General features: G+C 64.0%; 204 protein-coding genes, 5 tRNA genes, 1 other RNA gene and 3 pseudogenes (2 of these 213 cut by a window edge). 105 read left to right on the top strand and 108 right to left on the bottom strand.

Annotated features, from left to right (window positions below; translation table 11 throughout):
* The 6 genes in view from AOP77_RS05395 to AOP77_RS05370 are tightly spaced (each overlapping or abutting the next) and all read left to right on the top strand, a layout consistent with a single transcriptional unit that may run on beyond the window.
* On the top strand, window positions 1–795 hold the 3' portion of the coding sequence (locus AOP77_RS05395) for a polyprenyl synthetase family protein (protein ID WP_062210333.1). It extends 288 nt beyond the left edge of the window; the window shows 795 of its 1,083 coding nt (coding positions 289–1,083); the start codon falls outside the window, past its left edge; the stop codon is at window positions 793–795.
* Complete coding sequence (locus AOP77_RS05390) at window positions 792–1,682, top strand: phytoene/squalene synthase family protein (protein WP_062210330.1); 891 nt, start codon at window positions 792–794, stop codon at window positions 1,680–1,682. The genes AOP77_RS05395 and AOP77_RS05390 overlap by 4 nt, the downstream gene beginning before the upstream one ends.
* Entirely contained in the window at window positions 1,679–3,367 is a 1,689-nt protein-coding gene (crtI, locus tag AOP77_RS05385) for a phytoene desaturase family protein (RefSeq protein ID WP_236685758.1), read from the top strand. The genes AOP77_RS05390 and crtI overlap by 4 nt, the downstream gene beginning before the upstream one ends.
* Window positions 3,364–3,702: a lycopene cyclase domain-containing protein gene (locus tag AOP77_RS05380; RefSeq protein WP_062210327.1), complete on the top strand. Its 339-nt coding sequence runs from the start codon at window positions 3,364–3,366 to the stop codon at window positions 3,700–3,702. Before crtI ends, AOP77_RS05380 begins: the two co-directional genes overlap by 4 nt.
* Complete coding sequence (locus AOP77_RS05375) at window positions 3,699–4,007, top strand: lycopene cyclase domain-containing protein (protein WP_062210324.1); 309 nt, start codon at window positions 3,699–3,701, stop codon at window positions 4,005–4,007. The genes AOP77_RS05380 and AOP77_RS05375 overlap by 4 nt, the downstream gene beginning before the upstream one ends.
* Window positions 4,004–4,882 (top strand): prenyltransferase, encoded by an 879-nt coding sequence (locus AOP77_RS05370; protein ID WP_062210321.1) that lies wholly within the window; start codon window positions 4,004–4,006, stop codon window positions 4,880–4,882. Before AOP77_RS05375 ends, AOP77_RS05370 begins: the two co-directional genes overlap by 4 nt.
* Window positions 4,883–5,002: 120 nt before the next feature.
* Here the strand turns inward: AOP77_RS05370 and AOP77_RS05365 are convergent, their stop codons facing one another.
* Genes AOP77_RS05365 through AOP77_RS05360 form a run of 3 tightly spaced genes read right to left on the bottom strand, consistent with a single transcriptional unit; the run spans window position 5,003 to window position 6,575 of the window.
* Entirely contained in the window at window positions 5,003–5,629 is a 627-nt protein-coding gene (locus tag AOP77_RS05365; protein WP_062210317.1) for an aminodeoxychorismate/anthranilate synthase component II, read from the bottom strand.
* Window positions 5,626–5,799, bottom strand: coding sequence for a hypothetical protein (locus tag AOP77_RS12335; protein WP_160300050.1), 174 nt, complete (start codon window positions 5,797–5,799; stop codon window positions 5,626–5,628). Before AOP77_RS12335 ends, AOP77_RS05365 begins: the two co-directional genes overlap by 4 nt.
* Window positions 5,796–6,575, bottom strand: coding sequence for a class E sortase (locus tag AOP77_RS05360; protein ID WP_062210315.1), 780 nt, complete (start codon window positions 6,573–6,575; stop codon window positions 5,796–5,798). The genes AOP77_RS12335 and AOP77_RS05360 overlap by 4 nt, the downstream gene beginning before the upstream one ends.
* Before the next feature lie 154 nt (window positions 6,576–6,729).
* On the opposite strand from AOP77_RS05360, the gene AOP77_RS05355 reads away from it, so the two are divergent.
* On the top strand, window positions 6,730–6,978 hold the full coding sequence (locus tag AOP77_RS05355) for a cell division protein CrgA (RefSeq protein WP_084622337.1): 249 nt from the start codon (window positions 6,730–6,732) through the stop codon (window positions 6,976–6,978).
* Window positions 6,979–7,083: 105 nt separating this feature from the next.
* Here the strand turns inward: AOP77_RS05355 and AOP77_RS05350 are convergent, their stop codons facing one another.
* Together AOP77_RS05350 and AOP77_RS05345 are read right to left on the bottom strand one after the other, a co-directional pair.
* Window positions 7,084–7,944, bottom strand: a complete 861-nt coding sequence (locus AOP77_RS05350) for a rhomboid family intramembrane serine protease (protein WP_062210312.1) — start codon at window positions 7,942–7,944, stop codon at window positions 7,084–7,086.
* 7 nt (window positions 7,945–7,951) lie between these two features.
* Window positions 7,952–8,491 (bottom strand): peptidylprolyl isomerase, encoded by a 540-nt coding sequence (locus AOP77_RS05345; protein WP_062210309.1) that lies wholly within the window; start codon window positions 8,489–8,491, stop codon window positions 7,952–7,954.
* An 89-nt stretch (window positions 8,492–8,580) separates the two neighbouring features.
* Between AOP77_RS05345 and AOP77_RS05340 the strand changes: the two genes are divergently transcribed.
* On the top strand, window positions 8,581–9,627 hold the full coding sequence (locus AOP77_RS05340; RefSeq protein ID WP_062210306.1) for a hypothetical protein: 1,047 nt from the start codon (window positions 8,581–8,583) through the stop codon (window positions 9,625–9,627).
* A gap of 109 nt (window positions 9,628–9,736) precedes the next feature.
* Here AOP77_RS05340 and AOP77_RS05335 read toward each other — a convergent pair whose 3' ends face one another.
* Window positions 9,737–10,756, bottom strand: a complete 1,020-nt coding sequence (locus AOP77_RS05335) for a LacI family DNA-binding transcriptional regulator (protein ID WP_062210303.1) — start codon at window positions 10,754–10,756, stop codon at window positions 9,737–9,739.
* 186 nt (window positions 10,757–10,942) lie between these two features.
* Here AOP77_RS05335 and AOP77_RS05330 point away from each other — a divergent pair, with 186 nt between their 5' ends.
* The 5 genes from AOP77_RS05330 (at window position 10,943) to AOP77_RS05310 (ending at window position 18,420) form a co-directional block, all read left to right on the top strand.
* Window positions 10,943–12,961: a beta-galactosidase gene (locus AOP77_RS05330; RefSeq protein ID WP_062210300.1), complete on the top strand. Its 2,019-nt coding sequence runs from the start codon at window positions 10,943–10,945 to the stop codon at window positions 12,959–12,961.
* A complete protein-coding gene (locus AOP77_RS05325; RefSeq protein ID WP_062210297.1) occupies window positions 12,958–13,872 on the top strand; it encodes a carbohydrate ABC transporter permease in 915 nt (304 codons plus the stop codon). The genes AOP77_RS05330 and AOP77_RS05325 overlap by 4 nt, the downstream gene beginning before the upstream one ends.
* Window positions 13,873–13,949: 77 nt before the next feature.
* On the top strand, window positions 13,950–14,774 hold the full coding sequence (locus tag AOP77_RS05320; protein WP_062211508.1) for a carbohydrate ABC transporter permease: 825 nt from the start codon (window positions 13,950–13,952) through the stop codon (window positions 14,772–14,774).
* 49 nt (window positions 14,775–14,823) lie between these two features.
* Window positions 14,824–16,149 (top strand): ABC transporter substrate-binding protein, encoded by a 1,326-nt coding sequence (locus tag AOP77_RS05315; RefSeq protein ID WP_062210294.1) that lies wholly within the window; start codon window positions 14,824–14,826, stop codon window positions 16,147–16,149.
* 108 nt (window positions 16,150–16,257) lie between these two features.
* Window positions 16,258–18,420 (top strand): alpha-galactosidase, encoded by a 2,163-nt coding sequence (locus tag AOP77_RS05310; RefSeq protein WP_062210291.1) that lies wholly within the window; start codon window positions 16,258–16,260, stop codon window positions 18,418–18,420.
* A gap of 74 nt (window positions 18,421–18,494) precedes the next feature.
* Here the strand turns inward: AOP77_RS05310 and AOP77_RS05305 are convergent, their stop codons facing one another.
* Together AOP77_RS05305 and AOP77_RS05300 are read right to left on the bottom strand one after the other, a co-directional pair.
* Window positions 18,495–20,351 carry an alpha/beta hydrolase family protein gene (locus tag AOP77_RS05305; RefSeq protein WP_062210288.1) on the bottom strand — a complete coding sequence of 619 codons (1,857 nt, stop codon included), beginning with the start codon at window positions 20,349–20,351 and terminating at the stop codon, window positions 18,495–18,497.
* 203 nt (window positions 20,352–20,554) lie between these two features.
* Complete coding sequence (locus tag AOP77_RS05300) at window positions 20,555–22,276, bottom strand: glycerol-3-phosphate dehydrogenase/oxidase (RefSeq protein ID WP_062210285.1); 1,722 nt, start codon at window positions 22,274–22,276, stop codon at window positions 20,555–20,557.
* 106 nt (window positions 22,277–22,382) lie between these two features.
* On the opposite strand from AOP77_RS05300, the gene AOP77_RS05295 reads away from it, so the two are divergent.
* On the top strand, window positions 22,383–23,351 hold the full coding sequence (locus tag AOP77_RS05295; RefSeq protein ID WP_062210282.1) for a sugar-binding transcriptional regulator: 969 nt from the start codon (window positions 22,383–22,385) through the stop codon (window positions 23,349–23,351).
* Between the two features lie 84 nt (window positions 23,352–23,435).
* A complete protein-coding gene (glpK, locus tag AOP77_RS05290) occupies window positions 23,436–24,941 on the top strand; it encodes a glycerol kinase GlpK (RefSeq protein ID WP_062210280.1) in 1,506 nt (501 codons plus the stop codon).
* 4 nt (window positions 24,942–24,945) lie between these two features.
* On the opposite strand, the gene AOP77_RS05285 is transcribed toward glpK, so the two are convergent.
* Window positions 24,946–28,629: a metallophosphoesterase gene (locus AOP77_RS05285; protein ID WP_152649781.1), complete on the bottom strand. Its 3,684-nt coding sequence runs from the start codon at window positions 28,627–28,629 to the stop codon at window positions 24,946–24,948.
* 218 nt (window positions 28,630–28,847) lie between these two features.
* Between AOP77_RS05285 and AOP77_RS05280 the strand changes: the two genes are divergently transcribed.
* The gene (locus tag AOP77_RS05280) at window positions 28,848–29,381 is read left to right on the top strand and encodes a PH domain-containing protein (protein WP_062210272.1); all 534 of its coding nucleotides are present in this window, start codon (window positions 28,848–28,850) and stop codon (window positions 29,379–29,381) included.
* Window positions 29,382–29,437: 56 nt separating this feature from the next.
* On the opposite strand, the gene AOP77_RS05275 is transcribed toward AOP77_RS05280, so the two are convergent.
* From AOP77_RS05275 to AOP77_RS12500, 4 genes are all read right to left on the bottom strand, one after another.
* Window positions 29,438–29,510, bottom strand: a tRNA-Ala gene (locus AOP77_RS05275).
* A gap of 36 nt (window positions 29,511–29,546) precedes the next feature.
* A complete protein-coding gene (locus AOP77_RS12505; RefSeq protein WP_236683491.1) occupies window positions 29,547–29,660 on the bottom strand; it encodes a DLW-39 family protein in 114 nt (37 codons plus the stop codon).
* A gap of 12 nt (window positions 29,661–29,672) precedes the next feature.
* A tRNA-Ile gene (locus AOP77_RS05270) sits at window positions 29,673–29,746 on the bottom strand.
* 84 nt (window positions 29,747–29,830) lie between these two features.
* Window positions 29,831–30,658: a DUF3566 domain-containing protein gene (locus tag AOP77_RS12500; protein WP_236685756.1), complete on the bottom strand. Its 828-nt coding sequence runs from the start codon at window positions 30,656–30,658 to the stop codon at window positions 29,831–29,833.
* 186 nt (window positions 30,659–30,844) lie between these two features.
* On the opposite strand from AOP77_RS12500, the gene AOP77_RS05260 reads away from it, so the two are divergent.
* Window positions 30,845–33,205 (top strand): bifunctional lysylphosphatidylglycerol flippase/synthetase MprF, encoded by a 2,361-nt coding sequence (locus tag AOP77_RS05260; RefSeq protein ID WP_062210269.1) that lies wholly within the window; start codon window positions 30,845–30,847, stop codon window positions 33,203–33,205.
* 13 nt (window positions 33,206–33,218) lie between these two features.
* Here AOP77_RS05260 and AOP77_RS05255 read toward each other — a convergent pair whose 3' ends face one another.
* The 5 genes from AOP77_RS05255 to AOP77_RS05235 all read right to left on the bottom strand — a co-directional run bounded on the left by AOP77_RS05255 (window position 33,219) and on the right by AOP77_RS05235 (window position 39,108).
* Window positions 33,219–34,847, bottom strand: coding sequence for a SulP family inorganic anion transporter (locus tag AOP77_RS05255; RefSeq protein ID WP_084622335.1), 1,629 nt, complete (start codon window positions 34,845–34,847; stop codon window positions 33,219–33,221).
* A gap of 391 nt (window positions 34,848–35,238) precedes the next feature.
* Complete coding sequence (locus tag AOP77_RS05250; RefSeq protein WP_062210266.1) at window positions 35,239–36,750, bottom strand: catalase; 1,512 nt, start codon at window positions 36,748–36,750, stop codon at window positions 35,239–35,241.
* A 1-nt stretch (window position 36,751) separates the two neighbouring features.
* Window positions 36,752–37,237 (bottom strand): Fur family transcriptional regulator, encoded by a 486-nt coding sequence (locus tag AOP77_RS05245; protein ID WP_062210263.1) that lies wholly within the window; start codon window positions 37,235–37,237, stop codon window positions 36,752–36,754.
* A gap of 65 nt (window positions 37,238–37,302) precedes the next feature.
* A complete protein-coding gene (locus AOP77_RS05240; protein ID WP_062210260.1) occupies window positions 37,303–38,073 on the bottom strand; it encodes a glycerophosphodiester phosphodiesterase family protein in 771 nt (256 codons plus the stop codon).
* A 45-nt stretch (window positions 38,074–38,118) separates the two neighbouring features.
* Window positions 38,119–39,108: a serine aminopeptidase domain-containing protein gene (locus AOP77_RS05235; RefSeq protein WP_062210257.1), complete on the bottom strand. Its 990-nt coding sequence runs from the start codon at window positions 39,106–39,108 to the stop codon at window positions 38,119–38,121.
* An 80-nt stretch (window positions 39,109–39,188) separates the two neighbouring features.
* Here AOP77_RS05235 and AOP77_RS05230 point away from each other — a divergent pair, with 80 nt between their 5' ends.
* Window positions 39,189–40,592, top strand: a complete 1,404-nt coding sequence (locus AOP77_RS05230) for an MFS transporter (RefSeq protein WP_062210254.1) — start codon at window positions 39,189–39,191, stop codon at window positions 40,590–40,592.
* A gap of 129 nt (window positions 40,593–40,721) precedes the next feature.
* Here AOP77_RS05230 and gyrA read toward each other — a convergent pair whose 3' ends face one another.
* The 5 genes from gyrA to dnaN all read right to left on the bottom strand — a co-directional run bounded on the left by gyrA (window position 40,722) and on the right by dnaN (window position 48,424).
* Window positions 40,722–43,415, bottom strand: a complete 2,694-nt coding sequence (gyrA, locus tag AOP77_RS05225) for a DNA gyrase subunit A (RefSeq protein WP_236685755.1) — start codon at window positions 43,413–43,415, stop codon at window positions 40,722–40,724.
* Window positions 43,405–45,396, bottom strand: a complete 1,992-nt coding sequence (gyrB, locus tag AOP77_RS05220; protein WP_236685754.1) for a DNA topoisomerase (ATP-hydrolyzing) subunit B — start codon at window positions 45,394–45,396, stop codon at window positions 43,405–43,407. The genes gyrA and gyrB overlap by 11 nt, the downstream gene beginning before the upstream one ends.
* Window positions 45,397–45,532: 136 nt before the next feature.
* Window positions 45,533–46,090, bottom strand: coding sequence for a DciA family protein (locus AOP77_RS05215; RefSeq protein WP_062210239.1), 558 nt, complete (start codon window positions 46,088–46,090; stop codon window positions 45,533–45,535).
* Window positions 46,083–47,285, bottom strand: a complete 1,203-nt coding sequence (recF, locus tag AOP77_RS05210) for a DNA replication/repair protein RecF (RefSeq protein WP_062210236.1) — start codon at window positions 47,283–47,285, stop codon at window positions 46,083–46,085. Before recF ends, AOP77_RS05215 begins: the two co-directional genes overlap by 8 nt.
* 11 nt (window positions 47,286–47,296) lie before the next feature.
* Complete coding sequence (gene dnaN / locus AOP77_RS05205) at window positions 47,297–48,424, bottom strand: DNA polymerase III subunit beta (RefSeq protein WP_062210233.1); 1,128 nt, start codon at window positions 48,422–48,424, stop codon at window positions 47,297–47,299.
* 461 nt (window positions 48,425–48,885) lie between these two features.
* Here dnaN and AOP77_RS05200 point away from each other — a divergent pair, with 461 nt between their 5' ends.
* Window positions 48,886–49,380, top strand: a complete 495-nt coding sequence (locus AOP77_RS05200; RefSeq protein ID WP_062210230.1) for a tetratricopeptide repeat protein — start codon at window positions 48,886–48,888, stop codon at window positions 49,378–49,380.
* Here the strand turns inward: AOP77_RS05200 and dnaA are convergent.
* Complete coding sequence (dnaA, locus tag AOP77_RS05195; protein WP_061963255.1) at window positions 49,377–50,762, bottom strand: chromosomal replication initiator protein DnaA; 1,386 nt, start codon at window positions 50,760–50,762, stop codon at window positions 49,377–49,379. The two genes, AOP77_RS05200 and dnaA, sit on opposite strands and share 4 nt — an antisense overlap.
* A gap of 238 nt (window positions 50,763–51,000) precedes the next feature.
* Here dnaA and rpmH point away from each other — a divergent pair, with 238 nt between their 5' ends.
* From rpmH to rsmG, 6 genes are all read left to right on the top strand, one after another.
* On the top strand, window positions 51,001–51,138 hold the full coding sequence (gene rpmH, locus AOP77_RS12105; RefSeq protein ID WP_084622331.1) for a 50S ribosomal protein L34: 138 nt from the start codon (window positions 51,001–51,003) through the stop codon (window positions 51,136–51,138).
* Window positions 51,139–51,141: 3 nt separating this feature from the next.
* The gene (gene rnpA / locus AOP77_RS05190; RefSeq protein ID WP_062210227.1) at window positions 51,142–51,486 is read left to right on the top strand and encodes a ribonuclease P protein component; all 345 of its coding nucleotides are present in this window, start codon (window positions 51,142–51,144) and stop codon (window positions 51,484–51,486) included.
* Window positions 51,483–51,839, top strand: a complete 357-nt coding sequence (gene yidD, locus AOP77_RS05185) for a membrane protein insertion efficiency factor YidD (RefSeq protein ID WP_062210224.1) — start codon at window positions 51,483–51,485, stop codon at window positions 51,837–51,839. The genes rnpA and yidD overlap by 4 nt, the downstream gene beginning before the upstream one ends.
* An 8-nt stretch (window positions 51,840–51,847) precedes the next feature.
* The gene (gene yidC / locus AOP77_RS05180) at window positions 51,848–52,795 is read left to right on the top strand and encodes a membrane protein insertase YidC (RefSeq protein WP_062210221.1); all 948 of its coding nucleotides are present in this window, start codon (window positions 51,848–51,850) and stop codon (window positions 52,793–52,795) included.
* A gap of 101 nt (window positions 52,796–52,896) precedes the next feature.
* Window positions 52,897–53,388, top strand: a complete 492-nt coding sequence (locus AOP77_RS05175; protein ID WP_062210218.1) for a Jag family protein — start codon at window positions 52,897–52,899, stop codon at window positions 53,386–53,388.
* An 88-nt stretch (window positions 53,389–53,476) separates the two neighbouring features.
* Entirely contained in the window at window positions 53,477–54,220 is a 744-nt protein-coding gene (gene rsmG / locus AOP77_RS05170; protein WP_084622330.1) for a 16S rRNA (guanine(527)-N(7))-methyltransferase RsmG, read from the top strand.
* 783 nt (window positions 54,221–55,003) lie between these two features.
* Here rsmG and AOP77_RS05165 read toward each other — a convergent pair.
* Complete coding sequence (locus AOP77_RS05165) at window positions 55,004–55,243, bottom strand: hypothetical protein (RefSeq protein ID WP_062210215.1); 240 nt, start codon at window positions 55,241–55,243, stop codon at window positions 55,004–55,006.
* A 362-nt stretch (window positions 55,244–55,605) separates the two neighbouring features.
* On the opposite strand from AOP77_RS05165, the gene AOP77_RS05160 reads away from it, so the two are divergent.
* Both AOP77_RS05160 and AOP77_RS05155 read left to right on the top strand, forming a co-directional pair.
* On the top strand, window positions 55,606–56,808 hold the full coding sequence (locus AOP77_RS05160; protein ID WP_304524093.1) for a ParA family protein: 1,203 nt from the start codon (window positions 55,606–55,608) through the stop codon (window positions 56,806–56,808).
* A complete protein-coding gene (locus AOP77_RS05155; protein WP_062210212.1) occupies window positions 56,805–57,857 on the top strand; it encodes a ParB/RepB/Spo0J family partition protein in 1,053 nt (350 codons plus the stop codon). The genes AOP77_RS05160 and AOP77_RS05155 overlap by 4 nt, the downstream gene beginning before the upstream one ends.
* A gap of 77 nt (window positions 57,858–57,934) precedes the next feature.
* On the opposite strand, the gene AOP77_RS05150 is transcribed toward AOP77_RS05155, so the two are convergent.
* The 8 genes and pseudogenes from AOP77_RS05150 to AOP77_RS05120 form a co-directional block, all read right to left on the bottom strand.
* Window positions 57,935–58,870 carry a D-alanine--D-alanine ligase family protein gene (locus AOP77_RS05150; protein WP_062210209.1) on the bottom strand — a complete coding sequence of 312 codons (936 nt, stop codon included), beginning with the start codon at window positions 58,868–58,870 and terminating at the stop codon, window positions 57,935–57,937.
* 21 nt (window positions 58,871–58,891) lie between these two features.
* Complete coding sequence (locus AOP77_RS05145; protein WP_062210206.1) at window positions 58,892–60,193, bottom strand: aminotransferase-like domain-containing protein; 1,302 nt, start codon at window positions 60,191–60,193, stop codon at window positions 58,892–58,894.
* Between the two features lie 94 nt (window positions 60,194–60,287).
* Window positions 60,288–60,587, bottom strand: a pseudogene (gene trxA / locus AOP77_RS12495) (thioredoxin); the annotation flags it as partial.
* 60 nt (window positions 60,588–60,647) lie between these two features.
* Window positions 60,648–61,607: pseudogene (gene trxB / locus AOP77_RS05140) on the bottom strand (thioredoxin-disulfide reductase); the annotation flags it as partial.
* A 95-nt stretch (window positions 61,608–61,702) separates the two neighbouring features.
* On the bottom strand, window positions 61,703–63,127 hold the full coding sequence (locus AOP77_RS05135) for a protein kinase family protein (RefSeq protein ID WP_152649780.1): 1,425 nt from the start codon (window positions 63,125–63,127) through the stop codon (window positions 61,703–61,705).
* Window positions 63,128–63,159: 32 nt separating this feature from the next.
* Window positions 63,160–64,893 carry a murein biosynthesis integral membrane protein MurJ gene (murJ, locus tag AOP77_RS05130; RefSeq protein WP_062210200.1) on the bottom strand — a complete coding sequence of 578 codons (1,734 nt, stop codon included), beginning with the start codon at window positions 64,891–64,893 and terminating at the stop codon, window positions 63,160–63,162.
* Window positions 64,886–66,925 carry a DUF6049 family protein gene (locus AOP77_RS05125; RefSeq protein ID WP_152649779.1) on the bottom strand — a complete coding sequence of 680 codons (2,040 nt, stop codon included), beginning with the start codon at window positions 66,923–66,925 and terminating at the stop codon, window positions 64,886–64,888. Before AOP77_RS05125 ends, murJ begins: the two co-directional genes overlap by 8 nt.
* Entirely contained in the window at window positions 66,925–67,470 is a 546-nt protein-coding gene (locus AOP77_RS05120) for an NUDIX hydrolase (RefSeq protein WP_084622328.1), read from the bottom strand. Before AOP77_RS05120 ends, AOP77_RS05125 begins: the two co-directional genes overlap by 1 nt.
* 87 nt (window positions 67,471–67,557) lie before the next feature.
* Here AOP77_RS05120 and AOP77_RS05115 point away from each other — a divergent pair, with 87 nt between their 5' ends.
* On the top strand, window positions 67,558–69,036 hold the full coding sequence (locus AOP77_RS05115; RefSeq protein WP_062210192.1) for a CCA tRNA nucleotidyltransferase: 1,479 nt from the start codon (window positions 67,558–67,560) through the stop codon (window positions 69,034–69,036).
* 75 nt (window positions 69,037–69,111) lie between these two features.
* On the opposite strand, the gene AOP77_RS05110 is transcribed toward AOP77_RS05115, so the two are convergent.
* Entirely contained in the window at window positions 69,112–70,443 is a 1,332-nt protein-coding gene (locus AOP77_RS05110) for an MFS transporter (protein WP_152649778.1), read from the bottom strand.
* A gap of 102 nt (window positions 70,444–70,545) precedes the next feature.
* Between AOP77_RS05110 and AOP77_RS05105 the strand changes: the two genes are divergently transcribed.
* From AOP77_RS05105 to AOP77_RS05090, 4 genes are all read left to right on the top strand, one after another.
* Complete coding sequence (locus AOP77_RS05105; RefSeq protein ID WP_062210187.1) at window positions 70,546–70,947, top strand: DUF805 domain-containing protein; 402 nt, start codon at window positions 70,546–70,548, stop codon at window positions 70,945–70,947.
* 76 nt (window positions 70,948–71,023) lie between these two features.
* Window positions 71,024–71,437 (top strand): DUF805 domain-containing protein, encoded by a 414-nt coding sequence (locus AOP77_RS05100; protein WP_062210184.1) that lies wholly within the window; start codon window positions 71,024–71,026, stop codon window positions 71,435–71,437.
* A gap of 81 nt (window positions 71,438–71,518) precedes the next feature.
* On the top strand, window positions 71,519–72,142 hold the full coding sequence (locus AOP77_RS05095; protein ID WP_062210181.1) for a DUF805 domain-containing protein: 624 nt from the start codon (window positions 71,519–71,521) through the stop codon (window positions 72,140–72,142).
* A gap of 140 nt (window positions 72,143–72,282) precedes the next feature.
* A complete protein-coding gene (locus AOP77_RS05090; protein WP_062210179.1) occupies window positions 72,283–72,957 on the top strand; it encodes an SDR family oxidoreductase in 675 nt (224 codons plus the stop codon).
* Between the two features lie 154 nt (window positions 72,958–73,111).
* Here the strand turns inward: AOP77_RS05090 and AOP77_RS05085 are convergent, their stop codons facing one another.
* A complete protein-coding gene (locus AOP77_RS05085) occupies window positions 73,112–74,203 on the bottom strand; it encodes an inositol-3-phosphate synthase (protein WP_062210176.1) in 1,092 nt (363 codons plus the stop codon).
* 10 nt (window positions 74,204–74,213) lie between these two features.
* Window positions 74,214–74,804: a PadR family transcriptional regulator gene (locus AOP77_RS05080; protein WP_062210173.1), complete on the bottom strand. Its 591-nt coding sequence runs from the start codon at window positions 74,802–74,804 to the stop codon at window positions 74,214–74,216.
* A gap of 265 nt (window positions 74,805–75,069) precedes the next feature.
* Between AOP77_RS05080 and AOP77_RS05075 the strand changes: the two genes are divergently transcribed.
* Complete coding sequence (locus tag AOP77_RS05075; protein WP_160300048.1) at window positions 75,070–77,436, top strand: transglycosylase domain-containing protein; 2,367 nt, start codon at window positions 75,070–75,072, stop codon at window positions 77,434–77,436.
* Here AOP77_RS05075 and AOP77_RS05070 read toward each other — a convergent pair.
* Window positions 77,433–78,479 carry a lipid II:glycine glycyltransferase FemX gene (locus AOP77_RS05070; protein ID WP_084622324.1) on the bottom strand — a complete coding sequence of 349 codons (1,047 nt, stop codon included), beginning with the start codon at window positions 78,477–78,479 and terminating at the stop codon, window positions 77,433–77,435. The genes AOP77_RS05075 and AOP77_RS05070 overlap by 4 nt on opposite strands.
* Window positions 78,480–78,542: 63 nt before the next feature.
* Here AOP77_RS05070 and AOP77_RS05065 point away from each other — a divergent pair, with 63 nt between their 5' ends.
* Window positions 78,543–79,712 (top strand): DegT/DnrJ/EryC1/StrS family aminotransferase, encoded by a 1,170-nt coding sequence (locus AOP77_RS05065; RefSeq protein WP_062210165.1) that lies wholly within the window; start codon window positions 78,543–78,545, stop codon window positions 79,710–79,712.
* Here AOP77_RS05065 and AOP77_RS05060 read toward each other — a convergent pair.
* Window positions 79,693–80,913, bottom strand: coding sequence for a carboxylate--amine ligase (locus AOP77_RS05060; RefSeq protein ID WP_062210162.1), 1,221 nt, complete (start codon window positions 80,911–80,913; stop codon window positions 79,693–79,695). The two genes, AOP77_RS05065 and AOP77_RS05060, sit on opposite strands and share 20 nt — an antisense overlap.
* A gap of 221 nt (window positions 80,914–81,134) precedes the next feature.
* On the opposite strand from AOP77_RS05060, the gene rpsF reads away from it, so the two are divergent.
* The 7 genes from rpsF (at window position 81,135) to AOP77_RS05025 (ending at window position 86,038) form a co-directional block, all read left to right on the top strand.
* Window positions 81,135–81,425 carry a 30S ribosomal protein S6 gene (gene rpsF / locus AOP77_RS05055; RefSeq protein ID WP_061963278.1) on the top strand — a complete coding sequence of 97 codons (291 nt, stop codon included), beginning with the start codon at window positions 81,135–81,137 and terminating at the stop codon, window positions 81,423–81,425.
* 57 nt (window positions 81,426–81,482) lie between these two features.
* Window positions 81,483–81,965 carry a single-stranded DNA-binding protein gene (locus AOP77_RS05050; RefSeq protein WP_061963279.1) on the top strand — a complete coding sequence of 161 codons (483 nt, stop codon included), beginning with the start codon at window positions 81,483–81,485 and terminating at the stop codon, window positions 81,963–81,965.
* A gap of 29 nt (window positions 81,966–81,994) precedes the next feature.
* A complete protein-coding gene (gene rpsR, locus AOP77_RS05045; RefSeq protein ID WP_061963280.1) occupies window positions 81,995–82,231 on the top strand; it encodes a 30S ribosomal protein S18 in 237 nt (78 codons plus the stop codon).
* 14 nt (window positions 82,232–82,245) lie between these two features.
* The gene (rplI, locus tag AOP77_RS05040; RefSeq protein ID WP_062210159.1) at window positions 82,246–82,689 is read left to right on the top strand and encodes a 50S ribosomal protein L9; all 444 of its coding nucleotides are present in this window, start codon (window positions 82,246–82,248) and stop codon (window positions 82,687–82,689) included.
* Between the two features lie 512 nt (window positions 82,690–83,201).
* Window positions 83,202–84,569, top strand: coding sequence for a replicative DNA helicase (gene dnaB, locus AOP77_RS05035; RefSeq protein ID WP_061963282.1), 1,368 nt, complete (start codon window positions 83,202–83,204; stop codon window positions 84,567–84,569).
* A gap of 67 nt (window positions 84,570–84,636) precedes the next feature.
* Complete coding sequence (locus AOP77_RS05030) at window positions 84,637–85,212, top strand: redoxin family protein (RefSeq protein ID WP_062210156.1); 576 nt, start codon at window positions 84,637–84,639, stop codon at window positions 85,210–85,212.
* Window positions 85,213–85,357: 145 nt separating this feature from the next.
* Window positions 85,358–86,038 carry a redoxin family protein gene (locus tag AOP77_RS05025; protein WP_201774089.1) on the top strand — a complete coding sequence of 227 codons (681 nt, stop codon included), beginning with the start codon at window positions 85,358–85,360 and terminating at the stop codon, window positions 86,036–86,038.
* A gap of 76 nt (window positions 86,039–86,114) precedes the next feature.
* On the opposite strand, the gene AOP77_RS05020 is transcribed toward AOP77_RS05025, so the two are convergent.
* The 3 genes from AOP77_RS05020 to AOP77_RS05005 form a co-directional block, all read right to left on the bottom strand.
* The gene (locus AOP77_RS05020) at window positions 86,115–87,143 is read right to left on the bottom strand and encodes a cytochrome c biogenesis CcdA family protein (protein ID WP_062210153.1); all 1,029 of its coding nucleotides are present in this window, start codon (window positions 87,141–87,143) and stop codon (window positions 86,115–86,117) included.
* 597 nt (window positions 87,144–87,740) lie between these two features.
* Entirely contained in the window at window positions 87,741–90,290 is a 2,550-nt protein-coding gene (locus AOP77_RS05010) for a lysylphosphatidylglycerol synthase transmembrane domain-containing protein (RefSeq protein WP_062210148.1), read from the bottom strand.
* A gap of 29 nt (window positions 90,291–90,319) precedes the next feature.
* Window positions 90,320–91,117 carry a CPBP family intramembrane glutamic endopeptidase gene (locus tag AOP77_RS05005; RefSeq protein ID WP_062210145.1) on the bottom strand — a complete coding sequence of 266 codons (798 nt, stop codon included), beginning with the start codon at window positions 91,115–91,117 and terminating at the stop codon, window positions 90,320–90,322.
* Window positions 91,118–91,189: 72 nt separating this feature from the next.
* Here AOP77_RS05005 and AOP77_RS05000 point away from each other — a divergent pair, with 72 nt between their 5' ends.
* Together AOP77_RS05000 and AOP77_RS04995 are read left to right on the top strand one after the other, a co-directional pair.
* Window positions 91,190–91,888 carry an MOSC domain-containing protein gene (locus AOP77_RS05000; protein WP_062210142.1) on the top strand — a complete coding sequence of 233 codons (699 nt, stop codon included), beginning with the start codon at window positions 91,190–91,192 and terminating at the stop codon, window positions 91,886–91,888.
* A gap of 108 nt (window positions 91,889–91,996) precedes the next feature.
* Window positions 91,997–93,382, top strand: a complete 1,386-nt coding sequence (locus AOP77_RS04995; RefSeq protein WP_062210139.1) for a mercuric reductase — start codon at window positions 91,997–91,999, stop codon at window positions 93,380–93,382.
* Window positions 93,383–93,607: 225 nt separating this feature from the next.
* Here the strand turns inward: AOP77_RS04995 and purB are convergent, their stop codons facing one another.
* Window positions 93,608–95,041, bottom strand: coding sequence for an adenylosuccinate lyase (gene purB, locus AOP77_RS04990; protein ID WP_062210136.1), 1,434 nt, complete (start codon window positions 95,039–95,041; stop codon window positions 93,608–93,610).
* Window positions 95,042–95,158: 117 nt separating this feature from the next.
* Here purB and AOP77_RS04985 point away from each other — a divergent pair, with 117 nt between their 5' ends.
* Entirely contained in the window at window positions 95,159–95,458 is a 300-nt protein-coding gene (locus AOP77_RS04985; RefSeq protein ID WP_062210133.1) for a hypothetical protein, read from the top strand.
* Window positions 95,455–96,942: a hypothetical protein gene (locus AOP77_RS04980; RefSeq protein ID WP_062210130.1), complete on the top strand. Its 1,488-nt coding sequence runs from the start codon at window positions 95,455–95,457 to the stop codon at window positions 96,940–96,942. The genes AOP77_RS04985 and AOP77_RS04980 overlap by 4 nt, the downstream gene beginning before the upstream one ends.
* On the opposite strand, the gene AOP77_RS04975 is transcribed toward AOP77_RS04980, so the two are convergent.
* Window positions 96,939–97,331: a phage holin family protein gene (locus AOP77_RS04975; RefSeq protein WP_160300047.1), complete on the bottom strand. Its 393-nt coding sequence runs from the start codon at window positions 97,329–97,331 to the stop codon at window positions 96,939–96,941. The two genes, AOP77_RS04980 and AOP77_RS04975, sit on opposite strands and share 4 nt — an antisense overlap.
* 37 nt (window positions 97,332–97,368) lie before the next feature.
* Between AOP77_RS04975 and hisC the strand changes: the two genes are divergently transcribed.
* The 8 genes from hisC to AOP77_RS04935 all read left to right on the top strand — a co-directional run bounded on the left by hisC (window position 97,369) and on the right by AOP77_RS04935 (window position 107,234).
* On the top strand, window positions 97,369–98,472 hold the full coding sequence (hisC, locus tag AOP77_RS04970) for a histidinol-phosphate transaminase (protein ID WP_062210124.1): 1,104 nt from the start codon (window positions 97,369–97,371) through the stop codon (window positions 98,470–98,472).
* A 208-nt stretch (window positions 98,473–98,680) separates the two neighbouring features.
* Window positions 98,681–99,541: an ABC transporter permease gene (locus AOP77_RS04965; protein WP_160300046.1), complete on the top strand. Its 861-nt coding sequence runs from the start codon at window positions 98,681–98,683 to the stop codon at window positions 99,539–99,541.
* A complete protein-coding gene (locus tag AOP77_RS04960; RefSeq protein ID WP_062210117.1) occupies window positions 99,534–100,295 on the top strand; it encodes an ABC transporter ATP-binding protein in 762 nt (253 codons plus the stop codon). The genes AOP77_RS04965 and AOP77_RS04960 overlap by 8 nt, the downstream gene beginning before the upstream one ends.
* Before the next feature lie 114 nt (window positions 100,296–100,409).
* The gene (locus tag AOP77_RS04955; protein ID WP_152649777.1) at window positions 100,410–101,363 is read left to right on the top strand and encodes a hypothetical protein; all 954 of its coding nucleotides are present in this window, start codon (window positions 100,410–100,412) and stop codon (window positions 101,361–101,363) included.
* Entirely contained in the window at window positions 101,350–102,525 is a 1,176-nt protein-coding gene (locus AOP77_RS04950) for a cytidylyltransferase domain-containing protein (RefSeq protein WP_062210112.1), read from the top strand. Before AOP77_RS04955 ends, AOP77_RS04950 begins: the two co-directional genes overlap by 14 nt.
* The gene (locus AOP77_RS04945) at window positions 102,518–103,393 is read left to right on the top strand and encodes an N-acetylneuraminate synthase family protein (RefSeq protein ID WP_062210109.1); all 876 of its coding nucleotides are present in this window, start codon (window positions 102,518–102,520) and stop codon (window positions 103,391–103,393) included. Before AOP77_RS04950 ends, AOP77_RS04945 begins: the two co-directional genes overlap by 8 nt.
* 104 nt (window positions 103,394–103,497) lie before the next feature.
* Window positions 103,498–104,916 carry a glycosyltransferase family 29 protein gene (locus tag AOP77_RS04940; RefSeq protein ID WP_062210106.1) on the top strand — a complete coding sequence of 473 codons (1,419 nt, stop codon included), beginning with the start codon at window positions 103,498–103,500 and terminating at the stop codon, window positions 104,914–104,916.
* The gene (locus AOP77_RS04935; protein WP_062210103.1) at window positions 104,913–107,234 is read left to right on the top strand and encodes a glycosyltransferase; all 2,322 of its coding nucleotides are present in this window, start codon (window positions 104,913–104,915) and stop codon (window positions 107,232–107,234) included. The genes AOP77_RS04940 and AOP77_RS04935 overlap by 4 nt, the downstream gene beginning before the upstream one ends.
* Before the next feature lie 15 nt (window positions 107,235–107,249).
* On the opposite strand, the gene AOP77_RS04930 is transcribed toward AOP77_RS04935, so the two are convergent.
* Genes AOP77_RS04930 through AOP77_RS04910 form a run of 5 tightly spaced genes read right to left on the bottom strand, consistent with a single transcriptional unit; the run spans window position 107,250 to window position 113,408 of the window.
* On the bottom strand, window positions 107,250–109,301 hold the full coding sequence (locus AOP77_RS04930; RefSeq protein ID WP_152649775.1) for a tetratricopeptide repeat protein: 2,052 nt from the start codon (window positions 109,299–109,301) through the stop codon (window positions 107,250–107,252).
* A 20-nt stretch (window positions 109,302–109,321) separates the two neighbouring features.
* A complete protein-coding gene (locus tag AOP77_RS04925; protein ID WP_160300045.1) occupies window positions 109,322–110,077 on the bottom strand; it encodes a 3-deoxy-manno-octulosonate cytidylyltransferase in 756 nt (251 codons plus the stop codon).
* A gap of 43 nt (window positions 110,078–110,120) precedes the next feature.
* Window positions 110,121–111,233: a hypothetical protein gene (locus tag AOP77_RS04920; RefSeq protein WP_062210093.1), complete on the bottom strand. Its 1,113-nt coding sequence runs from the start codon at window positions 111,231–111,233 to the stop codon at window positions 110,121–110,123.
* A 2-nt stretch (window positions 111,234–111,235) separates the two neighbouring features.
* Window positions 111,236–112,681 carry an N-acetylneuraminate synthase family protein gene (locus AOP77_RS04915; protein WP_062210090.1) on the bottom strand — a complete coding sequence of 482 codons (1,446 nt, stop codon included), beginning with the start codon at window positions 112,679–112,681 and terminating at the stop codon, window positions 111,236–111,238.
* Between the two features lie 40 nt (window positions 112,682–112,721).
* Window positions 112,722–113,408 (bottom strand): inositol monophosphatase family protein, encoded by a 687-nt coding sequence (locus AOP77_RS04910; protein WP_062210086.1) that lies wholly within the window; start codon window positions 113,406–113,408, stop codon window positions 112,722–112,724.
* Between the two features lie 123 nt (window positions 113,409–113,531).
* On the opposite strand from AOP77_RS04910, the gene AOP77_RS04905 reads away from it, so the two are divergent.
* The 4 genes from AOP77_RS04905 to AOP77_RS04890 all read left to right on the top strand — a co-directional run bounded on the left by AOP77_RS04905 (window position 113,532) and on the right by AOP77_RS04890 (window position 118,503).
* The gene (locus tag AOP77_RS04905; RefSeq protein WP_062210083.1) at window positions 113,532–114,770 is read left to right on the top strand and encodes a DUF6716 putative glycosyltransferase; all 1,239 of its coding nucleotides are present in this window, start codon (window positions 113,532–113,534) and stop codon (window positions 114,768–114,770) included.
* Window positions 114,771–114,882: 112 nt separating this feature from the next.
* A complete protein-coding gene (locus AOP77_RS04900; RefSeq protein WP_062210080.1) occupies window positions 114,883–116,013 on the top strand; it encodes a thiamine pyrophosphate-dependent dehydrogenase E1 component subunit alpha in 1,131 nt (376 codons plus the stop codon).
* Window positions 116,013–117,044: an alpha-ketoacid dehydrogenase subunit beta gene (locus tag AOP77_RS04895; RefSeq protein WP_062210069.1), complete on the top strand. Its 1,032-nt coding sequence runs from the start codon at window positions 116,013–116,015 to the stop codon at window positions 117,042–117,044. Before AOP77_RS04900 ends, AOP77_RS04895 begins: the two co-directional genes overlap by 1 nt.
* 10 nt (window positions 117,045–117,054) lie before the next feature.
* Window positions 117,055–118,503, top strand: coding sequence for a dihydrolipoamide acetyltransferase family protein (locus AOP77_RS04890; protein WP_062210067.1), 1,449 nt, complete (start codon window positions 117,055–117,057; stop codon window positions 118,501–118,503).
* A gap of 7 nt (window positions 118,504–118,510) precedes the next feature.
* On the opposite strand, the gene AOP77_RS04885 is transcribed toward AOP77_RS04890, so the two are convergent.
* Window positions 118,511–119,644, bottom strand: coding sequence for a winged helix DNA-binding domain-containing protein (locus tag AOP77_RS04885; RefSeq protein ID WP_062210064.1), 1,134 nt, complete (start codon window positions 119,642–119,644; stop codon window positions 118,511–118,513).
* 106 nt (window positions 119,645–119,750) lie between these two features.
* On the opposite strand from AOP77_RS04885, the gene AOP77_RS04880 reads away from it, so the two are divergent.
* A complete protein-coding gene (locus tag AOP77_RS04880) occupies window positions 119,751–121,619 on the top strand; it encodes a bifunctional copper resistance protein CopD/cytochrome c oxidase assembly protein (protein WP_062210060.1) in 1,869 nt (622 codons plus the stop codon).
* A gap of 675 nt (window positions 121,620–122,294) precedes the next feature.
* On the opposite strand, the gene AOP77_RS04875 is transcribed toward AOP77_RS04880, so the two are convergent.
* From AOP77_RS04875 to AOP77_RS04830, 11 genes are all read right to left on the bottom strand, one after another.
* Entirely contained in the window at window positions 122,295–123,128 is an 834-nt protein-coding gene (locus tag AOP77_RS04875; protein WP_236685752.1) for a Cof-type HAD-IIB family hydrolase, read from the bottom strand.
* A 152-nt stretch (window positions 123,129–123,280) separates the two neighbouring features.
* Window positions 123,281–124,510, bottom strand: a complete 1,230-nt coding sequence (locus AOP77_RS04870; protein WP_062210057.1) for an ABC transporter permease — start codon at window positions 124,508–124,510, stop codon at window positions 123,281–123,283.
* Window positions 124,507–125,157, bottom strand: a complete 651-nt coding sequence (locus tag AOP77_RS04865; protein ID WP_084622314.1) for an ABC transporter ATP-binding protein — start codon at window positions 125,155–125,157, stop codon at window positions 124,507–124,509. The genes AOP77_RS04870 and AOP77_RS04865 overlap by 4 nt, the downstream gene beginning before the upstream one ends.
* Window positions 125,141–126,709 (bottom strand): hypothetical protein, encoded by a 1,569-nt coding sequence (locus AOP77_RS04860; protein WP_152649774.1) that lies wholly within the window; start codon window positions 126,707–126,709, stop codon window positions 125,141–125,143. Before AOP77_RS04860 ends, AOP77_RS04865 begins: the two co-directional genes overlap by 17 nt.
* Before the next feature lie 75 nt (window positions 126,710–126,784).
* Window positions 126,785–127,240, bottom strand: a complete 456-nt coding sequence (locus tag AOP77_RS04855; RefSeq protein WP_062210052.1) for a hypothetical protein — start codon at window positions 127,238–127,240, stop codon at window positions 126,785–126,787.
* A 153-nt stretch (window positions 127,241–127,393) separates the two neighbouring features.
* On the bottom strand, window positions 127,394–129,112 hold the full coding sequence (locus tag AOP77_RS04850; protein ID WP_062210049.1) for a SulP family inorganic anion transporter: 1,719 nt from the start codon (window positions 129,110–129,112) through the stop codon (window positions 127,394–127,396).
* 39 nt (window positions 129,113–129,151) lie between these two features.
* Window positions 129,152–129,225, bottom strand: a tRNA-Gly gene (locus AOP77_RS04845).
* Window positions 129,226–129,290: 65 nt separating this feature from the next.
* Window positions 129,291–130,172, bottom strand: a complete 882-nt coding sequence (locus AOP77_RS04840; RefSeq protein ID WP_201774088.1) for a diacylglycerol/lipid kinase family protein — start codon at window positions 130,170–130,172, stop codon at window positions 129,291–129,293.
* Window positions 130,173–130,279: 107 nt separating this feature from the next.
* Entirely contained in the window at window positions 130,280–130,435 is a 156-nt protein-coding gene (locus AOP77_RS12240; RefSeq protein WP_152649773.1) for a DUF6131 family protein, read from the bottom strand.
* 87 nt (window positions 130,436–130,522) lie between these two features.
* Window positions 130,523–132,748: a phage holin family protein gene (locus AOP77_RS04835; RefSeq protein ID WP_062210043.1), complete on the bottom strand. Its 2,226-nt coding sequence runs from the start codon at window positions 132,746–132,748 to the stop codon at window positions 130,523–130,525.
* 10 nt (window positions 132,749–132,758) lie between these two features.
* On the bottom strand, window positions 132,759–133,694 hold the full coding sequence (locus AOP77_RS04830; protein WP_062210041.1) for an aldose epimerase family protein: 936 nt from the start codon (window positions 133,692–133,694) through the stop codon (window positions 132,759–132,761).
* A 107-nt stretch (window positions 133,695–133,801) separates the two neighbouring features.
* Between AOP77_RS04830 and AOP77_RS04825 the strand changes: the two genes are divergently transcribed.
* From AOP77_RS04825 to AOP77_RS04810, 4 genes are all read left to right on the top strand, one after another.
* The gene (locus tag AOP77_RS04825) at window positions 133,802–134,725 is read left to right on the top strand and encodes a septum formation family protein (RefSeq protein ID WP_152649772.1); all 924 of its coding nucleotides are present in this window, start codon (window positions 133,802–133,804) and stop codon (window positions 134,723–134,725) included.
* A gap of 114 nt (window positions 134,726–134,839) precedes the next feature.
* The gene (locus AOP77_RS04820; protein ID WP_152649771.1) at window positions 134,840–135,412 is read left to right on the top strand and encodes a hypothetical protein; all 573 of its coding nucleotides are present in this window, start codon (window positions 134,840–134,842) and stop codon (window positions 135,410–135,412) included.
* Window positions 135,413–135,574: 162 nt separating this feature from the next.
* Window positions 135,575–135,805: a DUF6458 family protein gene (locus tag AOP77_RS04815; RefSeq protein ID WP_061963314.1), complete on the top strand. Its 231-nt coding sequence runs from the start codon at window positions 135,575–135,577 to the stop codon at window positions 135,803–135,805.
* 98 nt (window positions 135,806–135,903) lie between these two features.
* A complete protein-coding gene (locus AOP77_RS04810) occupies window positions 135,904–136,254 on the top strand; it encodes a putative immunity protein (RefSeq protein WP_062210032.1) in 351 nt (116 codons plus the stop codon).
* A 28-nt stretch (window positions 136,255–136,282) separates the two neighbouring features.
* On the opposite strand, the gene AOP77_RS04805 is transcribed toward AOP77_RS04810, so the two are convergent.
* From AOP77_RS04805 to AOP77_RS04780, 6 genes are all read right to left on the bottom strand, one after another.
* Entirely contained in the window at window positions 136,283–137,641 is a 1,359-nt protein-coding gene (locus AOP77_RS04805; RefSeq protein WP_062210029.1) for an MFS transporter, read from the bottom strand.
* A gap of 78 nt (window positions 137,642–137,719) precedes the next feature.
* Window positions 137,720–138,739, bottom strand: a complete 1,020-nt coding sequence (locus AOP77_RS04800) for an NAD(P)-dependent alcohol dehydrogenase (RefSeq protein WP_084622312.1) — start codon at window positions 138,737–138,739, stop codon at window positions 137,720–137,722.
* On the bottom strand, window positions 138,736–139,437 hold the full coding sequence (locus tag AOP77_RS04795) for a DUF4386 domain-containing protein (protein WP_062210023.1): 702 nt from the start codon (window positions 139,435–139,437) through the stop codon (window positions 138,736–138,738). Before AOP77_RS04795 ends, AOP77_RS04800 begins: the two co-directional genes overlap by 4 nt.
* 99 nt (window positions 139,438–139,536) lie before the next feature.
* Window positions 139,537–139,770: a helix-turn-helix transcriptional regulator gene (locus AOP77_RS04790; protein ID WP_062210020.1), complete on the bottom strand. Its 234-nt coding sequence runs from the start codon at window positions 139,768–139,770 to the stop codon at window positions 139,537–139,539.
* Between the two features lie 2 nt (window positions 139,771–139,772).
* A complete protein-coding gene (locus AOP77_RS04785; RefSeq protein WP_062210017.1) occupies window positions 139,773–140,318 on the bottom strand; it encodes a hypothetical protein in 546 nt (181 codons plus the stop codon).
* Window positions 140,315–140,743: a hypothetical protein gene (locus AOP77_RS04780; protein WP_062210014.1), complete on the bottom strand. Its 429-nt coding sequence runs from the start codon at window positions 140,741–140,743 to the stop codon at window positions 140,315–140,317. The genes AOP77_RS04785 and AOP77_RS04780 overlap by 4 nt, the downstream gene beginning before the upstream one ends.
* Before the next feature lie 156 nt (window positions 140,744–140,899).
* Here AOP77_RS04780 and AOP77_RS04775 point away from each other — a divergent pair, with 156 nt between their 5' ends.
* A complete protein-coding gene (locus tag AOP77_RS04775; RefSeq protein ID WP_062210011.1) occupies window positions 140,900–141,466 on the top strand; it encodes a hypothetical protein in 567 nt (188 codons plus the stop codon).
* Between the two features lie 72 nt (window positions 141,467–141,538).
* Window positions 141,539–143,596: a GMC family oxidoreductase gene (locus tag AOP77_RS04770; RefSeq protein ID WP_062210008.1), complete on the top strand. Its 2,058-nt coding sequence runs from the start codon at window positions 141,539–141,541 to the stop codon at window positions 143,594–143,596.
* A gap of 20 nt (window positions 143,597–143,616) precedes the next feature.
* On the opposite strand, the gene AOP77_RS04765 is transcribed toward AOP77_RS04770, so the two are convergent.
* The gene (locus AOP77_RS04765; RefSeq protein WP_062211485.1) at window positions 143,617–144,696 is read right to left on the bottom strand and encodes a Fic family protein; all 1,080 of its coding nucleotides are present in this window, start codon (window positions 144,694–144,696) and stop codon (window positions 143,617–143,619) included.
* Between the two features lie 183 nt (window positions 144,697–144,879).
* Between AOP77_RS04765 and AOP77_RS04760 the strand changes: the two genes are divergently transcribed.
* Genes AOP77_RS04760 through AOP77_RS04750 form a run of 3 tightly spaced genes read left to right on the top strand, consistent with a single transcriptional unit; the run spans window position 144,880 to window position 146,497 of the window.
* Entirely contained in the window at window positions 144,880–145,245 is a 366-nt protein-coding gene (locus AOP77_RS04760; protein WP_062211482.1) for an ArsR/SmtB family transcription factor, read from the top strand.
* 2 nt (window positions 145,246–145,247) lie between these two features.
* On the top strand, window positions 145,248–146,225 hold the full coding sequence (locus AOP77_RS04755; protein ID WP_062210005.1) for an SRPBCC family protein: 978 nt from the start codon (window positions 145,248–145,250) through the stop codon (window positions 146,223–146,225).
* A complete protein-coding gene (locus AOP77_RS04750) occupies window positions 146,222–146,497 on the top strand; it encodes a DUF4287 domain-containing protein (protein WP_062210001.1) in 276 nt (91 codons plus the stop codon). Before AOP77_RS04755 ends, AOP77_RS04750 begins: the two co-directional genes overlap by 4 nt.
* Before the next feature lie 62 nt (window positions 146,498–146,559).
* On the opposite strand, the gene AOP77_RS04745 is transcribed toward AOP77_RS04750, so the two are convergent.
* Entirely contained in the window at window positions 146,560–148,401 is a 1,842-nt protein-coding gene (locus AOP77_RS04745) for a cation:proton antiporter (RefSeq protein ID WP_062209999.1), read from the bottom strand.
* 320 nt (window positions 148,402–148,721) lie between these two features.
* On the opposite strand from AOP77_RS04745, the gene AOP77_RS04740 reads away from it, so the two are divergent.
* Entirely contained in the window at window positions 148,722–150,314 is a 1,593-nt protein-coding gene (locus tag AOP77_RS04740; RefSeq protein ID WP_201774087.1) for an ABC-F family ATP-binding cassette domain-containing protein, read from the top strand.
* 20 nt (window positions 150,315–150,334) lie between these two features.
* Here the strand turns inward: AOP77_RS04740 and AOP77_RS04735 are convergent, their stop codons facing one another.
* Window positions 150,335–150,658, bottom strand: a complete 324-nt coding sequence (locus AOP77_RS04735) for a TfoX/Sxy family protein (protein WP_062211475.1) — start codon at window positions 150,656–150,658, stop codon at window positions 150,335–150,337.
* A 72-nt stretch (window positions 150,659–150,730) separates the two neighbouring features.
* On the opposite strand from AOP77_RS04735, the gene AOP77_RS04730 reads away from it, so the two are divergent.
* The 3 genes from AOP77_RS04730 (at window position 150,731) to AOP77_RS04720 (ending at window position 153,664) form a co-directional block, all read left to right on the top strand.
* Complete coding sequence (locus tag AOP77_RS04730; protein ID WP_062209995.1) at window positions 150,731–151,303, top strand: dienelactone hydrolase family protein; 573 nt, start codon at window positions 150,731–150,733, stop codon at window positions 151,301–151,303.
* Between the two features lie 148 nt (window positions 151,304–151,451).
* On the top strand, window positions 151,452–152,576 hold the full coding sequence (locus AOP77_RS04725) for an N-acetyltransferase DgcN family protein (RefSeq protein WP_174435918.1): 1,125 nt from the start codon (window positions 151,452–151,454) through the stop codon (window positions 152,574–152,576).
* Entirely contained in the window at window positions 152,573–153,664 is a 1,092-nt protein-coding gene (locus AOP77_RS04720; RefSeq protein WP_062209991.1) for an alanine racemase, read from the top strand. The genes AOP77_RS04725 and AOP77_RS04720 overlap by 4 nt, the downstream gene beginning before the upstream one ends.
* Window positions 153,665–153,777: 113 nt before the next feature.
* Here the strand turns inward: AOP77_RS04720 and AOP77_RS04715 are convergent, their stop codons facing one another.
* The gene (locus AOP77_RS04715; RefSeq protein WP_062209988.1) at window positions 153,778–155,241 is read right to left on the bottom strand and encodes an MFS transporter; all 1,464 of its coding nucleotides are present in this window, start codon (window positions 155,239–155,241) and stop codon (window positions 153,778–153,780) included.
* Between the two features lie 137 nt (window positions 155,242–155,378).
* Here AOP77_RS04715 and AOP77_RS04710 point away from each other — a divergent pair, with 137 nt between their 5' ends.
* Entirely contained in the window at window positions 155,379–156,008 is a 630-nt protein-coding gene (locus AOP77_RS04710) for a TetR/AcrR family transcriptional regulator (RefSeq protein ID WP_062209984.1), read from the top strand.
* Between the two features lie 160 nt (window positions 156,009–156,168).
* Here AOP77_RS04710 and AOP77_RS04705 read toward each other — a convergent pair whose 3' ends face one another.
* Both AOP77_RS04705 and AOP77_RS04700 read right to left on the bottom strand, forming a co-directional pair.
* A complete protein-coding gene (locus AOP77_RS04705) occupies window positions 156,169–157,578 on the bottom strand; it encodes a sensor histidine kinase (RefSeq protein ID WP_062209981.1) in 1,410 nt (469 codons plus the stop codon).
* Window positions 157,575–158,258 carry a response regulator transcription factor gene (locus tag AOP77_RS04700; protein WP_062209978.1) on the bottom strand — a complete coding sequence of 228 codons (684 nt, stop codon included), beginning with the start codon at window positions 158,256–158,258 and terminating at the stop codon, window positions 157,575–157,577. The genes AOP77_RS04705 and AOP77_RS04700 overlap by 4 nt, the downstream gene beginning before the upstream one ends.
* A gap of 184 nt (window positions 158,259–158,442) precedes the next feature.
* Here AOP77_RS04700 and AOP77_RS04695 point away from each other — a divergent pair, with 184 nt between their 5' ends.
* From AOP77_RS04695 to AOP77_RS04660, 8 genes are all read left to right on the top strand, one after another.
* Window positions 158,443–159,072 (top strand): DUF4956 domain-containing protein, encoded by a 630-nt coding sequence (locus AOP77_RS04695; protein ID WP_084622308.1) that lies wholly within the window; start codon window positions 158,443–158,445, stop codon window positions 159,070–159,072.
* Window positions 159,069–159,863, top strand: a complete 795-nt coding sequence (locus AOP77_RS04690; RefSeq protein ID WP_062209975.1) for a polyphosphate polymerase domain-containing protein — start codon at window positions 159,069–159,071, stop codon at window positions 159,861–159,863. Before AOP77_RS04695 ends, AOP77_RS04690 begins: the two co-directional genes overlap by 4 nt.
* 14 nt (window positions 159,864–159,877) lie before the next feature.
* Window positions 159,878–161,788 (top strand): carbohydrate-binding domain-containing protein, encoded by a 1,911-nt coding sequence (locus AOP77_RS04685; protein WP_062209968.1) that lies wholly within the window; start codon window positions 159,878–159,880, stop codon window positions 161,786–161,788.
* Between the two features lie 189 nt (window positions 161,789–161,977).
* Window positions 161,978–162,373, top strand: coding sequence for an HNH endonuclease (locus tag AOP77_RS04680; RefSeq protein WP_062209963.1), 396 nt, complete (start codon window positions 161,978–161,980; stop codon window positions 162,371–162,373).
* A 78-nt stretch (window positions 162,374–162,451) separates the two neighbouring features.
* Complete coding sequence (locus AOP77_RS04675) at window positions 162,452–163,972, top strand: AlkA N-terminal domain-containing protein (protein WP_062209960.1); 1,521 nt, start codon at window positions 162,452–162,454, stop codon at window positions 163,970–163,972.
* A complete protein-coding gene (locus AOP77_RS04670; protein ID WP_062209958.1) occupies window positions 163,972–164,460 on the top strand; it encodes a methylated-DNA--[protein]-cysteine S-methyltransferase in 489 nt (162 codons plus the stop codon). Before AOP77_RS04675 ends, AOP77_RS04670 begins: the two co-directional genes overlap by 1 nt.
* Window positions 164,461–164,515: 55 nt before the next feature.
* Entirely contained in the window at window positions 164,516–165,010 is a 495-nt protein-coding gene (locus AOP77_RS04665; RefSeq protein WP_084622306.1) for a GyrI-like domain-containing protein, read from the top strand.
* Between the two features lie 74 nt (window positions 165,011–165,084).
* Window positions 165,085–165,486, top strand: a complete 402-nt coding sequence (locus AOP77_RS04660; protein WP_062209952.1) for an FKBP-type peptidyl-prolyl cis-trans isomerase — start codon at window positions 165,085–165,087, stop codon at window positions 165,484–165,486.
* On the opposite strand, the gene AOP77_RS04655 is transcribed toward AOP77_RS04660, so the two are convergent.
* Window positions 165,483–166,361 carry a LysR family transcriptional regulator gene (locus AOP77_RS04655; protein ID WP_062209949.1) on the bottom strand — a complete coding sequence of 293 codons (879 nt, stop codon included), beginning with the start codon at window positions 166,359–166,361 and terminating at the stop codon, window positions 165,483–165,485. The genes AOP77_RS04660 and AOP77_RS04655 overlap by 4 nt on opposite strands.
* Before the next feature lie 79 nt (window positions 166,362–166,440).
* Here AOP77_RS04655 and AOP77_RS04650 point away from each other — a divergent pair, with 79 nt between their 5' ends.
* On the top strand, window positions 166,441–167,484 hold the full coding sequence (locus tag AOP77_RS04650) for an aminotransferase class V-fold PLP-dependent enzyme (RefSeq protein WP_062209946.1): 1,044 nt from the start codon (window positions 166,441–166,443) through the stop codon (window positions 167,482–167,484).
* Window positions 167,485–167,521: 37 nt separating this feature from the next.
* Here AOP77_RS04650 and pntB read toward each other — a convergent pair whose 3' ends face one another.
* Both pntB and AOP77_RS04640 read right to left on the bottom strand, forming a co-directional pair.
* Complete coding sequence (gene pntB / locus AOP77_RS04645) at window positions 167,522–168,946, bottom strand: Re/Si-specific NAD(P)(+) transhydrogenase subunit beta (protein WP_062209943.1); 1,425 nt, start codon at window positions 168,944–168,946, stop codon at window positions 167,522–167,524.
* Between the two features lie 4 nt (window positions 168,947–168,950).
* The gene (locus tag AOP77_RS04640) at window positions 168,951–170,501 is read right to left on the bottom strand and encodes a Re/Si-specific NAD(P)(+) transhydrogenase subunit alpha (RefSeq protein WP_062209940.1); all 1,551 of its coding nucleotides are present in this window, start codon (window positions 170,499–170,501) and stop codon (window positions 168,951–168,953) included.
* A 203-nt stretch (window positions 170,502–170,704) separates the two neighbouring features.
* Between AOP77_RS04640 and AOP77_RS04635 the strand changes: the two genes are divergently transcribed.
* From AOP77_RS04635 to AOP77_RS04625, 3 genes are read left to right on the top strand one after another with little or no spacing between them, the layout of a single operon-like run.
* Window positions 170,705–171,391, top strand: a complete 687-nt coding sequence (locus tag AOP77_RS04635) for an IspD/TarI family cytidylyltransferase (protein WP_062209938.1) — start codon at window positions 170,705–170,707, stop codon at window positions 171,389–171,391.
* Window positions 171,384–172,091 (top strand): SDR family NAD(P)-dependent oxidoreductase, encoded by a 708-nt coding sequence (locus AOP77_RS12100; RefSeq protein WP_084622302.1) that lies wholly within the window; start codon window positions 171,384–171,386, stop codon window positions 172,089–172,091. Before AOP77_RS04635 ends, AOP77_RS12100 begins: the two co-directional genes overlap by 8 nt.
* 30 nt (window positions 172,092–172,121) lie before the next feature.
* The gene (locus tag AOP77_RS04625) at window positions 172,122–173,816 is read left to right on the top strand and encodes a CDP-glycerol glycerophosphotransferase family protein (RefSeq protein ID WP_152649770.1); all 1,695 of its coding nucleotides are present in this window, start codon (window positions 172,122–172,124) and stop codon (window positions 173,814–173,816) included.
* Between the two features lie 4 nt (window positions 173,817–173,820).
* Here the strand turns inward: AOP77_RS04625 and proC are convergent, their stop codons facing one another.
* A complete protein-coding gene (gene proC / locus AOP77_RS04620; protein ID WP_062209934.1) occupies window positions 173,821–174,669 on the bottom strand; it encodes a pyrroline-5-carboxylate reductase in 849 nt (282 codons plus the stop codon).
* 18 nt (window positions 174,670–174,687) lie between these two features.
* A complete protein-coding gene (locus AOP77_RS04615; protein ID WP_062209932.1) occupies window positions 174,688–176,277 on the bottom strand; it encodes a hypothetical protein in 1,590 nt (529 codons plus the stop codon).
* An 82-nt stretch (window positions 176,278–176,359) separates the two neighbouring features.
* On the opposite strand from AOP77_RS04615, the gene radA reads away from it, so the two are divergent.
* Complete coding sequence (gene radA, locus AOP77_RS04610; protein ID WP_062209930.1) at window positions 176,360–177,745, top strand: DNA repair protein RadA; 1,386 nt, start codon at window positions 176,360–176,362, stop codon at window positions 177,743–177,745.
* A 17-nt stretch (window positions 177,746–177,762) separates the two neighbouring features.
* On the opposite strand, the gene AOP77_RS04605 is transcribed toward radA, so the two are convergent.
* The gene (locus tag AOP77_RS04605; protein ID WP_152649769.1) at window positions 177,763–178,404 is read right to left on the bottom strand and encodes a hypothetical protein; all 642 of its coding nucleotides are present in this window, start codon (window positions 178,402–178,404) and stop codon (window positions 177,763–177,765) included.
* A 57-nt stretch (window positions 178,405–178,461) separates the two neighbouring features.
* Between AOP77_RS04605 and AOP77_RS04600 the strand changes: the two genes are divergently transcribed.
* Entirely contained in the window at window positions 178,462–179,400 is a 939-nt protein-coding gene (locus AOP77_RS04600; RefSeq protein WP_062209923.1) for an HhH-GPD family protein, read from the top strand.
* Between the two features lie 29 nt (window positions 179,401–179,429).
* Here the strand turns inward: AOP77_RS04600 and AOP77_RS04595 are convergent, their stop codons facing one another.
* The gene (locus AOP77_RS04595) at window positions 179,430–180,443 is read right to left on the bottom strand and encodes an aldo/keto reductase (RefSeq protein WP_062209920.1); all 1,014 of its coding nucleotides are present in this window, start codon (window positions 180,441–180,443) and stop codon (window positions 179,430–179,432) included.
* A gap of 243 nt (window positions 180,444–180,686) precedes the next feature.
* Between AOP77_RS04595 and AOP77_RS04590 the strand changes: the two genes are divergently transcribed.
* Both AOP77_RS04590 and AOP77_RS04585 read left to right on the top strand, forming a co-directional pair.
* Window positions 180,687–180,956 carry a DoxX family protein gene (locus AOP77_RS04590; protein WP_201774086.1) on the top strand — a complete coding sequence of 90 codons (270 nt, stop codon included), beginning with the start codon at window positions 180,687–180,689 and terminating at the stop codon, window positions 180,954–180,956.
* A gap of 147 nt (window positions 180,957–181,103) precedes the next feature.
* Window positions 181,104–182,027, top strand: coding sequence for an endonuclease domain-containing protein (locus AOP77_RS04585; protein WP_062209918.1), 924 nt, complete (start codon window positions 181,104–181,106; stop codon window positions 182,025–182,027).
* Window positions 182,028–182,258: 231 nt separating this feature from the next.
* Here AOP77_RS04585 and AOP77_RS04580 read toward each other — a convergent pair whose 3' ends face one another.
* Complete coding sequence (locus AOP77_RS04580) at window positions 182,259–184,829, bottom strand: ATP-dependent Clp protease ATP-binding subunit (RefSeq protein ID WP_062209914.1); 2,571 nt, start codon at window positions 184,827–184,829, stop codon at window positions 182,259–182,261.
* Between the two features lie 262 nt (window positions 184,830–185,091).
* Between AOP77_RS04580 and AOP77_RS04575 the strand changes: the two genes are divergently transcribed.
* Window positions 185,092–185,700, top strand: a complete 609-nt coding sequence (locus AOP77_RS04575; RefSeq protein ID WP_062209910.1) for a hypothetical protein — start codon at window positions 185,092–185,094, stop codon at window positions 185,698–185,700.
* Window positions 185,697–185,921: a helix-turn-helix domain-containing protein gene (locus AOP77_RS04570; RefSeq protein WP_062209908.1), complete on the top strand. Its 225-nt coding sequence runs from the start codon at window positions 185,697–185,699 to the stop codon at window positions 185,919–185,921. Before AOP77_RS04575 ends, AOP77_RS04570 begins: the two co-directional genes overlap by 4 nt.
* A gap of 167 nt (window positions 185,922–186,088) precedes the next feature.
* On the opposite strand, the gene dtd is transcribed toward AOP77_RS04570, so the two are convergent.
* From dtd to AOP77_RS04525, 9 genes are all read right to left on the bottom strand, one after another.
* Window positions 186,089–186,514: a D-aminoacyl-tRNA deacylase gene (gene dtd, locus AOP77_RS04565; protein WP_062209904.1), complete on the bottom strand. Its 426-nt coding sequence runs from the start codon at window positions 186,512–186,514 to the stop codon at window positions 186,089–186,091.
* Window positions 186,515–186,575: 61 nt separating this feature from the next.
* Window positions 186,576–186,917, bottom strand: coding sequence for a DUF2516 family protein (locus AOP77_RS04560; protein WP_062209900.1), 342 nt, complete (start codon window positions 186,915–186,917; stop codon window positions 186,576–186,578).
* A gap of 4 nt (window positions 186,918–186,921) precedes the next feature.
* Complete coding sequence (locus tag AOP77_RS04555; protein WP_062209896.1) at window positions 186,922–187,353, bottom strand: type II toxin-antitoxin system VapC family toxin; 432 nt, start codon at window positions 187,351–187,353, stop codon at window positions 186,922–186,924.
* 2 nt (window positions 187,354–187,355) lie between these two features.
* Complete coding sequence (locus AOP77_RS04550) at window positions 187,356–187,616, bottom strand: type II toxin-antitoxin system Phd/YefM family antitoxin (RefSeq protein ID WP_062209893.1); 261 nt, start codon at window positions 187,614–187,616, stop codon at window positions 187,356–187,358.
* 45 nt (window positions 187,617–187,661) lie between these two features.
* On the bottom strand, window positions 187,662–188,825 hold the full coding sequence (gene ygfZ, locus AOP77_RS04545; protein ID WP_062209890.1) for a CAF17-like 4Fe-4S cluster assembly/insertion protein YgfZ: 1,164 nt from the start codon (window positions 188,823–188,825) through the stop codon (window positions 187,662–187,664).
* Between the two features lie 34 nt (window positions 188,826–188,859).
* Window positions 188,860–189,489, bottom strand: coding sequence for a heme-binding beta-barrel domain-containing protein (locus tag AOP77_RS04540; protein WP_084622300.1), 630 nt, complete (start codon window positions 189,487–189,489; stop codon window positions 188,860–188,862).
* 150 nt (window positions 189,490–189,639) lie between these two features.
* Entirely contained in the window at window positions 189,640–190,116 is a 477-nt protein-coding gene (locus tag AOP77_RS04535; protein WP_084622298.1) for a DUF4395 domain-containing protein, read from the bottom strand.
* A 59-nt stretch (window positions 190,117–190,175) separates the two neighbouring features.
* Window positions 190,176–190,610: a thioredoxin family protein gene (locus AOP77_RS04530; RefSeq protein WP_062209887.1), complete on the bottom strand. Its 435-nt coding sequence runs from the start codon at window positions 190,608–190,610 to the stop codon at window positions 190,176–190,178.
* A 61-nt stretch (window positions 190,611–190,671) separates the two neighbouring features.
* Complete coding sequence (locus AOP77_RS04525) at window positions 190,672–191,406, bottom strand: hypothetical protein (RefSeq protein ID WP_062209881.1); 735 nt, start codon at window positions 191,404–191,406, stop codon at window positions 190,672–190,674.
* A 55-nt stretch (window positions 191,407–191,461) separates the two neighbouring features.
* On the opposite strand from AOP77_RS04525, the gene AOP77_RS04520 reads away from it, so the two are divergent.
* Window positions 191,462–192,181 (top strand): response regulator transcription factor, encoded by a 720-nt coding sequence (locus AOP77_RS04520; RefSeq protein ID WP_062209878.1) that lies wholly within the window; start codon window positions 191,462–191,464, stop codon window positions 192,179–192,181.
* Between the two features lie 45 nt (window positions 192,182–192,226).
* Window positions 192,227–193,582 carry a Na+/H+ antiporter NhaA gene (gene nhaA / locus AOP77_RS04515; RefSeq protein ID WP_084622296.1) on the top strand — a complete coding sequence of 452 codons (1,356 nt, stop codon included), beginning with the start codon at window positions 192,227–192,229 and terminating at the stop codon, window positions 193,580–193,582.
* Between the two features lie 16 nt (window positions 193,583–193,598).
* Here the strand turns inward: nhaA and nth are convergent, their stop codons facing one another.
* On the bottom strand, window positions 193,599–194,297 hold the full coding sequence (nth, locus tag AOP77_RS04510) for an endonuclease III (RefSeq protein WP_062209875.1): 699 nt from the start codon (window positions 194,295–194,297) through the stop codon (window positions 193,599–193,601).
* A 236-nt stretch (window positions 194,298–194,533) separates the two neighbouring features.
* On the opposite strand from nth, the gene AOP77_RS04505 reads away from it, so the two are divergent.
* Window positions 194,534–194,842: a hypothetical protein gene (locus tag AOP77_RS04505; protein WP_152649768.1), complete on the top strand. Its 309-nt coding sequence runs from the start codon at window positions 194,534–194,536 to the stop codon at window positions 194,840–194,842.
* The gene (locus AOP77_RS04500; RefSeq protein ID WP_062209868.1) at window positions 194,835–195,527 is read left to right on the top strand and encodes a Crp/Fnr family transcriptional regulator; all 693 of its coding nucleotides are present in this window, start codon (window positions 194,835–194,837) and stop codon (window positions 195,525–195,527) included. Before AOP77_RS04505 ends, AOP77_RS04500 begins: the two co-directional genes overlap by 8 nt.
* On the opposite strand, the gene AOP77_RS04495 is transcribed toward AOP77_RS04500, so the two are convergent.
* Both AOP77_RS04495 and sp36 read right to left on the bottom strand, forming a co-directional pair.
* On the bottom strand, window positions 195,524–195,997 hold the full coding sequence (locus AOP77_RS04495; protein ID WP_062209865.1) for a RidA family protein: 474 nt from the start codon (window positions 195,995–195,997) through the stop codon (window positions 195,524–195,526). The genes AOP77_RS04500 and AOP77_RS04495 overlap by 4 nt on opposite strands.
* Window positions 195,997–196,155 (bottom strand): Sp36 family protein, encoded by a 159-nt coding sequence (sp36, locus tag AOP77_RS12095; protein ID WP_084622294.1) that lies wholly within the window; start codon window positions 196,153–196,155, stop codon window positions 195,997–195,999. The genes AOP77_RS04495 and sp36 overlap by 1 nt, the downstream gene beginning before the upstream one ends.
* A gap of 118 nt (window positions 196,156–196,273) precedes the next feature.
* Between sp36 and AOP77_RS04490 the strand changes: the two genes are divergently transcribed.
* From AOP77_RS04490 to AOP77_RS04480, 3 genes are all read left to right on the top strand, one after another.
* A complete protein-coding gene (locus tag AOP77_RS04490) occupies window positions 196,274–198,844 on the top strand; it encodes a penicillin-binding protein (RefSeq protein ID WP_160300044.1) in 2,571 nt (856 codons plus the stop codon).
* Window positions 198,845–198,847: 3 nt separating this feature from the next.
* Window positions 198,848–199,753, top strand: coding sequence for a metallophosphoesterase (locus tag AOP77_RS04485; protein ID WP_062209859.1), 906 nt, complete (start codon window positions 198,848–198,850; stop codon window positions 199,751–199,753).
* 51 nt (window positions 199,754–199,804) lie between these two features.
* A tRNA-Pro gene (locus AOP77_RS04480) sits at window positions 199,805–199,878 on the top strand.
* 44 nt (window positions 199,879–199,922) lie between these two features.
* Here AOP77_RS04480 and AOP77_RS04475 read toward each other — a convergent pair.
* The 4 genes and pseudogenes from AOP77_RS04475 to AOP77_RS04460 form a co-directional block, all read right to left on the bottom strand.
* Window positions 199,923–201,122: pseudogene (locus tag AOP77_RS04475) on the bottom strand (IS481 family transposase).
* A gap of 213 nt (window positions 201,123–201,335) precedes the next feature.
* Entirely contained in the window at window positions 201,336–203,963 is a 2,628-nt protein-coding gene (locus AOP77_RS04470; RefSeq protein ID WP_084622292.1) for a discoidin domain-containing protein, read from the bottom strand.
* A 73-nt stretch (window positions 203,964–204,036) separates the two neighbouring features.
* Window positions 204,037–205,431 carry a DUF1996 domain-containing protein gene (locus AOP77_RS04465; protein WP_062209856.1) on the bottom strand — a complete coding sequence of 465 codons (1,395 nt, stop codon included), beginning with the start codon at window positions 205,429–205,431 and terminating at the stop codon, window positions 204,037–204,039.
* 172 nt (window positions 205,432–205,603) lie between these two features.
* A complete protein-coding gene (locus AOP77_RS04460) occupies window positions 205,604–208,375 on the bottom strand; it encodes a discoidin domain-containing protein (RefSeq protein ID WP_169746469.1) in 2,772 nt (923 codons plus the stop codon).
* Between the two features lie 255 nt (window positions 208,376–208,630).
* Here AOP77_RS04460 and AOP77_RS04455 point away from each other — a divergent pair, with 255 nt between their 5' ends.
* Window positions 208,631–209,701, top strand: coding sequence for a LacI family DNA-binding transcriptional regulator (locus tag AOP77_RS04455; protein WP_062209850.1), 1,071 nt, complete (start codon window positions 208,631–208,633; stop codon window positions 209,699–209,701).
* 20 nt (window positions 209,702–209,721) lie between these two features.
* On the opposite strand, the gene AOP77_RS04450 is transcribed toward AOP77_RS04455, so the two are convergent.
* The 3 genes from AOP77_RS04450 to xylA form a co-directional block, all read right to left on the bottom strand.
* Window positions 209,722–211,383 (bottom strand): DHA2 family efflux MFS transporter permease subunit, encoded by a 1,662-nt coding sequence (locus AOP77_RS04450; protein WP_062209835.1) that lies wholly within the window; start codon window positions 211,381–211,383, stop codon window positions 209,722–209,724.
* An 88-nt stretch (window positions 211,384–211,471) separates the two neighbouring features.
* Window positions 211,472–212,890 (bottom strand): xylulokinase, encoded by a 1,419-nt coding sequence (gene xylB / locus AOP77_RS04445; protein ID WP_062209831.1) that lies wholly within the window; start codon window positions 212,888–212,890, stop codon window positions 211,472–211,474.
* A 90-nt stretch (window positions 212,891–212,980) separates the two neighbouring features.
* A complete protein-coding gene (xylA, locus tag AOP77_RS04440; RefSeq protein ID WP_062209827.1) occupies window positions 212,981–214,174 on the bottom strand; it encodes a xylose isomerase in 1,194 nt (397 codons plus the stop codon).
* 154 nt (window positions 214,175–214,328) lie between these two features.
* Here xylA and AOP77_RS04435 point away from each other — a divergent pair, with 154 nt between their 5' ends.
* Together AOP77_RS04435 and AOP77_RS04430 are read left to right on the top strand one after the other, a co-directional pair.
* A complete protein-coding gene (locus AOP77_RS04435) occupies window positions 214,329–215,537 on the top strand; it encodes an ROK family protein (protein WP_062209824.1) in 1,209 nt (402 codons plus the stop codon).
* A 103-nt stretch (window positions 215,538–215,640) separates the two neighbouring features.
* Window positions 215,641–217,263 carry an L-lactate permease gene (locus AOP77_RS04430; protein ID WP_062209820.1) on the top strand — a complete coding sequence of 541 codons (1,623 nt, stop codon included), beginning with the start codon at window positions 215,641–215,643 and terminating at the stop codon, window positions 217,261–217,263.
* A gap of 14 nt (window positions 217,264–217,277) precedes the next feature.
* Here the strand turns inward: AOP77_RS04430 and AOP77_RS04425 are convergent, their stop codons facing one another.
* The 4 genes from AOP77_RS04425 to AOP77_RS04410 form a co-directional block, all read right to left on the bottom strand.
* Window positions 217,278–219,503, bottom strand: a complete 2,226-nt coding sequence (locus AOP77_RS04425; protein ID WP_062211454.1) for a RecQ family ATP-dependent DNA helicase — start codon at window positions 219,501–219,503, stop codon at window positions 217,278–217,280.
* 91 nt (window positions 219,504–219,594) lie between these two features.
* A complete protein-coding gene (locus AOP77_RS04420; RefSeq protein WP_062209817.1) occupies window positions 219,595–220,632 on the bottom strand; it encodes an aspartate-semialdehyde dehydrogenase in 1,038 nt (345 codons plus the stop codon).
* Window positions 220,629–221,900, bottom strand: coding sequence for an aspartate kinase (locus AOP77_RS04415; RefSeq protein ID WP_062209815.1), 1,272 nt, complete (start codon window positions 221,898–221,900; stop codon window positions 220,629–220,631). The genes AOP77_RS04420 and AOP77_RS04415 overlap by 4 nt, the downstream gene beginning before the upstream one ends.
* Window positions 221,901–222,006: 106 nt before the next feature.
* Entirely contained in the window at window positions 222,007–222,582 is a 576-nt protein-coding gene (locus AOP77_RS04410; protein ID WP_062209812.1) for a TetR/AcrR family transcriptional regulator, read from the bottom strand.
* Window positions 222,583–222,777: 195 nt separating this feature from the next.
* Here AOP77_RS04410 and AOP77_RS04405 point away from each other — a divergent pair, with 195 nt between their 5' ends.
* A complete protein-coding gene (locus AOP77_RS04405) occupies window positions 222,778–223,731 on the top strand; it encodes an ABC transporter ATP-binding protein (protein WP_062209810.1) in 954 nt (317 codons plus the stop codon).
* Window positions 223,728–224,900 (top strand): ABC transporter permease, encoded by a 1,173-nt coding sequence (locus tag AOP77_RS04400; RefSeq protein ID WP_062209808.1) that lies wholly within the window; start codon window positions 223,728–223,730, stop codon window positions 224,898–224,900. The genes AOP77_RS04405 and AOP77_RS04400 overlap by 4 nt, the downstream gene beginning before the upstream one ends.
* Window positions 224,901–225,071: 171 nt before the next feature.
* Here the strand turns inward: AOP77_RS04400 and recR are convergent, their stop codons facing one another.
* Both recR and AOP77_RS04390 read right to left on the bottom strand, forming a co-directional pair.
* Window positions 225,072–225,668 (bottom strand): recombination mediator RecR, encoded by a 597-nt coding sequence (recR, locus tag AOP77_RS04395; RefSeq protein ID WP_062209806.1) that lies wholly within the window; start codon window positions 225,666–225,668, stop codon window positions 225,072–225,074.
* A 4-nt stretch (window positions 225,669–225,672) separates the two neighbouring features.
* Window positions 225,673–225,996: a helix-turn-helix transcriptional regulator gene (locus AOP77_RS04390; RefSeq protein WP_062209804.1), complete on the bottom strand. Its 324-nt coding sequence runs from the start codon at window positions 225,994–225,996 to the stop codon at window positions 225,673–225,675.
* Between the two features lie 68 nt (window positions 225,997–226,064).
* Between AOP77_RS04390 and map the strand changes: the two genes are divergently transcribed.
* Complete coding sequence (gene map, locus AOP77_RS04385; protein ID WP_062209795.1) at window positions 226,065–226,847, top strand: type I methionyl aminopeptidase; 783 nt, start codon at window positions 226,065–226,067, stop codon at window positions 226,845–226,847.
* 9 nt (window positions 226,848–226,856) lie between these two features.
* Here map and AOP77_RS04380 read toward each other — a convergent pair whose 3' ends face one another.
* Together AOP77_RS04380 and ffs are read right to left on the bottom strand one after the other, a co-directional pair.
* Window positions 226,857–228,992, bottom strand: coding sequence for a DNA polymerase III subunit gamma and tau (locus AOP77_RS04380; protein ID WP_084622421.1), 2,136 nt, complete (start codon window positions 228,990–228,992; stop codon window positions 226,857–226,859).
* A gap of 61 nt (window positions 228,993–229,053) precedes the next feature.
* An RNA gene (ffs, locus tag AOP77_RS04375) (signal recognition particle sRNA small type) lies at window positions 229,054–229,150 on the bottom strand.
* A 65-nt stretch (window positions 229,151–229,215) separates the two neighbouring features.
* Between ffs and AOP77_RS04370 the strand changes: the two genes are divergently transcribed.
* Window positions 229,216–229,303 (top strand) — tRNA-Ser (locus AOP77_RS04370).
* Between the two features lie 164 nt (window positions 229,304–229,467).
* The gene (locus AOP77_RS04365) at window positions 229,468–230,178 is read left to right on the top strand and encodes a LytR C-terminal domain-containing protein (protein ID WP_152649766.1); all 711 of its coding nucleotides are present in this window, start codon (window positions 229,468–229,470) and stop codon (window positions 230,176–230,178) included.
* Here the strand turns inward: AOP77_RS04365 and AOP77_RS04360 are convergent.
* Window positions 230,175–230,686: the end of an FUSC family protein gene (locus AOP77_RS04360; RefSeq protein WP_160300043.1), read on the bottom strand. The gene runs 568 nt beyond the window's last position; only the last 512 of its 1,080 coding nucleotides appear in the window; its start codon lies off the right edge, out of view; the stop codon is at window positions 230,175–230,177. The genes AOP77_RS04365 and AOP77_RS04360 overlap by 4 nt on opposite strands.

The following is a 230,686-nucleotide window of genomic DNA, read 5'->3' as shown; positions in this document are numbered from 1 at the left end:
CACGACGACATCCTCGATCACGATGAGGTGCGCCGCGGTCGTCCCAACGTCGCGGGCACGCGCCGTGCCGCGCTAAGCAACGCCGGGCTCAGCCAGGCGCAGGTCAATGACCACGTGCAGGCCGCGGCATTGTTGGGCGGGGACCTGGCCCTGTCATCGGCGTACGACCTCATCTCCCGAGCTTCGCTCCCGGCTCACCACCGCATTGCGTGCCTCGACCTCATCACCGGTGCCATCCGGGCGACGATCGCGGGCGAGCTTCTCGACATGTACGCGAACGTCACGCCTCCGCGCGACGCCAACTCGCTGCTCATTGCCGAGCTCAAGACCGCCACGTACACGTTTGTGGTCCCTCTGCACGCGGGCGCCCAGCTCGCCGGGGCCGACCCCACCATGGTTGGCCACCTCGACAAGATTGGCACGGGACTGGGGCTCAGCTTCCAGCTCGTCGACGACGACCTGGGAGTGTTTGGCGACCCAGCCGTGACCGGCAAGTCGGTGCTCTCCGACCTGCGGGCGGGCAAACGCACCGAGTTGCTGCGTCACGGCTTCGAGTTGGCTGACCGCGCCTCCCTCGAGGTCCTCACCCACAGCATCGGCAATCCGGACCTCGACGAGGAGGGCGCCGCCCGCGTCCGTGAAATCCTCGAAGAATCCGGCGCCCGCACCAAGGCTCTGCGCGTCGCGCGTCAGCACGCGCGTTCTGCACGACGACTGGCCGCAGAGAGAGTGTCCGCACCGTTGTCCGGCTATCTGGGCCAGCTCATCGACATTCTCGAAGCGCGCACGTCATGAGTGGTTCCAGACGTCGCGTCATCAGTGACAACGAGACCTCCCTCGTTCAGTTTGACGACGCCGCCCAGGCGGCGGCTGCGCAAGTGATCCGGCGCTACTCCACGTCGTTCGGCGTGGGCGCGCGCATGCTTCCGCGACCGATGCGCCGGCACATTGAATCCGTCTACGCGATGGTTCGTATTGCCGACGAGGTGGTCGACACTTATCGTGGCAACGACGCGGGAAGAGTCCTGGACGCATTCGAGACCACCGTCACCGAGGCAATGACAGGTCGATTCTCCACCGACGTCGTGGCACACGCCTTTGGAGTGACCGCCCGGGCGGTGGGAATCACCACGAACATGACCGAGCCGTTCTTCGCATCAATGCGGGCCGACCTGACGTTGACCCTGCACGATGACGAGTCGTTTGCCCGCTACGTGTACGGCTCTGCGGAGGTGGTGGGCGAGATGTGCCTGGCCGTCTTCCTCAACACCGACTCCGGCCCGGCGCCGCTACCGAGCGACGCCAGCGCTGGTGCCCGCCGGCTAGGTGCCGCCTACCAAAAGGTGAACTTCCTGCGGGACCTCGCGACGGACGCCGGCGAGCTGGGCCGCTCGTACTTTCCCGGCGTCACGACGGACACTCTCACCAACGCGCAGGTCGAGGAGTTGGTCGCGGACTGCCGTACCGACATCGCGGCGGCGCGGGAGAGTCTTCCCGTTCTACCTCGCCGCGCGGCTGTAGCGGTGTCGACCACCATCGACATCTACACCCGGTTGTTGGACACTATTGCGGATACCGACGCGACGGATTTGGTGAGTCGCCGCGTGCGAGTGCCCAACACCACCAAGATGGTGTTCGCGGTCCGCAACACGTGGGAGTCTCGCCGAGCGGGGGAGTCATGATGAAGGCTGAGGCTCTACGCGTCGTCGTCATTGGTGGCGGGATCGGTGGCATCGCCACCGCGGCACTGCTGGCTCGCGGTGGCGCCCAAGTGACATTGATCGAGCGCAATACTCAGGTGGGTGGACGAGCCGGGCGACTTGAGGTGGATGGCTTTACGTTCGACACGGGGCCCAGTTGGTACCTGATGCCCGAGGCCTTCACCCAGTTTTTCGCACTCATGGGTCGTGACATCAATCAGGAACTTGACCTCATCGACCTCGACCCGCGCTACCGGGTCTACTTTGAGGGTTCTTCGTCGTCCGATGCGGCGCAGCGCCTCGACGTTCTTGCCGACGCGGAGGCGAACTACGCTACCTTCAACGCGCTAAGCAGCGGGGACGGCGACGCGATGCGTGACTACGCGGCAGAGTCCAAGCAGCTTTACGACCTCGCGCTGGAACGATTCCTCTACACCACCTTCGAGCGGCCCATGTCGGTGGCCAACCCCGCCGTCATGCGGTCGCTGCCCAAACTCGCGAGTCTGCTCACCCGCTCGCTTGGCTCCAAGGTGGCGGCATCGGTCCGCGACCCGCGACTGCGGCAGATTCTGGGTTTCCACGCGGTATTCCTGGGATCTTCACCTTCCCGGGCACCCTCGCTCTTCTCGCTCATGAGCCACCTTGACCTTACCGACGGCGTTCGCTATCCCCGTGGCGGGATGTATGCGCTCATCGAGGCACTCGAGCGCATGGCCGTTGAGGAGGGCGTTGAGATCCGCACGTCCACGCCCGCACGGCGCATCGTCGTGGAGTCCAACGGAATCGCGAGCGGTGTGGAACTAGGCAACGGCGAGGTCCTCCCGGCCGACCTGGTGGTGAGCGGCGCGGACATGCACCACACGGAGACCGAGCTGATCGAGCCCGCACACCAGTGGCAACCCGAGCGCAAATGGAAGGACCGGCAGCCCGGCATTAGCGCGCTGCTGGTCATGGCCGGAGTCAAGGGCGAACTGCCCGAGCTCGCCCACCACACCCTGTTCTTTTCCAAGGACTGGGATGCCAATTTCGAGTCAATAGTCGGCAAGGGGGTACTCACACCGCCGTATCCGGCATCGATCTATGCATCACGTGTGAGCGCAACCAACCCCGACGCCGCGCCAGCGGGACACGAGAACCTGGTCCTGCTGATCCCGTTCCCGGCCGACCCCAAGCTGGGGGCCACCGAGCGCAGTCGCGAAGACATGCTCGACGCCGCCACCAACTACCTACGCCAGGTGGGGGATTGGGCGGGAGTGCCCGACCTTTCGGAGCGCGCCACCATCTACTCCGTCACCACGCCCTCGGACTTCGCCACAGAGTTAAATGCGTGGAAGGGGTCAGCCCTGGGGTTCGAGCACACGCTGCGTCAGTCCGCTATGTTCCGGCCCGCCAATGTCTCCGCCACCGTTCCCAACCTGCTGTACGCCGGGTCATCAACTACACCGGGCATCGGCATGCCGATGTGCCTGATTAGTGCAGAACTGGTCGCCAAGCGTCTGCTGGGCGCGACGGGCTCGGAACCGCTGCGCACCCCCGCGCCAGCGGGCTTCCTACGACGCTCGGTGCGCACAGACGTGTTGGGTACCATCGTGCGCCAGGGTAAGCCGCCCCGGTCAGCGCGCGGGCGCCCCTCGACCACGCCCCCCAGCACCGGGCGCGGCGCATGATCTCGTGGCTGTACCTGGTAGGTCTCCTGATCGCGCTCATGGGATTGGCCACGCTCGACTGGAGATACCGGGTGGCGCTGTTCGATCAGCCGCGGCGTGCGGCCGCCACCATCGGCATCGGGGTGGCGTTCTTCCTGGTATGGGACATGATTGGCGTGGGTATTGGCATTTTCTTTATCGGTGACGCACCGTACCTCACCGGCCTACGAGTAGCCCCCGAGGTGCCCGTTGAGGAACTGCTGTTCCTCACGTTGCTGTGCTACCAGGCCTTGCTGTTGTGGCTCGCCTTCAGCCGGCGCGGTGCCGTCACGGCGAGCGAGGAGGCGACCCCATGACCTACGTGATCCTCTCTATCAGTGTCCTCGGGCTCATCTCCCTAGCGACAATTCCCATCCTTAGGCGCCACCCGGCGCGGCCATTGCTGCTGACTGGTCTGGTACTGGTGGCGCTCACCGCGGTCTTCGACAACGTGATCGTCGGACTCGACATCGTCGGCTACGACGACCAACTCATCAGCGGCATCAGGCTGTGGCACGCGCCCATCGAGGACTTCGCGTACGCGATCGGAGCCGTCATGGTGATCCCGACGGTGTGGCTCTGGCTAGGCAAGACGTCCAAGGATCACGGTGAGGCGTCGTGATCGGCTCAATCCTCAAGGCGTCACGTCCCATCAGTTGGATCAACACGGCCTATCCCTTTGCCGCCGCGTACCTGATGGTGACGCACCACATCGATGCGGTGTTCGTCGTCGGAACGCTCTTCTTCCTGATCCCGTACAACCTGCTCATGTACGGCATCAACGACGTGTTCGACTATGAGTCAGACCTTGCCAACCCGCGCAAGGGTGGCATCGAGGGCGACGTCATCCGCGACCGCGAGCGCGCGCGCCGGATTCATCGCGGCATCATTGTCGCCTCCGCCGTACTGGTCGTTCCGCCGATGCTGTGGCTCCTCTTCCAGGGCAGCGTCGCCGCAAGCGTGACGCTCGCGCTGGTCGTGTTCGGAGTGGTCGCGTACTCAGCGCCGCGGCTTCGGTTCAAGGAACGGCCATTCCTGGACTCGTTGACGTCCGCACTGCACTTTGCCGGGCCGCTGATCTACGCGCTGGTGCTGACGGGCGTGGGATTGACCGAACGAGACGTGTGGCCCATCTGGGCGGCCTTTGTCGCATGGGGCATGGCCAGCCACGCATTTGGCGCGGTCCAGGACGTGCGCGCGGACCGGGAAGGCGGCATCGGCTCGATCGCGACCGTCATGGGCGCGCGGGTGACGGTGTGGTTCGCGCTGGGAATGTACGTGCTCGCCGCTGGTTTGTTGCTGTTCCTGCCCTGGCCGGGCGTCTTGGCGGCAGTCCTGCCCCTGGCCTACGCCGCATCGGTCGCACGCTTTGTGCGAGTCACGGACCAGACCTGCGAGGACGCCAACCGCGGCTGGAAGACGTTCCTGTGGCTCAACCAGCCCGTGGGGTTCCTGGTCACCCTCCTGCTGATCGCGGTGTACAACGGCTGGCTCTAGCGCCTCCGTCGTACGTCCAAAAGGACAACCGGGCCACTGTGCCTGCTGAAGGCGCTTATGTGCCCTCTAGAAGGACAACTCAGCCACTCATCCGTCTGAAAGCACCGCGCGCGAGCGGGACTACTTACGCACTAGGGGTGACAGGCCGGCGGAGCGCGACTCGGCGTCAGGCATGCCGCACAGTTCGAGCCAGTTCGCCAACAGACGGTGGCCCCCTTCGGTGAGCACTGACTCGGGGTGGAACTGAACGCCGTGCAGCGGCAGCGTCGCGTGACGCAGCCCCATGATGATGCCGTTCTCCGTGTGGGCCGTGACGATCAGCTCAGCGGAGACGGTGCCATCCTCGACCGCGAGTGAGTGGTACCGCGTCGCGGTGAAGGGCGAAGGCAAGCCGCCCAACACCGAATCCTGCTCATGAATCACATCCGAGGTCTTGCCGTGCATAAGCTCGGGGGCGTGGCTGACGACCCCGCCATAGACCTCGGCAAGTGCCTGATGCCCAAGGCATATCCCAAGCATCGGCTTCTCTAGCGCGGCGCACTCGCGAATCACGTCGTTCGATGAGCCAGCCTCGGACGGCGTCCCAGGGCCCGGGGACACCAGCACGCCGTCGTAGTCGGCAATGGGGCCAGCATCTGCCACGGCGTCGTTGCGGACCACCACGGTTTCCGCGCCCATCTGACGCAGGTAGCCCACGATCGTGTAGACGAATGAGTCGTAGTTGTCGATCACGAGGATGCGGGTCATGGTGCGGTCCCTGTCTCAATGCTTTGGTCCTGGATACCGAATTCTACGGACACCCAGGGGAACACGAACTCGAACAGCACCCACACAATCGCGAGGATCACCAGTACCAGCAAGAGCGCCTTCACCCAGGCCGGGCCAGGCAACACCCTCCACACGGCGGGAAATATCACGATGCGTCCTCCAGGATCTCCGCCGGAACGCCCGCGTCATGCGGCGCCCAGTATTCAAGCGTGCCATGAGTCACCCAACGCTCGGCCGCCGAATACATCGGGTGACACGTGGTCAGGGTGATGTAGTGATCGTCCGGCTCAGCGCCCGGCTGGTCCGGAACTGGGGCGATGACCTCAACCTGAGTGGGCTCCACGATCTCCCACTCGGTGACGCGGTACACATACCAGGCGTCCTCCGTCTCGATGACGAGCGGGTCACCCGCCTTGAGTTCGGCGATCCTGTTAAAGGGCTTGCCGTAGGTGGTGCGGTGCGCGCTGATCGCAAAGTTGCCGAGCTCGCCCGGCATCCCGGTGCCCGGGTAGTGACCAATGCCGAGTGTGTCCAACACGTCCTTGCGTGTCACGCCCTCGGAGATTGGCTTGACGTAGTCGCTACCCCAGCGCGGCACGTACATGGTCGCGAATGTGGTCATAAACGCCGGCTCCTCCATCACGGGAGCGGTGTCAGGGTCGAACTTCAGGTTGTCCGGAATCACGGTGATGGCGTCGCCGGCGGTCACTGCCTCTAGCGGAGCGACCCAATCGAGGCTGTCCACCACCTCCTGCTGGGTGTTGTTCGCAGCAATATCCGTGTAGAACAACTGCCACACCACATAGAGACCGAGCACCACTCCGGCGATGATCAGGAGCTCGCCGAGCAGCCCGACCGCCGCGGCCCATCCCGATTGACGCCTGGGAGCGGCGTGTGAGGGCAGGGTTCGCTCGAGCGTTGGCATAGTGAGACCAGATTACGGGACTAGTCCGTCAGCATGGAACCCCCTAGCGAGACCTGTTGGGCGGTGCCTGAACGCGCTCGAGCGCCGGGGTCGGTACGCTATAGCCAGACCTGAACCCGCCGTCGGCGGAATATCTACCTCACTGGAGTGCATTGTGGCCGTCTCGAAGAAGCGCCAGAAGAAGAACCACGCGGCTGAGCACGACGTGCTGAAGCCCGAGGCGACGAACCCTTCATGGCTAGTCCCCACCGCCGTGACGCTGCTGATCATCGGCCCCGCGTGGATCGTTGTCTACTACATCGCCAAGGGCCAGTACCCCGTGCCGGACATCGGCAACTGGAACATGGTCATCGGCTTCGGCTTCCTCGCCGCGGCGATGGTGCTGTTCACCCGCTGGAAGTAACTCTGTCCCACTAGTTACACCCGTGTAGTTATCCCCCGCTGTGGACAGCGGTGGGGATAACTACAGCCGTGTTATTCACACCGGTGAGCAGGGCTGGGGAGAGAACTATCCCCCGTAGAGCCGAGCCTTCTCCCGTTTGTCCACGCCGCGGAACATCAGCAGCATGGTGACAGCTCCGGCGACGGCTCCGCCTAGGTGGCCCTGCCACGACACACCGGGGATTACAAAGCCGAGTACCAGCCAGATGCCGGCCGTCGCGACGAGCGACTGGAACGGTAGGTTGAGGCGCTTGAGCACGATTGCATACGCGGCGATGAGGCCAAAGATCGCGCCTGAGGCTCCCGCGTGTGGGCTGGTCCCCGAGGCGAGCAGCTCAACGGCCAGACTGCCGCCGAGTAGCGCAACCATGTACAGCGTAAGGAAACGAGCACGGCCCATGATGGGCTCGAGCTGAGTACCGAACTGCCACAGCACGAACATGTTCATGCCAATATGTAGCCACGAAAAGTGTGTAAATCCCGAGGTAACCCAGCGGTACCACTCGTTGCCAACGTCAATGAACTGCGGCCCGAAGTCGGCAGAATACCCGGGCCACAGTGCCAAGTAGTACTGCCAGTTTCCGCCAATGAGCAGGGTTCCGATGAGGAATACCGCGGCGTTCAGCCCAATCAATACATACGTGACGAGTGGCGGGCCCTGCGCGGCGGTGAAGCCTAGGCGCGAACGCAGTGGCCGCTGGTTGTTCTTCGCGGCATTGACGCAGTCAACGCACTGGATACCGACCGATGCGGGGCGCTGGCACTCCGGGCACGTGGGCCGGTTGCAACGCTGACAACGCACGTAGGAGACGCGGTCGGGGTGGCGCGGGCAGACCGGGGGAGCGCCTGCGGCGCCACCGGTCTGCCCATCGCCGCCGAATCCCGAGCCGCCTGTGTAGGAACCGCCGGCCCCGGCATCGGACGTCATGTGCCTGTTAGTCCTCGATGGTGACGCCGTTGATCATGACGTCCTCGCGAGGACGGTCACGACCATCGGTGGCAGCGGAGCCAATGGCGTCGACGACAGCCTTGGACTCGTCGTCAACGACCTTGCCGAAGATGGTGTGGTTCGCGTTGAGGTGGGGCGTGGCGCCCAAGGTGATAAAGAACTGCGAGCCGTTGGTGCCCGCCGGCTGACCCGTGATGGGGTTGGGGCGCTTGCCCGCGTTCGCCATCGCGAGGATGTAGGGCTCGTTGAACTGGTTCTCCGCGTGAATCTCATCGTCGAAGTTGTAACCCGGCCCACCGGTACCGGTTCCGAGGGGGCAGCCGCCCTGAATCATGAAGCCGCCAATGACGCGGTGGAACACCGTGCCTGCGTAGAAGGGGTCGTTGCGGGTCTCACCCGTCTTGGCGTCCTTCCACTCCTTGCTGCCCGTCGCAAGCCCCGTAAAGTTCTCCACGGTCTTGGGAGCGAGGTTGGGGAGAAGTTCGACCCGGATGTCACCGGCTGACGTCTGAATAGTTGCAATCATGCTGGTTATTGTTCCATGCCACTCGCATCTACGCACGCAAGGTGGCAGGATAGAGAGTCGGGAGACCCCCGCAATCTTTGGAGGCCAACATGGGTAAGCGTTCAGCCAAGCAACTCGCAAGCAACATCGACACCGAGAAGTACCTAGCTCAGGCCGAGGAGGCCGCGAAGCAGGCACGTGCCGCTGCCAAGCAGGCCTCGGCTGCTGCCAAGCAGGCCAGCAACCGCGCCGCAGACTGGGCCGCACCGCAGATCGATGCCGCCGTCAAGTGGGGCAAGCCCCGCGCCAAGCACGCGTACCACCTGGGTGCGCAGAAGGCACAGCCTTACGTGCAGAAGGCCGGCGCCAAGGCTGCCGACTGGACTTCCGTCGCGCACGCCGCCATTGTCGGTGCGGCCATTCCTGCCGTCATGGCCGCAGTTGACGACGCCGCCCACGAAGACGACGAGCGCAGCAACGGCTGGCTCAAGGTTGTCATTCCCGTCGCCGTGGCCGCCGCTGCGGGCGCCGCACTCGTGGTGTGGGCTCGCCGAGACCGTGGACGCGACGAGTGGGCAGGCGAGGACGAGGAGTGGGAGTTCAACTCGGACGCCGGCTTCAAGGACACGCTGCGTCACAACATCAACAAGGCCGCTGACTCCGCGACTATCGCCGCGAAGAAGGCTGTAGGAGTCGCCGGCGACGCCGCCTCCAACGCTGGCGACGCGCTGAACGACAAGGCCAGCCCCGCCGTCTCCAAGTTCAAGGAGACCGCGCTTCCCGCTGCGGACCGCGTCCGCAACACCGCCGTCACTGAGGCCAAGAAGGTGGCTGACAAGGCCGGGCCGGCCATCTCCAAGGTCAAGGACACCGCGGTAACTGAGGCCAAGAAGGTCGCCGATGTCGCGGGTACCAGCGCGACGAAGGTGAAGGACAGCGCCGTAGGCGAGGCCAAGAAGGTTCGCGAGGGAGTCGACGAGGCTCGTCAGCGAGCCGCGGCAGAGGTTGTCAGCACTTTCGATGACGCGGAGGATGTCTGGGAGGACGAGGGAGAGTCCGGCGAGACCCCCACCGTCGCCAAGCCCGCCGCCAGAAAGCCGGCCGCGCGCAAGCCCGCCGCCAAGAAGCCGGCAGCTAAGAAGCCCCCGGTGAAGTAGTGACCGACTCTCGCACCCGCGATGGCGCGACGAGTGAGCAACGATCAGGAGCCCCGGCCAATTGGCCGGGGCTCCTTTCGTATGTCCCTGTTGCCGCGCGCGTGAACTCCTATGCGGAGTCGCGCCATACGACGGGGCATTCTAAGATCACGCCGTCACTGGACGCGGGGGCCCCACCGATCTGGTGCAGCAACTCCGCAGCGGCGCCGGCGCCGAGCTGGGCCGCCGGCTGGTGCACCGTGGTGAGCTGCGGCGTGGTGCGCGTTGCCCAGCTGCTGTCATCGAATCCCACCAGTCCCACGTCTCCGGGAACTGTGCGGCCTGCAGAGTGGAGCACGCTCAGCGCTCCGGCCGCCACGGCATCGGACGCCGCAAAGACTCCATCCAACAGTGGCTCACGGGCAAGCAATGCCCGCATGCCGTCGACACCGTCCGAGTACGAATAGAGCGGAACCGATTCCACCAAGCGTTCGTCGAAGAGTTCACCCAAGGCATCCCGGAAACCTGCCAGGCGATCTGTTCCCGAGTCGCGGTCCAATGCCGCGGCTATCATTGCGATCCGTTGACGTCCGGTATCACGCAGTCTGGTCGTCACCGAGGCTGCTGCCGCGCGGTTATCAATCCCCACCCAGGCCGCATCCACACCTCTGGGATGGCCGACAAAGACGGCTGGGATCCTCAGCTTCTCGATGATCCGTGAGACGGGGTCGTTCTCGCGCGCAGACACGACAATCGCGCCATCGACGAATCCGCTGTTGAGGTAGCGCGCCACCCGCTGAGTATCGCGATCTGAATCCACGATGAGGCACACCATCTGATAGTCCGCGTCAGAGAGCGCGGTATTAGTACCCAGCAGAATCCCCGCGATATTCGGGTCCTCCAGGAACAGCGCATGAGGCTCGTGAACGATGAACGCGACCGCTTGCGTGCGCCGCCTCACGAGATTGCGGGCAGCCGTGTTCGGCACGTAGCCGACGTCGACGATCGCCTGCTCGATCGCCACCCGTGCGGTCTCGGATACATAACGTTCTCCGTTGAGGTGACGGCTCACCGTTCCGCGCGAGACACCTGAAGCCCGTGCTACATCGTGCAATGTCGCCGGCCGAACAGGCTCTGCGGAGGAGGTCATGGGCACAGCCTACCCAAGGTAGGGGTTGACACGGTGGTTAAGACGGGCTTAGTGTGTGCACGTTCACAGAAAACCTTCGTGGCTGTCTCACGAAGAGTTGTGTGCACGTTCACAGAAACGGTAGTGACAGTGCGTCGCAACAATGTGTGCACGTTCACAGAATCGCAACGAAGCGAAAGGGCCACCATGACGACTCCAGCACCACAGCGCGAAATGCGCGTGCTGAGCCACGAGGGACTCGTGTTCGGATGCGACTACAACCCCGAGCAGTGGCCCCGCGAAGTGTGGCATGAGGACGTCGCCCTCATGCGCGAGGCTGGCATCACGCTCGTAGCGGTCAACATCTTTGGCTGGGCAACTCTGAATCCCGCTGATGGCGTCTGGGACTTTTCGCTCCTTGACGAGATCCTGGAGCTGCTCCACACCAACCACATCGCCGTCAACCTCGGCACGGCAACCGCGTCCACTCCTGCGTGGTTGACCACAGCACATCCCGAGGTGCTACCGGTGGTGGCTGACGGGACCCGGCGCTTTCCGGGCGGCCGTCAGGCGTGGTGCCCGAGCTCGCCCGTGTATCGCGAGCGGTCACTCGATCTCGTCACGCGCATCGCAGATCGCTACGGCGATCACCCAGCGGTGGCGTTGTGGCATGTGTCGAATGAGCTCGGGTGCCACAACGCCTTGTGCTACTGCGACGTCTCTGCCCAGGCGTTCCGCGAGTGGCTGCGCGAGAAGTATGGGTCCCTGGACGCGCTCAACTCTGCCTGGGGCACCACTTTCTGGAGCCAGCGCTACGGAACGTGGGAGGAGATACTCCCCCCACTCGCGACGTTGTCGACCACCAACCCCGGTCAGGAACTGGATTTTCACCGCTTTAGCTCGGACGCCATGCTGAATCAGTATCGCGCGGAGGCCGAGGTGCTGCGCTCGCGCAGCGCCGCACCCGTGACCACCAACTTTATGGTGGCCGCACACATTCGCAACCTCGACTACTGGTCATGGACCGAGGATATGGATCTGATCGCGAACGACCACTACCTCGACCACCGGCTGAGTGACCCCGTCGCAGAGATGAGTTTCTCCGCTGACCTCACACGAGGCCTCGCCGGCGGGAAGCCGTGGCTGTTGATGGAGACAGCGATCGGCGCAGTTAACTGGCAGCCTCTCAACGTCGCGCGGGTGCCCGGGGAACTGCAAACACAGATGTTGAGTCACCTCGCGCATGGTGCCGATGGTGTGTGCTTCTTCCAGTGGCGCGCCTCCACCCAAGGCAGCGAGAAGTTCCACTCTGCTCTTGTTCCGCACGCAGGCACCAACACCCGCGCGTGGCGCGAGGTAGTTGCCCTGGGACAGGTCATGAAGGAGCTCGCCGAACTCCAGTGGACCCGCGTCCAAGCCGAGGTGGCGCTGGTCTTCGACTGGGACTCCTGGTGGGCGGCGGACGCCGAAAACCGACCCAGTAGTGAGGTCAGGTACCTCGAGCAAGTTCATGAGGCCTATTCGGCTTTGCGGGCCAGCGGCGTGACTGTCGATGTCGTGGCGCCGGGTTCAGACCTTTCCGACTACAAGTTGATCGTCCTACCTGAGTTGTACTCAGTTTCGGACGAGGACGCCGCCCAGATCGCCGATGCCGTGGCCGCCGGGGCCACTGCGTTCGTGACCTTCTTCAGCGGCATAGTCGATCAGAACGACGCGGTCCGGCTCGGTGGATACCCCGGCGCCTTCCGCGACATGCTCGGGATTGTCGTCGAGGAGTTCCTGCCCGTCGCGGCCGATGTAAAGTTGTCGCTTTGCTCAGGTGGTTCGGCGAGGCTCTGGTCAGAGTACGTGCGACCCGAGGGAGCCGAGGTAGTGGACTCGTTCGCAGACGGGCCCGTCGCGGGGAGCCCCGCTGTCACACGGCACAATCACGGCGCCGGAACCGCGTGGTACACGGCAACGGCGCTCGAAAGCGACTCGTTCGCTTCGCTCATGACCAAGGTAGTCGACGAGGCTCGGGCGACGCGCATGCCAAGTGCCGGTTCCGAGGTCGAGGTGATTCGCCGTGTGGGTGGTGAGGCCTCGTATCTCTTCGTCATCAACCATTCGCGCCGCGACGTCACTGTCACGGCCAGCGGCTTGGAGCTCACCACCGGCGTCGAGGCCAAAGGCGTGCTCGTCGTACCCGCGGGTGCCGCCCGCATAGTCCGAGAGGAGTCGGCATGACTGCCACAACAACCGCGGCACGGGTAAAGAAGCCCGCGCGGAAGCGGGCTCAACACAAGCGTGCAATTGCCTTCTTCGTCACGCCCTTTGCCGTGCTCTTTAGCCTGTTCTATCTCTTGCCAATCGGCTACGCGATCCGCCAGTCGCTGATGGTGGTTGAGCGCGAGGGAACCTTTGGCGCGCCAACCGAGGTGTTCGGCGGGCTATCTCAGTACGCCCAGGTGTTCCAGGACAATGACTTTGTCTCCTCACTAGGCCGCATGTTCCTGTTCGGAATTGTGCAGGTGCCGATCATGCTTGGCCTTGCGCTACTGTTCGCGCTCCTGCTGGATTCTCCCCTCCTGCGCGGCAAGCGGTTCTTCCGTCTGGCCTTCTTTGTTCCCTACGCGGTGCCCGGCGTGATCGCGGCCATCATGTGGGGCAACCTCTTCTCGCCCAACCTGTCACCTTTCTCCGACCTCACCAGCAGCGTGGACTTCCTAGGCGCTGACCTTGTGCTGTGGTCCATCGCGAACGTCGTGACGTGGGTGTTCGTGGGATACAACATGCTGATCATCTACTCTTCGCTGCTCTCTATCCCCGTAGAGACGTATGAAGCCGCGCGGATGGATGGCGCAGGGCAATTCCGCATCGCATGGTCGATCAAGATCCCCTTGATCCGACCGGCGATCGCGCTGACTGCGGTGTTCTCAATCATCGGCACCCTCCAGTTGCTCGCCGAACCCCAGGTATTTCAGTCGTTCAGTTCCGCGGTGACCAGTACGTTCACGCCCAATATGGCGGTCTACGCTACGGCCTCTATCCCCAACTCAAACCTGGCAGCCGCCATGTCCGTGGTGCTCGCGCTCGTGACGTTCGTCCTGTCCTTCTCCTTCCTCAAGTTCACCCAGCGCAAGGAGGCCCGGTCATGAGCTCCACCGTCCAACGAACCAAGGAACTCGAGTCCTCGCACTCCGCCCAGGGCGCGCGCGGGCCCCGCGAACATGTCATGTCGCGCACGGTGGCCATGGTCATCATGGGTGCGTTCACCCTGTACTTCCTGGTGCCCATCTGGTGGCTGCTGGTCGCCGGAAGCAAGGACACCGGCTCCATCCTCACCACGAACCCGCTGTGGTTCGCGGACTTCCAACTGTTCCAGAACATCGGCGACCTGTTCACGTACCGTGACGGCGTCTACTTGGAGTGGCTACGCAACTCCGTGCTGTACGCCGGGGTAGGTGGGGCGGTAGCCACGCTTCTGGCTGGCATGTGCGGCTATGCGCTCGCCAAGTATCGATTCCGCGGTCGCGAGATGATCTTCAACGTCGTCCTAGGTGGTGTGCTTGTGCCCGCCACGGCCCTCGCGCTACCCCTGTTCCTCATCTTTAGTGAAGTGCAGCTGACTAACACTTTCTGGGCCGTATTCCTGCCCTCGATCGTGAGCCCGTTTGGCGTCTACCTGACGCGCATCTTCGCAGCGTCATCCGTGTCGGATGAGCTACTCGAGGCGGCGCGACTCGACGGTGCTGGCGAGGTGCGCACCTTCTTCACCGTCAGCATCCGGCTCATGGCACCCGCACTCATCACGGTGTTCCTGTTCCAGTTCGTGACCATTTGGAACAATTTCTTCCTGCCGCTCATCATGCTGCGGGACGAGTCGCTGTTTCCGGTGACGTACGGCCTGTACGCCTGGAACACCCAGCTCAACCAGTTGCCCGAGCTCCGCAGCCTGGTGTTGATCGGTGCGCTAGTTTCCATCGTTCCGTTGATCGTGGCGTTCCTGTCACTGCAGCGGTTCTGGCGCAGCGGCCTCGCGGCCGGTGCCGTCAAGTAAATCTTCCACGCGCGAACGCGCAGGGAAATTCAAGAAAGTAGAGGATGCAATGAAGCACACTAAGACTGCAGCGGCCGCAGCCGTTGCCCTACTCTCGTCCGTCACGTTGGCAGCGTGCTCGTCGAGTGATGACTCGGTTGCGGGTGGAGCCTGTGAGCCCGCCGGCGAGAACGTCACTCTCGAATTCACCAGCTGGATTCCCGGCATCGAAGGTGTTGTCGACATGTGGAATGCAGACAACCCCGATATCCAGGTCAAGGTCCAGACCGGCCCCAACGGCAATGGCGGCACGTACAAGAACTTCTTCAACCAGATCGAAGCCGGCAATGCTCCTGATCTCGGTCAGATCGAGTACGACGCGCTCCCGAACTTCCTGGTGCAGGACGGCCTCGAAGACCTCGGCAACTGCGAAGAGGTCATGGCCGCCAAAGATGACTTTGTCGACTGGACCTGGAGCCAGGTGACCCTCGGAACGGAATCCTCGGTGTACGGAGTCCCGCAGGACTCTGGCCCCATGGCGTTGTTCTACCGCAAGGACCTCTTCGAGGAGAACAACATTCCGATTCCCACCACCTGGGCTGAATACGCGGATGCGGCGGCCAAGGTCAAGGACGCGGGCGGCTACATCACTAACTTCTCGCAGTCCGACATCAACCAGTTCGCTGGCTTTGTGTGGCAAGCGGGCGGCAGCTGGTTCTCCACCGAAGGCGACGCCTGGGATGTCACCCTCGACTCTGCCGAGTCCGTACAGGTAGCCGACTACTGGCAGGACCTGCTCGATAAGGACCTCGTCTCCACCGTTCCGGCCTGGACCGACGAATGGAACAACGCCTACAACTCTGGCGACGCATGGACTTGGGTCTCCGCAGTCTGGGGCGCCAACTCCATCGCTAGCGGCGCGCCCGACACGGCCGGAAAGTGGGCCGTCGCGCCCGCGCCACAGTGGACCGAAGGCGGAACCGACGCCGGTAACTGGGGCGGCTCGTCCATCGCGGTACTCAAGGGCAGCGACCACAAGTACGAGGCTGCGAAGTTCGCCCTGTGGCTCAACACCTCCGACGAGTCGCTGACGGCACTGAACGAGGCCGCCAACATCTACCCTGCAACCAAGGAGGGCCTCAACCTTCCCGTCCTGAAGGAGGGCGTCGAGTTCTACGGCGGCCAGCCCATCTACGACGTATTCAAGGATGCCTCGTCACAGGTTGTCCCCGACTTCACGTGGGGTCCGACCATGACACAGGTCTACGCCGACGTCTCTGACGGTTTCAAGAACGCCGTCAGTGGTTCGGGCACGCTCGCGAGCGCCCTCACCGACGGAAACGCCTCGACCGTCGCCGCGCTTGAGGCGCAGTCGATTCCGGTGGCAGGCGAGTAGCTCTCAGTTCCTCAACTAGAACGACTGTGGGCGCCAGCCAATGCCGGCGCCCACAGTCGTCTTCCCCCCGCACCGTGACCTCTCGCAGCCAGCCATAAGGTGGACACTATGAACTCAGCAGCTCGCACTATCCACCTGACCGGTGGAGAGGTGAGCGTGGTGCTCTCCCTCGACAGCCTGGGACCACGGGTACTGCACTGGGGCGCTCTCTTGGCCGCCGCCGAGGTGGAATGGCTCGCCGCCACGTCGGAGCCCGCGGTCACCTTCAGCTCGTTCGATGCGCCTCGCCGGTTGGGTCTGATTCCAGTCTCTGGCGAGGGGTGGTCTGGAACTCCAGCGCTGGAGTGGCATCGTGCCGGCGGCAACGCGGACCCCGAGCTCGTGATGACTGAGGTGACACTACAAGAACGGCAGCCGGATTCGACAGCACGCGGTGCCACGCTCGTCCTCGACGACGCGCGTGGCGACGTTCGTGTCCGTATATCTCTCCTTCTCGACCATCATGGTGTGCTCTCGGTCCACACTGAGGTGACGAGCACCGCGACCACTGGCCCCGACCTTGACCTTGGTGCGGTCCGGGCAGTCATGCCCTTACCCCCGCGAGCGACTGAGATTTTAGACTTCACCGGCCGCTGGACGCGTGAGCGCGAGCCGCAACGCGTCCCGGTGGTCGATGGGGCACACCGGCGCGCAACGCGACGCGGCCGCCCGGGACACGACGCCCCCTTCCTCTTGATGGTGGGCACCCATGGATTTGGATTCAGAAGCGGCGAATTGTGGGGGGCGCACGTGGCGTGGTCCGGCGATCAGGACGTGAGCATTGAGCGGCTTCCCGAGGGAGCTGGGACACACTCAGCTGTCATCACCGCGGGCGAGTTGCTGGCCCCCGGGGAGGTCCGCCTTGGCCCAGGCGAAACGTATCGCTCTCCCGCGCTGCTTTTTGCTTGGGCGCACGCGGGCATTGACCACATGAGCGAGGCCTTCCATGGCTATGTGCGCGACCTCGACGCCCACCCCTCAACGCCACGCCCGCTGACCCTCAACACATGGGAGGCCGTTTACTTCGACCACGACCCCGCCAGGCTCCTCGATCTTGCGGGCATCGCGGCACGCGTAGGCGTGGAGCGCTTTGTCCTGGACGACGGATGGTTCGCGGGCAGGCCCAACGACCGCTCGGGGCTGGGTGACTGGAGTGTCGACCAGGCCAAGTGGCCCAACGGCGTGAAGCAACTCGCGGACATGGTTCACGGTCACGGAATGGAGTTTGGGCTGTGGTTCGAACCCGAGATGGTCAACCTCGACTCCGACCTCGCGCGACACCACCCAGACTGGATCTTAGGTACGCGCGACGATCCCGCTCAGTGGCGACATCAACTGGTACTCGACCTCACTCGCTCGGAGGTGCGCGAGCACCTTCTTGAGCGCATCAGTTCCGCAGTGACATCCACGGGCGTCGACTACATCAAGTGGGACCACAACCGCGACCTGCACGGGCCGGTCTCCCGCGCAGCGGGCGGCGCCCCCGCCGTCCACCGGCAGACGAAGGCCACCTATGCCCTCATCGATGCGCTCCGCAAGCGTCATCCTGGACTCGAGATTGAGTCATGTGCCTCCGGTGGCGCCCGCGTAGATCTCGGCATACTCTCCCGCACCCAACGGGTGTGGGCGTCCGATACGAATGACCCGCTCGAGCGCCAGTCGATTCAGCGCTGGACGGGCGTGCTAGTTCCTCCCGAGGTGATGGGCTCACACATCGGCCCCGCCGCGGCCCACACCACCCATCGCTCCGCCACTCTTGAGTTCCGCCTCGCAACGGCCCTCTTTGGCCATGCCGGCATCGAGTGGAACCTCGGAGAATGTTCCGATGACGATCTCCGCCTGATCGGACGCTGGGCCGAGCTGTATAAGGAACTTCGTCCTCTTCTCCACCATGGCCGCACCGTGCGAGCCGACAGCGAAGACCCAAGCGCTCTGCTTCACGGGGTCGTGTCACACAGTGGCGACATGGCCATCTTTGCCTGGGTGCGGGTGTCGACGTCGGGTGCGGGATTCACTCCACGGACACGGATACCCGGACTAGATCCGTCCCGCGTGTACACCGTGGCCGTACGAGAGGAACTGGGGATGGCGAGTCGTCACCAGGTGGCCGACCCACAATGGATGACAATCGATCGTCCTATGACCGTGACGGGAGGCTTCCTGGCGGAGGTCGGTATTCCATTGCCGCTACTCAATCCAGGCGCCGCCATCATCCTTGAGATCCGGGCCTGATCCGCCGGAGAAACGGACAAGCACGAGAGCCCCCGACCTACTGGCCGGGGGCTCTCGTGCTAAACGACCGCTATCTAGAAGGTAGTGACCAGCGAGTTGGATGCGGCAATGAGCGCCACCGCCGTCGCATTGATAAAGCCCGCGATGTACGGGTTGTTGGTCTCGCGGTAGATCTTGCGCGAGATAACCGCGGCCGCAGGCAACATGATCAGCGTCGGGAAGAGCCAGATACTGAAGATTCCACCGAATCCATCAACCAGGTGCCCCGTGTTGAAGAACGTCGAGTACTGCCAAATTACCAGGACCAACGGGCCGAGCGCGTTGAAGAACGCGAGCAGCGCGGTGTTCACCCACTCCTTACCGCCGATCGAGATGCGGCTGAACGAGTTGACGATGACCGAGTTCGCGACAAAGTAGATCAGGAACAGCGGCAGCACCAGTAGTGCGTAGCCGATCTTGTCCGGCGGGAACACCTTGATGGCGAACACCCACAGGCGGAAGTCCGTCTTGAAGAAGTAGTCAACGAAGAACACCAGGCTGAAGGACGCCGAGACGACGATAGCCGCAAGGCCAATACCCTTGCCAAACGACGCCCAACCGGGGAGGACGCCGATGTCCCGCAGCGTCTTGCCCTGCTTGCGGACGTTGAAGAGGTAAGAGAGCGTCATCACGATCGCGGCAAAGACACCGTTGATCGCGGCCCACAGTGCGATGAAGAACACTGCTCCTTCAACAAAGAACGACGGCTCCGAGTTGAACACCACTCCGGAAAGGCTGGTCTGCTTACTGAGCCACAAGTAGCTCCATCCCGAGAACACTGCTGAAATCAGCAGACCTCCCCAGAACCACACCTTGCCGATGCGGTTCGCGGGGGCGATTGCCATCTTCTCCTTGATCTTGAGCGAGGAGAATGCCCTGGTCTGCAGCATCATGCGGGTGAAAGCCACCAGGAAGATTCCAAAGCCAATCACGCCGAGCGTCGTGAAGAATTCCTTCACCTGCCAGACCTGTCCAGTGCCAACTTCTTCATTGGGCGCACCAAGCGTGGTGTCAAAGAAGTCGATCTGGTTGCTGACGGTCTCAGCTGAGATGGTGCCCCACGGGTGCGTCTCGGCGGGAGTGTGCAGGATGCGCACCGCGTCCACGCCGTCGATGTTCTCCGTGTAGTACGTGTCAATCTCGCGCACGTCGTCGTAGGTTCCAGGCGCGGCACCAAAGTGCAAGAACGACTGCGCGTTATCCGTGGTCGCGAACTCACGTGGCGGCGTCAGTACCTCGCCCTCGGCGCTGTAGGAGCGGAAGAAGAACTCGTCGTACTGATCGGCGTTGAGGCCTACGTCACGCGATCCGTACATGTTGTAGTACGCGTTGTCGTTGGCTGCATCGTTATAGAACGCCTCGTTGTCGACAAGGAAGACCGATGCGATCAGCGGGGTGGGCATCTCGTTGTCGATCGCCACGGAGAAGTTCGCGGCGCGCGCGCCGTTCGAGTGGCCGGAGACGCCGATTCGGGTGGCGTCCACGTATGGCAGGTCGGCCATGAGCTTCACGGCGTCGTACATTCCGGTGCCGCCAACAGGGATCTCGTCCGCGGGAAGTGGGTCGGAGTTACCGTGCCCGTACATGTCGATGGAGATCACCACGTAGCCGCGTCGAGCCAACTCAACGTAGTTCGCGTCCTGCATCTCGCGGTTGTTCCACCATCCGTGACTCACCACAACTGCTGGGGCGGGGTTCTCCACCGTCGCGTTCTCTGGCTTGAAGAGAAGCGCGTTGAGCATGCGCCCTGACGAGGTTTCCCACTGCATGTCCTTGATCGCGACCTTGCCGCCGTTGGTTTGCACCAACGAGGCACCCACCGCGGAAATCAAAACGAGGACAAGCGAGAGGATCAGCCAAAAGCTGTTCCGCTTCACCATGTTGGTTTTCATTGCTCTCTAACTCCTTTGTTATGAGACACCGGCGACGCTTTTCGACAGTGCTACTTGGCCCTGACGCTGTGATCGATCGTAATTTCTACGAGTCAGCAGTCTCGAGGGGACTACCGAAGGCTATTGCTGCCTCCGTCGTGCTGAGCGTTTTTGAATTGAACTTGCACCAATGTGCACACACCCTGGTGTGACCTGGATTACAGTCACCGTCCTGCTGGTTCAGGAACGCCGTGCAACCTGTGCAGTACCTCCTCACACCGTGAGATTTCGTGCGTCGTGCGAGAGGCATCCCACGAGAGTGTGGCGGCCATCGCATCGGCGATCTGGGCGAGTACCTTCGACGAGGCAAGCCCCATGAAGGCCAGATTGGTGCGGCGCAGGACCACGTCCGCCACGGTGCGCGTGTACTCGTGACGAATCATGTACTCCACCTCGCGGGACGAGAGTTCGCGTCCCGCGATCGAGCTATCTGCCTCAGCCTCGATGAAGTCTGCGACATCGCTTGCCCGTGACCCGTAGCGCCCTAGAAGCACGTCACGGCGACCAGACTCAATGCGCGGAAGGTGAGTACTGAGCCATTGGGCGCGGCTGCTCGGGTCCGTCGGGAAGTCCACTGCCCCGCCGATGGCAACACCGTCGGTGGACGTAACGCGCTTGCGGTCCAGAATGCCCAAGATGCGATCGGCCAGCGTCTCACCAAGTGCCCTAAAGGTGGTCCACTTGCCACCGACGAGGCTCACCACGGCAGGCCCATCGCCGTTGTCCTCGACCTCAATCGAGTAGTCCCTCGAAACCAGCCCCGGCGCCATGGCATCGTGATGGGGAAGAGGGCGGATCCCCGAGTACGTGTAGACAATCTGCGACCGCTCCACCTCAATCGACGGGAACACCTCTCCGAGCAGATTGAAGAAGTAGTCGATCTCCTCGTTAGTGCATACGGCATCGTTACGCGGATCAGCCTCGAGGTCGGTCGTGCCCACCAGCACCCGGCCGTGTAGCGGGTAGACAAGAACAATGCGGCCGTCCTTGTGCTCGAAGAAGATCTCGCGGCCGTCAGTGGCGGCGAGTAGCTCTTCGTTGTCCAGGACGATGTGTGACCCCTTGGTCCCCCCCATGAACCTCGTGTCGCGTCCGAGCGCGCCGTTGGTGAGGTCGGTCCACGGCCCCGAGGCGTTCACCACCACATCAGCCTTGACGCTGAACTCAGCGCCGGTCTCGCGGTCACGCAAGGTCACGCCATCCTGGGTCATGGCGACTGCTTCCACATAGTTGACCGCAGTGGCGCGCTGTCCGGCGTGAACTCCGTCGAGCATGACGTCTAGCGCCAGGCGTTCTGGGCTGTGAACCGAGGCGTCAAAGTAAGTCGCGGTGTACTTCACGTCTGGATTGAGCTTGGGTAGCTGTTCCAACGACCGCTTGCGCCCGTGAAATTGGTGGCGAGGTACCGAGCCGTTGTCGCGTGAGAACGTGTCATAGATGGTGAGGCCCATCTTGATGATGGCGGCACCACGCTCGCTAGCACGCTTTCCCTTCTGGTGACGAAGCACTCGTAGGGGGGCGGCGATGAGCCCGGAGAACGTCGAGTAGATCGGGATGGTGGTCTTAAGGGGGCGCACAAAGTGGGGCGCAATGCGTAACAGCGAGTTGCGTTCGTGAACCGACTCGCGAACCAGGCGCAGCTCACCATTCTCTAGGTAGCGGAGCCCACCGTGGATCATGTGGCTCGACGCGGCGGTGGATCCTGATGCGAAGTCGTTGCGCTCCACCAACAGCACATCGATACCCTGCAACGCTAGGTCGCGGAAGGTCGCAAGACCGTTGATGCCGCCGCCGATGACGAGGACCGATGTTCGCCCTGATTCACGTATTTGGGCGACCTCTTGGCGCTCCTCCGAATGGGGAAGGGCTTCACTTCGCTGTGCCACGCTGCCGTCCTTTCACTGACGCATATGCCTGATGAGACCTATACTTGCCGCACGTACACATTTGTACAAGCCGTTTGCACGAACGTGCAGAACTGAGGGGATTGAAATGTCGGAGAGCATTGCGGATGACCGCCGAACCCGTTCTGCGTTGCGTGCCGCGCAGATGTACTACATGCAGGACCTCACCATGGACGCGATCGCTCGGGACCTCGCGATGTCGCGTTCCTCCGTGTCCCGGCTGCTCGGATTTGCGCGCGAAACGGGCTTGGTGGAGATCACGGTTTCGTCGCCGCTTGACCACGGCGCTGCGCTCGAGCGCAAGATCCTGGAGCGCTTTGGGGTGACAGCGCACGTGGTGCCCATGCCCCAACTCATCAGCGACATCGACCGCCTCGAACGGGTCGCCATGACCGCGGCTCGCCTGCTGAGTTCATGGATGGATTCCAACATGACGCTTGGCGTAGCGTGGGGGTCCACTGTCAGCGCGGTCAGCCGTCACGTCGTGAGGAAAGACACGCACAACTCGGTGATCGTCCAGATGAACGGCGCGGGCAACACCCAGACCACGGGCATTGACTACGCGTCGGAGATCATGCAGCGATTCGGCGCCGCATACAGCGCCCAGATTCAGCAGTTTGCGGTACCCGCGTTCTTCGACGATCCCGCCGTCAAGGTTGGGCTGTGGAAGGAGCGCAGCGTCCACCGCGTGCTGGCGGTCCAGGCGCGCATGGACATCGCGGTCTTTGGCCTGGGCTCCCCATTCGCAGAGATCCCCAGTCACGTGTACATCGGCGGCTATCTCGACCCCACCGACTACCAGAGCCTCAGCGAAGACCGGGTTGTCGGGGACGTCGCCACTGTGTTCTACCGCAGGGACGGGTCATCCAAGGATGTCGCCCTGAACGCGCGGGGCAGCGGCCCAGACCTCCAGCGCCTTAGGCGCGTCCCTCGCCGAGTCTGCGTAGTCTCAGGCGTACAGAAGCTCGCCAGCCTCCAAGGGGCACTCGAGGCGGGTCTCGTCACCGACCTCATCCTTGACGAATCCCTCGCGACGCGTCTGCTCGATCCGGCCTAGGCTGCACGTTTTCCCAATGGCTAGGCACCGTTGTTCGCTCCCGTCTACATTGTCAAAGACCCCTCTCGAGCGAAGGAGCTCCCTATGACCTACGTGGTTGCACTTGACCAAGGAACGACGAGCACCCGGGCCATGATTTTTGACCACCGCGGTCGCTCGATCTCCACGGGTCAGATTGAACACCGCCAGATCTTCCCCCAGCCTGGTTGGGTCGAGCACGATGCCGCGGAGATCTGGACGAACACCCGTGAGGTCATCGGCATCGCGCTGGGTCACGCAGACATCACGCGCCACGACATCGAAGCCGTGGGAATCACCAACCAGCGCGAGACCGCGGTGATCTGGGACCGGCACACCGGCGAACCTATCCACCACGCCATCGTGTGGCAGGACACCAGAACGCAAAACATTGTGGACTCGCTTGCTCAGGGCAGCGAGCACGGAACCGACCGGTACCGCGAAGAGACGGGACTTCCTCTCGCGACCTACTTCTCCGCCAGCAAGATCATGTGGCTGCTGGACAACGTCGAAGGAGCTCGCGAGCGCGCCGAGGCCGGAGACCTGCTGTTCGGCACCATGGACACATGGGTGCTGTGGAACTTGACCGGGGGGACCGACGGCGGAGTTCATGCCACGGACGTCACGAACGCCAGTCGCACCATGCTGATGAACCTGACCACCCTTGAATGGTCTGAGCACATTCTCACCGAACTGAACATCCCGCGCTCAATGCTTCCGGAGATCCGGGGCTCTTCGGATGTCTATGGGAAGGTCGAGTCCTCCAGCCTGCTGCGCGAGGTCCCCATTTCTGGCATCCTCGGCGACCAGCAGGCCGCGGCGTTCGGGCAAGCGGCGTTCTCGCGCGGCGAGTCTAAGAACACCTACGGCACCGGCAATTTTGTGCTCGCCAACACCGGTCACGAGCTGGTGCGCTCGGACCATGGGCTCATCAGTACGGTGGCGTATCAGATCGCCGGCGAGGACCCGCTCTACGCTCTCGAGGGTTCCATCGCAGTCACTGGCTCGCTGATCCAGTGGCTCCGCGACAACCTCGGCATCATCGCCACGGCGGCAGAGGTTGAAACCCTTGCCAGCGAGGTGGACGACAACGGCGGAGTGGTGATTGTTCCGGCATTCTCGGGACTGTTCGCCCCCTACTGGCGGCCAGACGCACGCGGCGCGATACTCGGTCTCACTCGGTTCGCCGACAAGCGCCACATTGCTCGTGCGGCTCTCGAGGCCGTCGCGTACCAGTCTCGTGAGGTGCTGGACGCGGTCGCCGCGGACACTGGTATTGAGTTCTCCGAGATCAAGGTCGACGGCGGGATGGTCGTCAACAGCCTGTTGCTGCAGATTCAGGCGGACGTCCTAGGCATCCCCGTCATCCGTCCGGTGGTGATCGAGACAACTGCGCTCGGCGCCGCGTACGCCGCCGGGCTTGCCGTGGGCTTCTGGAAGGATCTCGAGGAAATCCGATCGCTGTGGCGAGAGGACGCACGCTGGGAACCGACCACGGAAGCCGATGCTCGGGCAGAGGGCCTCATTCAGTGGCACAAGGCCGTCTCCCGCACGTTCGACTGGATCGACTAGACCGCTACGAAGAGGCCACGGTGCGCACGTCCGTGACCACCTGCGCGCCGTAGGGGTCCTCGGCTCGCAAGTACCAGGACGTGGCGCCGGCCTCCGGCTCCCACTGGGTCTCCACGAGGCTGCCAGCCTTCACATGTTCAAAGCTGGCGATGACCTCGTCTCCCAGCACGTCCACGCTAAGTGCATCAGTGAGAAGCACCTTGCGGGGCGACGTGATTGCGGCCCGATCGTACGGGATGACGAACTCCTGGTTGGCCTGGTCCAGCGCCTGGTTGACCGCGTCGTAGTCGCGCAGGTAGTCCGAGTACGTGCGGACCGTGATGGTGTCCGCCTCGGAGTCAAAGTGCAACAGACGCATGTATCCCTCGCCTCCGTGCGGCAGATCCTGATAGTCGAACAACATCGACGTGACCGTGCGGTCGTCCTTGCCGTCGCCATCGTCGTCAAATGAATCCAGGCGGGTAAAGGCGTCGTGATAGTGCCCACTCAGCACAAACTTGACGTTAGCGTTGGTCGCAATGACTTCGTCGTAGATGCGTTGGGGTAGCGGACCTAGCCCGCCGGTGGTCAGCATGAACTCGTGCAGGTTGACCAGGGCGACGCGCTCGGGGTACTGCGCCAACACCTCGTTCATCCAGTCGATCTGCTCGTCACCGGCCCCCCAACCCATGTAGAGGAACAGGAAGTCGACGCCCCCAGCGGTGATCAGGTCGTAGTGACCGCGGTTGTCTTGCAGGCTGCCGCCAAACCAGGGATTCGCGGCAAAACGCTCGTCGCCAAACATGGCGGAGTAAGCCGTGTAGTCATTGGTGCGCTGGTTGACGTCGTGGTTACCGGCCAGCACCCCATACGGCAACCCAGCCTCGTCGAGCTCGTCGTAGGTCGCATCGGCCCTTTCCCACTGCGCCTCCTCCGCGGCCCAGTCCACGATGTCACCCGTGTGGATCAGGTATTGCAAGTTGAGGTCCTCGCGCTCCTCTAGCAAGTAGTCGTGGATCGAGGTCTGGCGGTCGTAGATGTCCGCGCGTGCGTTGTAGTACTGAGTGTCCGACTCCCACGCGAGCGTGAAGTCGTACTCCTGACGGGGGGTGTCATCAGGGTGATGGGGCTCGATCTTGTCATCGCGCGTAGATAGGTCGTCACCCGCAAAACCCTCCGAGTGCTGCACCAATGCGACCAGCGTGCCATCCTTCACGAACTCCGCGACCGGCACCGTCGCCTCGAGCGTGAAGACGTCCGCTGTGGTCGACGATGCCGCTGTCACGTGGCGGTCGACCTCCATCCATTGAGAGGTGGCTGGGTCGAGGACATATAAGAGCACCTTCGCATTGCCGTTCGCGCTTCCGTTCCACACGACGTGCGCTTGCCCCTTGGCGCCTTCCGACACGGTCGACTCGATCAGCACGTACGGCAACTTGCGGGCGCTCGCGGACTGCATCGAGGTGCCGTCCACCGAACCCAGCCGCGCGACGTCATCCGCATCGACGACCCGGGCCGTGGGACGATCCACGGCCAGGGCATCGGTCGCCTCTCCCACACTCACCGTGACGTCGTCTCCCAAGGCGAGCGCCTGTCCGCGCGCGATGGTGACGTCCAGGTCGTCCCCAGAGGCGTCATCGATCACGGCCGCGACGGTCGTTGAGCCACCCACCGTCCTGCCGTCGTTCGGCCAAGCCGATGCCACGGTGGGCTTCTCCGCCGGAATCGAGTAGTCGATCGGGAGTTCGGTGGTGTTCCCGATGCGATCCGTCGCGGTGATCACGGCGTGGTGGTCGCCCGGCTCGGTGGTCAGGGAGGACAGCTCATACGGAAGCCGCACTGTCGCGCCGTCGAGGGTGGCCGTGACCGACTCCACGCCGGCGCCCTGATCCTGAACGTCCGCGTCGAGGGTGACGTCGCCGCGCACCTCCGAACCCGACTCGACGGTGGATGCCACGGTCGGGCCGGTGTTGTCCACGTTCACCCTGAGCGCCGCACTTTGGGGCCCGTTCGACGCGGCGAAGGTGTGCTCGCCATCCGCGACGGTCGTGGTGTCCCACGCAAACGCGAGCGCAGTAAAGGCATCGTCCGGCACGCGGAACGTCGCCTCGAAGAAGTCGCTCGCCCCCTTGTTGTCGCCGATGTCGATCCACTCGGAGGGATCGGTGATGTTGACGGGTCGCAGAACCCGCCCATCTGGGAGCGCCAGGCGTAGGTTCCGTGCCACGAAGTCGTCGTTCACCTCGTCCGGGTCAATCGCAGGCGCCGCCTTAGTACCGGAGTAGATCCGCACCTTGACGTCCTCGCCGGGGTTGACCCTGTCGAGCGGTAGCGAGGCCTCGACCGTGCGGGTATCCCCAAAGAAGCCCTCGTCGAAGATGGTGAGGATGTCGCCGTCCATCACCACCCCATTGCGGAAGTAGGGGTCAGTGAGTGTGGCCTCAAAGGCGAAGATCGGCTCGTGCTCCAACTCAGCTGAACCCTCGACCGGCTCACCGTCGATGGAGAGTTCGTGTGATGCGGGGTAGGAGTCGCCTCCCGCGACCATGAGCGCAGCGCCGGCGAGATCGTCCCCATCGTCACGGGTAAGGCGCGCAGGAGTGACTTCGGCCAGCATGTCTTCAATGGGCTGGCCCGCGTGGCCGCCGCCGATCCTTAGCGCCGAGGTCGTGGCCGCATCTCGAAGGGTGTGCTCCGGTCCCTCGACAGTTGAGAAGCCGTCCGAGGCGATGAACCGATAGGTCAGTTCAGAGCGGCCGACAGTGTCCGCCCGGCCCAGGTCCATGCCATACATGCCCAGTTCATCAACCATCACATCATGGGTCACCGTCGCGTCGAGGTCCGTCGAGACCTCCACCTGCACCGTGTGAAGCAGGGCGTCGTCCGTCACCCAGGCGTCGAGGGCGATCGCGTTGCCGGGGGTGAACGTCGCCGGCGCCTCATCGAGGATCCGCGGCTCAAGGCCCGCCGTGGGCGCGCCCAGGAGTTCGACACCGCCTTGTTCGCGCGTGAGCTTCCCCGGCGAGGGTTCTGCCAGGCCGAGTCGTGGCTGTATTGCCGCCTCTGCAAAGACCGCGCCGTATTGGACGCCCGAGGCAACCGCGGCATCGGCCGCGCCCTCCTCGTTGTAGTAGGCCCGCGACAGCTGCACCCCGGACCGGCTCAGAATTTCAATCCCGCGCATGAGCGAGTTAGCGAGACCATCGCCGTCGAGCTGAACAAGGTCCTCGCCGTCGACCAGGTCGGTGCCATACGCTGCGTTGAAGTCCGCAACGCTGCGTCCCGCCGATGATGCGTTGCGCACCCACAGCACCAGTGTGCGGCCCGGTTCAATGACCGCGCCCTCAGTGACGGTAGGCCACAGCACGCTTGCCACGGTCGTGTGATCGACCAGTGGATACAGATAGCGAACGGTGAAGTCGTCCCAGGCCAGTGGGGCGTCCGAGGCATTGCGTACCTCGACGTACTCGAAGGCATCAGCGCCCGCTGCATTGGGCGAATTGGCGACGATCTCGCTCACTTGTAGCAAGGGCTCATACCGCACAGGTTCGGGTGGCGGCCAGTTCAATGTCGGTAGCGCCGCCCTTCCCGCCGATGCCGTGGCCGAGGCTGTTCCGGCCACCAGGACAACAGCGGTCGCCGCCAAGGTAACCGCTGCAACCAGCAGGCGAGTGACAGGCAATGGACGAACGGCAGCGACTGCTGACACGTGTGCTCCAAGATTGAGGCGTCTGTGGCGGGTGCCGTGTGCGAGTCAATCAACCGAGCCTGCCTGGGTCAACGCAATACGCACCACTTCACCGAGCCTTCACACAAGGTTCAGGAAATGGCAATGCGTCACAGGTTGAGAGGATGGCAGGACCCCGGTGTCGCTACGCTGTGAATCACACCAACGCATTGTGTTTATTTCTAGCTGGGAGTAGAACCGTGGGATATCCGGAGGACAACCTCGTCGAGGACGAGCGCATTATCATTCACAGCCGCACGCACTGGAAGGCGCTCATCGCCCCCGTGTTCTTCATCGTGGTGATCACCGCCCTTGTCATCTTTGCCTGGACGTGGGCGAACTCCCAGAACTGGAGCGATGGCGCGGAGCTCGCCGTCATGATCATCCTGGGCGTCATCTGGCTCATCGTCGCAATCTGGCTCTTCGCCGTACCCGTCATCAGGTGGGCAACCAATCACTTTGTGGTGACCACCCGTCGAGTGATGTTCCGTACGGGAGTCCTCTCCCGTAGCGGCATCGACATTCCGGTCAGCCGCATCAATAGCGTGCAGTTCCGCCACGGCATGATTGATCGGATGTTTAGAACTGGCACGCTTATCATCGAGTCCGCTTCCGACGATCCACTGTCGTTCGAGGACATCCCGAATGTCGAGCGTGTTCACTCGTTGCTCTACCAAGAGGTGTCGGACACTCAGGACGACGATGACGACCGTGACAGGAACTCGCGGCGCTAATAGCCAGCACCAAACAAGAAAAGCCCCGGCCTGCTGGCCGGGGCTTTTCTTCTCTGTGGAGCCTGGGGGAATCGAACCCCCGACCTCCTGCTTGCAAAGCAGGCGCTCTACCAATTGAGCTAAGGCCCCGAATGAGCGTTGCCACTCAATCAGTTACTGCGTGAATCAAATCCCACGATGAACATCATCCCACAAATCGCGGTTGGTGTTGTCAGCAATCCATGTGTAGATCACCGCACCCGCCACAAAGGCAAGTCCAAGCAAAACTAACTTCTTCATGTCTCACCTCTGTGGGCCCAGGAGGACTTGAACCTCCGACCTCTTCGTTATCAGCGAAGCGCTCTAACCGCCTGAGCTATGGGCCCTGATGCCGCGTTGCCGCGGCGACCTAGGATACCCCACTCAGGCGCGCAGACTCAAACTCGCGCCTGAAGTGGGACTTTGAAGGTCTAGTCGTCGGTCAAAGTGACATAAACGCCGCCCACCACCGAGGACACCGTGTTGTACAGGAACGCGCCAATGGTGGTGAGCGCGGTGAGCAGAACGACGTTAATGATGGACAGCAACACGGTCGCGGACATCACCTTCTCGAGGCTTGTGAACTGCAGCAGGTCGACCTCCTGATTGGAGGTGAACAACTTCACGATCCAGTCATTGATCATGACGAAGACGCCCATCTGGTTCACGACGTTCCACAGCACGAACACCGCAACAACCATCATGATGCCGATCGCGATCGACAGCAGGAAGCCCATTTTCAGCGCCGACCAGGGGTCAATACGGGAGAGCAGGACTCGCGCCTTGCGCGGCCCACCCTTGCTCCGAGTCGCGGTGACGTCGTCACCCTCAGTCAGCGACTCCTTGGCCTTGTTGGCATAGCCCTTGAGCTTTCCCATTCCCGCTCCTACCGCACCGGCGGCACCGGCTGCCCCGGCGGAGAATGCAGATCCTGCGGTCGTGGGCTGTGACGAGGTTGCGGGAGGCGTGGCGCTCGAGGGCTGCGGAGCGGGAGCGGCCGGTGCGCTCACGGCAGCTGCTGGAACCTGGGTGGTCGCAAACTGTGAGGATCGGGTGGGTCGCATCGCGGTGCGCTGCGGCACCGTCCCGGTCGTCGGCGCCTGTCCAGTGCCGGACGCCTGTCCGGCGGTAGCCCCTTGGTCCGTGACGGGAGTCTGGCCGGAGGCAGGCTGTGCTTGACCCGCAGGCTTCGCAGCCTGATCATTCACCGGGCTAAATATGCGCGCGCTCGACGGCTTGGCGCGGTCATCCGCGTTCATATAACTCCTCTTGATGGGCGCGCGTGAGCGCGTACGTCAGTGCCATCGTACTTGAGGCGGTGACCGTAGTCATGTGGCCGCGCCAAAAGCCGGCGGGCGCTCTCGTGTACCTCTCGTCAACGTACAGTGACGGCTTGGCGTTGCCGGCTCCTGCTCATTAGCAGCCCGGAGCGCTAGGTTTGGCGTATGACTACGGCAACGGCCCCTCCAGAAGACGACTCGTCGAGCAGTTCACTTCACGATGCGCTGGGGATCCTCAAGCGCATCCCCGCGACGCTCATCACCATCCTGGTGGTACTCGGTGTGGGCATAGTCACTCACGCGTTGTGGGAGTCAGCAACGGAGATGGGACTCACCGAGCGATGGGGCTTTGGCCTTCCCGCCTTCCAGGAGGGCCAGTGGTACACGGTGTTTGTGGGCGCGGCCATCTCGCCCGAACCGTGGATGTACGCGCTGATCCTCACCACCTTCGCCATTGGTGCGGGCTACCTCGAGTACCGTTTTGGCGCCTGGCGCATGCTTCTCGCGGTGATTGGCACACACATCGGCGCCGTGCTGGTGGTCGCCACCATGTTCTGGGCGCTGAGCGACATCGACGTGGCTTGGATCCAGGAACTGTCGCAGGTACGTGATGTGGGGCTGTCCAACGGCGGGTTTGGTGCACTCGGTGCCGCCACCGCCGCGATGGCGCCGCTCTGGCGCCGTCGTGTCCGGCTGATTGGTTCCCTGTACGCCATCGCGATGATTCTTTACGCGGGGGAGATCTGGGACTTCACGCACGCCGCGGCATTGTTCATCGGCCTCGCGATTGGTCCACTCGTCGTGGGCCGCCCCTACGAGAAGATGGATTGGCATGTGGGCCGCCAGGAGATTCGTGACCTGGCCGGGATCATCGTCGCGTTCGGTGCAATCCACCACCTGCTGACGCGCCTCTGGCCCGGACAGGGAGGCGTCCTTAGTTTTGGTGTCCCCGAGGACACCTCTGAGTATTCGCTTCTCACCCAGCTCGGCTTCACGATCATCTCGCTCACCCTGTCGTATGCGCTTCACCGCGGACGGCGGGCGGCGCGAATCATCATCCTCATCATCACGATCGGCGGCGCCGTCCTCATCGGGATCGGGATTCCCAACCTGCACCCAAGTCAGTGGCTCGACCTCGCACTCGACCTCGCACTCGTGGCAATTCTGTTCACCTGGCGCCGTCACTTCATGGTGCGTGGTGACCGGCGGACGCGTCGACGCACGTATCGGCGCATTCTGTTCCTTGGCCTTGGGGTCGCTACCTTCAACGTGGTGGCCATCATGGCGCTACGCGACAGTTTCACACCGTCGCCCACCCTTGGCACCGCGATCGGCGAGTCGGTCCTGCGGATCTTTGGCCTCACTAGCGGTGAGAGTGAGCCCACCACCACAGCCGCCCGCATTCTGGTGAGCTCAATCGGGGTGATCTGGTTCGTCGCCGTCGCAATCGCGTTCGCAGCCATCATGCTGAACAGCCGCGCCGCCGCGACGGACCCCACCAAGAAGGAACGCTTCATCCAGCTTCAGACGGACACCCCGGGGATGACGGACGTGGGGTACATGGCCCGCTGGGACGGTCTGGCGTACTGGGTGTCGGACGCGGAGCGAGTCGCCATCGCCTTCAAGCAAGTGGGCGGTACTGCGATCGTGCTGTCGGACGCCGTCGGCAGGCCGGAGGACGTGCGCGAGGACATGCACGAGTTCTTCGACTTCTGCCGCTCGCACGGTTTGCGACCCACGTTCTTCTCCGTGACCGCGGAGTTCCGCGACGTGCTCGAGGCCTTCGACTACCGGTCCATCCAGGTGGCTGAGGACACCGTCATCCGTCTTCCCGAACTCGAGTTCAAGGGCAAGGCCTGGCAGGACGTCCGTAGCGCGATCAACCGGGCAAACCGCGAGGGCGTCACCATGACGGCGGTACGCATGCACGATGCGCCCCGTGGCCTCAAGGACCAACTCGGAACCATCGCCGCTCAATGGGTGGGCGATAAGTCGCTACCCGAGATGGGCTTTACGCTGGGCGGGCTCAAGGAAGCCGAGGATCCCAACGTGGTCATGCACCTTGCAGTTCACGAAGACGGCACGGTTCACGGCATGACCAGCTGGATGCCCGTCTACCGCGACGGCGACGTGGTGGGATGGACCATCGACATCATGCAGCGCCGCCTCGACGACGGCGTCATGAGCGGCGTGATGGAATTCCTCATCGCGCAAACCGCGATGGAGTTCAAGGAGCAAGGCTACGAGTTCATCTCACTGTCCTGCGCTCCGTTGTCGTACTCCGCGGAGACCGGTAGCCCGCTGGAACGCATGCTCGATATCCTCGCGGACAAAATGGAGCCGTATTACGGGTTCACCAGCCTCGAGCGTTTCAAAGCCAAGTTCAAGCCAGAACACGTTCCGATGTACCTCGCATTCGAGGATGAGGCGCAACTGCCCGGAATCTCACTCGCCATCCTGCGCGCCTACCTACCGGACGCGAATGCGACAGACCTGATTCGCGCGGCCGTCCACAAGGACGACTAGCGATCGGCAGGTGTTAGTGACCGCCACCCAGGTGACCCGACATACGGCCGTGGAACTTGAGAGACTCGTCGTTCAGGCCCTGGATGTCCACGCTCTTGCCGTGGTTCTCGTACTTGTAGACGATGCTGTCGAGGGTCGCGACGGTTGAGGCATCCCACACGTGTGACTGGGTCATGTCGATCACGATGTTCTCGGGGTCACCGGCATAGTCGAACTGACTGAACAGGTCGTTGGAGCTCGCAAAGAAGAGCTCGCCAGTGACGGTGTAGCGGCGGGTGTTTCCCTCGATGGGGCCGCCCACGACAGTCGCGAGGTGCGCGACGCGACGCGCGAACAGGATGCTGGCCAGCAGCACGCCGGCCACGACGCCGTACGCGAGGTTGTGAGTCACGACCACCACAGCGACAGTGACTAGCATGACGGCGGTCTCCGACTTAGGCATGCGCTTGAGCGTGCTCCAGCGCATCGAGTGCCAGTCAAACGTCGCCCACGCGACAAAGATCATCACGGCGACCAGCGCGGCCATGGGGATCGACGCGACTACGTCGCCGAGCACCAGGATCAGGATTAGCAGGAAGATGCCGGCCATGAACGTCGACAGGCGCGTGCGTGCACGCCCCACCTTCACGTTGATCATGGTCTGGCCGATCATCGCGCAACCACCCATGCCACCAAAGAAGCCGGTGATGATGTTCGCGGCACCCTGGCCCCAGGCCTCGCGAGTCTTGTCCGAGTGGGTATCCGTCACATCGTCCACGAGCTTGGCGGTCATTAGCGACTCGAGCAGGCCAACCGCGGCCATACCAAGCGCGAACGGGAAGATGATCTGCAACGTCTCCAGGTTGAACGGGACGTTCGGGAACAGCAGTGATGGCAGGCCCTCGGGCAACGCGCCCTCGTCACCGACGGTGGGAACTGCGATCGCGAAGATGGTGGTCACCAGGGTCAGGCCAACGATCGCGACGAGCGGTGCCGGCACCACCTTGGTGAGCTTGGGGAAGAACGTAATGATCGCTAGTCCGGCAATCACCAACGGGTAGACCACCCAGGACACGTTCTGTAGGTGGGGGATCTGCGACATAAAGATGAGGATCGCGAGCGCGTTGACAAATCCCACCATGACCGAGCGGGGAATGAAGCGCATCAGCTTGGCGATGCCGAGCACCGCGAACAGCACCTGGATGATTCCGCCCAGGATGACTGCGGCGATCATGTAGTCGAGGCCGTAGTCACGCGCGAGCGGCGCAAGCACTAGGGCGACGGCGGCCGTCGCGGCCGAGATCATCGCGGGGCGTCCGCCCAGAAAGGCGATCGAGATCGCCATGGTGAACGAAGCGAAGAGACCCACGCGGGGGTCCACGCCGGCGATGATCGAGAAGCTGATGGCTTCTGGGATAAGCGCGAGCGCCACGACCAAGCCCGACAAGATCTCGGTGCGAGCGATGCGCGGGCTCAGCCACTCGGGGCGACCCCACGTCTTGGGCTGCGTGATGCGACCCCACGCGTTCGTCACCTCGGGCACTCCCGTCGCGGTGCGAGCTTCCGCGATGGTCTGAACCGCCGCATCGGCCGTCTGTTCTTGGGGTGTGGGCTCTTGGGTCTCGGAGTTGTTTTCTGGCTGGCTGTTCTTGCTCGTCGTCATGGCTATCCTCACGGCGGCGAGTAGATTCTCGCCTCAAATCGTCGCCGTGGCGCAAGGCGCGCACCGGCCGGGGCGCAGGCGTATGTCCGCGCAAAAAATTGGGTGGTGGCCGTCGACGGCCTACACCAGGGTACCCGACGGGAATCTTGCGTCCCATTTTGCCCGATGCTGCGGCCGGGTTCCGCGTCCCGTCGCCCAACGGTGACGCCGCGCCACCGAGTGCCTCTGAGCAGTCACTCAGTGCGAAAGTGGGGTCCAAACCCGCACTGAGCGACTGCTGGGCGAAGACCCTCGCCCTTGCGCGCTGGCGCGCAGAAGGGCCGGGCCTCCTTTCGGAGACCCGGCCCTTCAGGCGTGATCAGTGATGCGTCGTGCCGGCGCAGTGGTTTACCTACGCGTCGGTGGGCTCCCACTTGGTGCCGGGGTCACCGGCCTCGTCGGGAGCCTCGCCAGCGAGGTTCGCGCGCAGCTTGGCGCCGAGGTCGCCATCCACGTTGGTCCAGTACTGGATCGCGCGCTCACGAATGTCGTCGGACTTGACGGCGCCCACGTGCCCGGTGATCTGGTCGAGCAGGCTCTGACGCTCGGCATCGTTGAACACCTCGCGGTAGAGCGTTCCGGGCTGACCGAAGTCGTCGTCCTCAGCGTGCAGGGTAGCGGCAGCGCGAGTCATCTCGCCGTCGGTCTCCCAGCCACCGGACTCGGCGGCGCGCTCGGGGTCGGCGTGAGCTCCACCCTTCGAGTTGGGCGCGTACACCGGGGTGTCGGCCGACGCAAAGTTGTAGCGCATCGAGCCTTCCTTGGAGTACGAGTGGCCGTTCGCATCGGCGTTCTTGGGCTGGTTGACGGGCAACTGCGCGTGATTGGTGCCCACGCGGTAGCGGTGAGCATCCGCGTAGCTGAAGATGCGGGCCATCAGCATCTTGTCTGGCGACGGGCCAATGCCGGGGACAAAGTTCGCCGGGGAGAACGTCGCCGACTCAATCTCGCCAAAGTAGTTCTCCGGGTTGCGGTTGAGCTCCATGGTGCCCACCTTGATGCGCGGGTAGTCATCCTTGGACCAGGTCTTGGTGAGGTCGAACGGGTTGAAGCGGTAGTCCTTTGCCTCGTCGTAGGGCATGATCTGCACGTACAACGTCCACGTGGGGAACTCACCCTCCTCGATGTGCGTATAGAGGTCACGGATGTGGTGGTCGGAGTCCGATCCCGCCAGCTGAGCTGCCTCGTCACCCGTCATGTTGTGAACGCCCTGCTCGGAGATGAAGTGGTACTTCACCCAGAAGCGCTCACCCTCGGCGTTAATCCACTGGTACGTGTGCGAGCCGTAGCCGTTCATCTCACGCCACGAACGCGGCAGGCCACGGTCACCCATGAGCCAGGTGACCTGGTGAGCGGACTCGGGGCGCAGCGTCCAGAAGTCCCACTGCATGTCGTTGTCGCGCAGGTGCGAGCCGGGAAGGCGCTTCTGCGAGCGGATAAAGTCGGGGAACTTGATGCCGTCCTTGATGAAGAAGACGGGGGTGTTGTTGCCGACTAGGTCGTAGTTGCCCTCAGTCGTGTAGAACTTGAGCGCAAAGCCGCGCGGGTCACGCCAGGTGTCGGGTGAGCCCTGCTCGCCAGCCACGGTGGAGAAGCGTGCGAGCATCTCGGTCTTCGCGCCCGGCTGGAAAAGTGCGGCACGGGTGTACTTGGACACGTCCTCGGTGACGGTCAAGGTGCCGAAGGCTCCGCCGCCCTTGGCGTGCACCACGCGCTCAGGGACACGCTCGCGGTTGAACTGCGCGAGCTTCTCGACCAGGTAGTGGTCGGTCAGCGAAATGGGGCCGTCTTGGCCGACACTGAGCGAGTGGTCGTCGGACGCGACCGGAGCGCCTGCATCATTGGTCGTGAACTTTTCAGTCATGTCACTTCTCCTTCGTTGAGATGAGATTGGTTGAAACTTGTGCCGTGGATCCTGACCGGCAGTCGCCGCACAGCCCCCAGTAGGTGACCTCGGCCTCGGCGATGACAAAGCCACCCTCGGTGCTCGGGGTCAAGCACGGTGCGTGACCAACCGCGCAATCGACGTCGGCAACCACGCCACAGTTGGTACAGATCACGTGGTGATGGTTGTCCCCCACGCGAAGCTCGAAGAGGCCCGGCTGTCCGGCAGGCTCGATGCGACGGACGATCCCGGCACGGGTCAAGTCGCCAAGCACGTTGTAGACAGCCTGGCGCGAGGTGTTCGGCAGGGACTCGCGGACGCGAGCATAGACAGCATCGGCGCCAGCGTGGGGAATCGCCGCGAGCGCGATCATCACCTGGACACGCGAATCGGTGACCCGCAAGCCGGCCGCGCGTAGCACGCTGGCGCCATCGGGCGCGAGGGTCGCGGGCTGCGTGGTGGTCACCTCATTAGCCTAGGGGCTTGTTTTGATTCAGTCAAAAGAAGCCGATGCGGTGGCTTGCTCGGGCACTAGGCCCACTGGCCGCGTTCCACCAGCACTTCCTTGAGAATGTCGGCTCGATCGCTCACGATGCCGTCCACGCCTAGATCCAGCAGTTCCACCATCTCGTCACGGTCGTTGATGGTCCACACGTGAATCTGGCGGCCCGCCTCATGCGCTGACGCCACCTGGCGCTTGCGGAGGAACTTGACGCGGCCATTGCGCCAGGGAATCTGTAGCGCATCGACCTCGCCGAGCGTGATCTCCGGGTCGGCGCCCAGAACCGAGCCGATCAGCCACCCAATCGCCTCGCGCTGAGCTGCGGGGCTCGCGACCGGCCGGCTGAGTAGTTTGAGGGTCTTGCGGCGACGATCCGCAGAGAAGGACCCGATGCACACGCGGTCGTGCGACTTGGTCTTCTCGATCACCTTCGCGACAGGCTCAATGGCAGAGACGCCCTTGACGTCGATGTTGACCTTGACGGTGGGCCAGGTGCCCAACACGTCCTCCAGGGCGGGAACGGGTTCGATGCCGCCGATGCGGGCCACCTTCACCGAGTCCCAGCGCCGGTTGGAAACCTCGCCCGTCGCGTCGGTAGTCCGGTCGAGCGTCGCGTCGTGCAGCGCCACCGCCACGCCATCCAGAGTTCCGTGGGCATCGGTCTCGAGGTAGCCGTAGCCTAGGTCAACCGCGGACTGGAAAGCCCGCATCGAGTTCTCTAGGCCATCCAGCGAGAAGCCTCGATGCGCGAGCGCGATGGGAAGACCGTTGTTGTCGAAGTACGGGTGCCGAGTCGTCATGTCTCCACGGTACCCACGCCGGCTACATCTGGGGCGCAGCGAACGCTAGTCCAGGATGGAGTCGAGCCACTGCGTCACCGCATCGAAGTAGACCTGCCGGGGGCCCGGCGCTGACAACGAAACGTCGTGCATCGCTCCCGCCACCTCCAGCATTGTCACGTTGGCTCCGAGGCCGGGTCCACTCTTGCGGATCGGGTCCACGTCCACCACGGTGTCCTGGGAGTCCACGCGCGGGTTGTCGAACTTGTCAGGGCCGGTGGAGTCGGCATGGGCGACGAGCACGGGCACCTCAATACTCAACCCCTTGGCCACGCGGCGACGCGCGGAGACGGTGGCTCCCAGCCAGCCCGCGGTGGCCGGCTCGCCCGTCGACTTCTTCCAGGCGCCGTCGAACACCCAGCCACCGCCGTCCTGGGCTGCGAGGCGCTGGGTGTAGACGGTGGGTGCTGGATCCATGATTAAGGTGGGGGCGACCGCTCCGATTACCGGCGTGAGTTCGATTCCGATGGCCTTCCAGCTCTTGAGCCTGAGCCCAAAGAGGGGGCTGTTGAGGATCACGCCCGCGAGGTTGGGGTGGGACACATCGCTGGCCCAGATCGCCGCACCGAGCGCTCCGGTGGAGTGACTATGGACTATCACCGGCAGGTCACCAGCATCGGCAACCGCGGCATCGATCGCGGCGGTGATGTCCTCGCCTAGTTCGGCGATGCGCGTGAAGTGGTGGGGGAGTTCATCCGGCTGGAGCGAACGGCCCGCGCGGCGCATGTCCACGGCGTAGAACGCCAATCCGTGCCCAGCAAAAGCATCGGCCACGTGAGTCTGGAAGTAATAGTCATTGCGGCCATGGACGTGCACGACGATGCCGCGCGGATGGGCGGGCTGATCAATGCGGCGTACCAGGGTGCGCACCGCACCACGGTTGCGACGTGTTCGTGTGGGCTCCGGCAGCCTCGCTGCCTCGTATCCCTCGAGGATGTCAGGGTGCCAATCCATCACCGTGGCCGTGGGGTTGACGGGGGCTTCGCGCTTGTCCATTTTCTGATCGTATCGCTCAAATTCGCGGCGTTCGCGCGTTCGTTACCCGTTGGTCACCGTCCACCGGCACACTATGTCTTATGACGGACGCGCCGACGCCCCCGCACGTACTCGCCTTGGGCGACCCCGGCTCCGGGGTAGCGGAGCGGATTCCGCGTAAACGAGTGATCTCCTGGGCGCTCTGGGACTGGGCGACGCAGCCGTTCAACTCCGTGATCATCACCTTCGTCTTTGTCGCGCTCTACCTCGCGAGCGACAGTTTCATCGATCCCGCGATCGCAGCGCTGGGCGAGGGGAATGCGACGTACGACGCTGCCATCGCCGCGCTCGTCTCCAAGGTGGGCTGGGCCGTCACCATTGCCGGGGTCTTCGTTGCCCTGATCGCGCCGGTCATCGGGCAGCGGGCAGACTCGAGCGGGCGTCGCAAGGTGTGGCTGGGTGGCTGCACCCTGGTCCTGATCGGGTGCATGTTCGGCCTTTTCTTTGTCCAGGCACAGCCGTCGTTCTTCCTGCTGGGCGCCTCCCTCATCGCGATCGGCGCTGTCTTCAACGAGATTGCTGGCGTGAACTACAACGCCATGCTCGTCCAGGTCAGCAACAAGAAGTCCGTGGGTCGCGTGTCGGGGCTCGGCTGGGGCTTGGGTTACATCGGCGGGATCGTGGCCTTGGTCATCGTGGTCGTCGCGGACGGCGCCGACTGGTGGGGCATGGACACGTCCAACGGGATGGCGTATCGCCTGATTGCCGTCGGGTGTGCCGTGTGGACCGTCCTGTTCGCGTGGCCCATCTTCGCGTACGTGCCCGAGGTGACCGGCACCCAGCACGCGCGAGTGAGCATCTGGCGCGGCTATGCCGTGCTGATTCACGACCTCAAGGAACTCTGGCGCGATGCCCGCAGCACGCTGTGGTTCCTGTTCGCCTCCGCCGTCTACCGCGACGGCCTGGCCGGAGTCTTCACCTTTGGCGCGATCATCGCCTCCAAGTCGTTCGGGTTCTCCAACCAGGAAGTCATCATGTTCGGCATCGCGGCCAACCTGATCGCCGGGGTGTCGACGATCATCGCCGGACGCTTCGATGACTGGCTGGGCCCCCGCGCGGTCATCCTGTTTGCGCTCGGAGGGATTGTGTTCTCCGGCCTGGCCGTGGTCATCCTGCACGCTGAAGGCAACATCGTCTTCTGGGTCTTCGGGTTGCTACTCACCGCCTTCGTGGGCCCCGCCCAGGCTGCGTCCCGCTCCCTCCTGGCACGGGTCAGCCCGCCCGGTCGCGAGAGTGAGATTTTTGGCCTCTACGCCACCACCGGGAGAGCGGCGTCATTCCTCGCACCCGCCATGTCGTCGATCGTGATTACCCTCACCGGCGCGACCATCTGGGGCGTGTTCGGAATCATCTCCGTGGTCCTCGCGGGGATGATCATGCTGCTGTTCGTGAAGATGCCCCCGGCGGTGCGCTCAGAAGGACAGGTCGGCCAGTCGTCCGTCTAAGCAGAAATAATGGGCGTTGAGACGGTCAACCCACTCGGTTGTCCTTCTCAACGCACAGAGCGACATCGGCACAAACGCAAAAGCCCGGGTCACCCTCCGTTCAGGAGGACGCCCGGGCTCTTTGCGTTTCTAGTCTTCGGTGGTCGGCTCGGCTTCAGCGGTTGCCTCGGGGGCGGCTTCCACCACGTCGCCCGATGCTGCAGCGGCTGGGGCCTCCGCGTCGCCTTCCGCCTCATCGTCACCGGCAAGCTTGCGCTCGACGTTGCGCGCGATGCCGATGATGCGGTCTCCCTTGGCGGGCTTCGCGAAGGTCACGCCCATGGTGTTCTTGCCGCGTGCGTCGACCTGGTCCACGCTCGAGCGCAGCACCTTGCCGGACTGCATGATGACCAGCACCTCGTCGCCCTCGTCCACGAGCAGTGCGCCGATCAGGTCGCCGCGCTCCTCGGTCAACTTGGCGACCTTGACGCCAAGGCCACCGCGGTGCTTCGCGCGCCAGGCCGATGCCGCGGTGCGCTTGGCAAACCCGTGTTCGGTGACCACAAATGAGTAGGGACCCTCGGTATCGGTGACCACGGCATCGTCCGCCGCGTCGTCTTCCGACTCATCTCCCGCCTCGGGAACGCCTGCGGCGATGACGTCCATCGCCAGCAGCTCGTCCTCGTCGCGGAAGCTCATGCCCTTGACGCCTGAGGTCGCACGTCCGGTGGGACGCAACTCGCCGTCGTGCGCGTTGAAGCGGAGGGACTGACCCTTGCGGGATACCAGCATGAGGTCGTCGTCGTCGGAGACTAGTCGCGCAGCGACCAACTCGTCGGGACGCAATTCGCCGTCCTCGCCCTCGACGTCCCGCAGGTTGATCGCGATCAGACCGCGCGAGCGGTTCGAGTCGTAATCCTCCAGGCGGCTCTTCTTGACCAGGCCGCGCTTGGTGGCAAGCACCAGGTACGGCTTGTCGGCGTAGGTACGCAGGTCCATGACCTGGGCGATCTCCTCGCCCGGCTGGAACTCGAGCAGGTTCGCGACGTGCTGGCCCTTGGAGTCGCGGCCGCCCTCGGGCAGGTCGTAACCCTTGGCGCGATACACGCGGCCCATGTTCGTGAAGAACAGCAGCCAGTGATGCGTCGTCGTGACCATGAAGGTGTCGACCATGTCATCACTACGCAGCGTGGCGCCGCGGATTCCCTTACCGCCACGCTTCTGCGCGCGGTACTGGTCCGAGCGGGTGCGCTTGGCGTAGCCGCCCGAGGTGATCGTGACGACTACCTCCTCTTCGGCGATGAGGTCTTCCATGTTGACCTCGCCATCGAACAGCGAGATCTCCGTGCGGCGGTCGTCGCCGTACTTGCGGACAATCTCGCCGAGCTCCTCGCCGATGATCGCGCGCTGGCGGTCCTGCGACTCAAGAATCGAGTTGAGATCCTTGATCTCCGTCATGAGCGCCTCGTACTGCGAGGTGATGGACTGCTGCTCGAGTGCCGCGAGGCGGCGGAGCTGCAGGTTGAGGATCGCGGTCGCCTGGACCTCGTCCACGTCAAGTAGCTCCATCAGACCCGCGCGGGCCTCGTCCACAGTGGGCGAGCGGCGGATGAGGGCAATGACCTCGTCGATCGCGTCGAGCGCCTTGAGGTAGCCCTGCAGGATGTGAGCCTCGCGCTCGGCCTCACGCAAGCGGTACCGCGTGCGGCGGACGATGACCTCGAGCTGGTGCGTGACCCAGTGCCGAACGAATCCGTCAAGGGCGAGCGTGCGGGGCACGCCGTCCACGATCGCGAGCATGTTACAACCGAAAGACTCCTGCAGCTGCGTGTGCTTGTAGAGGTTGTTGAGGACAACCTTGGCGACGGCGTCACGCTTGAGGACCACGACGAGGCGCTGGCCGGTCCGACCGGAAGTCTCGTCGCGCAGGTCGGCGATGCCCTGCACCTTGCCGTCCTTGACGAGCTCGGCGATCTTGATCGCCAGGTTGTCGCGGTTGGCCTGGTACGGCAGCTCGGTGACGACCAGGCACATGCGGCCCTGGATCTCCTCGATGTTGACGACCGCGCGCATCGTGACGGAGCCTCGACCGGTGCGGTACGCCTCTTCGATGCCGCGGCGGCCAAGAATTGTGGCGCCGGTGGGGAAGTCGGGCCCCTTGATGCGCTCGATGAGCGCCTCGAGTAGCTCCTCGCGGGAAGCCGTGGGGTTGTCCAGGTACCACTGCACCCCCTCGGCAACCTCGCGGAGGTTGTGCGGGGGAATGTTGGTGGCCATACCGACCGCAATTCCTGACGAGCCGTTGACCAGCAGGTTGGGGAAGCGTGCGGGCAGGACGACAGGCTCCTGCGTGCGGCCGTCGTAGTTGTCCTGGAAGTCGACGGTGTCCTTGTCGATCTCGCGGACGAGCTCGAGGGCGAGCGGCGCCATCTTGCACTCGGTGTACCGCGAGGCGGCGGCGCCGTCGTTACCAGAGGAACCGAAGTTTCCCTGGCCGTCGATCAGCGGGTAGCGCAGGGCCCAGGGCTGAACCAGCCGAACCATCGCATCGTAAATTGCCGAGTCGCCGTGGGGGTGAAACTTACCCATGACGTCGCCGACCACGCGCGAACACTTCGAGTAGGCGCGGTCCGGGCGGTAGCCGCCGTCGAACATCGCGTACATGACGCGCCGGTGGACGGGCTTGAGTCCGTCGCGAACGTCGGGGAGGGCGCGTCCCACAATGACCGACATGGCGTAGTCCAGGTAGGACCGCTGCATCTCGGTATTGAGGTCCACTGCCTCGATGGTTCCGTGGTTTACGACCCGCTCGCTGATGCCGGGTGTAATGGGATTAGATGTCAAGGAACCTCACGTCCTTCGCGTTGCGCTGGATAAAGTTACGGCGTGCCTCGACGTCGTCTCCCATGAGGGTGACAAAGACTTCCTCGGCGGCTGCTGCATCGTCCATGGTGACCTTGAGCAGTGTGCGGGTCTCCGGGTCCATCGTGGTGACGCGCAGTTCTTCGTCATTCATCTCGCCCAGACCCTTGTAGCGCTGGATGCCGTTCTCCTTGGGGATCTTCTTGCCTTCCTTGGCCCCTTCTTCGAGACGGTTATCCCGCTCGCGGTCCGAGTACACGTACTCGTGGTCGGCGTTGGTCCACTTGAGCTTGAACAGCGGCGGCTGCGCCAGGTACACGTAACCGGCTTCGATCAGCGGGCGCATGTACCGGAACAGCAGTGTGAGCAGCAGCGTGGCAATGTGCTGGCCGTCGACGTCGGCATCGGCCATCAGCACAATCTTGTGGTACCTGGCCTTGTCGATGTCGAAGTCCTCGCCAATGCCAGCGCCGAACGCGGTGATCAGGGCCTGGACCTCGTTGTTGCCGAGCGCACGGTCGAGGCGTGCCCGCTCGACGTTCAGGATCTTTCCGCGAATAGGCAAAATGGCCTGGTTGTGGGGCTCACGACCAGCTCCGGCGCTACCGCCTGCGGAGTCGCCCTCCACGATGAAGATCTCACACTCTTCGGGGTTCTTGGATTGGCAGTCCTTGAGCTTTCCTGGCATGCCGCCCGACTCGAGCAGGCCCTTGCGACGTGTGGCCTCGCGTGCCTTGCGTGCGGCCATGCGCGCCTGCGACGCCTGGATCGCCTTCCGAATGACTTCTTTGCCCTCGTTGGGGTGGCCGTCGAACCAGTCGGTGAGTAGCTCGTGCACTGCCTTCTGGACAAAGGTCTTCGCCTCGGTATTACCGAGCTTGGTCTTGGTCTGGCCCTCGAACTGCGGTTCTGCCAGCTTGACGGAGATGACTGCGGTCAGGCCCTCGCGGACGTCGTCGCCGGTGAGGTTGTCGTCCTTCTCCTTGAGGATGCCCTTCTCGCGTGCGTAACGATTGATGAGCGAGGTCATCGCAGCGCGGAAGCCCTCCTCGTGCGCACCGCCCTCGGTCGTTGCGATCGTGTTGGCGTACGTGAAGACTGACTCGGAGTAGGCGTTGGTCCACTGCATTGCGAGTTCAGCGGAGATCTTCTTGTCCGGGCTCTCCTGCTCAAAGCTGATGACCTCGGGGTGGACGAGGTCCGCCTTCTTGGCGGCGTTGAGGTGGGCGACATAGTCGACAAGTCCACCGTCGTACTTGTACGTCACGGCACGCTGCGTCTGGTTGCCGTCCTCGTCCTCTTCCATGTGCTCCGGACGCTCGTCCGTGAGGGAGATGGCCAGGCCCTTGTTCAGGAAGGCCATCTGCTGGAAGCGGGCGCGCAGCGTTTCGAAGTCGTAGTCCGTGGTCTCAAAGATGGTGTCATCGGCCCAGAACGTCTGCTGCGTTCCGGTGTCCTCGGTGGCCTCGCCCTTCTCAAGCGTGCCCTGCGGGGCACCACCGTCGGCAAAGGTCTGGCGCCACACGTTGCCCTGGCGCTTGACGACCGTCTCGACCTTGGAGCTCAGCGCGTTCACGACGGAGATACCCACACCGTGGAGTCCACCGGAGACTGCGTAGCCGCCCCCGCCGAACTTACCGCCGGCGTGCAGGATCGTCATGACGACCTCGACCGTGGGCTTGCCCTCGGTGGGGTGGATGTCGACGGGAATACCGCGGCCGTTGTCGGTGGTGCGGACGCCGCCGTCGGCCAGCAAGGTCACGGTGATGGTGTCGCAATACCCGGCAAGCGCCTCGTCAACGGAGTTGTCGACAACCTCATAAACCAAGTGATGAAGGCCTCGTTCACCGGTTGAACCGATGTACATACCGGGGCGCTTGCGGACTGCCTCGAGTCCCTCTAGTACGGTGATATTTCCGGCACCGTATTCAGGCTCGACCGCCTGTGCGTCGTTCTTGGCCACAAATTCCCCTTTTAAGCGGATGTCGCACGCCTAGACGGCACGCAGGATAACTCGGATCATTCTAGCGCGTTTTAGGCCGGAATTTGTGTGATTTTCGGCTATCTGTGAAGAACGGGACACCCCACCAAAAACGGCATCATCCGTAAGTATCTCGAGGGCCGCGGCCCTTGACCGTGCGTGGACCCTTGGTCCAGGAGCGGGTGGTGGGACCGGCAACCTTGATCTCGCGCACGATGTCGCGGCCAAACTCCTCATTGATCCGGTGGCGAATCTGGCCCGACATGATGGTGAGCTGGGTGGCCCACGCGGTAGAACTAGCCTTCACCGTCAGGATGCCCTCGTCAAAACCCAATGGTTCGCAGTGATCCGCAATTTGGTCGCCCACCACTTCGCGCCAGCGACCCGTTACTCCCGACACTTCGAGTTGCTCAGTCCAACCCATGCGACGCATCAGCGTATCCACTGCATCACTCATCGCGAGCGGGTCTCGGCCACCCTGGAACGGCTGGCTCTCACGCCGCTTAGTCTCGCGCTTCACGCGAGCCGCCTTGGGTGAGGTGCGATACGCACCGCGTTCGCGAGCCGATGCGCGAGCCCGGGCCATCGCCTCGCGAGCTAGGTCCGCGCCGTCCTTGCGAGTGGCCGGCGGATTCTGCTCAGTCTCGTCGGCGCCGGTTCCGTCCTCGTCATTCATTCTTGAAACCAAGCGCCGGGTCTGGGGCGGCGGCGGAGCCGCCGCTGAAAATTTTTCCGTCGGCCACTCGAACGACGTCGCCTGCGAGGGCATCGGGCACGTCCTCGGCGACGGCCGCAGTGATTAACACCTGGCTGGCGTTGACCAGCCGCGCGGCGAGTGCGGCACGACGGCCAGCATCAAGTTCGGCAAACACGTCGTCCAGAATCAGTATCGGCTCACCATCGTCGCCGGCGTCCGGGCCGTCATCCGCCGTCAGCAAGTCGTAGGATCCCAAGCGCAGTGCTAGCGCGCAGGACCAACTCTCACCGTGACTCGCGTACCCCTTAGCCGGCATCTCGCCCAGGCGAATCTCCAGGTCATCGCGGTGCGGACCCGCGAGCGTCACGCCACGGTCCAACTCCTTGGGGCGCAGCTGACCTAGCCGTTCCACAAGCCGAACGCCAATATCCGCCGCCGATGCATCAGCTGGCAGAGGTTCGACGTGATCGTCGCGGCCCTCGCCTCGGTCCAACGAAGTCGAGTAGGACACCAGGCAGTCGCCGCCGTCAGGCGCAACATCCGCGTAGGCGGTCGAGACGTAGGGCGCGAGCGCGGCGACCGCGCGGCGCCGCGCCGCCACGATCCGGCCTCCCAGATCCGCAAGTTTCTCATCCCAAACATCGAGCATCGTCAGGTCGCCACGTGCATGACGTGCGCTCTTCAGCATGCTGGAACGCTGCCGGAGGACGCGGTCGTAGTCGGCCATGTCGCCCGCGAGTGCAGGTTGAAGTGCCACACACAGTTCGTCCATGAAGGTCCTACGGCCGCCGGGATCTCCCTTGACCAACGCTAGGTCTTCCGGGGCGAAGACCACAGTCCGCACAATTCCCATGAGATCACGTGGTCGTGCGGTGCCGCGGTTGAGGCGCGCGGTGTTCGCCTTGCCTGGCACCAGCGTTATCTCAAGCGAGAGAGAGCGACCGGCCTTATCTACCCGCGCCCCGATGACACCCCTCGGAGCACCGAAGCGAATCAACGGAGCATCGGTCGCAACACGGTGACTCGACAATGTGGACAAATACCGCACTGCCTCGACCACGTTGGTCTTACCCTGTCCGTTGCGTCCGACCAACGTGGTGACGCCAGGGCCGAACTTCACATCAATCCCCTCATACGAGCGGAAATCCGTGAGCTGCAGGTGCGTGACGCGCATCGGCGCGCGCTTTAGGAGGCGATGCGGATGGGGACGAGCAGGTACCGGAACTCGGACGCGACGGTGCCGCCCGGCTTGTCCAGCCCGACGAACTCAACGGGCTTGGTGTCCTGAGTGAAGCCCAACTGCACGTACTCGGATCCCAGAGCGTTCAGGCCATCCAGCAGGAACGTGGGGTTGAAGGCGACCACAATCGGCTCGCCATCGAGTGCGCACTCGAGTGCCTCGGAAGCCTGAGCATCGTCGGTCTGGCCCGCATCGAGGGTGACCTCACCTTCGGTGAAGGCAAGCCGCACGGAAGAGTTGCGCTCTGCCACCAACGAGACTCGCTTGGTCGCCTCGATCAGGTCCGACGTCTTCACGACCGCTGTGATGGGGCTCTCGTCTGGGAAGAGTCGACGTACCTGCGGGTAGTCGCCGTCCATCAGTAGCGACGTGGTGACCAGGCCGCCCGCCTCGAATCCGACAAGGTCGACACCCTGGCCGGAACTCAGTGCGACGGTGACATCACCGGCACTCAACGACTTCGCGGTTTCATTCAAGGTCTTGGCGCGAACCAACGCGACGGCCGATGCGTCGGGTGACGACGGCTTCCAACCCACCTCGCGTAGCGCGAGGCGGTAACGGTCGGTCGCGAGTAGCGAAATGTGCGAGCCCTCAATCTCCATCCGGACACCGGTCAGAATCGGCAACGTCTCGTCCCGTGAGGCGGCGGAGGTCACCTGGCTGACTGCGTGCTGGAACTCCGCGCCGTCAATCGTGCCGGACTGTGCGGGGAACTCGGGAAGGGTGGGGTACTGGTCAACGGGCATGGTCGCAAGGGTGAATCGCGAAGCACCACACGTGACCGCGACCTTAGTGCCATCGAGGACGAACTGCACCGGCTTGTGTGGCAGAGCGTTCGCGATTTCCTTGAGCAAACGACCGGAGACTAGAACCTCACCAGGGGTCTCAACGTCGGCAGCAAACTCGCTGCGGGCGGAGACTTCATAGTCGAAGCTGGCGAGCCTCACAGTGCCCGAGTCGTCGGCGACGATGCGGACGCCGGCGAGGACCGGAACGGGTGGTCGCGCCGGAACGGCGCGCGAAGTCCAGGCAACGGCGTCAGCCAGTACGTCGCGGTCGACGGAAAACTTCATTGAATACTCCTCGGGTCTGTCGGACAGACTACGGCAAGACTGGGTCTGAATGACAAGGGTTGAATCCATCTAACCAGCAAGCTCGGACAACGGGTGTGATGCCGGGGTGGCGTGAGCCTTATGAAGGACCAGTGGAAAACCTAGAGAAGAAGATGAGTAGTAGTCATAGGCACCGGTGAAACTGTGGAGATCGTTCGATCAGGCTGGTAAATCACAATATTGGGTTGTGAACGAATTGCGGATAGCACGTTGATGAACGACAGGCGGGTTGTGAACGACGGATCCCCCGCCCACAGAACTTGTGATTTCTTCACATCTCGTCCACGGACGCTCACGCTTGTCTCCACGAGTATGCACATAGTTATTCACAGGTGTGCACGACGGGCTAACGACATCAAACTGGACGGAACGACATAGTGATGGCGTCCGCATGATCACTGAAAACTCGTGAGAATGGACCCATGAATACCTCGTGGGAAGCACACATTGACCAGTTTTGGGCCCAAATGGATGATACGAGGCCGGCAGAGATGCTCGATCAGATGCGAGAACTGATCGCACAACGCGATGTGGGTGATGGGGCCGCCCTGTTTGAGTGGGCGTCGATTCACGACTCGCTTGGCATGACCCGCAGTGCCATCGAGCTGTATCGACACGCCATCGAGGCGGGTCTTGACCACGAGCGTGCGCCTCAGGCCTCGTTGCAACTAGCGAGCTCGCTGCGCGCCGAGGGCTCCGCCAAGGAGTGCCTCGCCGTCCTGGATGCCTGGGAAGCGACCGGAACCGATGCATCGGCCGTCGTGGGGCAAGCGCCCGCGCTGGTGCGTGCGCTAGCGCTCCACGATCTGGGTCTCACCACGTTAGGCCTGCAAGTGGCGCTCTTGGGTCTCGCGGAGACGCTGCCCAGGTACAACCGTTCCATGAAGGCCTATGCGGAGGGCATCACCAAGCACTAGCCGCGCGACTGCTGCTTAATGCGGGCGTGGATCTCGTTGACCTGGTTGTACATCTGACGACGCTGCGCGATTTGGTCTTCGACCTTCTTGACCGCGTACATCACCGTGGTGTGGTCCTTGCCGCCAAAGTGGTCGCCGATCTTGGGTAGCGAAAGGTCGGTGAGTTGGCGGCAGAGGTACATCGCGATTTGCCGTGCCGTGACGTAGACACGGCTACGACTGGTGCCCGTGAGCTCGTCGATCGTGATGCTGAAGTACTCGGCAGTGATCGAGATGATGGTTGCCGCGGTGATCTCGGAATCGTCGTCAGAGATTAGATCCTTGAGCACCACCTGGGCGAGGCTCAGGTCAACCGGCTGCTTGTTGAGCGCGGCGAACGCGGTGACGCGAATAAGCGCGCCCTCCAACTCGCGGATATTGCTGGTGATGTTGGAGCCGATGTACTCGAGCACGTCGCCTGGGGCCTGGACATCGTCCGCCTGTGCCTTCTTGCGAAGGATGGCGATGCGGGTTTCGAGGTCGGGCGGCTGCACGTCGGTCATGAGGCCCCACTCGAACCGGGTGCGCATGCGGTCTTCGATGCCGGCCAGGTTTCGCGGACTGACGTCAGCAGTGATGACCACGTGCTTGCCAGCGTTATGCAGAGCATTGAAAGTGTGGAAAAACTCCTCGAGAGTCTGTTCCTTGCCCTGCAGGAACTGAATGTCGTCGACCAGCAATACATCGACTTCGCGATACTGGCGCTTGAAGCTCAGTGACCGATCGTCTCGAATCGAGTTAATGAAGTCGTTGGTGAACTCCTCGGAGTTCACATAGCGCACCCGAGTGTCTGGCTTCAGGTGGCGAGTGTAGTGACCGATCGCATGCAGCAGGTGGGTCTTGCCCAGTCCGGAGTCGCCGTAGATGAAGAGCGGGTTGTAGGTCTTGCCGGGTGACTCGGCGACGGCTAGCGCCGCGGCGTGCGCAAAGCGATTGGACGAGCCAATGACGAAGGTGTCGAACGTGTACCTGGGGTTAAGGTGCGGATCTTCGATGGGAGCGACCCGGCGCGGTGGCCGCGGGGTGTGGTGCTCACCGTCATCGTTCGCGCGAGCGGGGCTGGGCGGGCGAATGGAAGAGTCGACAGTGACGGCGATCCGAATGTCGTGTCCGATGACCTCACTGAGCGCCTCGGTGAGTGGACCACGAATGGTGGACTCAACCTTGTTCTTGGTGAACTCCTCGGCGACCGCCAAGAACACGTTGCCCTCGACGACAGCCAGTGGCTTGATCAGGCGGAGGAAGGAACGGTTCTGGGGCGAAAGCTCATCGTCCTCGTGCAGCAAGTCGACCGCTTGCGACCACACCTCATCGATGGTCTGAGTCAACTCGTCTGAAGCCACGTTTACGTTCGCCCTTTCTGCTTGTCCACAGCATTATCCACAGGGGTGAATGGGCTGTCATCTTTTCGTTACTCAGCTCATCGGCGTGTCGCTGCCAACAAACGAGTCCGAGATGGTGGAGCCTATCTTGTTCAGGCGGTGTAACCAACGCGAGACGTGTGATTTGACCACGGTTCCAGTTCGGCGTAACGTTAGGTCGCTGATTTGACCCACCCCTCAAACGTCTTGGAGTACTCCCGTGAGCAAGCGGACTTTCCAGCCGAATGTACGCAAGCGCGCTAAGACGCATGGCTTCCGCCTGCGTATGCGCACCCGTGCCGGCCGATCCATCCTTTCCACCCGTCGTCGCAAGGGCCGCGGCAAGATCTCGGCATAACACTTGCTTCCTGCCAGCTCTCGGATGCGCGCGGCATCGGACTTCCAGTTCGTGATGCGTCGCGGTTCTAAGAGTGGTCGGAAGACGGCAGTGGTTTATCTAGCGCGAACCGGCGATGCGACGAGCATGGCCGGTTTTGCCGTATCTAAAGCAGTGGGAGGTGCCGTGATTCGTAACCGAGTCAAGCGGCGCATGCGCGCCATCATGGCGGAGCTTCTTCCCACGCTTTCCCCTGGTAGTGGCGTTGTTGTGCGTGCGCTCCCGGCTGCGGCCGACGCTTCCTACGCGCAGCTACGGGCGGATCTTTCCGGTGCCCTCGCGGCGGCCGATGCGAAGGTTCCCGCATGAGCGGGCAGGCAGGCAAGGCGGCCCGAGCCGTGGCATCGGCTCCCAGTGCCGTGCTGATCTTCACCATTCGCGGCTACCAGTCAGTGATCTCTCCCCTCACTGGCCCGCGTTGCAAGTACTACCCCTCGTGCTCACACTATGGACTGGAAGCAATCCAGAGCCACGGCGCGCTGACGGGTAGTGCACTGGCTGCGTGGCGAGTGCTGCGGTGTAACCCGTGGAGCAACGGAGGCGTCGACGACGTCCCCGCTCCGGGTCAGAAGCGCTTTCGACTTTCCCGTAACAACGCCGCGATGGCCGCTACCGACGACGCTGTCGCCTCGCCTAGCCTTCATTCTCTGACCAGCAACTAAGGACAACCATGAACTTTATGATCATCTTCCGGCCTATCGAGATTGTCGTGGCCGACATCATGGTGGTCTGGCACACCATGCTGACCTGGCTGGGACTTCCGCCGGATTCGGGTGCCGCGTGGGCGCTGTCCATTGTCGGTCTGGTGATCACGATCCGCATCATTCTGGTGCCGCTGTTCGTGAAGCAGATCAAGGCTTCCCGTGCGATGCAGATGATCGCTCCGGAACTGAAAGCGGTGCAGGCCAAGTACAAGGGCAAGAAGGATGCGGCCTCTCGCGAGGCGATGAGCCGCGAGACCATGGAGTTGTATTCCAAGCACAAGACAAACCCCTTTGCCTCGTGTCTGCCCATGCTCGTGCAGGCGCCTATCTTCTTCGCGCTGTTTCGTGTCCTCAACTATGAGATCGGCCCCGACGCAGCCGGTATTGGTTGGCTAACGCCGGAGCTATCCGCGCAGGCCGACTCAGCGAGCCTTTTTGGGGCACCGCTGTCCTCGTCGTTCCTGGAGCCCGGCTCGACTATGACGACCAAGATCGTGGCGTCCGTTCTGATCATCGCGATGGTCGCTACTACCTTCCTTACGCAGCGTCAGTTGACTCGCAAGAACATGCCAGCTTCTGCACTCGAGGGCCCTATGGCTCAGCAGCAGAAGGTGCTGATGTATGTCCTACCGTTCATCTTCGTGATCTCCGGACCCAACTTCCCGATCGGTGTCCTCATCTACTGGACCACCACTAACTTGTGGACCATGGGTCAGCAGTTCTACGTGATTCGGCGAAACCCTACTCCCGGATCTGACGCGGAGAAGACGTACAAGGCGCGACTGGCCGCTAAGGCCGCAAAGAAGGGCACGCCGCTCATCGATAACACCGACCCCGAGCACCCCGTGATCGAGGCGGGCGAGTCCAGCGGACAGCGTGTGCAGCCCAAGAAGAAGCCACGCAAGAAGCGATAGCTGCTTTCCGGTTGGCGCAAGGCGCTACTTCAAGCTCTAGAATTTTCCATGCCGCACCATGAGGAGCACCCCTCCTCGTGGCCATCACTGAAAGAACCCCGATGACTGAATCCACCAACACCTCGTCCCTCGACGCTGAGGGAGACGCAGCCGCAGACTTTCTCGAAGAGCTGCTCGACATTTTGGATATGGACGGAGACATTGACATCTCCGTCGAGGCCGGACGCGCCAAGGTTGCCATCGTCTCCGAAGGTCCTAACCAGAACCTTCGTCGCTTAGTTGGCCCCGATGGAGAGGTACTTGACGCGCTGCAGGACCTCGCTCGCCTCGCGGTGCAGTCTGAGACCGGTGAGATGAGTCGCCTAATGCTGGACATCACCGACTTCCGCGCTGGTCGACGTGAGCGCCTTGCGGAGGCGGCACGCGAAGCCGTAGCCAAGGTAAGGGAGTCAGGACAGGCGTTGGCCCTTGACCCCATGAACGCGTTCGAGCGCAAGGTGGTACACGACGTCGTGCTCGAGGCCGGGCTCAGGTCCGAGTCCGAGGGTGAAGACCCGTCGCGTCACGTCGTCATTCTTCCTGCCAGCGAATAGAAGGCTCACAAGTCATTCCTGACCACCCTCGGTGAAATCGCGGGTGGCGGGTAGTGTTTCACGTGAAACAACCGGGGAGGTGTAGGGGATGACCGCATCAAGTGAAGACGAGTTCCATGCCTCAGCATCAGGGCAAGGGCATCTGGTGTCGTCCACCCCTAAGTCGGGTTCAGTTGTTGGTGATGTAGATCCAGCACTGCGCACCCTGACGGGGGATCCCCTCAATGACTCCCCCGCACTTGAGGAGTTTTTTGGCGACTCGCTCGGACGCGTGCGTTCTTTCGCGGAACTATTGGCCGATCAGGGCATCCTGCGTGGGCTTATAGGCCCTAGGGAGTTGACCCGAATTTGGGAGCGCCACATCCTTAACTCGGCCGCATTGGCACCCTTCTTGCCTGACGGCACGCTCGTGGACGTCGGTTCCGGTGCTGGCCTACCTGGCATGGTGCTGGCTGCGATGGAGCCTTCCCGTCCTGTGGTGCTGGTGGAGCCCATGGAACGGCGTACGGCCTGGTTGTTTGAGGCTGCGGAGATAACGGGTATTGACAACGTTACGGTGGTCCGCGGGCGTGCCGAGGAGGTATCCGACGTGGTGGAAGCCGACGTGATCACTGCGCGTGCTGTGGCTTCGATCGACAAGCTGGTGAAGTGGTGTGCCCCGCTCCTGTCTCCCACGGGGCAGATGGTGTTCCTCAAGGGGCGTTCAGCTCCGGAGGAGTTGGAGCGTGCCAAGTATGTGTTGCGTAAGCACGGGCTGCAGGGTGCCGTGCATTCGGCTCCCACCATTGCGGGTGTCGATGCGACGACGGTGGTCACACTCACTCGGTCTTAACCCCGCCCTGCTTCCTACGCGCGGCCGGTGCAGTTATCCCCAAAGTTCTCCACAGCCGTTTTATGCGTGGAATGGGGCAATACGCACCGTCTTTCCACAGGCGTGCGCATTTTTTGCGACACTACGTCTCTCCGTGGTTCGCGGTGTTTCCCACACCATGTTTCACGTGAAACATGATGAGGGCGCCTTTGTCTCTCTGGTTGTTTGAGGCCCGCCCCGTTGTGCGGGGATCCCGTTTTGCAGGAGCGCTCCATTGTTGCTCACGGCCCATGTCTGCCCGCCTTGTCAGGGTGTTGATGAGGATGGTGATCCTGGGCCATGATGCTTGCGACTCAGTGCGACGGGCTCCATCTTGGTTCTTGCCGGTAGTTGAGTGCGCCACTGCATGGCGGGTGAGAGTCGACTTGTCGCGGTTTCCTGCGCGCTACAGGGACCGGGGCCACGCGTGAGTACCAGAGGACCATGCTGGCTACGTATGGGTGTCTAGCACGGCATGCGGGGTCCGGAAGGGGCCTGCCGCATTGGCAGCGTCCGCCCATGAGCGCACACGAGGCTGCGCTCCTGTGGCCTCCAGTGGGGCCCCGCCTAGCAGTGGCCGAGGGGCCATCGCACTGCGGGTCCAGGCCATCGCCGCACACTAGGTTGTATTGCCGTCGCTTTTCGCGGAGTCCTGCCAGGCGGTTCTCGAGCGCCGCCTGGTGGTGGCGGATTCTTGTAGAGCTTGGCTGAGAGCCTCCGCCCTCGCCGTGGCTGAGGCGCGGCAATGCATCTGACGCCTGTAGTTCAGTGGTGAGGGAAGGTGCGCGCCGTCGTGGTGGAGAGTGGTTGCGGGCTGCTTTCCTGGCTGCACGTGATGATCGCGATTCCCTTGGCTACGCGACGGGCAGTAGTGAGGAGGGCGTTGGTGGGCACTGTGGACTCCTCTGCTCGGCGGTGTTTCACGTGAAACACGCCAGGGATGCCCTCGCCCTCGCCTGGCGCCACAGGGGTGGAGGAGGCTACGGTGGTTGAGTCGCGTGTCACTAGTGGCCGTACATGGCTGACGCGCGACGGCCGGACCGTGTGGACGGAGCCGGGGCGGTGCTTGAATTCGGCTTGGCGTGCGGCGACCTGCGCTGTGTCGTGAGGGTCTGAATCGGGCCGCCAGCTATGAGCCGAATCGCGGCAGGAGCGCGCGGTAGACGGGGAGGGCGACGATGCCCGGCGCTATGACGGATAGGATTTATCAGGATCCGGTTGGTGGATGACTCAGTTGCTTATCCAACGAGGCCGGCCCGAGGCGATTTTCTACTCGGGATAGATTGTCAACGAGTAGTTGCGTCGCCGTTTTGGGCGGCGTGCGGTGCGCCAGGCCCTCGGGTCGGTGGCGCGGACAGGAGTAATGCGTGACGGAGCCGACGCCCCCGAATCAGGGCGGTGCACCAGCATCAGCAAGTCCACACGACAACGAGCCGACGGCCAGTGCGGGCACCTTGTCTAAGGGGGGTCGGCGCGGCGTACCTGTGTACGCGCCGGTCGACTCGGACCGTGTAGGCGGCGGGAGCGCTTTCCCCAGCGCTAAGGCGGCCGCAGAAACGACTGGCTCATCAGCTGTTACGACGGACGTCGCCGCGACGGGGGAGAATCCCGCGGTGGGTGACGCACTCAATGTTTCACGTGAAACGGCCGATGACGCATTCGTCGGAATCACGGAAGACGACGAGAGCCCGTTGGCGAGGGAAATGATCGAGACTGAACGCAAACGCCGCGCATTGGAAGCAACTGACTTCCCTCGGCCACCGACGACCCGCATCATTACTGTGACCAACCAGAAGGGTGGCGTGGGTAAGACCACTACCTCCGTGAACCTTGCGGCAGCGCTCGCCTCCAGAGGTGCCAACGTGCTCGTCATAGACTCCGACCCACAGGGAAATGCCTCGACGGCGCTGGGTGTTCCGCACCACGCGGGCACTCCGTCAATCTACGACGTCCTGCTAGACGACGAGCCGATCTCCAAAGTTGCGCAGCGCTGCCCCGACATCGACACCTTGTGGTGCGTTCCTGCCACAATCGACCTCGCCGGCGCGGATATCGAACTGGTCTCTGTAGTGCGGCGCGAGTTCCGTCTTCACACTGCGATCCATGAACTCCTCAAGGGACCGGGCAAGAACCTCGACTACATCTTCATCGACTGCCCGCCTAGCTTGGGATTGCTGACGCTAAACGCGATGGTGGTCTCGAATGAGGTACTCATCCCCATTCAGTGTGAGTACTACGCGCTCGAGGGCCTCACGCAGCTCATCAAGACCGTTGACATGGTCAAGAAGCACCTAAATCCGGAGATTCACGTCAGCACGATCGTGCTGACAATGTTCGATGCCCGCACCAACTTGGCACGCGAGGTGGCATCCGAGGTGCGGGCGCACTTCCCGAACCAGACGCTCGAGCAGACTATTCCGCGCAGCGTGCGGGTGTCGGAGGCTCCCAGCTTCGCGCAGACGGTGATGACGTACGACCCCCACTCGACCGGCGCAGTTGCCTATTTGGCTGCCGCCAAGGACATCGCGGAACGCGGGCACACCGCTTCCCATTCAGGAGGACAGCTGTGAGCAAGCCAAAACGAGGTCTCGGTCGTGGCCTAGGTGCGTTGATCCCCACCGAGGCGAGCCCGCAGGCTCCATCCGGCCCGCGTCCTAGCGACGTCTTCTTTGGTGACTCGAGCAAGGACTCAGCACGGGAACAGGGCACTTCCGCTCAGGTTCGTGAAAGTGCTTCGGCAACGGCCGCCGAGGCATCGTTAGGCGCCGACAGCGGGGATTCGGAATCCAACCTGGTTCCCGTACCGGGAGCGACGTTCGCGCACATCGATCCCTACTCGGTGGTTCCAAACCCGCGTCAGCCACGTACGGTCTTTGATGAGGAAGCCCTCGCTGAACTGGTCGGCTCCATTCGCGAGATCGGCGTATTGCAGCCAATCGTGGTGCGCACCAATCCCTCGGGCGAGGGGTTTGAGCTCATCATGGGTGAGCGCCGGTTGCGCGCGTCCAAGGAGGCTGGACTCACGGAGATTCCGGCGATCGTCCGTGAGACCGAGGACGTGGACCTGCTTCGTGATGCGCTCGTGGAGAACCTCCACCGTAGCCAACTCAACCCGCTAGAAGAGGCGGCAGCGTACCGTCAGCTCCTGGATGATTTTGGAATCACTCACGAGCAACTTGCCGAGCGAATCTCCCGATCCCGCCCTCAGATATCAAATACGCTCCGCCTGCTAAAGCTACCGCCGCCCGTACAGCGTCGTGTCGCCGCCGGCGTCCTCAGCGCCGGACACGCACGGGCCTTGCTCGGTCTTGAAAACTCGGACGCCATGGATCAACTGGCCACGCGCATAGTCGCGGAAGGCTTGTCCGTACGCGCCACTGAGGAGGCCGTAACTCTAGGGGTCGAGGTCAAGCCAGAGAAGAAGGGTTCAGTACGTTCTGGCGGCCACACGGCGGCGTTGGATGACCTCTCGGCCCGTCTGGGGGACCACCTCGACACGAGGGTGAAGGTGCAACTGGGACGTGCCCGCGGCAAGATCACTATCGACTTCGCGACAGTTGAGGACCTTAACCGGTTAGTGGCCCTCATCGACCCGACCGACCCAGGCGTCTTTAAGTAGACTACTTTGTCCGGTAAGCGGCCATAAGCCCCGATCTTGCCCCGGATTAGACCTCAAAAAGTTGTGTGAGAGCGATTCTAAGCGCCGCGCTGCATTGCCTCGGTGGCGATACGCTCGCAAATGGCGCCCAGATTGTCTCCTGACGCACCGACGGCCTGCGGAAATAGCGACGTTTCGGTCATTCCCGGAGCGATGTTCACGTCGATGACGTTGGCCGCGCCGTCGCTGAGGATGATGTCGATGCGCGAATAGTCTCGCAGGCCCAGTTCCTGATGAGCGACGAGGGCCGCGCGTTCGACGAGTTCAACTTCCTCTGCTCCTAGCCGCGCGGGCACAAAGTACTCGACCCGGCCAGCGTTGTAACGGGCGTCGTAGTCGTATGGCCCATTGCTGACGATTTCGACCGCGGGCAGCGTACGCGCCTGATCGCCGGTGCCGACGACGGACACCGCGACCTCAGTACCGACCAGAGCCTTCTCCACCAGAGCCGCTTCGCAATACGCGAAGCAATGCACCATTGCTCGGGACAGTTCAGAGCGCTCTGTCACGAGGGTCACGCCCAACGCAGATCCGCCTCGGGCTGGCTTGACCACCAGCGGGAAGGAGAAGCTTTCCTCCACAGCGTTGAGGACGTGTTCCGCCCCGACGTCGCGAAAGAGCGTTTGAGGCAGTGCCACACCGTGAGGGGTCGCCACGCCGGCCCGGCGGAGCACCTCCTTCGCTACGGGCTTGCTCCACGCCACACGTGCAATGCTCGATGTAGTGCCCACAAACGGCACGCCGGTCAACTCAAGTAGGGCTTGAAGAGATCCATCCTCGCCAGCGGCGCCATGAAGCAGTGGCCACACCACGCCATCATCAATCTCGCGCAAAGTTTGCACCACGTTTGCGTCAACGTCTCGCAATCTCGCCTTGACCCCCCGCGTGCGCAATGCCTCTCGAACACGTCGGCCCGATCGCACAGAAACATCGCGTTCGTGGGACATACCACCAGCCAGGATTGTGACGTCCATCAATGCCTCCTTGGGTTGTGCTTAGACGATGTTGGGTGAGGGGAAATCGACCTGCCCCGAAGGTCGGCCGCCATTGGTGCCGAAGATCCGGACAGTCTCGAGTTCGTCGTCAATCACTCCCGCGAGTCGTCTCACACCCTCCCGAATCGCCTCGGGAGTCGGGTAACAGTAGGACAGGCGCATGTAGTTGGTGCCCTGCCCGTCGTAGTAGAACGCGGTGCCGGGCACGTATGCAACGCGAGCGGTCACCGCGCGCGGCAGCATCGCCTTGGAGTCGAGTCCATCGGGGAGCTTGACCCACACGTAGAAGCCGCCATCCGGAACGTTCCACGAGGCGGACGGCATGTACTCCTCGAGCGCGCGAATCATGGCGTCGCGACGCTCCCGGTACTGCTCACGGAACTTCTTAATCTGACCCTTCCAGTCCGCATGCGTGAGGTAGGTCGAGATGGCGAGCTGCGAAGCGTTGGAGGGACATAAAATTGCCGCCTCAGAGGCGAGCACCAACTTCTCGCGGACGGCGTGAGGCGCCACGGCCCAGCCCACTCGAAAGCCGGGGGCGAAGGTCTTAGAGAATGACCCCAGGTAAACCACGCCGTCTTCAGACATCGAGCGCATGGCGGGAAGCGGCTCGCGGTCGAATCCCAAGAGCCCGTAGGGGTTGTCCTCGAGTACCAGCACCCCGTACCTGGCACAGATCTCAAGCACCTTGGGGCGGCGCTCGAGCGACAACGTTACGCCACCGGGGTTGTGATAGTTCGGCACAGTGTAGAGAAACTTGACCCGCTTGCCTTCAGCCTTGAGCGCGGCGAGCGTAGTCTCGAGGTCCTCAGGGATGAGCCCGTCGGCGTCCATGGGAGTATGGACGACCTCGGCCTCGTGCGCACGGAATACGCCCAGTGCGCCCACGTACGAAGGCGCCTCGGCGACCACCACGTCACCCGGATCGATGAAGATATTGGTGACCAGGTCCAAAGCCTGCTGCGAGCCGGTGGTGACCACGACATCGTCTGCGTGCGCGTTGATTCCTTCGAGCTCCATGACCTCGACGATGTGCTCGCGCAACTCTTCGTGACCCTGGCCTGACCCATACTGCAGCGCCTTCTCGCCCCGCTCCATGACGAGGCGCTTCATCATCTCGCCGATCTCCTCGAGGGGAAGTCCGCCGATGTAAGGCATGCCGCCGGCGAGCGAAACTACCTCGGGCCGGTCAACGACCGAGAACAACGCGCGCACCTCGGAGGCGCGCATGTTGTGGGCTCGGGCAGCGTACGAATCAAACCAGGGGTCGAGTCGGTTGCCACGGGGTTCGGACGCGTTCATGCGAGTCAGTCTCCCACGCCCAGACCACTCATCACTGCATCGGGCATGAACTCGTTGGTCGAGGCGCCAGTATGGCGCCGGGCGGCACCAAAACCTACGCGAGGACCTCGTCGATGTAACCCGTCAGCGTGGGCTTAGGCTTCGCGCCGGTCACCGACTTCACAATCGAGCCGTTCTTGAAGAAGTTCAGCGTGGGGATGGACGTCACGCCGTACGCCATCGCAAGTTCCGGGTTGGCGTCGGTGTCGACCTTCACGATCTTGACCTTTCCTGCGTACTCGGAAGCGATTTCGTCCAGGATGGGCGCCACAGCGCGGCACGGGCCGCACCAGGTCGCCCAGAAGTCCACGAGCACGGGAATGTCGGACTCGAGCACCTCGGCCTTGAACGTGTCCTCAGACGCAGCGACGGGGGCCGTGAGAACGGCGGCCGCGGGGGCCTCCTTCTCCACCACTACGGCGTCGCCCGATGCGACGGCTGAGTCTTCGAGCGCGTCCAGGTAGTGCTGGGCGTCCAAGGCAGCGGCACAGCCGGAACCTGCGGCGGTGATGGCCTGGCGGTAACGGTTGTCCACCAGGTCGCCGGCCGCGAAGACCCCAGCCACGTTGGTGGCCGTGGTGCGTCCTTCGACGAGTACGTAGCCCTCGGCGTCCGTGTCAATGACGCCCGTGAGGAGCTCGGAACGTGGGATGTGACCGATTGCGACGAACAATCCGGTTGCTGCGATGGTGCGCTCCTCACCGGATTCGACGTTCTTAACGACGACTCCGGAGACCTTGTCGCCACCCTCGATGCCGACCACCTCTGAATTCCACTCGAACTCGATCTTGGGGTCATTTGCGGCACGATCGGCCATGATCTTGGACGCGCGGAGCTCGCCACGGCGGTGAACCAGAGTGACCTTGGAGGCGAAGCGCGTGAGGAATGTGGCTTCTTCGACGGCAGAGTCGCCGCCGCCGACTACTACGACCTCCTGGTCGCGGAAGAAGAAGCCGTCGCACGTGGCACACCAGGAGACACCCTTACCGCTGAGTCGCTTCTCGTCCTCAAGCCCGAGCTCGCGGTATGCGGAGCCGGTGGAGAGGATGATCGACTTTGCGGAAAACGTCTTTCCCATTCCGGTGGTGACGGTCTTGACGTCGCCCTCGAGCGACATCTCGGTGACGTCGTCAAACTGAACTTCGGCGCCAAAGCGCTCGGCCTGCGCCTGTAGCGTCTCCATGAGCTCGGGGCCCTGAATCCCCTCGACGAAGCCGGGGAAGTTCTCAACCTCGGTCGTGTTCATGAGCGCCCCACCTGCGGTGACGGAACCGGCGACCACGAGGGGCTCCAGTCCGGCGCGTGCGGCGTAGATGGCGGCCGTGTAGCCGGCGGGGCCGGATCCGACGATGATGACGTTGCGGGTGTCGCTCACAGTGACTTCCTTGCTTGGGTTTGGCGGTAAGTGTATAGCCGTAGTTCGTAACAGCGGCGTATGCGGATGTGTTCCCGACTCTGAGGCACCGCGTATTACTCGTCGTCTGCTTTATCTGATGCCGACGCGGACGGTGACGGTTCCGGCGAGTGGGTAAAGGCCGGATAGGTGTTCTGAGGCGAGTCTGGGCCCAGGAGCTCCGGGTCAAGAGGGGTCTTGAGCATCGAGAAGGCCCATACCGTCGTCACGATGACTGCGATAGCGAATAGGGGAATGAGGATCGGTGCGGCCTTGATGGGTCCGGCACGATTGGCGCGCGCGTGCGCGCGCTCTAGGCGACGGGTGAGAGTCTCTGAGCCTGGCCAGCGACGGTGCAGTCTCTCGAGCAGCGCCTCCCAAACCGACGTCGTGTTGTTGACGTCCTGCACCTCGACCATTTCGTCGAACTCGTAGAGGTCGTGGAGCTCGTTTGCTCCTAGTGGCTCTTCAACCTCTGGGTGGCTCGCGAGCACCTCACGCAAAATGGGAGCGTCGTCCTCATCGACTTCGGAATCCGCGTCATCTTCGTCGTAAACCAGGCCAAACTTTGACTTTGCGTCGATGCGCGCGAGCGAGGAACTGAGCTGAGGATCTGAACGTCCCTCGGCCAAGTCCTCCTGTGTGGCGCGATCCGCGCGGTCCAGAGCATCGGCACCGACCGTGATGCCCATGCCCGCGGCGTCGTCATCCGCGCGCTTTTCACGAGCCTGAATCTCGAGCGTCGCGGCGGGTAGAGCAGGCATGCCACGGACGGAGGTGGCGAAATCACGGAGGATCCGCGAGTCGATGGGAGTGAGCGAGTGCAACACCGAATCGAGAGTCAGCGGCCCGGTGCCACCGATCACGTGTATGCAGAGTTTGCGCCCACGTACGCCCAGATCGGATGGCAGATCCCGCTCGGTCGCGGAGTCTGGGTCAACGCCGGTGACAGCCGCGAGATAGAGCTTGCCGAGCGCCATCGCGTCAGTCGCCTCGCTGGCCCCCCGGCCCACGCCAGCTTGCATGGCGAGTTCACCATCGACTGCGAGCCCTGAGACGGTCACCCGGCCGGTGTTGGCTACGGAGATTGAAGAGGATCGAAGGTAGCCGTGGTGGACCCCCTCATCCGCGGCCTTCTCGAGCGCGCGAGCCGCATCGCCGATGATCGTGCCGGCAATTCTGGCAGGGACTCGCCGGCGTGTCAGGAGTTCCGCGAATCGCATGCCCTCGGGAACGTCCGTGACCATGTAGGTCCAGGATTCCTCGTCAATTCGCTCGCGCCCGGAGGCGAGGACACGCAGCAGGCGGGGGTCGCGCACACGTGCGGCGGCTGCCGCCGCTTGGCGTACTGCGGAGGGTGCGAGTGCGGTGATGACATCGACGCGCACATTGCGGTGCAGTCGACTGTCATGCGCCGTGAAACGCTCGAGGCCCGGGACGTCCACGTCTTCAGAAGTGAGAAGCGTGAATCGGCGCGCGAGCCTCGCTCCGATGTGCACCACTAATGTCCCCTTAAGCCCAATATGTCTTGCAACTATCGTACTCGGCGCGAAATCCGCCGAGTCACTGGAGACATGACTTCACCGAGCTCTGGCGTGCGGAGCATTCTCAAGATAAGTGCGTAGATCACCAGCATGAGCAAACCACTGGCGGCGATGTTGGTGACGGCTGCGGCGAACCCCACAACTCCGGTGTTGTTAACGGGATCAGGCAGCACGAGGGTAAGGGCCCAACCCGCAAGACCCGCGGGCACTGCACCCGCCAACGCCTTGGCGTGGGTGCGCATGATGTTGCGCCCATCTAGCCCTCCAAGCCGGTTGCGTAGGCCCCAGGTTCGCAGTAGCACGCCCATGACGTTGGATAGGCTCAGGCCCAGCGCGACGCCCACGACCCACCACTTGGGGTCCATGTACTGGCGCACTGCGAGCGAAACACCAATGAGCACGACCGTCATAGGAATGTGAATCATGAAGATCGCCTTGGCGTCCTCCAGGATGAAGTAGACGCGCTTGATAAGCACCATCGCGCCCAGCGCGGCGAGCCCCAGCGCGAGCGCTATCAGGACCTGCGAGACGGAGGTGACCTCTGCCGGGCTGGCGCTGGGGTTCATCAGACGGGTAATCGATGGAGCGATGGCGATGGTGACGACGGTGGCAAAGATGGTGAAGATGCCGATGGTCCTCAGGCCACGTGAGATCTCCGCACGGAGCCCAGTGATGTCGTGGGCCACCCAGAGGCGGGACATCGAGGTGGTGAGGGCGGTGACGATCGAGACTGTGATGAGCGAGTGCGGTACGAGATAGATCAGTAGGCCCTGAAAGTACGCGGCGTTGCCGGCGATTGATCCGGCGGGGGTGCTGGGATCAGCCGCGAGGGCAGCCGCTGGGGCGGCGGCCGCCACCCGGGTAGCCCACAGCACGCCGAGCTGCTCGATGAGGACGGCGCCGAGTGCCCACGAGATGACGGTTCGTACGCCGGATAGCTCCCCCTTGGGTCCCCGCCACACCCACGCGAAGCGGTACCCGCCGCGAACCATGGGCCAGATAAGAATCAGCGCTTGGGCGGCGATGCCGAGAGTGGCGACGCCTGCGATGAGCGCAATACGGAAGGGCGTCCACGCGATGGTGAGGGCATCGCCAGTCAGGGCTGGCACTCCCTTAATTTGCGGCCCAAAGACCACCAGGTATGCCGCGAGGCCCACGATTCCGATGATGTTGTTCACTACAGGTGCCCACATGTACGGGCCGAACTGCTCCTTGGCGTTCAGCACCTGTCCGAACAGCGTGTAAATCGCGTAGAAGAGTAACTGCGGGATGCACCACAGTGCGAAGGCGACGGCCAGCGCCATGAGCTCCGGAGACCAGTTGGAGGGCGCGTAAGCCATCACCAGCAGCGGTGCGGCGATGGTGAGCACCACGGTCACGCCGAGCGAGATGACCGTGCCGACAGTGAGGATGCGGTCCACGGTGCGCTTGCCGTCGCGGCGGCCAAAGGCCTTGAGGATCTGAGGCACTAGTGCGGCATTGATAACGCCCGCGGCCACGACCGCGTAAAGCGTGTTGGGAAGCTTGTTGGCGATGTCGTAGGCGTCCGCCACGCCAACATTGACGCCGATGGCTGCGACTAGCATGGCGTTTCGAACGAGCCCGAGCACACGCGACACCAGGGTTCCCGATGCCATGATTGCGGTGTTCTTGCCCAGGGATTTGGCGCGCAGTTCAGAAGGCGCCGGGTCGGAGGGCGGAATCGCTCCGGGCGCGTCAGTCATCAGTTTCTTCCTCGACAACGGTGTGTGGGCCCTCAGCGGGTTCCCCGGGTCCGGTGCGGGTGTCTTTGCGGCCACGGCGGATAGTGCGGATGACCCCGCCAATCAACACCAGCACCAGTAGCCCGGTGAAGACGGCAGTTGCCGCATTTCCCCAGTCGGCGCGCACCCGCATCGTAAAGTCCTGGGCCTCGGAGACGGGGTCGCCGTCGGCGTTGACTAACCAGACGCTGAGGGAGACGTTCGCACTGGAGACGGCCTCCACCGGCACCATGGCGGTCGCCTCTTCACCCGCTGGCACCGTGATCACGGGTCGGTCCCGCACCTGCAGATTGGGAGACGTCGACCTCATTACTACCGTCACGGTTGAGTCGTATGCGAGATCATTGTGAATCGTGATCGGCACCTCGCCACTGGTGGCGATGAGATTGACATCGGAGCTGCGGACAATGCCCACCGAGCTCAAGGTCGTGTCCACCTCGGCGATCGCCGACTCGTACTCAGCTGACTGCAGTGAGGTGTTTCCACGAGACGCTGACGAAACCGCACCCAGCAGCGTCTGGCCGTCTGGCTGAAGGATGGCAGAAGGGTTGTCGAGGGTCTGCGCGAGGCGGTCAAGGCCCGCCAGACGCGCACTCAGCGCGGCGACCCTGTCGACGGGGACGTCCTGTGTCGCGCCCTGAACCTTGGGAATCGCCACTCCTGGGGAGGGGTTGGCGAGTGCTTCGGTGAGTGGACGGTGAGTGACCCACGGAGCGGACATCAGCGCGGACAGATTGGCGGAAGGTTCGTTATCCACGACCGTCCAACCAAGTCCAGGTGAGACCACGATGCCTGCGACTCCATCACCATCGAACGCGAGCAGTGCGGATTCGGCGACAATCCGGGAGGGACCGGCGGGGTCGGATGGCCTAAAACTCGCCACGAGGTTGCTGAGCGCAGCATCGGGAACGAGGATCGAAACGTCCTTCTCGTCCGCGACGTCAACGCCAACAACGGAGGGAGCCGAGCCATCGGCCTCGTCGAAGGCCGGGACTTCGGTTGCGTTCCCGTCGTCAAAAAGCGTGGCAACTGCGCCAGTGGAGTTGGCCCAGCCGGCGACGGACTTGTCTGCGACTGCGGACACGGCTAGCCAAGGTCGTTGCGCGACGGAGGTCCAGATGCGAGACCGTGCGTCAGCGAGAGCGAACTCGATCAGGTCGGTGTCCCCCGCATGGGCGAGCGAGGCCACGTCGGGGTTGGTCGCGGGCAGGAGGTAGGTCTCGCGTCCTGCAAGCGCGTCGAGCGTGCTGGCGCCCGTCAGCGCGGTGGGGTCGACCGCGAACGTGACGCCTTCCACGTCCGCTCCCGCGAGCAGGCTGGCGGCCCGTGACGGCGCGCCCGCGATGGTGGCGATCGCAGTGACTGGGAGGGCGGCGATATCTGCGTCGAGCCATGTGACCGCCATCGAGTCAATGAAAACCGTGGAGGAGCCAACGGTAAAAGATGCCGTGACGCCGTAGACGCCAGCCGTTCCTTCCGGGAGCGAGAGGTCCTTGGAGGAGGCGGACACGCGGACCTGCGTCGGATTGCTCGGCCTTAGGGTGCCGGTGTGTAGCGGCTCATCGTCCTCGTCCACCTCGGGGGTGCCGGCCGCGACGGATTTCATTACCCGCATTGGAGCCACCGCCGGATCGTCGAAGAATTCGGCGAGCGCCTCGCGCGAGTCGAGCGGGCTCTCGGTGATCGACAGCCTCACGGCCACTTCGGGCACCGGGTCGTCAGCGGCATTGGTGAGAGTGACGTTCGCGGACAGCGACTGACCGCCGGCTACTACGAAGGGCCCGTAGGTATCGAGCACGGCGGAGACGTCGTCGACGGTTCCGGTGGGCTCAGGCGCGGGGCTGGCGCTCGGCGAGGGCTCGGGATCCACGGCAACAGGGGTGGCGATGGCGGCCGATCCTCCCACGAGGGCCACGAGCGCGCCGACGGCGATGCCGGCGAGCAGACGGGGCGACAAGTGCGCGCGCCGATGCACGCTGCGGTTGAGCGCCATCACACCGCTACGTCAAGCAGGGCGGCGGCAGCCTCCGCCATCTTGCGCTCGTTCGGGAAGGCGAGCTCGCTCGCGAGGGCGTGCACGGGGATCCATTTCGCTACCTCGGCCTCGTGGTCGGGATCGTTCTCCACGGTAATGACACCGCCGCGAGCCTCGAGGAGGAAGTGGTGGACCACCTTGTGGACGCGACGGTCGTCCCCAGTGAACCAGTAGTCAATAGTCCCGAGGGGCTGGATGATCTCAGCGTCGATTCCGGTCTCCTCCGCGATCTCTCGCACTGCTGCGATCTCCGGAGTCTCTCCGGCCTCGATGTGCCCCTTGGGTAGGCACCACTCGAGCCTGCCGGCGCGGTTGCGACGGCCGATGCAGGCTGCCTCCGCGACGCCATTTTCTATGCGCACCGCGATGCCTCCGGAGGAGGTCTCGTTGCTCACCGGGAGGTGCGAGGCGCGCCCGGCCGCGCTGTCACGCCGTTGGCGCAACGACGCACCGCCGGGCGGCATAGGGGTCCCGCTGGGGCGCGGGACAGGGCGCATGGACATGGCCCCACTCTAACTACGGTGGGCCGTTAGGCGTAGCACCCGTGCCCGGTGCGGGTGATGCTCGTGCGTTTCTGGGAGACTTGATGCGTGACCACCCCACACCCCAAGCGAGAAGGCGCCTCTGCCGCGCGCGTCAGCATCGACGTACTACGACAGCGTGCCGTCAGTCTGTGGGCGGCGCTTCCCGCAGAGGTACTCGAACTTGCACACCTGTTCGATGCGCAAGGCCACGAGCTCGCGCTGGTAGGAGGCCCCGTTCGAGACGCCTTCCTAGGACGGTCGAGCGCGGACTTGGACTTCACGACCTCCGCGCGACCGGACCAGACCGAGGCGATTCTTAAGTCTTGGACCCGCGCTACCTGGGACATGGGCCGAGAATTCGGCACGATCGGCGGCCGTCGCGGTGATGTGGACGTGGAGATCACGACATACCGCGCTGACACGTATGACGGCGAGACCCGTAAACCAGTTGTCGCCTTTGGTGACTCACTTGCCGGTGACCTCGCCCGCCGCGATTTCACGGTCAACTCCATGGCCGTCCGTGTGCCGAGCCTTGAGTTTGTCGACCCGCACGGTGGTCTCGAGGACCTTGCCGGGGGTCTGCTCCGAACGCCGATCGACCCAGCCGTGTCCTTTGGCGATGACCCCCTGCGCATGATGCGCGGGGCACGCTTCGCGTCCCAGTTGGGCTTCGACATCGAGCCAGCCACGTTCGCGGCGATGACTGCAATGGCGGACCGGATCGCGATGGTCTCTGCGGAGCGAGTGCGCGACGAGCTATGCAAGCTGCTGCGGGGTGCTCACCCGCGCGAGGGGCTGGCAGCGCTCGTGGATTCCGGCCTCGCCGCCGTGGTTCTACCGGAGTTGCCGGCGCTGAAACTCGAGATCGACGAGCACCATCACCACAAGGACGTCTACGAGCACACACTGACGGTGGTGGAGCAGGCCATCGACCTCGAGACCGGCGCTGACGGTGCCGTACCGGCACCGGACCTGATCCTGCGCTTGGCCGCGCTGATGCACGACATCGGCAAGCCGGCCACGCGCCGCCTCGAGGCCGGCGGCGGAGTGAGTTTCCACCATCACGAGGTGGTGGGCGCCAAGCTCACCGCCAAGCGGATGAAGGCGCTGAGGTTTGACAAGGACACCACCAAGGCTGTCACCCACCTAGTGGAGTTGCACTTGCGCTTCCACGGCTACGGCGACGCGCGCTGGTCAGACTCGGCCGTGCGGCGCTACGTGACGGACGCTGGCGCGCAACTGGAGCGGCTGCACCGGCTTACCCGCGCGGACGTCACCACCCGCAACCGGCGCAAGGCAGACCGGCTGTCATTCGCCTATGACGACCTGGAACAGCGCATCGCGGACCTTCGCGAGCGCGAGGAGGTCGACTCGATTCGCCCAGACCTCGATGGCACGCAGATCATGGAGATTCTTGGCATTTCCCCCGGGCGCGAGGTGGGTCAGGCGTACAAGCACATGCTCGAGCTGCGCATGGAGCACGGTCCACTCGGGGACGAGCGCGCGCGTGACGCACTGTTGACATGGTGGGCCGAGCGCTCCTGAGGTGACGCTGCGGCAGCGGCCGCCCGTCGTCCTGACCCCGCCCAACCGTGCGACGCGAGATGCCAGCGGAGTACGTCAGTTGGTCAGCGACTTCGTAGATTGCGCCGGAACCGGCGCCGGCATCGGCTCCCTGGGAGCGCGCGAGTACAGGGCTGCCACCGCCAGGTAGGAGGCCACCAGCACAAAGATCACCGGTCGCGAGTAACCCGAGTCGGGGAGCACCATGGCGCCCACGACGGCCGCCAGAATGAACGCCACGTTGAAGGCCATGTCGTACAGCGTGAAGGCCCGGCCGCGCACCGCATCGTCCGTGTCGCGCTGGACGATGGTGTCGACTGCGATCTTCGCGGCTTGCACGGCGTAGCTCACGACGATGGTCGCCGTGAACAACGTCCATGGCTCGGAGGAGATGGCAAAGACGGCCTGGCCCACCGCGCCAATGATCAGCGAGAGAACAATCCACTGTTGCGGTGCCATGCGGTCCACGATCGAGGGCGTGATCACGGCGGCGGCAAAGAAGCCCACGGCGGCAAAGCCAAGCACCAGCGTAAATTTCTGGATGGCCTGCTCTGGATGGTCGGGGTCCCCGAGCACGTTGCGCGAGATGAGGATTGCCGCCACGAACATGACTCCGTAAAGAAGCCGTTGGGCTGCCATGACGCCGAGCCCTTGGAAGGGAGTAACCCGCGCGTGAAGGTACTTGACGCCCCCGCGCAATTCGTGGCCGAGGCTACGGACTTGCTGCACCAAGTGGAGCGACTCGAGGGGGTGGTCCGGGCCGAGCTCGCGTCGACCGAGGCCCGTGACGACCCACGCGGCACCCGCGAAGCCGATGGTGGAGCCAGCAAGCGCGGCCAGGGCGAGATTGGCGTCGGTTGCCGATGGAGCGATGATGGTGGCAATGCCTCCGGCGGCGGCCCCAATGGCCGAGGCAATGGTGCCGAGCGTGGGCATGATCGAGTTGGCCGCGAGCAGTTCGTGGGGCTCGACTACTTTGGGGATACCCGCGGTCATCGCGGCGTTCAGGAAGCGGTTCACGGATAACGCGAGCAGGGCCAACGTGTACAGCGCCCACTTGGAGCCGTCGGCGTCCACTAACAACACGGCACAGATAGCCACCACCAGCGCGAGCCGGACTAGGTTTCCCACCAGCAATATGCGCTGGCGCTGCCACCGATCAATGAGCGGACCCACGAAGGGGCCGACCAGCGTGAAGGGCGCAAGCAGGACGATGAACCCGATCGCGATATCGCGCGCCGTCGCCGCCTGAGTGGGATCAAAGAAGAACGCAGTCGCAATGCCCACCTGGAACATGCCGTCGCCTGCCTGCGATAACGCCCGGGTGTAGGTGAGCCTTCGGAACCCACGCGAGTGCCACAGCGTGCGGAGATCTCGAGGTAACGACATGGCTCACACCCTAGGCGTGATTGCCTCGCCGGTGCGCCAGGCGTGTCCTATATTGGAATCACTCGGTGCAAGGAAGCGCGGGCATAACCGACGGGGGACGTCATGAACTGGTTCTTTAGGGCGATCGGCCGCTATGGCGAGTTCAGTGGACGCTCGCGTCGCAAGGAGTACTGGTGGTTTGTGATCATCAGCTGGGTCCTTCTATGGGTCCTGGCGGGAGGGTTCTTCGCGACGTCAGGTGACGCGGTCGAGGGATCTACCTTCAACAGTGCCGTGGTCACGACCTCGGGATGGGCATTCCTCATCGCCGCACTCGCGATCGGGCTCATTTTGATCATTCCGCATTTCGCAGTGTCGGTGCGGCGCATGCATGACTCTGGCAAGTCCGGCGCTTGGGTGCTCTTCCTCTTCATCATCCCGCTCGTGGTTTATATCCTCGCGCTTCTTCCCGGGGACGCCACCGCCAACAGGTACGGTCCGGACCCCATTTCTACCGACGTGTGATGCGCGTGTGATTGTGCGTAGCGCGTCCAGGCGGTACGTTCTGTCACGACACATGCCTACGAGCGGAGTTTGAACGATGACTATTGGTTGGTTCATGAAGGCCCTGACGCAGTACGCGGATTTTCACAACCGCGCCCGTCGCCGGGAGTTCTGGTGGTTCGTGCTGATTCAGTGGTTCGTCGTCGGATTTCTGGTCGCGATGTTCTCGGTGATGGCAGTGCAGAGTGGTGCTCTCGAAGGCTCCACGCTGGACGTCGGCCAGATCGGTCTGTCGGGATGGATCTTCTACATTGCGGCACTCGTCGTGTCGCTCGGGCTGATCGTCCCCTACTTCGCCGTCACAGTTCGCCGTATGCACGACTCTGGCCGAACAGGTTGGTGGGCGATTTTCCTGCTGTTTTTACCCATCGTGGTGTGGATCATTGCGCTCTTTGATGGCGACGCACAGCCCAACAAGTACGGTCCGGACCCCAAAGAGCTCGAACGCTAACTACTGCCAAGGCCGCACGTGAGCGGCGATCGCATAACCCCGGCCTCACGCCGGAAGAGACCTCAACACAGGAGATTCACCATGAGTTTTGGACAGGCCGTCAAGTCCGTCTTTGGCAAGTACGCCACATTTAGTGGGCGCGCGCGTCGTAGCGAGTTCTGGTGGTGGCAGCTTTTCAGTTTCCTAGTGCTGCTTCCGTTCGGGATCATTTTTATGGTCACCTACATCATCTCCGCAGTGTCTGCGGTGGAGGCGACTGACTCGAATGGCAACCTCGACGCTGCTGCCGTGAACTGGGCCCCAATGCTCATTGGCGGAATCCTCTACGCGGTGGTCGCACTCGCTCTGCTCTTGCCGAGCTACGCCGTGATGGTGCGCCGCTTGCACGACATGGGGCAGTCGGGTTGGTGGGTATTGCTGAGCCTCGTCGGCCTAGGAATCGTGCCTCTCATCATGGCCTTCATGGACACCCAAGTGGGCGCTAACCAGTGGGGAGAGGACCCCAAGGCTGATGAGCGCGGCCAGCTTCCTGGCGGCTACCCTGGCCAGGGATACCAGGCGCAGGGTTACGGTTCGCCGCAGCCTGGATACGCGCCTCCGGCCCCACCGGCAGCCACCCCTCCCGCACCCCCGCAGCAAGCAGCGCCCCCGGCTCCTCCCGCACCACCAGCACCGCCCGCTCCGCCAGCACCGCCGGTGCAGTAGGACACAGCGCATAAGTTCCACCAACTCCGGCCGGACCTCCACTGTGGGTCCGGCCGTTGTTGTGTGGGCAACAAGTAATCTCCCGGTCAGGACGAGCGCCCCTCGGGAAGGGACGAGCCCCTATCCGTGTTGTAGCCCATATGAGCACTCAACTAGAAAGAATTGCCATCGTGGGCGGACACGGAAAGATTGCCCGCCTACTCATCCCTATGTTGATTGACCAGGGCCATGAGGTGGTCGCATTGGCCAGGCGCGACGAACAGCTCGACCATCTCGCCACGCTGGGGGCCATTCCACGCCGCCTCGACATTGAGAAGGCTAGCGAGGACGACTTCGCTGCCGCCTTTGGTCGTAGCGACGCAGTGGTCTTCGCCGCTGGCGGCGGAGCCGATGGCGACATCGAGCGCAAACGCACGGTAGACCTCGAGGGCTCCCTCAAGTCGATCGCGGGTGCTCGCACCTCCGGCGCTTACCGGTTTGTCCAGATCTCCGCCTTCGGCGTCGACAAGCCCGTGCCGGACGATGCTGGCGAGGTGTGGGCCGCGTATGTCGCGGCAAAGCGCGACGCCGATGCCGCACTACGGGCTAGCGACCTCGCGTGGACGGTCGTGCGACCAGGCGGGCTGACCGACGATGACGCGACGGGTCGTGTGACATTGGCAACCGAGGTCGAGCGCGGCACGGTTGCGCGTTCTGACGTCGCCGCTGTCATCGCCGCGAGTTTGCGAATCCCACAGAGCGCCGGCCACCAATGGGAGCTTGTCTCGGGTAGCACTCCGGTTGACGAGGCCCTTCGCGAGGCATCGACCAAATAGCGGGTGTGGTCGCGTTGATTCCCGGCACGGCCGGTGATTCCTCATAGGGCGCCGCCCCTAAGGCGCAAGCCTCAACGCAAGAGCAAAAGGCCGGGCCACCCGAAGGGGTGACCCGGCCTTTCTGCGTTGGCGCTCCGCGCCAACGTGCGATTGCTTAGCGCTCGACGTCGCCGGCGATGAAGGCCTCGACGTTCTTGGCGGACTGCGTGTCCTCAACCTGGACGGGCGGGGACTTCATGAAGTATGACGCTGCCGACAGGATCGGGCCACCAACGCCGCGGTCCTTGGCGATCTTCGCGGCGCGCACGGCGTCGATGATGATGCCGGCCGAGTTGGGGGAGTCCCAGACCTCGAGCTTGTACTCAAGGTTCAGGGGCACTTCGCCGAACGCGGAACCTTCGAGACGGACGTAAGCCCACTTGCGGTCGTCGAGCCATGCGACGTAGTCGGACGGGCCGATGTGTACGTTCTTCGAGTCCTTGAGACCCGCGAGCGGACCCGCGAGGTTCGAGGTGACGGCCTGCGTCTTGGAGATCTTCTTGGACTCGAGGCGCTCGCGCTCAAGCATGTTCTTGAAGTCCATGTTTCCGCCGACGTTGAGCTGGTAGGTGCGGTCGAGGCGCACACCGCGGTCTTCGAACAGCTTGGCCATCACGCGGTGCGTGATGGTTGCGCCGACCTGCGACTTGATGTCGTCACCAACGATGGCGACACCGGCGTCCTCGAACTTCTTGGCCCAGACGGGGTCCGATGCGATGAAGACGGGGAGTGCGTTGACGAACGCCACCTTGGCGTCAATCGCGCACTGCGCGTAGAACTTGGCGGCCTGCTCCGACCCCACGGGGAGGTAGCACACGAGGACATCGGCCTGCGTGTCTTTGAGGACCTGGACGACGTCCACGGGAGCCTCGTCCGACTCGGTGATGGTCTCGCGGTAGTACTTGCCGAGGCCGTCGAGCGTGTTGCCGCGCAGCACCTGGATGTCCGTCTTGGGGACATCGGCAATCTTGATGGTGTTGTTCTCGGAGCACTGGGTGGCCTCAACGAGCTCCTTGCCGACCTTGAGCGAGTCGACGTCAAACGCCGCTACGAACTCGATGTCGGAGACGTGATAGTCACCGAACTGGACGTGCATGAGGCCGGGAACGGTGTCGCCTGCCTTGGCGTCCTTGTAAAACTCAACGCCCTGAATGAGCGACGTGGCACAGTTGCCAACGCCCACGATGGCGACGCGCAGTGAGGCCATGATTGTCTCCTTAGTTGTTTTCCCCGCCGGTGGCGGCTTTAGTGTTTCCGCCGGGGGCGGATCGTTCGGTTTCGATGAGTTGGTCGAGCCACTGAACCTCGCGTTCGACCCTCTCGAGGCCGTGGCGCTGCAGTTCCGTGGTGTAGGCATCGTTGCGCTCGCGGCGCTGTTGCATGGATTCCGAGACTTCTTCAAGCCTCTCCGCGAGCCGGGAGCGACGCCCCTCGAGGATGCGTAGACGCGTCGCTGAGTCAGTCTTGTCGAACATTGAGAACCGCACGTCGAAGGCGTCGTCGTCCCACGACGAGGCGCCGGCGGAAGCGAGTTCGTCTGCCAGCCGCGCCTTGCCCGCATCGGTGAGGCGGTAGGCGATGCGTGAGCGGCGCGAGGATGCCGCGTGGGCGTCCTCTGCCTCGTTTGCGTCAGCGGCGATGAGGCCGCTGCCGACCATGCGCTTGAGGGCAGGATACAGCGAACCGTAGCTCAAGGCGCGGAAAGCACCGAGCTCGGATCCCAGTTGCTTGCGCAGTTGGTAGCCGTGGAGAGGCTGCTCGCTGAGCATGCCCAAGATTGCAAGCGTGAGCACGTCGGTCTTGGCCATTGTTCCCTCCTCTCCGCGTTGGGTCGCTTTGCCGCGGAATGCGGTGCGCGGTCATCATCATAGCAAACCGTTGTATCGGCGCGATACATCGAGTAGCGTGTGTTGCGGGGTTGCGAGACGGGCCGCTGCGACGAGTTCGCTGGCACTTATCGGGAGTCCCGTTCGTTGAAGAGGGTGGCGCCGCAGCCACCGCCGCCGCTTCAATCTCCACGCAATGCAGGTGGCGCCGCCACATCCACCTCCTAACTTCCGGGGAACAATTCACGTGACTGAACCCAAGCCCACCCCCAAGCGCACCTCCGCGTTTAAGCCCGTCACTGGGACGCAGCCCACCTCGGCCCGCCCCAGGGCGGATACTCCCGTACGCAAGTCGACCCGTCCCGCAAGTGCCAAGCCGGCCGCTGCATCGGGCAGCGCGAGGGCGGCTGCGCCCGCGACCAAGACCGGCGGAGCTGGCAAGGGTTCGGGCAAGGGTGGTGCTGGTGGAGGCAAGGGCAGCGCGCGCAAGCAGCGCCGCGCGGACATGCCGCGCTGGAAGCGGATCCTGCGAGGTGTGGGCCTGTGGGCGTTGATCGGTGGTCTGGTGACCGCCACGGTCGCGGTGATTGGCCTGGTTGTCGTGTACTCGACGCTCGAGGTTCCCGAGCCCAATGACTTTGCACTGCAGCAGTCTTCGATCATTTACTACGCGGACGGTTCCGAGATGGGTCGCCTGGGCGAGGCAAACCGCGAGATCGTCGACATCGACACCCTCCCTGACTACGTCGGCAACGTATTCGTCGCCGCAGAGGACCGCAGTTTCTATACCAACCCAGGCGTAGACGTGTTGGGCATGGGGCGCGCGCTCTTCAAGACCGTGGTCGAGGGCAAGACGCAGGGTGGGTCGACCATCACGCAGCAGTACGTAGAGCGTTACTACGTCGGTGAGACCACCACGGACATTCCGGGCAAGATCAAGGAAGCCCTGATGGCAATGAAGATCGACTCGCAGCAGGACAAGTCCGAGGTGCTCGGAAATTACATCAACACCATCTACTTTGGCCGCGGTGCCTACGGGATTGAAGCTGCCGCGAACGAGTACTTTGGCAAGCACGCCGCGGACCTGACCTTGTCAGAGTCTGCAATGCTCGCTGGCATCGTGCCCGCACCGAGTGCGTGGGACCCGCGCCTCGACCCGGACAAAGCGGAGCAGAAGTGGAATTACGTGCTCGATGGCATGGTCGAGACCGGCTTCATCACTCAGAGTGAGCGTGATGCACAGACGTTCCCTGACACGATTGAGTACAAGCAGGATGACGTGTTCGCCGGCACCAAGGGTTACCTGTTGCAGGCCGCCATCGACGAGACGATCGCAGACACCGGCGTGACCCGCGAGGAGATCGAGACGCGTGGTTTCAAGATCACCACGACGATAGACCCCAAGCACCAGGCCGATGCCGTCGCAGCGGTACGGGAAATGCCAGAGGGCGCTGACCCCAAGATGCGGGTCGCGGCAGTCACGATGGATCCCGCAACCGGGGCGGTGACGTCAATGTACGGCGGCGACGACTACCTGGAGATACAGCGCAACGCTGTCACTCAGGACATCGCGCAGGCGGGCTCGACCTTCAAACCCTTCGCGCTGATCAGCGGACTCGAGCGTGGCATTGGTCTTGGGACCGAGTACATCGCGAATAGTCCGATGTCCTTCCCGGGCTTCGAGGAGCCGGTCCAAAACTTTGAGAACCACAGCTTCGGCAAGGTCGACCTCATCAAGGCGACCCAGGACTCCATCAACACGGCATACATTCAGCTCTCCGAGGAGGTCGGCTCGCAGGCCGTCATGGAGACCGCCATCCGTGCCGGCATTCCCGAGGACACCAATGGCTTGGACGCGAGTCTGAACAACGTCCTGGGAAATGCTTCACCCCACACGATCGACATGGCATCGGCATACGCGACCATCGCAAATGCGGGTGTCAGCACAGAGCCCTTCATGGTGAGCTCGGTACTTGAGAGCGACGGCACCGAGTTCTTCAAGCACGAGGTCGAGTCCGAGGACGTGTTCGCCGCGGATGTGATGGCCGACACCGCCTACGCGATGCAACAGGTCGTCAACTACGGTTCGGGCACCTTCGCCAAGGACATTGGTCGCCCGCTGGCGGGCAAGACGGGTACGTCCACCGACAACAAGTCGGCATGGTTCGTGGGCTTCGCTCCCAACATGGTGGGCGCCGTCGCGATGTATCAGGTGGGCGAGGACGGCTCTGCCGAGACGATCACGCCGTTCGCCGGGTTCAACCAGATCACGGGTGGCTCGGTCCCGGTTCGGGTGTGGACGGCGATGATGGACCCCATCCTCGAGGACATGCCAGTCGTAGACTTCCCTGCGCGCGCCAACGTGGGCACAGATCGCAAGATCGCAAAGCCAAAGCCGTCGCCGACGCCCTCGGTGACTCCTTCCGCGATTCCGGAGCCCACGCAGGCACCAGCACCGCAGCCATCGTTCACTCCGGATCCCCAGCCCACGCAGGCACCGGAACCGCAGCCGTCGCCTACGCCGGATCCCCTCCCCACGCAGGCACCGGTGCCGCAACCCTCGGCAACGCCTGCCCCCGCGGCAGATCGTGTCGCGGTGCCGGCGGTTCCTTAGCCGCGGAGGGTGCGCTTCGCCTTGAGGGCGGCCTTGAGAAGTCGGTACTTGGTGGGCTTTACCAGTACATCCCAGGCACCGTCGATGTCGCTCTCAGGACCCCATTTGCGCTTGAAGTCGCCCACGCTGGCAAGCGACGGCGCGCGCTCGGATTCTACGCCCATGAGGTCGAGCTTCGCGGCGCCAGCCTCCCGAAGCGACGTCCGCATGGCCCACACAAGAACGGCCGCCGCGTCGATGTCGCGAGCTTCTGCATTGCCCGCTGCGTAGTAATAGACGGCGCCGGCGCCGTAGATGGTGGAGAGCACCCACGCGACCGCCCGGCCAGCCGGCTCACCGTTCGGTCCCTCGTCGGCCCGTCGCGCGACGTACATGCGCGCGTTGCTTCCTAACGCTTCGAGCATCCCCCAATAGACCTCCGGCGGGTAGATCCCAAACTCGTCGCGGCCGGCAGTCTCCTCATAGATGGCGTAGAGCTCATCGAAGGCCTCGCGCGTGAGGTCCTTCTCCCACCTCGCAGTGGTGCCCTCGATCCGCAGCGCGCGCCGCATCCGTGCACGCGATTTCTTGGACAGGCTCGCGAGGTAGGCATCGTCGTCGAGCGTGAGGTCGATCACTACGGTGCGGTCGTAGGTGATGGTTTGCAGTAGTTCGTGGAGGTCCGGTGCGGGGTAGCGCGCGTGCATGCGGAGGAACACGATGTGCGGCGCCTCGACCTTGACGTAGGCGACTAAGGCGTCGCGCAGGGCCTGCTCGGTGGCTTCGTCGTGCACCCCCATCCACGTGGGTCCGTGCTTGGCCCACAGGTAGTCAAAGCCACGCCCCGCGTATTCGGTAAGCGCGATGAGCGCGAAGGGCTCGGAGGCGTCGCCCGCGAAAGCCCCGACCCTGCGCCAGGGCGTGCGGCCCTCAACCACGGCATCGTACGCATCCCACGGGGGTGTCTGTTCGATCGCGATGGTGTGTGCGGCGGCATCGGCAAAGGCGAGGTAATCGGCATCGGCGAGAGCCTCGATACGCACGGATTCAGTCGGAGAACTCATGTGCCGAGCCTAGACCGCGCGTGCGCAGGGAAGTAATCAGACACGGTGGGGGATAATGGAGCGGTGGATACGGTGCGGACTTCTCTGGCGGAACTTACCTCGACGGCCGCGGAGGATTGGCACCTGGTGTTCAAGGCCCGGTATGGGATGCAGCAGGTATTTGCGGCGCTGAATGCTGCCGGCGAGGCGCGCGGAGTCATGACTCAGTCGCTCACCTGCGCGACCGCCGTGGATCCCATCATGGTGGCGGGTCTGCGGCCCGTCTACGCAGATATCAGCGACCAATCGCTGGCGCTGGACCCCGACCGCCTCCTCCCCGCTGAGTCGTGGGGCGCGTTAGTCATTCAGCACACGTTCGGAATAGTCGACGCGGAACGGTCGGCGCGTCTCGTGGACGCCGCGCGTGCTAATTCCGCGCTAGTCGTGGAGGACTCCGCGCATGGCCTTGCGCGAATGGTGCGGGATGGCGCCGGCTCGCCCCTGGCCGATGTCTCGGTCCACTCGTTTGGCGCGGAGAAGTCATTGCCGACCAAGTTCGGCGGGGCCATTTGGGTGAATCCCAAGATGGCGGACAAGACGTTGCGCGACGACATCACCAGGAGGCTTGAGGGCATGCGGCCCCCGGGTGCTCGGCTGGGATTCGCTGCTCGCACGTACAGACTGCAGATGGCCGTCCTGCGCAGGCTTCCTGGTGGAATGAGCAGTGCCGCGAGGCGCGCCCTGTCCTCGGTGAAGTTGTTCGAGCCGGCAGTCGCGCTGTCAGAGCAGGAGGGCAGGCTCGCCCACTCTGACGTGGGTGTTTCGCCGTGGGTGGTGGGCCACATGTCCGAGCATTTGCCCGGGCTCCCCGCATTGGAGGCGACCCGTGTCGCGGCAGTCGCCGTCTACGCGAAGGCGCTGTCGGACCTCATGCCGTGGGGCGCGGATGTGGTGGGCCAGCCGCTCATCCGGATGCCGCTACTGACGCCCGATGCCGCGGACACCGGTGCCGTCGTGGGGGGCCTGCGAGAGAGGGGCATCTACGTGGGTACTTGGTATCGGCCAGCGCTGTTTCCCGGGGTAGCCGATGCCGATACGTACTTCTACGACGCTAACGACCCCAACCTCTCCGTCACTCGAGACGTGATTGAGCGCATCGTGAATCTTCCCACCGCCGTCACGGAGGCCGAGGCGGAACGCATCGCGCGCTCCACTCGCGAGGTCATCGAGGCTGTCAGGAACGCGCGTACTTAAAGGTCGATAGCGTGTGACGCACGTCGATGCGCAGGACCGTCACGATGCGACCCGCGCCCATGTCCGGGCGGTACCAGAGCGTGTGCGCGGTGCGACGATGCGCGGCGGCTCGCACGCGTTTGCGGAGCGATCGCGGAATGAATAGGCGCGAGACCAGGCGCGGCAGGTTGATCCATAGCGCCTCGATGGCGGTGACCTGGTCACCGGGATCACGGCCATAGACGCGATCCTCGACGAGCGCACGGGCGATGTTGCCGCCGGCCGCCATCGTGTAATAGCACGCCGCGCCCTGGCGCAGGTTGAGCTCGAGCACCTTCGAGGTGTTGTCCCGGTGGTCCCACATGACGTCGAAGTTCGCGGTGCCCGTGTACCCCACGGCGTCAAGCAGGCTGCGCATCGACTCCGTCAACTGGGGGTCATCAATGGTCAGGATGGCGTCGTAGTTACCCACCCGATCCGGGTGCTGGTCAGCCATCACGATCTGACCCACTGAGGCGAGACGCATCTTGCCCTGGTGGTCGGAGTAGGTATTGGCGACGCGCATCACGGTCTCGTCGCCGGCGATGAACTCTTGGACGATCATGTCGTCCTCGTAGCCGCCGCCAAAGATGCGCTCGATCACCTCGCGCAGTTCCGCCGGGGTGTCGACGCGATAAATCTTCTGCTTGCCCTCAAAGGAAAGTCGCTGATAGATATCGGTATTGGAAGGCTTGGCTATCACGGGATACTCGAACGGCAAGTCCTCGCCGATGCCGGGGTCACCCTGCTGCGAAGGTGTCACCACCGTGGTGCGCGGGTGGGGGATGCCGTGCTCCTCGCAGGTTCGATAGAACGCGGTCTTGTCGATGAGCTTGTCCGCGAGTTCCCGGTTGACGAGGGGGACGATGTATCGCTCCTCAAGCACGTCACGGTGGTCGATCACGACGTTCGTGTAGTACTCAATGGTGGGGATAAGCAGCAATTGACGGTCAGGGTGCTCGTCGGCCACCGCGAGGAGCGTCGCGACGATTGCCTCTGGTGAGTCGAAGTCGCGGGAGGCGCGGACTGAGATGATCGATGACTTCGCAGTCTCGTGAAGTGCCGCACGTCCTAGCGCCAGGCTACGCACCTGGTAAGCCTCGTGCAGTGAGCGCGCGATGTTGTAGGCGCCGACTCCCGTACCAAGGATGACGGGAACAAAATCGTCGTTGCCAAGCTTCATGCGGTGCTGCCCTTCGGGTGGTGAAACTCACGTCAGGTGCATCCTACGGGAGCACCGCGGGCATCAGACTGGACCTCGCACTTCCGATTGTCGGGCCGGCAAGGTATTCTTGTGCGCGGTGGAAAAGGTCCTGCCGCCATCGGCGGGATTCTCCGCTACTGCGTAACCCTCCTGCCACGGATCGTCCGTGGCCGTTTTTAGTCCAGAGGAGGTGGGTATTAATGCGCCAGTACGAAATGATGGTCATCCTTGACCCCGAGGTAGAAGAGCGCACGGTTCAGCCGTCGCTCGAGAAGTACCTGACGGTTATCACCAACGACAAGGGCACGGTCGACAAGCTCGACATCTGGGGCCGTCGTCGTTTGGCTTACCCGATCAAGAAGAAGGCAGACGGTATCTACGCGGTGGTGAACTTCACCTCCGAGTCGGCTACCGCCAAGGAGCTCGAGCGTCAGCTCGGTCTCAACGAGTCCATTCTTCGCACCAAGCTGCTTCGTCCGGACGCACACTAGTCCGGACGCTCGTTCCGACTCTCACTAAATACAACACACGAAACTAAAGGAAAAACCATGGCAGGCGACACGCAAATCACCGTAGTAGGTAACCTCACCGGCGACCCGGAGCTCCGCTTCATCTCGTCCGGCGCGGCAGTAGCTAACTTCACGGTGGCGTCCACGCCCCGCACGTTCGACCGTCAGTCGAACGAGTGGAAGGACGGCGAGACCCTGTTCATGCGTTGCTCCCTTTGGCGCGAGGCCGCTGAAAACGTGGCTGAGTCGCTGACGAAGGGCATGCGGGTCATTGTGACCGGCCGCCTGGTTTCGCGTTCGTGGGAGACGAACGGGGAGAAGCGCACCGTAACCGAGATGCAGGTCGACGAGGTTGGTCCCTCGTTGCGATACGCCACCGCCAAGGTGACGCGTACGCAGCGCAGTGGCGGCCAAGGCGGCGGTGGCAACTTTGGTGGCGGCGGCGGTTCTTCCGCACCTGCCGGTGGATCGGCAAACGACCCGTGGGCCTCGGCCCCAGCGTCCGACGAGCCGCCGTTCTAAACACTTCTTTTATCTCTTAAGGACAACTCATGGCTAAGCACGAAATTCGCAAGCCGCGCAAGAAGGTGAACCCGCTCAAGGCCGCTAAGGTCACGACGGTTGACTACAAGGACACCGCGCTGCTTCGCAAGTTCATCTCCGACCGCGGGAAGATCCGTTCGCGTCGCGTGACGGGCATCAACACTCAGGAACAGCGCCAGGTTGCGCGTGCCATCAAGGTGGCCCGTGAAATGGCTCTCCTGCCCTACGCCGGCTCCGGCCGCTAGAAAGGGAACCCCTCATGGCAAAGGTTATTTTGACCCACGAAGTGGGCAACCTCGGTGTCGCCGGTGACGTCGTTGACGTCAAGGACGGCTACGCGAACAACTATCTGGTTCCTCGCTCGCTCGCCACTCGTTGGTCAGCTGGCGCGGAGAAGCAGATCGCCGCACTGCGCAAGTCGCAGAACGAGAAGAAGATTGCCAGCGTTGAAGAGGCTCAGGCCGCACGCGACTCTCTTCAGTCGAACCCGGTCACCGTTTCGGCAAAGGCCGGTCCGTCCGGTCGCCTGTTCGGTGCCATCACGACGGCCGAGATCGCGGACGCCATCGGCGACCGCGCCAAGGTCGACAAGCGTCGCATTCAGATCGCTCAGCCGATCAAGTCGACCGGTGAGTACTCGGTGAAGGTTTCACTGCACGATGGCGTCTCCGCCACCGTGACCGTGAACGTCGTCGCTGGCTAACGCACTTCTCGCGGGCTGATGTCCGTTGGTCTCAAGGCCCGGCCCCTTATAGGGGCCGGGCCTTTTGCGTGCCCAGTGCAAAGGCCGTCGTCGGGCTACCGCCTGAGTGCGAAAGCTGGTGAGATCGACGTACTGCGTCGGCTGTGGAGAGTCCGTTTCGGACCGTGGGCGACACGCCCATGTGCGACACGCCCGGAACTTTAGACCCAAGGTTTATCCCCAGTGGTGTGACAACCAAAGTTCCTGGTATATCAGTTTGGCCGAGTGGCGATCTTGCGTAATACACATATGTGTCCACAGGCCGTCGCGGGAGTTGTTCACAATTCATCCACGGAGAATTGCGACCTATCCACGGGTCCCAGGCAACGCCGTTTTGCGTAGCCGCGGGCGAGCCATAGGGTGGCGTGTCAGTCCCATTAGAGACACTTGAAAAGTGGCTGATGTCACGTCGCGACCTTGGGGCTGTTGCCCGGCAGCGAAGGCCGACACCGGAAGAGAGGATCCGAGCGCAGATGTCTATTGACGAGATGGCTCCTCCCTACGGCAACGACGCCGCATCATTCGACCGGTTGCCGCCGCAGAACCTCGAAGCTGAGCAGAGCGTGCTCGGCGCGATGATGCTCTCGAAGGACGCGATGGCTGACGTCATCGAGACGATTCGAGCCGATGACTTCTACAAGCCAGCGCACGAGACCATTTTTGACGTCACCGTCAAGCTTTACAACTCCGGCAACCCGGTGGACGCGCTGACCGTGAGCGCCGAGCTCCAGCGTGATGGATCTATCAGCCGCATCGGCGGTGCCGAGTACCTGCACACGTTGATCTCGATGGTGCCGTCCGCCGCTTCGGCTGGCTACTACGCCCGTCTGGTGCGCGAGCAGTCAATCCTGCGCAAGCTGGTTGAGGCCGGTACGCGCATCGCGGGCATGGGCTACGAGGCCGACGGCTCGCAGGTGGACGACATCGTGGACAGCGCGCAGTCGGAGATCTTCGCGGTCACGGAGCGCCGTAACTCGGAGGACTACCTGCCCATCGGCGAGGTGATGGAGCGCACCATCGATGAGATCGAAGCCTCATCTATCCGCGACGGTTCAATGCGCGGCATCCCCACGGGCTTCCGCGAACTCGACGAGCTCACCGGTGGACTGCAGAAGGGTCAGATGGTGGTGATCGCCGCGCGACCCGCCATCGGTAAGTCGACCCTCGGCCTCGACATTTGCCGTGCGGCCGCCATCGGCGCCGGCAAGGCCTCCGTCATCTTCTCGCTGGAAATGAGCCGCGAGGAAATTACCAAGCGCATGTTGTCCGCGGAGTCGAGCGTCAAGCTCACCAAGCTCACCAAGGGCCCCATGGGTCCGAACGACTGGGAGCGACTCGCGCAGACGGCGGCCTCAATCTCCAAGGCACCGCTCTTCATCGATGACAGCCCCAACATGTCGCTCATGGAGATTCGTGCCAAGTGCCGCCGCCTCAAGCAGCAGCACGACTTGCAACTCGTGGTGATCGACTACCTCCAGCTCATGAGCTCGGGCCGCAAGGTCGAATCGCGCCAGCAGGAGGTCTCCGAGTTCTCCCGTGCGCTCAAGCTGCTTGCCAAGGAGATCGAGGTGCCGGTCATCGCCATCTCGCAGCTGAACCGTGGCGCCGAGCAACGTGGCGACAAGAAGCCGATGCTCTCCGATATGCGTGAGTCTGGCTCGATCGAGCAGGACGCCGACATCGTGATCCTGCTGCACCGCGAGGACGCATACGACCGCGACAACCGCCCTGGTGAGGCGGACTTCATCATCGCCAAGCACCGCGCTGGACCCACGGATACCATCGCCGTCGCCTTCCGTAAGGACTTCGCGCACTTCGCGGACATGGCACCCGACATGTAGCGTGGTGCATCCACGAACGTGCGTATTGTGCGATCGCAGAAGCCTCACAGTCCGGAAGGACCTCGTCATGACCGTTAAGTTTCGCGCCCTCATTGGAGCGACCACCGCCGGGCTCGCCTTGCTCCTGGCGGGATGCGCCGGGGACGCTGACCCCGCAGCGGGGGGCGAGACCGCAGGGGGCGCGAGTCCTGCCACCGACGCGGGCACGCCTAGTACTGACGCTCAGGCATCCACCCCGTTCGACTTCACTGCCACGACCGTGATGTCCGGCGAGGAATTTGACGCAACCGCGCTGGCCGGCCAGGACGTGGTGCTGTGGTTCTGGGCACCATGGTGCCCCACATGCGCAGCCGAGGCCCCGATCATCGCTGAGGCGATCGACGGCCTGCCCGAGGGCGTCACCATGATGGGTGTGGCGGGACGGTCCGACGACCCGGCGGCCATGCAGGAGTTTGTGACTGACTACGGCGTGGGCGGCATTGAGCACCTCGCGGATACCGACGGCAGCATCTGGGCGAACTTCTCCGTGGCCTCGCAGCCGGCATTTGTCTTCGTGAATGACGATGGCACGATGCAGGGCTCCGGCGGCGGGCTGACCGCCGACGACATCGATTACTACGCCAACGAACTGCTCAAGAGCTAGCTTGCGGTCACGAGGCTGACCCATCCTTTTCCCGGAGGGCTCCGAATAGGGGGCAATCGCGGTGGAGCGAGAGCGTACCCACGTTGGGGCGCTATGGAATCAATGCATTCCGCCGTTCGTTCCGCCACTGGAAAGGAACATCCTCATGAACCTACGCACGTCACTTCAGACCATCAGCCTCGTGGCGGTCGCCGGATTCACGCTGGCCGCCTGCTCGAGCGGCGCCGATGCGCCAGCTGAATCCCCCAGCGCCACCGCGCCCACAGCATCGGCCGATGCCATGGAGCCCTCGCCCACCCACGACGCCATGGAAGATGACGCCATGACGGACGATGCCATGGCTGAGGACGCCACGACCGAGGACGATGCGATGGCCGAGGAAGAGGCCGAGGAACCAGCGGCGAGCGTTGACGTTCCCAAGCAGCTGAAGTTCACCTCGACCACGCTGGCCGATGGCGCCGAGTTCGACGGCGCCTCGCTCGCCGGCAAGGACACCCTGCTGTGGTTCTGGGCGCCCTGGTGCCCCACTTGCCAGGCCGAGGCGAGCGAGATCGCGGCCGCCGCGGCCAACCTTCCCGAGGGCGTGAGCATCGTCGGTGTTCCGGGACGGTCGGACGTTGGCGCGATGAAGGAGTTCACCGCGAAGTACGGCCTCGAGGACTTCGATCACCTCGTGGACGAGGACGGATCGCTATGGTCGGGATTCAACGTGGCCTACCAGCCGGCGTTCGCCTTTATCAATGACGACGGCACGGTCGAGACTCTGCCTGGCTCGCTCAGCGCGCAGGGCGTCATCGACGCCGCCAACGAACTGGCCGCGAACTAGTTCGACACCGCTTACCTCAGCCGCAAGCACCTCACGGTGCTTGCGGCTGAGTGCTTTCTACAGTGGGTAGCCCGCGTTACTTCTTGATAGAGCCGCGGATGGCGTCGAGCGTGGAGGCGTCCGCAATGCGCGGGCCGGACTTCGAAGCTGAGGGCGTGGACTCGGTCGTGCCGTTGAGCGCAACCGAGTCGCCACTCTCCGCCGGGGGTGACGTCGGAGTGGTAGTCGCCACGGCATCGGCGCCCTTCTTGTTCCTACCGGCGACGAAGACCCACAGCACTATAAGCGTCGTCAGGACGACCAAGCCGATCAGCACCGGCGTCCCCCACGACTGAATCGCTGACGTCACTGAGCCCTGCCACTTGGCGGTGGTGGTGAGTACCGGGTCGAGCGTGTGAATGCCGAACTTGGGCAGGATCTCCGAGAGGCCGAACAGCAGCACGTAGATACCGGCCAGAATCATCAGGACTCCACCGGCGCGCATGATGGCCGGCGTTTTGGAGCGCAGCGCGCTGGCCACGCCCGAGCCAGCCAGCGCGGCGATGAGTGAGACGATCAGGATCGACGTGCCCATGCCGAGGCCATAGATAATGAATGGTGCCACGGCGCCGAGCGGGTTGGTCGCGGCCAGCGCCTGCGTGACGATTGCGAGAAATAGGCCGATGGTGCAGCTGAGGGACGCGACGGCGAACGAGGCGCCGTAGGCGGTCTGTGACCAGAAGGACTTGCCGGGTGCGTTCGAGTTGAGGCGCAGTCCGGGGCCCTTGAGTTCGCCGCCCTTCGCGAGGACAATCCCGAGCCAGATCAGGATGACGCCCATGGCGGCCGTCACGTAGGAGAGGTACGGAAGGATCGATCCCTGCAGGCCCGCGTTGACGCCGCCAAAGAGCAGGCCGAAACCGGTGAAGACCGCCATGAAACCCAGCGTCATGGCAAGTCCAAACAACAGCGCACGCCGCACCGCCATCGGCCGGGTGACGCCCTCCTCGGCGCTACCGGTCACCAGTACGGTGATGTAGGCGGGTAAGAGGGCGAAGCCACAGGGATTGAAGGCGGCCACCACCCCTAGGAGCAGCGCGTACGCCGCCGCGGTTCCGTCGAGCATGGTGATCCCCTAGTCGAAGTCCTGGTGGGCGTGCGTCAGTGTGAAGCACCCCAATGGTATTCGGAGTGATCGTGTGGTGCGATGGGTTTGGGTCAGGACGGTCAGATAGTTGGCGCTCGCTCAACGACAATCTCCACCGACTTGTCGAACCACCGAGGACGTGAGACGCTTCAAAACGAGATATCGGACGCCAGAGTGACCCCTTCCAGTGCAACGAGGAGCACAGCATGAACACGCATGACTCGCAAACTCAGAGTGATGAAACTAGCGCACAGAAGGACGCTCTTTCGAGCCCCTTTAATGATTCCTGCGGGGAGTGCGGATCGGACGTCCGTTGGTTCACCCTGGCTGAGTTCTCGGAGCACATCAAGGATGATCCAGAGCGTCGTGCAAACACGAAGGCATTGATCGAACAGACAACTCGCGAGTTCGGTCCGGCATTGGATCTTCGATTCAAGGAGTGTGCCTCTTGTGGCGAGGCAACCGCAGTGTCCTCAATGAGGCTCGACCCAGAAACTGGCCGAGTGGTGCGTCGGAACTCTGAATTTGGCTGAGTGTGGGACTGAAGTAGTGCCCATACGCGCGATGTGCTGAGAGTTACAGCTCGCCCTTCTTCTCCATCCACCTCATGGCGAAGAAGCCAAGCGGGATGCGGGCCCAATAGGTCAAGACGCGGAAGATGAGCGCCACTGAAAGTGCAGTGGCGGCGTCAAGACCGGCCGTCGTCAGTCCAGCCGCGAGGGCGGCGTCGATGGTGCCGATACCGCCGGGAGTTGGGACGAGGGCACCCGCAGCGTTTCCTAACAGGTAGACCACAGCCACGTCGACGATGGCGACGTGCTGATTGAAAGCCAGCAGAGTTGCTTGGAAGGCCGCCACATAGGCAATGGTCATCAAGAGGTTGCCGCCGAGGCCGACCGCGAGGCGCCACGGTTGACCCAGAATCTGGACCAGACGCGGCCACGTCTGACGCAGCGTGGGCATGACCTTTTTGGAAACCCACGCACGCACCTTGGGAACCAAGAGGGCGAGGGCGATGACGGCCACGACGGCACCGACGCCGATGAGCACCGAGGTGCTAGGAAGTGCCGTCAATGTGCCCTGGGAGCCCGAGGCCAGCGTGAGGACGATGAGGCCGCCTACCGTGACCACCACAGCGGACACCTGGACCAACGCAACCGTCGCAACCGCCAGTGGAGTAGCAACCTTGCGCTTGGTCAGCAGGCGCAAGTTGAGCGCGGCCGGGCCAACGCCCGCGGGGGCCACCAGGGCGACATAGGCGGCGGCGACCTGAGCTAGGAGTACCCGGGTCCATGGCAACTTCACCGGCGAGAAGGCGGCCATCGCCAGAGCTGCACCGACGAATGTCAGCAGCGCGAGTAGGAAGGCCGCAACCAGCCACATGAAGTTGGCGCCGCGGAGCGCCGTCAGAATCTGCTCGGTGTTAAACCCGGCCAGCACCAAGTAGGCCGCCACGACGCCGGCGCTGATCATGACCACCTGGCGGACGCCGAACCTGGCGATGTTCACCTGCTCCACGTCAGCATCAGGAAGGCGCTCCACGATCGCCTCACGTACGGACTGCAGCACCTTGATGTCGCGTTCCTGCTTGATCTCGTGGCGGGTGGTGCTGGGCAGCGCGATGGACTGCAGGAGCGGGCCCGACTGCTCGAGCTCCTCGGTGGACAGGTTGCGGAAGGCCGCGTCGACGGCGCGCTCGGCGCCAACTTTCACCGCGGTCATGGCGAGTATTTGTGCGCGATCGATGCGCCACGCAAGTGTGGAAGAGGCAACCTCGCCCAGCTCCCAGCTGGTGAGCCATACAACGGGATCACCGGTGGCATCATCCGTGCCGACCAGCATCGTGTCCGAGCTCAGTGAGCGGTGTGAGATGCCCGCGTGGTGTGCAATCTCGACTTCCTTCCACATCGCGTCGAGCAACTCATCACTGACGTCCTCGGCGGGGAGGTCGGCGAGCGGCTGCACGCCGAGCGGGCGTTGGTAGATCAGCAGCATGGTGTCGCGGACGTGGCTCATGCCCAGCACGCGGGCGGTGCGAACACCCGCGGTTCGTGCGGCATGCGAGACGAGCGCGGTGGCCTCGGCGGTGTGTCGCAGGCCCACATCGGCGCGTGCGTTGATCCCGCGTAGCCGGATGGACTTCCACCACTTGGCGAAGAATCCTGCGGCCTGACGGTCTCCATCGAGGGCGATCACCAGGAGCTGATGACCCTGCACGGTGGTGAGTTCGTAGACGCGCCCCTGGCGGGTACGGCCCATGGCGGTAGAGACCCGGTCGATGGATGCGGCGGACGCCACACCATCGCTGCCATCGGCGCGGACCAAGCGCTTAGGGTCGTAGCCAGCGCGGCGGATTCCGTCGGCGAGAGAGTCGCCATAAGCGCGGTCCGCGGTTGAGCCGAGCGCGTACCGCCACAGCAGCCCTGCTGCGCGTCCGATCAGCACGGTCACCACGGCCGCTGGCACGGTCACGATGCCAGAGATGGCGGCAACGGCGAGCGCAATCCACAGGATGTTCCACGAGGCGGACAACATCTTGCGGTCGGTGCGCCGCCCTGCTGCCGTGAGCATGGCTGCGACGGCGGAGATGTATGCGGGCAGCTGCACCTCCATCACGCCACCTGCACCGGGCACGGACAGGCTGTCGAGGAGCTCGGTGCCGCCCCAGTGCTCGGTCGTAGCCGTGGCGATCACTGTCGCAATGAAAGCGAGTACCGCGGCGCCAAGCACTTCGAGCATGCGGCGCGGTTCCTTGCGCAGTGCGAGCTCGCCAAGGACGAGGGCCGGCACCACCAGCGTGACGATTCCGGAGAAGACGTTGACGGGAGCCACAAGCAATCGCTGCAGGAACGCGGAGAAGCCGCTGATGTCCTGGCTGAGGCCTACCGTTGTCTCGTGTGCGAAGGCGCCGATGAGTAAGACGAGCACTACGCCAAGCACGGCCGCAAGGGACGCGATGAGGTCCGAGAATCGGTGGACGCGCACCTCGGGGGTGTCGATGATCTGCACCGAGGGTGCGTCGACCCCGTCCTCGGTCGGGCTGCCAACCGCGGTCGCTGTGACTAGCCCCTCCGCCGCGGACGCACGCTCAGGCGCGGCGTCTTGCGTCGAGGGGTCGGAAGCCATTGGTCGATTCTATGAGGTAACTGACAAAACTAGGTGATGCCGAGGCCTTCCAGCACGTGTGCCGGAATGACTTCCGGGCCGATGAACGCTACGGCGTCCAACAGCATGTGCGCGACGATCAGCGGCGCGAGGCGCCCGCGCCGGACATAGACGTACGCGAACACCAGCCCCATGACAACGTTTCCCAGCGCCATCGGCCAGCCCTGGTACAGGTGGTAGCAACCGCGCAGCAGCGCCGATGCGATGATGACGGCGGGAACCGACCAGCGCAGGTCGCGCAGCCGCGTCACCAGGAAGCCCACCACGATGACCTCTTCGAGAATCGCCGCGGCGGCTGCTGAGAGCAGCAAGATTGCGGCCGCCCACCACTGGTCGGGAAGGCCCGAAGTGTTGAGCTTGACGCTTTGGCCTAGTGCGCGACCCACCGCATAGAGGCCGAGCCCGGGAATGCCGATGGCCGCGGCGAGCCCAAAGCCCCAGCCGATGTCCGACCACCACACGCGTCCACGGCCGGTGAGCCCCAGCCTCTTGAGTGCGCCGGTGCCGTTCGCAGAGAGGAGATAGAGGGCGAGGGCCACGGGCATGAGGGAGAACCCGATGCGCAGTACCTGAATGAGCAGGTCGACGTAGTTGATAGCCGACTGGCTAGGGTTCAGGGTCGAGGTCTGACTCCCGATGGGCGCCGGAGCGAGGTAGCGCTCGATCAGGCGGATGGCGGCGTAGATCGCGGCCTGGCCGAGCGACAGCCCCAGGACGATGACGACCTCGGCGCGCAGCCGGCCGCGAGATGGCAGGGTGAGGGCGCCCTCAGCGCGTGATTCGTCCATGGTCACGCTCACTCTAACGAGCGACTGGGGCATGCGGCTCCCGCGGCACTCGAGCGAGCCTAGGCTGGGCTCATGGACAAGACGGTGGTGAGCCTGCGCAGGTACCCGGTGAAGTCGATGGGCGGGGAGTCGCTCGAGTCGGTTGAGGTCGAGGTTCGCGGCTTCTCCGGCGACCGCGCGTTCGCGGTCAGCGACAGTGACGGCCGCTTGGCCTCGGGCAAGAACACGCGGCGCATGGTGCGGCGTGACGGGGTCTTTGGGTTCTCCGCCCGTACGGCAGAGTCTGCGGTGCGGGTCTCCGACGGAAGGGCCGAGTGGTCCGTGGGCGATACGGCTTTGGACGCACGGTTGACCGAGGCGCTTAAGGCAGAGGTGCGGGTCAGCGCGGAGCAGACAGTTTCGCACTTCGACGAGGGACCGGTCTCGGTCGTAGGCTCGGCCACGCTTGAGTGGTGCGCTCGCGAACTGGGCGTCGATGCAGATCCGCGCCGGCTGCGAGTGAACATGGTAGTCGAAACCTCGGAGCCGTTCGAGGAGGAGACGTGGAGCGGCGACGTGGTCGTGGGCGGGGCGATACTGAGGCCCGTCGGCCGGTTGGGGCGATGCCGCACCATTGATCTGGTGCAAGACGGAGTCGAGCAAACTACGAGGTGGCTCAAGGCTTTGGGCGACACCCGCGACGCCTGCGTGGCCATCTACTGTGACGTCGTCGCTCCCGGGACAATCCGCATTGGCGACCCTGTCCGTTCCCCGGTCACGTCCGCACCCTAAATCGACCCCTCACCCGCGTTGCTTCGCACGCGGTCATCCGATAACGCCTGAATGAGGGTGCGGACGTAGCCTGGTTGACGTGTGCGGACGTTGGCGCATACTGAAGAGATGGCACTCCATCATCAGTCCTTTGACACCATCATCATCGGCGCGGGCCAAGCCGGCCCTGGCCTCGCATCGGCGCTCGACGGCCGTGGCGAGAAGGTCGCCCTCTTCGAGCAGCGAGCCTTTGGCGGCACCTGCCTGAATGATGGATGCCGGCCCACCAAGGCGATGCGGGCATCGGCGCGCGTGGCGCACCTGGCACGCACAGCGGCCAAGCATGGCGTCCACACCGGCGACGTGACCGTCGACCTCGCGGAGACCGTCGCCCGTAAGGACGAACTCATCGACGCGTGGCGCGAAGGTGGCAGCGACTACTACGAGAATCACGAGACCATCAGTTACGTGGTGTCCACCGCGCGCCTCACTGGCCGCGACGGCGACCTCTTCACCGTTGAGCATGACGGCGGAGCTGTGACGGCCAAGCGCATCATCGTTAACTCTGGTGCGCGTTCGGTCCCGCCGCCCGTGCCGGGACTTGATGGCATCGACTGGCTCGACCACCACCGCATCCTTGAGCTAACGGAGACTCCCGACCACCTTGTGGTCCTAGGTGGCAGTTACATCGGCCTCGAGTTCGGGCAAATGTTCGCCCGATTTGGCTCGAAGGTGACGATCGTGGAGATGGCCGACCGCATCATCGGCCGCGAGGACCCGGATATCTCCGAGGCCATTGGCTCGATGCTGCGCCGCGAGGGACTTGACGTGCGCGAGGGCGTTGGAGTCTCCCGGATCGATGTCACTGAAAGCGGGGCGCGCCTCCACCTCAACGGTGGCGACAACCTCGATGCCAGCCACGTGCTGGTCGCGGCCGGTCGCATTCCCAACAGTGACGACCTGGGGCTTGAGACCGTGGGAGTCGAGACGGACGAGCGCGGTTACATCTCCACCGACGAGCACTTCGCCACCAATGTCGACGGCGTCTACGCGGTCGGTGACGTCAACGGGCGTGGGGCCTTTACCCACACGAGCTACCAGGACGGCACAATTCTGGCCGACCACCTGGCCGGGGGCGACATGACGGTCGCGGGACGCATCCCTACCTACGGTCTTTTCACCGACCCGCCATTGGGTCGCGTCGGCATGACACTCACGCAGGCCCAGGACGCGGGGCTGAATGTGGAAGTCGCGATCACTCCCGGAGACGGTGTAACTAAGGCCGCTCTGGACGGCGAGACCGAGGGCCTGTGGAAACTAGTGGTCGACAAGGACAAGGACCGCGTCGTGGGCGCATCATTCTTTGGGCTCTACGGGGACGAGGCCGTGCAGGCAGTATCGGTGCTCATGCACGTGGACGCGCCAGCATCCGCGCTCGCGACATGGCTGCCCATCCACCCGACGTCGGCGGAGTTCCTGCCGACCTTTTACGCGGGACTCGCCAAGCCGGAGTAAGGAACCACATAGCGGTCCCAAAACGTGCGTTGTGCGCACGCAAGAAAACCTGGCGGTCCGCAGGTGTACGTTCGCGCAAGTTCATGCTGTGGTGCATGCGCGGGCAGGCAGATCCCCCTTTGATCACTTTGGGACCGCTAGAAAAATCAGGATGCGCAAGACGTACATTGAGGGACCGCTAGGGCGGCGGCGGGGGGCGCGCGGTTAGTTAAGGTTGCAACCTGGCTATTTGCCTAGGTAGCCAACCAAGTCCTCGGCCAGACCGGTGTAGCTGGCCGGCGTTAGCTTGACGAGACGCTCTTCGACGTCCGCGGGCAGCCCGAGTGTTTTGATAAAGGCGGTCACGTCGTCGGCGCCGATGCGACGACCTCGCGTGAGGTCCTTGAGACGCTCGTAGGGGTTCTCCATGCCGGGCGTGCCTGCAATGCCGGCCGCGCGCATCGCGGACTGGATAGGCTCGCCGAGCACCTCCCAGTTTGAGTCGAGGTCCTCGTCCAGGCGGGTGGGGTTCACGTCCAAGCCGTCCAGGCCCTTGGCGACGTTCGCGATAGCGAGTAGCGAGTGTCCGAACGCGGGGCCAATGTTGCGCTGGCTGGTCGAGTCGGTGAGGTCACGTTGCATGCGGCTGGTGACGAGGGTGGCGCCCAGGGTGTCGAGCAGCGCGCAGCTGATCTCGAGGTTGGCCTCGGCGTTCTCGAAGCGGATGGGGTTGACCTTGTGAGGCATGGTCGAGGAGCCCACGGTGCCCTGGCCGCGCACCTGCGCGAAGTAACCCAGCGAGATGTAGGTCCATACGTCGGTCGCGAGATTGTGCAGGATGCGGTTGAAACGCGCCATGTCCGCGTACAGCTCGGCCTGCCAGTCGTGGCTCTCGATCTGAGTGGTCAGCGGATTCCACGTAAGGCCGAGGTGCTCGACGAACGACTTGGAGACGGCGACCCAGTCGGTGCCGGGGACGGCCGCGACGTGCGCGCCGTAGGTTCCAGTGGCGCCGTTGATCTTGCCGAGGAACTCCTGGTTGCGTACCCGCATGAGCTGGCGGCCCAGGCGGTGCGCGAGCACTGCCAGTTCCTTACCGAGCGTGGTGGGGGTGGCCGTCTGGCCGTGGGTGCGCGACAGCATCGGCTGCGCGGCGTTTGCCTTGGCCATGTCGCCGATCTGGTCGACTAGGGCCTGTGCGGCGGGCAGCCAGACGTCCGCGACGGCGCCGCGCACCATGACGGAGTAGGACAGGTTGTTGATGTCCTCGGAGGTGCATGCGAAGTGCACGAGCTCGCTGAGGGCGGGCAGCTGGGTGTCAGCGCCGAGCGAGGCGGGGGCCTGCTCGAGGCGCTTCTTGAGGAAGTACTCGACTGCCTTCACGTCGTGGACAGTCACCCGCTCGGTTTCTGCGAGTTCGGAGATCTCGTCCGCGCCAAACGACTCGACGACATTGCGGAGGTAGCTCTTCTCCGCCTCGGTGAGAGGGGACGTGCCGGGCACGGCGCCCTGGTCAGTCAGGTGGATGACCCACTCAACCTCCACGTGGACGCGGGCGCGGTTGAGCGCGGCCTCCGACAGGTGGTCGACCAGCGGGGCCACGGCGCCGCGGTAGCGACCGTCGAGTGGCCCGAGGGCGATGGCGGGAGTGATGTCAGCGAGTGCAGTCCAGGAAGTCACGCGCCCATTCTTCCACTTTTCCACCGTGGTCCCTGCGCCCCACGTAAGGCGAAGGTGTTTATCCACAGATCATCGTGATTGGACGCGCAGCGCCGGGGCTTTGCCTAGCGTCGAAGCATGAGCGACATTGACGATGGCTACGTATTAGTGGACGCGAACGCCGCGTCCAACTATTTTCCCAAGGCGCCGCTGTACCTGCCGCTGCACTCGCTGATCGCGGCGCTCGACTCGATTGATACAGCTTTGCGCGATATTCAGACGGCGAGCGTCACGGGCTGGCGTTCCGTTCTTGCTGACACCTACCGCGGCGAGCTCGACGACCTCACCAGGGATATGACCGTGCTGCGCAACCGGGCCGACGAAGCAGACCGCCTCTATAGGCACCTACGCTTTGTTGCCGACATGAACGGAGAATGATGGCCGACTCGGTGCGGAGCTATGGAGGCGCGGGTGGCGAGGTGGCGGTCACTGAAGACCTCGAGCGGGCAGCCCGGATCATTCGATCCGTGAGGGATCTGCTGGAAGACGCGGGCATGAGCCTCAGTGCAGCGGAGCGCCGTGCGGTTGAGGCGTTTGAACGTGGCAGCGATCCCACTCGCCACGCTGCGGAACGCGCCAAAAATGCACTGGCGGATGCCCAAGTGGGCAGCCATGGCACCAGCCCCGTCGGATTCAGCGCCTATGGCATTGGTGAACGCCTGATGGAGGTGGCCAACCGCTTCACCGAAGCGGAAAGGGCGGCCATGAGTCACGTGAGCGCGGTCACCCGCGCGGGAGGCGCCCTCACCTCGATGTGGGGGACGGGACTCTGGGCGATGCGCCACGTGTGGGCTGCCGGGGTGTTGGCCAGCACGGCGCCACTACTCATGACGGGTGCGCCCCAGAAAGTCGCCGGGGCAATCCTTCCGGATGGACTGCCTCCCACCACTGGCTACCTCAACAAGGACACCGTGCAGTGGATGGTCTCCAAGCTGGACTCGTCGGCTGTGGGGTTCCCGGCCGCGGTCTACGCACTTGCTGCAATGTTGGCCTCGCTTGAGGGGCTCTTTGGCGAGGGACATGCGACCACCGTTAACGAGCGCGAGACCAGCTACGCGGCCCGACAGCCGACGGGGGTGGCGGACGTGATGAACGGCCTTCAGGAGGAGGAAAACCGCATGGACGGCTCGGTGTCAATCGAGACGATTACGCACGCGGACGGTACTCACTCTTACCTGGTCACAATTCCCGGGACAGAGGATTGGGGCGCCAAGGGCGATAATCCGCACGACGCTCAGGCCAACTTAGCGGCAATGGTGGAGCAGTCGACCGATGCTCAGATGGCGGTGGTGGACGCCATGCGAGCGGCCGGCATCAAGCCGGGCGAAGAAGTGATGCTGGCCGGACACAGTCAAGGCGGGATCAACGCCGTCGCGCTTGCTTCGCGCCCGGAGTTCCTCGACGAGTTCAACGTGACGCACGTAGTGACGGCGGGCAGCCCAGTGGGGCGGATAGCCCTGCCGTCCTCGGTCAACGTGTTGCAACTGGAGCACAACGAGGACCTGGTGAGCGGTCTGGATGCAGTGCCGAACCCGGACACTCCCACGCGCACCACGGTGGAGCGCGACCTCCGATATTCGGCCGACCCCCAGACGCGCGCTTTCGGTGACACTATTCCCGATGCGCACAGCCTTCCGGCATACGCGACCACCGCGGGCATGGTGGACGCCGGCGCCGCAGGTGCCTCAGCGAGCGCGTGGCGCGACTCGGCCTCGACCTTCTTCACCGGCGAGACCAGCACGCTCACCGAATACGTACCTGTGGTGCCGCCGTCCACTGGACACGAGCCAGTTGACGTGATCCCTCAGCCCCAGCCGGTCGCTCTGCCAGCCTTCGCCTCCGGGCCGACGACAAACAACTAGTCGTTTTTGCCCGCACCCGGAATGATCGCGCCCAGAATTCCGCTCGTGATCGCGATCACCACAGCGGCCCATAGCGTGTCCCAGAACCCGCCAATGGTGAGATCGGCCCAGGGAACCAGCGTGGTGAGCCAGGCAGTCAGCCACAGCATGAACCATGCGATCACCAGCGAGAAGAGTCCCAGCGTAAGGATCATGATGGGGAAGGCGAGCACCTTGACGATCGGGTAGATGATCGCGTTCGCCGCCGCCATCACCGCGCCCACCAACAAGAAGACGAATAGCCGCGCCCAGGTCGAATTGTCTCCGCCCTCAACCGAGACATCAAACGGGAGGATGGTCACGAACCACACCGCGACGGCCATGATGATCGAATTCAGAAGAAATCTCATGAAGTGAATTGTGGCACGTGGGTGGGATGCTAGAGCCATGTCCACTCCACCATCCGCAGAAAACTCCGCACCGACGCCCCGCAGCGTGATCGGCGCCATGCCTCGCTACGTACCAGGTGCGCGCGGCGCGTTGGATGCCGCGCCGCCCATTAAGTTGTCGTCCAACGAGGTCCCGTTCGGGCCGCTGCCGTCGGTTGCCGAGGCGATCACGCGGGCTGGCGGGGCGGTCAACCGATACCCGGATGCCGCGTCCGTTGAGCTCCATGCTCGACTAGCCGCTCACGTGGGCGTGTCCGACGCGAACGTGGCAACTGGAGGTGGGTCGGTCGCCGTGCTCGCTCACGTTCTCCAGGCCTACTGCGACGCGGGCGATCAGGTGATCTACGCCTGGCGCAGCTTCGAGGCGTATCCCATCATCTCCGCGATCAGCGGCGTCGAGTCGGTGCAGGTCCCGAACGCGCCCGATGGTCGCCACGACCTGGTTGCCATGGCCGCGGCGGTCACGGACCGCACCAAGGTCGTCATCCTGTGCTCGCCAAACAACCCCACCGGCCCAAGCATCCGGCACGACGAGTTCGAGACCTTCATGGCCGCCGTACCTCGTCGCGTGCTGGTGGTGTTGGACGAGGCGTACGTCGAGTTTGTGCGCAACTCGGAAACCGTCAATGGGCCACGGGCCCTTGAACGCCACCCCAACCTCATCTTGGTGCGCACCTTCTCCAAGGCGTACGGCCTGGCCGGCCTGCGCATCGGCTACGCCGTGGGCCCCGAGGAACTGATCGCACCCGTGCGCGCGTGCGTGACGACGTTCTCGGTGTCTTCTATTGCGCAAATCGCGGCGGTCGCCTCGCTGGACGCGACCGACGAACTGCTCGAGCGAGTCGCCCAGGTGGTCGCGGAGCGCGAGCGCGTGGTGCCGGCGGTGCGTGAACTCGGCTTCGCCGTCCCCGATGCCGATGGCAACTTCTTCTGGCTTCCTGTAGGTGACGACGCGGTGCGTCTGGCACAGGGGTTGGGAGCGCTCGAGCCGTCCGTCCTGGTACGTCCGTTCGCCGGTGATGGCGTCCGCGTCACCATCGGAACCGCGGCGGAAAACGACGCCTTGCTGGGTGGCTTGGCCTCATTCCGGGAGCAAAGATAGGCGGCCACACGTTGGTTCGGGGTGCGACGCGAGTTGCCCGGAATGCGGGCGATTGTGGCGCGTGAACTAGAATCTTGGCAGACTAGCCACCACGCGGCACCCAAATGGTCGCGCTCCACGGACCCCGAATGAGGACACCTGTGCCCCACATGATTCAGATGACGCGATGCGTCTGCGCGCCCGCGCGCGCTATCGCGGGGGGCGACGCGTGACGGATACCGACTACGAGAAGTTGGCCACGGACGCTGGGCTTGAGCGCGTTGGCGCGCGCGCCCCGCTTGGTGCGTACCTCAAGGAACTGTGGGAACGTCGGCACTTCGCGTACACCCTGGCGCGGTTCCGCATCCAGGCCACCATGAGCGAGAACCGCCTTGGCCTTGGGTGGATTGTGATCCGGCCCATCTTCACGGCGATCATCTTCGGCACCATCTTTGGCGTGATCATGTCGAGCGAGTCGCGCCCCGATAACTTTGTGCCGTTCCTCGTCGTTGGTGTGTTCATCTTCGAGTTCTTCTCGAAGTCTTTCAGTGCTGGTGCCAAGTCGATCACGTCGAATGCTTCCCTGGTGAGGAGCCTGAACTTTCCTCGCATGTTGCTGCCCATCGCAGCCGTCATCCAGCAGGTGTTTGAGCTGGTCCCGATCATCGCCGTGATGACCCTGATCATCGTTGGATTCGGGGAGCCCATCACTTGGGCTTGGCTCCTTGTGCCGGTAATCCTGGCGCTTATGACGATGTTCAACCTCGGCATCGCGCTCATTTCCGCGCGTCTTACCGTGCACCTGCGTGACGTGACCCAGATCATCCCGCTACTGACGCGCATCCTCTTTTACTCGTCGGGAATCTTTTACTCGCTCGAACAGGTGCTTAAAGACAAGCCACCATGGTTGCTTAAGCTCGTCGAGCTCAACCCGATCCACGACTTCATCACCCTGGTCCGCGCCCAGATGGTGACCGGCAATGAGGCATCTCCACTGATGTGGTGGGTTGTCATTGGGTCGTCACTCTCGATGCTGATTATTGGTGTCATCTTCTTCTGGCGTGCCGAGGAAAGGTACGGTCGTGACTGAGGCTCCCACCGCGCCCCCGAAGTTGGGCGCCCCTATCGTCGTCGCCAACGATGTCCATGTCGAGTACCGCACGCATGCGTCCGGCAAGGCCCTCGCCAACGGCGGATCGCTCTTCAAGAGGCAGAAGGGCATCCGCGTCGTCCACGCCCTCAAGGGAGTCTCGTTCGAGGTTCGTGAGGGCGAGTCGATCGGCGTTATCGGCCACAACGGTTCCGGTAAGTCCACGCTCATGCGCACCATTGCGGGACTGACCACCGCGACGCAGGGTGCCGTGTACGCGTCGAGCCGCCCCGCCCTGCTGGGCGTCAACGCCGCCCTCATTCCCGACCTGTCCGGGGAGAAGAATGTGCTGCTCGGTGCGCTCGCGATGGGCCACTCCAAGGCCGCGGCCGAGGAGCAGTACGAGGACATTGTGGAGTTCTCCGGGCTTTCGGAGTTCATCGACCTGCCCATGAAGACGTACTCGTCCGGCATGCAGGCACGCTTGCGGTTCTCCATTGCGGTCTCGCGAGACCACCAGATCCTGTTGGTCGACGAGGCGTTGGCCGTGGGCGACAAGGCCTTCCGGGACAAGTCGGAGCAGCGGATCCGTGACCTGCGCGAGCAGGCTGGAACCGTGTTCCTGGTGAGCCACTCGATGCGGTCCATCCTGGACACCTGTACCCGCGTGCTGTGGATTGACCACGGAAATCTCAAGATGGATGGCGACCCTAAGAAGGTCGTGAAGGCCTACCAAGCCTCCGCTAAGAAGTAGCGCGCGTCGGAGCGGCCGGCGGGGCTCAGGCAACCGTCGTCTGGTGGCCATCTTTCTTTAACCGCGCGTTCAGGTCCGTGTGGTGCGATGGCGCCTATGACGAGAGTCGCTTGGGTGGAGTCGCCCCTACAACTGGTCAACGCGGTGGAGTACGCCGCGGCTACCGGCGAGCCGCTGCGTATCTGCATGCGAGCCAACTCAAAGCAGCTCCAGTACACGGCCGACGTGCTCGCACCCCACCTACCGGAGGATGTGCATATCGCCGGCGTGTGGAACTTCGCCTTTCTGTCGCCCTTCATCGTGGCGCGCGAGCGACTCACCGGCGATCCGTATTCGGGTCAGTTCAGACTTGCGGTGGCGCTCACTGGAGTCCGGGACTTGGTCGCGGTGGACGACGGCAGCGCGATGCTGGGTTTCGCTGACCAGGTGCGCGAGAACCGTCCGCTTGCGCGGCACGGTCGCACCGAATCGTGGTTGGCCCGCCGCTTGGGGACGCTTGCGGGGAGGCGGCTGCACCACACGCTGACCACAGGCGGCTTGCGTGCATTCACTGCCTACTCCCGCGACGACGAGCTGCTGTCTCTCGCGCACGCAGGAGGCCGGGTGAGCCACAACAAGTACCGCTGGGTGCGCAGGACCAAGTTCGTCAAGGATGACGGCGCGATGCAGAACGTGATCCTCGGCAGCGCTCTGTTCGATGACGGCTACGTCAAGGGGGCGCCATACCGCGCATGGGTCGAGGCCCAGGTGGCGGCTGGCGCACGGGTCTATTTCCCGCATCGGCGCGAGAAGACCAAGAGCCTCAAACGACTCAAGGAGATCGAGGGCCTCAAGGTGCGCAAGGCGGTGCTGCCGATAGAGATAGTGCTCGCCTCATCGCGCGAACTCACTACCGTAGTGACCCTGCCCTCGAGCGTGGTCGCCACGCTACGCAACATCCTGCCGGAGAACGTCGAGCTCAGCGTGTGCCCGGTGCCCGAGGAGTGGCTCACCAAACGTGCGGACGAGGCACTACGCACCACGCTGCGCCGCATCGCCAAGCCAAGAGGAGCCGATGCTCGTGTCTGACCCCACGGCCGTCGCCATCATTCCCGCTCGCGGGGGCTCCAAGGGAGTTCCGGGCAAGAACGTGGCGAGAGTTGGGGGAGTACCACTGGTCGCCCGGGCGGTGCGCACCGCACTCGCCGCCCCGCGCATCGGCGCGGTGTACGTCTCCACTGATGACGACGCGATAGCCGCCGCCGCGAGCGAGGCTGGTGCCAGCATTGTCCGCCGGCCCGCGGACATCGCTGGCGACCAAGCGTCCTCGGAGGACGCGGTGCTGCACGCGCTCGCGGCCATTCGCGCAGGCGGCGCCTCGCCTAGCACTGTGGTCTTCATGCAGGCCACCTCGCCCTTTATCGATGCCGATGCGCTGGACGACGCAGTAGCGCGGGTCGAGGACGGCGACGAGGACGTGGTGTTCGCCGCGTTTGAGACGTACGCGTTCCTGTGGAAGCCCAGCGCCGCGGGCGCACAGGGCGTCAACCACGACCACTCATTCCGCCCTCGCCGCCAGGACCGCGAGCCCCACTTCCAGGAAACCGGTGCGTTCTACGTCATGGACGCCGCCGGCTTCGAGCGTCACCGGTTCCGCTTCTTTGGCCGCGTGGGAATCCAGGAGGTGACCGCGGCATCGGGCCTAGAGATTGATGAACCAGCGGAGCTAGACATGGCCCGCGCGCTCGCCCCCGTCCTAGACAAGCCGCGGGCAATCGACGCCAGCGCTCTTGTGATGGATTTTGACGGCGTCCACACCGACGACCGTGTCGAGGTCTCCGAGGATGGAACGGAGTCCGTGACCGTGAGCAGGTCGGACGGAATGGGTCTGGGAATGCTGCGTGATGCGGGGTTGCCGATGTTGATTCTGTCCAAGGAACGAAACCCCGTGGTCGAAGCCCGCGGACGCAAATTAGGTGTCGAAACGGTGTACGGCGTTGACGAGAAGGTGAACGTTTTGCGGCAGTGGTGTGAACAACGGCAAATCCCGCTCTCGAGTGTGATTTACGTCGGTAATGATGTGAACGACGTTAGTTGCCTCGAGGTTGTGGGGTGGCCAGTCGTAGTCCCAGATGCCCACCCATTAGCCCAAAGGGCCGCCCGGATCACCCTGACCCGGAACGGCGGGCGCGGAGCGCTTCGCGAACTCGCGGAGATGATCCTCGCCGGAAGGAGTCCCCAAAATGTCTGAAGTTGTCACCATCGGTTCCAACCAGATCGGCCCCGGCCGTCCCGTTTATGTGATCGCCGAGATTGGCCTCAACCACAACGGCAGCGTCGAGACCGCCCTCCAACTCATCGACGTCGCGGCGAATGCGGGCTGCCAGGCAGTGAAGTTCCAGAAGCGTACTCCCGCGATCTCCACGCCGGAGCACATGAAGGACACCCCACGCGAGACTCCGTGGGGCACCATGACGTACCTCGACTACCGCTACAAGGTGGAGTTCGAGAAGGACGAGTACGACCAGATCGCCGCATACTGCCACACGAAGGGCATGGACTGGTTCGCCTCCCCGTGGGACGAGCCCTCCGTGGACTTCCTCGAGGACCGCGACGCGATGGCGTACAAGATTGCCTCGGCCTCTGTCACCGACCTGTCGATGCTCGCGAAGATCCGTGAGACCGGCAAGCCCGTCATCCTGTCCACTGGCATGTCCACTATTGAGCAGATCGATGCCGCCGTCGAGACCCTCGGCCTCGACAACTTGATCATTCTGCACGCGACCTCGACCTACCCGCTTCCCCCCGAGGAGGCGAACCTGCGCATGATTCCGACCCTCATGGAGCGCTACGGCGTCCCCACGGGTTACTCGGGCCACGAGCCCGGCTTGCAGATTTCGCTAGCCGCGGTCGCGTTGGGCGCCTGCGTCGTCGAGCGCCACATCACCCTTGACCGCACGATGTGGGGCAGCGACCACGCCGCCTCGCTTGAGCCGCAGGGGCTCGACCACTTGGTGCGCGACATCCGCATCATCGAGACCGGTCTGGGCGATGGCGTAAAGCGTGTTTTTCCTGGCGAATTGGCTCCGCTGAGCAAGCTCCGTCGCGTCGCCTCCTAGCGGCGCTGTGAAGACCGCACTTTCTGTACGACTACTTGCGAGTCGACTCTCAACACTTCTGGCTTGGGCTGAGGATGAAGATTAGTTCAAGGGCGCGTCGAGCGGTGAAACTTGTCCGCGACGTCGTGCGTTCTCGGGGGGCGTTCCGCAAGACCAACGCCGCGTGGTGGCGAGTGATCGCAGAAGCGCAGGTGGCGTCGCGTGACAAGGCAGTGGCCGCCAGCAAACCTCACCAAGAGTTTGTGCGAGCCATTGGACTTCTCACGCTCGAGGTGGCGCTGCGGCAACGTTCGCACGCCTTGAAGCTTGCCCTTGGAGCGGCCCCCATTGCGGAGCGCGGACAGTCCAAGGTCAAGCGGAGCGCACTGGATGCCGCTACGGCCGCGCTGCGCGTCGCAGAGCCCACACTCGCGATCTCATTGGCGGAACTCGTGGCGACGGCGGATCCAGGATCACCGGCGGCTCAGCGAATCCTCTTGAATGCGTACCAGGTGACGGGGGACCGTACCGGAGCAAAGGCTGCATTCAGGGCTCTGCACACACTCACCGGTGATCTTGACTCGCTAGTGGCTCCGAACGATGAGCAAAATCGGAGTGCGCTTGAGGAACTGATTCGGTTGCCAACTTCTGCGGCGCCAGATCCCGAGAGCGCGGCCCATGCAGTATATGGGCTCACCGAACTCGCTCTGTCGTCGCCCTCAGACATGCCAGAGAGAATCGAGGAGCGCAGGAGCGCGATCGCCTCGGTAACCACCGCGCTTCCCTTTGACGTCGCCGACAGGGCGGCCCGCCATCTTGTCCAGCAAGAGGTGCTGCACGGATCTAGCTTGCGCACAGTTGAGCTCGCGACGCGAACCGTGGCGATGGACCGATTGGGCGCGACTGTGAAGCTTCCGCCCGATGCTGTGACCGAGTTCGACACGATTGACGTTGCGGGTTTGGCGAACCGCTTGCGCGGACGTTCCGTTGCCGTGATCGCGAACTCACAAGCGATCGCCAAGAGTGGTCTGGGGTCGGTGATCGACTCGTACGATGAGGTGATCCGCTTCAACTCCTTCATCATCGATCCGGGAAACACTGGATCCAAGACAACGATTCACGCGATGATCCACATGCACGACTTCAACTGGGACGTTCCTGTCGATGTTCGGATTGTCTTTGGGGGCAACCCCGTCGCGTGGCGTACATCGCTCGTCAAACATCTTCGCCCGCAGGCACAGAGCTATCTAGGAGACGAGAGTCTGCGTTGGCCCGTGCGTAGTAAGGAAGTCGTCGCAGATGATTCCCATATCGGGGTCCCTACGTCGGGGTTTAACATGCTGCGATTGCTTGACTTTTTGGATGTATCTCCGGTGATAGATCTGGTGGGCTTCGACTTCTACAGGTCGGGGGCCTACCGACTCAAGTCAGCCCAATCATTGCAGATCGCCACGGCGCACAACTATGAGGCCGAGCGCGAATGGGTTGCCCAACACACCACGCGAGTGAGTGGGATCATTACCTCGCTCAGAGGAGAACTATGAGTACGGCCATCGAGAGCTTTGCACCCCCGCGGACCAAGGTCGCCCTGGCCTCCTACGTGGATCGCAACTATATCGAGGGCTTCGAGGTGCTCGTCCGAAGCCTCGTACTTTCTAACCCGTGGCTCGACCTCGACTATGTGGTGCTCTATAGCGACCTAGAAGCGCCAGACTTTGCGCGACTTGCTCCCCTCTACCCGCACTTCACCTTCCGAAAGGTCGATACCGGGCGTTTTACTACTTACCGCAAGGGCGACGGTTCCAATTACCTGGTCGAGAAGGCGTACTACATCCTCGATGTGTTCAAGCCCATCGGCTACGAACGAGTAGTCACGCTCGATGTGGACATGGTCGTCGTGGGCGACATCAGGCACCTCGTGGAGACCGATGCTGAGTTCACTGCAGCACCCCAGTACTTTGACAGTGACGGGGGTAGGAAGCTCAATAGCGGCGTGATGTCCGTCGGCGATGCCTATTTGACGGCTGGCTTCGCCTCGCTTCTCGACGCCATTGGCCGCAGTGGTGATTATGAACTTGAGCGTCACGATCAGGGAGTTCTTACTGCCGCACTCAACGGCGCGTACCAGCCGCTGGACGTGAAGTACAACCTCGTAAAGCGTGCAGTACGGTTTGGCGGGGACGCGCCAGAGGACACCCGCATCATTCACTACACGGGTAAGTACAAGCCCTGGAACGGTGGCGAACGCGGGTACGAGCAACTTGAACGTGCGTGGCACGCGTTTGGCGGGGCCACGGTGAAGTACTGGCGGCGTTGCAGCGCCGGAACTCCCGTCCACAGCGAGTTGGCAAGATTGGCTGCGCCCTTTGACGACTTGTCGGACCAGGATCTCGACAACCTCCAGCGGGCCTCGATCGAGTACGAGCGCGCAGGCGACAATGAGCGTGCGTTGCTGGCTCTTGAAGCGCTTGCGCTCGACAATCGCATTCTCAGTGCGGACCAGTGGTTCAGGTGGGGTCAACTGCTGCGCGGCGCCTCGCAGCCGGAGGCCGCCCGTGCGGCGCTCTTGATGGCAGCGGGCTTCCCCGATTTCGAGGTTCGTGCTCACGTTGCCTTGTCCGAACTCGCTTGGGTGTATCGCGACGATGACTTGGCGCACGAACATGCGGTGTTGGCCTTGCAGGTGAACCCGGTGATGCGCAAGCCGCGCTTGATGCTCGGGCGGCTGAAGGCCGGATTCAGCAGCCTTGACGTACCGCCAGGCACTGGGAAGCGAATTGGTCATGTGGCCTTTTACGTTGACAGCGAAGGAAACTTTGGTGACGTGATGCTGCCTCTCGCGGTGCGAACGAGCATCGCGACGACGGTTCCAGATCCGCGCTGGACGTCTATCCATGCCCACCAGATCTTTGACGTTTCCGAGGCGCAATGGGCAAATGAGAATCTTGACGCGATCGTCATTGGTGGCGGTGGGCTCTTTCTTCCAGATACCTCTGCGAACGGCAACAGCGGGTGGCAATGGAACGTCACCGACGCTGCTCTGAGGCTCCTGGAGATTCCAGTGATCGTCTACACCGTCGGGTTCAATCTTTTCCGGGGCCAGGTGTTGCACGGACGTCGCTTCGAGGACTCGGTCGCACAGCTAGTCGGAGGTGCGGCATTTGTGGGCTTGCGTAACAACGGGTCAGTTCGACGTGTCACCGAGATACTCGGTGAGGAACGAGCTTCAATCCTCGAGTACCTCCCATGCGTCACTACCGTGTTTGGTGCTCTGACGAACCGCCCCCCTTCGCTCGCGCAAGGCACCCCAGTGGTATATCTGAATGTTGCCTTCGACCGCCAGCAACTCAGGTTTGGTGATGGCTATCAGGATTTCCTGGAGGCATTGGCGGGGATAGTGGAGGACCTCAAAGGAGTAGCCGAGGTTAGATCACTTGCGCACACCAAGACGGACGAGCGGTTCGTGCGCGATCTGCGCCGCGTCCACGGCATCACCATCGAGTCCGCACCCCTTTATGCAATGAAGGTTGACGAGGCATTGGCGACCATTGAAGGTGCCGCAGCCGTTGTCGGCATGCGGGGTCACGCCGGGATGATTCCGCTCGGGCTCGGGGTGCCGATAGTCTCACTGATTTCGCATGACAAGCTGCGCTATTTCCTCGAGGACATCGGCCGACCTGAATGGGGCGTTGACGCGCACGATCCACTGCTGAGGGCCAAAGTCACTGCGTTGGTCACTGACATTGTGGTGAATCAAGAGGTCTACAGATCAGAGGTTGCAACCGTGCAACGCGAGCTCTTGATGGTGGTGCAGGACGCGAACCAAAGAATCGCGGACGTGGTGGGTGGCGCGCGAAACTAGCGCCCCCGCCGGCCGCTAGCGGAGCGCACCACCACTCGCGACTCGGTCGAGGTACTCGTCTTGTGTCATCTCTAGCACTTGCTTTGAAATTCCCTCAGCGCCGATGATCCCATGGTCGTACATGCCCTTTAGGTACCTGAAGTCAAAGGCAAGATCGTGTGCAACGAGTACATCGTTCATGACCGAACCCGGCGCGATCGCGGTGTCGTGCGTGGGCCGGTAGCCGTCGGCGAAGGCCGTAGTACCAGCGTAGAGATCGGCGTTGAAGATGGTGACCTCACTAGGGGAAAACTGCAGGACATCATACGCAATCCGGGGAATACCCAAAGAGAAGCTCTTCATATAGAGAGACATCTCTTGCCTATAGAAGCGGAGCCACTCAGGAGCCGAGGAACCATATTCCGCGTAGAGCAACGGGCGAATTGTGGCGAGTTGAAGGTCGCCACAATTGATGGCTGCTTCGACCTCTTCATACAACGGGCCGAAATCACGACCTGAGTAGTAGGCGATGTCCGTTCTGCTTCCCCCCTGTTCGCGGTGCTCGTCAACGAACTCTTTCTGGAAGCGTGGCCGGATAATTGTGTCATAACCATCGATCATTGAGCCAAACTTGTCCGAAGTCGCGGCAGGCCCAACTATGGCGACCCGCTTTCCCGCGATCAATCGGTTCATCGCATCGTCTCCGGGCAAGGGATCAACGCCGCGCTGCTTCTGAGAATATTCAGCGAGTGGTGAGGCATTGCCGGATAGTAGATGAAAATCGGCTGCAAGCTTGGCGAACTTTGCGCGCTGTTTGGGGTCGGGGGAGGGCCACAGCGGCGGGTCTAGTAGTTCCAGTGCCTCATCAATTCGGTTGAGATACGCGTACGCCTGCAACCGTGCCCGAAGACGAGGAATCTCGCGTCGCCCTGTACTGAAGTCTCGAATGTAGCGACGAGCCATGAGTTCTTTGACTTCAAATCCTTCGCGGATATAGCCCAGGAACTGCAGCCGGACAGCGATCAGATTCAACAGCACACTGTGGAGCGGAAGTCCTTGCGCTTGCGCCCTATTGAGTGCCGCGATCGGCATGCCCCGCGAAGCCTCAAAATCGGGGTCCACGAAAAGCGGCTTGATTGACTCAAGCATCACCGCAAGTGCGTCCTTTTGGTCAGTGCTAATCCTGGAGGCGCGCAAGTCTTGAAGTCGGCACCCCATTTCCCACATCACGGGCCAATCCAGGTTCGATCGACACGCAGCCATAATGAACTGCGACATCGCCATCGAGTGTTTCGGATTGAGCTCTAGGGCACGTAAGTACGCAGCCTTTGCGCGTTCGAAGTCGAGCACTTGAGGACGAGCGTAGGCCCTTCCTAGTTCGTACTCCCACTGTGCTTTGGCGTCTACCGCTACTGCCGCTTCAAGATGGGGGATTGCTTCGAACATCCGCCCATCGGCAAAAAGTGCCATACCAAGAGAATGGGAAACATAAGAATTTCCTCCAGAAACGCGGAGAGCAGTCTCGAGCATCTCAATTGCCTCACGTCGGTCACCGACGCGTGTTGAGACCAAGCCGAGAATGCCGTCCTGCTGAATCTCCGTGGTTTCTGACTTCCGCAAGGCCGCAGCTAGTGCGACGTATCTGTGTGCCGCGCCAGGATCCATTTCGACGGCCTTGCGACGATACGATATCGCGGCTTGCCGGTTACCTTTGGTGTCTTCGCGAGCGGCGGCAAGTTCAAGCACTGAAGCGTTCTTGACGCGGTCCTGTTGCGCCCGCTGGAGCAGCATCTCTTTACCGCCAGGATTGAGGCCGATCATCGCCCGCGCCATTCGGTCGCGCAACTTAGGTCTGAATTTGGCCGGAAACGCCATGTCGCGTTGTGCTCGGGTTACGCCGACGGAGCCAACTCTAGGCGCAAGAAGAGCAACGCATTCGTCCACCATCGGAAGTGCGAACGCCAACGTCGCACTTGATTTTAAGAATCCCCTAGCCGCCGCCTTGAGTCGCTTGCCACGGGGTCCCCGCTCGATCGCGTGAGGTTTCCGTTTGGGAGATTCGATGTTGCCCTCATCTAAGTTGGTCATGATATTTACGTGTGCTGTGGTCACTTCTCCGTGAGGCCGGCTTCTTCTAACTCTCTAAGTCGGCGTTCCACGATGAGGACGTCGTCCGGCCTGTCCACAGGCTGCGAGTCATCGGACAACCGAAGTACGTGGACTGGCATCCCGAGTTCAAGAAAGCGCATGACCTCATGGTCCTCGATACTCTCCAGCGGAGTGCGCTTTCCCGTCGCAGTGAATTCGGCGAGCGCACTACCGGGATACGCGTACACGCAAACCTGCCTAAACCCCACTGTAAACTTCCCTGAATGAGAACCGGGTACTGGTGCTCGCCCAATGTAGATCAGCTGGTTATTCAGACCAAAGATCAGCTTTAGGTACTTGGAATCCAACCACTGTTCTTCAGTCATATCGCAATAACCGATGATCGTCTTGGTTCGGTCCGCTCGGGACGCGTTCGCAATATCCACAATGTCTTGCGGATTGAAAATAGGTTCGTCGCCTTGAACGTTGATGTACGTCTTCGCTGAAATTCTTGAGGCAACCTCTGCAACGCGGTCACCCCCGGTTGGATGGTCCGGGTTCGTCATTTCGACTCGTAGGCGGCTCTTCTCGCACACTTCAGCAATGCGTTCATCGTCAGTGGCGACGACAACCTGTTCCCGAGGCATCACCTTCAAGCACTGTTCGGCGGTGCGAACGATCATTGGCTTGCCGGCAATATCTACCAGAGGTTTGCCCGGCAAACGAGTTGAACGGTAGCGGGCAGGAATCACGACTAGTTCGTCGTACTCAGTCAAAGCATCTCTCCAGACGTGGGGCGCTCGGCGGTGGGTAACTCCGCTAGCGATTTGGGCTTAGTTGCCGCACAGCGGGCTGGGGCTCGCGGACGGGCCCTTTATATTGAGGGTGATTGAAGCGATGCATCATAAACATGCATTCGTGCCACGGCTGTCCATCGGGGATAGACGAGAAAAAGGTGTCACGACCAATTTTGATATCGCTGTTCGCAGCGTTGAACTCGTTGATTGCGAGGGATTCTCCCGCAAACTCCGTATAGTCCTTGAGTCGTTCAGTGTCTTTCTTAGGAACGAGATCATCAAAATACATTGCGACCCGGGGCAATATCTGAGAGTCGTCCAATACATCACCCATCAGGCGCAATACTGCTGCCGTGGATGTGTACAGATCCATGTCAAAAAGAATAGCACCGACGGGCGAGGCGTCGGCAGCGGCCCATTCGCCAAAGGTGTCGGCGGCGTCACCTAGGATCAGTTGAGCGGTTGTCATGCGCTCTCGAAGCGCATCCTCGTCCATGCCATAGTCACCGGAGGCAAAGTAATACGGGATGTCGCGAGGATTCTCCGATGGCGGAAGTCCTTCACCGGTGTCGAAACCAAAAACGGCCACATCAACACCCGTAAGTTCCTTAGCGGCGCGAGCGTGTTTTTCAAGCGCGATGAGGCCTCTGCCGTTTGCTACGCCGAGCTCCGCGACCCTGATCTTTGGGTGCCCCAACTTGGCTGCGAGAAGTGCGGCGTGGAGAACGACATGTCCATACGCTGGATAGGCCCCTGCGCCGAATCGCAAGGCCTTCTCGTAATGTAATAGTCCACCGTCATGTTGAAAGTAGGGCCGACCTTTGCGAGCAGCAAGGTTCGCGTACTTGCGATACGCAGATCCAGCGCGATACGGGTCATTCAATTGTTCTCGTGCTCGCCCTAGAAAGTACCAGTACTTTGGTGGTGCACCGGGTACTGCCAGTGCCTCCTCATATGCGAGAGCGGCACCCATGTAGTTGTGGGCGCGCTCCGCGTTGATTCCCGCACGGAACGCGAGCGAGGCGTCCGAGGGGTCGGCTTGAAATGCGCGACGATTTGCGACAAAGGCCTCAGAGAAACTCCTGTGAGTGCCAGACTCGTCCGCCACTACGAGGTCGTCGGCTTCCGCGCCCATGTTTACGAGGCCTTGACTGTGTACTTGTGGTGCTCGCTCGCGGTGACCCGCTTGGTGGACGAACCAACAAAGACCTGCGCGGCCCGTACGTGGTCAACGTAGTCCTTGAAAGCTGGCGTCGTGAGGTCAACAGCGACGGCGTCAAAGTGCGCCCACTCCGTGTTTCCGAGCTTCACGTGCTTCTCTACCATTCCGGCGCCCGCACCGACCGCGAGGGCCGAGGCCATCCAGCCGTGGTCGTGACTTGAGTATCCCGGCACGATGTTTGGGTGCCGCTTGGCGAGTTCGCTGTAGTGACGCACCACCCCGATGTTGCAGTGCTCGTCTGGCGTCGGGTATGCCGAGTTGCAGTGTAGGAGGTAGAGCTTCTCCTGATTCCCGAAGGTCTCTAATACCCAATCCTCGTAAGCCTGGTCTGTCATGCCGGTGGACAGCACGAGCGGGCCGCTGTAGGTCTCCGCGACGTGGCGCAGGTAGTCCTTGTGTTCGGAGATAGTGCTGGGGAGCTTGAGCAATGGCGCGCCCATCTCGACCATGAACTCGAACGACGGCTGATCCAGCACCGAAGCGAACCACCTTATGCCGAGCGAACTGCAAAGATCATCCATGTAGGCGAAGTCGTCGCGATCCAACTCGAGTGCGTGGCGGTACTCGCCGAACGTGGTGCCGAAGGGGGAGACATAGGGAGCTGCGAGCTGCTTCGCGGAGTAGAAGGAGTTCACATCACGCTTCTGAACCTTGACCCAGTCGGCTCCGGCTTCGTGAGCGGCGCGGACCAGCTTCTCTAGCCGTTCGCGGTCGCCGAAGTGGTTGGTGGTGATCTCCGCTGTGATCTCCACCACCGGAACCTCGGGGCTCTCCGCTACCGGCGAGGCCGCCTGCGGAGCAAACTTGATATTGACTTCATCGGGCGTTGCCTGTGAGAGTTCGTGCTCACCTACGTGAACAATCGAGAGATTGGTGTCCCGCAGTGTGTAGAGGGCGTTTCGCAGGACGTCAGCTTGGATCTCTACGCCAAGCTTCCGGTTGTTGCTGAGGTCGGGGCTGTGTCCGGTTGCGGCGGCACGCGAGTAGCCAAGATCAGGCGCAAAGTCGAAACCGACCATGTAGACCTTCTGCTCCCGCCCACGCTCATCGGCGATCAAGCGCGCGATCTCGAGAGCGGTCAGCAGCATGACCTCCTCGATGGCGAGGTTGTCGCGATCCTGGAATCGAGCCATCATGATGTCCGCTGTGTCATTGGACAGGGGCTCGTATGGGAGATGCAAAACAGTATGCCCGGGGGCTTCAAAGTTGGTTGACGTGATGTATGCCTTTGACCGGAGACCCGCCTCAGCAACAGACTCCCCTACCCATTCCTCGTGGAAGAGGGTGATATCGGCCGGCGTGATACGTTCCGCGTCATTAATGCCAATGACGACTGCCCCATCGAAGATGGCGTGATCCACTTTGTCAGCGGAGGGCCCCTTGCCCAGGACTACAATCCGGTCAGTTTCGTACGCTGATGCAGTACTTGCGACCAGGTTCGAGATATTCGCCGTGATAGGGCTGTCCATCGAGTGAGACCTCACATCCGTGTTCGAGTGCCAGCGACAAGCCGGCCAGTAAATCCCATGAGTAGGCGCCAATCGGGTTGATAAATTGCGCGAAAGAGCCTGTGATTACGTTAAAAAGATTGTATACGGCGCACCCCGTAATGCGGGCTTGCCCCGCTTCGGACAATCGGCGTACAAGTGCGTCGCCCATGCCCGAGGAAAACCCCACGATACGGGAGTTCTTCTTCTCAATGCTGTCGCCGGTGATGAGGCGTTCGCCCAGCTCCGGCAGCAGCAGCATGCTTGCCTCGTGTGCGCCGTCGCGCCACAGTGTGAGCGACACGCCCCACTCTTTGAGACCCGAAGTAAAGTTCTCGGTGCCGTCAATCGGATCCAGTACCGCACGCCACCCCGAGTCGTCCTGACGACGCTCTCGGTACGACTCCTCGCCCACAAAATCCACCTCGCCCAGTTGCGCGCGAAGGAAATCCTCGATGCGCGTTTCGAGGTAGACGTCAGCCTCTGTGACCGGAGTGTTGTCGGCCTTCAGATGGACTGAGTAGCGACGGCGCTCTATCTCAGGGAGTGCGTGATGTACGAGGTCGGCAACACCCTCAAGGACGGTGTTTGCGTGTTGCACGGCCGGGCTCCTAGGCGGTTCGGTTTCGCTAGGCTAGCACGTGGCTTCATGCGTGTACGTGACCACATTGACTCCCCGACGTGACCGCATCATGCGACTTTGCTAAGAACCTAAAGGATCACAATGCCCCTGCGCCTCCTCATAGTCGCCGACTCTGATTCCTACTTGAAGTGGGCTGTCTCCCGCGCCGTTGACTTGCCGCGAGACGTCGACGCCCGCGTGGTGGTTGTAGAGAACGCCGTGACTCCCAGCGAGCTCCAGGTAAAGGAAGCCGTGAATGGGCGTTGGCCCACGCCTCCTTCCGTTTCAGCACGGCACGTGGTCAGACAGATGAGGGCAGGCAAATACGACGCAGTATTGCTCGCTTGCCGCGGCCCGTTGATTGATCTGCTGTGCCGACGTGCACTTGAGGGGCTCGTCAAACCGCCCGTCATTGTGGTTGGGATCCCGGGTATCTGGTACCCACCCACGCAACTCGGAGTGCAGTGGCGCGCCCACGCGGATGTCTATGTAGTTCACAGCAAGCGCGAACGCGCTGCGCTGAAGGACTTGGTCGGACCCGGAGCGGGAATTGATGTGGGGCTCGCGTCACTGGATCGACCACTTGAGGTGCATGGAGCGGACCCGGAGGGTTCGGTGATCTTTGCTCCGCAGGCACTCGTCCCGCGCACCAAGGTCGAGCGCGTCGAACTACTTCGGGGCATCGCACTCGCCGCGAGAAGCCACCCGTCAGTTTCTTTCGTCATCAAGCTACGCGGGAATCTTGGTGAGGCGCAGACACACGCTGAAGTGAATGCGTTCCAAGACCTCGCTCAAACCACCCCGGTTGAACTGCCTCCCAACGTGTCCTTCGAGCGCGGCTCGCTCGCGACCCACCTTTCATCGTGCCGCGGGTTTCTCACGGTGAGCTCTACTGGCGCCATTGAAGCGGTCGCGGTCGGTGTCCCGGCCTTGATGCTGACCGATTTTGGCGTGGATGCGGCGAATATCAATGAAGTATTCGCTGACAGTGGCATGACCGGGACATTGGACAACCTCGCGCGGCTTGAGTTTCGCCTCCCCCACCCAGAGTGGTCCGCGGATAACTACTTCCATCCTGAGGTGGACAACGACTGGTTCGACGTGGTGCGCGAGCGCGCGGCATCCAGTCGCCGCACCATTCTCGAAGGCGCGAGCATTCCGAGCTACACCCGCACGGCGCGGTTGCGGCAACGTGCTGTTGCCCTCGGAAGCGCAGACTCTAAGCCCGTCCGCCTATCGATGGCCTTTGCCGCGGCGGCACTCAAATGGCGTCGCCGTGCGGTGCGCCTGGTGTCGAGGCGCATGGCCAAGCGGTCAGCTGAGGGCGACCGAGGCGCGTAACTCTTGCCAACCTACGGTTCCGTAGCCTACGCTTGCGTAAGTTAGCGGGACCGGGCACAAACGCTGCCTCCCGCCGGACAAATGCACCGCACGGCGCGCAAGGGAGAAATAAGTGGAGAATCTAGGCCCGCTTTCCGAAGACGGCCTCGTCCGCCTGTTGAACCACCAGGGCGAGGTACTCCAAGACCAGACATTCTCGCCCTATGCGGCGCACCTCACGCCTGAGAAGCTGCGCGAGTTCTGGCACGACATGTCCGTGCTGCGTGCGTGGGACATGGAGGCCATGAGCCTCCAGCGCCAAGGGGAGCTCGGTTTATGGGTGCAGTCCTATGGGCAGGAGGCCGCGCAGATTGGCTCTGGCCACGCGTTGCGTGATCCCGACTTTGTCTTCCCCAGCTACCGCGAGCACGGCGTAGCCATGACCCGTGGTGTGGACTTACCCAGCATCCTGCGCATCTTCCGCGGCCTCGAGCACGGCTCGTGGGTCCCCGCGGAGCACGGCTTCCACCTCTACACGCTGGTGATCGGCGCCCACGCGCTCCACGCCACGGGCTACGCCATGGGCATGGACCGCGACGGTCTGGTCGCGAGTGGCGACGCGGACAAGGACGGTGCCGTGGTCTGCTACTTCGGAGACGGCGCCACCTCGCAGGGCGACATTGCTGAGTCGATGACCTTCGCGTCGGTGAACAAGGCGCCCGTCGTCTTCTTCTGCCAGAACAACCAGTTTGCGATTTCCGAGTCAGTGACGCGCCAGACCAACATCCCGCTGGCGGACCGCGCTAAAGGCTGGGGCATGCCTTCAATCCGCGTGGACGGCAACGACGTCATTGCTTGTCACGCCGTCACCCAGTGGGCGCTCGAGCACGCGCGCAGTGGCAATGGCCCTGTGTTTATCGAGGCGCTGACCTACCGCATGGGTGCCCACACCACCTCGGATGACCCCACTCGTTACCGGACCAAGGCCGACGAGGAGTACTGGAGCGAGCGGGACCCAATCGACCGCCTCACCACGTACCTGGAAGGCGCCGACGAACTGCCCGACGAGTTCCGCGAGGCTGTCGCGGCGGAAGGAAAGGCGCTCGGCGCCCGCACCCGCGAGAGTGTGCGCGGCTGGTCAAAGCCCGCCACGCTCGAGATGTTCGACCACGTCTACGCGGAGCCACACTCGACGGTCCAAGCAGAACGAGCCTGGTTCGAACGTTATGAGCAGTCCTTTGCGGACGTGGAGGCGAGTAACTGATGAGCGACGCATTAATCAACGCAACGGGCACCACCACCATGACCATGGCCGGCGCCATCAACGCCGGCCTGCGCGCGGCAATGGAGCGCGACCCCAAGGTGCTGCTGATGGGCGAAGACATAGGCGCGCTCGGAGGCGTATTCCGCGTGACCGACGGTCTGCACAAGGACTTTGGCGACGATCGCGTCATCGACACCCCGCTGGCCGAGTCGGGCATCGTCGGCACAGCCATCGGCCTCGGCATGCGCGGCTACCGCTCGGTGTGTGAAATCCAATTCGAGGGCTTCATCTTCCCCGCGTACAACCAGATCACCACGCAGCTCGCCAAGATGCATTACCGCTCGCAGGGCAACATCACGCTGCCCCTTGTCATCCGTGTGCCATACGCGGGCGGCATCGGCGCGATCGAGCATCACAGCGAGAGCCCCGAGGCGCTGTTTGCGCACACTCCGGGCCTGCGCATCTTCTCCCCGGCCACCCCGCAGGACGCCTACGACGGCATCCAGCAGGCCATCGCCGCCCCGGACCCCGTCATGTTCTTCGAACCCAAGGCCCGCTACTGGGACAAGGGTGAGGTCAACACCGGGACAGTCGAAACCCGGCTGTCCGATGCCGCGGCCACCATTGGCATCAGCGGTTCCCGGGTGGCCCGCGAGGGTACTGACGTGACACTCGTCGCTTATGGCCCCACCGTCCGGCTCGCGCTGCAGTCTGCCGAGCTCGCCGCCCAGGCGGGCACCAGTGTCGAGGTCATCGACCTGCGCTCGATCTCCCCGCTCGACTCCGACGCGGTCGTCAAGTCCGCCAAGAAGACCGGTCGCGTGGTCGTGACTCACGAGGCTGTGACCACCTTTGGAGTGGCCGCCGAGGTCTCCGCGCGTGTCACCGAGCAGGCTTTCTTCCACCTCCACGCCCCCGTCCTCCGCGTGGGAGGCTTCCACACCCCCTACCCTGGGGCTACGTTCGAGCACGAGTACCTGCCGAACCTCGACCGCGTGCTCGACGCTGTTGACCGCGTGATGAAGCACTAAGGAGACACGGATGCCTACCTTTGAGCAATTCAAAATGCCCGATGCTGGCGAAGGCCTGACCGAGGCCGACATCGTCACGTGGCGCGTCGCCGTCGGAGACACCGTCGAGATCAATCAGCCGCTCGTCGAGATCGAGACCGCGAAGTCCCTCGTGGAACTCCCCTGCCCATTCGATGGCGTGGTCACCAAGTTGCTCGCCTCCGAGGGCGACACGGTCGAAGTGGGCGTGGCGATTGTCGAGATCGACGTTGACCCTAGCGGCGAGCCCGCGCCCCAGGCAACCGAATCCTCCGCGACCTCTGCCGACCCGGGCGCCCCCGCATCGGCGGAACAGTCCGCTCCTGAAGGAGAAAGCGACGAATCATCCCTCACTACGGGACAGGCGGACGATGCTGTGGCTGAGTCCGCCCCCGCCCAGGCGGCGGCGCCCGAGACTCAGGAAGGTGAGTCCGGCGCGGTGCTCGTGGGCTACGGCGTCAAGGCCGGTTCCGCGACCCGCCGCCCCCGCAAGGAGGGCTCCCTCGAACCCATTGGCGGCGAGGGCGAGGGTGATTACCCCGTGAAGGCCAAGCCTCCGGTGCGCAAGCTCGCCCGCGAACTCGGCATCGACATCACCACCATCACCCCCTCGGGTCCCGGCGGCATCGTGACCCGCGGCGACGTCGAGCAGCAGTCCAAGGCTCGTTCCGCCAAGTCGCTCGCGACGTACCCGGGTGACGACCAGCCGTGGCTCGAGTCCGGCAAGGTGTCTCCCAACGGCCGCACTACTCGGGTGCCGGTGAAGTCGGTGCGCAAGCGCACTGCAGAGGCAATGGTTGTCTCCGCCTTCACCGCCCCCCACGTCACCGAGTTCCTCACGGTCGATGTGACCGAGACCATGAATCTGGTGGCGAAGCTTAAGAAGGACAAAGACTTTGAAGACGTGCGGGTCACCCCACTGTTGCTGGTCGTCAAGGCCTTGCTGCTCGCGGTCCGCCGCCACCCTGAGGTCAACGCCTCGTGGGACGAGGCCGCCCAGGAGATTGTCTACAAGCACTATGTGAACCTCGGCATCGCGGCGTCGACTCCGCGAGGCCTGGTGGTGCCCAACATCAAGGACGCGCACCGCCTGTCGCTTCATGATCTCGCCGTTGAACTACAGGACCTCACGGCGGAGGCACGCGCTGGCCGCGTGCAGCCAGCCGCGATGGCGGACGGCACCATCACCATCACCAACGTGGGTGCGCTCGGCATCGACACCGGAACTCCCATCCTGAATCCTGGCGAGGCCGCGATCCTCGCCTTTGGCGCGGTCCGTCAACAGCCATGGGTCCACGACGGCGAGATTCAGATTCGCTGGGTTACGCAGCTCGCGCTTAGTTTTGACCACCGCCTGGTGGACGGTGAACTCGGTGCGCGGCTGCTGTACGACGTGGGCCGAGTGATGAACGACCCGTCGCAGGGACTCGTCTGGTCTTAGGACGAGGTCACACCCACCGGACCTCGATGGGCATGCCGACGAAAGTCCCATAGGGCGCGAAGGCCCCCTCGAACTTTGCCCGGTCCTGCTTGGTGAGCCCCTTTCCTTCAGCGGTCCCAAGAGGGGCCGCTTCGACCACGCAGGACTTGGCGCGCATTGTCCGCTTCCAGGTACCCACCACCCGCCCGCCGCGCACCAGCGTCGCGCGGAAGACACCGTTATTTCCGGGCACGACCTCCTGGGCCCCTTCGGGATCCAACATGGCCGAGCGGTCGCCATAGCCCAGCATGTATTCGTCGAAACCGGGCGGGGTGAGGAACCCCTTCGCCGTGTAGCAGGGGGCGTCAAGCGCCTCGGGGGTGGCGAGCATCGGCCCGTCCTCAGTCTCCACCTCCACGATTGCGTCACCGGCCGCTGCCACCGCCGTGCGGCAGTCTCGCACTCCCATGCCAGTCCACCGTGCCATTTCCCTGACCGTGACCGGGCCGTGGCTGCGCACGTAGCGCAACGCCACGATGCCAAGCGCCTCGTCGCGCTCCGGAGTGTGCGGATCCGGCACAAACTCGTCCAGCAGCACAAAGGTCTGCTCCTTGCCCACGTGCGGCGCGATGCAGGTCACCCCCACCTGACTCACATACCAGAGCAGGTGGTAGCCGGCCTGGCCAGCGCTAGAGATGCCAGCCTCGTTCAGCGCCTGGATGCACTCGGCCCGCGTCAGCCGCTTGCCGCCGGCGAGCGCATCCCGCAGGGTGTCGACGGCGCGCTCCACTGTGTCCTCAGTAATTCCTAGGTACTCGCGACGCTTGGCCGCGCCCGCGAGCGGCTTCGCGCCCATCAACTTCACCATCCACTTCGCGTCGCGGGACGGCACAAAGTGCACCGTGCCGCGCATGGGCCACGTCCGTAGCGCCTCCTTGCGCTCGAGTGCGTCGGTGATGTCTGACTCGGTTGCTCCTGGAATCCGCATCCCAAAGGACCACAGCCCGCTCGCCAAGTCTTGAGCCTGCATCGCACCAAACCATTCGACTATCCCGGCGACGGTGCGCTCGGGCCCGGTTGCGGCATCGGCGGCCTTGCCGATGCCGTCGAGCAGTAGTGCGCGCATGCGAGCCGCGAGCACCTGGTTGGAGGCGAGAGTCATCCCTCCAACCTAGCGACCCGGGCCGACTCCCACCCGGTGCGAGGCGCCAGCCCAGGGCGAGGAAGCACTGCTCAGGAAGCCCCCTCCGCGGACGTAGGCTTAGCCCATGTCGATCAGTACCCTCGTCTTCGCATCGGCGGGTATTCGGGACATTTCTTTGGGTGTCACCGTGGGAGCCCTGCTCGTGATCATGGCTCTACTGCCGCGCGGCCACCGTGCCGTGGATCGGATGGGGCTCGTGGCGCGAGTCGCCTCTGCGATCTGGGCCGTGAGCGCGGTCACGTATCTCGTGGCCTCGTACGCCCAGATTGTGCCGCGTACCGGCACGGGACAGACCGCCTCGTATGGCGCCGGGTTCATTCAAGAGGTGTGGTCCTTCTCGACCACCATCGACCTCGGCAAGGCGTTCCTGCAGATGGCGCTCGCGGCCATCGTGGCCTCCATTGTGGTGGGATTCGTACGCACACCGTCCGCAGCCGCCTGGGCTTTGGTGCCCGTGGTGTGGGCGCTCGGCTGGCAGGCGCAGACCGGCCACGCGGCGGGTGCAGTGGACCACCACCTAGCCGTGAGTTCGATGTTCCTGCACATTGCGGGATCCGCGGTCTGGATCGGCGTCATCACTGCGGTCGTTCTTGGCCGTCGCCAACTCGGCGCCTCCACCAAGGACGCAGTCTTTCGCATGTCACGTATTGCGTTGTGGGCAGCGATTCTGGTCACGGTGTCCGGCGTGGGTAACGCGTGGCTCCGGTTCAACGACCCGATGGACCTGTTCGCATCCAACTACGGTCGCATCCTGCTGCTGAAGCTCGCGCTGATGGCCGTGGTCGTAGCGCTCGCGGCGTGGCACAGAAGGCGGACAATGCCGCGGTTGAGCAACGACCACGTCCAGCGCCGCTTTTGGAGGGTCATGGCAGTGGACGTATGGGCGCTCGTGGGCGTGGTGACGGTTGCCGCCGTGCTGTCCGGCACCGCCCCTCCAGCGGACCTGACGCCGATCGACGCCCCCACCCCCGCGTACTTCCTTACCGGGTACGACCTGCCGCCTGCCCCCACCTTCCTCACCTGGTTCGCGCAGTGGCGATTCGAGATCATCAGTGCTTACGTACTTGTTGCGCTCGGCGTGGTCTACCTAATCTGGGCCCGCCGCCTGCATCGCCGTGGCGACAGTTGGCCCTGGTACCGCAGCTTCTCGTTCATCTTCGGGATCGTCGCCATGATCTGGATCACGCAGAGCGGTCCCGCGATCTACGGCGCGGTGACCTTCAGCGGTCACATGGTGCAGCACATGATGCTCGTCATGGCGGCGCCGATTCCCCTCGCGCTCGGCGCCCCGGTGACGCTTGCGCTGCGGGCGCTCCCGCCGCGGGCTGACAGGTCACGGGGACCACGCGAGTGGATCCGGGTCATCGTCGAGTCGCGCATCATGAAGTTCTTCGCGAACCCCATCGTGGCTGCAATCAATTTCGCCGGGTCACTCATCGCGTTCTACTACTCTCCGGTGTTCGAGTTCGCGCTGCGCAACCATGCCGGTCACCTGTGGATGGTGCTCCACTTCACGCTGGTGGGATACCTGTTTGCCAACGCGCTGGTGGGCATCGATCCCGGACCCAAGCGCCCGCGTTATCCACTGCGAATTGTCCTGCTATTTGCCACGATGGGCTTTCACGCGTTCTTTGGTGTGACCCTCATGGCCTCGCAGGTGCTGCTCGCGCCCACGTGGTTTGGTCTGATGGGCCGCGCATGGGGGCCCGACGCGATTACCGACCAGCAGTACGGCGGCCAGCTCGCGTGGGGAATCGGCGAGTTACCGACTGTGCTCCTGGCGATCGGGGTGGTGGTCGCGTGGCGGGCGGCAGACGCCCGCGAAGGCAAGCGCAAGGACCGTCAGGCTGACCGCGACGACGACGCGGAGCTCAAGAAGTACAACGCCATGCTGGCCCAGGTCGCGGACCAGGACGGGCAGCGCGGCGAGTAGCCGAGTTTCCCTGCGCGGGTCGCACGGGTTATCCACAGATTTCATCCACAGGACTGTGAACAACCAGTGACACGCGCTCCCCAGGTGTGGAAAACCGTGTGGGTAAAAGGTGGAGGAAAAATAGTGGCGCATTCACCTTGCGCGAGGCGCCACAGGCGAGTACGAATAGGGGCATCGGAAGGCGCTTAGACCGCTCGAGTTGAACCGGGAAACCGGCTCAGATGGCCCAAGTATCACTGCCGGATCCCCAGGAAGCTGGAGGCCCGGCCTCAGGATCAGGGTTCGCAGTCGAGGCTAGTTCCGGACACTTCGGACAACGACAGTCCACGTCAAGGGGCCCGGGTTGCAACTGCAACTCGGCGCTACTGAGAACTGTGCGTGACGGCGCAGGGACTGGCGGCCCGGAGAGTCGACCGAGAGGTCACGTCCTTAGAGACGTGTCGCCGCATCGTCAATCGCGGCCGTCGGGAGGCACGCGGTACGCCGTGTCCCCCCGAGAACTTGAGGTCATGGCAAGGCCCCCCGAACGCTTACTTCGGGGGGCCTTCGCCTTGCCAGCGGCGACGCAGACGGGAGTCTCAGCCCGCATCGTCCGCTGGCAATACGGTAATTGCTGCCCACAGCGAATCCGGTCAGGACACGCCCAAACAATCCTGGCGTCGGGGCCCGCGAAGGCTAGTGAAGGCCGAGCCCCAGGACGCGTGACACGGTGGTGACCACGCCGTTCTCGGTGTTGGACGGCGCTGAGAAGCGGGCTCGCTCCTTGACTTGCGGGTGTGCGTTCGCCATCGCGTAGGACCACTCGGCGGCATCGAGGAGTTCGAGGTCGTTGAGATAGTCGCCGAACGCCATAGTCTGGGCCGCAGTGACGCCGAGGGCATCCTGGAGCGCGCGTAGCGCCCCGCCCTTGTTGGTGGTGAGCCCCATCAGGTCCACCCAGTGCTTGCCGGACACGGCCACTCGGCCCTCGCCCGCGTCCTCGAACTCCGCCAGCACGGGCGCGACGCCGTGCTCGGAGCCGTTGAAGTCGTAGACCGCGATCTTCAGGATGCCGTCAGTGGGCCAGTCGAGCAGGTTGTCGATGGTCGCGAGGCTGGCGTAGTAACGCGAGGTCTCTGTGAGGAACGCCTGATCGGTGCGCTCGACGTAAGCGGACTTCTTGCCGCACACCACCACGCCGATGTCCCCGCCGCCTGATGAGTACTCCCTTAGGCGGGTCACGACGCGCTTGACCAGCGCATCGTTCATCAGTGTGGAACTGACCTCTTCGGTGCCCTGCAGAACGTAGGCGCCGTTCTCCGCAATGAAGTCGAGACCGCCGGCACGCTCGCCCATCTGCTCAAAGAGCGAGTAGTACTGGCGTCCGCTCGCAGGGCAGAAAGTAATGCCACGCTCGCCCAGTGCGTCCAGGAACGCATCAAAATTGTGGGGCAGGTTGTGGTCGGCGTCCAGGAAGGTGCCGTCCATGTCGACGGCGATCAGGCGAATGTCTGGGGTGGTGTCGCTCACGGCGGCGCTCTCCAAAAGATTGACTACGGGTGGGGACGCGAAGGCGCGACGGTGCCAGCCTACGACACCGTCACCGCGCAATCGCTGCGCGGAGGGCGCGAGCGAGGTGCCTTAGCTCTCGCGCCACACCCGGGATCCGTAGCGAAAAGTCCCTATTCGCGTGTGTCCCGCAGGACGGCGTCTGCGGGCATTCTCGCGAGGCGTTCGACGATAGGCAGGGAGGCTAGCGCGAAGGCCACACTGGCGAGCAGCGGTAGGGATAGCGCGGAGATTGCCCAAGCGGCCGATGGGCCTGGCGCCCATGCGAGAAGACCTCCTTCCTGAATCCCGGAGAGTACGGCAAGCACAGCCGCGAGTACCAAGAAAAGCGCCGCGGCCGTCACTCCCACCATTAACCCCAACGTTGCCATTTGCATTGCAAATGAGGAGCGCACTTCAGCCCGGCGCCACCCGATGGCGCGCAGGGCCCCTACCTCAGGGCGACGCGAAGTCATGATCGAGGTTGCGATGGACCAGGCAAGGGCGACGGTCATTGCCCCCGCAATCACCCACACCACTGGAGCGAGTGCGTCAAGGAATCGCAACGTAGGTGAAGCGCCAGCAAGCAAAGTCGTGACGCTCGTCGCACCAAATCCTTCCGTGCGCAATGCGCCAACAGTGCCATCCACGTCCTTGAGTTCTTCGACGGTAAGGAAGGCGCGAGGAAATACATGGCGTTCCTCGACCCAGGAGGCTGGCTTTCCCGATTCGTCAGCAAGGAGCCCCACTACGGTGTCGGTCGTTGAGTAGATGGTGAGGGCATCATCCAAACCCTTGACCTGGTCGTCAAAGAGCCCTACGACGGCCAACTCTAGATCGACTCCTTCTCGATCCCCCGAGTCTGACACGACAATGTGCTCCACCGTGAGCGTGTCTCCCACCCCGAGCCCCGCACTCTCCGCGAGAGCGACGGGGAGCACAACTTCCTGCGGCCCGGCTGGTTCCTTGCCCGACTTAAGCGGAGGTTGAATCGGGAGGTATCGGGGTGCCACGCCAACAACAATCGTGTCGAACACACCCTCGGGGTTGGGGGATATCGGAGCCACCTGAACCACGTCGAATACGGCGGACCCGGTGACGCCCTCCTTGTGCGAGAGGGACTCGACCTCTGAGATGGTGAGTGGACGAGGGTCATCGTTTGCGCCGAAACTCTCGATCTCGATTGTTCTAAGCGCGGGAGACGCGAGGCCGTCTGCACGGTTTGCTGCGTTCGCGGATTGGTCGGCGATGGCTACTAGCGCGTACGCGACTAAACCGAGAGTGATTGCCGTGATGGCGAGCGCCGTTCGATACCGCCTGAGATGAGGGCGGGTGAGGTAGCGGGCAAGAGTAAGTGATCTCAACGGGCACCTGCAGAGATGATGTCGATTTGACGCGTGACGTATGGAAGCACTCGTGCGTCGTGAGTGGCAATGACGACCGCTGCGCCGTCGTCGGCGAGTTCGCGTAGCAGGGTGCAAAGTTGAACTGCGTTGTGGTCATCGAGACCGGAGGTCGGCTCGTCGGCAACAATGACTGATGGGCGGTTTACGAGTGCGCGCGCGAGCGACAGGCGTTGCTGTTCTCCACCTGAGAGTAAACCGGCTCGGTGATCTACTCGATGTTCAAGACCCACGCGCTCCACTGCCTCGCGTGCATTTGCTCGTGACACGTTGAGGGAAGCCACCTCGACATTTTGAACCGCAGTGAGATCCGCGAATAATCGCGGTGACTGCGGAATCAAGCCGAACGATTCACCTCGAACACGATCGCGACCTGACTCACCGAGCTGGGCTACGTCGCGGCCCAGAATGGTCACTTTGCCGGAGGTGGGGCGAATCATGAGCGACGCAATTCCCAGCAGAGTGCTCTTCCCTGCCCCAGAGGGTCCCATAAGCACTACTACCTCGGACGTTGCTACGCGAAGGCTTATTTCTCCAAGCGCTTGAGTAGTCGACTTCTCGCTGGAGTAGGTCTTTGTGATCCGCTCCAGCTCAATCAGTGTGGTCACCGATTGCCTCCATTCCGATCTGTGTGTTCACGAGTTGTGCGGTAAGCAGTACGTCGTAGCCTTGAGCTCCCGAGATGCCACGCGATGCGAGGTGTGGTGTCTCTGGGCAGCCGATGCGGGATTCGACTCGATTCAGCAGTCTGGAGTGCAAGTCAGGATTGTCACCTATTTCGAGAAAGTCGAGCAAGGTTAATTCTGCGATAAATGTAGAGGAACTGGGCTCATTGGAGTCGAGTCTTTCCGGCAATTCATGGAGGTAATCCGCGTAGTATTCCAGGATTTCCTCCGCGTTGTCGATGAGTCCTGAAAGCGCGCACAGCAAAATGCGCGCGACCGTCTCTTCGGTTTCATCAGTGACGGGAATGGGTAAAAAGTGCACTCCGGTGGGCTGTTCGCCCAAGTCCTGCAACAGCAATAGCAGTTCCGTCACCGAACTAGCTCGGTCTGGTGGGACGTCTAGACCTGTCAGACTCCTTGCTACGTCACGAATCTCCGCTCGATGAGCCGGGTTAGAGGATTCGCCGAATGGAGTGATGACGGCAATGGCCTGAAGTCGCGTAGATGGCGCCACATCGGTCGCAGCCAATAGGTCTGCGACGGTGTCCCTAGTACTTGTCGAGACCAGGTCGTCGAATCGAGGCCCCAGCGCTGTTCGGGCGGCATATGTCGCAGCTACGGTCCCCTGATAATCCACGTGCTGTCGATATAGGCCGGTGACGGGGTCGCGCCGGTCGCTTGCGCGCGCCAGATACGACTTGGCAGTCGAGGTGTCGGCATTTTCAAGTACAAGGATCCGGGTGAGTCGTGCTGCAGCGATGTCATTACCGTCGGGCAGCATCTTGAGGGAGGCAACCGCGAGCTCGACCGCGGTGGGGCCATCGTATCCATTGACTTCAACGCCAGAATGTACGAGTTCAGCGCTGGCGGAGAGTTCAAGCACAGACGCAATATCCGGGATCTTTGACGGTGCCGACGGGAGGGCCGGCGCTTTGCATTTGAGGTTACGGTGATCGCAAACCCGGTGAAGTCGCCATGCTGCTGGCGCTCCTAACTCAGAATTGGCTGAAGCGTCTGGCACCGCCGCATCAATTTCGTGTGCGTCCATCGTTGCGACACCTTGTTGTGAGGCTAAGTCCTCAACCCACAGGCGTAACGCACGATCGTCCTCGTCGACAATCTTCTCCCAAGCCTCGCCAGTGAGGGCATTCGAGGCATCTGTGGAAGTGGGGAATCCATGGTTCGCCATGACTAGCCACGACCAGGCTCGCCAGGTCGGTGGAAGTTCTGCAGCCAGAGAGCGCATGCGAGCCGCCTCATCCTCGCTCAGAGAGGCGGCACTCAGCGCAGGCTTTTCGCCCAGGTCATCCATCATGGTAAGGAGCCATGCGGAGGAATAGGTATCGATAGGGCGAGGCGATCCGTCGCCTGGATTAATCACAAGGCCATTCGAGTCCATGAGGTTCGCAAGATCTTCGGCGAGGTACGAACGCGCTCGTTCTTGGGTCGCCGACTCGGGTTCCTTCACGTGAGGGGCGCATCCGGAAATTGACATCGTTGTAATGAGCGCAAGAGCAACGGTGGTAGCCCGGACCATGGTCCGGGCTACCACTGCGATAGTCGCTGGCATTTAGACGTGGGAAGTGGACGTCAAATAGACCCCGCCGACCTTGGTCGAGCCAGTCGAGAACACGCCCAGATAGATGGTGGACCAGGACGCACAAGCGGTTCCCGTAAGGCCCGCATACGAAGAGTTGTAGTTCGTGAACGAGGCTGTGGGAGAGCCGCCATTGTTACCCGACACGCTGATTCCGACGCCCTTTACGCTGGCACTCGCTCCCACGCCAATCGGGTCCCATTCCACAGAGTGCTTAAGTGCGCTCACCTTCTTGTTGGTCTTGGCGTAGGTCTTGAAATAACCACAGCCATCCCACCCGGACCATGAATCTATATAGACATAGGTAGACATGGTGGTGCCTCCATAGCTCCGGCTGTCACTGTCGCTACTTGCGCTCGCAGGGCCGGCGACGCCTGCACCCGCCAGCGCGATGGCAGCAAGTGCCACCGCTGTCTTTCGGAACTTCATGGGTTCCTCCGTACTGAGATCCGCATCTTTGCGGGTCGCCACCCGAGTGGTGCGACGGAGCAAGAATGTCGGGACTCGACTAATGTCGCAAGCCCCCATTTGTGGGGGCAACCAAATGGGGGGCACGCAAAAGGGCGACCGTAGTGGCGCAGATTAGGATGCGTCCGCACTCAAGCGGCGTGCCTCGGCCAACTCGTATGCCGCGTCCAGGTTGCCGATGATGGATGGCGTGGTTGGGATGATGGCGTCGGCGAGCCGCTCCACCGTGCCGTCCTTGGCGAGGTGATCCCGCAGGGTGTCGGACACGCCGCAGAGCACCACCTCGATACCGTCGTTGTGCCAGGCCTCGAGCCTCGCGTCCAGGGACTTTAGGAAGGTCGCGGACGGGATGCCCGCGCCCTCGCGCAGTGACAGGACCACGGCGGCCCGGTGTCCCGCCGTGGCGGCCGGCCACTCGCTCTCGAGGCGGTTCACCTCGGCAAAGAAGCCACTGCCTGCGTAGTGCAGCACCGTGGTTTGGTCCTCCGGGAAGGAGGTGGGTAGGTCGGCAATCGACCAGTCTCCCGTCTCCGAGCGCACCAGCCGTACTATTCGACCCTGCTTGGAGGCCTGCGCGGCGTAGAGCAGGATCGACACCCCCGCTCCAAAGAAAATCGCCACCTGGAGCGGCAGCCCGGTGGTGGCAACAAAGGTCAGCACCATCGCCGCGCTAGACATCACCGACGTGCGCCACACCAGCTTCATGTCGGGGATGCGACCCATGACGAGTTCGGCGCCAATGACCAGCAGTAGTCCGCCGATCACCGGCATGGGGATCAGTCCCGCGACGGGTCCAACGGTGAGCACAATGATGAGCAGCCACAGCCCCGCAAAGATGCCCGCCCAGCGCGTCATCGCACCGCTGCTGGTGGCTATTCCAGTGCGGGACAGCGAACCTCCGGTGGGCAGGGCTGCGAAGAACCCGCCGCCGATGTTGGCGAGGCCCTGCGCGGTGAAGTCCTTGGAGGCATCGGGCCGGGTGCCGTCCGGGTTGGGGACGGAGGCTCCGATTCCGGCGGCTTGGGCGAGCGCTACGAGGGCGATCGCCACGGCCCCGACGGCCAAGGAGGGAATGGTCGACAGGTCGGGCAGGGTCAGTGGCGGGAGCGAGCGTGGGACCTCGGCGATGTCGGACACGAGTTCGACGTCGATCTTCGCGATTGCCACCACGGCGGTCACCACCACGAGGGCGATCAGCGTCGCCATGGAGCGCAGCTTGGGGAATACCCGGAACCCTGCCCAGACGGCAATGGTGCCGAGCGCGACCGCCACCGACCACCCGTCCCACTGCTGCACGTTCGCCACTGAGTCCACCAGCGTGGCGACGGTATTGGACTTGTCCGAGTCGTACCCTGTCGCGTCCTTCATCACGCCCGCGACAATCTGCACCGCGATCCCCGCGGTGAACCCTGTCATCACTGCCGTGGACACGAAGGCCATGACGGAGCCCATCTTGAGCAGCCCGAGCGCGAGCATCGCGAGGCCCACCAGAACGGTCAGCATCGCGACCGCCCCCAGGTCGCCCGGGTCGAGCCCCGCGTCCGACAGGATCGATTTGGCCGACAGCGCGATGGCGCTGGTCAAGGTGGTGATCATCAGCACGGTGCGCGCGAACATCGAGCCAACGATGGTGGGCACGATCCCGGACCACAGGCCCATGGGCGCCGAGAACCCGCCGATGGTCGCGTACGCCATGCCCTCGGGAATCGAGAAGAGCCCGGTCACGAGGCCGGAGACGGCATCTTTGGGGGTGGGGCGTCCAAACTTGCCGCGCCTTTTCTTGCTGGCATTGGCGGCCGATGCTGCGGAAGGCTTCGAGGAACGTTCCGTCACAGAGGTGATCCCTTCCCTCACTGCCTCTACCTACGAGCCTGGAGCGGGTGACGGGAATCGAACCCGCGCTATCAGCTTGGGAAGCTGAAGTTCTACCATTGAACTACACCCGCGCATCGAGTTGCCTCGATGGATTCACCATACTAGCCGCCGACGCGGAAGCCTTTGCCGCTCGCGGTCAGGAGGCGTTCGGAACGCAGATGGTGATCGCCTTGGGTCGCACCTTGACCTTCAGTTTTTTGACCTTCTTGCGCACGCCACCGTCAATCTCGTACGGAGTGGGAGCGTCGAACTTCATCTTGAACTTGGATCCGCGCGCCGTGATCACGAATGGGGAATTCTCAGTCTTGCCCATCACCACGGTGCCGAGGGTACGGATCCACTCCCCTTGGCTCTGTGCGGTGACGATCCCGATCTCCAGCAGACCGTCGTCGGGGCGCGCGCCGTCAAACACCTCGATGTCGCCAAAGACGTCCTTGACGTTGCCCATCAGCACGCACGTCACCTCGCCCTTGTGGAAGGTGCGGCCGTCCACCTCGACCTTGGCGTTCACGGGACTGGTCTTGAGGTTGCGCGCACCGGTCCACAGATAGGCTGCGCGTCCCATGCGGTCTTTCAATCCCGCATCGGCCCCGTCAATCATGAGCGCGTCGAGCCCAGCGCCGGCCATCACCGCGAAGTGTTCACCATTGGCCGTCGCGAGGTCCAAGGTCCTGCGATCGCCGTGCAACCCAATGGTCACTGCCTCGGCGACATCCTGAGGCACGCCGAGGTTCGTAGCGAGTAGGTTTGCCGTGCCCGCGGGCAAGATGGCGATGACTGCGTCGGTGTCCGCGACTGTGTTGATACACCGCTGAACGGTGCCGTCACCTCCCCACACAAAGATGAGATCCGCGCCATCCGCCATCGCTTGTTTTGCGCACTTCGGTACCTGGCGGCTCTTGGCGACCTCGTACCAAAGTGGCTCGGGGTGACCTGCGTCGTGGAGCACGCGGCGTAGTTCTCCAAGGCCCCCGCCAAACGTTTTCTTTGAATGAGCGATGACAGCAATGGTGGTCACAGGGATTCTCCAATCGGCGAGGGGGGCGTACCGATCCGAGGGTCCCCGGACCGGTACGCCGTTCGACTCAGCAGAGAGCTACCGAGTCGCGGTGAAGCATCGGTGGTTCACCAGAAGTGCTTGCGCCCACCCACGGCGCGGCCCGTCGCACCAAGGATCCACAGAATGAGTCCGACGACGATGAGGATTCCACCGATGGTCGCGAGAAAGGGCACCGGCAGAAGTAAGCCGATGAGGAGGAGGATGACTCCCAGAATAATCATGTGAACTCCCTAATAGAAGTTGAGTAATGCGAACCCATTCTAAGGAGATTGGGGCGGGCAAGTGCGGTCACGGGCCCTCAGATGTCGCTACGGCGCGTCGCGCTCCTCAGCCGCCTGCGACAAGGTCTGCCGGTGGCCGAGCTGCTCGAGCCATTCGACGAGTTGCCGATGCACAGTCTCCGCACCGCTCAGGCGGCCGCGGTCGTCCAGTAGCGCACCGTAGATTTTCCACTCGCTCGGGTAGACGAGCAGGGGTCGGGTTTGCCAGCCCCCCACCCCGCCGTGCGAGCCCACGAGTTCCTCGAACGCTGCGACCTCGTCAAGGTCCGCGTCGTAGAGCGAGTTCACGTAGATATCTGGGGCGTCCGTGAACTCGGCGACGCGCGCGAAGTCAGCCCGCGCATCGTCCCCAAAGGCGGCCAGCGGGTCGGTGCCCGTGACGACTCCCGTGGTCAAGTTCACGACACCGGCAGCGCCGATCGCGACGGGCCCGTGGGGCGTCGCCACTACCAGGAAGCCGATGCCGGGATGAGTCGCTAACGCCTCCACCAGTCCGGGGTAGCCGCGTTCGATGGCCGAGAGGGTGAGGCGCTTGGTGTGCTGCGCGAACCAGATGCCGCCCAAGTTTCCCGAGCCAACCACGGCGATGCGCGGACGGTCCAAGCCCTCGGTCGGCGCGGCCGGCGCGGCCGCGTCCTTCGCGAGTGCACGGTGGGTCAGCCGGCCCGTCACGCTCGACTGGCCGCCCAACTCGGTGGCTAGTTCATTCGCCAGGCCCCACTGCTCGGATTCGTGGCGGGCAGTGCTGGCCTCGACGTGGTGGCCGGACACCGGAGCTTGCTTGGGCGCATCGGGATTGTCGATGTGGGCGGTGACGAACTCTTCGAGGCTCATCCCGTAGCGCTGCAGGAACGTCGAACCCTGACTCTGGCCGTGGTCAGACACGGCCACGATCTTGTAGGGCCTTGGAGTCGCGCCGGAGTCGGCCAGTGCCTCGAGGCCGCGCATCACGTCGTCCAGGCCGTAGAGCGACGCGAGCGACTCGGGGCGGGTCACGCCGGCGTGGTGGGCGACCTCGTCGTAGTCCACGAAGTCCACGTAGATGGATTTGCGTCCAGCCATCATGGCTTCGACGATCAGCGCCACATTGAGGTCGCGCAGGAACACGTTGGTAATGGCGCGTAATGCGACGTAGTTGCCGGCCCGTTTGATCCGGGGTCGCACGTCGCGTCGCTCCTGGCGGCGGGCCTGAAACAGTTCCTTGAATGCCTCGCCGATGGACAAGATGACAGCACGCAGGAAGCCGGCCGGGTGCGTGAAGAACGACGCGTAGGACTCGCTTGGTCCCAGCCCCTCGGTCTTGTTGCGCAGTCCGCTGACCGTCACCTGAGCCACGGCCGCGTCGCCGGAGAACAGGTTGGAGATTGACACCCCGTCGTCGGCGAGCAGTCCGCGGCCGTTGCTCACACGTTCCTCGATCAGCGCGGCATCGGCCGGTACGTTGGCGACTACCAGGCGACCCAGCGACCGATCCCACCACCTAAAGGCCGGGATGTTGTCGTTGTTGCCGTGCAGGATGCCGGCCTGGCTGACGGGGGTGGTGGACGGCACTTCGGCACGCCACTCGACCAGCTTGTGCGAACCGGACCGGATCCAGCGGCTGAGCGTCGGCAGGTTGCCCGCGCGAATCTCGCCGCGGAGCACGGGGGCGGGCACGCCGTCTAGTTGAACAAACAGCACGCCAGTGACATCGGGATCCTCGATGCGCGACCGTCCCGATTGCGCGGCATCGTCCTTGCCGCGCGCGGAGCCCTGCCGTTTGGAGCTCATCCTCAGTGCATGGACCATGAGGTAGACCTGGGTGCTGACGGAGAAGCACCAGGCAATCACGGTGAGAAGCAAGGCGTAGACCCAGGAGGCGACGACTGCCGCGGTGACGCTCGACGTCTCGATGCCGGGCGTTAGCCATAGCCCCGCGCCCACGAACACCGCGTTGGCGAACAGGGCGAGCGCGAGTGCGCCAATCCAGCCGAACAGCCCCGCGATGCGCACCAGCAGTGGACGGAGCGCCCAACTGGCAGCCACGATGGCCGCTACCGCAAGGGGCAGCGACCACCACGACGTTTGCGTGATGCCGGGGGAGATCCAGACGGTCAGTCCCATCGCAACAGCGCGGATCAGTACATCGGCCGCGCCCCTGCCGCGCGAGTACCGCTCGTGCCCGACGCCTGAGGCAACCATGGCATCGGCGACGGATTGTGCCGTACGCGCTGTGCTCGTGGGGGCCGCGGAGCCGCCGGCGTTCTTGCTCATCCGGGTGCGCTTAGACGTTCGACGCGGTCAGAGAAAACTCCGTGTGCCGCGTCTCCCCGGGCTGGACTAGGAACAGTCCGGTGCCCTTGACTCCCTGCGCGTCCAGCGTGAAGGCGTCGTTGACGTTGGTGACAGGCTCGACCGCGAAGAAGGGCTTGCCTTCCGGTGCGAAGGCGATCACGTGGGACAGCAGTTCGCCCGCCCGCATCGTGACTGCCAGCTTGCCCGGGTACTCGATGACGGCGACGGTGGGTGAGGTGCGGCCGGTGAGGCAGTCGTCCACTACGCCGGTGCCCAGCTCGCGGCTGGTTTGGAAATCGGCTCGCGGCGCGATGGGGACGGCAGCGGCCTCAGGGAGCGCGTCGATCAGCTGGTAGCTCTGGTCGCAGTTGATCTGCAGGTGAGGGGCCGCCGACTCGGTGCCGTCGGGCAGTGCGAGGTGGCGCTGGAAGTACGGGTGATGGCCCAGGCCCGCAGGGAAGGTTTCGTGGTCGGTGTTGGTCACGGATAGTCCCCATGTGAAGCGGTCGCCTTCGAGCGTGTACTCGAAGCGCGCGGTGAAGGTCCACGGGAAGTTCACGCCGTAGACGTCGCGTGAGGTGAATTCCAGGGTCACAGAGTTGGCCGACTGCGCGACCACCGCCCACGGGTACTCGATGGCGGCTCCGTGACGCGCGGTGCCGTCACCCGGATTGGTGCGCAGTTGATACGTGCGTCCCTGCCACAGCAACTTCCCCTCGCGGATGCGGTTGGACCACGGCACCAGTGGGAACGACGCGCACGCCGAACGATTGCCGCGATCCTCCTCGGCGGTGGGGCGCAACACGTCTACCCAGTCGCCATCGATGCGAACCTGGCCAAACGCAACGGAACCTCCGGTGGCGGGCACCAAGCCCACGCGCCAGTGGTCGTTCTCGATGGTGATGACAGTAGGGGAGGTGCTCATACTGCGACGGTAGCGCACGGTGGCACCTCGAGAATGGACCCTCTGATCTCTAGAATGCGTGGCGAAGCAACGATAGAGTGTCGCTCGAGAAGCCTGAGGGGGGCGCAATGGTGCAGGACGACGAGAGCCGCGAGCCAGTGGTATTTGAGCCGCAAGAGTTGCCGCCTGAACTGGCAGGCGAGTACCGGTCGCTCGAATCGGCAGAGTCGGTCCCGAATCCCGACTCGACGCCGGCCTACGCACCTCAGATGGGTGCCCCCATCAGTCAGCAGCCCTCTTACGGCGGCGACCCGCGATTTGGCGGCCCCAGCGTGGGCAACGGAATTAGCACCGCATACGGGTCAGGCGCCGGCATTGGTGTGGGCCTGGGAGCAGCGGGAGCGCAGGAGTTCGACTGGTCGAGTGCTCAGGGCGGGTCGTGGGGAGTGCGCACCAACTCGTCCAAGAACTGGCAGGGCATCGCTTCCCTCGTCACCAGCTTGCTAGGACTGAGCCTCCTGGGGGTCCTGTTTGGATGGGCCGGCTTGCGTTCCGCCAAGGCGGGTGATGCCACCAATCGTGGCTTGTCGATGGCTGGAATCGCCATCGGCGGTGTGAGTATGGCACTCGGCCTGATTCTTGGCGCCGCCTTTCTGCTCCCGGCACTGTCGCTGTTGAAGGGACCGAATGTCGTCGACTCGGTCGCCGTTGGCGAGTGCTTCAACGAGTCGGACTCGAGCGGGTTAGACGAGGCCACCGTCTACGGGTTTGCAATCGTGGATTGTACCGAGCCCCACATCGCGCAGGCGTTTCACGTGGGCCTTCTCACGGATGAGCCCTACCCAGGGGAGCAGGCACTGTGGGAAGTGACGGACACGCTTTGTCACGCGGATTCCCTCGTCGCCGCCATCGACAGCGAAAGCGGGTTGGAGCTCACCACTATTCGCTACGTGCCGAGTGCCGAGGTGTGGGCGGAGGGTGTGCGCCAATACCAGTGCGCGGTAGGACCAGTTCAAGGACAGGTGTCCGAAAGTCTGGTGCTGAGGTACTAGCCCGTGGCTCGGTTCGCTGTGCCCATCCGAGCGCCAACCAATCCGCCTGCCTCCTCAGACCGAAGTACTGTTAGCGCGGCAGGCGCGCCACCACATCGCTCGAGGGGTAAGAAAATGTCTGAGGCACCTACGTCCAAATGGGACGGTCACCTATACATGATGCTGCGAGGTGCCATCGGCGGCCTCGTCGCCGGAGTCATCTTTGGGCTCTTCCAAATGTGGTTCCTTGCCGACGCAGGGGTGCCAGCGGACACGATCATCCACATGATCGCGACCATCGTGCAGCCTGACGAGTACTTCGCCGCCGGCACCACGTCGCTCGCCGTGGGGTGGGCAGTCCACGTCGGCCTGTCCGTCACCTATGGCGCCCTGCTCGGACTGCTCGCCGCGGAGTTCAAGTCAAACGCCTCTCGTGTGGCACTCGCGGGCTTTTACGGCCTAGTCATCTACATGTTCAACTTCCTGCTGCTGGTGCCGCTGTTCTACCCGGTCTTTGAGATCGCGAACCAGCCGTTCGAGGCCGTAGTTCACGTGGTCTACGGCTTCCTGCTGGCACCGTTCCTGGTGAAGTGGCGCGGCTTTACTAAGAAGTCCGACGAGCTCCCGGCCATCGTGGCAAAGGCCGCAGCGAACGCCGACCAGCCGGTGCCGGAGTACGCCACCTACAACCCGGCGCAGATGCGCTAGCCAGCATCGTGCCTGATATCTCGCTCCTAGTCTGAGGAATCTGGAATATCACCCGGCAAAACGGCGTTGTTAGCGTCATGCTAGATTCCGTCGGCGGAGTTACGACGGGCGTCACCGCGGCGCACGTCTCCGCCCGATGGCGCGAGTTCAAAGGAGATGCGCATGGCACTCGGTTCAGGCATTTTTCTGCTGGTAGTAGGCGCGATTATGGCGTTTGCGGTCAAGGACAACGTCGACTCGGTCGACTTCGTGATGATTGGTTACATCTGCATGGGTGCGGGTGTCCTGGCGATCATCATCTCGCTCATCGTCAGCTCTCAGCGCAGCAACACGGTGCACACCGAGCGCGTTGAAAAGCACGTTGACACGCACCAGAACAACATCGAGAACTAGAGGTCGCTGCGACCTCGTTGCCGCCCCGTCGCCCAGTGCGGCGGGGCGGCGGCATTCTCACTCAGCGTGATGCGACGTTCAGGCGTACGGTGAGAAACATGAGCGTCCACGACGACGAGCACCGCACGTTGGCGATTGAAGCCGCCAACGCAGCCGGTCGCGTCCTGTACCTCTTTGAGCTCGACGACTCGAGCGACCATCGGCCCCGCGACGCCATCGCGGCGATCCGTGCCTGGGCCCATGGGGGGATTTCCGTAAGCGAGGCACGCGCTGCCGCGTTCTCGGCGAATTCAGCTGCGGCCGATGCCCGGACCAAGTCCGCGCGCGCTGCCGCCCGGGCCGCCGGACATGCAGCGGCTACCGCGTATGTCGCCGCCCATGCCGAGCGCGCGGAGGACTTGGCGCTCAAGGCTGAGAAGCTCGCGCATCGCCACCCTGTGATGGCTTGATTGGCGACGAGTGGTCCCGCGCGGAGAATCAAGCCTGGGAGCGCTTGTCCTCGATTTGCTGACTGCGAATTTTGCTGCTGGCGTCCTCGCGCGCTCGGCGGTCGGCATCGGCGGCGTCCCTCGCTGCATCCGTGGGTGGGTAGGTGATCCTGAGGCGCGGCTTGTGCAAGTGGTAGCTGACGTCAAGTTTCCAGTAGCGCACGGCCCAGACCGCGGCGCCAATGGAGACCAGCAGGGCGGCGATGGACCCCACGCCGATCGCCCACCGTGCACCAAACTCCTCGCCAATCCAACCGACGATAGGTGAGCCGATGGGCGTAGTGCCCACGAACAGCATCATGTACAGAGACATCACGCGACCACGCATGGCCGGCGACGTAGTGGTCTGAACCATAGCGTTGGCCGAGGTGATCATGGTGAGAGCGGCGAAGCCCACGGGGATACAAGTGATCGCGTACAGGGTGAAGGAGGGCATGGTTGCGTTGACGGCCGTGGCGATGCCGAACCCGAACGCCGCGCCGATGACAAGCCGTACCCGTACCCGTGAGCGCCGGGCGGCAAGCAGCGCGCCAGCCAACGAGCCGATCGCCAACACTGACCCCAAGATTCCGTATTGGCTGGGGCCCATGCCGAACTCAGTGCGCGCCATGAGTGCACTGGTGAGCTGGAAGTTGAGTCCGAGCATGCCGACGATGGAGACGATGATGAGCACCACCATGATGTCTGGCCGCCGCCGCACGTAGCGGAAGCCTTCCCGGATCTGCCCCTTCTTACGCGGCGCACGTTCAGCCCCGGCAAGCTCCGAGGAGCGCATGGCCAGTAGCGCCATGATGGTCGCGATGAAGGTGAAGCCGTTGACGATGAACACCCAGCCAATGCCCAGCCACGCGATCACGAGGCCTGCGACTGCCGGCCCCACCAGGCGGGCCGCATTGAACGATGCGCTGTTGAGGCCCACGGCGTTCGGCAGGTTCTCGGTGGGGACGAGTTCGGCGACGAACGTCTGGCGCGCGGGGGCGTCGATCGCGGACACGATGCCGAGCGCCAGGGCGAACAAGTAGACGTGCCAGAGCTGGACGTGGCCGAGTAGGACCAGCGCCCCTAGCCCGATTCCAAGCGCAGCCGACGCACTTTGGGTGAACAGCAGCAGTTTGCGTTGGTCCACCCGGTCCGCCAGGACTCCCGCCCAGGCGGTCAGCAGCAGGAATGGCAAGAACTGCAATGCGGTGACGATACCGACTGCGACGCCCGAGTCCTGGCTGAGGACGGTCAGTACCAGCCAGTCTTGGGCGACGCGCTGCATCCAGGTACCCACGTTGGAGACGATCGCGCCGGCGAACCACAGTCGGTAGTTGTAGATGCTGAGGGACGCGAAGGTGCGGCTCATGCGCCCCACCCGCGGTGCGAGTGTGAGGGCGTTTGGGGCATGCCTCTACGTTACGCCCGCCTGGGGGGACGCCGGTTGTTAGATGCGGACCACGAGCTTTCCGCTCACGCGGTTGGACTCCAGCCGCTCCATCGCCGTTGTGGTGTCGGCCCAGTCGTAAACCTTCTCCAATGGCACAGTGACCTTGCCATCATCGATCAACGATGCGACGCGCGCCAGGTCTTCTCCGCGCGACTGCGCGAAGACCGCGGCCACGCGCTGGCGCTTGAAGAGACCCTGTGCCATGGCGCGCATCACGGGTCCACCGGGGCCCATCAACTTGCCGCCGCCACCGCCCACAATCACGTAGGTGCCGTCCTGCTTGACTGCCTTGAGGGAGCGTCGCAGAGGTTGCGAGTTCTGGACGTCGACCAGCAGGTCGTACTCCTCGCCGCCCTCCCAGTAGTTCTCCCTCGTGTAGTCGACCACGGCATCGGCGCCCAGGGAGAGGACCAACTCCTTGTTGCGACCACTGCACACGCCCACCACGCGGGAGGCGCCCCATGCCTTGGCGAGTTGCACGGCGAAGACGCCCACTCCGCCCGATGCGCCGTTGACCAGCACAGACTGGCCAGGTGAGAGCTTGCCCACGTCGCGCAGCGCGGAGGAGGCGGTGAGCGCGACCATGGGCACGGCGGCCGCCTCCTCGAAAGATGCGGTTAGCGGCATCGTCGCCGTGTTCTCCGCCGGCACTGCGACGAACTCGGCCAAGGCACCTCCCTCGCCCCGTTCGCCAAAAACTCGATCGCCGATGCTGAAGTTGGTGACGTTCTCGCCCACCTTGGCGACGACGCCGGCAAAGTCGGCCCCGGCGATGCGAGGATGGCGCAGGCGCCGAAGGCCACTGGTGGCTCGAATCATGTAGGGGTCGCCGCGGTAGAAGTGCCAATCGTAGGGATTCACGCCGGCGGCCTTGACCTCCACCAGGATGTCGTCCGGGCGAGGTTCTGGAATGGGCACCCGCGCCTCGTGGATGACGTCGGCGGGCGCGCCGTACTCCAAAAACTGCATCGCGCGCATCGTTGGGGCGGATGCTGCGGGGGAAGCCTCGCTGCTCATGAGACGACCCTATCCGTAGGCGTGACACCGGCGATCGAGCGCACCCCTACAAACAGCAGGTAGCCAATCATCCAGAACTCGCCGATGCTGGCCGGTACGGTGAGGGCGTCAGTCAGGGTGGTGGCGTAAGGCAGCAGGGCGGCGGTGAAGGCGCTGGCGACGTAGCCGGCTCCGCCGACCATGAGCACCAAGCCGAGCGCTCGCGGCATCCAACCAGAACGTGCGGCAACGAACCCCATGGGAATCAACCACAGCCCAAAGAACAGCGCACCGGCGGCCCAGAAGTAGCCGGAGATCGTGTACATCAGCTGCACTGTTGCCGCGGAATCTCCCCCTGGTGCGAGGCTCGGATCGCCGGCGACCGCCAGTGCGCTCGCAAGGAAGGCCGCGCTACCAAGAATTGCCGCGGCGTTGACCAGACCAAAGGCGGCCGTGGCGCCGGCGGCAACGCTGTTCGCGGTCCTGAACAGCTTGTAGAACCACACGGCCGTCAGCGACTGGGTGAGAACCACTCCGAGTTCGGCGGCGATGCCAAGCCGTGCGAGTGTCGGGTCGTTGACGAGGTTCGCGAGTGTGGCGGCCGCGTCGTCCGGTGCGAAGAGCAAGCCGCGAATGACCAGAAAATCGAGCATTCCAGTAAGGGCGAGGCCGAGGTAGAGCAGGCCGGTGATTCGGGCGGTGCGCTTGAGGTGGGGCATGACTGTCTCCTGTTTTTGGGTGAGCAAAGCAGAGGTGGTGTGGCGAAGGATTGGAGGAGGGGGGCTCTTAGCGAGCGCGGGCGGGGACCGTTGAGATGGCTAGGCCCCCTCGGGTACGGGGTAGGCGAAGACCTCGTCAAGCGGGACTTCGAATGCCCGTGCAATTTGGAACGCCATCTCGAGGGACGGCGAATACTTGCCCTGCTCGATCGCGATGACCGTCTGGCGCGTGACGCCGATGCTGGCCGCGAGTCCCGCCTGCGTCATGTCCCCATGCTGAGCACGAAGCGCTCGGATGTTGTTGGTGACCCGGGTGGTGGCCTTGCCTCCCATGCTCAGAAGCCTCGGCGGTAGGCGCGGATCTTGACCCCTGCGCCCGCCAGCGTACCGATCGTGCCAACGAAGAGCGCCGTATTACCGATCCAGAAGCTATCCGTATCGAGCATCGCCAGCATCAATATCATGAACAGACTGGACGCCATGATGGACATGGTGGTGCGCTCTCCGAGTTGACTAATCTCGCGGTCGCGGATGTCCTCCTGGTGCAGGGGCGCCTCGAAACCGACGGAGCGACCGGTCATTGCTGACCACACGACAGCGCCCACCTGACCGCTGACCTCGCTGCCGATTGCGCCGAGTATTGAAAACACGATGGTGCCGATGATTGCGCCGCCTATGGCCCACAGCATCGGCATCTCCCAGGAGACCTCGTCGATCGGACCTGCAATGACGCGCGGGATCACCACAATCAAGTAGGCAGCGGTGGCAACCGTTGTCGCGATTGCGGACGCCCAGACGTTGCGCTCGCTGTAAGGCATGGCAGCCCGGGGTTCTGACAACTCGCTGGCGCCGTCTTTCGCGAAACGTTGCTGGTCGGTCATGCTGGCTCTCCGTTCCGGTATCCCGCGATGGTGACACCGGAGGTGGCAAGTGATCCCAGGAAAGTGCCCACGAAGAGAACGTTGGCGACCCAGAAGGTGTCCGCGTCCAAGGCAAGCATGATCAGCGTGGCCAGCACTGTCATGCCCACGATGCCGGATCCGGCAGCCTCGCCGTGCATCAGAATGACAGTGTCGCGCTCGTCGGAGATGGGTGTGCCCCGTGCGCGAAAGCGCGAGACTCCGTAAGTGACCGCGAAGGTCGCGCCCCCGATGATCAGCGCCCAGAGCATCGGCCCCTGCCAATCAACCTGGGCAAAGGGGAAGTCGTCGCTAGCGGCGCGCACCACGATGACTGCCCAATAGGCAATGAACAGGAGCGAGCCGAGGATGAGGCCGATGACCTGCTGGCGATGCTCGAACGACATGATTCCTCCGATGTCAAGACTTCTTTACATTGCCAAGGTAGGACCCCTTGGGCTCAATGTCAAGAGTTCTTTACATCGAGGCGCGCTCTGTTCGTCTCGTGCTTCACTACTGTGAGGGGAGGCGTTGGACACGGACGCACCGGGCAAGGGGTTCTTATGGCGCGATCAGCAGGCGGAGTGCGGCTCTCCGATGCCGAGGTGGTGGACCTGCGCGAGCGGTATGCAGCCGGCGCGCGACAGGTTGAGCTTGCGGAGGAGTTCGGCGTGAGCCAGAACACTGTCTCGGCCCTCGTACTGGGACGTACGCGGGTGGCGGCCGGTGGTCCCATCAAGGTCCCCGCAAGTCGGAAGTCCTCGACGGACACCATGAAGACCCCGCCTTCCAAAGTGCACCCTCGCAAGCCGCCCATGTCCACCGAGCAGGTCAACGAGATCCGCGCCCGGGTTGCAGGCGGCGAGTCCCGTGCCGCCGTCGCAGTCGAGCTCGGCGTCTCGATCCACACCGTGCACTCGATCATGAGCGGACGCCGCAAGGGTCGTTCCGAGGAGCCCGGGCGCAAGTTCAGCGAGCACGACGTGATTCGCATGCGCACCCTCTTCAGTCAGGGAGCCTCGCAGAGTGACCTCGCCCAGCAGTTCGACACCCAGCAGCAGGCCGTTAGCCAGATTGTGCGCGGACAGTCGTACGCGTTTTACGGCGGGCCCATCGCAGGTGCCTCCTAGCCGCGCTGCTTCTTAGGTGAGGCCTCCTCACCATGTCGGCTTCGTCCGACGACTGCGTCATACGATGAGACCGTGACTGACGACGCACTGCTCGACGACGCCTTGTTGGGCGCCGTGGCCCGCGCCATCGTCCCCGCCGCGACGCACCCAGGCGCGATCGTCGCCGAGGCGCTGACCCGTGACCACCCCGAGTGGGCTCCTGACTTCGCGAGAGTTCTCAGCGACCTGGACCGCCGCACGGGCGGATTCGCCGCCGCGTCCGATGCTGCCCGCACCGCCGCGCTCGACTCCCTCACGGCCGATGCTGGCTTCCGTCGCCTCGCCCGCCTCGTCGCACACGGTCACCTCGCGCGACCTTCCTCGTGGGAGTCAGTCGGCTGGCGGCCGTATCCCCTCGACTTCACGCCGAGTGGCGACGTGCCCGCCGAGGTCCGCGACAGCATCGTCCCCCGCGGCGCGGTCGCGAGCAACTACGACGCGATCGTCATCGGCTCCGGAGCGGGCGGCGGCGTCGCCGCGCGGGCACTGACTGAGGCGGGGCTGCAGGTTCTGGTCGTCGAGCGCGGATCGGCACCGCCCACCGCAGACCTTGCGAGCGACCATCTGCGCAATCCGCGGTCGGACTCGGGACTCGAAGTCCTCACCGGACCGCCCATTGCCAGCAACTCGCGGGTGGCACTCAACGCCCAGGCGGCGACCGTCGACGCCACCGACCCGCGCTGGAACAACAACGCCATGACCCTGGGCGGAGGGACCCGCGTGTACGGGGCGCAGGCATGGCGGTTCACGCCGCAGGATTTCGCCATGGCCAGCACCTACGGGGTGCCGGACGGCAGCGCGCTCGCGGACTGGCCCGTGACGTACGACGACATGGAGCCGTACTACACCCGGGCTGAGTACGAGCTGGGAGTGAGCGGTGCGCCTGGTTCCGCGCATACCGAGGGTCCGCGCTCGCGGCCCTTTCCCATGCCCCCGCTGCCGATGACGCGGCCGGCTGAGCTTCTACGCGACGGTGCTGCCCGGTTGGGGTGGGCGACGCTGCCCCCTCCCTTGCTCATTAATTCGGTTGAGCGAGCTGGCCGGGCGGCGTGCGTGGCCTGCGCACAGTGCCCCGGCTTTGCCTGCCCGGTGAGCGCCAAGTCGGGCTCGCAGAACACGACCCTCGCGGGTGCCGCCGCTACGGGTCGTCTCAGCATCGTGATCGACACTCAGGCGACGGAGCTCGTCACCGACGGTGACGGTCGCGTGGTGGGCGTGCGCCTGTGCGCTGCGGGCGCGGAGGCAGGGACCGACAGCCCGTGGGAAACGGTGGTGCGCGCCGACCAGGTGGTGTTGGCGGCGGGGGCCATCGAGAGCGCGCGCCTGTTGCTGGCAAGCCGGTCCGCGCGTGAACCAAGTGGAATTGGCAACGGCCACGACCAGGTGGGCCGCCACCTCCAAGGTCATGTCTACGGGGGCGCGCTGGGGATCTTCGACGAGGACGTCAACGACTTCGTGGGTCCCGGGCCCGCCATCGCGACCAACGATTTCAGGCACGGCAACGAGGGAATCGTCGGCGGCGGCATGCTGGCCAACGAGTTCGTCCCCACTCCCGCGAGCACGCTGTCCTACCTGCAGGATGCGGGCCTGGCGAGCTGGCATGGAGAGGAGATGATGAGCGACCTGGCCAGGCTGTCGCCACGGATGCAGCGCGTGGTCGGGCCAGTTCACGAACTCACCGTGGCATCGTCCCGCGTCACCCTTGATCCATCGGTGAAGGACGCCTTGGGCATGCCTGTCGCCAGGCTCAGTGGGGGCGTCCACGCCCTGGACATCAGCACGCAGCGCTTCCTCAACGACCGCGCCGGCGAGTGGCTGCGGGCCTCGGGTGCCACCACAGTGGTCCCGTGGGAGCCGCGTCCAGCGAACGCCGGGCCCAGCGGCGGCCAGCACCAGGCGGGCACCGCGCGGATGGGCACGGACCCGTCTCGGTCGGCGACCGATCCTCACGGGCGAGTCTGGGGTCACGACAACCTTCGTGTGATCGACGGCTCCACCCACGTGACCAACGGCGGGGTCAATCCCGTGTTGACCATCTTGGCCAATGCCATGCGCATCGCCGATGATCTGGTCCGCGAGCTCTCCCAATAGTCGACCTGGGTGGCAGGAAGTCAGCCTCTCAGCAGGCGGAGGAACCGGAAGTTGATGAACAGTCTCTCGCGGCCAATCTTTGCGCTGACAAGCATGTCGGCGTCAACGAGTGCATTGAGCCACTTTGTGGCTGTGGGTCGGGATACGGAACACCGCTCAATAACCGTCCCAATGCGAGCGTAGGGCTGCTCGAAGAGCACCGCTAGAAATTCCACGTCAACGGGACCGCCTAAAGCCGCGCGAGCATCGTGCATGAATACATTCTGAAGTTCCACGATTGCGCCGATCTTGGCCACCGTCGCTCTCGAGGTCTGGTCGATGCCCGTCAACAGGTAAGTGAGCCACGCTTCCCAGGCGCCTTCGGCGGTGACGCCAAGCAGACGTGCGTAGTACTCATCCTTAGTGTCGATGATGTACCGCGATAGGTAGAGCAGTGGGTACTGGAGGAGGCCAGCCTCGACGAGCAACAAGACGTTAAGGATGCGCCCAGTTCTACCGTTACCGTCGCTGAAGGGATGGATGGCTTCGAACTGATAGTGAGCTGCAGCCATTCGGATGAGAGGGTCGAGGTCGTCTTCAGTGTGGATGAACCGCTCCCACTCGGAGAGCTTCTCGTTGAGCACACTTTGTCCCTCTGGTGGGCTGTAGACGATCTTCCCGGACTGATGATTTCCAATGCGGGTGCCTGGAAGAGTGCGCACCCGCATGTCGACGCCCTTGATCGCGCTACAGATTGCTGTTGCGGTATTAGTTGTCACGCCACGCTGTTCGGTGAGCTCAGAGCCGATACGTAACGCCGTGCGATACCGCAAGGTTTCGCACGTCGCTGGGTCTGCACCTGCGTCGTGTTCGGCGTGCTGGAACAAGGCGTCAGTGGTCGTGACAATGTTCTCAATCTCGGAGCTCGCCTGTGCTTCGAGGAGCGGGATCGTATTGATGAGTACGGTGGGGTTCGGCATCGAGGATGCTGCCTGGTCGAGGCGCGCCAATGAAGCGTTTGCGCCTATGGCTGCCTTGAGCACTGCTGGAGTCTCTAGGTCGGTAGCTGGCGGCGGTGGCGGAAGGGTGTTGTACGGCTCGTTCGCATCCCAAGAGGTCATGTCAAAACTCTTGCACAGTAGTTGAAACATGTAAAGAAAGTCGCGATTTTTTTACACGTTCGGTGGTTGTGCCAAGAAATGTGACACACCGCAGTTGGCGATATTGTGCGGCGATTTGGGTTGAAGCCGGGCATGGCCGCAATCTCTTGCGCGCTCGCCGCGTCGGGTGTAATGTACAACCAAATGGTTGTAGATACTGAGTTCTCCGACGCAGACGTGGACCGCATCTTCCACGCTCTGGCCGATGCGACGCGCCGTGACATCGTGTGGCGCACGCTCACCGCCGAGTCCTCCGTCAGTGAACTGGCGGCGGACTACGACATGTCCTTCGCCGCCGTGCAAAAGCACGTGGCAGTCCTGGAAGGAGCGGGACTCGTGACAAAACACCCGCGCGGCCGCGAGCGCATGATTCGCGGCAACCCCGACGCCATCCGCCGGGCCCAAAACCTGCTGGACCAATACGAGCAAATCTGGCGCGCCCGCATCGGCCGCCTGGACGACCTGCTCGCTCAAGATCCCCACCCCATCAACGCAGCACCAAAGGAGTAGTCATGCCCATCACGTCAGTCACCAAGGATCCAGAAGCCCTCACCATGACGGTGATCGCCGACTTCGCCGCGCCGTTGCAGCGCCTGTGGGACGCCTACGCCGACCCGCGCCAGATCGAGCAATTCTGGGGGCCGCCCACCTACCCGGCCAAGTTCACGCGCCACGACATGGTGGCGGGCGGGCGCACCGATTACGTCATGACCGGTCCCAACGGCGAGAAGTCGCCGGGCCACTGGGATTTCTTGCGCGTAGACGCGCCGCACAGCTTTGAGGTGCAGGATGGCTTCTCCAACGAGGACGGCACCAACAACACCGACATGCCGTCGATGCGCATGACGTTCGAATTCGAGGCCACCGACGGCGGCTCGCGGCTGACGACCGTCACTCACTTCGGATCCGCAGACCAGCTCGAGCAGTTGCTAGCCATGGGCATGGAGGAGGGCATGACTCAGGCGATGGGACAGATCGACGACGTCCTCGCGGACCTCGCATCGTTCGCCGCCGGCGGCGGTACCAACGCCGACATCCTGTCTGACACTCAGGTCCGCGTCTCGCGCATCATCCGTGGCTCCAAGGAACAGGTCTGGGAGGCGCACAATAACGCCGAGCTCATGCAGCAGTGGCTCCTAGGCCCAGACGGCTGGATCATGCCGGTGTGCCAGATCGCCCAGAATGTGGGCGATACATACCGCTACGAGTGGGAGCCCGAGGGTGGCGGCGAGGGCGCGTTCGGGTTCGACGGTGAGCTGCTCGAGTCCAACGCCCCGCACCGCTCGGTCACCACTGAGCACATGATCGATACCGACTACCCGAGCACGCTCAACGAGATGACCCTTACAACCATTGAGGGTGGCACGCTGCTCAGCCTGGTCATCACCTATCCGAGCGCCGAGGTCCGCGACATGGTCCTCGCGACCGGCATGACGGATGGGATGGAGACCAGCTACGCACGTCTCGAGTCCGTGGTGACTGGATCATGACCACCGCCGATGCCGTGGCTGGCGGCGGCGCCGACTGTCGGGTTCCCGCCCCCAACCTGTCGGGGGGTCCGGTGCAGGGTCCCGCTTCATATTTCCCGTCGATCGAGAAGAATTACGGCAAGCCCATCCAGGATTGGCTCGACGTGGTTGCGTCTCGCCCCACCGAGGAGAAGCACTCGGAGACCGTGGCCTGGCTCAAGGCCGAGCACGGCATGGGCCACGGCCACGCGAATGCGGTCGTCGCGTACGTGAGGGCCAAACTAGGGCGTTAGGTGGCCGCCTCGCCAGACCCGGCTTCGTCACCCCGACCGCAGCCCCGCACCGCCAGTTGCGGCTACTCGTTCGGCTGTTCAGCGTCTGCGATGACCGCAGGGCGCGGCGAGACCTTGTTACGCGCGAAGTAGAACACACGCCATCCCGCCTCTGGCTTGAGCGGGTGTTCGAGGGACTCGAGGCGGAACGTCCCGTCGCCGGAGCACCCGGCCACCAGCATCCACCCGTCCCCATCCGTGTCCGCTTCCAAACGGGAACGGGCATCGGCCCATGCGTAGTCCTTGGTGATTTTGGTGGTGTGGATGCTCCACCCAGCATCCATACGTTCCTGCAGGATGGCGGAATCCGACTTACCGTCAAACGCAAACGAGCCGCGCTGTTGCAGCGTGAGCCGCTTGGCTTCGTGCAACGACTCCTCGTGGGTAGTGAGCTGGAAGGTGCGGTGGAAGCCAAACTCGCCGCCCATCGCGCGGCTGACCAAGGCGTTGTAATAGTCATTGCTTGATGCGCAAAGGACATAGCTGAGGTTGGGGATGTCGAGCGAGTCCTCGGCGTGTTCTGAGAGCACCTCGCCGTTGAATACGGGAACTTCGTCCATGCGGATGGGCTGCAGGTTCCGATACGAGGCGTCGGCCACAAGCACGTCAACGTCGTTGCGGTGAAGTACGGACGCGAGGTCGCGGGTGAAGTCTGACGCGCCAACAATGAGTAGCCCGTTAGAACGCGCGGCGGCGAGTCCGAGCTTCCGCGCTAGCGGGCCCAGAGTGAGCCCGTGCGCGAGCACGGTGACAATGATCACCAGGAACACGGTGGGGAGCAGCTGGTCCGCGTCGGCGTAGCCCGCCTCGACGAGGGCGGGGCCAAAGACACCTGCGGTAGCGGCGGCCACGATTCCACGCGGCGCAATCCAGGCGAGCAGTGTCTTGTCCTCGCGCCGCATCGGCGCCCACGCCGTAGATATCAGAACGGTCGCGGGCCTCACCACGACCATGAGCACCAGTACGAAGGCGACAATACGCCAGTCGATCAGCTGCAGCTCGGCCATGGACAGCTGCGCCGGAATGATGATGAAGAGAGTCGACAGCAGTAGCACCGTCAGGCTCTCCTTAAAGGACACGAGCTGCTCGCGGTCGGGCAGGTTCATGTTGCCGATGACAAGTCCCATCGCGGTGACGACTAGCAGCCCGGCGTCCTCCTCGATGAGGTTTCCCAGCACGTAGCCCAGGAGCACCGCGACCAGGAGCAACGGCGACTTAAGGTGCGCGGGAACGACGCCGCTGCGGAAGAGCTTGCCGATCAGCCAGCCACCCAGGCCACCTATACCGAGCGCGGTCGCGGCGACCACCAGGAATGCGACCACGACGGCCCCAAAACCCCTGTCCTGGAATAGCGTGAAGTACTGGAATGCGAGGACGGCGAGTAGCACGCCCACCGGGTCGTTGACGATGCCCTCCCACTTGAGCAGGGAGGCGGTGTCCTTGTTCATGCGCGCTTGGCGCAGCAGCGGGACAATCACCGTAGGTCCGGTAACCACCAGGATTGCTCCGGTGACGATCGCGACGGGCCAACTGAAACCGGCGACGTAGTGAGCAAACGTGGCACCGAGCGCGAGCGCGATGGGTGGCCCGAAGATCACGAGGCGACCCACGCCATGACCTACGCGACGGAACTCGCCGATCCGGAGGTCTAGCGCCCCCTCGAACAGAATTACGGCCACACCGAGCCCGATGAACTCCGAGATCTGCTCAGAGTCGGAGGGGATGGTGACGAGACCGGTAAAGGGTCCCACGGTGAGCCCAACCGCGATCAACACCACGATCGCCGGGATCTTGAAGCGATTCGCGACGAGCTGGCTCATCATGCCCAGGGCGAGCACAAAGACGAGAAGGGCGATGTAGTTCATGAGGTGAGTCTAGGCAGTGGCGACCCGAACGGCGCGCTACGTCCGCACCCTAAATCGGCACTGTTGATCGCGGTTTGTGCTGAAGCACTCTCACAGCCGGCCAATTTAGGGAGCGGACGTAGGGGGTCTTGTGCTTTTGCAGCGGTTGATCCAGAATTGATTCTGGAAAGTCCCCGAGCTCCAGGAGCCCCCGTTGAAGATCTAAGGTCGCCAGACACGATGTCTGGCCATGCGTCCATATGCCCGCGCCTGCGCGTGCGGCGTCGACCCAGACCCAGATCGAGGCTTCCTTGTCTTCCCCTTTCCTCTCCTTTTCACACTTGTCATTTTTGTGGCCCGACGGCACCCCCGTGCTCACGGACGTGTCCGGCGCGGTGTCCGGCGGGCTGACCGCGCTCGTCGGCGCCAACGGCGCCGGCAAGTCCACCCTGCTGCGCCTGCTGGTGGGCGACCTCAGGCCATCCGGCGGCCACGTGCTCTCCCACGGCTCGGTCCGCTACGTCCCGCAGGACGTCACCAGAGGCAGCACCAATACCGCGGCCGATGCTGTGGCTGGCTTCACAATCGCGGATGCCTTGGGCGTCGGCCGCACTCTCGCTGCCCTGCGTGCGATCGAGTCGGGCTCCGTAGACCCGGCGCACTACGACGCTGTGGGTGACGACTGGGATGTGGAGACGCGAGCGCAAGCCACCCTTGCCAGCATCGGGCTGGCAGGCATTGATCTGTCGCGGACTGTTGCCCAGGTATCCGGCGGCGAGGCCACCCAGCTGGCCCTGGCATCTGCGCTGCTGGCGCGGCCCGATGTGCTGCTGCTCGACGAGCCCACCAACAACCTGGACGGTCCTGCGAAGGCGGCGGTGACGCGCACGCTTGCCGCGCGGACGGGCGCCACTTTGGTGGTCACGCACGACCGCGACCTCCTTGAGCGTGTCAGCGACATCGGCGAGCTGCGGCGACACGGGATGCGGTGGTTTGGTGGCAACATCTACCACTACGAGCAGGTGCTAGCAGACGAGGCGGAGGCGGCCCAGCAGAATCTGCGCACTGCCTCGGCCAAGGTCGCCAAGCAGCACCGCGAGTTGCGGGCGCACGTCGAAGGTGCGGCGAAACGCGCGAAGCAGGGAGAGAAGGCGGCGCGTAGCGGGATGCCCGCCATTGTCGCGGGCGGCAAGAAGCGCCAGGCGCAGCAGACCCTGGCGCGGGTCACCGGCATTCACGAGGACAGGTTGGCCGATGCTCGGGCGGAGTTGGACGCGGCCGAGGACGCGGTCGACGTGGACAAGACCATCCGTGTTGACCTGCCGGACACGCGGGTGCCGCCGCGGCGGGAGGTTGTCACGGTAGAGGCCGCAGTGTTGCGCACGGGAGTAGAGGCGAACTTGCTCGTACAGGGGCCGGAGCGGCTGCTGCTGTCTGGGGCTAACGGCGCAGGCAAGACCACGCTACTGCGCGCCATCACTGGGGAATTGCCGCCGGAGTCGGGCCGCGCCACGGGCCACGTGCCCGTTGGCTACCTGCCGCAGCGACTCGACGTGCTGGATGACTCGCTTACCGTAGTCCAGAACGTCGCCGCCCGTGCTATCGGAGCCACGCCGCATCAGGTGCGTGAGGGCCTGGCGAGGTTCCTGTTCCGGGGCCGAGCGGGGGACGCACTCGCGGCGACACTGTCCGGCGGCGAGAGGTTCCGGGCGTCGCTGGCGTGCCTCCTGCTGGCCCGGCCGGCGCCGCAGTTGCTACTGCTCGACGAGCCCACCAACAACCTCGACTTCGCGTCACGTGACGCGCTAATCGAGGCGCTCGCGGGTTATGAGGGTGCGCTGATGGTGGTCAGTCACGACCGGGACTTTGTGGGCCGCGTTGCGATCACTCGGGTCGTGGACGTGGCGGGAGCCGAGCTGCGAGCGGACGAGTAGTCGCTACCTTTGCGACGTGACTAGGACTTTGCCGGGCGCTTAGCCCTTGGCTTGCGTGCCGGGCGCAGGGCGGCGGTGGCGGTCACCAAGTCGCGTAGGCGCTGCGAGTCCTCGAGGAGATCGGCGTCCACGACTCGGTACATCTTGGAGCCCGGATAGGCCTCCGCCTCGGGCAGTCCGTCCGACGCCGTGGTGGGGCTGAACAGCATCGTGTCGTCGCAGACAAAGCCCACCACTTTGTCGTCGAAGTAGAGGCAATACTCGCCGAACATCGGCTTGGCGCTCGCTTCCAGTGGCTCGAGTTGCTCAAGGAGGTACGCGATGGTCTCCGGAGAAGTGCTCATGCGTTCAGCGTAAACCTGGCGAGCATTCATGCGCCGACCTAGTATCGAGATAGTTCCGGCTAGGAGGCGTTCATGACTCAAGTGGTGTTGTTGCATTCCGCGCTAGGCCTTACTGAAGACGTGAGCGACTGGGCGGACGGGCTGCGTGGCCAGGGCCACGAGGTGATCGTGCCGGACCTGTTCGACGGTGACACGTTTGACACTATTGACGCGGGTGTGGAGCGGGTCGACTCCCTTGGCATGGTCGGCCACGTGGAGAAGGCTCGCGAGCTCACGGCCGACGTCGAGGGGCCGCGCGTCTACATCGGCTTCTCCTTTGGCGGGGGGATCGCTCAGATTCTTGCCCTACAGGAGCCCGATGCTGTGGCGGCCGTCGTGCTGCATGGCGCCATGTCTCCGGCGTGGTTCGGCATCGCCACCTGGCCTGCGCGCCTGCGAATGCAACTGCACTACATGGGTGATGACGAGTGGCTGGAGCAGGACGAGGTCGCCGCACTGCGAGCACTCGCACCGGCCGGCGCCATCGACGAGTTCACGTATCCGGGAGAGACGCATTTGTATGCGTTCGCGAACTACGACGACTACGACGAACAAGCGTCCGAACTTACCTTTGAGCGAATCGCGGAGTTCCTGGACGGCTTCTAGCCTGGTACATTCGCGCGGGCAAACCCGCAGGCGCGACTGGGCGTACAGTGAGGGCAACACCCACACCCTTAGCGGGGACCTCTCGTTGAACCGGCCACGAAGTCGGAACGATTCCGTCGCCTCCTCTGAGCTATCTCGAGGACGCTTCATGCACCCCGCCCCTATTCATTCGACCCTGCCTGCCGACCTTCGTCCCGCCGCGGTGGTCTACTGCGAGGGTCAATTCGCCCGCATCGATGGTAAGACGGCTAACGGCCTCGTGCGCGCGAGCGAGCGCTACCGAATCGTCGCGGTGATCGACAGCACTCTGGCCGGACAGGACGCGGGTCTGGTACTCGACGACGTTCCCTCGGGAATCCCCATCATCGCGTCACTCGACGCCTGGCCGCAGGCCGTCCTCATTCGCCCGGACATGCTGATCTTTGGCCTCGCGCCGCTATCCGGACTGATGACGCTCGCGGACCGCTCCGTTGTGCTCGGCGCGATCGCAGCAGGCATGGACATCGTCTCCGGTTTGCACGAGTTCCTCGAGGACGACGTAGAGATCGCCGATGCTGCACGCACCATGGGTGTCACCTTGCACGACGTCCGCCGCCCGCGCCCCACCAAGCACCTGCGCATGTTTACGGGCGCGATCGACCGGGTCGAATGCGTGCGTATCGCGGTGCTCGGCACCGACGGCGCGATTGGCAAGCGCACCACCTCAACGATCCTGACCAAGGCCCTTAATGACGCTGGCATCCGTGCAGTGATGGTGGGCACGGGCCAGACCGGCCTCATCCAGGGCGCTGCCTACGGAGTCGCGCTCGACGCGATTCCCGCGCAGTTTGGGGTGGGCGAACTAGAGGGAGCGGTGGTCTCCGCCTGGGATGGCGAACACCCTGAGGTGATCGTGGTGGAGGGTCAGGGAGCCTTGAGTCACCCGGCATACCTGAGCTCAACCGTGGTCTTGCGCGCGAGCAGGCCGCATGCCGTGGTGATGCAACACGCGCCAGCGCGCCGGGTACTGAGTGACTATCCGGACCGTCCTATGCCAACGCCAGCATCGGAGATCGCGCTCATCGAGTTGTTTGGAAAGACACGAGTCATAGGACTGACCATCAATCACGAGAACATGACCGATGCAGAGGTCACGGCAGCCGCTGCCGGGTACGAGGTCGAGCTCGGAATCCCCGCCACTGACGCGCTGTGGGGATCGCCGGAAGCCCTCGTGACGATGGTCACTGACGCCTTCCCGGCCCTGCTGATGCGCGGGGACCGAGTCGTCGTATGATCGCGCCCCGCATCGAGATCGACCTGGGCAAGGTCGAACAGAACACCCGCTCTCTGGTTGACCGACTGGGCAGCCGAGGAATCCAGGTGACTGGCGTCACCAAGGCAACTCTTGGCTCCCCGGATGTCGCCCGGGCAATGCTGCGTGGCGGAGTGACGCGTCTGGGCGACTCGCGGGTCGACAACCTCGAGGCACTCAAGGAGGCGGGCATTCGCGCTCCTATGATGCTGCTGCGCGCCCCCGACCCCGCGTGGGCAGACCGCGCGGTCGCCGTTGCACAGTCCAGCTTGGTGAGCGACCTCGACGTCGCCTACGCGCTTTCGGCCGCCGCTGGCAAGCGAGGCTCGGACCACGGCATCGTTCTTATGGTCGAACTGGGTGACCTGCGCGAGGGTGTGCTGGCGAGCGACGTGCTCAACCTCGCCCGCATCATCTCGCGCACCCGCCACCTCAAACTGGCCGGCATTGGCACCAACCTCGCGTGCCGCAGCGGTGTGATTCCTGGCGATGACCAGATGCAAGAACTGTCCGGCATCGCTGGGCTACTGTCCGGCAAGCTCGGAATCCCCGACCTGATGGTCACGGGTGGAAACTCGGCGAACCTCAACTGGGCGCTCGGCCGTGGCCAGGTGGGACGGGTCAACGACCTGCGCCTTGGTGAGGCCATCTTGCTCGGCGCCGACCCGCTCACCCGCACCCCCATCGAGGGCCTCCATAGCGATGCCTTCATCGTGGTCGGCGCAGTCATCGAGTCAATCGAGAAGCCGTCTTCGTCATGGGGAACGGCGGGCCATCCCGCGCTCGGCGCCGTGACGACTCCTCGGGAACGCGGCACCATTATCCAAACCATCGTCTCCCTGGGCGAACAGGATGTCGACGCCCGCGGCCTGGTTCCTCCGGCCGGCATCACGGTGCTGGCCGCCAGCAGCGATCACCTTGTGCTCGAGACTCCCGCCCGCATGGTCGCGGGTACCGAGATCCGCTTTGGCGTGGACTACTCGTGCCTGCTGAGGGCAATGACATCACCGTTCGTGGCCGAACGCGTCATTGCCGCAATCCCGGCAGAGCGCCCCACCTCCAAGCGATAGCGCGTTCGACCCCAGACCTCCAGCAACGCCCGCACCCTCAATCGGAACTTGCAAACCCAAGCCCCGCACACGCGGCGGGGAGAGTGTGCGATCTAGGGTGCGGACGTAGAGGGCTAGGCGGGGGTGCCCTCTAGTACCCGAGGCGCGGCGTGCGTGTCCTCGAGGGGATCGGCGTCGGCATTTGGATTGCCCTTGCCCTCCGGCAACATCAGCCCAATGAGTGTGGCGAGGACCAGGAAGCCTGCCCCCACCCATATCGCGGGGATCGCGGCATCGGTGTAGCCCGTGGGCGTGAACTCGCCGCCCGCACCGGTGAAGACCGCGGCCAGAATTGCGATGCCTAGCGCCACTCCAACCTCGCGGATCGTGGAGTTGGTTCCGGATGCCTTGGCCTGGTCCTCGCCTCGCATATTGGCGAGCACTGCCGTTGACGATGGCGCGAACACCAGCCCCATTCCGATTCCGGCGAGTACAAAGCCGGGCACCATTGTCGAGTACGCGACGTCCGGACTCATGACGACCGCGAGCCAGGCCAGGCCGGCGGCTTGGAAGGCGGTGCCGGCGACAATGAGGATGCGGGTGCCCACTCGCGGTGCGATGATTCCGCTCAGCGGAGCAACAATCAGCGGCATGAGGGTCCACGGCATGGTCATTACTCCCGCCTCGAGCGGCGACTTGCCCTGCACCACCTGCATGAACTGGATCAGGATAAAGACCGCACCAAAGATGCCGATGCTGAACGTGAGGCCCACGCCATTTGCCGCAGAGAAACTGCGGTCGCGGAACAGTGCGAGGGGCAAAAGCGGATCGCGGGTGCGCGACTCGAAGGCGACAAAGGCGATGAGCAGTATGGCGCCGCCGACCAGTCCGGCGAGTACCTGAGGGCTAGTCCATCCTGCGTCGTTGCCGCGAACAATCCCGAACACTACCCCGAACACTCCGACGCCCGCGAGCAACATTCCCACGACGTCAATGCGCTGGCGACGCCCATCGGCCCCGAGCCGCCCCTTGCTCTCTTCGAGGGCCCAGTAGGCGAACGGAATGGCAAGGATGCCGATCGGCACGTTGAGCCAGAAGATGGCGTGCCAGGTGAGACCCTCGACCACCGCGCCCCCGATCAGCGGGCCAAGTGCGACCCCGAGTCCGGCCACGCCGCCCCAGATGCCGATTGCAAGGTTGCGCTTGGCGGCCGGAACTGCGCCGGCAAGGAGGGCGAGTGACAGGGGCATCACTGCGGCGCCTCCGGCACCCTGGAGTGCGCGAGCCGCGATCAGTAGTTCAGGGGTGGTGGCGAGCGCGCACAATGCCGATGCTACGGAGAACAGCGCGATTCCCGCCACGAAGACGCGGCGACGGCCAAAGCGGTCGCCGAGGGCGACGGCCATCAGGATCATGCTCGCGAACGACAGCGAGTAGGCGTTGATGACCCACTGGAGTTGCTCGATGCTGGCGTCGATGTCCTGCTTGATGACGGGGAGAGCGTTGGTGACGACGAGGTTGTCGAGCGTGGCCATGAACATCGGCAGCGAGGCCGCAACGATGATCAGGCCCAGAGGCTTGCGGGAGGTGGGACTCATTCTTGATCCTTTGTGACTATCCAGCTGTCTGAGTATCAACCCGAGGGGGCCGACGCGATGGTCGATCAACCCTCGCGGTGGTAATCAGTTGATTACAACTAATGATCACCGTAGTAATAACTTGATAACCTGTCAACATGGACATGGCCAAGAACTCTGCGAACGCACCCACGCGGCTCAGTAGCGAGGACCGGCGCGAACAGATTCTGCAGGCCGCCTCGGTGGTGTTCGCCGAGCGGGGTTACGCCGGCGGAACGACCGATGCCGTGGCGAAGCAAGCGGGTATCTCGCAGGCCTACGTGGTGCGCATGTTCGGTTCCAAAGAGCAGTTGTTCGTCGAGGTCGCCAAGCGCGCTGCGGATCGGGTCGCCGCGGGATTCGGAGCGGCAATTGCCGAGTTCGATGGCGATGAGACGGCGCCTGAGAAGCAAGCCATCCTGGGTAAGGTTTACGCACAACTGGTAGCGGATCGTGGAATTCTGTTGGTGTTGATGCACCTCTTCACGATGGGCCATGACCCGACCTTTGGCCCTAGCTCGCGGGAGTGCTTCCTACGCATCTATCGGATGGCGCGCGACGATGCAGGGATGGGCCCAGGCGAGGCGACCAAGTTCATGGCGCAAGGAATGCTCGTGAACACGCTCCTCGCGATGCGCATCCCTGACGTGCTGGACGAGCAGCCCGATGCCGCGGAGCTCTTCAACTACTGCACCGGGGCCCAGACAGACGGCATCCTAGAAATGTACTGGCGGCCGTCGGGCGAATAGCCCCTTTCAGTACTACGCCTTGAGCGATGGCGCTGCGTACTATTCCTGACGCGAGGCGGGCCGAACACCGGCGTGTCCACCTCGTCGCGCACGGCCAAGTGCGCATGGGCGTCAGGAACGGTTCGAAGTGGCTGTTCCTCACCCCGCCACGAGACCTTCCCTATCGAGGGAGGCGGATTGCCACCGTCGTGCCGCTTCCTTTGCCGGAATTGACGGTGAGGGTGCCGCCGTGGGCCTCAACAATCGCCGAGGTGATGGCCAGTCCGAGGCCGGCTCCGCCGGTCGCGCGGGTTCGCGAGTGGTCGCCACGCACAAACCGTTCCGTCGCACGGGCCGCGACGGACGGCGCCATGCCGGGCCCGTCGTCGGAGACCTCGAGTACGGCGCCGCCATCGATTGCCGTCACTGTCACCGTGACATTGCTACCGCCATGTTCCGCAGCGTTGGCCACCACATTGATGAGTGCTTGGCGGAGCTTGTCCGAATCTCCGGACGCGTGCACGCTGCCGGAAGCATCGAGGAGGAAGGTGTTGTCGGGATGTGCCGTCGACGCGTCAGCCACCACCTCGCGAGCAAGCCCCTCGAGGTCGACATCCACCCGGGTGAGAGCTGGCTCTGCGTCGTACTTCGCGAGTTCCAGCATGTCCTCCACGAGGCGACGCATGCGGCCGGCCTCGGCCTCAGTGCGAGACCAGGCGTCCGTGGCATCGGCCTTCTTGCTCAGCGCGCCGCGGCGGTACAACTCGGAGTAACCCAGGATCGTGGTGATGGGAGTACGCAACTCGTGGGAAGCATCGGCGACAAACTCGCGCAACCGCGCCTCGGAGCGTTCGCGCTCGGCCAGCGAGGCGGTCAGGGTGCCGATCATGGCGTTGAGGCTGTCCGCGAGCTGAGCGGTCTCCGCCGAGCCTCCGGCGCCGTCGAGGCGCACGTCCAGGTCTCCCTCGGCAATTTGGGAGGAGGCGTCAACCATGCGACGCATGGGTGCGATGCCCAGGCGGATGACCCACCACGCGACCAGGCCAAGGCCCGCGAGCATGGCGGCAATGCCGATGGTCTCGATCAGGACCAAACGCTGAGTGGCGGAGGTCACGTCAGCGAGAGACAACGCCGTGATGTCCCAGCCGCGCGGGGTGGCTCGGGCATAGACGCGGAAGTCGTCACCCCCGGCGGTCGAGGGCGCGTTGAGGTAGGCGTTGCCTTGCGCGGGGAGGTCGTCGACGTCCAGGACAGGCGCCCCGGAATCCTCGTCGCCCACGTTCGGCGCGAAGAAGACGGTCACTTCGCCAGAGGGGTCAACCCAGGCGCGCAGCACGTCGGAGGGACGCGAGTTCTCGTCGCCGGGGCCTCCAGTGGGCAACTGTGGGCGTTGATCCTGGTTTCCGCCGACGGGGGCCGCCCCCGCGAACGAGGCAAGACGCTCGTCTAGTTGGCGCACCAGAAAATTGTGGGTGGTCGCGGTTACGACGAATGCGACGACTACGGCGATGGCGGCGATGGCCGAGAAGCCGATCAGCACACGGGTGCGCAACGAAAGCCGTGCCGGTGTGCTGGTGCCGGGAAACGTCATGAGGTCCTCAGCGTGTAGCCGACGCCGCGGATGGTGTGGATGAGCGTCGGCTCGACGCGATCGACCTTGCGCCGTAGGTAGCCGATGTAGGTCTCGACCACCCCGGCATCGTCATCCGGCGCGTAGCCCCAGACATTTTCAAGTAACTGGCCCCGGCTCATCACACGCCCCACGTTCTGCATGAGGTAGCGCAGCAGGTTGTACTCGGTGGGTGACAGCGACACCTCGACGCCGCCACGGGACACACGGTGAGATACGTCATCGAGTTCGAGGTCCGCGACCTTATAGACGTCCGAGGCGCTGGGCTCGCGTTCCACTCGGCGTGACACGGCCTCGACGCGAGCGACGAGCTCGTCGAGCGCGAAAGGCTTCTGCACGTAGTCGTCGGCGCCAATGGTGAGGCCTTCGACCTTGTCCTTGGCACTGTCACGCGCGGTGAGGAAGATGATGGGCGTGCGGTCGCCGGCTTCGCGCAGGCGCTTACACATCGCGAAGCCGTCGACGTTGGGCATCATGACGTCGAGCACGATGAGGTCCGGTTTGCCGTCGCGGACTGCCTTGAGTCCCTCGGCCCCGTCGGAGGCGGCGGACACCTCGTAGCCCTCATAGCGGAGGGCTGCAACGAGCATTGTCCGGAGGTTGTCTTCGTCGTCTACAACGAGTATGTGGCGTGGTGACATGACCCCAGTTTCACACTGTCGGCTGAGGATTTGCTGAGAATCCGCCCACAAGGCGCTCAGACTCTGTTCCCGATTAACTCTGCGGGCGCTCTCAGTCAGTTCCCAGGTAGTCGCGGTGTCATGGATACATCACCAGCTTTCGGCGCTCGCCAAAGCGCCGCAGTCACTACCGAAAAGGAACTCCATGTCAGCCTTTGCCTTCATCGCAGCGGACCTCGTCGCCATTCTTATCCTGGTGTTCGGCCTCTACTTTCCCCGTCATCGGCGCCGCGACATGCTCGTCGCGTTCCTCTCCATCAACGTAGGCGTCATGGGCGTCACGTACGCGATGTCGACCTCGGACCTGTCGCTCGGATTCGGGCTCGGCATCTTCGCCGTGCTGTCGATCATTCGACTGCGGTCCACAGAGATGGGCCACGCCGAGATCGCGTACTACTTCACGGCGATCGCCATCGGGCTGTTGGGAGGGTTCCCCTCCGTTTCGCCTGCCATCAGCTTCACCCTCATGGGCGTGCTGCTCACCGTGATCGCCATTGGCGACCACCCCAAGCTGTTTGGCAACACACGCCAGCAGATGATGGTGCTCGACCAGGCCTTCACCGATGAAGACAAGGCACGCGACCTGCTGTCCACGATGCTCCACGCAACTATTCACCGTGTGGAGATCCGCAAGGTTGACCTCGTCACGGACACCACGATCTGTGATGTGCGGTTCACGCGGCTGCCAAGGGTCGCAAGCGCGCCCCCGGCCGATGCTGGCTTGAGTCAGGCCAGAGTCGTCACCCGGGATGCAGTGACGGTAGGCGCACGATGACCGCCGTCGTCGCGAGTTCGGCTTGGACGTCCACGGTTGCGGGGCTCGACTCCATCTCGCTCGAGTCGCTCAACGAGCAGGCCGCCCTGCAGACCCGCGTGGACCGCAAGTACATCGTCCCCGTGGACGAGTGGGCCACCGTGTTTGCGTCGCTAGAGCAGGAGTTCAGGGTGCTCGAGGAGGACGGCCGCCGCGGCTTTGGCTACGAGTCCGACTACTTCGACACCGCCGACTTTGCCGCGTACTATGACGCCGCACGCCGCCGTCCCCGTCGCTACAAGGTACGGACTCGTCACTACTTGGACTCCGGCCTCAGTGCTATTGAGGTCAAGCTGCGCAGCGCGCGCGGCGAGACCGTCAAGCACCGCGAGTGGCTTCCGCAGGAGGCCGCACGCAGCGCGGCACTGACGTTCGAGTCGCGGGTGTTCGTGGGCTCGTTTGACCAGATCGGTCACGACGTCGACCGTCTCACCCGCGTGCTCACCACGTCCTACGAACGCACCACGCTGACCGGCGAGGATGCCCGCATCACCGTCGACAGCGCAGTGAGCGCGACCGACGCAGACGGCACCCAGACGGGCTTTGGCGACGCGCTCATCGTCGAGACCAAGTCCGCGTCGCGGGCCGGCTCGGTCGACCGCGCACTGTGGGCGCACGGTATCCGTCCCTCACGCGTCAGCAAGTACTGCACCTCACTCGCGGCCCTGCGCCCCGAGCTTCCCTCCAACCGGTGGGCGCGAACTCTGCGCCGCCACATTACCGATGCTCCGGCCGCCACGGCCGCGCTCTAGAAACGGAAACTCTCATGAAGAACCCTGTATTAGTCTTTGCGGGCCTGGCTGTGACTGGCGCGCTCGTGCTCACCGGATGCTCCACTGAACCGGAAGACACGACCGCTGGCGGTGCCATCACGAGCACGTCCGTCCAGGACGTTGCCGACACCTCGACCAACTCTGGGGACACGACTTCGACTAATGGCGAAGTCCAGTACGACGACCTAGACATCAAAGAGATGGACACCGCGGTGGATGGTGCCGCCGCCGTCAACGTGACGCTCGCGGACGGCGCGTCCTCGAGCGACTCGGGGGTGAGCGTCGACGGCGACACTGTCACCATCACCTCCGGTGGAACCTACAACCTGAGCGGCTCCCTGACCGCCGGCAGCATCGTGGTCGACGCTCCCGACGAGGACGTCACCGTCATTCTCGACGGAGTGGACGTCACCGCCGCCGGCGTCGGTGCGTTCAACGTGGTGGACGCCAAGAACGTGGTGGTCTACCTCGCCGACGGCTCCGAGAACTCGCTGTCCGACGCAGATGGTGCGGCAGTCGACGAGAGCGACGACGACGCCCCGAACGCGGCCGTGTACTCAACAGCAGACCTGTGGTTCGCGGGGACTGGCTCGTTGAGTGTGTCCGGTGTCAATGACGGCATCACCTCCAAGGACTCGCTCGTGATCACCGCTGGCACAATCTCGGTGACTGCCGGAGACGACGGTGTGCGCGGCAAGGATCACTTGGTGATTCGCGATGGCTCGCTGACGGTAGACGCGGGCGGCGACGCCCTCAAATCCGACAATGAGGGTAAGAGCGACGACCCCGCGGCAGTCGTAGGCGTGATCTGGATCGAAGGAGGCACCATTGACCTGAAGGCCGGCTCCGACGCGGCCGATGCCGCTCGCCAGGTCACCATCAACGGCGGCGACCTCAACATTGCGGCCGGCGACGACGGGTTACATTCCGATGGTGTCCTGCGCATCGACGGCGGCTCCGTGAATATCTCCGAGAGCTACGAGGGCGTCGAGGGTGCCTACATGTACCTCTCCGGTGGCGACGTCGTGGTGGTCGCCACCGACGATGGCATCAACGTGGCCGGCGGGACTGACTCGACGGCTGATGTCACGACCAATACCACTCCGGATACCCCCGCCGATGCTGCGAGCGCCGGCCTAGCGCCTGCAGGCGATATGCCTGGTGGCGGCGACATGCCTGTCAACGGTATGCGCCCAGAGGGAATGCCGGAGCGAGGCGCCATGCCTGGCGACGGCACGCGCTCGGAACGACCCGGCGGTGACTCGGAACTTCCTGGCGAGGCGGGACCGGCTATGAGCGGATCCAACTCGGGCGACCCGCATGCCGCAGTCACAGTAGCGACGGACCTGAGCGCAGTCACCGTGACCGCGCTCGAGGACGGTGGCTTTGGTGGGCCAGCCGAGGGTGACAACGGAGACCGCTTCCTCGAGATCAGCGGCGGCACCTACGTCATCGATACCCAGAGCGACGGCATCGACGTCAACGGCTCGATGACGATGACCGGCGGCACCGTGGTGGTCACGAGCACCTCAGACAACAGCCAGGGAGCCCTTGACGTCGACGACACGTTCACCATCACTGGCGGAGCGCTCGCCGCGAATGGTGCAGCTGGGATGGCGGTAGGCCCCGAGGCTGGCGCCCAGGGCTCGCTGGGGATCATCTTCAGCTCGGCTCTTCCTGCCGAGACGGTCATCACCATCACGGACAGTTCGGGCGCCGACGTGGGCTCGTTCACCACTACCGAGGTGTCGCAGTCGCTCGTCTTCTCCTCCGATCAGATCATTGCGGGAACCGACTACAGCGTCACTGTTGGCGGCAGCGTGACTGGCGACAGCATCGGCGGACTGACGGTTGACGGCTCAGTCTCCGGCGGCGACGCCGTCGGCACCATCACTGCCGAGTAATGCCGTGACTGGCCAATAGGACGTGGAGCGTCGGCCGCACCCCGCGGCCGGCGTTCCTCCAAAAAGTGGCCACCGAAGGGTTCCGTATCCTGCCAGAGCGGAGGTCTTCGGTGGTCGCGCTCGTCTTCGGATAGCCCCCACCCGCGCGCCCGCGGCGGTTGCGCACCTGTCACTCGTAGGCTGGCATGCATGCCAGTGAATCCGAGCCGTCGGGCACGTTTGTCGCGAAAGCGTGCGCGCCGCGTCGCCGCCGCGGACAACGACCTCACCTCGGCCCAGTGGGTACAGATCCTGGACGCCTGGGGTGGCTGTGCGTACTGCGGGGCGGGGCCCACGGAAGCGGCGGTGCTTCAGCGAGACTGCGTACTACCCATCTCCCGCGGTGGTCGCTACACCGTGGACAACGTGGTGCCCGCGTGCCGCTCGTGCAACGCGAGCAAGTGCAACGAGGAAGTGACGCACTGGTTGCGTCGCAAGCGCCTCGACGAGCGCGCGTTCCTCGTGAAGTTCTACGAAGTCAACGCTCAATTGCGCACACCGGCCCTCGTGACCGCCAGCGAATCTGTATCCGGGCCTACCCCGTAGACGCTCGCACCCCCGCGCTCCACCGCGGTGTCTGATTTCCGCTAGCGCCTAACCCGGTGGGCAGGGCACAGTGGTGTCATGACCACCGCGCCGCTGGACTTCGACACCTGCTATGCGGCCGTGTCCTCACTCGATAAGCGCTTTGACGGCCAGTTCATCACCGCAGTGCGCTCCACCGGAATCTACTGCCGACCCAGTTGCCCGGCGCGCACACCAAAGGCCGGCAACTGCACGTTCTACCGCACGTCGGCCGCAGCGCATGCGGCCGGTTACCGGGCCTGCAAGCGCTGCCTGCCGGAGGCGGTCCCCGGTAGCTCCGAGTGGAACATCCGCGAGGATGTGGCCGCACGCGCTATGCGGCTGATCGCCGATGGGACAGTGGACCGGGAGGGTGTCACTGGGCTGGCCACCAGGCTGGGTTATTCCGAGCGGCAACTCGGCCGCATCCTCACCGACGAACTCGGGGCCGGACCGCTGCAACTGGCCCGCGCTCAGCGCGCACAGAACGCGCGGCAACTGCTCGTGTCGACCACGATGCCGGCGAGTGAGGTCGCTTTTGCCGCGGGCTTCGCGAGCATCCGCCAGTTCAACGACACCGTCGGCGAGGTATTTGGCATGACACCCACGGAACTGCGCGGCCGGGCCCGCCTCAGCGAGCAGCCAACCGCCGGCAACGTCCGCACCCTAAATCGCCCGCCAACCGGCACGATCACGCTCAAGCTCCGCACGCGTGAGCCATTTAATGGTGCGGACGTAGTGAGGTGGTTGGCAAGGCGCGCAGTCGCGGGACTCGAACTTGTCGAGCACGACGAGCGCGGCGTCGCGTACACCCGCGCGGTGCGGCTGACACGTGGGGCCGCGGTCATGACGGTGCGAGCAGAGCCGGCCGCCGTCAAGCTCACCGCCTCCCTCGAGCACCTCGACGACCTCCCGTCCCTCATCGCCCGCACCCGCAGGCTGTTCGACCTTGACGCCGACCCACTCGCGATCGATGAGGCCCTGGCGCGCGATTCGCGACTCGCGCCATCGGTCGCGGCCCACCCCGGTACCAGGATCCCCGGATCCATGGGAACCACCGAGATGGCTGTGCGCGCGATCGTCGGCCAGCAGGTCTCGGTGGCCGCGGCCCGTACCGCCACGGAGCGGCTGGTGGAGCAGTTGGGCGAGCCGCTGCCCGCCGCCCTCGCCGACAGCCGCGTCGGCGTCCTCTTTCCAGCTCCCGAAGCACTCGCAGAGTCCGCGGCCGACGTCTTGACCGGGCCGCTTGCCCGTCGCGAGACGGTGACCCGCACGGCAGGGGCCATCGCCGATGGCTCGCTTCCCCTCGACGTCTCCCAGACCCGCGCGGACCTGACCGGAGCGCTGGAGGCGTTGCGCGGCATCGGCCCGTGGACGTCGAATTACCTCGCCCTGCGATTGCTCGGCAGTCCCGACGTCCTCCTCACCGGCGACTCCGCGGTGCGCGCTGGCGCCGCTGCACTGGGGTTGCCGTCAAAGCCAAACGCGCTCGCCGATTCCGGGGCGGCGTTCGCCCCCTGGCGCAGCTACCTGATGACTCACCTGTGGCGCGCCGCGTCACTCCAGCGGAAGGAACTCTGATGCACTCGTACGAGATTGTCGAAACTCCCGACGGGCCATTCACGGTCATTGAACGTGCCGATGGAATGGTGGTGGCCGCAGGCTGGTCGGCCGACCAGGCAGCCGTCGCAACCCGCGCCAAGATCGAGCCGGAAGATTTAACCGCCCAGGCCGTAGCATCGGCCGATGCCGTGAGGGCCTGGTACGCCGGCGACACGAGCGCTCTGGTCCGGATTGGCGTCGAACAGGCGGGCACCGAGTTTCAGTCACGCGTGTGGGCGGCGCTGCGAGAGATACCTGCGGGCGAGGTGCGCTTGTACGGAGAGTTGGCTGCGGACCTCGGCAGCCCGGGTGCCAGCCGCGCGGTGGGGGCCGCCTGTGGGCGCAACGCGGTCGCGCTGTTCGTGCCATGTCACCGGGTGGTGGGGGCGAGCGGCAAGATGACCGGATTCGCGTGGGGCGTCGACGTCAAGCAATCACTTCTCGCGCGCGAGGGATCCGTCTTATAGTCAGAGAAGAGCGGCCCGTTGCGCCGCCACAAGCGCGAGACGGGGGTCAAGAGAGATGCAGGTACAGAGCAGGTTCGTTCCGCAGCGGGACATGGCCGTGATTGGCCGGGAGGTCTTTCAGCCTGAGCTAGAAGGCTTCATCCGCTGGGCCTTCACCGAGATATTTGACCGCCTCGCCGACGCCGGATATCGGACCAACGGCACCACGCGCGACGAACCAACGTACGTTGTCTTTCATGGCCCGGTGACGCCGGATCAGAGTGCGCTCGTGGAGGTATGTGTTCCATTCGTGGGCAACGTCGAGGATCAGGGCGAAATCACCACCAAGACCGAGCCGGAACACCACGAGGCCTACCTGACGGTGACCAAGGCCGGGCTCGACTTTCCCGCGATCCTGGAGTCGTACGATGCCGTGGCGGCCTGGGTCAACGAGCACGGCGAGATGCTGGAGGAGTTGCCGAGTCGCGAGGTCTACGTCACCGAGGTTCCGCAGGCTGGTCCGGACGATGAGGTGTGCGACATCACGTTCCCTTACCGGCCGGCGGACTAAAAGTCGGGCTTTGGGGGTTGCTTCCTCTAATAGGCTCGATCCAACGCACCACCGCGAACTCTCGAGGAGCAACCATGACTGACGCCAAGCACCCCACGATCACCCGCGACGCGAACGGCGCTCCCGCCGTTGACTTCGCCGGCGCCGAGCAGGTCGAGGGCCTGGCCGTCGTCGTCCTTGAGTCCGGTACAGGGGACGCTGTCATCGAGGGCCAGTCCATCACGGTCCATTACACGGGCTGGCTGTGGGACGGCAACAAGTTCGACTCCTCGTGGGACCGCGGCGAGCCCATCTCGTTCGGCATCGCGCGCGGGTCGCTCATCGATGGCTGGGTGGAGGGCATCGTCGGACAGCCCGTCGGCTCCAAACTACTGCTCGTGGTGCCCCCAGAGTTGGGCTACGGCTTCAGCGACATGGGTCCCATCCCCGCGGGATCGACGCTGGTCTTCGCAGTCGACGTCCTCGCCGCCACTTAGCGGCCGGCGACCAGCAGGCTCGCGAACGCCTGGGCGGCCGGCGCGGCATCGAGCGGCACGCTCAGGAACACCTCCCGGTAGCTCGCGGGCTTAGTGCGCGCGGTCACGATGCCGGGAACGGCCGGGCTGGCGCCGAGTGCCATGCTGGGCAAGATCGCGACGCCCAGGCCCTCGGCGATGAGCTTTTGCACCGTGACGTAGTCCTCCGTAACGAAGGCCACGTCGGGGCTGAAGCCAGCATCGGCCGCGTGGGCGGTGAGGTGAGCGCGGCAACGCGAGCAGCCGGAGATCCACCGCTCGCCGGCCAGTTCGGCGATGTCCACGCGTTTGCGCTTGGCCTGCTCGTGCGAGTCCGGCAGCACCACGAGGTACTCGTCGCGGTCGAGCGGGCGAACCGGCACGTCGGTGGGCGGTGGTGTGGCGTTGTCCGCAAAGCCAATGACGAGGTCCGCATCCCCGGCACGCATGAGGGCGAGGGCATCGTCAGTCTCGGTCTCGACCAGGCCCACCTCGATGCCCGGATACGTGCGTGCGAACTGTGCGAGTGGCCCAGGAAGCACCCCCGCGCAGTACGACTGGAAGGCCGCGATTCGTAGTCGTCCTACGTTCAGATCCGCGTGCCGGTGAAGCGTGCGCTCGGCGCCCTCAAGGCTCGCGGCGATCACGTTGGCGTGTTCGAGTAGCGCTTCACCCGCGGAGGTGAGCTTGGTGAACCGGCCGACTCGCCTGGTAAGCGGCACACCCGCCCGGCGTTCGAGTGCGTTGAGGTGGTGCGCGACGGTAGGCTCACTCAGTCCCATGGCGCGCGCTGCGGCGGCCTTGGAGCCGTGGCGGGCAACCTCGCGGAGGATGAGAAGGCGCTCTACGTCGATCATGAGACCATCATGCCATCGAGGTCTAGGTGTTGACAACCTCATCTTGTGCGGGTCTGTGTACTGACGGAAAATTGTTCACATGCTGAACACGACTATCGCCGCCAGTTTCCCGCACATCCCGGGCTACCTCGACTCCGCCTCCTACGGGCTTCCCGCGCACGCTACCTCGGCCGCACTTGCCCGTGCAGCCCATGATTGGTCTCTCGCCAAGACGGATCCCTACGCGCTCGACGCCTCGGTCGACCGCATGCGTGCCGCCTATGCCAGCATTGTCGGGGCCCAGCCCACCGACGTGGCGCTGGGCGGCTCCGTCTCGCAGATGGTCGGCATGGTCGCCGCCTCCCTTCCCGACGGCGCGCGCGTCCTCGCCGTTGAGCGCGACTTCTCCTCCGTGGTCTACCCATTCCTCGCGGACCCGCGCCTGAATGTCACCCTGGTGCCCCTTGAGCGCCTGGTCGACGAGATCCGTCCAGGCGTCGACCTCGTCGCCGTGAGCTCTGCACAGTCGTGCGACGGCCGCGTCGTCGACCTCACCGCGCTCGCGATGGCCGCCCACTCCGCGGGAGTGAAGACCCTGATCGACGTCAGCCAGTCCTCGGGCTGGCTCCCCATCCACGCGCGCGACTTCGACGTCGTCGTCGCCGGCGCCTACAAGTGGCTGACCTGCCCGCGCGGCATGGCGCTCGCGGCCATTCGCCCGGACGCAACCTGGATCCGGCCCGTGTGCGCCAGCTGGTACGGCTCGGACGACCCGTGGGGCTCGCTCTACGGTCCCGACCTCAAACTCAGCACGCTGGGTCGTCGACTCGACACGTCGCCTCCATGGCAGCTCGTCGAGGCTGGTGCCATCGCGCTAGAGACTCTGGCCGCGCAGGACATCCACGCCGCTTACACGTACTGCACGGGCCTGGCCAATGACCTGCGCGCCGAACTGCGTATGCCCGCGAGCAATAGTGCGATTCTGTCTGTGACCGGTGTCGAGGCTCAGGTGCTCGCCGATGCCGGGGTCAGGGCCTCCGCCCGTGATGGTCGGGCGCGCATGAGCTTCTACATCTACAACGACGCGGCGGATGTTGACCTCGCCGCTCGCACACTCGCGAAGACCGCACTGCAGCACGCCTAAGCCGCGCACCGCCGCTGTTTGCCGGGGAGCTGGTTGCCTAGGGGGTGTGGGCCACTGGTCCGTCCTGCTCGGTGACGGCTGCCAGCGCGTGCACGATATTCGCCACCTGCGCCTTGGCGTCGCCAAACAGCATCGCGGTGTTGTCCCGGAAGAACAGCGGGTTCTGCACTCCGGCATAACCGGTAGCCATCGATCGCTTGAAGACGACCACCTGCTTGGCGTTCCATACTTCGAGCACAGGCATCCCCGCGATGGGCGAGCTGGGATCGTCGAGGGCAGCGGGGTTGACGGTGTCGTTGGCGCCGATCACGAGCACCACGTCGGTGTCCGCGAAGTCGTCGTTGATCTCGTCCATTTCCAGCACGATGTCGTATGGCACCTTCGCCTCCGCGAGGAGCACGTTCATGTGCCCGGGCAGGCGACCCGCCACCGGGTGAACGCCGAATCTCACGTCCACGCCTGCGCTACGTAGTCGCGCCACCAGGTCCGCGACCGGGTACTGCGCCTTGGCGACGGCCATGCCGTAACCGGGAGTAATGATGACGCGGCGTGCCTGCGAGAGTTGCTCCGCGACCTCGGCCGCGTGCGTCTCGTGGTGTTCGCCGTGCTCGGTGTCGGAGGCGACCACCGTGCCGCCCTCGGAGCCAAAGCCGCCCAGGATGACGGAGATGAACGACCGGTTCATCGCCTTGCACATGATGTAGGAAAGGATGGCGCCGGACGATCCCACCAGGGCTCCGGTAACAATCAGCAGGTTGTTGTTCAGCATGAAGCCCGCCGCGGCAGCCGCCCAGCCGGAGTACGAATTCAGCATCGACACGACGACCGGCATATCGCCACCGCCGATCGACGCGACCAGGTGCCAGCCGAGCAGCAGCGCCACGACGGCCATGAGCAGCAACGGAGGTAGCGAGGGGCTCGCGAGGAACCAGGCCAGTAGGCCGGCCGATGCGACGAGGGCACCTAGGTTCAGCAGGTTGCGTCCGGGGAGGGTCAAGGGAGCGGACTTGATGCGCGCGGACAGCTTCAGATACGCGACTATCGAGCCGGTGAACGTTACCGCTCCGATGAGGACGCCCAGGAACACCTCGACCAAGTGGACCGCATCAGCGTGTGTCTCGGTGAGGTAAGAGTTGAAGCCCACGAGCACCGCCGCGAGGCCCACGAAGCTGTGGAGCATGGCGATCATCTCGGGCATCTGGGTCATCTCAACCCGCCGCGCACGCCAAGTGCCGACGGTCGCTCCGATGCCGAGCGCCAAGGCAATCAACAGGAGTGTCACGAACCACTCGCGCTGACTCTGCTCGAGGCTCAGCAGCAGGGTCGCCACCACGGCGAGCCCCATGCCGACCATGCCGAAGATGCTTCCCCGGCGGGCGGCATCGGGCCGGGACAGCCCGGCCAGGCTCAGGACAAAGAGGATGGCTGCCAGCACGTAGACGGCCTGAACAAAGGACGTCATTATGTCAGGACTCCTTCCTGAACATCCCGATCATTCGGAACGCGACCAGGAAGCCACCGAAGATGTTGATGCTCGCCAGGGTTGCGGCAACGACCGCCAAGATCGTCACCCACCACTGGTCGCTACCAATCTGCAGCATGGCGCCCACCAGGATGATTCCGGAGATCGCGTTGGTCTGGGCCATGAGCGGCGTGTGAAGCGAGTGACTCACGTTGGAGATCACGTAATAGCCCACGAACACCGCGAGGATGAACACCGTGAAGTGGCCGAGGAAGGCGGGCGGCGAGAAGGTGATGGCCAACATGAGCAGGACGGCGGCGAGGCCGTAGCCCACGAGCTGCTTCTGGCCCTTGCGGCGCGTCGCCTCCGCGGTGACTCTGGCCTGCTCGGCGGTGTCCACTTCGGGCGGAGCGGCCACCACGGGCGCGGCCGACACCTGAACGGGGGGCGGGGGCCACAGGATCTGACCTGCGTTGACGACCGTCATGCCGCGCTGGACTACGTCGTCCATGTCGAGGGCGACCTGGCCGTCCTTGGCTGGGGTCAGCAGCTTCATGAGATTGACGATGTTGGTGCCGAAGAGCTGCGAGGTGTGTTGCGGCATGCGGCTGCTGAGGTCGGTGTAGCCAATGATGATCACGTCATTGTCGGTGACGATCTTCTCGCCGGGAACCGTTAGCTCGCAGTTGCCGCCGGCTGGTGCCGCGAGGTCCACGATGACGCTGCCGGGCCGCATGCGAGACACCATCTCCGCAGTGATGGTGGTCGGTGCATGACCGCGGATGAGCGCGGTGGTGATGATGGCGTCCGCCTTCGCGGACTCCTGGGCGTACATCTGCGCGGTGAGTTCTTCCTGTTCCGCAGTGAGCTCATTCGCGTAGCCGTCGGCGCTGACCTCCTGCTGGGCCGACTTGGCCTGCACAAACTGCGCGCCCATTGATTCGATCTGCTCCCCTACCTCGCTGCGGACGTCAAACGCCCTCACCTGGGCCCCCAGGCTGCCGGCCGCGCCGATCGCGGCGAGACCCGCGACCCCGCCTCCGATGACGAAGACGTTCGCGGGGTTTGTCTTGCCCGCCGCGGTGACCTGGCCAGTAAACATGCCGCCGTACTCCTCGGCAGCCTCGATCACGGCGCGATACCCCGCAACGTTTGACATGGTGCTGAGGACATCGAGCGCCTGCGCGCGGGAGATGCGCGGGACGGCGTCAAGCGCCATAGCGCTCGCCCCACGCTCCGCTAGAGCATCGAGCAGTTCTGGGTGGTCAGCGGGCGCCAGCATCGAAACCAAGAGGGAGCCTTGGCGCAATGCGGCAACCTCCGCATCGTCCGGAGCATTGACCTTTGTGACGACGTCGCACGCCCACACGCCACCGGAGTCACTGATCGTCGCGCCTGCGCCAACGTACGCGAGGTCAGGAAAACTTGCGGCAATACCGGCGCCCGTCTCCACGACGACTTCGAATCCCAGCTTGTTGAGCAGGCCGACCGTCTTGGGAGAGGCGGCGACCAGGCGCTCGCCGGGGCGAGACTCCTTGGGGACTCCAATGCGCATCGGTTACTCCTTGGTTGGGGGCACTGCGCCGCGCCAAGTACTGGGAACCTTGGCGCGGCCAAGGTCATATAAGCCAATATAGGTGGCGCAATGCCCGCGGCCGCGGGACCTTCTGCCCACCCCGTCGCATCGCGCGTTCGAACGCGATAAACCCCGCAAGATAGACTATGCCGACTGCAGATTCCCCAGACTATGGAGTAATCGTGATTTCTCTGATCTTGCTCAACGGTGGGGTGGGTGCCCGTGCGCGCACCGCCGGACCTAAACAATTCGTCAAAATCAACGGCGTTCCAATCGTCGTCTACTCACTCAAGGCTGCCGACGAGGTCGCAGAGATCACCGAAATTGTGCTCAACTTCCCCCCGGGACACCGCGACACGCTCGAGGAGTTGGTGCGCGATTACGCCATTCAGACCCCGGTGAAGTACGCCGACGCAGGCCAGACGCGCCAGGATTCCGTCGCTTTGTTGCTTGACCAGGTCACCAACGAGGACGTGCTGCTACACGAGAGCGCACGCCCAATTGTCACGGCGGAAGACTTCCGCGCGCTGATTAATTCACAGCACGCCAATGTGGGCTTCATGCGCGAGATCTCGTTCACAGTCGCGCCTGTCGACCCTGACACCAGCCGCGTAACGGGAAGCCTCGAGCGCTCGCGCCTCCGCAACGTTCAGTTGCCTCAGAAGTTCAACCTTGCAGATCTGCGCAAGGGCCATGAGTTCGCGAGCGCCTCCGGAACTCACTACACCGAGGACGCGACGATGTGCGCGGACGCTGGCATCGACGTCTATTTTGTCGAGGGCTCAGAACACAACCTAAAGGTCACCACGCCGGGCGACGTCAACCTCGCGACCATGCTGTTGCGCCGCGAGGGGGACGAGAATGTCTAAGACCGCACTTATTACCGGTGCCTCCAAGGGCATTGGCTTGGAAACTGCCCACCGTCTCGCCGCATCGGACCTGGACATCACCACGGTCATCCTGATGGCGCGCCAATCGGACGACTTCGACGCCAACTTTGCGGCACTCGATGCCGAGATGGGCGACAGCGTCACGCTCGTTCGCAGCATCGTGGACGTGGGCGACCGCGACGCGCTGATAGTCGCGATCGGAGAGCTGTACGCGGCTCATGGCACCATCCACTACCTCGTGAACAACGCCGGCTACACCAACCCGGTGCCGATTCACCAGGTGGACTTTGAGGACTTCGAGCGCACCATGGCGGTCAACGTCTACGCGCCGTTCACCCTGGTGCAGGAGCTTCTGCACCTCGGAAACCGCTTCGACGTTATCGTCAACATCGCCTCCACCGCTGGTATTAACGGCCGTTCAGGCTGGCTAACCTATTCGGCGTCAAAGGCCGCGGTGATCAACATGTCAGAGGTCATGCGCGACGAGCTCAAGATTTACGGCACGCGGGTAGTGTGCCTGTCGCCGGGTCGCACGGCTACCGCACTGCGACGCGTGCTCGCGCCAGAAGAGGACCCAAGCACCATCATGCAGCCGCAGCACGTGGCGCAGGTGATCGAGACGATGCTCGGCCCCACCGGCCAGTATGTCGATCAGCAAAACGTCATTGTCCGTCAGTAGTCGCCGGTGTTTCGTTCGCTGACTTCACTCGTGAAGCCGCGACGCTTGGCTCCGCTCATTATGGGCGTCGTCGTCGTTGTCGCGGCTGCCATCGACGCAGGGTGGCTCGACTGGGCGGTAGTTGCCCTCGTCGTCCTGCTGATCGCAACGTCGCTGGCGACCCCCGTGTCCAAACGGATGCACTCCCGCTTCCCCAATATCGGCCCGGTGGGTCGGTTGGCGGCCGGAGCAGCAGACGGGGCGGCCGCAAAGTGGTTCGCTCTTGGCGCGCTCGCGGTATACGCGGAGCGGGAAGGCAGCAGTTTGTCATGGCAGGCCGCGGCGATCGTTGCCGTCGGTGTCGCCGCGGTGGCGTTGGCTACGGTGGCGCTGAAGCCAGCGACGCGCGGAGACCTCCGCCTCAACCTTGACTCAGTTCGCGTCTCACGCTCGTTGCCTTGGGCCCTCGCGGCGCTGTCGCTATCAGCGAGCGCCTCTATTCTCGCGCTGGGCACGTGGCCCGGATTCCCCGCAAGAATCTTCGCTACGATCGCCGCGGTGCTGTTCCTGCTGGGCGCGTTTTACGTGTTGCGGCGCCTCGTGAACCGGAAGGTCTACCGGGAGCGCACCCGACTCCGCATCGAGGGAATTGGGGCCCGGTTTGCGATCCACATCTCCGGCCCCCCCAACTCCTCGTACCAGCTCAACACGTGGCTACCCCTCTTTGACAAACTGGACGAACGCTTTGTCATCATGGTGCGCGAGGAGGCGCTGTACGCGGAGATTTGTGAGCTGACGGATCAGCCTGTGGTCTATTCCAGTACCTTGCGCGCGGTCGACGACGTATTGGCCATGGGTATCGGAACGGTGTTCTACGTGAACAACGCCGCAGCTAATACCCACCTGATTCGTCGGGGCCAGCTCCACCACGTCCAGCTGCTCCACGGAGACAGCGACAAGCCGTCGAGCCGTAACCCGGTGAGTGCGATGTACGACGAGCTGTTCGTCGCGGGCCAGGCCGCCATTGACCGCTATTGGGACAACGGGATACAGATCCCGCGCGACAAGTTCAGAATTGTTGGCCGCCCCCAGGTGGCTGAGATCTCCGGGCCCATGCCGGTCGTGGGGCCCAAGACTGTGGTCTACGCCCCCACCTGGAACGGCTTCTTCAACGACGCCAACTACTCGTCACTGCCACATGGCGCGGAGATTGTGCAAGCGCTGCTCGACCAGGGCGCAACCGTGATCTTCAGGGAGCACCCGTACTCGAACAAGTCCGCCGAACTCGCGCAGAACGTGCAGGCGATCCAGGCATTGTTGGCGGCCGATGCTGCCGCAACGGGTCGCGCACATCGCTTTGGACCTGAGATGTTTGCCGAGATGTCACTTGTGGACTGCTTCAACGCGTCCGATGCCGCAATCACCGACATCTCCGCCGTGCCGATTGATTACCTCTTCAGCGCCAAGCCCATTGCGATCATGGAGATGCGCCCGGATGTGCTGGTCCGCATTCAGGGTCGCCCGACTCTCGCCTCCGCGTCATACCTCGCCCAACCGGATGACGATGTCGCTCCATGGGTCGCGCGCTTGCTCGCGGACAAGGAGCTTCCAGGCGAGCGGGAGGCCGCCCGCGAGTATTACCTCGGTCCGTTCGGTCACGAGGGTTACGAGTCACACTTTGTCGATGCGTTGCACGAGGTCGTTCAGGCCCACGAGTTCGTAGGCGAACTCGACCTCGAGGCGTAGCCGGTTAATCCTGGCTGAGTTCTACGCCGAGCGCTCGTGAGCGGGCTACCGCGGCATTCGCTCCTGCGGCGACAACGCCCTGCAGGCCGGCGTTCTCCATCGCCTCGAGCGCGGCGATCGTAATGCCCTTGGGCGAACTGACGCGTCGGCGCAGTTCTTGCGGCTCGTCACCCGTCTCCTGGAGCAGGTGAGCGGCGCCGATGAAGGTTTGTGTCGCAAGAGCGACGGCCAGGTCACGGTCTAGCCCCTGGGCGACGCCTGCCTCCGTGAGTGCCTCGACCATCGCGTAAAAGTATGCGGGTCCGGAGCCGGAAACCGAGGACAGTGCGTCCATCTGCGACTCCTCGATGCCGACGACCATGCCGGTCGCGCTCAGCATGCCGGCGACGAGGTCCAGGTGGGCCTGATCGGCGTGCTTGCCTGCAGCGATGCCGGTGACACCACGGGCCACGATGGACGGGGTGTTCGGCATCGCGCGCACCACCGGAGTGCCCTCGGGAAGACGCTGTTCGTAGTATCCGGAGGACAGCCCGGCCGCGACCGTGATCACCAGTGCGCCGTCGCGTAGGTTGTCTGCGATCTCGCCCATGATGTCGCCCGCCTGCTGAGGCTTGACGGCGATGACCACGATGTCTGCGCCATCTACCGCGGGGGCGATCTCCTGCGTGGCGTCGATGCCGTGCGCCTCCTGCAGCGCGGCCGCACGCACCGAGCCGCGGTCAGCTACGACGATTTTGTCCGCAGGCCAGCCTGCCACGCGAAGTGCGGTGATGATGGTGCCGCCCATGACGCCGCCACCAAGAATGGCAATGCGGGGTGCGTTGGGCGCGGTGTTGGTCGCAGTATCGCTCATACGACCAGGCTACCTGCGCTAGAACCCAAACCCATCAACGAAGCCAGCCACAGCATCGGCCGGACCGACCGCGGTGAATACCGCAGTGCCGTTGATCCACAGAATCGTGGAGTCTGCGCCATTGGCAATCGTCACCTGGCTGCCTACCTCCGCGCCGTCGACCACCACAGGCTCAGGGTCGGTTCCACCGTCGTTCAGGGCCTCGAAGGTGGTCTGCGCCGCGCCAACATCGTAGTGCTGCCACGCGGTGACCTGGATCTCGTTGGTGCCGTCCGTATAGGTCAGCGTGTCGCTTTCCGCGACGCCGCTCTCATCGGGTTCGGCGTCCGGATCTGCGACTGTTGCGACCGAGTTCGTCAACGCGTATGCACCCACTGTGGTCGGCATCGCGGCGAGGAAGTCGGAGGGGTCCGTGGGGGCCACGGGCTCGATGGTCGCCATGGCCTCTGCGGTCACCGTGACCTCGAGGGGTTCCACGGGTTCCGATGAATTGAAGAAGAGCGCCCACACCGCAAAGCCGATTCCAACAAGCACCACGATTCCGACGATGATGAGAAAGGCCGGGGACTTCCACATTGGCCCGGAACCGTCGGTGCCGTCGTCATCGCCGCTCACTGGGGGGACGACGGGGAGGCCGTTGTCGCCGTCATCCGCACCAGTGGCTGGCTCAGGCTCCTCGGCTGACTCTGCGTCGGCAGAGGGGGCCTCAGCTGACTCGAAGGATGCGGCCGCGGCGTCGGACTCAGCGGAGGCCGGAGCATCGCGGGTCGGCTCGGTCTGGGGGTTGGGCTGGTCGCCGGCTGTTCCCTCTGCTTGCAAGTCGGCCGTGGCGGCGTCGTCGTGTGATCCAGTGGCCATGTTGTCCTCCGAAGTAGATGCGGCTGGGGTGACGCGAGAAGTCTTGGATTCGAGTTGCTGCGCGACGACGATGGGCGTCGGCACCGATGCCGGGGCGGCTACCGCAGGCTCATAAGCGGGCTCATCAGATTCCACCAATGTGGTGTGCGCGAGGGGGGACTCGGCCTGGTCCACATCGCCTACTGCGGACGGCTCGTAGAGCGGAACGAACGCTGGCTCGTCGTCGTCAAACTGAGGCAGTTCGCCGATCGCGAGCAAGGCGGCTGCGGAGGGTGCCAACTTGCGCACGCTACCCGTTCGCGGAGCCGATGCGCCGGCCGGTGGGGGGGAGGAGCCGTCCTGGCCCACACGAGTCCGCTCGGGCTGAGCATTTTCGACTCCGGCGACGGGCGTCAATGCGGAGAGGTAAGGCGAGGTGGGAACCCTAGTGGTCGGACCGGCGGCCGCGCTAGTGCCCTCGATAGGAATCTCGGTGGTGACGGCGGACGTGGGAAACGTCTCTGCGGCGTCGGGCAAGGTGACGGCAGGGACGAGTTCGGCGGCATCGGCATCGATGGGCGTAGGGACGCCCGTACGCCTCAAGACGCTGGGTCGTGGCGGCTTGTCTGGGGTCAGTCCGTGCGCGTCCGAAATGGACTCAGGTTGGTCGCCCGAGTCCGTGCCCGATGCGCTCTGGGCGGCGGATTCGTTCCGCGGGGCGACGCGGTGCCACGGCGAAGAATGCCGTGACGTCTCGGACTCGGTAGACATATCGCCAGCCTACGGCGAAAACGGCCTAGTCGACCGCGTTCCTTGCCGGTGAGTGTCTGATCCCTCGGATACCGTGAGCACCATGGCAACAAGCACCCGCAAGTCCACTCCGGCGTATCGCTGCACCGAGTGCGGATGGATGGCGGTGAAGTGGGTGGGCCGCTGTGGCGAGTGCCAAGCGTGGGGCACGGTGGTGGAGAACGGGTCGACCCCCTCGGGTCCCGCCACCAAGGCGACGACCGCCTCTCAGCCGGCGGTGCCCATCTCACAGGTGTCCGAAGCCGCCTCGGAGCGTCTGCCCACGGGCGTGGGGGAGTTTGACCGGGTTCTTGGCGGCGGGTTGGTGCCCGGAGCAGTCATCCTGCTCGCCGGAGAACCGGGCGTCGGGAAGTCAACCCTGCTCCTCGATGTAGCTGCCCGCGCCGCGCGCAGCGGACGCAAGGTGCTGTACGTGACGGGCGAGGAGTCTGCGGGCCAAGTGCGCCTGCGTGCCGAGCGCATTGGCGCCCTAGAGCCCAACCTGTTGCTTGCGGCCGAGACCGACCTGGGCGCAGTGCTGGCGCACCTGGACGCTCAGCAGCCGGACTTGGTGATGGTGGACTCGATTCAGACCATCGCCTCGGCTCAGATTGAGGGCACTCCGGGAGGGGTGGGGCAGGTCCGCGAGGTTGCGTCCGCGCTCATCCAGGCCGCCAAGACGCGAGGCTTTCCCATGGTGCTCGTGGGTCACGTCACCAAAGATGGCTCCGTCGCGGGACCGCGCATCGTCGAGCACCTGGTCGATGTGGTGTGCCAGTTCGAGGGCGAGCAGCACTCCCAACTACGGCTACTGCGCGCCATCAAGAATCGCTTCGGTTCAGTGGATGAGGTTGGGTGCTTCCAGCTCGTCGACGCCGGAATTGAGGGAGTGAGCGATCCCTCCGGCCTCTTCCTTTCTCGGGAGACCACGCCGGTGCCGGGCACTTGCGCGACCATCACCATCGATGGCAAGCGCCCACTGCCAGCGGAGATCCAGGCGCTGGTGGCGCCGAGCGCGTTGGCCAATCCGCGAAGGGCAACATCCGGCATGGATTCGTCGCGCGTCTCGATGATCCTGGCGGTGCTCCACAGGCGTGTCGGCGTCGCCGTGGCAGCAGACGATGTCTACGTGTCGACGATCGGCGGTGCGCGGGTGACCGAACCTGCAGCCGATGTGGCGCTCGCGCTCGCCCTGGCGTCGGCGCGCTCGGACCGCCCGGTGCGTGATGGCTGGGTCGCCGTGGGCGAGGTGGCGCTGTCTGGGGCGCTCCGCCCGGTGTCGGGAACGGCTCAGCGTGTGGCCGAGGCCGCGAGGCTCGGGTTCACGGACATTGTGGTGCCCACGTCAACGGGTGGCGCGGGGCGGGATAAGTCGCCCGCGGGCATTCGGGTTCACCATGCGTCCACGCTGGCCGAGGCAGTTTCGCTCGCGCTACCGGCACGCAACTAGCGCCCGGCTTCGCGGAACTACTTGAGGCGGAAGACAGCGGGTTCGCTCTCGATGCCCTGCACCGTGAGCTGAGCGTTGTAGGTGCCCGCTCCGGGGACCGCGGTTTCTGGAGCGCAGTCGGGAAGCGAACGCTGACCGTTCCATGTCACTGCGACGGTGTCTTCCGTTCCGGGCTCCAGCACTAGTTGAGTGGAGGCAATCGCCTGGTCCTCAGGGCAATCGTTGGAACTGTAAATGCGGTCGGAGCCGGAGGTGATGAGCAACTCGGTCCCCTCCGCTGAGGTGTCGAGAAAGCAGGGGCCTGCACCGTCTTGCGCCAAGTCAACGTCGAACTTTACGGCTGATCCGGCGGCCACCTCATCAGGATTCGCGGTGGTGGTGACGGTCAGATCTTCTTGCCCGCAGGCGCGTGACGCGGCGGCAGCGGTGTCCGCGGAGGTGCCCGGATCCGGTGAAGTGGTGGCGCCCGTAGTCGGCGCGGGAGAGGTGGTGGCAGCATCCGTGGGGGTGCTCGCGGGCTCACCACTGCTGCCCGTTGCCTTGGAGACGAGGAACCAGATCAGCGCGATCAGAACCACAATTCCGATGCCCACAATGAGGCGTCGCTTCCAATAGACCTCGGGCGGCTCATCGCCCACAGGGTTTCGCAGACCTTCCACGGCTCCTCCTCGCTCCTTCAATAACGGTAACCCGCGTGCGGCTGGAACAATGAAGCCATGCCGAAGCCTCCTCAAGCCGCGCAGCCGTCCACGGCGGCCATGCGTGACGGAGTGATGGTGAGCACAGTGATCGACTGGTTCGCTTCCGAGGCGCGGGATCTCCCTTGGCGGCGGGAGGATTGCTCTCCCTGGGGAGTGCTGGTGAGCGAGATAATGCTGCAGCAGACGCCAGTGGCGAGGGTTGAGCCGATTTGGCGCGAGTGGATGTTGCGGTGGCCCACGCCTGCTGCGCTCGCCGCATCCACGCAGGCGGACGCGGTTCGCGCTTGGGGGCGGCTGGGCTACCCCCGGCGGGCGCAGCGGTTGTGGGAATGCGCTCGCGCGATCGTCGAGCGTCACGGTGGTGTGGTACCCGGTGGCGACGCAGCCCTGGGCGAGGCCGAACTGCTTGCCCTTCCCGGCGTCGGCGACTACACGGCTGCCGCGGTGCGAGCATTCGCCTTTGGCCAACGTGCCGTCGTGCTGGACACCAACATCCGGCGCGTCATCGGTCGCGCGTGGCATGGGAAGCCACTCCCGGCTGCGCATCTCGCTCGGCCCGAGCGGGAGTTCGCCGCAGCGTTGGTTCCGGCGGCGGCGGCCGATGCCGTGGCGTGGAGTGCGGGCTCGATGGAGCTGGGCGCGCTGGTGTGTGCGGCGCGTGTGGCCAAGTGCGAGGAGTGCCCTCTTGCCGCGGAATGTGCGTGGCGGGCGGCGGGCAAGCCAGGCTTGGACGAGGCGCCGCGGCGCACCCAGGCGTGGCACGGAACCGACCGTCAGGTGCGGGGCCGCATCCTCGCGGTCTTACGTGCGGCTTCGGCGCCCGTGAACGTCACCGGACTGGCCGTGCTGGAAGACATCGAACCGGGACAACTCGACCGCTGCCTCGGCTCGCTGGTCGAGGACCGGCTGATCGCGCTGGTCGAGAACGACAAAGGCGCGTACGTCCTCGGGTGAGGACGCACGCGCCTTGGCCTTGCTACGAGTTAGCCGCGCTGGGTGCCGTGGACGGCGTACGGCTCGATGGCCGCGATCTCGTCGTCGGTGAGCGGGTCGAACGACAGCGCGCCAACGGTGTCGCGCAGCTGAGCGACAGACGATGCGCCCACTAGGGCCGATGTCACGCGGTCGCCGCGCAGCACCCACTGGACGGCCATCTGGGCGAGCGTCTGACCGCGGCCCTCGGCAATCTCGTTGAGCGCACGGGTGCGCTCGAGGTAGGTCTCGCTGATTTGTTTCTCGGACAGGAACTGCGAGTGCGTCGCACGCGAGCCCTCGGGAACGCCCTTAAGGTAGCGGTTGGTCAGCATGCCCTGCGCAAGCGGGGAGAACACGATCGAGCCCACGCCCTCCGCCTCGAGCACGTCGAGCAGACCCTTGTCGGGAGTGCGCTCGTACATGTTGTATGGGAACTGGTGGATGAGCATCGGCGTGCCGAGGTGGCGCAGGATGCGGATGGCCTCAAGGGTGTCCTCGGGTCCGTAGTTCGAGATGCCGGCGTAGAGCGCCTTGCCCGAACGCACCGCGGCGTCGAGCGCCATCATCGACTCCTCGATGGGGGTGTCGGGGTCAGGGCGGTGGTGGTAGAAGATGTCGACGTAGTCCAGGCCCATGCGGGTGAGTGACTGGTCGAGCGAGGCGAGCAGAGACTTGCGCGAGCCCCACTCGCCGTACGGACCAGGCCACATGTAGTAGCCGGCCTTGGTGCTGACGAGGATCTCGTCGCGGTACGGCTTGAGGTCGGACGCGAACACGCGGCCAAAGTTCTCCTCGGCGCTGCCCGCGGGAGGGCCGTAGTTATTGGCCAGGTCGATGTGCGTGATGCCCTGGTCGAACGCGTCCAGAATAATGTCGCGCTGGGTGTCCAGGGCGTTCGCACCGCCGAAGTTCTGCCACAGGCCCAGGCTCACGCCGGGAAGGCGGATTCCGGACTTGCCGCAGCGGCGGTAGTTCATGTCGTCGTAGCGGGCCTCGCTGGCCGCGTGGGGTGTATGAGTCATGTTGCCCAGCCTATTGTGTTGAGGATTTGACCGCTAACCACCTGGTAGGAAAGGCGACTCAGCGACGGGGAGTTTCGCGTCCGTGACTGCGTTGGACAATGGGTGAGATGACACCTCAATAAGGATGGATGCTTAATGAATATCGCACTTTGGATCGCCGCCGCTGTCGTGGCCGTAGCGTTCGTCATGGCCGGCGCCATGAAACTGTCTAAGGGATAGAAGTCCGAAGACGAGATGGCCTGGATGAAGCACTTCTCTGACGCGCAAGTACGAGGTATTGGCGCAGCGGAGATCCTCGGCGGATTGGGGCTGATCCTGCCGGCTGTGACCGGAATTGCCGTGATCCTGGTGCCTATCGCAGCGACCGGACTGCTACTCACAATGATCGGTGCTGTCGTAATACATGCGAAGGATGGCGACCCCCTCAAGGCCTTCGCGCCCAGCATCGTACTTGGTGCCGTCGCCTTGCTTGTTGCAGTAGGTCGCTTTTGGATTGTCCCCTTCGGAGGCTAGCCCGGGTACCCCTGATCCCCTGTGCTTACATCTGGGCCCAAAATCGAAGAACTCTGGGCCCAGATGTAAGCACAGGAGTAGGTGAGGCTATCCACAGATTGATGTGCAGGCGCATCGCAAGGGAGTTCCACGTGGTGGAGTCGTGACATGGCACTACCTCTCCGCCTATACGCGCCGACGACGGTCAGCGAGTATCTTGACCGCGTACGCGCCCCGTGCCGGAGGGCAGATCTCGAGATCGAGTGGTCAAAGTACCGCGTGAGTGCCGCGCTGCACAGTGGCGACGCTGTAGACCTGCTCCCTGGTCTGATCGTCGCACGAGCACACGTGCAGAATCCCACCGTGAGAGCCCAGGCGATCAGCGCTTGGTGCCCCCGCGCGGTAGTGACGGGGCAACTGGCACTGCACCTTGAACGGTCCGAGTTGGCTGCGCCCGAGATCGCGGACATCGTGATCGAGCGGCCCTATACCGTGAGAGCTCCGGACTGGATCCGCGTGCGGTCGGTGGCCGAACTACCGTCAAGTCGTGTCCGCAACCTGGTGCGCCTGGCCACACCCGCCCATGCGCTGGTTGACGCGTGGCGTGCCGCGCAGCCGCGTGATCGCAGGTCGACCTTCTACGAGGCGATGTGGCAACGAAGTTGCTCTGTCACTCAGCTATACGAAGCACTCGAATGGGCACCACGAGTCCCGGCACGCAGGACGCTCCTACACCTCGTCGCACACTTTGCGTGGGGCGCGACTTCACCGCTCGAGGTGCTCGCGCGGAATGAGGCGTTCACCGGTGCTGATTTTGCGAAGCTTGAGTGGCAAGCAGAGATCACCACCGGCGGCCGGCGTCGAGTCGCGGACGCCCTTCATCGAGAAGCACGTGTGTTGATCGAACTCGATGGCGAGGCCTTCCATGGCTCGGCGAAGGCGCGTCGGGAGGACCGCGAGCGCGACGTCGAATTCGCCGCAGCCGGTTACCTCACTCTGCGCTTTGGTTGGCGTGACCTTCACGACAGGCCCTCGTGGTGCCGCGACAGGGTCCGCCGAGTCCTCAAGACCCGGCTCGACGGTACTCGCTAGCCACTGCGCTTACATCCGGTCGCAAAACTCGTCAGTTTCTCGTCCAAATGTAAGCGCCGGAGAAGAGCTGGTTGGCGGGTCACCGAGGGAGGCGCCATGGAGATCGCGCTGATTGTCTATGTGGGGCGGATCGGGCATTCTCACCTCTAGACGGCCGATGCTGTCGCCCGGCAACGCGAAGGGCCCCAGTCTCCGGGCGGAGACTGGGGCCCTTCGCATTGCTACACCGTGCTACTCGCCGGCTTCCCGGGGCACGTCCTCACCCTCGTGAGGTCCGTCGCCCTGGAGCTCCGAGGGCGCTCCGACGGGAGCGTGCTCGATGGTCATGGGACCGCCGGTGATGTCGTCCTTGTCGAGGCCTTCGAACGTGAACTCCGCAGTGGAGCCCTCGCCCTTGACATCGACGCGCACAATCTGACCTGCGGTGAGCTCACCGAACAGGATCTTTTCGGACAGCGCGTCCTCGAGCTCGCGCTGTAACGCGCGGCGCAGCGGTCGCGCACCCAGGACGGGGTCGTAACCCTTGACCGCGAGCAACTGCTTTGCCGCGTCCGTGAGTTCGATGCCCATGTCCTTGTCCTGCATGCGGATGTCCAGTTTGGCAACCATGAGGTCGACAATCTGCACGATCTCGAGCTGGGTGAGCTGCGGGAAGACCACCACGTTGTCCACGCGGTTGAGGAACTCAGGCTTGAAGTGATCCTTGAGCTTGGTGTTCACCAGCTTGGTCATCTCTTCGTAGCTCTGACCACCCTCAGTCGCGACCGAGAAGCCCGTGGCCTGACGACGCGAGATCGCGTCGGCGCCCAGGTTGGTGGTCATGATGATGATGGTGTTCTTGAAGTTGACTTCGCGGCCCTGAGCATCGGTCAGCTTGCCGTCCTCCAGAATCTGGAGCAGCGAGTTAAAGATGTCCGGGTGAGCCTTCTCGACCTCGTCGAACAGCACCACGGAGAACGGCTTGCGGCGGACCTTCTCGGTCAGCTGGCCACCCTCTTCAAAGCCCACGTATCCGGGGGGAGCACCGAAGAGGCGCGCGACCGTGTGCTTCTCGCCGTACTCTGACATGTCGAGGCTGATGAGTGAGTTCTCGTCACCAAACAGGAACTCGGCGAGAGCCTTGGCCAGCTCGGTCTTACCCACCCCGGTAGGACCGGCGAAGATGAACGAACCACCGGGACGCTTGGGGTCCTTAAGGCCGGCACGCGTACGGCGGATGGCCTGAGAAAGGACCTTGACCGCCTGGCTCTGACCGATGACGCGCTTGCCCAACTCGCCTTCCATCTGCAGCAGACGCGAGGACTCGTCGGAGGAGACGCGTGCCACGGGTACACCCGTCGACATCGCGAGCACCTCGGCAATGAGCTCTTCGTCGACCACTGCTGCGACGTCGAGGTCGCCCGACTTCCAGGCCTCCTCCTTCTCGGAGCGCTCCTCGGTGAGGCGGCGCTCTACGTCACGTAGCGATGCTGCCTTCTCGAAGTCCTGCTCGTCTATTGCGGACTCCTTGTCGCGACGGACGTTGGCGATCTTGTCGTCAAGGTCGCGCAGCTCCGGAGGCGACGTCATGCGACGGATGCGCAGTCGCGCTCCCGCCTCATCGATCAGGTCGATCGCCTTGTCCGGAAGGAAGCGGTCGGAGATGTAGCGGTCGGCCATCTGAGCGGCGGCGACGATCGCGTCGTCCGTGATGGTGACGCGGTGGAATGCCTCGTAGCGGTCACGCAGGCCCTTGAGGATCTCGATCGCGTGAGCGAGCTCCGGCTCGGGAACCTGAATCGGCTGGAAGCGACGCTCGAGCGCCGCGTCCTTCTCGATGTGCTTGCGGTACTCGTCGAGCGTGGTGGCGCCAATGGTCTGGAGCTCACCTCGTGCCAGCATCGGCTTCAAAATCGAGGCGGCGTCAATCGCACCCTCGGCTGCACCCGCACCCACCAGGGTGTGGATTTCGTCGATGAACAGGATGATGTCGCCCCGCGTGCGGATCTCCTTGAGCACCTTCTTGAGGCGCTCTTCGAAGTCACCGCGGTAGCGCGAACCGGCAACCAGCGAACCGAGGTCGAGCGTGTAGAGGTGCTTGTCCTTCAGCGTCTCGGGCACGTCGCCGCGCACGATCGCCTGGGCCAGACCCTCGACGACGGCGGTCTTGCCGACGCCGGGCTCGCCGATGAGGACGGGGTTGTTCTTGGTGCGGCGCGACAGGACCTGCATCACGCGCTCCATGATGAGCTCGCGGCCCACGACGGGGTCAAGCTTGCCTTCACGTGCCGCCTGCGTGTAGTTACGGCCGAACTGGTCCAGGACGGTCGATCCGGCCGGGGTGCCCTCTGCGGGGCCGCCGCCTGCGGTCGCGGGCTCCTTGCCCTCGTAGCCGGAGAGCAGCTGGATGACCTGCTGGCGAACGCCACCGAGGTCTGCTCCGAGCTTGCCAAGCACCTGTGCCGCCACGCCTTCACCCTCGCGGATGAGGCCCAGCAGGATGTGCTCGGTGCCGATGTAGTTGTGTCCGAGCTGCAGCGCCTCGCGCAGTGACAGCTCGAGTACCTTCTTGGCGCGGGGGGTGAAGGGGATGTGACCAGAGGGAGCGTGTGAGCCCTCGCCGATGATCTCCTGAACCTGCTCGCGCACGCCGTTAAGGCTGATATCCATAGCCTCAAGTGCCTTGGCTGCGACGCCTTCGCCTTCGCGGACGAGGCCCAGCAGGATGTGCTCCGTGCCGATGTAGTTGTGGTTGAGCATGCGCGCCTCTTCTTGGGCGAGCACCACTACACGTCGGGCCCGATCGGTAAACCGTTCGAACATTTTCATCCTCCTTCGTCGTCCGGCGGGTGCCGGGGTCTCCACAGTCTCCTGTGGTGTTGCAACCAGGCTAACCACGGTCAGGGGGTGGTTATTGCGATGTTCGCCAGGGGCGTGACAACCGTGACCTAGCCGACACCGACGCTTGCGGGAGGATTTGGCGGCCGATGCTGCGGCCGGGTGGGATGAGGTTACTGGGGTTGACGCGCGTTTCCGATGGGCATATCGTTTATCAATAACAACGATTATCGATATGGAGCAGGCCATGAACGACACGAGTCGCCTCGACCGATCCGACCGGATCGGAATGTATCTGTCCGTAGTTCTGGTGGCAGTCACGGCCAGCCTCGCGATCGCCGCCGCAGTACGCCGTTTGCTGGAGGTCGGTTCGGGAAGTCACGTTCCTGTCACTGTGCCGCTTGCCGGCGAATCAACCATGATTCCGGTGGGACCCCACGGGTCGATGGTAGCCGCGACGATCGATTCGGCCACGATCATCGTCCCCGACCCCGCGCCAGCGACCCTCTTCGCGCTTTACGCGCAGCCCATCTGGATGGCGCTCGCTGTCTGCGCCGGAATGGTGATTGCCGCACTGTTCTTCCTGCGGCTAGCCCGCGGCCGTGCGTTCTCGAAGGGCGCTTCGGCACTCGCCTACGGGGGCGCGGCCGTCATCATGGCCGGTTGGTTCGGGTGGGTCATTCTGACCAACATGACGACCAACGGAGCACTGTCCGCCGTGAGTGATTACACCTATGACTCTGTCCAGTTCGAAGGGGGCCTGGCGCCAGCACTTGTCGCCCTCATCGTGGGAGCCATCGGAGCAGCCTTGGGCATGGGCGAACGCCTCCAGCGCGAGACCGAGGGCCTGGTATGAGCCCAGCCGATTCTGAGGAGGAGCTCATCCATTGCAGGCTCGATGAGCTTCTTGAGGCGCGCGGCATGACCCTCACTAGTCTCAGCGAGATCGTGGGGGTCTCGGTGGTCAACCTGTCAGTGCTGAAGAACGACCGCGCGCGTGCGATCCGCTTCTCGACGCTGGCCGCAATCTGCGAGGCGCTCAATTGCGACGTGGGGGACCTGCTTGTGACCGTTTAAAGTCTCGGCCGCCTGCGTGACCCCTTGCGCCGAGAGATGTCTACCGGCCTAGAGAGGTCTAAGAATCTGCGTGGCCGCGCTTCTTGCGCCACTTCTGACGCCAGGGCTCGGGAAAGAGGAAGCCAGCGATGGCGTCCGAGATGCTGACGAGTGCCTCAAGGATCATGTCAGGCCTCCACAATGATGGTGATGGGTCCGTCGTTGACGAGTTCCACATCCATGTGGGCACCAAAGACACCGGTGCCTACAGACAGACTACGCTCGCGCAGCGCAAAAACCACGGCTTGAACGAGTGGCTCAGCAATGGCGCCGGGGGCGGCGCCGTTCCATGAAGGCCTGCGCCCCTTCTTCACGTCGGCGTACAGCGTGAACTGGCTCACCACAATGATGGGCGCGTCCACGTCTGACGCTGACTTCTCGTCGTCAAGGATGCGCAGCTCCGCGATCTTGCGCGCGATGGTCTCGACCTGCGCTGGACCGTCACCGTGAGTGACGCCCACGAGGGCGACGATTCCCTGCCGGGTGAACTGTGCGGTGACTGCGCCGTCGACGGTCACCGATGCGCGTGAGGCCCGCTGAAGTACGGCCCTCACGAGCGGCCGATGCTGGGGCGGGGGATGGTCGGATCAGTCACGTGAGGTCGTGGCGTGGTGACTACCAGGTGCCGCGATTGTTGTTGCGAGGGCCGCTGGGTCCGCCGGAGAACCCGGACACCTTGGGCTTGACGTCCACGAGATAGAAGATCACGGCACCCAAGGAGATGATCCCAAGCAGGCCCACGGTGCCGGAACCGTTGCCGAGTGGCCAAGGCAAGCTGACGAAGGCGATGGCAGTGGCGGCGATCATGAGGACAAGCCACAGCGCCTTGCTCTGCTTGCCGGCGGCCTTAAAGGCGCCATCAGAGGTCTTCGCGGCATGTACCGCAGCAAAGATGGCTGCAATGAAGGCGGCGACGGAGATCGCCAGAATGATGGCTGCCTGAAGGAATGCGAACATGCCCCTACGCTAACGCAGGCGGCAGGACCAGCAGTCCTTCCGCGCTCGCCGCGCTCGCGAGCCGACGGTCCCACGCCGCGAAAACCGGCTTCGCCTCGGCCAGCACCAGCGCGCTGGCGAGGTGAATGGCGTCGCCCGCCCGCAACGGGCGGCGGTCGGTCAGGGCGCCCGATGCATCGGCGACCGCGGCCGTCACCTCCACCTTGTGCAGGCAGGGCCACAGCTCGTCCCAGCGCTCGCGCGCCTGCGCGGCAGGAGCTGCGTCAATACGGCCAATGCGCTCGGCAGAGGCGAGCACGGAACGCACCTCCGAATCCGCGATACGGGAGGTAAGAAGCGCATCGGCGTGCTTCCAGAGACCCACCACGAGGGGGGTTCCGGTCTCGAGTACGCACAACTTCACGAGCGCGGACGTATCAAAGTAGACGAGCGACATGGCTACCTGCGCAGCCGGCCGAGCAGGCTCGACAGCGCGTCCTTGGCCGCCTCGGCCTGCGGTAGGCGCGGCACCGCGCGGTCCTCAGCGGGCGGGGTAATCAGCCCCTCGGCCTCGAGCTTGGCAAGCAGCGAGGCCCCATCAACTCCGCTGAGCCTGGCGATGGGCACGCCGTCCTCGGTGATCACGACGTCTTCGCCAGCGCGGGCGCTCGCGAGCGCCTCGGTCAGGCCTGAACTGAGGTCCTTCGCGGTAATGTCCACGCGTTCACCGTACTCCCGCGAACTCCGATGCGCGGGGAACAACGCCTACTCTTCTGGCAGGTCGCCGCCATTGGCGGCACATCCCTTGCCCATCATCAGTCCGCGCATGGTGGGGCCGGGCTTGGCGGGGCGGTCCGCGGAGAAGCCATCCGCATTCACAATCAGCTCCTGCGCAGCAGCGACGTCGCCACCGTCCGTGGGGATGTTGAGTTGCGCCGAGGGGTCGGTCGCTCGCTTGATCATTGCGAGTGCGATGGGACCGTACTCGTAGTGGCGACCCACTGAGGTAATGCGGCCAGCCTGCTTGGCGCCGTCACCCTCGCCGATGAACACGGCCGCGCCGAGTTCCGGAATCGCGTGGTTGGAACCGTCCAGGTGCAGCATGGTGAGCCGGCGCGGGGGCCGCCCCACGTTGTGGACCTTCGCCACGGTCTCCTGGCCGCGGTAGCAGCCCTTGTGGAGGTGAACGGCGGTGCGTAGCCAGTCCAGTTCGTGGGGAAGCGTGGTCTCGTCAACCTCGTGGGACGCGCGTGGTCGGTACGCCGCGATGCGGGCGGCCTCGGTGGCCCAGGTGCCGGCAAGCGACCATCCGGAATCCAAACGCGCGTCGATCTCCGACTCGAGGTCGGTGCGCGGCACCAGCACCAGACGCCAGGCGCGCTCAGTGCCCGGGTGGGTGCTGGAGTCAGCAGCATAGGTAGTGCCGCCTACCGCGATGTTGGGCCACGGGTCCACCCAGGTGACAGGCTCGCCCTGTGCGGCCGGAGCCGAGATGGCCTCGCCAAGGGCCGCCCACTCGGACGTCGCATCGGTGACCTCAACGCGCAGCATGAACTTCATGCGGTCAAGGAAGGTCACGAGTCCGGTGGGAGTCTCGGTGATGAGCCACGCGGTCTCACCGTCGTCGACCACGTTCGCGACGTGCTCGATTCGTCCCTGCGGGCTGAGGATCATGAACTCGGTGCTGACGCCGGGCGCGAGGGCCGCGACCTCCTGCGTCGTGAGCGAGTTAAGCCAGGTGAGGCGGTCAGGGCCGGAAACCGAGACGATGCCGAGGTGAGACTGGTCCACCACGGCACGCCCTGCCGCTAACGCTCGCTGCTCCGCGGCGGGGTCACCGTAGTGCCAGGCGACTCCAGCATCGGCTCCCGCGTCGGGGACGGCGCCGTGACGCAGGAGCATCGGCGAGGTAAGTGTGGGGGAAGTCATGTGGGGTGAACGCGCCAAGGGCGCGTGCGATTCCTTACGAGTCGGTGCCGGCGTCGCCGCCGGGAGGTGTGGAGTCCGACTCGGCCGCGGCATCGGGCGTCGCGTTCGAGCCGTCGACACGGGCGCCGGTGGCATCCGTGACGCGCGACAGGCGCGCGGAGGCGTAGGACTGGAGCTCGTGGCCGAACGCGGCTAGGTCCCAGGCCCACATGAGTTCGCCTTGAACATTGCCGTAGAGACGGGTCGCCCCGTTGACCTCGGCGGCGGACTCCGTACGCGCCATGAGGTCGGTCGCGAGGTCGATGCGCCCGTTACCCACGGCGCCGACGTAGACGGCGACGAGGCCCGCGGCATCCGCCATGACTACCTCAAGCGGGTGCTGGAACTCTTTGAGCTCGATGCCTTCGGGGGTGGTGGGGGCGACGCGCCAAAAGCCCGATTCGACCGACCACACCTGTCCGACTTCGCCATCCATTCCGATGGTCGTGATGGTCGACGTGTAGTTGAGGTATGGGCCGCCGTCGTGGGTGAAGGACATCTCCTGACGGAAGTCCGAAGCGGGGATGCCGGGGTAGTCGATCACTCCGTGACCGGCCCACGTGCCCACCAACCAGGCGAGGGGGTAGACCTCGGGAGCGAGGTCCTCAGGAATGGCGAACGTCATCGCTTGGAGACCTTGAGCAGTCGCCAGGCGACCACGCCGGCAATCCAGGTCACCGCGAGAAACGCGGCCACGGCGAGGGCGATAAAGGTGACTTCGAGTGCGGTCATGCGACGAGTCTAACCTCCGCTTGTGACGACCCCAAAGGGCCGCTTAGGCGTTGCGGGAGGAAAGGCGCTTGGTGAGGAGGTAGATCTCGCAGCCGAGGCAGAAGTTGAAGACCGCATTGAGAAACGATGCCACGGCGACGAAGCCGGCGAAGATGAAGAAGCCCACGCCGGAACCGAGTGCGCCGAACACGACCGCCAGGATGGAAAACGCGAGGCCCACCTGCTGCGCGAAGCGGGGAGCGCGGAAGGACTCGGTTTCGCTGGGAGGCGCGAGCTTGGGACGAACAAAGCGCTTGAACAACGCCGCCTGCAATGTGGCCTGCGGTCCCACCACAGCACCGGGGACAAACATCAGTGCGAGTACCGCCATGATGACGACACCGACGACGTTCGCGCCGACGACGAGCGCGGCGATCGCGAGCACCAGAGTGATGGCGGCGCCAAAGCGCGGCCCACGGGGATCGATCTGCAGATCGCCCGATGCTGGGGCTGGCTTGGTGGTGGGGGTGTCGCTGGTCATGGTGGTCCTCCTGGAAAGGCTTCTATTTTATGCGTGGGGTTCTAAATTGGTTTCCGCTTCTAGATTGAGTAGGGCGCGGACTCCGGCGGGGCCGCCTCGAGAGACTCCCGTGCCTGGGCCACGCTGGGGGGACCGGACATGCGCGCTACGACCACACCATCGGTGTTGAGCACCAGGATGGTGGGGGTGCGCATGATGTCGAACTGTCGCGCCAGGTCCAGACGCTCCGTGGCATCGATCTCGATGTGCTCTACGTCCTTGAACTCGCTTGCGACTTGTTGGAGGAGCACAGCCGTTCCGGGGCACTTGGCGCACATGGGAGTGGAGAACTGAACAAACGTGGCGCGGAAACCCCGCTGCGCTCCCAGCGTCTCACTCGACAAGGACCCGGGAACCTCGACGCGGCGCACCACGCCGTTGCGTCGTGACCACCAGAGGTAGGCGAGCGACGCCACGGCCAGCAGGCCGACGATGATGATGATCCGGATGAGCATTTCTTGATCCAAGCAATATTGAGGGGACGCTGCGCGGTGCGTAGGCGTGAGGATGAGGGCCCTAGCCGACGAGCAGACGCCCGCCGAGGTAGACCAACATTCCCGCTACCAGAACAGGCGTGATGCCCGATGCTATTCCCGCCATGTGTGTACGAGGGCGCGGTTCGCGTCGGTACAGCTCATTGGTGAGCACCACGGTGACCGCGCAGGAGAGTCCCACGAGGGAGCCGCCCCACCAGCTCATCGAGGGCAGGAGGTGGCCCATGCCCGAGCCGGCGCCCGTGCCAAGCAAGATGGTGAGCACGGCGTTGACGTTGCCGTTCGTGGTGAGCACCGCAGCCACGGCCGCGACGGCGAGGACGGTCCCACCGGCCACGACGAGGTCCTCGGCCCCCACTGTCCGGTTGGCCGCCAGCCAGGCCGCTCCCGAGGTCGCGATGGCCCCGCCGGCGGCGGTTCCCGCCACCGAGGTCACCGCGTGCCCCCGTTGCGAGGCAAAGAAAATCTCCGAGGCGAGGGCCGCGATGGTGACCGCGGCGACGGCGATCACCATGTAGCGGAGATACGGCTCACTGCGCCCCAGCGCCACGGCGAAGATCGCCAGCGCGCCACCGCCCGCGATGACTATCGAGCTCACTGTGGTGCGCGAAACGTGTGCGAGGTGCGGCCACCCCCAGGCGAGCGCCAATACGCATAGCAGAATGCCGCCTGCCAGGTACTTGGTGCCCAAATACCCCGTCGCGGCAATGACGGCAGCCGCTGAAGCGGTGATGGTCGCCCGCGTGGTGGGAATCATGGTGGTTAGTCTCTCACTACTCACGCCGGTAAAGTGTTGCCATTCGGAGGTGCCTATGGCCGACCTGTTAGTACTCACTCCGTCCACGGACGGTCCCTTCGAGGTTTTGCCCGCCCTCGCCCTGCTGTCGCATCGCGCCCGCGTGGTGGCTCCCGAACCATCGGCGATGCTCGAGGCAATGGATGCCGACGTGCTCATCGTGGATGCGCGCCACGACCTTGCGGAGGCGCGCAACAACTGCAAGTTGATCCAGGTCACCGGAGTGGCCGTTCCGCTTCTCCTGGTGCTTCACGAGGGTGGCATGTCCATCGTGAATGCCGACTGGGGTGCGGACGACGTGGTGCTCGCGGGTGCCACTCCAGCAGAAGTTGAGGCACGGATTCGGTTGTTGAGCGGGCGCGCTAACCAGGCGGACCCGCTCGCCAAGGCCTCAGAGTTTTCCTCCGGGGACCTCACTGTTGACGTCGGTGGCTATACGGCGCGCCTCAAGGGGGTGCCGCTCGACCTCACCTTCAAGGAGTTCGAGCTCATCAAGTACCTGATGCAGCACCCTGGACGCGTATATACCCGCGACCAGCTGTTACAAGAGGTCTGGGGATTTGACTACTACGGTGGCACGCGCACCGTTGACGTGCATGTGCGACGACTTCGCGCAAAACTGGGCTCGGAACACGAGCACCTCATCGGCACCGTCCGTAACGTCGGCTATCGCTTTGATCCGCCCACACCAAAGGTCGCTCAGCCGACCGGGGCGGTCTCGGCACCTTCTCAGTAGGTAGGCTGGTAGCCACCGAACGCACCGCTACCTAAGGACGATATTTTGGCCCGCACTGCCGCCGGACGGCTCTTTTCGAAGTTGACGCCGTCGAGTGAGCGCAACCTTGCCGACATGCTCCGCACCGAGCGTGCCGGAGGTGTCCTGCTTCTCATCGGAACCATCATTGCGCTGATCTGGGCGAACTCGGCATGGGCGGAGTCGTACGACAGTCTGCGCGAGTTTCATATTGGCCCCGAGGCGCTCCACCTGAACCTGTCGCTTGAGGCGTGGGCCCAGGACGGGTTGCTGGCGATCTTCTTCTTTGTGATCGGTCTGGAGCTCAAGCGCGAGATTGTGGCGGGCGAGTTGCGAAGGCCGGCGACCGCCGTCGTCCCCATCGTCGCCGCAATAGGCGGTATGGCGGTGCCGGCGTTGCTCTACGTCCTCGTCAATGTGATGCAGGAGGGCGGGTCCACCGACGGCTGGGCGGTTCCAACCGCCACCGATATCGCGTTCGCAGTTGCGGTTCTCGCGGTGGTGGGACGCTGGTTGCCCAACGCCTTGCGCGCATTCCTGCTTACGCTTGCGGTAGTCGACGACCTGCTCGCGATCATCATCATTGCGGTGTTCTTCACGGATGAGGTTCACTTCCAGTGGTTGGCTGCCTCGCTCGCCTGCATCGTCGTCTTTGGACTGTTGGCACGCAAGGGACTCACCAACCCCTTCATCCTCATCCCTCTCGGCTTCGTCGCCTGGGCCTTCATGCACGCGTCGGGCGTTCACGCCACGATCGCCGGTGTCGCGCTTGGCCTCTCGGTTCCCGCCATTGTCCGCAACGGCAAGAAGTCCTCCCTCGCGGAACACTGGGAGCACCTGTGGCGCCCGGTCTCCGCCGGCTTTGCCGTGCCCGTCTTCGCGTTGCTGTCCGCGGGTGTCGTGGTCTCCAGCGCGACGCTGCTCGTGGCTGCCCAGGACCCGGTTGCTCAGGGCGTGGTCATTGGGTTGGTGCTCGGCAAGCCGCTCGGCATTGTGCTTGCCACGTTCCTCGTCGCGACGTTTACCAAGGCGCAACTCGATCGAGGACTGTCGTGGTGGGACGTCATCGGTATGGGATTCCTTGCTGGAATCGGCTTCACAGTCTCGCTACTCATCGGCGACCTTGCCTTCGACGGCGAGCGCGTGGAGGAGGTCAAGGTTTCCGTGCTGATCGCCTCCCTCACGGCGGCGATCATCGGCGCCCTGCTGCTCATCTGGCGGGACCGGCACTACCGCAAGCTCTATACGGTGCGCTCGACGCCGCTGCCAGACAACCGGCTGGCAGACCGTGCAGAACTCGCGAAGGAACTCAAGAAGCGCGGCGCAGACCTCCATGAGGAGGACGCAGAGTTGATCGCGGGGGACGGGAAGTCCGCCACGTAACGGCAGGGGTGCGCGCCTAGTCGCGCACCTTGGCGCCGGGAGCACTGGGGCACAGCGCGGCGATCTCGCACGCACCGCATTCTGGCTTGCGGGCCTTGCAACGCCGGCGTCCGTGGAAGATGACGCGATGCGACCACAGTGTCCACTCGCGACGCTCGATGAGCGCCATGAGGTCGCGTTCGACCGCCACGGGATCCTCGTTCACCGTGAGCCCCAGGCGGCGAGCTAGCCGTCCCATATGGGTGTCCACGGTGATGCCCGGGACGTCGAAGGCGTTACCGAGCACCACGTTCGCGGTCTTGCGGCCCACGCCGCGCAGAGTGACGAGATCCTTGAGGCGTCCTGGCACCTCCCCGTCAAATTTGGTGACGATGTCGTGGCTGAGCCCCAACAGCGACTCCGACTTGGAACGGTAGAAGCCGGTCGACTTGATCAGTGATTCAAGCTCGTCCCGGTTTGCGCCCGCCATCGCCTCGGGATCAGGAAAACGCGCGAACAGCGCCGGCGTGACCATGTTGACCCGCACGTCAGTGCATTGCGCGCTCAACACCGTCGCGACCAGTAACTGGAATGGGGTCTGGTAGTCGAGTTCGCAGTGCGCATCGGGGTATACGAGGGCCAATTCACGATTCGCGGCACGTGCACGGCGCACCAGCGCAACGGGCGGGGTGTCCTGTTCAGCGCGGGCGACGGTGAGGGCGGTTCGGGTTCCCATCCCGCCACTGTAGGCGATGCTCAAGCCGCGCCTATGGCGAGCCGATACTTTCACTACGGGGCCTCCTGTGCCCTCCCGGCGCAAGTCGGCCCAGCCAGCGACGAGGAGTGCGTGTGAGCCCAACGGCAACTGCGTCCTTAGTGGCTGAACTGACGCATCGGCGACGCGAGATGAGACGCGAACTCGCCCGTGTCCACTGGTGGCGGAGGCTCGCGCAAGCGCGCAGGGAGCTGGTCGTGGCCCAGCTCTCGTGTCCTGATCCTCTGGCGGCCAGTGGAATGGACGTCACGCTCGAGGCTCTTGCGGCCGATGCTCCCACCTCCAAGGAGCTCGCGGCGACGATTTGGCCGCGGGGCCCGCGGGCGACGGCGTTCGATCTGGACGAACTTTCTGAACTCGACAAGCGTCTTGAGTCGTATGAAGTCCGAGTCAGTGAGACCCTAGATACCGTGACCGCACAAATGGTGAAGGCAATGGGCGATGCCCGTGACGATGGCGTGCGCCTGCGAAGAAGGCAATACTCCTCGGGAGGCAGCAATGCCTGAGGTCTCACGCGAAGAACAGCTGCTGCGCTCATCCCCACTTTTTGGCGGCATGGATAGTGACAGCGCCCGCTCGCTCATCGCCATGATGACGCGTATGGAGCTCACGCGTGGAGAGACGATCTTCAACGAGGGCGACGAGGGCCAGGCGTTGTACATCGTGGTGCGCGGCAAGGTGAAGCTCGCCCGAACTGCGCGCGATGGGCGGGAGAACTTGCTCGCGCTGTTGGGCGTGGGGGACATGCTCGGAGAACTCTCCGTGTTCGACCCGGGTCCGCGCCTGTCGCGAGCCCACGCCGTCGAAGACTCCATCGTTTACGAGTTGCCTAAGTCCGTATTGGACCCGTGGCTGGACGATCACCTCGAAATGTCTCGTCACATGCTGCGCGCACTCGCCCAACGCATCAGGCGCACGTCGAACACCATGGCTGACCTAGTGTTTTCTGACGTACCCGGCCGCGTGGCGAAGGCGATCCTGGACCTCGGCCACCGGTTTGGGCGCATGGAGCGCGGCCACGTCACGGTGCGTCACGGTCTCACGCAGGAAGAACTTGCTCAGCTCGTTGGCGCCTCACGAGAGACCGTCAATAAGGCGCTCGCGGACTTTGCCGCGCGTGGCTGGATCGATGTACGCATCGGCTCCGTTGAGGTGTACGAGCCGGAGAAGCTGCGCGCTCGTTCCCGCTAGTTAGCGACGGCCACCGTGAGCTCCACCTCGACGGGGGCACCCACGGGAAGCGAAGCGACTCCCACAGCGGATCGCGCATGGCGTCCGGCGTCGCCGAACACCTCGCCGATAAGCGCAGAGGCGCCGTTAATGACGGCGGGCTGGGCCGTGAAGCCGGGCGCCGATGCTACAAAACCGGTCACGCGGATGACACGGACGATGTTGTCAAGGCCTCCCGAAGCATCGGCCGCTGCGGCGATTGCATTCAGGGCGGCGACACGGGCGCACTCATTGGCGCGCTCCGGCGTGACGTCCTCCTCGCGATGTCCCACCAGTCCGGTCGCCAGCAGATCTCCCTCAACGAGGGGCAACTGACCTGAGGTGTAGACCATGTCCCCGTGACGCAGCGCAGGCACGTATACGCCCAGTGGCGTCGCCACCGCGGGGAGTTCCAAACCCAGCTTTGCCAGGCGTTCCGTAGCGGTGGTCATCACTGGCCCTCGCGGGGGCGCTTCAGGTAGGCGACAAGCCCACCGGTGGGCCCCGTCACTACCTGTACGAGTTCCCAGCCATCCTCGCCCCACTGGTCGAGAATCTGCTTGGTAACATGGTCGATGAGCGGCACGGTTGCGTATTCCCACGTAGTCATGGATTGAGCCTATCTCTCCTTGCGCCGCAACGTATCTGCTATGCCAATCGTTAGGCATGAGACGTAAGGTTGGTAAATGGGTTTATTCACATCTGATCGCGCGCGCCAAGATGGTCGCGTGACTCTTGTTCAGCTTCTCACCGGGCTGTTGTTGTTCGTGGCGTTCTCCGTCATGGGCGGGTTTTTGATTGCAGGATTGGCGCTACCCGCTGTCACAGTGGCGGGCTCAGCAGCCAACGGCACCTCGGATTTGTTCGAGGAACTGCCGACGGAGATGGAGTTCACCGACCTCCCGCAGCAGTCGAACATCTATGACCGCACCGGCAAGGTGCTCCTCGCGACGTTCTACTCCCAGAACCGCGTAGTTGAGCCGCTCGAGAACATTTCTCCGTGGCTCCAGAAGGCCGTGGTGTCCGTCGAGGACAAGCGCTTCTGGGAGCACAACGGCGTTGACGGTGAGGGGGTGCTGAGTGCCGCGGCCAAGAACCTGACCTCTGACTCGTCGGCAGGTGCGTCCACGCTGACCCAGCAACTTATTAAGAACACGCTCTTCCAGAACGCCGAGTCCGCGGGCGATGAAGAGGCCCAGAAGGCTGCGGTCGAGACGTCGCTGGCGCGCAAGATTCGGGAGTGGAGCCTAGCGCTCGCTTACGAGGACAGCGTCAACAAGCAGATGGGTACCAGTTGCACCGACGCCCCCGAGGCCGACTGTGGCAAAGAGCAGGTGCTCGAGCAGTACCTGAATATCGCTCAGTTCGGTATCAACATCTACGGCGTCGAGGCGGCGGCGCAGTTCTACTTTGGTAAGTCGGCGGCTGAGGTAAATGCCATTGAGGCCGCCACTATCGCAGGCATCACGCAGAATCCTTCTAAGTGGGACCCTGACCGTCACCCCGACAACGGCACCGAACGTCGTAACTTGGTGCTGGACCGCATGCACGAGCAGGGCATGATCACGGACGAGGAGTACGACGAGTACGTCGCGACCCCGATCGAGGACTATCTCGACATCCACCACCCCAAGGTTTCTTGCGCCGCTGCGACAGATGCGCCATTCTTCTGCGACTACGTGACCAAGATCATCGCGAAGGACCCCATCTTTAACTCTGATGAGTTGACGCTCAAGGGCGATGACCTACTTCGCAAGGGTGGGCTGAACATCATCACCACCCTCGACGTCAAGAAGCAGAAGATTGCTAACGAAGAGTTGCGCAATTCGATTCCTGCGGACGACCCCAGTGGATTCGCGATGGCTCTGGTTGCGCTAGAGCCCACGTCCGGAGAGATCCTGACGATGGCGCAGAACCGTGACTTTGACCCTTCCGCGAAGGAGCCGAACTCGACGGCCATCAACTACGCGGTTGACCGCGAGTATGGCGGGTCACGAGGATTCTCGCCGGGCTCGACCTTCAAGCCGATCATCCTTGCCGACTGGCTGTCCACCGGCCACGCTCTTAACCAAGTGGTGAGTGGAAATATTCGTGCCTGGGAAGCAGACAGTTGGCGCGCGGAATGCCTGGGTGATACTCCGTTCAAGGGGCAGCCGGACTGGAAGCCTGCGAACTCAGGAGAAAGCTCAACATCGCAGACTGTGTTGCGCGCCACTCAGAACTCGGTCAACACCGCCTACGTCGCGATGACGAACCAGCTGGACCTCTGTGGTGTCAAGGACATGGCCCAAAAGCTTGGCTTCCACCGCGCTGACGGAGCAGACATCGAGATCGTGCCGTCAATGTCGCTCGGTACCCAGAATGCGTCTCCTTTGACGATGGCCAACGTCGCGCAGACCATTGCGAACCACGGCGTTCGTTGCGACCCCATCGCCATCCTCAGCATCACCGACGCCGAGGGCAAGGATGTCGCAGTGCCGGCCGAGAACTGCGTTGAGGCCATTCCGGCCGAGATCGCTGATGGCGTCTCCTACGGCATGCAGCAGGTGATCCAAGAGGGAACCGGACGGTTCGTTCAGCTCGCCGACGGCCGTCCCGCCGCGGGTAAGACTGGTACCTCTAACGAGAACACGCACCTGTGGTTCATGGGCTTCACCCCTCAGCTGGTAACGACTGTATGGATGGGAAACCCAGACAAGGACGTGCCCGCCCAGTACATGACCATTGGTGGGCTGTGGCAGCAGGCCTTCTTTGGTGCCACCATCTCCGGGCCCACGTGGAAGAACTTCATGGACCGCGCACTCGACGGTGAGGAGAACCTGCCTCTGGCTACCCCCGTGGATACTGTTCTCAATGGTGTGCCACAAACCGTTCCTTCAGTGATCGGCAAGGGTGCGGATTCCTCGCGCTACATCATCATCGATGCCGGCTTCCAGACTTCCGCAAACTCCAGCTCGCGCTATGACCCGAGCGTGTCACCCGGCACCATCATCGGTCAGAGCCCCCGCGCCGGAAGCAAGGCGTTGCCAGGTACGACGATTCAGATCACGGTCGCCACCGACGAGCGTCCTGGATGGTGGACCGAATGGCCCTCCGATTGGGATCCGCTGAAGGCACCTGATGACTATTGGGGCACGGCGTGGCCGCCAGCCGAGTTCTCGTCCAACCCTCCAAACGGTTGGCAACCGCCAGAGCCGGATCCCGTCGTGACGCCGACCCCCGATCCGGACTTCCCGGTACCTGGTGACGGCGGCGAGAACGGCAACGGCAAGGACAAGAAGAATCGGGATGGCAACTAGCCGGTGCCGAACGTAAGGACCGCGCTCGCGGTCGCGGGAGCGACCGCGGCCGCAGGTTTGGCCTGGGGATTTGCCGAGGCTCATGCGTACACGACCCGACGGGTCACAGTTCCGCTCCTGCCCGCTGGCTCCGCGCCAGTAAGAATCCTCCACCTTTCGGACCTGCACCTGACCCCCACTCAGGAGCGTCGCATCGAGTGGGTGAGGTCCCTTGCCCGTGAGAATGTTGACCTGGTGGTCACCACCGGTGACAACCTCGCGCACGCCGATGCCGTTCCAGCAGTGGCGCGCGCCCTGACGCCGCTCTTCGAACTGCCAGGAGCGTTCGTTTACGGCTCGAACGACTACTACGCGCCCACGCCCATCAATCCCTTCAAGTACTTCAAGGCACCATCGGGCCTCGAGTCCACGCGTCCGCTCTTGCCTACGCAATCGCTCACCACGGTGCTGGAGGGCGTGGGCTGGACCAATCTCAACAATGCTCGAGGCACGGTCTCTGTGGCGGGACAGGAGATTTCCTTTGTCGGCATGGACGACCCGCATATTCAGCGCGACTCGATGCCCTCGGATGACGGGGTACGAGGCGACCTGCATGTCGGCGTGGTGCACGCCCCCTACCGCCGTGCCCTCGATGCGCTCCACGAAGATGGCGTGGTGCTCACCCTGGCCGGTCACACTCATGGGGGCCAGGTGTGCGTTCCGGGAATGGGAGCGCTGGTCACCAACTGCGACATCGATCGAACACGCGCGAAGGGGCTGCACGGCTATCCCGGGCTGCGGCCAGACCAGGGCGATCCGGCATCGATGTGGTTGCACGTGTCAGCCGGAGTTGGCACCTCGCCGTACGCGCGAGTACGTTTTGCGTGCCGACCGGAAGCAACCGTGGTGACGCTGGTCCCTCGCGACTAGGTGGCAGTTCGCTTTCCGTCGTTGGGTCGGATATTCTAGGCAGGCTTCAATCGGGGTGTGGCGCAGCTTGGTAGCGCGCGTCGTTCGGGACGACGAGGTCGCAGGTTCAAATCCTGTCACCCCGACGGTGTGAAGTGTCGGGACATCGTTCACAGGTGTCTCGGGTTTTTCACGGCGAGAGCCCCTCCTTCGGGAGGGGCTTTTGTTGTTTCTTGGGGTGGTAGTCGCGGTTCAGTGTGAGGGTGTGTTCGGCGATGATTTCGCCGGTGGTGTGGTCGATGACGAGGGTGTCGTTTGCTGCGATGAGGAGAAGGATTGCGTGGCCTGTGTGGGCGCGTCCGATGGCGAGGTGGCGTAGTTTGCCGGCCCAGCGCAAGGTGATGACGCCTGCTTTGTCGACGGTGTCGTGGCGGACGCGCCAGTGGCGTTCCAGGAGCTCGATGGTGGGCCCGGTTTTAGGTAGTGCGGCATAGGCGACTGCTGGGGTGCGCCGGCCGAGTGAGCGGTGGGGGCGCTCGTGGTTGTAGACGTGTTGGAAGGCGTTCAGTTGGTCTTGGAGAGTGTCCAGGGTGTCTGCTGCGGGGCGGGCGTTGAGCCATTTCTTGAGGGTTTGGTGGAAGCGTTCGATTTTGCCTTAGGTTTGCGGGTAGCCGGGGTGGCCGTTCTTCTGGGTGATGCCGTAGGACGCGATGACGTGTTCGAAGTGGTTGGGTCCGCCTTTGCCGCGGGCAAACCTCGTGGTGAAGATCATGCCGTTGTCTGTCAGTGTTGACGCTGGTAGTCCGTGTTCTTTGGTGGTGGCAAGGAAGGTGTCGGTGACGATTTTTCCTGTGACGGCACTGTGGCAGCTGATGGACAGGACCATGCGGGAGTGGTCGTCGAGCCACGTGATGATCTCGACACCGTTGTCGCCGGCCAGGTGCCAGTGGGTCATGTCGGACTGCCAGCAGCCGTTGGGGGCGGGGGCTTCGAACCGGATCCAGGACGAGCGTGGTCGTTTCTGAGGTTGGGGGGTCACTGATCCTGCTGCGCGCAGGATGCGCCAGATCGTGGAGACCGATGGTGGGGTGTCGACCTCGAGGGTGAGGCGGTCGTGGATGGACTCTGCGCCAGCGTCTAGGCCGTCGAGTTTCAGGTTCGTGCGGAGTTGAAGAACTCTGTCTCGTAGCTGAGGCGCGGTGGCGTGGGGCGAGGTTCTAGGGGCCCGAGAGCCGGGCTCTAGAGCGCTTAGCCCGCCAGTTCGATAGCGGGCTAAAAGAGTGTGGATCCAGCGTCGAGAGACGTTGAAGCGACTGGCCGCTTCGGAGACGGTCATGCCGCCCTCGATGACCGCTAAAACAATGACCTGGTTTCGATCTGAGTTAGCCATTCCTCATCGTGGAGGGGTGTGAACGATGTCGCGACACATGTGTGAAGGATGTCGTGAAACCAAACACTGTCACCTCGACGGAGAGAAACAATAGGAAGAGCGAGCCGGCGGATGTCGGCTCGCTCTTCTGGTTTCACGAAAATGTGTGACAACGCAAACGGGCCGCCGCGCCGATGTGGCTAGACGACCCGTTTGCCGCTTCAGATCAGCGGCTTAACTTCCTGATCCGTTGCTATAAAACGCGACCTTGGCCGGGACCGTCTCGGTGCCCTGAGCCGTGGGTCCCGTGCCGTTGATGACGTGTTCATAGACTCCAGCGCCGCCAAGCGACACCGTGAGCAGCGAGTGCATCTTCACACCCGGTACGTCGGGTACCTCGAACCCGTTGTCCACGGTGATCGACGAGTCCGTGGTGAATACACAGTACGAACCGAGTCCCCAAGCCTCATGCTCGGCAACGTTGTCCGCTACCTTGTACGCCGCGTAACCGCGGATACCGTCATGTGACCATGCTTCGACGCTCGGCGGGTCGTAAGGGAGCTCGTTCTGATAGAAGATCGTGCGACCACGTTCGCCGTTCCAGAGGGTGTTGTACTTCTGGAAGTGCTCGACGAACAGGCCGTACGCCTTGACGTCATTGCCGTTGACTATGAGGCCATAGTCCGAGGTATTGAGGTCCCAGCCGATACCCTCGCCGTGGTCTCCTCGCCACAGCCACACGTGGTCGATGATCGTGTCGTTGGAGTTAACGATTACGCCAGCGTCAGTCTTTCCCGCGACGGCGCCGCCGACGCGTACAAAGACATCGTGGATGGAGGTCGGGTCACTTGCGTGGCTAGCATTGGATCCCTCGGTACCAATTTCCAGCATTGCTGGCGACTTGGTCTCTCCGGCATCGAACAGCAGTGCTGCAACGGTGACTCCGCTTACATCGGCGACCGTCATGGCCGTCTGGCCGGCGGTCGGGATGATCGTTGCGTAGCCAAGGCCCATGACGACGGTGTCGGGCTTGGTGACTTCAATGGTCTCGGACAGGCGGTAGATGCCTGGCGTGAACAGGACGTTGATGCCCTGGTCGAGTGCCGCGTTGATCTTGGCCGCGTCATCACCGGGCTGGGCGACATAGAAGTCGTCGAGCGGCAGGGAGGTTCCGGCCGTGTGGCCGTTCTCCCACGTGGTTCCGGTGGTTCCGGACCGAAGCTCGGGAACAAAGACGGCCCAGTCGTTGGCCGACTCGTCCCAGTAGATGTACGGCTTCTCCTTGACCGTGCCGGTGGTGTCCAGAGTGGTCACCGCAGGCTCGGGGAAGGTCGACGCTGGCGCGTTCTGCACGCCCGAGAACGTCATGTTCCACAGGGTGCCGTCCCATCCGCCTACAAGGTTTGAGTCACGCGTGTACCACTGCTGCTGCGTGTAACCGTTGACCTGACCCTCGACCTTGGAGTCGGCGATGAAGCCGCCCGAGGCCCAACCGTAAGCGGACGAGTGAACCGAGAGTGCTCCGTCCACGTGGACGCGACGCATGGGCGCGGCCTGTGACACGGCCCAGCGGTTGTCGCCGGTGCTCGGGGTGATCTTCAGGTTCTCAACGGAACGCCAGAAGTTCTGAGTGGCGTTGCCACCGAACCACTGAGCATCGGCCCAGACACCGCCGGTGATGTTCACGTCGTCGGGGTCCTGGCCCGCTCCGCTCACCGAGGTGTAGAAGCCGACGTGGGCGTGCACGGGGTACGTGCCAGGCTTGAAGAGGAACTGGAAGCGTCCCTCACCAAACTGGTCGGATTCCTGCTGCACGTGTGCGGCGTCCAGCTCGGCTTGGATCTCGGCCGTCGGCGTGGACTCGTCGTAGATGTGGACATTCGGACCGAGGTCCCCGCCAGTCTCGATGTCAATGTCCTCGTTTGACCCTTCGCCGCCCACGTGAATACCCATTTCCCAGAGAGAGTAGCCGTAGCCGGTTCCACGCTGCTCGCCTGCCAGCCGCACGTAGCGTCCCGTGCCCGCAGCCTCGATCGTCTGGTCGCTGCCCGAGCCATCGGTGATGGTCTTGATGGTCTCCCACGCCTGAGCATCGTCTGAAACCTGAATCTTGAAGGCCTTGCCGTAGGCAGCCTCCCAGTCGAGGTCGATCTGGCAAACGTTCTGAGATTCGCCCAGGTCTACCTGAATCCACTCATTGTCCGTCGCCGCACTGGCCCAACGCGTGCCCGGGTCGCCATCTACTGCTGCGCCGGCGTTGAGGTTGGCGGAATTCTCCGAAGACGATGCCGTGGCAGCCTTCCCCACAGCGACGTTGTCATCCGAGCAATCGCCGCTGCCCTCGTTACCGCCGCCGCCGTCGTCGGCGCCGGGCGTCCCGTAGACCTGCATCTCCCAGAGGGAGTAGCCGTAGCCGGTGGCACGCTTGTCGCCGTCTAGCCGCACGTAGCGCCCAGTCGCGCCGCCAAGGCCCACGTTGTCGTCAGCGCCGTCGCCCGCTGTGACCGTTGCCGCCGTCGTCCAGTTCTGGCCATCGTCGGAGACTTCAATTTTGTAGTCAGTGCCGTACGCGCCCTCCCACGCGAGCTCGACGCGGTCGAGAGTTGAAACGGCGCCGAGGTCAACCTGGATCCACTCGTCATTGGTCGGCTTGGAGGACCAACGAGTGCCGGTATTGCCATCAACGGCCGCGCTGGCCGGGGTGTAGTCGGCGTTTTCTACGGACGATGCGATGACGGACTTTCCTTGTGAGAGCAGGGTGGGCTCGGCGGCGGCAGCTGGCAAGGCCAGGGTCCCGACGGCGAGAGCGAGGGCCAGGCCCCCGGCGCCGGCTACCCGGCGCGATAGGTGGTGGAAACTCATGTTCTCTCCTTTGAGAAATGCGGGTGGTGGGACGGGCCGCGGGTGCGACCCGTCCCGCCACCAATGGATTGGGTTAAGGCAGCTGGAAGTCAGCTGTGAGAGCGGAGCCGCGGTGCGGCTTGTACTGGTCGTATCCCTGCGGGCTGCACTGCAGGCCTCCGTTGATGCACTGACGCACGAGCGCGCGCTGAATCTCCGGCTCCCAGCCGTTCATGAAGTCGTAGTGCCACGACTGGTCTGAACCGCTGACCAGGTGGACCTGTGTCATGTCGCCACTCACGGGCCAGCCAATCTTGAACTCAAGCATCGGCACGGGCACGGGGTGACTCGGGGGGCACTCGCCGTTGACCGGGTACGCCATGTGGGTCTTGTGGTTGGGTGAATCGAGGTCGACTCCGTTCCAGCAGCTGGGGGCCTGAAGGCGGATGTTGAGCTCCGATCCCGCGTCACAATAATCCGGAATGGACCACTGCTTGGACAGGTTTCCGCACTCCCAACCCTCTACGGCACCAGGGCCGTTCTCGAATGATGCGGGGGTCGCCATCATGTCGCCGGCGATCAGGCGCAGACCTTCAGGGAAGGGCTGAACGGAGCGGTAGTCCAGGATTCCGGACTTGTAGTAGATGGTCTCCTTGATGGTCGGCTTCACCGGGGTGTCACCGTTCATCAGGGTCGGGAACCAGTACGCGGAGTGGTCGCCAGGCACGGTGCAGGTCGTGCTGGGGTTATCGAATAGCGACTCGATGGTGGTGTATGCATCGGTGCTTTCATTGCCCATGAACGTGTGCAGGTGTGAGCGCCCGGGCTGGCCAGGGAACACGATCGGATCGTCGAAATCGTAGTGCGATGGCGTACAATTGGCCTGGAATTCGTGGTGCGTGACCTCGTCATCGAAGACTGGTAGCGGGTCGTCATCGACGGTACTCGTGCCGCCGTTGCCGAAGATCTTGAACTCCCACAGCGAGTAGCCGTAGCCGGTGCCGCGCTCAGAGGTGACGAGCTGTACGTAGCGTCCGTTCGCATCGACATCGAGCGTGTCAGTGCCGCCATCGCCGCCAGTAACCGAGGCGACAGTGGTCCAATTGTTCTGGTCGTCGGAGACCTGGATCTGATAGGCCGAGCCGTACGCGGCCTCCCAGTCCAGTTCGACGGAACTGATGTCCGCAGGTGCGCCGAGGTCCACCCGCAGCCACTGGTCGTCGGTCGGTTGGCTCGCCCAACGCGTGGAGGGGTCGCCGTCAAACGCGAAACGTGCCCCCGTAAAGGCCGCCTCGGTGGTGGAGGCTGATGCGTCGTGGCCCTGCGAGATGGGGTCACCATCGGCGGCGACAGCGGCGGATGCAGTGGCCATTGCGATAGCGCCGATGCAGGCCGCAGCGCTGAGTGCGAGCACGGCTCCGCGTGACTTGGGCAGGCTGCCGGAAGGCAGCAGTCGAGACGTACTGCCCCGGGACTTGGTGTGTGACATTGTCGACTCCTTTGACGTCGTTATCTGGTGGAACGCGGGCAGGGAAGACCCCGCCCGGGCTAGAGCTAGCGCACAAAGCACGGTGCTCATGCGCTGGTTGGCACCGCGGTCCCCTCAGACAACCGGGCCTCGCGGGGCCCCGACGCTCGCACGCCGGCGCCCCACGTCGGACTCAGTTTCTGTACACCCCCATCTCGAACAGGGAGTAGCCCCACTCGGTGCCACGGTCGCTCAGGGCGAGGCGCACGTAGCGCCCGGATCCGGAGACGTCGAGCGAGTCGATGCCACCATTTCCTGCCGTCTCGGAACCGACCGTGGTCCACGAGTTGCCGTCGTTTGAGGTCTGAATCTCATACGCGCTTCCGAAGGCCGTTTCCCAGACCAGCTGGACCTTGTCGAAGGACTGGACGGAGCCCAGGTCAACCTGAACCCACTCGTTGTCGTTCCAGTCGCTCGACCACCTAGTTGCGGGGTTGCCGTCGAACGCCTGCTTGGGAGTGAAGTCACCGTTGTACGGGTCGAAGCTCGACGCGGTGGCGGGCTTGCCCTCGGCGATGTTGGTGCCGGTAACCTGCGGGGCGACAACGCGAATGGACCGCGTGTCGACTCCGACGTTGCTGTTGCCGTCCTCGGCGAAGACGTACACCTTCCACACGCCGAGCGTCTCGGGCGCAGTGGCCTCAAACGTTCCGGGCGAGATCTCGTTGAAGTCGACCTGTGCCAGGCCGCCCGCGCCGTTGATGTACTTGCTGTTGAGGAACATTACGTAGTTGATGTCGTCCCCGTCGGGGTCAACAACATCAGTCTTGACAGTGAACTTCTGACCAGCCTCGATCGAGGTTGAGCCGGGAATTTCCATGGAGTACATCTCCGGAGGGGTGTTCATCGCGTCGATGTTCTTGCCCCAGGTCTTGGCCAGGGCGTAATAACCCAGGCGCTTGTTGTCTCCGGGAAGCACATTGAACCAAACGCCGCCAAAGTCACCCTCGGTGCCGAAGTGGAAGAACGTTGCACCTAGACCCTTGTCTTTGTGCTCCATGATGCACTTCCATGAATCCACATACGCAGCACCCTTTTCGATGTCAGTGGGCTCGTCGGGGATGCCGTTGATGTCATCCGGCACCTCCCACTCGCCATCTGCGCCACCCTCGGTGATGATGTACGGGCGGTCGTAGCCACCGTCTTCCCAAACCTGGGCCGTGTTGCACACGTCCCCGTATGAGTTGAGCTGAAGGAGGTCGAGGTCAGGGGAGTTGGCCTTGTAATACGCCCATGCTCCGGTCCAGGCGTCAGTCGACGACACAGGGTGGTCGGCATCGATTGCGTGGATCTCGATGGCCATGTCGTTGACGAAGGTCGTGTACGCGTTGCGCTCGGCTTCGAGTTCCGCACCGGAGTAGCAGTCGCCCATCCCGAGAATCGACTCGTTGCCCACCGACCACATCAGTACGCCGGGGTGAGACTTATAGGCGTTGACCTGGTCGAGAATATGGGCCCGAACCTCGGTCTTGTAGTCGCTAGCCCCCTGATAGGAGACGCAACCGCCTGAGCCGGGGCCACCGCCGGGCACAAGCCAGAAGCCCATGATGACGCGGACACCTTTATTGGCCGCCGAGTCGAGCAAGGTCGCGGTGTCGGGACCCGTGCCCCAAGTACGCGTGGTGTTGGCGCCCATGGCCGCAAGGGTTGGCATGTAGTGATCAGCCGTGGAGAAGTCCGGGCCCCACGTGAGGCCGCGAACCGTGTACGGGTCGCCGTTGACCTCAAGGCGCCATCCCTCGCCGTACGGTACAACCTCAACGTGGCTGGTGCCGGTCAGTGCGCCCTGGTTGGTTCCCCAACCCGCGTTGACGTAATCGGGGTACGGGTTTTGGTGCTCGCCGCCGCCGTTGTCGCCGTCGCCGCCGCCGTTGTCGCCGTCGCCGCCACCATCGCCGCCGTCGCCGTCACCGCCGCCATCGGCGGCAGCACCGCGAACGGCGAACTCCCAGAGCGAGTAGCCGTAGCCAGTGCCGCGCTCGACTCCCTGGAAGCGGACGTAGCGAGCCTCACCCTCGACAGCGAGGGACTGATCCCCACCGCTGCCGTCGGTGACGGTGGCCGCAGTCGTCCAGGAGCTGCCGTTATTGGAGAGCTGGATCTTGAAGCCCTTGCCGTAGGCACCCTCCCAGTCGAGGTCCACGCCGCACACGGCCGTCGACTGACCGAGGTCGACCGTGAGAGCGGCGTCATCGTCGGTGCCGCTGGCCCACCGAGTGTCGGCCTTGCCGTCCACCGCGTTGCTCGCGGGGTAGTAGTCCTCGTTCTCGAAGGAGTCCGCGGTTGCCGTGCCAAGCAACGCGACGTCGTCTGAGCCGCACTGAGTGGCACCGCCACCGTTGTCGCCTCCGTCGCCTCCGTCGCCGCCACCGTCGACGCCCGCACTGCCAAATACCTGAAACTCCCAGAGGGAGTAGCCGTAGCCCGTGCCGCGCTCAGTGCCGTGGAAGCGCACGAACTTTCCCTGAGCGCCGCTTAGGTCGACGACGTCATCGCCACCGTTGCCGTCTGTGACAGTCGCAGCGGTTGTCCACTGGGTACCGTCGTCGGATACCTGAATCTCGTAGCCCTTGCCGTAGGCACCCTCCCAGGACAGTGCGACATGGTCCAGGGTGGAAGCCTGGGCCAACTCAACGGTGAGGTCCTGCTGGTCCGCGAAGTTCGAGCTCCACCGCGTATTGAGGTCGCCGTCCACTGCGGCGGAGGCAGGCGTGTAGTCCGCGTTCTCTGTGGAAGTTGCCGTGGTGGGCTGCCCTTGCGACAGCAATGTTGGTGCGGCAGCCGAGGCAGCCGTGGTCGGGAGCACTACCAGCGGTGTCGCCACTAGCGTGGCCAATGCACAGGAGATCAGTGCTCGAGAGCGGCCTCGCGGACGGGGCCGTGGAGTGGACGTTTGAACAGTCATGGGGTTCCTTGTGTCACTGGTTCCCGGCGGCGTGTCGACGTCCGCATTGACGCCAACGACTTCCGGGCAGTTCGCCATTGAACGGTGGGAAGCGCTGGGAGAGCGCTCTCCAAGATGCTCCATTGTGAGCACCTATTCGGCGGCTGTCAAGTGGCAATGGCGGAATATCGCGGCAAAAGGGACGAATCTGCGCCTGAAACGCGTTCGGCCATAGTTGTTTGGGAGAGCGCTCTCCAGGCATGGTAAGTTCATGTCGTGAGTAGCGCACCTGAGAAGAGTCGTGGCCGCGAGGGAGGCCCCTCGACGCTGGAGGACGTCGCGCGCGTCGCCGGCGTGTCCCGTGCGACAGCGTCCCGAGTTGTGACCGGCACCAGGCCCGTGACGCCCGAGGCATTTGCAGCAGTGACCGCCGCGTTGGCGGAAACGGGATACGTGCCAAATCAAGCCGCGCGCTCTCTCGTCACCCGCCGCACGGGCGCTGTCGCGGTGGTCGTGTCCTCTGCGGGCGGCGGGGAGGACGAGGACCAGGCCGTGGGACAAATCCTCAGCGACCCGTTCTTCGGAAACATTCTTACCGCCGCCGTCCGAGCTCTGCGTAAGCATGACGTCCACCCGCTATTGATGCTGGCAGATTCACAACATGCGCGCGAACAGGTGATCGGCTTCGTAGGTGCAGGCAGCGTCGATGGAACCTTGCTGGTGAGCACTCACAACGACGATCCGATGCCGGCGATGCTCGTGAGCGCACGTCGTCCGGTGGTTGCATTTGCGCGCCCGGTAGCCAATATGGCCTTGAGCTACGTTGACGTGTCCGGAGTTGACGGCGGCCGCCTTGCGTCTGCGCACCTTATCGAACTGGGGCGCACGGTGCTCGGGATGATCGGCGTCGAGGGCGGCCTCGCCATGCCCTCAATCGCGGATCGCGCTTTGGGTTTTCGCGAGGACGCAGCGAGACGTGGTGTCGCTTACGTGGCGCAGGAGGACGGCGACCTGACCACCGAAGGTGGCGTGCTGGCCGCCAGACGTCTCCTCGCTGCGCATCCGGGAATCAACGGCATTTTCGCGGTCAACGATGCGATGGCCGCAGGCGTATTGGACGTTCTGCGCGAGAGTGGGCGCGAAGTGCCTGGCGACGTCGCGGTCGTGGGCTTCGACGACAGTTCGGTTGCCCTCAACACCATTCCGGCATTGACTAGCATTCGTCAGCCCATGACGGCGATTGCCGGCCACATGGCCGACCTTCTCATGCGCCGCATTGCCGAGCCAGGAGCGGCGCCCATGTCCGTGGTCGTGCCGCCAGAACTAGTGGCGCGCGCGTCCACTTGATCCCTCGCGACGTCGTGCACTCATGCAGTGTCAGCGTCGATGGCCTGTTGCCCGGCGCTGTCCTTGGACTTCGCCCTCAGCCGCAGTGACCCGAGGACTCCCACGGCCAGGAATCCAGCCGCCATCCACAACGCCCAACGGGAAGCATCGGCCATGCCCGCGGACAGGGCGTCGGCCACAGCCGGCCCATCGACACCAAGTTGGCCTTCCGTGCCTGAGTCGCGGATCTGTGTGATCGAACTTCCTGCGGACTGCTCGGTGGCAGCCTCTATCTGGGTTGCCTCCGAGGTGGACAGCCCGTCAACAGTATTGAGCTGCGTAGGCAGGTAGAACGCGAGTCCCGCGGCGAGCATTGCGCCGACGACCGCGGTGCCCATTGCCGAGCCGACCTGGCGCGAGGTGCTCTGGGTGGCGGACCCCTGACCCGACTCCTCCATTGGCACGTCCACCAGGACGGTGCCGGCGAGCTGGGCCGAGGCGAGGCCAAGGCCCAAGCCGTAGAACGTGAGCACCGCGGCGAGCAGCCAGCCGGACACGGTTGGTGCGAGCAGGAAGGACACCAGTAACGCGCCCGTCACTTCGACGGACACGCCGATGACCACCACGGTGGGGGCGCCAAATCTCGCGGACAGGTGACGCGCACTTGCGCCGGAGATGAAGGCGCCGATTCCCATCGCGGCAAGGATGAAGCCCGCTGTGAGCGTCGACATCCCCATAGCGTTGATGATGAAGAGCGGCAGAACAAAGAGGATTCCGAACTCGCCGATGGCGATGCAGAAGGCGACCAGGTTGCCCCACCGGAAGGTGGCGAACCTGAACAGGGTGAGGTCGAGGATCGCGGATTTGCCAGCGGTGGCTCGGTGGCGCTCCCAGGGGACAAAGAGAACCAGGCACAGGAGACCGATGCCAATGGCGATCGGTACTGGAGACAGCGCCCAGTCGGTCGGCCAGGTGAAGCCGAAGATCTCGAACGCCTTGATGGGGGTCCACCACCCAAGTGATCCCCCTTCGATCAGGCCAAAGACCAAAGCACCAAAGCCGATGCTGGAAAGCAGGAGTCCAAGTATGTCCAGGCCCGGGGCAATGACCTTCGCTCGGGTCTCGGGGACAACCAGGAACGTGGCGATCAGGATCACGATGCCGAACGGCACGTTGATAAGGAAGATCCATTCCCAGTTGAAGTTCTGCGTCAGCCAGCCACCCAGGAGTGGGCCCAACGCGGCGACGCCGGAGATGACCGCGCCCCATACTCCAAAGGCCACCGCACGGTCACGACCCCGGAAGGTCGCGTTCACCGTGGACAGCGTGGTCGGCAGGATGAAGGCACCAGCGATTCCTTGGATGAACCTGGCGATGATGAGCTGGTCGCCGTCTGCGGCGGTGGAGGCGATGATGCTACCTGCCACGAACAGCAGGACACCCGCGACCATCAGGTTGCGGCGGCCAAGGCGGTCCCCCATGCGGCCAGTGGTCAGGAGTAGCGCGGCGAAAATGACTGAGTAGATGCCATTGACCCACTGGGCCTCACTGAAGTCGAGGCTCAGGTCTGTGATCATGGTCGGGAGCGCGACGCTCACGACGGTGCCGTCCAGCACGATCATCGACAATGCCGCGGCTAGCACGATGAGCGAGAGCCATTGCTTGCGGCCAGCGCGGATCGGAATATCGGTGCTATCGCTCACGGTGCTCCCTGGTAGATCATGCTCAGGTGACTCAACCTACAGCGCAACCAACTCAGACGCGTCAGTCAAAGGCTTGAAACGGAGCGTGTCACGCCCTGCTTTGTGCCGCGCGGTACTGCTCGCGAATTACCGGCTCCGACTCAACTCCGGTCACCTCCACGGCATCGACGCTCCATGACGGGCGTGTGCCCGTGAGGGACCACCCCGCCTGAACGGCGGCGCCCATGGCCACGTACTCGCCGGGGGTGGGTACGGACACGGGGATGCCCAGCACCTGAGCAGCAATGGTCGAAACGGCCTCGTTCTGGGCCGCCCCGCCAATTAGGAGTGCGCGCTCGGCGGCGACGCCTTGCGCGCGAATTGCCTCGAGCCCGTCGGCCAGTCCGCACAGCATGCCTTCGATGGCCGCGCGTGCGAGGTTGGGTCGTGTTGTCGAGGCGAGGGTGAGGCCGGAGAGCCCCGCCGTCGCATCGGGAAGATTAGGTGTGCGTTCGCCCTCGAAGTAGGGCACCAGTACCGCGCCCTGTGCGCCGGGCGCTGCCTCCAGGGCCAGCCGCCCCAACTCATCGTGGTCTACACCGAGCACGCGGGTAAAAGCATCCAGCACCCGAGCGGCGTTCAACGTTGCGATAAGGGGCAGGTAGGCGCCCGATGCGTCGGCAAAGCCAGCTACGGTGCCCGCAGAGTCTCGTACTACGGAGTCGGTCACGGCAAAGACGGTGCCGGAGGTGCCGATGGAAATCACCACGTCACCCTCGCGTGCGCCGAGCCCAAGGCCAGCCGCTGCGTTGTCGCCCGCGCCCACGCCGACCACAATGCTGTCCACGCCGATGCCTGTCGCCTGGGTATCCACCACGTCACCGGGAGCGAGGACGCGCGGAAGGATCGCATCGTGGCCCAGGGCCCGGGTGAGCAGTCCGCGATCGTAGTCGCCGGTGGTGGGGCTCCAATACCCGGTTCCAGACGCGTCGGAGCGGTCCGTCGTGAGCGCGTCCAGGTCGGGGCCCAAGGGGGATTCGTCGGTGGGACCGTAGCCACGTAGGCGCCACGTGAGCCAGTCGTGCGGCAGTGCGACCGCCGCAACGCGCTCCGCATTCTTGGGTTCATTGTCTCGCAGCCAACGTAGCTTGGTGATGGTGAACGATGCGACGGGAACCAGTCCGGTGCGCTCGGCGAGTAGCTCTGCACCCACCTCGGAGATCAAGTCCTCTGCGGCGCCGGCCGACCGGGTGTCGTTCCACAGCAAGGCGTCGCGGATGACGCGGCCATCCTTGTCGAGCGCGACCATGCCATGCTGCTGGCCACCGACGGAGACGGCGTCGACGTCGGAAAGTCCGCCGGCATCGGCGATGGCTCCGAGCAAGGCCTCCCACCAAGCAGACGGAGGGACCTCACTGCCGTCGGGGTGTGAGGCGCGTCCCGAGCGGACCACCGCGCCAGATTCGAGGTCGCGCACGACCACCTTGCAGCTTTGCGTGGAGGAGTCCACTCCTGCGACGAGCGTCATCGCGCATCCTTTCGGGTTGGTTAAGAAAGCGTTCTGCCCGATGCTCCACGAGGGGGACGTGGTGCATCGGGCAGAACGGGTCAAGCAGTGTTAGTTACGGAAGCCAAGCAGGTGCTCAGACGCGAGCTGCTGCAAGCGCACAAAGCCGAATCCGTTGCCGCCAAAGTAGGCTTCTGCGTCGAAGTCCTCGTACGAGGCGCGGTCCGCGATGAGGTCGTCGTAGTCTTCGCCTTCACCCATGGTGGTCTGGCCGAGCTCGTAGACCTTAGCGGCCTCGAGAGCTTCCTGAACCTCGGGGTCGGCACGGAACGCCAGGGCGCGTTCCTTGAGCATCAGGTACATGCCCATGTTCGCCTTGACGGAGTCCCACACGCCGTTCTCGTCCTCGGTGCGCGAGGGCTTGTAGTCAAAGTGACGCGGGCCGTCGTAGGTGGGGCCGCCGTTGGGGCTTCCGTTCTCCAGCAGATCGACCGTGGAGAAGGCGTTGTGCAGGTCGCCATGACCAAAGACCAGGTCCTGGTCGTACTTGATGCCGCGCTGGCCGTTGAGGTCGATGTGGAAGAGCTTGCCGCAGTCGAGAGCCTGCGCGAGTCCAGCGGTGTAATTCAGACCAGCCATCTGCTCGTGGCCGGTCTCGGGGTTCAGGCCCACGAGCTCGGGGCGTTCGAGCGTGTTGATGAACGCGATTGCGTGGCCAATGGTCGGCAGGAGGATGTCACCGCGGGGCTCGTTGGGCTTGGGCTCGATGGCGAACTTGATGTCGTAGCCCTTGTCGGTGACGTAGTCACCCAACACGTTGACGGCCTCGCGGTAGCGCGCAAGTGCGGCGCCGATGTCCTTGGCGCTGTCGTATTCGGCGCCCTCGCGGCCGCCCCACATGACGAACGTCTTGGCGCCCAGCTCGGCGGCCAGGTCGATGTTGCGAATGACCTTGCGCATGGCGAAGCGGCGCACGCCGCGATCGTTGGACGTGAAGCCGCCGTCCTTGAAGACGGGGTGGCTGAACAGGTTGGTGGTGACCATCTCGACCACGATGCCGGTGTCGTCGCAGGCGCCCTTGAGGTCGTCGATGGCCTTCTGGCGTTCGGCATCAGAGGCGCCGAAGGGGAAGACGTCGTCGTCGTGGAACGTGATGCCCCAAGCGCCGGCTTCCTTGAGGCCGTGAATGGCCTTGACGGTGTCGAGGCGTGGGCGGGTGGGGCCGCCGAAGGGGTCCTGCGCCTCCCAGCCAAGGGTCCATAGGCCAAAGGAGAAGCGATCTTCGGGGGTGGGCGTAAGAGCCATGGTGAATCCTGTTCCTGGTCGACGGCGACCAAACGTTGTAGGCATCAACATAACCATGCCTCGGACGCGGTGTCAACGCGAAACAACAATTGCTCTTGCGGGGGCACATAGGTTATGTTCGTTTCGACCACAAACGAAGGCGAGGCCGATCCCGGTGAGCATCCCCACCTCTGGTTCGCACCTCACGGCAAGTGCGGGTTCACGCAACGAGCAGACCCGCCGCCATAACCTCTCTACACTCCTCACGCTGGTGCACCACCATGGAGCATTGTCCCGGGCGGAGCTCACTAAGCTCACCGGCCTCAACCGCTCCACGATTGGGGCGCTCAACACCGAACTTGCCGCCGCGGGATTCGTGTTTGAATCTGCCGCTCTGGAGTCGGGAACCGTTGGTCGCCCCAGTCCCATGGTGAACCCGAGCGCTGGCATCGTGGCGCTGGCGATCAACCCCGACATCGACGCCATTGAAGTGGGGGCAGTCGGCCTCGGCGGCAAGGTGCTGGTGCGTGCGCGCCGTGCCACAGACTCCGTTCCCACTCCCGACGAGGCCCTCGACATCGCTCTTGAGCTGATCGAGGATGTCCGTGCGCAACTCCCGGACGGTGTCAGTGTGATTGGTGTGGGCGTGGCCGTTCCCGGTCTCGTGGAAACAAGTACCGGCATGGTGACGCGCGCACCTCACTTGGGCTGGCAGGACGTCGCCTGGGGCGAGCAGCTGTCCGATGCCCTGGGCCTACCTGTACAGGTGGGAAACGACGCTGCGGTTGCCGTGGTCGCGGTGGCCGTGTTTGGCGCGGGTCAGGGCGCTGCCGACCTGATGTACCTGAATGGCTCGGCTTCGGGAATTGGTGGAGGCGTGATCGCCGGTGGCACGCGACTCGTGGGCGCGAACGGTTTCGCGGGCGAGCTCGGCCACACCCTCGTCAACAGCGAGGGAGTTGACTGCTACTGCGGCCGCACGGGTTGCCTCGAGACCGAGGTGAACCTCAACCGGTTGCAAGCAGCCGCCGAGGTGGCAGGCATCTCTGCGGCCGATGCCGTTGCTCAGTTGGGATCGCCAGCACCTGAACCATTCGAGTCGGAGGTCGACAGGGAAGCGGATGTGCTCGCACACGGTATTGCCAACCTCATCTCCGTCTTCAACCCTGAGGCCGTCGTCCTCGGTGGTTTCTTGGGTGACCTCTACGGTGCGCGCCAAGAGCGGATTCGTGCCGGTGTGCTCGCCGATGCGTTCGCCCCGTTGGGTGACAACGTGCGCATTGAGCGTGCGCGGTTGGGTGACGAGCTCCTGCTCGTGGGCGCAGCGGAACTTGCGTTCGGACCGCTATTGCACGACCCGAGTGGTTGGAAAGCACAGGCCTAACCCAGGTTTCGTTTGGTGGGTGGCGGTGTGCCGTGCGCCGCGGGACGTGGCAAAGTTGGGCTATGACGCGCAATCATCCTGGTAGTGCAGCCGCGAGTCCCTCGTGTTGACCGCTGTCGCGGCTATCCCCATTGTGGCGGTGTTGCTGCTGATGGTCGTCGCGAAGTGGTCAGCGGTCGCCGCAGGTGCGGTCGCGGCTGTTGGTGCCATGGTGTTGGCGCTTACCGCCTTTGATTTTGGTGGCGAAGATTGGGGATTCACCTCGGTTGAAGGTGTGATCGGGATAGTCGCGCGAGCCGCATGGACCGCGCTCACGGTGATGCTGATCATTGGCCCAGCACTGGGAATCCATCATCTCCAGCAGCGGACGGGCGCCACCAACGTCTTGGAGCGAGGACTTTCGCGAATCACCCCGGACCCCCGAGTCGCGGCGCTGCTTATTGTGTGGTTCTTCACCATGTTCATTGAAGGTGCAGCCGGTTTTGGTACGCCGGTGGCCCTCGCCGCGCCATTCCTAGTGGCGGCCGGCTTTAAGCCGGTCACTGCCGTCGTGGGCGCCCTCATCGGGCACGCGACCGCAGTTCCGTTCGCGGCCGTCGGCACTCCCACGCTCGCGCAAGGCGCGCTCACCGACTACACCCTTGGCGACCTTTCCTGGGCCGTGGCCCCTTATCAACTCATTGTGGGCGCGGTGCTCGCGGTGTTCATCGCCCGGCTGCTCGGCACGATGTCCACCACGCAAGGACCGCCCTGGAAGTGGATGGCCGTCGCTTACGTGGTGTTCTTCATTCCTTTCTTGCTGCTCGCCAAGTTTGTCGGCCCGGAGCTCCCGTCGCTCGCAGGTTCACTGGTGGGAGCACTGGCCTTCATCGGGATTATTCGCTGGGTCGCCAAACGCCGCGCAAGCGCGCCTGTGCAGGCCCTTGTCCGCAGTGGCGGTGAGTATGTCGAGATTCCCGAGGCGATCCCCGCCCCAGGGCTTGAGCTGGGGACAAGTGAGTCCCAGGTCGAGCGGGCCCAAAAGGAAGCGAGCGCCCCGCGTGCTTCCGAGATGACCATACTCGCGGCCGGCTCCCCATACTTGCTGCTGGTAGCGCTGGTGCTCGTGACGCGGCTGGTTTCGCCAGTGCGCGACGCCGCCCGGTCTGTGACCTGGAGCTGGGAGTTGTTCGGTGCCTTCGGGGAGAGCATTGAGCCGTTCTATCACCCGGGCATACTGCTAGCGCTCGCGTTCGTCGGCGGAGGTCTCATTCAGCGCGCTGGAGGGCGCGACATGGGCCAGGCGTTCGTCGATGCCACGCTTCAGTTGCGGCCGGTTTTCCTCGCCCTGGTGGCCATGGTGACGGTGGCTTTCACTATGTCGGAGTCCGGTATGACCGCTCAGCTCGCTCTGGCCGCCGCGGGCGTGGGTGCCGCGTGGCCCTTCCTGGCGCCCGCCGTGGGCGCGCTCGGAACGTTCATGACCGGCTCAGCCACTGCATCGAACTTCCTCTTTACCGAGTTCCAGGACCAGACCGCGCTGACGGCCGGACTTGACCCCTTGCCTTTGCTGGGTGCGCAGAACTCGGGTGCCGCGGTCGGCAACATCATCTGCCCGCACAACGTGGTAGCCGCGGCGGCTACGGTGGGTCTGAGCGGTCGCGAGGGCGAGGTGCTGAAGCGCACCCTGCCAGCGGCGTCGATCGCGATTGTGCTCGTGGGGGTCGCGGCCTACTTTGTCAGCTAGAACCTCGCGGGCGGCTATCGCACCCCTAGGACGAACGGATACACGGCGGCGGCACCGTACTCGCGTAGCAGGCGGGCGGCGACGGTGAGGGTCCAGCCTGAGTCGATGTAGTCGTCCACCAGCAGTACTTTGCGCCCCTCGAGGCTGCCGTCCGCCGCCGCCGCGAGGTCCAGTCGGAGGCGCTTCTCGACGCCCGCGAGGCGCATCGCCGAGTTCACATCGTGGCGTGCGGGGGTCTCGTAACCCACCGCCGCCTCGATGGAGCCCAACACTGGAACGCTCAGATAGCGGGCTAGTCCAGCCGCGAGATGAGCGGTCAGGATGGGTCGCGTCGTGGAGCTGACACCGACGACGCCGTCGATGGCCAGCGCATCATCCGCCCACAGGGCCGTCCAGTCATCGAGTACCTGCACGGCGGCGGTGCGCAGTGGAACGGGGGTCTCGCCGTCAAAATGGTGTGGCCCCTCATCATCTTCCCCGGGCACTGTCGCGAACAGGTCTCGCAGCGCACCGGACCAACCAAGCCCATCAAGCCGAGCGATAGCGCGTCCTGGCTCAGCCTGCAGCGCGGGGGCGATGCGCCCGCGCAACGCGATGCCCAGAGTGTCCATGCCGCTGGGCCATTGGCGCCGTGCGGTGACGTCTACTCCCACCCGGTCCATGTCTGCCTGTGATCGAGCGATGTCCTCGGCACCGGGAGCGTCAGGAAGTTCGATGCCGCCGCAGCCGTCGCATCGTCCGCAGGTCCATTCGGGAGTGAGGTCTGGGTCGTCAAGCGCGGCACGCAGGTAGGCCATGCGGCAGCCGGGCGACGCGATGTAGTCGAGCATCGACTGCTGCTCGTTGAGTCGTGTCTGGGCGACCCGGGCGTAGCGCTCCTGGTCGTAGTCCCAGCTGGCGCCGGTAGAGATCCAGCCGCCCTTGACGCGGCGTACCGCGCCGTCGACGTCGAGCACCTTAAGCATTGACTCGAGGCGCGACCGCTTGAGGTCCACGCTGGTCTCGAGCTTCGCGACGGACTGAACCTCGGTAGGACTTAGCGCGCTGAGCGCGGCTCGGACTTGATCCTCGGCGGGGAAGGCCTGGGCCCCAAACCATTCCCACACGGCCTTGTCCTCGTGTCCGGGGAGCAGCACCACGATGGCCTCATCGACCCCGCGTCCTGCACGGCCCACCTGCTGGTAGTACGCGATGGGCGAGGAGGGGGCGCCGAGGTGGACGACGAACCCGAGGTCGGGCTTGTCGAACCCCATACCCAGGGCCGACGTGGCGATAAGCGCCTTGACCCGGTTGTCCTTCAGGTCGGCCTCCAGTTGTTCACGCTCGGCGGGGTCAGTCTGTCCGGTGTAAGAAGCCACGGCTAGGCCCGTTGCGCGCAGTTGCGAGGCCACCTGCTCGGCCGCTGACACGGTGAGGCAATAGACGATTCCAGAGCCGTCAACTTCCGCCAGGGTCTTGGCGAGCCAGGCGACCCTGGTGGCCTGGTCCGGGAGTTGAAGCACGGCGAGGTGGAGCGAGGCTCGGTCCAGTCCGCCGCGTAACACCAGGACATCTTTGGCGACGCTCTCAAGTCCGGCCGATCGCGAGACGCCCAACTGCTCCGCGACATCGGCCGTGACACGTTCATTGGCGGTCGCGGTGGTCGCCAGCACGGGGATGCCCTCGGGCAGGTCCCCCAGCAGAGTGCGAATGCGACGGTAGTCCGGGCGGAAGTCGTGCCCCCAGTCGGAAATGCAGTGCGCCTCGTCGATCACCACCAGGCCCGCGCTCGCGGCCAAGCGCGGCAAGACCTGGTCGCGGAAGTCGGGGTTGTTAAGCCGCTCGGGCGAGCACAGCAGCACGTCCACGTTGCCGGCCGCAATGTCCGCGTGGATCGAGTCCCAGTCGGTCATATTGGAGGAGTTGATGGTGACCGCGCGGATGCCCGCGCGCCGAGCGGCCGCTACCTGGTCGCGCATCAACGCGAGCAGCGGGGACACGATCACTGTGGGTCCCGCCCCCTGTGAGCGGAGCAGGGCGGTGGCAACAAAGTACACCGCAGACTTTCCCCAGCCGGTGCGCTGCACCACCAGCGCGCGGGCGTGCCGCTCCACCAGGGCCTCGATCGCGGTCCATTGGTCGTCCCGGAGCGCGGCATCATTACGTCCGACCAGCGTGCGCAGCGCGGACTCGGCCTGCTCTCGCAGGGAGGGGGCCAGGGCAACGTCAGGCGGGACAGCGGAGTCAGGTGAGGAAGTCATCGTGTCGATCGTAGACGCGGCGCCCGACACTCGGCGCAACGCTGGCGCCGCGGACTCACGCCGCGCCGGCACCGATGAGGAACTTAGCCTGCTACTTGACGAGCTTGGCTGCGACGAGCTCCGCGATCTGTACGGCGTTGAGCGCGGCGCCCTTGCGCAGGTTGTCGCCCGCGACAAAAAGCACTAGGCCCTTGCCGTACAGCGCGGCACCATCCTGACGGATGCGACCGACCAGCACGTTGTCCTTGCCCGCTGCCTTCAACGGGGTGGGGATCTCCTCGACCGTGACACCCGGGGCATCGGCCAACAGTTCGTAGGCCTTCTCCGGGCTGATGGCCTCGTTGAACTCAGCGTTGATGGACAGCGAGTGACCGCTGTACACGGGAACGCGTACGCAGGTTCCGCTCACGCGGAGGTCGGGTAGGCCAAGGATCTTGCGCGATTCGTTGCGGAGCTTCTGCTCCTCGTCGGTCTCGTTGGAGCCATCGTCGACAACAGAGCCCGCCATGGGCAACGCGTTGAACGCGATGGGCTCCACGTAGGCCTTGGGTAGCGGGAACTCCACAGCCTCGCCGTCGAGCGCGAGCTTGGTGGCCTCGCCTGCGACGGCCTGAATCTGCGAGTCGAGCTCTCGCACGCCGGCCAGTCCCGAGCCGGAGACGGCCTGGTAGGTCGACACGACGAGGCGTTCGAGGCCCGCATGATCGGCCAACACCTTGAGGACCGGCATGGCCGCCATGGTGGTGCAGTTGGGGTTCGCGACTATCCCCTTGGGGATGTCGTTCAGTGCATCGGGGTTGACCTCGGAGACCACCAGCGGCACGTCGGAGTCGGACCGGAAGGCGGACGAGTTGTCGATGACAATCGCGCCGGCCTCGGCGAACTTGGGTGCGAAGACCTTCGACGCGGCACCGCCGGCGGAAAAGAGCGCGATGTCGATGCCGGAGTAATCGCCGGATTCGGTGTCCTCGACGGTAATGTCGCGGCCCTGGAACGGCAAGGTGGTTCCCGCGGAGCGAGCGGAGGCGAAGAAGCGGACCGACGCATCGGGAAAGCGAGCCTCGACGAGCTCGCGCATGACGGAACCCACCTGTCCGGTGGCGCCAACAATTGCAATCGTCACGGTCATCGTCCGCTACCTCCATATACGACGGCCTCGCCGTCCTCAGTGTCCAGGCCAAAAGCGGTGTGGACGGCGCGCACGGCATCGTCCAACTTCTCGGACCGGGTGATGACGGAGATGCGGATGTCCGAGGTGGAGATCATCTCGATGTTTACGCTCGCGTCGCGAAGTGCGGAGAAGAACTGCGCGCTGACGCCCGCATTGGAGCGCATACCGGCGCCGATCAGCGAAATCTTGCCGATCGTGTCGTCAACGGTGAGCTCGGCATATCCGATGGCCGCAGCATCGGCCGCGATGGCAGCGTGAGCCTCAGGCACCTGCGCCGTGGGAAGCGTGAACGAGATGTCCGTGACCCCCGTGATGGTGGCGGACACGTTCTGCACAATCATGTCGATGTTGATGTCCGCGGAGGCGACGGCCTCGAACAGGCGCGCGGCGCTGCCGGGAACGTCGGGGACGCCGATGACCGTGATCTTGGCCTCGGAACGGTCGTGCGCCACTCCGGCAATGATGGGGTCTTCCATGTCATCTCCCTCTTCAGGCTCGCCCATGACCCAGGTCCCTTCAAGACCTGAGAAGGACGAACGCACGTGGATGGGTACGTTGAAACGACGCGCGTACTCGACGCAGCGCGGCATAAGAATTTTTGCGCCCGATGCTGCGAGGTCCAGCATTTCCTCGTAGGAGACGCGGTCGAGCTTGCGGGCTGCGGGGACGATGCGCGGGTCCGCAGTGAAGACACCGTCCACATCTGTATAGATCTCGCAGGCGTCCGCGTTGAGGGCGGCGGCCAGTGCGACGGCGGTCGTGTCGGACCCGCCGCGGCCCAGCGTGGTGACGTCCTGGGTCTCCGGGTGCAGGCCCTGGAAGCCGGCGACGATTGCGACCTTGCCCTCGTCAAGAGCGCGGCTGAGGCGGCCCGGGGTGACGTCGATGATGCGGGCGCGGCCGTGGTGTTCGGTAGTGATCACGCCGGCCTGGGGGCCGGTGAAGGCCTGCGCGGGGATGCCCTCAGCGAGGATCGCCATCGCCAGTAGCGCCATGGAGATGCGCTCTCCGGCGGTGAGCAGAATGTCCATCTCGCGCGGGTCGGGGGCATCGGTGACGGCCTGTGCCAGGTCGATCAGTTCATCGGTGGTGTCGCCCATCGCGGAGACGGTCACGACCACCTGGTTGCCTGCGCGGACGGTCTCCACGACGCGGCGCGCGACGCGCTTGAGCGCGTCCGCATCCGCGACGGAGCTGCCTCCGTACTTCTGCACCACAAGGGACATGCGAAATCTCCGAGTTAAAAAAAGGGGGTGTGCGCCTACGCGGGGCACGGTGCCCCATTCTAGACGGAAGCACGGGTGGGGCCGAAACCGCGCTTTGAGGCCGCGATTACTGGGTCTTGGTGTTCTCGACCCAGCGGCGCAGGTGAGCCGCCTCGCGCTCGATCGGTGCCGTAGTGCCGAGTGTGTGCGACAGTGCCGCGCCACCCTCGAAGCCGGCGACCAGGTGCATCGCGCGTGCCCCCGCTGCTTCGGTAGCGAACCCGAGTTGCTCGAACTGGCCAGCCGCCCAGTCGGTCAGCTCCTGCAGGACGGCCGCTGCTGCGACGCCCAGGTCGTCGCTGTGACGGCGCAGGTCTGCGGCGAGCACCGTCGCCGGGCTGCCAAACGCAACCAGGGCTTCGGTGGCATCGGCGGAACTGTCGATGTAAGCCAACAGGCGCTCACGCGGGCCGGACTCGCCGTCCCATTCCGCCATGAGGGTGCGGTTCTCAGCGAGAAGCGCTTCAATGATCGCGTTGCCCACGTCCTCCTTGGTCTTGAAGTAGTAGTAGACCGAGCCCGAGGGGACGTCCGCCGCGCGCGCTATGTCCGCGATGGAAGTGCGCTCGAATCCCTGGGTCAGCGTCAGCGTGGTCGCTGCGGTGGTGAGGCGTTGCTTCTTGTCGCTGGCGGGACGGGGCATGGCTTCTCCTGGAGGGTCACGTCGCAGTGTGGGTAATAGTAAGTTATCCCGCTACATGGCTGGAGCGCAAGGGGTGATTGCGGAAATCAGGGGCGATATCGGGGGATTACCCGATGGCGTGGTCCCGGGGTACGGGCAAGACTCGATACCGCAGCATCACGCGAAAGTGATGCTCGACTCAGTAAGGTCAGGTGCATGGAGAAACTAGATGAAAAGTCGGGCGCGACATTGGTGGCTGTGCCACCCGTGCTGCGTGCCCACGGCGTACGGCGGTCCTTCGGCTCCGTTCACGCCGTCGCGGATGCCAACCTCGAGGTTGCGCCGGGCACAGTCACCGCGCTCATCGGGCCGAACGGCTGCGGCAAAACCACGCTCATGCTGATGCTGGCGGGTCTACTGCTGCCTGACGCCGGTGAGATCTCCATTGCAGGGGCAGACCCAAGGAGTGACTCTGCCGCCGTGCGCAGCGCCATCGGGTGGATGCCCGATCAGTTGGGTGCATGGGACAACCTCACCTGCCTGCAGACGCTCACGCTTGTGGGGCGGGCGTACCGGCTTCCCAAGGCGGTAGCGAGCGCGCGGGGTGCTGAACTTCTGAACACCGTGCACCTGAGCGAGTTCGCCGACCGGCCGGCGCGCGTCCTGTCTCGGGGCCAGAAGCAGCGGCTGTCGCTGGCCCGCGCTCTGATGAATGACCCTCAAGTGCTGATGCTCGACGAGCCCGCCAACGGACTCGACCCGCGATCGCGAGTCGAGCTGCGCCAGCTGGTGAGGGCCTTTGCGGCGGAGGGGCGTGCCGTACTCGTGTCGAGCCACGTGCTGAGCGAACTAGACGAGATGGTCGACGAGGCCGTTTTCATGTCCAAGGGCAAGACGCTGGGTGATGAAACCCAGGCGATGGTCGCGGATGCCCGCACGCGGTACAGAATCGAGTCGCTCGACGACAGTCTGCTTCGCGACGCCTTCACTCACTGGGGATTGGAGTTCGAGGAGGCCGAGGGTGGGCTCGTGATTCGTGCCCAGAACAAGGAGCACGCGGCGTCCATACTCGAGGCGCTGGTCAAGGGCGGGGCCAAGGTTCACCGCTTTGGCCCCTTTGGCAGCGCACTCGAGCAGACGTATATGGCTATGAACGAGGAGCGACGATGACCGCCACCACCGAGCGTCCGGCAGCCGCCGCGAAGGCCGCGCCCAAGGCGCCGCACGGGAACCCGTGGATGCCCACCTTCCGCGGTGTAGGCCTGGTCGCCCGCATTGAGCTGACGCGCCGACGCCCCACCACCAAGGGCTACATCTTCTACGGCCTCCTGGTCCTCGCAATACTCGGCCTGGGCATCCTTGTGGCCGCCGTGTCCGCGCCGGGCCTGACCTCGATGCCGATGGAGCTGGTGCTGATTCTGGTGCTGGGCGCGGGGTTACTCATCGCGCCGTCGCTGTCCTCCACCTCGATCAACGGTGACTCCAGCGAAGGGGTGCTGGCGCCGATGCAGATGACCCGGCTCACCGCCGGTGACCTCGCGCTGGGCAAACTGCTCGCCTCGTGGCTGTTCGCGGTCGCGGTGCTCATCACCACGACGCCGCTGCTCGTGTACGCGTTCTCGCGTTCGGGCTGGCACTGGTACGAGCTGGCGGCGGTACTCGGGGCGATCCTCTTTACGGTGCTCACGTTCACGGCCATCGGCCTGGCGTGGTCGTCGCTCGCCGCCCGCGCGGTGGCGTCCGTCTCCCTCGCTCACCTCACTACCGGGTTCCTAGTGCTGGGCACCCTGGTGATCTTCGCCTTCTCCATGCCGCTGGTGTCAGAGACCGTGACGGTGACCGACAGGTTCGTCGACTACGAGACGTTGACTCCGGAACAGCAGGAGGCATATCAGACCGGCGAGCTCGACTACTCGACCGTGCAGTGCACGGAGCAGTCCTACGAGACGTCCGTCGCGCACACTGAGAACATCGCCTGGCTGCTGCTCGCGAACCCCATGATCGTGATCGGCGAGGCGTCGCCGGTGGTCAACCCGAACACCTACCAGGAGGACGGCCGCGCGGCGCCGGGCGTGTTCGCCTTCATGCACCAGCAGGTGGGTAACGCTCAACTTGGACCGCAGGACACTCCGCAGGGCTACGACGAGTGCGCCCAGCAGGCCGACACGGGTCAGTCCGACCAGTGGGAGCAACAGCAAGAGGACCAGGCGCTGTTCCCGCGCAACCCGTGGCCTGGGCTCGCGCTGCAGGCGGTGCTGCTGTGCGGTGCGATGGGGATTGTTATTCGTCGGCTCCGGGTGCCCTACAAGAAGCTTCGCGCGGGAACCCGCGTGGCCTAAAGGTCGCGAGGCGCCGCTTTCGCACCGCCCCCACGGTCCACGTCCGTGCCGGGTAACGCTCCGGAGTCAGATCCCGGTAGCGCGCGTTGCGAAGGAGGCGCCTCGCACCGTATTACTGACGAAATTTGCGGGTGGCTATTGTGCGACGAAGCCCCATGCCAAAAGAATTGATCAGGAGACCTTGCGACGGCCCTCGAAGGCGCGGCCCAAGGTGACCTCGTCGGCATACTCCAGGTCGCCGCCCACCGGCAGGCCCGACGCGAGTCGTGAAACAGTCAGCCCCATCGGCGAAAGCATGCGGGCTAGGTAGGTCGCGGTGGCCTCGCCCTCGATGTTGGGGTCGGTCGCGATGATGATCTCCTCGATCTTTCCGTCGCCCAGGCGGGTAAGGAGCTCGCGGATCCGCAGGTCGTCTGGCCCCACGCCATTCATGGGATCGATGGCGCCGCCTAGCACGTGATAGCGGCCGCGGTACTCGCGGGTGCGCTCCACGGCCATGACGTCCTTGGGCTCCTCGACCACGCAGATCACGTCGTCGCTACGACGAGGGTCAGCGCAGATGCGGCACTGGTCCGACTCCGCGACGTTGCCGCAGGTCGCGCAGAAGCGCACCTTGTCCTTGACGGTCCGCAGCGCGTCGGCCAGCCGTGCAATATCCGAGGGATCCGCGGCAAGCACGTGGAACGCGATGCGCTGGGCGCTCTTGGGGCCGACCCCGGGGAGGTGCCCGAGTTCGTCGATGAGGTCTTGAATGGCGCCGTCGTACATGGAGTTAAGCGTAAGCGTGCGCGCCAGCAACTGATGCCATTGCGCCGTCCGGGTCGCCCTCACGTTGAATCCCAATGGGAGGGCCGGTCTGACTGATCTGCGCCCAGACGGTGTCAAGGGACAGGTCGAGCACCTGGGCAATCGCGGCAATGGTGGGGAAGGACGGCGTGGCCACACGGCCAGACTCGATTTTGCGCAGCGTCTCTGGCGAGATGCCTGCCTCAAGCGCGGTCCCGAGTATTGGTCGCCGTCCGCGAGCCTGGCGAAGTAGGGCGCCCAGTCGCCGGCCACGCTCGAGCTCTTCTTCAGTGAGGGGCAATCTAACCATGCGGCCTATTGTAATACCGGGATACTATTACCGGGATAGTTATCCGTGACTTGAGAATCAGGAAGCACATGATCGAGATTCTGAGCCCCACCGAACTTGGCCGCGCGAAGATTTCTGGCGCATTGGTGGGCACCATCCTGCACACGATCAAGGGGCGCGCGACGGTGGGCACCAACCTCTTGGAGATTGATCAATGGGCGAAGGAGATGATCCACGACGCCGGCGCTGAGTCTTGCTACGTCGACTACGCACCTTCGTTTGGTAGCGGGCCATTCGGGCACTACATCTGTACCGCGGTCAACGACGCCGTCCTGCACGCCCTTCCCCGTGACTATGCCCTGGTGGATGGGGATCTGCTGACCTTAGATTTGGCGGTGGCCAAGCACGGGATCGCTGCCGATGCGGCTATCAGTTTCATCGTGGGAGATGCGCGACCAGCGCAAAGCGTCGCAATGATCGAGGCGACGGAGCGCGCCCTGCGAGCGGGTATAGGTGCGGCCAAGCCAGGTGCCCGAATCGGCGACATTGCGCACGCGATCGGTACGGTTCTGGGTGAAGCGGGGTACTCGATCAACACCGAGTTCGGGGGACACGGGATCGGTTCCACGATGCACCAGGACCCTCATGTGCCGAACACTGGTCGCCCAGGCCGCGGATATCAGTTACGCCCGGGTTTGTTGCTCGCCATCGAGCCCTGGGTCATGGCGGATACATCCGTCTTGGTGACTGACTCGGATGGGTGGACGCTACGCAGTGAGACAGGATGCCGCACGGCCCACAGTGAGCACACCATCGCGATCACGCCCACAGGAGTTGAGATCCTGACTTTGGCACCTCGGTCATTGCGCTAGCAGGAGCCTTCAGTCGTCGATGACCTTGCCGCCGAGCATCTTGGCGACCATGTCCGCGCCGCTGAGGCCAGCGTCTGGAGCAGCGGCATCGTGTTCGCTGACCTCCTCGTCGTCGTCCCACGGGGCGGAACCCCCCGCGGCCTTGGCGGCGGGGGCTGATGCTGGTGGAGTTGCCGATACGCGGCTAGTGGGCGCGGCAGCCGCGGTCCCACGAGGGGAGAAAGCGCGCCCGGAGGGCTCACGGGCTGGCTCCTCGTCCTCCGGAGGCGCGTCGTCCCACGGCGGCGTGTCCGATGCCGGGGGCTGGGGGATCGCGCTCGTCGAGGGCTGCGTAGGAATCGACTCCGTGGGAGGCGACTGGTCGGAGTCTTGAGGCGAGGCGACGGGCGCCGATGCTGTGGGGCGTGCCGTAGCCGCCGCCGGGAACGCTCCGGCTGGGCCGACGATGCCCTCGACGCGTACGTGCAGTCCCAGGGTCTCGCGCACCGCGAGGGCCACGTTCTCTGCGTGGTTGCCGGTCGCGAAGCGAGAGGCCAATGGAGCGCCGTCGAAGGCGAGCTTGAGTACGCCGTTGTCGACCTCAGCTACCTGCGCACTCTGCTTGACGAGCACCCACGTAACGCGACGGCGCTCAAGCGTGCCGAGCACCTCGTCCCAGCGTCGACGCACAAGCTCGGAGTCCTCGGGGCCGCCGGCGGTGTCGCCCGAGCTCGCGGCGGCCTCGGGGGTGACGGTCGGCTTCGGCTTGACGGCAGCAGGAGGAGTGGACTGGACGGGTGTTTGCACGGGAGCAGTTGCCGCGGGGGCGGCTGCTTCGGCAGCAGGCTTGGCCACCGCAGCGCGCGCCGCGGCGGCACCGCTGGGTGCGGTGGTTGACGGCGCAGCGTTCGGGGTGGGAGTGAGAACTGGAGCCGGCTGGTTGGGTGCCGGGGCGCTCGCGGCCGATGCAGGGGCCGACGCAGGGGTGGCGACGGGGGCACTGGCTGCGGGCGGCTGTGCCACTGGAGCCGCCGCGGGAGTGGACGCGACGCCCGGGGCACCCGCACCATCGGCCGCAATGAGGCGGGCGCAGAGCAGTTCCAAGTGAAGGCGGGGCGACGTGGCTCCGACCATGTTCGTCAACGCGTCGTTGACCAGGTCCCCCGCGCGTGAGGCGCGTGCCAGCCCTAGGTGCCGGGCCTGGTCTTTCATACGCTCGAGTTGGTCCTCGGGAACCTCGCCGAGGGCCTTTGCGCCGGCCTCACCGGACGCGGTGAGCACGAGGATGTCGCGGAGGCGCTCGAGGAGATCCTCGACAAACCGCCGCGGCTCGTGGCCGATGCCGATGACGCGGCCCACTACCTCGAAGAGCGAGGCGCCATCGGCCGCAGCGATCGCGTCGATCGCGTCGTCCAGCAGCGTGGCATCGGTGAATCCCAGAAGCGAGATCGCGCGGTCGTAAGTGACCCCCTCGACACCCGAGCCCGCCATGAGCTGGTCCAGGACGGAGAGAGAGTCGCGCACCGAGCCGCCACCCGCGCGGACCACGAGGGGCAGCACGCCCGCGGCGACAGTCACGCCCTCGGCCTCGCACAGCGACTGCAAGTAGTCGGTAAGTACGCCGGGCGGGACCAGGCGGAAGGGGTAGTGGTGCGTGCGGGATCGGATGGTGCCGATGACCTTCTCGGGCTCCGTGGTTGCGAAGATGAACCGTACGTGAGGCGGAGGCTCCTCGACCAACTTGAGTAGCGCGTTGAAGCCCTGCGGCGTGACCATGTGGGCCTCGTCCAGGATGAAGATCTTGTAGCGGTCACGGGCCGGCGCGAAGGCGGCGCGCTCGCGGAGTTCACGGGCATCGTCGACGCCGTTGTGTGAGGCGGCGTCAATCTCGACTACATCGACAGAGCCGGTACCGCCGCGGGCGAGCTCGGTGCACGAGTCGCACACTCCGCAGGGGGTGTCCGTGGGACCCTCGGCGCAGTTGAGACAGCGGGCGAGGATGCGCGCGGAGGTGGTCTTGCCGCAACCTCGGGGTCCGGAGAACAGGTAGGCGTGGTTGACCTTGTCGGTCCGTAGCGCTTGCATCAGCGGCGTCGTCACGTGTTCTTGCCCCACGACGTCTGCGAAGGTGTCGGGGCGGTATCGGCGGTACAAGGCGGCAGTCACAGAGACGACTCTAGTGCCGCCCTGCGACAGGCGCATCGGCCGGTGGAAAAGCATCGGGACATAAGAGGACCCCCCACGCACCCGCTAGAGCCCACCTACCCTTGCTGCATTCCTGCCCTGGGGGAGTTAAGCGAGATGGCGCCACGTGAGGGGCCGAGCTCAAGTTTAACCAGAACAGCGTGATTCGTTATAACGCCGCCGCTCGGGTACCATTCATGAGCCTGGAGGATTCGCCTAGTGGCCTATGGCGCACGCTTGGAAAGCGTGTTGGGTGCAAGCCCTCAGGGGTTCGAATCCCCTATCCTCCGCCATAGCTATTTGGACCTCAGTGTTTCTTGCTGGGGTCCAAATTGCTTTTACGGGTGCTGTGGAGCGACTCGGAGCGTGTCGCCCATGTTGTTCGTTAGATGCCCGGACGCGTGCGGCCTGCCTGCTACGTCCCGTGAATAACCGTCTCTCTACTAAAGTGGTGCCCGTGACTCAGCCTCCGATGGACCCAACCGCCAGTAAGCGCGCGACCGTGCGTCGCCACCGGCGCGAGCGTCAGATTCTGTTATTCGGTCTGATCCTCATCGGCATGGCTGTCGCCGGAGTGTTTTTTGCCTCTGTCTACAAGGGCGACACCGAGGGCCCCTTTGCGGAGCCATTCGTCACTCCCGCGAGCGATTTTGCGACCGAAGTCAATGTGGCCTGCCCTCCCGGAGATGCCCTGCCTATGGAGCCCACGGAGATTCCGATCCGCGTGCTGAACTCGACGGACAAGGCCGGGCTAGCGGGCACTACGGCCTCAGACCTCAAGGGTCGTGGCTTTGTGGTGACTGGCGCCGGAAACTACCCCCGCCCCTACGAGGGCAGCGTGCGCATCATCTATGGCGAGAAGGGTCTGGTTGAGGCGTACACCATCTCGACGTACTTCACGCAGTCAGAGATGGTCCTCGATACGCGCGACAGTGCCGTGTCTGACCTCGTGATCGGCGATGAGTACGACCCCGCGACTACCCTGCGCCCCCAGGGGGCACCTGAGCTCGACCCCGAAGTTCCCTTTGTCCGCCCCCAGCAGTGCGTGCCAGTTGAGTTGGTGGCACCCGAGCCGGCACCTCGCGTGATCCCGGACAACCCCTTGGTGGAAGCCAGCCCGAGCGCCAGCGCGTCGGCGGAGGATGTGCCCCAGGAGGGCGACAACTAACTGTTGTGAGGTCGGTGCAGTAATCCGGTGAGCGTTCCCAGCATGGCTCCTATCGCGGTATCCAAGACTCGTTCCGTGAGCGTTCCGACTGAGCCCACGGTTCCCGTGGCGGCTCCTGTCAGCAAGAGAACCATGGGAGTGATGAACAGCAGCGCGAGGGCGTAGTTGCGCACAGTCACGAGCTGAGTGGCGAACTGTAGCGATCCGAGCACCACCGCAAGTGCGAGTGGTGCGAGGTCGAGCGTTCCAAACGCAAGGAAGATGAGCGCGCCGGCGACGGTGCCAACGATGCGATGCAGTCCGCGTCGCGCTGCGTCCCCGCGCCCCGCCCGCGTTCCGACAACAGCGATTCCCGCCCCGACCGTCCAGTAGGCGCGCTCCGGGTCAACGGCCGTGACGCTGATTAGCGTGCCAACGACCGCCACGATCGCGACCCGCACCAGCAGCGTGCGCCCGTCGCGCCCCAAGGCGAAGACCGCCAGGATCTCCCGAAGCCGGCGCGCAGCGA

This window comes from Demequina oxidasica, from assembly GCF_000975115.1.
GTDB lineage: Bacteria > Actinomycetota > Actinomycetes > Actinomycetales > Demequinaceae > Demequina > Demequina oxidasica.
The sequence above is the reverse complement of the archived record's forward strand: the minus strand, read 5'-3'. Positions and strand labels throughout refer to the sequence as shown.

Excerpts from the sequence above, each read along its gene's own strand:
- AOP77_RS05390 (WP_062210330.1), top strand. The coding sequence starts at position 792 with ATGAGTGGTTCCAGACGTCGCGTCATCAGTGACAACGAGACCTCCCTC.
- crtI (WP_236685758.1), top strand. The coding sequence starts at position 1,679 with ATGATGAAGGCTGAGGCTCTACGCGTCGTCGTCATTGGTGGCGGGATC.
- AOP77_RS05380 (WP_062210327.1), top strand. The coding sequence starts at position 3,364 with ATGATCTCGTGGCTGTACCTGGTAGGTCTCCTGATCGCGCTCATGGGA.
- AOP77_RS05375 (WP_062210324.1), top strand. The coding sequence starts at position 3,699 with ATGACCTACGTGATCCTCTCTATCAGTGTCCTCGGGCTCATCTCCCTA.
- AOP77_RS05365 (WP_062210317.1), bottom strand. The coding sequence starts at position 5,629 with ATGACCCGCATCCTCGTGATCGACAACTACGACTCATTCGTCTACACG.
- AOP77_RS05360 (WP_062210315.1), bottom strand. The coding sequence starts at position 6,575 with ATGCCAACGCTCGAGCGAACCCTGCCCTCACACGCCGCTCCCAGGCGT.
- AOP77_RS05350 (WP_062210312.1), bottom strand. The coding sequence starts at position 7,944 with ATGACGTCCGATGCCGGGGCCGGCGGTTCCTACACAGGCGGCTCGGGA.
- AOP77_RS05345 (WP_062210309.1), bottom strand. The coding sequence starts at position 8,491 with ATGATTGCAACTATTCAGACGTCAGCCGGTGACATCCGGGTCGAACTT.
- AOP77_RS05340 (WP_062210306.1), top strand. The coding sequence starts at position 8,581 with ATGGGTAAGCGTTCAGCCAAGCAACTCGCAAGCAACATCGACACCGAG.
- AOP77_RS05335 (WP_062210303.1), bottom strand. The coding sequence starts at position 10,756 with ATGACCTCCTCCGCAGAGCCTGTTCGGCCGGCGACATTGCACGATGTA.
- AOP77_RS05330 (WP_062210300.1), top strand. The coding sequence starts at position 10,943 with ATGACGACTCCAGCACCACAGCGCGAAATGCGCGTGCTGAGCCACGAG.
- AOP77_RS05325 (WP_062210297.1), top strand. The coding sequence starts at position 12,958 with ATGACTGCCACAACAACCGCGGCACGGGTAAAGAAGCCCGCGCGGAAG.
- AOP77_RS05320 (WP_062211508.1), top strand. The coding sequence starts at position 13,950 with ATGTCGCGCACGGTGGCCATGGTCATCATGGGTGCGTTCACCCTGTAC.
- AOP77_RS05315 (WP_062210294.1), top strand. The coding sequence starts at position 14,824 with ATGAAGCACACTAAGACTGCAGCGGCCGCAGCCGTTGCCCTACTCTCG.
- AOP77_RS05310 (WP_062210291.1), top strand. The coding sequence starts at position 16,258 with ATGAACTCAGCAGCTCGCACTATCCACCTGACCGGTGGAGAGGTGAGC.
- AOP77_RS05305 (WP_062210288.1), bottom strand. The coding sequence starts at position 20,351 with ATGAAAACCAACATGGTGAAGCGGAACAGCTTTTGGCTGATCCTCTCG.
- AOP77_RS05295 (WP_062210282.1), top strand. The coding sequence starts at position 22,383 with ATGTCGGAGAGCATTGCGGATGACCGCCGAACCCGTTCTGCGTTGCGT.
- glpK (WP_062210280.1), top strand. The coding sequence starts at position 23,436 with ATGACCTACGTGGTTGCACTTGACCAAGGAACGACGAGCACCCGGGCC.
- AOP77_RS12505 (WP_236683491.1), bottom strand. The coding sequence starts at position 29,660 with ATGAAGAAGTTAGTTTTGCTTGGACTTGCCTTTGTGGCGGGTGCGGTG.
- AOP77_RS12500 (WP_236685756.1), bottom strand. The coding sequence starts at position 30,658 with ATGAACGCGGATGACCGCGCCAAGCCGTCGAGCGCGCGCATATTTAGC.
- AOP77_RS05260 (WP_062210269.1), top strand. The coding sequence starts at position 30,845 with ATGACTACGGCAACGGCCCCTCCAGAAGACGACTCGTCGAGCAGTTCA.
- AOP77_RS05255 (WP_084622335.1), bottom strand. The coding sequence starts at position 34,847 with ATGACGACGAGCAAGAACAGCCAGCCAGAAAACAACTCCGAGACCCAA.
- AOP77_RS05250 (WP_062210266.1), bottom strand. The coding sequence starts at position 36,750 with ATGACTGAAAAGTTCACGACCAATGATGCAGGCGCTCCGGTCGCGTCC.
- AOP77_RS05240 (WP_062210260.1), bottom strand. The coding sequence starts at position 38,073 with ATGACGACTCGGCACCCGTACTTCGACAACAACGGTCTTCCCATCGCG.
- AOP77_RS05235 (WP_062210257.1), bottom strand. The coding sequence starts at position 39,108 with ATGGACAAGCGCGAAGCCCCCGTCAACCCCACGGCCACGGTGATGGAT.
- AOP77_RS05230 (WP_062210254.1), top strand. The coding sequence starts at position 39,189 with ATGACGGACGCGCCGACGCCCCCGCACGTACTCGCCTTGGGCGACCCC.
- AOP77_RS05215 (WP_062210239.1), bottom strand. The coding sequence starts at position 46,090 with ATGAATGACGAGGACGGAACCGGCGCCGACGAGACTGAGCAGAATCCG.
- recF (WP_062210236.1), bottom strand. The coding sequence starts at position 47,285 with ATGCGCGTCACGCACCTGCAGCTCACGGATTTCCGCTCGTATGAGGGG.
- dnaN (WP_062210233.1), bottom strand. The coding sequence starts at position 48,424 with ATGAAGTTTTCCGTCGACCGCGACGTACTGGCTGACGCCGTTGCCTGG.
- AOP77_RS05200 (WP_062210230.1), top strand. The coding sequence starts at position 48,886 with ATGAATACCTCGTGGGAAGCACACATTGACCAGTTTTGGGCCCAAATG.
- yidD (WP_062210224.1), top strand. The coding sequence starts at position 51,483 with ATGAGCGGGCAGGCAGGCAAGGCGGCCCGAGCCGTGGCATCGGCTCCC.
- yidC (WP_062210221.1), top strand. The coding sequence starts at position 51,848 with ATGAACTTTATGATCATCTTCCGGCCTATCGAGATTGTCGTGGCCGAC.
- AOP77_RS05175 (WP_062210218.1), top strand. The coding sequence starts at position 52,897 with ATGACTGAATCCACCAACACCTCGTCCCTCGACGCTGAGGGAGACGCA.
- rsmG (WP_084622330.1), top strand. The coding sequence starts at position 53,477 with ATGACCGCATCAAGTGAAGACGAGTTCCATGCCTCAGCATCAGGGCAA.
- AOP77_RS05150 (WP_062210209.1), bottom strand. The coding sequence starts at position 58,870 with ATGGACGTCACAATCCTGGCTGGTGGTATGTCCCACGAACGCGATGTT.
- AOP77_RS05145 (WP_062210206.1), bottom strand. The coding sequence starts at position 60,193 with ATGAACGCGTCCGAACCCCGTGGCAACCGACTCGACCCCTGGTTTGAT.
- murJ (WP_062210200.1), bottom strand. The coding sequence starts at position 64,893 with ATGACTGACGCGCCCGGAGCGATTCCGCCCTCCGACCCGGCGCCTTCT.
- AOP77_RS05125 (WP_152649779.1), bottom strand. The coding sequence starts at position 66,925 with ATGGCGCTCAACCGCAGCGTGCATCGGCGCGCGCACTTGTCGCCCCGT.
- AOP77_RS05120 (WP_084622328.1), bottom strand. The coding sequence starts at position 67,470 with ATGTCCATGCGCCCTGTCCCGCGCCCCAGCGGGACCCCTATGCCGCCC.
- AOP77_RS05110 (WP_152649778.1), bottom strand. The coding sequence starts at position 70,443 with ATGTCGTTACCTCGAGATCTCCGCACGCTGTGGCACTCGCGTGGGTTC.
- AOP77_RS05105 (WP_062210187.1), top strand. The coding sequence starts at position 70,546 with ATGAACTGGTTCTTTAGGGCGATCGGCCGCTATGGCGAGTTCAGTGGA.
- AOP77_RS05100 (WP_062210184.1), top strand. The coding sequence starts at position 71,024 with ATGACTATTGGTTGGTTCATGAAGGCCCTGACGCAGTACGCGGATTTT.
- AOP77_RS05095 (WP_062210181.1), top strand. The coding sequence starts at position 71,519 with ATGAGTTTTGGACAGGCCGTCAAGTCCGTCTTTGGCAAGTACGCCACA.
- AOP77_RS05090 (WP_062210179.1), top strand. The coding sequence starts at position 72,283 with ATGAGCACTCAACTAGAAAGAATTGCCATCGTGGGCGGACACGGAAAG.
- AOP77_RS05085 (WP_062210176.1), bottom strand. The coding sequence starts at position 74,203 with ATGGCCTCACTGCGCGTCGCCATCGTGGGCGTTGGCAACTGTGCCACG.
- AOP77_RS05080 (WP_062210173.1), bottom strand. The coding sequence starts at position 74,804 with ATGGCCAAGACCGACGTGCTCACGCTTGCAATCTTGGGCATGCTCAGC.
- AOP77_RS05070 (WP_084622324.1), bottom strand. The coding sequence starts at position 78,479 with ATGAGTTCTCCGACTGAATCCGTGCGTATCGAGGCTCTCGCCGATGCC.
- AOP77_RS05060 (WP_062210162.1), bottom strand. The coding sequence starts at position 80,913 with ATGAAGCTTGGCAACGACGATTTTGTTCCCGTCATCCTTGGTACGGGA.
- rpsF (WP_061963278.1), top strand. The coding sequence starts at position 81,135 with ATGCGCCAGTACGAAATGATGGTCATCCTTGACCCCGAGGTAGAAGAG.
- AOP77_RS05050 (WP_061963279.1), top strand. The coding sequence starts at position 81,483 with ATGGCAGGCGACACGCAAATCACCGTAGTAGGTAACCTCACCGGCGAC.
- rpsR (WP_061963280.1), top strand. The coding sequence starts at position 81,995 with ATGGCTAAGCACGAAATTCGCAAGCCGCGCAAGAAGGTGAACCCGCTC.
- rplI (WP_062210159.1), top strand. The coding sequence starts at position 82,246 with ATGGCAAAGGTTATTTTGACCCACGAAGTGGGCAACCTCGGTGTCGCC.
- dnaB (WP_061963282.1), top strand. The coding sequence starts at position 83,202 with ATGTCTATTGACGAGATGGCTCCTCCCTACGGCAACGACGCCGCATCA.
- AOP77_RS05030 (WP_062210156.1), top strand. The coding sequence starts at position 84,637 with ATGACCGTTAAGTTTCGCGCCCTCATTGGAGCGACCACCGCCGGGCTC.
- AOP77_RS05025 (WP_201774089.1), top strand. The coding sequence starts at position 85,358 with ATGAACCTACGCACGTCACTTCAGACCATCAGCCTCGTGGCGGTCGCC.
- AOP77_RS05020 (WP_062210153.1), bottom strand. The coding sequence starts at position 87,143 with ATGCTCGACGGAACCGCGGCGGCGTACGCGCTGCTCCTAGGGGTGGTG.
- AOP77_RS05010 (WP_062210148.1), bottom strand. The coding sequence starts at position 90,290 with ATGGCTTCCGACCCCTCGACGCAAGACGCCGCGCCTGAGCGTGCGTCC.
- AOP77_RS05005 (WP_062210145.1), bottom strand. The coding sequence starts at position 91,117 with ATGGACGAATCACGCGCTGAGGGCGCCCTCACCCTGCCATCTCGCGGC.
- AOP77_RS05000 (WP_062210142.1), top strand. The coding sequence starts at position 91,190 with ATGGACAAGACGGTGGTGAGCCTGCGCAGGTACCCGGTGAAGTCGATG.
- AOP77_RS04995 (WP_062210139.1), top strand. The coding sequence starts at position 91,997 with ATGGCACTCCATCATCAGTCCTTTGACACCATCATCATCGGCGCGGGC.
- AOP77_RS04985 (WP_062210133.1), top strand. The coding sequence starts at position 95,159 with ATGAGCGACATTGACGATGGCTACGTATTAGTGGACGCGAACGCCGCG.
- AOP77_RS04980 (WP_062210130.1), top strand. The coding sequence starts at position 95,455 with ATGATGGCCGACTCGGTGCGGAGCTATGGAGGCGCGGGTGGCGAGGTG.
- AOP77_RS04975 (WP_160300047.1), bottom strand. The coding sequence starts at position 97,331 with ATGAGATTTCTTCTGAATTCGATCATCATGGCCGTCGCGGTGTGGTTC.
- hisC (WP_062210124.1), top strand. The coding sequence starts at position 97,369 with ATGTCCACTCCACCATCCGCAGAAAACTCCGCACCGACGCCCCGCAGC.
- AOP77_RS04950 (WP_062210112.1), top strand. The coding sequence starts at position 101,350 with ATGCTCGTGTCTGACCCCACGGCCGTCGCCATCATTCCCGCTCGCGGG.
- AOP77_RS04945 (WP_062210109.1), top strand. The coding sequence starts at position 102,518 with ATGTCTGAAGTTGTCACCATCGGTTCCAACCAGATCGGCCCCGGCCGT.
- AOP77_RS04935 (WP_062210103.1), top strand. The coding sequence starts at position 104,913 with ATGAGTACGGCCATCGAGAGCTTTGCACCCCCGCGGACCAAGGTCGCC.
- AOP77_RS04930 (WP_152649775.1), bottom strand. The coding sequence starts at position 109,301 with ATGACCAACTTAGATGAGGGCAACATCGAATCTCCCAAACGGAAACCT.
- AOP77_RS04920 (WP_062210093.1), bottom strand. The coding sequence starts at position 111,233 with ATGGGCGCGGAAGCCGACGACCTCGTAGTGGCGGACGAGTCTGGCACT.
- AOP77_RS04905 (WP_062210083.1), top strand. The coding sequence starts at position 113,532 with ATGCCCCTGCGCCTCCTCATAGTCGCCGACTCTGATTCCTACTTGAAG.
- AOP77_RS04895 (WP_062210069.1), top strand. The coding sequence starts at position 116,013 with ATGAGCGACGCATTAATCAACGCAACGGGCACCACCACCATGACCATG.
- AOP77_RS04890 (WP_062210067.1), top strand. The coding sequence starts at position 117,055 with ATGCCTACCTTTGAGCAATTCAAAATGCCCGATGCTGGCGAAGGCCTG.
- AOP77_RS04885 (WP_062210064.1), bottom strand. The coding sequence starts at position 119,644 with ATGACTCTCGCCTCCAACCAGGTGCTCGCGGCTCGCATGCGCGCACTA.
- AOP77_RS04880 (WP_062210060.1), top strand. The coding sequence starts at position 119,751 with ATGTCGATCAGTACCCTCGTCTTCGCATCGGCGGGTATTCGGGACATT.
- AOP77_RS04860 (WP_152649774.1), bottom strand. The coding sequence starts at position 126,709 with ATGTCAATTTCCGGATGCGCCCCTCACGTGAAGGAACCCGAGTCGGCG.
- AOP77_RS04855 (WP_062210052.1), bottom strand. The coding sequence starts at position 127,240 with ATGAAGTTCCGAAAGACAGCGGTGGCACTTGCTGCCATCGCGCTGGCG.
- AOP77_RS12240 (WP_152649773.1), bottom strand. The coding sequence starts at position 130,435 with ATGATTATTCTGGGAGTCATCCTCCTCCTCATCGGCTTACTTCTGCCG.
- AOP77_RS04835 (WP_062210043.1), bottom strand. The coding sequence starts at position 132,748 with ATGAGCAAGAACGCCGGCGGCTCCGCGGCCCCCACGAGCACAGCGCGT.
- AOP77_RS04830 (WP_062210041.1), bottom strand. The coding sequence starts at position 133,694 with ATGAGCACCTCCCCTACTGTCATCACCATCGAGAACGACCACTGGCGC.
- AOP77_RS04825 (WP_152649772.1), top strand. The coding sequence starts at position 133,802 with ATGGTGCAGGACGACGAGAGCCGCGAGCCAGTGGTATTTGAGCCGCAA.
- AOP77_RS04820 (WP_152649771.1), top strand. The coding sequence starts at position 134,840 with ATGTCTGAGGCACCTACGTCCAAATGGGACGGTCACCTATACATGATG.
- AOP77_RS04815 (WP_061963314.1), top strand. The coding sequence starts at position 135,575 with ATGGCACTCGGTTCAGGCATTTTTCTGCTGGTAGTAGGCGCGATTATG.
- AOP77_RS04810 (WP_062210032.1), top strand. The coding sequence starts at position 135,904 with ATGAGCGTCCACGACGACGAGCACCGCACGTTGGCGATTGAAGCCGCC.
- AOP77_RS04805 (WP_062210029.1), bottom strand. The coding sequence starts at position 137,641 with ATGAGCCGCACCTTCGCGTCCCTCAGCATCTACAACTACCGACTGTGG.
- AOP77_RS04800 (WP_084622312.1), bottom strand. The coding sequence starts at position 138,739 with ATGAGCAGCGAGGCTTCCCCCGCAGCATCCGCCCCAACGATGCGCGCG.
- AOP77_RS04795 (WP_062210023.1), bottom strand. The coding sequence starts at position 139,437 with ATGCCCCACCTCAAGCGCACCGCCCGAATCACCGGCCTGCTCTACCTC.
- AOP77_RS04790 (WP_062210020.1), bottom strand. The coding sequence starts at position 139,770 with ATGGGAGGCAAGGCCACCACCCGGGTCACCAACAACATCCGAGCGCTT.
- AOP77_RS04785 (WP_062210017.1), bottom strand. The coding sequence starts at position 140,318 with ATGACCGACCAGCAACGTTTCGCGAAAGACGGCGCCAGCGAGTTGTCA.
- AOP77_RS04780 (WP_062210014.1), bottom strand. The coding sequence starts at position 140,743 with ATGTCGTTCGAGCATCGCCAGCAGGTCATCGGCCTCATCCTCGGCTCG.
- AOP77_RS04775 (WP_062210011.1), top strand. The coding sequence starts at position 140,900 with ATGGCGCGATCAGCAGGCGGAGTGCGGCTCTCCGATGCCGAGGTGGTG.
- AOP77_RS04765 (WP_062211485.1), bottom strand. The coding sequence starts at position 144,696 with ATGACCTCTTGGGATGCGAACGAGCCGTACAACACCCTTCCGCCACCG.
- AOP77_RS04760 (WP_062211482.1), top strand. The coding sequence starts at position 144,880 with ATGGTTGTAGATACTGAGTTCTCCGACGCAGACGTGGACCGCATCTTC.
- AOP77_RS04755 (WP_062210005.1), top strand. The coding sequence starts at position 145,248 with ATGCCCATCACGTCAGTCACCAAGGATCCAGAAGCCCTCACCATGACG.
- AOP77_RS04750 (WP_062210001.1), top strand. The coding sequence starts at position 146,222 with ATGACCACCGCCGATGCCGTGGCTGGCGGCGGCGCCGACTGTCGGGTT.
- AOP77_RS04745 (WP_062209999.1), bottom strand. The coding sequence starts at position 148,401 with ATGAACTACATCGCCCTTCTCGTCTTTGTGCTCGCCCTGGGCATGATG.
- AOP77_RS04735 (WP_062211475.1), bottom strand. The coding sequence starts at position 150,658 with ATGAGCACTTCTCCGGAGACCATCGCGTACCTCCTTGAGCAACTCGAG.
- AOP77_RS04730 (WP_062209995.1), top strand. The coding sequence starts at position 150,731 with ATGACTCAAGTGGTGTTGTTGCATTCCGCGCTAGGCCTTACTGAAGAC.
- AOP77_RS04725 (WP_174435918.1), top strand. The coding sequence starts at position 151,452 with ATGCACCCCGCCCCTATTCATTCGACCCTGCCTGCCGACCTTCGTCCC.
- AOP77_RS04720 (WP_062209991.1), top strand. The coding sequence starts at position 152,573 with ATGATCGCGCCCCGCATCGAGATCGACCTGGGCAAGGTCGAACAGAAC.
- AOP77_RS04715 (WP_062209988.1), bottom strand. The coding sequence starts at position 155,241 with ATGAGTCCCACCTCCCGCAAGCCTCTGGGCCTGATCATCGTTGCGGCC.
- AOP77_RS04710 (WP_062209984.1), top strand. The coding sequence starts at position 155,379 with ATGGACATGGCCAAGAACTCTGCGAACGCACCCACGCGGCTCAGTAGC.
- AOP77_RS04705 (WP_062209981.1), bottom strand. The coding sequence starts at position 157,578 with ATGACGTTTCCCGGCACCAGCACACCGGCACGGCTTTCGTTGCGCACC.
- AOP77_RS04700 (WP_062209978.1), bottom strand. The coding sequence starts at position 158,258 with ATGTCACCACGCCACATACTCGTTGTAGACGACGAAGACAACCTCCGG.
- AOP77_RS04695 (WP_084622308.1), top strand. The coding sequence starts at position 158,443 with ATGTCAGCCTTTGCCTTCATCGCAGCGGACCTCGTCGCCATTCTTATC.
- AOP77_RS04690 (WP_062209975.1), top strand. The coding sequence starts at position 159,069 with ATGACCGCCGTCGTCGCGAGTTCGGCTTGGACGTCCACGGTTGCGGGG.
- AOP77_RS04685 (WP_062209968.1), top strand. The coding sequence starts at position 159,878 with ATGAAGAACCCTGTATTAGTCTTTGCGGGCCTGGCTGTGACTGGCGCG.
- AOP77_RS04680 (WP_062209963.1), top strand. The coding sequence starts at position 161,978 with ATGCCAGTGAATCCGAGCCGTCGGGCACGTTTGTCGCGAAAGCGTGCG.
- AOP77_RS04675 (WP_062209960.1), top strand. The coding sequence starts at position 162,452 with ATGACCACCGCGCCGCTGGACTTCGACACCTGCTATGCGGCCGTGTCC.
- AOP77_RS04670 (WP_062209958.1), top strand. The coding sequence starts at position 163,972 with ATGCACTCGTACGAGATTGTCGAAACTCCCGACGGGCCATTCACGGTC.
- AOP77_RS04665 (WP_084622306.1), top strand. The coding sequence starts at position 164,516 with ATGCAGGTACAGAGCAGGTTCGTTCCGCAGCGGGACATGGCCGTGATT.
- AOP77_RS04660 (WP_062209952.1), top strand. The coding sequence starts at position 165,085 with ATGACTGACGCCAAGCACCCCACGATCACCCGCGACGCGAACGGCGCT.
- AOP77_RS04655 (WP_062209949.1), bottom strand. The coding sequence starts at position 166,361 with ATGATCGACGTAGAGCGCCTTCTCATCCTCCGCGAGGTTGCCCGCCAC.
- AOP77_RS04650 (WP_062209946.1), top strand. The coding sequence starts at position 166,441 with ATGCTGAACACGACTATCGCCGCCAGTTTCCCGCACATCCCGGGCTAC.
- pntB (WP_062209943.1), bottom strand. The coding sequence starts at position 168,946 with ATGACGTCCTTTGTTCAGGCCGTCTACGTGCTGGCAGCCATCCTCTTT.
- AOP77_RS04640 (WP_062209940.1), bottom strand. The coding sequence starts at position 170,501 with ATGCGCATTGGAGTCCCCAAGGAGTCTCGCCCCGGCGAGCGCCTGGTC.
- AOP77_RS12100 (WP_084622302.1), top strand. The coding sequence starts at position 171,384 with ATGTCTAAGACCGCACTTATTACCGGTGCCTCCAAGGGCATTGGCTTG.
- proC (WP_062209934.1), bottom strand. The coding sequence starts at position 174,669 with ATGAGCGATACTGCGACCAACACCGCGCCCAACGCACCCCGCATTGCC.
- AOP77_RS04615 (WP_062209932.1), bottom strand. The coding sequence starts at position 176,277 with ATGTCTACCGAGTCCGAGACGTCACGGCATTCTTCGCCGTGGCACCGC.
- radA (WP_062209930.1), top strand. The coding sequence starts at position 176,360 with ATGGCAACAAGCACCCGCAAGTCCACTCCGGCGTATCGCTGCACCGAG.
- AOP77_RS04600 (WP_062209923.1), top strand. The coding sequence starts at position 178,462 with ATGCCGAAGCCTCCTCAAGCCGCGCAGCCGTCCACGGCGGCCATGCGT.
- AOP77_RS04595 (WP_062209920.1), bottom strand. The coding sequence starts at position 180,443 with ATGACTCATACACCCCACGCGGCCAGCGAGGCCCGCTACGACGACATG.
- AOP77_RS04590 (WP_201774086.1), top strand. The coding sequence starts at position 180,687 with ATGAAGCACTTCTCTGACGCGCAAGTACGAGGTATTGGCGCAGCGGAG.
- AOP77_RS04585 (WP_062209918.1), top strand. The coding sequence starts at position 181,104 with ATGGCACTACCTCTCCGCCTATACGCGCCGACGACGGTCAGCGAGTAT.
- AOP77_RS04580 (WP_062209914.1), bottom strand. The coding sequence starts at position 184,829 with ATGTTCGAACGGTTTACCGATCGGGCCCGACGTGTAGTGGTGCTCGCC.
- AOP77_RS04575 (WP_062209910.1), top strand. The coding sequence starts at position 185,092 with ATGAACGACACGAGTCGCCTCGACCGATCCGACCGGATCGGAATGTAT.
- AOP77_RS04570 (WP_062209908.1), top strand. The coding sequence starts at position 185,697 with ATGAGCCCAGCCGATTCTGAGGAGGAGCTCATCCATTGCAGGCTCGAT.
- AOP77_RS04560 (WP_062209900.1), bottom strand. The coding sequence starts at position 186,917 with ATGTTCGCATTCCTTCAGGCAGCCATCATTCTGGCGATCTCCGTCGCC.
- AOP77_RS04555 (WP_062209896.1), bottom strand. The coding sequence starts at position 187,353 with ATGTCGCTCGTCTACTTTGATACGTCCGCGCTCGTGAAGTTGTGCGTA.
- ygfZ (WP_062209890.1), bottom strand. The coding sequence starts at position 188,825 with ATGACTTCCCCCACACTTACCTCGCCGATGCTCCTGCGTCACGGCGCC.
- AOP77_RS04540 (WP_084622300.1), bottom strand. The coding sequence starts at position 189,489 with ATGACGTTCGCCATTCCTGAGGACCTCGCTCCCGAGGTCTACCCCCTC.
- AOP77_RS04535 (WP_084622298.1), bottom strand. The coding sequence starts at position 190,116 with ATGACCAGCGACACCCCCACCACCAAGCCAGCCCCAGCATCGGGCGAT.
- AOP77_RS04530 (WP_062209887.1), bottom strand. The coding sequence starts at position 190,610 with ATGCTCATCCGGATCATCATCATCGTCGGCCTGCTGGCCGTGGCGTCG.
- AOP77_RS04525 (WP_062209881.1), bottom strand. The coding sequence starts at position 191,406 with ATGATTCCCACCACGCGGGCGACCATCACCGCTTCAGCGGCTGCCGTC.
- AOP77_RS04520 (WP_062209878.1), top strand. The coding sequence starts at position 191,462 with ATGGCCGACCTGTTAGTACTCACTCCGTCCACGGACGGTCCCTTCGAG.
- nth (WP_062209875.1), bottom strand. The coding sequence starts at position 194,297 with ATGGGAACCCGAACCGCCCTCACCGTCGCCCGCGCTGAACAGGACACC.
- AOP77_RS04500 (WP_062209868.1), top strand. The coding sequence starts at position 194,835 with ATGCCTGAGGTCTCACGCGAAGAACAGCTGCTGCGCTCATCCCCACTT.
- AOP77_RS04495 (WP_062209865.1), bottom strand. The coding sequence starts at position 195,997 with ATGACCACCGCTACGGAACGCCTGGCAAAGCTGGGTTTGGAACTCCCC.
- sp36 (WP_084622294.1), bottom strand. The coding sequence starts at position 196,155 with ATGACTACGTGGGAATACGCAACCGTGCCGCTCATCGACCATGTTACC.
- AOP77_RS04470 (WP_084622292.1), bottom strand. The coding sequence starts at position 203,963 with ATGAGTTTCCACCACCTATCGCGCCGGGTAGCCGGCGCCGGGGGCCTG.
- AOP77_RS04465 (WP_062209856.1), bottom strand. The coding sequence starts at position 205,431 with ATGTCACACACCAAGTCCCGGGGCAGTACGTCTCGACTGCTGCCTTCC.
- AOP77_RS04460 (WP_169746469.1), bottom strand. The coding sequence starts at position 208,375 with ATGACTGTTCAAACGTCCACTCCACGGCCCCGTCCGCGAGGCCGCTCT.
- xylB (WP_062209831.1), bottom strand. The coding sequence starts at position 212,890 with ATGACGCTCGTCGCAGGAGTGGACTCCTCCACGCAAAGCTGCAAGGTG.
- xylA (WP_062209827.1), bottom strand. The coding sequence starts at position 214,174 with ATGGCTCTTACGCCCACCCCCGAAGATCGCTTCTCCTTTGGCCTATGG.
- AOP77_RS04425 (WP_062211454.1), bottom strand. The coding sequence starts at position 219,503 with ATGACTTCCTCACCTGACTCCGCTGTCCCGCCTGACGTTGCCCTGGCC.
- AOP77_RS04420 (WP_062209817.1), bottom strand. The coding sequence starts at position 220,632 with ATGACCGTGACGATTGCAATTGTTGGCGCCACCGGACAGGTGGGTTCC.
- AOP77_RS04415 (WP_062209815.1), bottom strand. The coding sequence starts at position 221,900 with ATGTCCCTTGTGGTGCAGAAGTACGGAGGCAGCTCCGTCGCGGATGCG.
- AOP77_RS04410 (WP_062209812.1), bottom strand. The coding sequence starts at position 222,582 with ATGCCCCGTCCCGCCAGCGACAAGAAGCAACGCCTCACCACCGCAGCG.
- AOP77_RS04405 (WP_062209810.1), top strand. The coding sequence starts at position 222,778 with ATGGAGAAACTAGATGAAAAGTCGGGCGCGACATTGGTGGCTGTGCCA.
- AOP77_RS04400 (WP_062209808.1), top strand. The coding sequence starts at position 223,728 with ATGACCGCCACCACCGAGCGTCCGGCAGCCGCCGCGAAGGCCGCGCCC.
- recR (WP_062209806.1), bottom strand. The coding sequence starts at position 225,668 with ATGTACGACGGCGCCATTCAAGACCTCATCGACGAACTCGGGCACCTC.
- AOP77_RS04390 (WP_062209804.1), bottom strand. The coding sequence starts at position 225,996 with ATGGTTAGATTGCCCCTCACTGAAGAAGAGCTCGAGCGTGGCCGGCGA.
- map (WP_062209795.1), top strand. The coding sequence starts at position 226,065 with ATGATCGAGATTCTGAGCCCCACCGAACTTGGCCGCGCGAAGATTTCT.